At 70.9% G+C, this 230,686-nt stretch carries 191 protein-coding genes, 3 tRNA genes, 1 other RNA gene, 1 pseudogene and 1 riboswitch (1 of these 197 running past the window's edge); of the genes and pseudogenes, 84 read left to right on the top strand and 112 right to left on the bottom strand.

What is annotated here, in order from left to right:
* Positions 1–62: 62 nt before the first annotated feature.
* From SANBI_RS02975 to SANBI_RS02960, 4 genes are all read left to right on the top strand, one after another.
* Complete coding sequence (locus tag SANBI_RS02975) at positions 63–1,280, top strand: PLP-dependent cysteine synthase family protein (RefSeq protein WP_319158790.1); 1,218 nt, start codon at positions 63–65, stop codon at positions 1,278–1,280.
* The gene (locus SANBI_RS02970; RefSeq protein ID WP_319158788.1) at positions 1,277–2,095 is read left to right on the top strand and encodes an HAD hydrolase family protein; all 819 of its coding nucleotides are present in this window, start codon (positions 1,277–1,279) and stop codon (positions 2,093–2,095) included. The genes SANBI_RS02975 and SANBI_RS02970 overlap by 4 nt, the downstream gene beginning before the upstream one ends.
* 157 nt (positions 2,096–2,252) lie before the next feature.
* Positions 2,253–2,540: a helix-turn-helix domain-containing protein gene (locus tag SANBI_RS02965; protein ID WP_319158786.1), complete on the top strand. Its 288-nt coding sequence runs from the start codon at positions 2,253–2,255 to the stop codon at positions 2,538–2,540.
* The gene (locus SANBI_RS02960) at positions 2,537–3,796 is read left to right on the top strand and encodes a type II toxin-antitoxin system HipA family toxin (protein WP_319158784.1); all 1,260 of its coding nucleotides are present in this window, start codon (positions 2,537–2,539) and stop codon (positions 3,794–3,796) included. Before SANBI_RS02965 ends, SANBI_RS02960 begins: the two co-directional genes overlap by 4 nt.
* Before the next feature lie 28 nt (positions 3,797–3,824).
* Here SANBI_RS02960 and SANBI_RS02955 read toward each other — a convergent pair whose 3' ends face one another.
* The 7 genes from SANBI_RS02955 to SANBI_RS02925 form a co-directional block, all read right to left on the bottom strand.
* Positions 3,825–4,613: an ABC transporter ATP-binding protein gene (locus tag SANBI_RS02955; protein ID WP_319158782.1), complete on the bottom strand. Its 789-nt coding sequence runs from the start codon at positions 4,611–4,613 to the stop codon at positions 3,825–3,827.
* On the bottom strand, positions 4,610–5,407 hold the full coding sequence (locus SANBI_RS02950; protein WP_319158779.1) for an ABC transporter ATP-binding protein: 798 nt from the start codon (positions 5,405–5,407) through the stop codon (positions 4,610–4,612). The genes SANBI_RS02955 and SANBI_RS02950 overlap by 4 nt, the downstream gene beginning before the upstream one ends.
* On the bottom strand, positions 5,407–6,336 hold the full coding sequence (locus SANBI_RS02945; RefSeq protein ID WP_319158777.1) for an ABC transporter permease: 930 nt from the start codon (positions 6,334–6,336) through the stop codon (positions 5,407–5,409). Before SANBI_RS02945 ends, SANBI_RS02950 begins: the two co-directional genes overlap by 1 nt.
* Positions 6,333–7,298, bottom strand: a complete 966-nt coding sequence (locus SANBI_RS02940) for an ABC transporter permease (RefSeq protein WP_319158774.1) — start codon at positions 7,296–7,298, stop codon at positions 6,333–6,335. The genes SANBI_RS02945 and SANBI_RS02940 overlap by 4 nt, the downstream gene beginning before the upstream one ends.
* A 102-nt stretch (positions 7,299–7,400) precedes the next feature.
* Entirely contained in the window at positions 7,401–8,933 is a 1,533-nt protein-coding gene (locus tag SANBI_RS02935) for an ABC transporter substrate-binding protein (RefSeq protein WP_319158772.1), read from the bottom strand.
* A gap of 864 nt (positions 8,934–9,797) precedes the next feature.
* On the bottom strand, positions 9,798–10,133 hold the full coding sequence (locus SANBI_RS02930; RefSeq protein ID WP_319158770.1) for a hypothetical protein: 336 nt from the start codon (positions 10,131–10,133) through the stop codon (positions 9,798–9,800).
* Between the two features lie 160 nt (positions 10,134–10,293).
* Positions 10,294–10,593 carry a hypothetical protein gene (locus SANBI_RS02925; protein WP_319158768.1) on the bottom strand — a complete coding sequence of 100 codons (300 nt, stop codon included), beginning with the start codon at positions 10,591–10,593 and terminating at the stop codon, positions 10,294–10,296.
* Between the two features lie 564 nt (positions 10,594–11,157).
* On the opposite strand from SANBI_RS02925, the gene SANBI_RS02920 reads away from it, so the two are divergent.
* Positions 11,158–12,675 carry a GAF domain-containing protein gene (locus tag SANBI_RS02920; protein WP_319158766.1) on the top strand — a complete coding sequence of 506 codons (1,518 nt, stop codon included), beginning with the start codon at positions 11,158–11,160 and terminating at the stop codon, positions 12,673–12,675.
* 157 nt (positions 12,676–12,832) lie between these two features.
* Here SANBI_RS02920 and SANBI_RS02915 read toward each other — a convergent pair whose 3' ends face one another.
* Together SANBI_RS02915 and SANBI_RS02910 are read right to left on the bottom strand one after the other, a co-directional pair.
* Positions 12,833–14,449, bottom strand: a complete 1,617-nt coding sequence (locus SANBI_RS02915; protein ID WP_056136470.1) for a methyl-accepting chemotaxis protein — start codon at positions 14,447–14,449, stop codon at positions 12,833–12,835.
* A gap of 157 nt (positions 14,450–14,606) precedes the next feature.
* On the bottom strand, positions 14,607–16,160 hold the full coding sequence (locus SANBI_RS02910) for a GAF domain-containing protein (RefSeq protein ID WP_319158762.1): 1,554 nt from the start codon (positions 16,158–16,160) through the stop codon (positions 14,607–14,609).
* Between the two features lie 282 nt (positions 16,161–16,442).
* Here SANBI_RS02910 and SANBI_RS02905 point away from each other — a divergent pair, with 282 nt between their 5' ends.
* Positions 16,443–17,558 carry a GNAT family N-acetyltransferase gene (locus SANBI_RS02905; protein WP_319158760.1) on the top strand — a complete coding sequence of 372 codons (1,116 nt, stop codon included), beginning with the start codon at positions 16,443–16,445 and terminating at the stop codon, positions 17,556–17,558.
* An 82-nt stretch (positions 17,559–17,640) separates the two neighbouring features.
* On the opposite strand, the gene SANBI_RS02900 is transcribed toward SANBI_RS02905, so the two are convergent.
* The 3 genes from SANBI_RS02900 to rhaI form a co-directional block, all read right to left on the bottom strand.
* Positions 17,641–19,221, bottom strand: coding sequence for a rhamnulokinase (locus tag SANBI_RS02900; RefSeq protein WP_319158758.1), 1,581 nt, complete (start codon positions 19,219–19,221; stop codon positions 17,641–17,643).
* Between the two features lie 202 nt (positions 19,222–19,423).
* Complete coding sequence (locus SANBI_RS02895) at positions 19,424–21,493, bottom strand: bifunctional aldolase/short-chain dehydrogenase (protein WP_319158756.1); 2,070 nt, start codon at positions 21,491–21,493, stop codon at positions 19,424–19,426.
* 1 nt (position 21,494) lies between these two features.
* Positions 21,495–22,670, bottom strand: a complete 1,176-nt coding sequence (rhaI, locus tag SANBI_RS02890) for an L-rhamnose isomerase (protein ID WP_319158754.1) — start codon at positions 22,668–22,670, stop codon at positions 21,495–21,497.
* A 170-nt stretch (positions 22,671–22,840) separates the two neighbouring features.
* On the opposite strand from rhaI, the gene SANBI_RS02885 reads away from it, so the two are divergent.
* Both SANBI_RS02885 and SANBI_RS02880 read left to right on the top strand, forming a co-directional pair.
* Entirely contained in the window at positions 22,841–23,107 is a 267-nt protein-coding gene (locus SANBI_RS02885; RefSeq protein WP_319158752.1) for a hypothetical protein, read from the top strand.
* A complete protein-coding gene (locus SANBI_RS02880) occupies positions 23,104–23,454 on the top strand; it encodes a ribbon-helix-helix protein, CopG family (RefSeq protein WP_056136100.1) in 351 nt (116 codons plus the stop codon). Before SANBI_RS02885 ends, SANBI_RS02880 begins: the two co-directional genes overlap by 4 nt.
* Before the next feature lie 51 nt (positions 23,455–23,505).
* On the opposite strand, the gene SANBI_RS02875 is transcribed toward SANBI_RS02880, so the two are convergent.
* Both SANBI_RS02875 and SANBI_RS02870 read right to left on the bottom strand, forming a co-directional pair.
* On the bottom strand, positions 23,506–25,164 hold the full coding sequence (locus SANBI_RS02875) for a DNA-3-methyladenine glycosylase 2 family protein (protein ID WP_319161159.1): 1,659 nt from the start codon (positions 25,162–25,164) through the stop codon (positions 23,506–23,508).
* A gap of 56 nt (positions 25,165–25,220) precedes the next feature.
* Positions 25,221–26,072 carry an isocitrate lyase/PEP mutase family protein gene (locus tag SANBI_RS02870; RefSeq protein ID WP_319158747.1) on the bottom strand — a complete coding sequence of 284 codons (852 nt, stop codon included), beginning with the start codon at positions 26,070–26,072 and terminating at the stop codon, positions 25,221–25,223.
* 188 nt (positions 26,073–26,260) lie between these two features.
* Here SANBI_RS02870 and SANBI_RS02865 point away from each other — a divergent pair, with 188 nt between their 5' ends.
* Complete coding sequence (locus SANBI_RS02865; RefSeq protein WP_319158745.1) at positions 26,261–26,830, top strand: GNAT family N-acetyltransferase; 570 nt, start codon at positions 26,261–26,263, stop codon at positions 26,828–26,830.
* A 61-nt stretch (positions 26,831–26,891) separates the two neighbouring features.
* Here SANBI_RS02865 and SANBI_RS02860 read toward each other — a convergent pair whose 3' ends face one another.
* The 4 genes from SANBI_RS02860 to SANBI_RS02845 form a co-directional block, all read right to left on the bottom strand.
* Complete coding sequence (locus SANBI_RS02860; RefSeq protein ID WP_319158743.1) at positions 26,892–27,341, bottom strand: hypothetical protein; 450 nt, start codon at positions 27,339–27,341, stop codon at positions 26,892–26,894.
* Between the two features lie 246 nt (positions 27,342–27,587).
* The gene (locus SANBI_RS02855) at positions 27,588–28,403 is read right to left on the bottom strand and encodes a potassium channel family protein (RefSeq protein ID WP_319158741.1); all 816 of its coding nucleotides are present in this window, start codon (positions 28,401–28,403) and stop codon (positions 27,588–27,590) included.
* A 181-nt stretch (positions 28,404–28,584) separates the two neighbouring features.
* Entirely contained in the window at positions 28,585–29,082 is a 498-nt protein-coding gene (locus tag SANBI_RS02850) for an AAA family ATPase (RefSeq protein WP_319161157.1), read from the bottom strand.
* Positions 29,083–29,136: 54 nt separating this feature from the next.
* Positions 29,137–29,514, bottom strand: coding sequence for an L-rhamnose mutarotase (locus SANBI_RS02845; RefSeq protein ID WP_319158739.1), 378 nt, complete (start codon positions 29,512–29,514; stop codon positions 29,137–29,139).
* A gap of 143 nt (positions 29,515–29,657) precedes the next feature.
* Here SANBI_RS02845 and SANBI_RS02840 point away from each other — a divergent pair, with 143 nt between their 5' ends.
* From SANBI_RS02840 to SANBI_RS02830, 3 genes are all read left to right on the top strand, one after another.
* Positions 29,658–30,701: a LacI family DNA-binding transcriptional regulator gene (locus tag SANBI_RS02840; RefSeq protein ID WP_056136085.1), complete on the top strand. Its 1,044-nt coding sequence runs from the start codon at positions 29,658–29,660 to the stop codon at positions 30,699–30,701.
* Between the two features lie 64 nt (positions 30,702–30,765).
* Entirely contained in the window at positions 30,766–31,968 is a 1,203-nt protein-coding gene (locus SANBI_RS02835) for a Gfo/Idh/MocA family protein (RefSeq protein WP_319158735.1), read from the top strand.
* Complete coding sequence (locus SANBI_RS02830; RefSeq protein WP_319158733.1) at positions 31,965–32,528, top strand: GrpB family protein; 564 nt, start codon at positions 31,965–31,967, stop codon at positions 32,526–32,528. Before SANBI_RS02835 ends, SANBI_RS02830 begins: the two co-directional genes overlap by 4 nt.
* Before the next feature lie 290 nt (positions 32,529–32,818).
* Here the strand turns inward: SANBI_RS02830 and SANBI_RS02825 are convergent, their stop codons facing one another.
* Positions 32,819–33,178: a hypothetical protein gene (locus SANBI_RS02825; RefSeq protein ID WP_056136076.1), complete on the bottom strand. Its 360-nt coding sequence runs from the start codon at positions 33,176–33,178 to the stop codon at positions 32,819–32,821.
* Between the two features lie 215 nt (positions 33,179–33,393).
* Between SANBI_RS02825 and SANBI_RS02820 the strand changes: the two genes are divergently transcribed.
* A complete protein-coding gene (locus tag SANBI_RS02820) occupies positions 33,394–33,972 on the top strand; it encodes a recombinase family protein (RefSeq protein WP_056136072.1) in 579 nt (192 codons plus the stop codon).
* Here the strand turns inward: SANBI_RS02820 and SANBI_RS02815 are convergent.
* The gene (locus tag SANBI_RS02815; protein ID WP_319158729.1) at positions 33,969–35,588 is read right to left on the bottom strand and encodes an MDR family MFS transporter; all 1,620 of its coding nucleotides are present in this window, start codon (positions 35,586–35,588) and stop codon (positions 33,969–33,971) included. The genes SANBI_RS02820 and SANBI_RS02815 overlap by 4 nt on opposite strands.
* Positions 35,589–35,791: 203 nt before the next feature.
* Entirely contained in the window at positions 35,792–37,135 is a 1,344-nt protein-coding gene (locus SANBI_RS02810) for an MFS transporter (RefSeq protein WP_319158727.1), read from the bottom strand.
* 168 nt (positions 37,136–37,303) lie between these two features.
* Between SANBI_RS02810 and SANBI_RS02805 the strand changes: the two genes are divergently transcribed.
* Genes SANBI_RS02805 through SANBI_RS02795 form a run of 3 tightly spaced genes read left to right on the top strand, consistent with a single transcriptional unit; the run spans position 37,304 to position 41,007 of the window.
* Entirely contained in the window at positions 37,304–39,010 is a 1,707-nt protein-coding gene (locus SANBI_RS02805; protein WP_319158725.1) for an extracellular solute-binding protein, read from the top strand.
* Positions 39,011–39,016: 6 nt separating this feature from the next.
* Positions 39,017–40,066 carry an ABC transporter permease gene (locus SANBI_RS02800; protein WP_319158723.1) on the top strand — a complete coding sequence of 350 codons (1,050 nt, stop codon included), beginning with the start codon at positions 39,017–39,019 and terminating at the stop codon, positions 40,064–40,066.
* Entirely contained in the window at positions 40,066–41,007 is a 942-nt protein-coding gene (locus SANBI_RS02795) for a carbohydrate ABC transporter permease (RefSeq protein ID WP_319158721.1), read from the top strand. The genes SANBI_RS02800 and SANBI_RS02795 overlap by 1 nt, the downstream gene beginning before the upstream one ends.
* 7 nt (positions 41,008–41,014) lie before the next feature.
* Here SANBI_RS02795 and SANBI_RS02790 read toward each other — a convergent pair whose 3' ends face one another.
* The gene (locus SANBI_RS02790; RefSeq protein ID WP_319158719.1) at positions 41,015–41,698 is read right to left on the bottom strand and encodes a TetR/AcrR family transcriptional regulator; all 684 of its coding nucleotides are present in this window, start codon (positions 41,696–41,698) and stop codon (positions 41,015–41,017) included.
* A gap of 175 nt (positions 41,699–41,873) precedes the next feature.
* Between SANBI_RS02790 and SANBI_RS02785 the strand changes: the two genes are divergently transcribed.
* From SANBI_RS02785 to SANBI_RS02775, 3 genes are all read left to right on the top strand, one after another.
* Positions 41,874–42,218 carry a PadR family transcriptional regulator gene (locus tag SANBI_RS02785; protein ID WP_319158718.1) on the top strand — a complete coding sequence of 115 codons (345 nt, stop codon included), beginning with the start codon at positions 41,874–41,876 and terminating at the stop codon, positions 42,216–42,218.
* Complete coding sequence (locus SANBI_RS02780; protein ID WP_179912851.1) at positions 42,215–42,634, top strand: hypothetical protein; 420 nt, start codon at positions 42,215–42,217, stop codon at positions 42,632–42,634. Before SANBI_RS02785 ends, SANBI_RS02780 begins: the two co-directional genes overlap by 4 nt.
* A 187-nt stretch (positions 42,635–42,821) precedes the next feature.
* Positions 42,822–43,943, top strand: a complete 1,122-nt coding sequence (locus SANBI_RS02775; RefSeq protein WP_319158714.1) for an ice-binding family protein — start codon at positions 42,822–42,824, stop codon at positions 43,941–43,943.
* A 39-nt stretch (positions 43,944–43,982) separates the two neighbouring features.
* Here the strand turns inward: SANBI_RS02775 and SANBI_RS02770 are convergent, their stop codons facing one another.
* From SANBI_RS02770 to SANBI_RS02735, 8 genes are all read right to left on the bottom strand, one after another.
* Complete coding sequence (locus SANBI_RS02770; RefSeq protein WP_319158712.1) at positions 43,983–46,394, bottom strand: transglutaminase TgpA family protein; 2,412 nt, start codon at positions 46,392–46,394, stop codon at positions 43,983–43,985.
* Positions 46,391–47,623 carry a DUF58 domain-containing protein gene (locus SANBI_RS02765; protein ID WP_319158710.1) on the bottom strand — a complete coding sequence of 411 codons (1,233 nt, stop codon included), beginning with the start codon at positions 47,621–47,623 and terminating at the stop codon, positions 46,391–46,393. The genes SANBI_RS02770 and SANBI_RS02765 overlap by 4 nt, the downstream gene beginning before the upstream one ends.
* A gap of 1 nt (position 47,624) precedes the next feature.
* Entirely contained in the window at positions 47,625–48,614 is a 990-nt protein-coding gene (locus tag SANBI_RS02760) for an AAA family ATPase (RefSeq protein WP_228087168.1), read from the bottom strand.
* Positions 48,615–48,719: 105 nt separating this feature from the next.
* Positions 48,720–54,854: an Ig-like domain-containing protein gene (locus SANBI_RS02755; protein ID WP_319158707.1), complete on the bottom strand. Its 6,135-nt coding sequence runs from the start codon at positions 54,852–54,854 to the stop codon at positions 48,720–48,722.
* Positions 54,851–57,082 carry a serine/threonine-protein kinase gene (locus SANBI_RS02750; RefSeq protein WP_319158705.1) on the bottom strand — a complete coding sequence of 744 codons (2,232 nt, stop codon included), beginning with the start codon at positions 57,080–57,082 and terminating at the stop codon, positions 54,851–54,853. The genes SANBI_RS02755 and SANBI_RS02750 overlap by 4 nt, the downstream gene beginning before the upstream one ends.
* Positions 57,079–58,662 carry an FHA domain-containing protein gene (locus SANBI_RS02745; protein WP_319158703.1) on the bottom strand — a complete coding sequence of 528 codons (1,584 nt, stop codon included), beginning with the start codon at positions 58,660–58,662 and terminating at the stop codon, positions 57,079–57,081. Before SANBI_RS02745 ends, SANBI_RS02750 begins: the two co-directional genes overlap by 4 nt.
* Complete coding sequence (locus SANBI_RS02740; protein WP_056136041.1) at positions 58,659–59,528, bottom strand: PP2C family protein-serine/threonine phosphatase; 870 nt, start codon at positions 59,526–59,528, stop codon at positions 58,659–58,661. The genes SANBI_RS02745 and SANBI_RS02740 overlap by 4 nt, the downstream gene beginning before the upstream one ends.
* Position 59,529: 1 nt before the next feature.
* A complete protein-coding gene (locus SANBI_RS02735) occupies positions 59,530–59,952 on the bottom strand; it encodes an FHA domain-containing protein (RefSeq protein WP_319158700.1) in 423 nt (140 codons plus the stop codon).
* A gap of 268 nt (positions 59,953–60,220) precedes the next feature.
* Between SANBI_RS02735 and SANBI_RS02730 the strand changes: the two genes are divergently transcribed.
* Entirely contained in the window at positions 60,221–61,921 is a 1,701-nt protein-coding gene (locus tag SANBI_RS02730) for a SpoIIE family protein phosphatase (RefSeq protein ID WP_319158698.1), read from the top strand.
* A gap of 29 nt (positions 61,922–61,950) precedes the next feature.
* Here the strand turns inward: SANBI_RS02730 and SANBI_RS02725 are convergent, their stop codons facing one another.
* Genes SANBI_RS02725 through SANBI_RS02705 form a run of 5 tightly spaced genes read right to left on the bottom strand, consistent with a single transcriptional unit; the run spans position 61,951 to position 67,606 of the window.
* The gene (locus tag SANBI_RS02725; RefSeq protein ID WP_319158696.1) at positions 61,951–62,943 is read right to left on the bottom strand and encodes an acetylxylan esterase; all 993 of its coding nucleotides are present in this window, start codon (positions 62,941–62,943) and stop codon (positions 61,951–61,953) included.
* A gap of 49 nt (positions 62,944–62,992) precedes the next feature.
* Positions 62,993–63,790 carry a cupin domain-containing protein gene (locus SANBI_RS02720; protein ID WP_319158694.1) on the bottom strand — a complete coding sequence of 266 codons (798 nt, stop codon included), beginning with the start codon at positions 63,788–63,790 and terminating at the stop codon, positions 62,993–62,995.
* Positions 63,787–64,845: a DUF6807 domain-containing protein gene (locus SANBI_RS02715; RefSeq protein WP_319158692.1), complete on the bottom strand. Its 1,059-nt coding sequence runs from the start codon at positions 64,843–64,845 to the stop codon at positions 63,787–63,789. The genes SANBI_RS02720 and SANBI_RS02715 overlap by 4 nt, the downstream gene beginning before the upstream one ends.
* The gene (locus SANBI_RS02710) at positions 64,842–66,086 is read right to left on the bottom strand and encodes a Gfo/Idh/MocA family protein (RefSeq protein WP_319158690.1); all 1,245 of its coding nucleotides are present in this window, start codon (positions 66,084–66,086) and stop codon (positions 64,842–64,844) included. The genes SANBI_RS02715 and SANBI_RS02710 overlap by 4 nt, the downstream gene beginning before the upstream one ends.
* The gene (locus SANBI_RS02705; protein ID WP_319158688.1) at positions 66,083–67,606 is read right to left on the bottom strand and encodes a Gfo/Idh/MocA family protein; all 1,524 of its coding nucleotides are present in this window, start codon (positions 67,604–67,606) and stop codon (positions 66,083–66,085) included. The genes SANBI_RS02710 and SANBI_RS02705 overlap by 4 nt, the downstream gene beginning before the upstream one ends.
* A 399-nt stretch (positions 67,607–68,005) precedes the next feature.
* Between SANBI_RS02705 and arfA the strand changes: the two genes are divergently transcribed.
* The 8 genes from arfA to SANBI_RS02665 all read left to right on the top strand — a co-directional run bounded on the left by arfA (position 68,006) and on the right by SANBI_RS02665 (position 75,089).
* Positions 68,006–69,583 carry an arabinosylfuranosidase ArfA gene (gene arfA, locus SANBI_RS02700; RefSeq protein WP_319158686.1) on the top strand — a complete coding sequence of 526 codons (1,578 nt, stop codon included), beginning with the start codon at positions 68,006–68,008 and terminating at the stop codon, positions 69,581–69,583.
* Between the two features lie 188 nt (positions 69,584–69,771).
* Positions 69,772–70,314, top strand: a complete 543-nt coding sequence (locus SANBI_RS02695) for a PAS domain-containing protein (RefSeq protein WP_319158684.1) — start codon at positions 69,772–69,774, stop codon at positions 70,312–70,314.
* Positions 70,311–71,252 (top strand): methyl-accepting chemotaxis protein, encoded by a 942-nt coding sequence (locus tag SANBI_RS02690; protein ID WP_056135997.1) that lies wholly within the window; start codon positions 70,311–70,313, stop codon positions 71,250–71,252. The genes SANBI_RS02695 and SANBI_RS02690 overlap by 4 nt, the downstream gene beginning before the upstream one ends.
* A gap of 164 nt (positions 71,253–71,416) precedes the next feature.
* Positions 71,417–71,665, top strand: coding sequence for a type II toxin-antitoxin system Phd/YefM family antitoxin (locus SANBI_RS02685; protein WP_319158681.1), 249 nt, complete (start codon positions 71,417–71,419; stop codon positions 71,663–71,665).
* A gap of 11 nt (positions 71,666–71,676) precedes the next feature.
* Positions 71,677–71,931: a Txe/YoeB family addiction module toxin gene (locus SANBI_RS02680; RefSeq protein WP_319158679.1), complete on the top strand. Its 255-nt coding sequence runs from the start codon at positions 71,677–71,679 to the stop codon at positions 71,929–71,931.
* A 241-nt stretch (positions 71,932–72,172) separates the two neighbouring features.
* Positions 72,173–72,676 (top strand): transporter substrate-binding domain-containing protein, encoded by a 504-nt coding sequence (locus SANBI_RS02675; RefSeq protein ID WP_319158677.1) that lies wholly within the window; start codon positions 72,173–72,175, stop codon positions 72,674–72,676.
* A complete protein-coding gene (locus tag SANBI_RS02670; RefSeq protein ID WP_319158675.1) occupies positions 72,673–73,677 on the top strand; it encodes a cation diffusion facilitator family transporter in 1,005 nt (334 codons plus the stop codon). Before SANBI_RS02675 ends, SANBI_RS02670 begins: the two co-directional genes overlap by 4 nt.
* Positions 73,678–73,742: 65 nt before the next feature.
* Positions 73,743–75,089 carry an APC family permease gene (locus SANBI_RS02665; RefSeq protein ID WP_179914563.1) on the top strand — a complete coding sequence of 449 codons (1,347 nt, stop codon included), beginning with the start codon at positions 73,743–73,745 and terminating at the stop codon, positions 75,087–75,089.
* 6 nt (positions 75,090–75,095) lie between these two features.
* Here the strand turns inward: SANBI_RS02665 and SANBI_RS02660 are convergent, their stop codons facing one another.
* From SANBI_RS02660 to SANBI_RS02620, 9 genes are all read right to left on the bottom strand, one after another.
* Entirely contained in the window at positions 75,096–75,767 is a 672-nt protein-coding gene (locus SANBI_RS02660; protein WP_319158672.1) for a response regulator transcription factor, read from the bottom strand.
* Positions 75,764–77,158, bottom strand: coding sequence for a sensor histidine kinase (locus SANBI_RS02655; RefSeq protein ID WP_319158670.1), 1,395 nt, complete (start codon positions 77,156–77,158; stop codon positions 75,764–75,766). The genes SANBI_RS02660 and SANBI_RS02655 overlap by 4 nt, the downstream gene beginning before the upstream one ends.
* Before the next feature lie 134 nt (positions 77,159–77,292).
* Positions 77,293–78,099: a hypothetical protein gene (locus SANBI_RS02650; protein ID WP_319158668.1), complete on the bottom strand. Its 807-nt coding sequence runs from the start codon at positions 78,097–78,099 to the stop codon at positions 77,293–77,295.
* Complete coding sequence (locus SANBI_RS02645) at positions 78,096–78,992, bottom strand: ABC transporter permease subunit (RefSeq protein WP_319158666.1); 897 nt, start codon at positions 78,990–78,992, stop codon at positions 78,096–78,098. The genes SANBI_RS02650 and SANBI_RS02645 overlap by 4 nt, the downstream gene beginning before the upstream one ends.
* A complete protein-coding gene (locus SANBI_RS02640) occupies positions 78,989–79,747 on the bottom strand; it encodes an ABC transporter ATP-binding protein (RefSeq protein WP_319158664.1) in 759 nt (252 codons plus the stop codon). The genes SANBI_RS02645 and SANBI_RS02640 overlap by 4 nt, the downstream gene beginning before the upstream one ends.
* A gap of 191 nt (positions 79,748–79,938) precedes the next feature.
* Positions 79,939–80,655 carry a hypothetical protein gene (locus tag SANBI_RS02635; RefSeq protein WP_319158662.1) on the bottom strand — a complete coding sequence of 239 codons (717 nt, stop codon included), beginning with the start codon at positions 80,653–80,655 and terminating at the stop codon, positions 79,939–79,941.
* Between the two features lie 4 nt (positions 80,656–80,659).
* Positions 80,660–81,586: a carbohydrate ABC transporter permease gene (locus SANBI_RS02630; RefSeq protein WP_319158660.1), complete on the bottom strand. Its 927-nt coding sequence runs from the start codon at positions 81,584–81,586 to the stop codon at positions 80,660–80,662.
* Positions 81,583–82,539, bottom strand: coding sequence for a carbohydrate ABC transporter permease (locus SANBI_RS02625; protein ID WP_319158658.1), 957 nt, complete (start codon positions 82,537–82,539; stop codon positions 81,583–81,585). Before SANBI_RS02625 ends, SANBI_RS02630 begins: the two co-directional genes overlap by 4 nt.
* A gap of 97 nt (positions 82,540–82,636) precedes the next feature.
* Complete coding sequence (locus SANBI_RS02620) at positions 82,637–83,956, bottom strand: ABC transporter substrate-binding protein (protein ID WP_319158656.1); 1,320 nt, start codon at positions 83,954–83,956, stop codon at positions 82,637–82,639.
* A 250-nt stretch (positions 83,957–84,206) separates the two neighbouring features.
* Here SANBI_RS02620 and SANBI_RS02615 point away from each other — a divergent pair, with 250 nt between their 5' ends.
* Together SANBI_RS02615 and SANBI_RS02610 are read left to right on the top strand one after the other, a co-directional pair.
* A complete protein-coding gene (locus tag SANBI_RS02615; protein WP_319158653.1) occupies positions 84,207–85,523 on the top strand; it encodes an MFS transporter in 1,317 nt (438 codons plus the stop codon).
* Between the two features lie 139 nt (positions 85,524–85,662).
* Positions 85,663–86,811 (top strand): Fic family protein, encoded by a 1,149-nt coding sequence (locus tag SANBI_RS02610; RefSeq protein WP_319158651.1) that lies wholly within the window; start codon positions 85,663–85,665, stop codon positions 86,809–86,811.
* 101 nt (positions 86,812–86,912) lie between these two features.
* Here SANBI_RS02610 and SANBI_RS02605 read toward each other — a convergent pair whose 3' ends face one another.
* From SANBI_RS02605 to SANBI_RS02595, 3 genes are all read right to left on the bottom strand, one after another.
* Positions 86,913–89,558: a glycosyl hydrolase family 95 catalytic domain-containing protein gene (locus SANBI_RS02605; RefSeq protein WP_319158649.1), complete on the bottom strand. Its 2,646-nt coding sequence runs from the start codon at positions 89,556–89,558 to the stop codon at positions 86,913–86,915.
* A 70-nt stretch (positions 89,559–89,628) separates the two neighbouring features.
* The gene (locus tag SANBI_RS02600) at positions 89,629–90,615 is read right to left on the bottom strand and encodes an aldo/keto reductase (protein ID WP_319158647.1); all 987 of its coding nucleotides are present in this window, start codon (positions 90,613–90,615) and stop codon (positions 89,629–89,631) included.
* A gap of 100 nt (positions 90,616–90,715) precedes the next feature.
* Entirely contained in the window at positions 90,716–96,235 is a 5,520-nt protein-coding gene (locus tag SANBI_RS02595; RefSeq protein ID WP_319158646.1) for a rhamnogalacturonan lyase family protein, read from the bottom strand.
* A 335-nt stretch (positions 96,236–96,570) separates the two neighbouring features.
* Between SANBI_RS02595 and SANBI_RS02590 the strand changes: the two genes are divergently transcribed.
* Positions 96,571–96,900: a cupin domain-containing protein gene (locus SANBI_RS02590; protein WP_319158644.1), complete on the top strand. Its 330-nt coding sequence runs from the start codon at positions 96,571–96,573 to the stop codon at positions 96,898–96,900.
* 9 nt (positions 96,901–96,909) lie between these two features.
* Here the strand turns inward: SANBI_RS02590 and SANBI_RS02585 are convergent, their stop codons facing one another.
* Both SANBI_RS02585 and SANBI_RS02580 read right to left on the bottom strand, forming a co-directional pair.
* Positions 96,910–98,565, bottom strand: a complete 1,656-nt coding sequence (locus SANBI_RS02585) for a mannitol dehydrogenase family protein (protein WP_319158642.1) — start codon at positions 98,563–98,565, stop codon at positions 96,910–96,912.
* 95 nt (positions 98,566–98,660) lie between these two features.
* Positions 98,661–99,701 (bottom strand): LacI family DNA-binding transcriptional regulator, encoded by a 1,041-nt coding sequence (locus tag SANBI_RS02580; protein WP_319158640.1) that lies wholly within the window; start codon positions 99,699–99,701, stop codon positions 98,661–98,663.
* Positions 99,702–99,977: 276 nt separating this feature from the next.
* Between SANBI_RS02580 and uxaC the strand changes: the two genes are divergently transcribed.
* Complete coding sequence (gene uxaC / locus SANBI_RS02575) at positions 99,978–101,456, top strand: glucuronate isomerase (protein ID WP_319158638.1); 1,479 nt, start codon at positions 99,978–99,980, stop codon at positions 101,454–101,456.
* A gap of 56 nt (positions 101,457–101,512) precedes the next feature.
* On the opposite strand, the gene SANBI_RS02570 is transcribed toward uxaC, so the two are convergent.
* Positions 101,513–102,394 (bottom strand): P-loop NTPase family protein, encoded by an 882-nt coding sequence (locus SANBI_RS02570; protein ID WP_319158636.1) that lies wholly within the window; start codon positions 102,392–102,394, stop codon positions 101,513–101,515.
* A gap of 99 nt (positions 102,395–102,493) precedes the next feature.
* Between SANBI_RS02570 and SANBI_RS02565 the strand changes: the two genes are divergently transcribed.
* Positions 102,494–103,105 carry a flavodoxin family protein gene (locus SANBI_RS02565; protein WP_319158634.1) on the top strand — a complete coding sequence of 204 codons (612 nt, stop codon included), beginning with the start codon at positions 102,494–102,496 and terminating at the stop codon, positions 103,103–103,105.
* Between the two features lie 161 nt (positions 103,106–103,266).
* Here the strand turns inward: SANBI_RS02565 and SANBI_RS02560 are convergent.
* From SANBI_RS02560 to SANBI_RS02540, 5 genes and pseudogenes are all read right to left on the bottom strand, one after another.
* Positions 103,267–104,250 (bottom strand): annotated as a pseudogene (locus SANBI_RS02560) (RNA polymerase sigma factor); the annotation flags it as partial.
* Between the two features lie 315 nt (positions 104,251–104,565).
* Positions 104,566–104,823 carry a helix-turn-helix domain-containing protein gene (locus tag SANBI_RS02555; RefSeq protein ID WP_319158632.1) on the bottom strand — a complete coding sequence of 86 codons (258 nt, stop codon included), beginning with the start codon at positions 104,821–104,823 and terminating at the stop codon, positions 104,566–104,568.
* Positions 104,810–105,502, bottom strand: a complete 693-nt coding sequence (locus SANBI_RS02550; protein WP_319158630.1) for a hypothetical protein — start codon at positions 105,500–105,502, stop codon at positions 104,810–104,812. Before SANBI_RS02550 ends, SANBI_RS02555 begins: the two co-directional genes overlap by 14 nt.
* 77 nt (positions 105,503–105,579) lie before the next feature.
* Entirely contained in the window at positions 105,580–107,154 is a 1,575-nt protein-coding gene (locus SANBI_RS02545; RefSeq protein ID WP_319158628.1) for a UxaA family hydrolase, read from the bottom strand.
* Between the two features lie 2 nt (positions 107,155–107,156).
* Complete coding sequence (locus tag SANBI_RS02540) at positions 107,157–108,701, bottom strand: Gfo/Idh/MocA family oxidoreductase (protein WP_319158626.1); 1,545 nt, start codon at positions 108,699–108,701, stop codon at positions 107,157–107,159.
* 240 nt (positions 108,702–108,941) lie between these two features.
* Between SANBI_RS02540 and SANBI_RS02535 the strand changes: the two genes are divergently transcribed.
* The 4 genes from SANBI_RS02535 to SANBI_RS02520 all read left to right on the top strand — a co-directional run bounded on the left by SANBI_RS02535 (position 108,942) and on the right by SANBI_RS02520 (position 112,857).
* Complete coding sequence (locus SANBI_RS02535; protein ID WP_056135929.1) at positions 108,942–109,889, top strand: carbohydrate ABC transporter permease; 948 nt, start codon at positions 108,942–108,944, stop codon at positions 109,887–109,889.
* Entirely contained in the window at positions 109,886–110,797 is a 912-nt protein-coding gene (locus SANBI_RS02530) for a carbohydrate ABC transporter permease (RefSeq protein WP_319158624.1), read from the top strand. Before SANBI_RS02535 ends, SANBI_RS02530 begins: the two co-directional genes overlap by 4 nt.
* Positions 110,794–111,972, top strand: coding sequence for a dienelactone hydrolase family protein (locus SANBI_RS02525; RefSeq protein WP_319158622.1), 1,179 nt, complete (start codon positions 110,794–110,796; stop codon positions 111,970–111,972). Before SANBI_RS02530 ends, SANBI_RS02525 begins: the two co-directional genes overlap by 4 nt.
* 189 nt (positions 111,973–112,161) lie before the next feature.
* A complete protein-coding gene (locus SANBI_RS02520) occupies positions 112,162–112,857 on the top strand; it encodes a hypothetical protein (protein WP_319158620.1) in 696 nt (231 codons plus the stop codon).
* A 101-nt stretch (positions 112,858–112,958) separates the two neighbouring features.
* Here SANBI_RS02520 and SANBI_RS02515 read toward each other — a convergent pair whose 3' ends face one another.
* On the bottom strand, positions 112,959–114,308 hold the full coding sequence (locus SANBI_RS02515; protein ID WP_319158618.1) for an ABC transporter substrate-binding protein: 1,350 nt from the start codon (positions 114,306–114,308) through the stop codon (positions 112,959–112,961).
* A gap of 200 nt (positions 114,309–114,508) precedes the next feature.
* Between SANBI_RS02515 and SANBI_RS02510 the strand changes: the two genes are divergently transcribed.
* From SANBI_RS02510 to SANBI_RS02475, 8 genes are all read left to right on the top strand, one after another.
* Positions 114,509–116,203: a glycoside hydrolase family 43 protein gene (locus SANBI_RS02510; protein ID WP_319158616.1), complete on the top strand. Its 1,695-nt coding sequence runs from the start codon at positions 114,509–114,511 to the stop codon at positions 116,201–116,203.
* A gap of 219 nt (positions 116,204–116,422) precedes the next feature.
* The gene (locus SANBI_RS02505) at positions 116,423–116,800 is read left to right on the top strand and encodes a GNAT family N-acetyltransferase (protein WP_319158614.1); all 378 of its coding nucleotides are present in this window, start codon (positions 116,423–116,425) and stop codon (positions 116,798–116,800) included.
* Positions 116,801–117,095: 295 nt separating this feature from the next.
* Complete coding sequence (locus SANBI_RS02500; protein ID WP_408669731.1) at positions 117,096–117,815, top strand: GNAT family N-acetyltransferase; 720 nt, start codon at positions 117,096–117,098, stop codon at positions 117,813–117,815.
* Positions 117,816–117,953: 138 nt separating this feature from the next.
* Complete coding sequence (locus tag SANBI_RS02495; RefSeq protein WP_319158612.1) at positions 117,954–120,020, top strand: DUF6807 family protein; 2,067 nt, start codon at positions 117,954–117,956, stop codon at positions 120,018–120,020.
* 116 nt (positions 120,021–120,136) lie between these two features.
* Positions 120,137–121,126 (top strand): DUF6807 domain-containing protein, encoded by a 990-nt coding sequence (locus SANBI_RS02490; RefSeq protein ID WP_319158610.1) that lies wholly within the window; start codon positions 120,137–120,139, stop codon positions 121,124–121,126.
* A gap of 2 nt (positions 121,127–121,128) precedes the next feature.
* Entirely contained in the window at positions 121,129–122,382 is a 1,254-nt protein-coding gene (locus SANBI_RS02485) for a Gfo/Idh/MocA family protein (RefSeq protein WP_319158608.1), read from the top strand.
* A 32-nt stretch (positions 122,383–122,414) separates the two neighbouring features.
* Positions 122,415–122,915: a cupredoxin domain-containing protein gene (locus tag SANBI_RS02480; RefSeq protein WP_319158606.1), complete on the top strand. Its 501-nt coding sequence runs from the start codon at positions 122,415–122,417 to the stop codon at positions 122,913–122,915.
* Between the two features lie 156 nt (positions 122,916–123,071).
* A riboswitch (guanidine-III (ykkC-III) riboswitch) is annotated at positions 123,072–123,134 on the top strand.
* Between the two features lie 10 nt (positions 123,135–123,144).
* Positions 123,145–123,459, top strand: coding sequence for a DMT family transporter (locus SANBI_RS02475; protein ID WP_319158604.1), 315 nt, complete (start codon positions 123,145–123,147; stop codon positions 123,457–123,459).
* 31 nt (positions 123,460–123,490) lie between these two features.
* Here SANBI_RS02475 and SANBI_RS02470 read toward each other — a convergent pair whose 3' ends face one another.
* Positions 123,491–124,216, bottom strand: coding sequence for a FadR/GntR family transcriptional regulator (locus tag SANBI_RS02470; RefSeq protein WP_319158602.1), 726 nt, complete (start codon positions 124,214–124,216; stop codon positions 123,491–123,493).
* A gap of 154 nt (positions 124,217–124,370) precedes the next feature.
* On the opposite strand from SANBI_RS02470, the gene SANBI_RS02465 reads away from it, so the two are divergent.
* The gene (locus SANBI_RS02465; RefSeq protein ID WP_319158600.1) at positions 124,371–125,165 is read left to right on the top strand and encodes an ATP-binding cassette domain-containing protein; all 795 of its coding nucleotides are present in this window, start codon (positions 124,371–124,373) and stop codon (positions 125,163–125,165) included.
* A gap of 109 nt (positions 125,166–125,274) precedes the next feature.
* Here the strand turns inward: SANBI_RS02465 and SANBI_RS02460 are convergent, their stop codons facing one another.
* On the bottom strand, positions 125,275–126,018 hold the full coding sequence (locus tag SANBI_RS02460; RefSeq protein WP_319158598.1) for a hypothetical protein: 744 nt from the start codon (positions 126,016–126,018) through the stop codon (positions 125,275–125,277).
* A 251-nt stretch (positions 126,019–126,269) separates the two neighbouring features.
* Here SANBI_RS02460 and SANBI_RS02455 point away from each other — a divergent pair, with 251 nt between their 5' ends.
* From SANBI_RS02455 to SANBI_RS02445, 3 genes are read left to right on the top strand one after another with little or no spacing between them, the layout of a single operon-like run.
* Positions 126,270–127,073 (top strand): (Fe-S)-binding protein, encoded by an 804-nt coding sequence (locus SANBI_RS02455; protein ID WP_319158596.1) that lies wholly within the window; start codon positions 126,270–126,272, stop codon positions 127,071–127,073.
* A complete protein-coding gene (locus tag SANBI_RS02450; protein ID WP_319158594.1) occupies positions 127,070–128,701 on the top strand; it encodes a LutB/LldF family L-lactate oxidation iron-sulfur protein in 1,632 nt (543 codons plus the stop codon). Before SANBI_RS02455 ends, SANBI_RS02450 begins: the two co-directional genes overlap by 4 nt.
* On the top strand, positions 128,698–129,360 hold the full coding sequence (locus SANBI_RS02445) for a LutC/YkgG family protein (RefSeq protein WP_319158592.1): 663 nt from the start codon (positions 128,698–128,700) through the stop codon (positions 129,358–129,360). The genes SANBI_RS02450 and SANBI_RS02445 overlap by 4 nt, the downstream gene beginning before the upstream one ends.
* A 527-nt stretch (positions 129,361–129,887) precedes the next feature.
* Here SANBI_RS02445 and SANBI_RS02440 read toward each other — a convergent pair.
* The 5 genes from SANBI_RS02440 to SANBI_RS02420 all read right to left on the bottom strand — a co-directional run bounded on the left by SANBI_RS02440 (position 129,888) and on the right by SANBI_RS02420 (position 139,471).
* A complete protein-coding gene (locus SANBI_RS02440) occupies positions 129,888–130,397 on the bottom strand; it encodes a hypothetical protein (protein WP_319158590.1) in 510 nt (169 codons plus the stop codon).
* 159 nt (positions 130,398–130,556) lie between these two features.
* The gene (locus SANBI_RS02435; protein WP_319158588.1) at positions 130,557–131,132 is read right to left on the bottom strand and encodes a hypothetical protein; all 576 of its coding nucleotides are present in this window, start codon (positions 131,130–131,132) and stop codon (positions 130,557–130,559) included.
* Between the two features lie 194 nt (positions 131,133–131,326).
* The gene (locus SANBI_RS02430) at positions 131,327–131,770 is read right to left on the bottom strand and encodes a hypothetical protein (protein ID WP_319158586.1); all 444 of its coding nucleotides are present in this window, start codon (positions 131,768–131,770) and stop codon (positions 131,327–131,329) included.
* Between the two features lie 338 nt (positions 131,771–132,108).
* Positions 132,109–138,105, bottom strand: a complete 5,997-nt coding sequence (locus SANBI_RS02425) for an RHS repeat-associated core domain-containing protein (protein WP_319158584.1) — start codon at positions 138,103–138,105, stop codon at positions 132,109–132,111.
* Positions 138,106–138,832: 727 nt separating this feature from the next.
* Complete coding sequence (locus SANBI_RS02420; RefSeq protein ID WP_319158582.1) at positions 138,833–139,471, bottom strand: hypothetical protein; 639 nt, start codon at positions 139,469–139,471, stop codon at positions 138,833–138,835.
* Positions 139,472–139,879: 408 nt separating this feature from the next.
* Here SANBI_RS02420 and SANBI_RS02415 point away from each other — a divergent pair, with 408 nt between their 5' ends.
* Together SANBI_RS02415 and SANBI_RS02410 are read left to right on the top strand one after the other, a co-directional pair.
* On the top strand, positions 139,880–140,659 hold the full coding sequence (locus SANBI_RS02415) for a TspO/MBR family protein (RefSeq protein WP_319158580.1): 780 nt from the start codon (positions 139,880–139,882) through the stop codon (positions 140,657–140,659).
* Between the two features lie 84 nt (positions 140,660–140,743).
* Positions 140,744–141,382 (top strand): uridine kinase family protein, encoded by a 639-nt coding sequence (locus tag SANBI_RS02410; protein ID WP_056135865.1) that lies wholly within the window; start codon positions 140,744–140,746, stop codon positions 141,380–141,382.
* Positions 141,383–141,485: 103 nt separating this feature from the next.
* On the opposite strand, the gene SANBI_RS02405 is transcribed toward SANBI_RS02410, so the two are convergent.
* The gene (locus SANBI_RS02405) at positions 141,486–144,062 is read right to left on the bottom strand and encodes an ATP-dependent Clp protease ATP-binding subunit (RefSeq protein WP_319158577.1); all 2,577 of its coding nucleotides are present in this window, start codon (positions 144,060–144,062) and stop codon (positions 141,486–141,488) included.
* Between the two features lie 313 nt (positions 144,063–144,375).
* Between SANBI_RS02405 and SANBI_RS02400 the strand changes: the two genes are divergently transcribed.
* Positions 144,376–144,606, top strand: coding sequence for a LapA family protein (locus SANBI_RS02400; protein WP_319158575.1), 231 nt, complete (start codon positions 144,376–144,378; stop codon positions 144,604–144,606).
* A 172-nt stretch (positions 144,607–144,778) separates the two neighbouring features.
* On the opposite strand, the gene pgi is transcribed toward SANBI_RS02400, so the two are convergent.
* The gene (gene pgi, locus SANBI_RS02395; RefSeq protein WP_319158573.1) at positions 144,779–146,437 is read right to left on the bottom strand and encodes a glucose-6-phosphate isomerase; all 1,659 of its coding nucleotides are present in this window, start codon (positions 146,435–146,437) and stop codon (positions 144,779–144,781) included.
* A 205-nt stretch (positions 146,438–146,642) separates the two neighbouring features.
* Complete coding sequence (locus tag SANBI_RS02390; RefSeq protein WP_319158571.1) at positions 146,643–146,954, bottom strand: PspC domain-containing protein; 312 nt, start codon at positions 146,952–146,954, stop codon at positions 146,643–146,645.
* A 284-nt stretch (positions 146,955–147,238) separates the two neighbouring features.
* Here SANBI_RS02390 and SANBI_RS02385 point away from each other — a divergent pair, with 284 nt between their 5' ends.
* Positions 147,239–147,685: a hypothetical protein gene (locus SANBI_RS02385; protein WP_056135835.1), complete on the top strand. Its 447-nt coding sequence runs from the start codon at positions 147,239–147,241 to the stop codon at positions 147,683–147,685.
* Positions 147,686–147,865: 180 nt separating this feature from the next.
* Positions 147,866–148,696, top strand: a complete 831-nt coding sequence (locus SANBI_RS02380) for an aldo/keto reductase (RefSeq protein ID WP_319158568.1) — start codon at positions 147,866–147,868, stop codon at positions 148,694–148,696.
* 66 nt (positions 148,697–148,762) lie between these two features.
* Here SANBI_RS02380 and SANBI_RS02375 read toward each other — a convergent pair whose 3' ends face one another.
* The 6 genes from SANBI_RS02375 to SANBI_RS02350 all read right to left on the bottom strand — a co-directional run bounded on the left by SANBI_RS02375 (position 148,763) and on the right by SANBI_RS02350 (position 153,728).
* Positions 148,763–149,917: a glycosyltransferase family 4 protein gene (locus tag SANBI_RS02375; protein ID WP_319158566.1), complete on the bottom strand. Its 1,155-nt coding sequence runs from the start codon at positions 149,915–149,917 to the stop codon at positions 148,763–148,765.
* Positions 149,914–150,351 (bottom strand): D-aminoacyl-tRNA deacylase, encoded by a 438-nt coding sequence (dtd, locus tag SANBI_RS02370; RefSeq protein ID WP_319158564.1) that lies wholly within the window; start codon positions 150,349–150,351, stop codon positions 149,914–149,916. The genes SANBI_RS02375 and dtd overlap by 4 nt, the downstream gene beginning before the upstream one ends.
* Positions 150,352–150,354: 3 nt before the next feature.
* On the bottom strand, positions 150,355–150,693 hold the full coding sequence (locus SANBI_RS02365) for a DUF2516 family protein (protein ID WP_319158562.1): 339 nt from the start codon (positions 150,691–150,693) through the stop codon (positions 150,355–150,357).
* 45 nt (positions 150,694–150,738) lie between these two features.
* Positions 150,739–151,860 (bottom strand): FUSC family protein, encoded by a 1,122-nt coding sequence (locus tag SANBI_RS02360; protein WP_319158560.1) that lies wholly within the window; start codon positions 151,858–151,860, stop codon positions 150,739–150,741.
* A 91-nt stretch (positions 151,861–151,951) separates the two neighbouring features.
* Positions 151,952–153,061: a CAF17-like 4Fe-4S cluster assembly/insertion protein YgfZ gene (ygfZ, locus tag SANBI_RS02355; protein ID WP_319158558.1), complete on the bottom strand. Its 1,110-nt coding sequence runs from the start codon at positions 153,059–153,061 to the stop codon at positions 151,952–151,954.
* A gap of 1 nt (position 153,062) precedes the next feature.
* Positions 153,063–153,728, bottom strand: coding sequence for a heme-binding beta-barrel domain-containing protein (locus SANBI_RS02350; protein ID WP_319158556.1), 666 nt, complete (start codon positions 153,726–153,728; stop codon positions 153,063–153,065).
* Between the two features lie 149 nt (positions 153,729–153,877).
* Here SANBI_RS02350 and SANBI_RS02345 point away from each other — a divergent pair, with 149 nt between their 5' ends.
* Complete coding sequence (locus tag SANBI_RS02345; RefSeq protein ID WP_319158554.1) at positions 153,878–154,261, top strand: DsrE family protein; 384 nt, start codon at positions 153,878–153,880, stop codon at positions 154,259–154,261.
* Positions 154,262–154,279: 18 nt separating this feature from the next.
* Here SANBI_RS02345 and SANBI_RS02340 read toward each other — a convergent pair whose 3' ends face one another.
* Positions 154,280–155,014, bottom strand: coding sequence for a hypothetical protein (locus tag SANBI_RS02340; RefSeq protein WP_319158552.1), 735 nt, complete (start codon positions 155,012–155,014; stop codon positions 154,280–154,282).
* A gap of 154 nt (positions 155,015–155,168) precedes the next feature.
* Here SANBI_RS02340 and SANBI_RS02335 point away from each other — a divergent pair, with 154 nt between their 5' ends.
* Together SANBI_RS02335 and SANBI_RS02330 are read left to right on the top strand one after the other, a co-directional pair.
* Positions 155,169–155,918: a winged helix-turn-helix transcriptional regulator gene (locus SANBI_RS02335; RefSeq protein WP_319158550.1), complete on the top strand. Its 750-nt coding sequence runs from the start codon at positions 155,169–155,171 to the stop codon at positions 155,916–155,918.
* Complete coding sequence (locus SANBI_RS02330; RefSeq protein ID WP_319158548.1) at positions 155,915–156,841, top strand: alpha/beta fold hydrolase; 927 nt, start codon at positions 155,915–155,917, stop codon at positions 156,839–156,841. Before SANBI_RS02335 ends, SANBI_RS02330 begins: the two co-directional genes overlap by 4 nt.
* A 17-nt stretch (positions 156,842–156,858) precedes the next feature.
* Here SANBI_RS02330 and nth read toward each other — a convergent pair whose 3' ends face one another.
* Positions 156,859–157,548, bottom strand: a complete 690-nt coding sequence (gene nth, locus SANBI_RS02325; protein ID WP_319161153.1) for an endonuclease III — start codon at positions 157,546–157,548, stop codon at positions 156,859–156,861.
* A 176-nt stretch (positions 157,549–157,724) separates the two neighbouring features.
* Here nth and SANBI_RS02320 point away from each other — a divergent pair, with 176 nt between their 5' ends.
* Both SANBI_RS02320 and SANBI_RS02315 read left to right on the top strand, forming a co-directional pair.
* Entirely contained in the window at positions 157,725–158,123 is a 399-nt protein-coding gene (locus SANBI_RS02320; protein WP_179914494.1) for a hypothetical protein, read from the top strand.
* A gap of 112 nt (positions 158,124–158,235) precedes the next feature.
* Positions 158,236–158,871, top strand: coding sequence for a Crp/Fnr family transcriptional regulator (locus SANBI_RS02315; RefSeq protein WP_056136426.1), 636 nt, complete (start codon positions 158,236–158,238; stop codon positions 158,869–158,871).
* Positions 158,872–158,992: 121 nt separating this feature from the next.
* Here SANBI_RS02315 and SANBI_RS02310 read toward each other — a convergent pair whose 3' ends face one another.
* Together SANBI_RS02310 and SANBI_RS02305 are read right to left on the bottom strand one after the other, a co-directional pair.
* Complete coding sequence (locus SANBI_RS02310; protein WP_056135799.1) at positions 158,993–159,472, bottom strand: RidA family protein; 480 nt, start codon at positions 159,470–159,472, stop codon at positions 158,993–158,995.
* Entirely contained in the window at positions 159,469–159,627 is a 159-nt protein-coding gene (locus tag SANBI_RS02305) for a DUF4177 domain-containing protein (protein ID WP_012865517.1), read from the bottom strand. Before SANBI_RS02305 ends, SANBI_RS02310 begins: the two co-directional genes overlap by 4 nt.
* Positions 159,628–159,745: 118 nt before the next feature.
* Here SANBI_RS02305 and SANBI_RS02300 point away from each other — a divergent pair, with 118 nt between their 5' ends.
* From SANBI_RS02300 to SANBI_RS02290, 3 genes are all read left to right on the top strand, one after another.
* Positions 159,746–162,007, top strand: coding sequence for a transglycosylase domain-containing protein (locus SANBI_RS02300; protein ID WP_319158545.1), 2,262 nt, complete (start codon positions 159,746–159,748; stop codon positions 162,005–162,007).
* A gap of 4 nt (positions 162,008–162,011) precedes the next feature.
* Positions 162,012–162,944 carry a metallophosphoesterase gene (locus SANBI_RS02295; protein ID WP_319158543.1) on the top strand — a complete coding sequence of 311 codons (933 nt, stop codon included), beginning with the start codon at positions 162,012–162,014 and terminating at the stop codon, positions 162,942–162,944.
* A gap of 253 nt (positions 162,945–163,197) precedes the next feature.
* Positions 163,198–163,271 (top strand) — tRNA-Pro (locus SANBI_RS02290).
* An 89-nt stretch (positions 163,272–163,360) separates the two neighbouring features.
* Here the strand turns inward: SANBI_RS02290 and SANBI_RS02285 are convergent.
* The 18 genes from SANBI_RS02285 to ffs form a co-directional block, all read right to left on the bottom strand.
* Positions 163,361–163,873: a hypothetical protein gene (locus tag SANBI_RS02285; protein WP_319158541.1), complete on the bottom strand. Its 513-nt coding sequence runs from the start codon at positions 163,871–163,873 to the stop codon at positions 163,361–163,363.
* 40 nt (positions 163,874–163,913) lie between these two features.
* Positions 163,914–165,452 (bottom strand): leucyl aminopeptidase, encoded by a 1,539-nt coding sequence (locus SANBI_RS02280; RefSeq protein ID WP_319158539.1) that lies wholly within the window; start codon positions 165,450–165,452, stop codon positions 163,914–163,916.
* Between the two features lie 158 nt (positions 165,453–165,610).
* The gene (locus SANBI_RS02275; RefSeq protein WP_319161149.1) at positions 165,611–167,155 is read right to left on the bottom strand and encodes an SLC13 family permease; all 1,545 of its coding nucleotides are present in this window, start codon (positions 167,153–167,155) and stop codon (positions 165,611–165,613) included.
* A 119-nt stretch (positions 167,156–167,274) separates the two neighbouring features.
* Positions 167,275–168,360: a 3-deoxy-7-phosphoheptulonate synthase gene (locus SANBI_RS02270; protein ID WP_319158537.1), complete on the bottom strand. Its 1,086-nt coding sequence runs from the start codon at positions 168,358–168,360 to the stop codon at positions 167,275–167,277.
* A gap of 334 nt (positions 168,361–168,694) precedes the next feature.
* Entirely contained in the window at positions 168,695–169,093 is a 399-nt protein-coding gene (locus tag SANBI_RS02265) for a hypothetical protein (RefSeq protein ID WP_179913781.1), read from the bottom strand.
* Positions 169,090–169,737 (bottom strand): nucleotidyltransferase domain-containing protein, encoded by a 648-nt coding sequence (locus SANBI_RS02260; protein WP_179913782.1) that lies wholly within the window; start codon positions 169,735–169,737, stop codon positions 169,090–169,092. The genes SANBI_RS02265 and SANBI_RS02260 overlap by 4 nt, the downstream gene beginning before the upstream one ends.
* A gap of 68 nt (positions 169,738–169,805) precedes the next feature.
* Entirely contained in the window at positions 169,806–170,537 is a 732-nt protein-coding gene (locus tag SANBI_RS02255) for a hypothetical protein (RefSeq protein ID WP_319158534.1), read from the bottom strand.
* Positions 170,534–171,469, bottom strand: a complete 936-nt coding sequence (locus SANBI_RS02250; protein WP_319158532.1) for an ABC transporter ATP-binding protein — start codon at positions 171,467–171,469, stop codon at positions 170,534–170,536. Before SANBI_RS02250 ends, SANBI_RS02255 begins: the two co-directional genes overlap by 4 nt.
* Positions 171,466–171,867, bottom strand: coding sequence for a GntR family transcriptional regulator (locus SANBI_RS02245; protein WP_179913785.1), 402 nt, complete (start codon positions 171,865–171,867; stop codon positions 171,466–171,468). The genes SANBI_RS02250 and SANBI_RS02245 overlap by 4 nt, the downstream gene beginning before the upstream one ends.
* Before the next feature lie 297 nt (positions 171,868–172,164).
* The gene (locus SANBI_RS02240; RefSeq protein ID WP_319158529.1) at positions 172,165–173,220 is read right to left on the bottom strand and encodes an aspartate-semialdehyde dehydrogenase; all 1,056 of its coding nucleotides are present in this window, start codon (positions 173,218–173,220) and stop codon (positions 172,165–172,167) included.
* A gap of 166 nt (positions 173,221–173,386) precedes the next feature.
* The gene (locus SANBI_RS02235; protein ID WP_179913788.1) at positions 173,387–174,685 is read right to left on the bottom strand and encodes an aspartate kinase; all 1,299 of its coding nucleotides are present in this window, start codon (positions 174,683–174,685) and stop codon (positions 173,387–173,389) included.
* A 242-nt stretch (positions 174,686–174,927) separates the two neighbouring features.
* The gene (locus tag SANBI_RS02230; protein WP_319158526.1) at positions 174,928–175,530 is read right to left on the bottom strand and encodes a DUF5063 domain-containing protein; all 603 of its coding nucleotides are present in this window, start codon (positions 175,528–175,530) and stop codon (positions 174,928–174,930) included.
* Entirely contained in the window at positions 175,523–176,122 is a 600-nt protein-coding gene (gene recR, locus SANBI_RS02225) for a recombination mediator RecR (RefSeq protein WP_012865503.1), read from the bottom strand. Before recR ends, SANBI_RS02230 begins: the two co-directional genes overlap by 8 nt.
* Before the next feature lie 53 nt (positions 176,123–176,175).
* Positions 176,176–178,902: a DNA polymerase III subunit gamma and tau gene (locus SANBI_RS02220; protein ID WP_319158523.1), complete on the bottom strand. Its 2,727-nt coding sequence runs from the start codon at positions 178,900–178,902 to the stop codon at positions 176,176–176,178.
* 138 nt (positions 178,903–179,040) lie between these two features.
* Positions 179,041–179,700 (bottom strand): methionine ABC transporter permease, encoded by a 660-nt coding sequence (locus SANBI_RS02215; protein WP_056135758.1) that lies wholly within the window; start codon positions 179,698–179,700, stop codon positions 179,041–179,043.
* Entirely contained in the window at positions 179,697–180,974 is a 1,278-nt protein-coding gene (locus tag SANBI_RS02210) for a methionine ABC transporter ATP-binding protein (RefSeq protein WP_319158520.1), read from the bottom strand. The genes SANBI_RS02215 and SANBI_RS02210 overlap by 4 nt, the downstream gene beginning before the upstream one ends.
* Positions 180,975–181,123: 149 nt before the next feature.
* Entirely contained in the window at positions 181,124–182,029 is a 906-nt protein-coding gene (locus SANBI_RS02205; RefSeq protein WP_056135753.1) for a MetQ/NlpA family ABC transporter substrate-binding protein, read from the bottom strand.
* A 483-nt stretch (positions 182,030–182,512) separates the two neighbouring features.
* An RNA gene (gene ffs / locus SANBI_RS02200) (signal recognition particle sRNA small type) lies at positions 182,513–182,609 on the bottom strand.
* A gap of 193 nt (positions 182,610–182,802) precedes the next feature.
* On the opposite strand from ffs, the gene SANBI_RS02195 reads away from it, so the two are divergent.
* From SANBI_RS02195 to SANBI_RS02180, 4 genes are all read left to right on the top strand, one after another.
* Positions 182,803–182,887: transfer RNA gene (locus tag SANBI_RS02195), tRNA-Ser, on the top strand.
* Between the two features lie 138 nt (positions 182,888–183,025).
* The gene (locus SANBI_RS02190; protein ID WP_319158517.1) at positions 183,026–185,197 is read left to right on the top strand and encodes an alpha/beta-hydrolase family protein; all 2,172 of its coding nucleotides are present in this window, start codon (positions 183,026–183,028) and stop codon (positions 185,195–185,197) included.
* Complete coding sequence (locus SANBI_RS02185; protein ID WP_056135746.1) at positions 185,194–185,490, top strand: type II toxin-antitoxin system VapB family antitoxin; 297 nt, start codon at positions 185,194–185,196, stop codon at positions 185,488–185,490. The genes SANBI_RS02190 and SANBI_RS02185 overlap by 4 nt, the downstream gene beginning before the upstream one ends.
* A gap of 24 nt (positions 185,491–185,514) precedes the next feature.
* A complete protein-coding gene (locus SANBI_RS02180; RefSeq protein ID WP_056135743.1) occupies positions 185,515–186,195 on the top strand; it encodes a LytR C-terminal domain-containing protein in 681 nt (226 codons plus the stop codon).
* Between the two features lie 133 nt (positions 186,196–186,328).
* Here the strand turns inward: SANBI_RS02180 and SANBI_RS02175 are convergent, their stop codons facing one another.
* The 6 genes from SANBI_RS02175 to SANBI_RS02150 form a co-directional block, all read right to left on the bottom strand.
* Positions 186,329–187,639 (bottom strand): uracil-xanthine permease family protein, encoded by a 1,311-nt coding sequence (locus tag SANBI_RS02175; protein WP_056135740.1) that lies wholly within the window; start codon positions 187,637–187,639, stop codon positions 186,329–186,331.
* A gap of 176 nt (positions 187,640–187,815) precedes the next feature.
* Positions 187,816–188,736, bottom strand: coding sequence for an LLM class F420-dependent oxidoreductase (locus tag SANBI_RS02170; protein WP_056135735.1), 921 nt, complete (start codon positions 188,734–188,736; stop codon positions 187,816–187,818).
* A 106-nt stretch (positions 188,737–188,842) separates the two neighbouring features.
* A complete protein-coding gene (locus tag SANBI_RS02165; protein ID WP_319158513.1) occupies positions 188,843–190,096 on the bottom strand; it encodes an SH3 domain-containing protein in 1,254 nt (417 codons plus the stop codon).
* A gap of 339 nt (positions 190,097–190,435) precedes the next feature.
* Positions 190,436–191,296: an SCO4651 family lipoprotein gene (locus SANBI_RS02160; protein WP_319158511.1), complete on the bottom strand. Its 861-nt coding sequence runs from the start codon at positions 191,294–191,296 to the stop codon at positions 190,436–190,438.
* 409 nt (positions 191,297–191,705) lie between these two features.
* A tRNA-Ser gene (locus tag SANBI_RS02155) sits at positions 191,706–191,795 on the bottom strand.
* Between the two features lie 69 nt (positions 191,796–191,864).
* Positions 191,865–193,424 carry a peptide MFS transporter gene (locus SANBI_RS02150; RefSeq protein WP_319158509.1) on the bottom strand — a complete coding sequence of 520 codons (1,560 nt, stop codon included), beginning with the start codon at positions 193,422–193,424 and terminating at the stop codon, positions 191,865–191,867.
* A 212-nt stretch (positions 193,425–193,636) separates the two neighbouring features.
* On the opposite strand from SANBI_RS02150, the gene SANBI_RS02145 reads away from it, so the two are divergent.
* Both SANBI_RS02145 and SANBI_RS02140 read left to right on the top strand, forming a co-directional pair.
* Positions 193,637–195,430 (top strand): family 43 glycosylhydrolase, encoded by a 1,794-nt coding sequence (locus tag SANBI_RS02145; RefSeq protein ID WP_319158507.1) that lies wholly within the window; start codon positions 193,637–193,639, stop codon positions 195,428–195,430.
* Between the two features lie 272 nt (positions 195,431–195,702).
* Positions 195,703–196,635, top strand: coding sequence for an NAD-dependent protein deacetylase (locus SANBI_RS02140; protein WP_408669753.1), 933 nt, complete (start codon positions 195,703–195,705; stop codon positions 196,633–196,635).
* A 49-nt stretch (positions 196,636–196,684) separates the two neighbouring features.
* Here the strand turns inward: SANBI_RS02140 and SANBI_RS02135 are convergent, their stop codons facing one another.
* On the bottom strand, positions 196,685–197,200 hold the full coding sequence (locus SANBI_RS02135) for a nucleoside deaminase (protein ID WP_408669730.1): 516 nt from the start codon (positions 197,198–197,200) through the stop codon (positions 196,685–196,687).
* Positions 197,201–197,408: 208 nt separating this feature from the next.
* On the opposite strand from SANBI_RS02135, the gene upp reads away from it, so the two are divergent.
* Both upp and SANBI_RS02125 read left to right on the top strand, forming a co-directional pair.
* Positions 197,409–198,047 (top strand): uracil phosphoribosyltransferase, encoded by a 639-nt coding sequence (gene upp, locus SANBI_RS02130; protein WP_056135721.1) that lies wholly within the window; start codon positions 197,409–197,411, stop codon positions 198,045–198,047.
* A gap of 457 nt (positions 198,048–198,504) precedes the next feature.
* Positions 198,505–199,260, top strand: a complete 756-nt coding sequence (locus SANBI_RS02125) for a winged helix-turn-helix domain-containing protein (RefSeq protein WP_319158503.1) — start codon at positions 198,505–198,507, stop codon at positions 199,258–199,260.
* A 241-nt stretch (positions 199,261–199,501) separates the two neighbouring features.
* Here the strand turns inward: SANBI_RS02125 and SANBI_RS02120 are convergent, their stop codons facing one another.
* A complete protein-coding gene (locus SANBI_RS02120) occupies positions 199,502–199,807 on the bottom strand; it encodes a DUF1540 domain-containing protein (protein WP_319158501.1) in 306 nt (101 codons plus the stop codon).
* Positions 199,808–200,117: 310 nt separating this feature from the next.
* Between SANBI_RS02120 and SANBI_RS02115 the strand changes: the two genes are divergently transcribed.
* Positions 200,118–200,834 (top strand): SanA/YdcF family protein, encoded by a 717-nt coding sequence (locus SANBI_RS02115; RefSeq protein ID WP_319158499.1) that lies wholly within the window; start codon positions 200,118–200,120, stop codon positions 200,832–200,834.
* A 238-nt stretch (positions 200,835–201,072) separates the two neighbouring features.
* Here the strand turns inward: SANBI_RS02115 and SANBI_RS02110 are convergent, their stop codons facing one another.
* From SANBI_RS02110 to SANBI_RS02090, 5 genes are all read right to left on the bottom strand, one after another.
* Entirely contained in the window at positions 201,073–201,543 is a 471-nt protein-coding gene (locus SANBI_RS02110) for a heat shock protein transcriptional repressor HspR (protein WP_056135714.1), read from the bottom strand.
* A 3-nt stretch (positions 201,544–201,546) separates the two neighbouring features.
* The gene (locus SANBI_RS02105) at positions 201,547–202,539 is read right to left on the bottom strand and encodes a DnaJ C-terminal domain-containing protein (protein ID WP_319158497.1); all 993 of its coding nucleotides are present in this window, start codon (positions 202,537–202,539) and stop codon (positions 201,547–201,549) included.
* A gap of 167 nt (positions 202,540–202,706) precedes the next feature.
* On the bottom strand, positions 202,707–203,270 hold the full coding sequence (locus SANBI_RS02100; RefSeq protein ID WP_056135707.1) for a nucleotide exchange factor GrpE: 564 nt from the start codon (positions 203,268–203,270) through the stop codon (positions 202,707–202,709).
* Positions 203,267–205,126, bottom strand: coding sequence for a molecular chaperone DnaK (dnaK, locus tag SANBI_RS02095; RefSeq protein ID WP_319158494.1), 1,860 nt, complete (start codon positions 205,124–205,126; stop codon positions 203,267–203,269). The genes SANBI_RS02100 and dnaK overlap by 4 nt, the downstream gene beginning before the upstream one ends.
* A 314-nt stretch (positions 205,127–205,440) precedes the next feature.
* A complete protein-coding gene (locus tag SANBI_RS02090) occupies positions 205,441–206,391 on the bottom strand; it encodes a cold-shock protein (protein WP_319158492.1) in 951 nt (316 codons plus the stop codon).
* A 165-nt stretch (positions 206,392–206,556) separates the two neighbouring features.
* Here SANBI_RS02090 and SANBI_RS02085 point away from each other — a divergent pair, with 165 nt between their 5' ends.
* Both SANBI_RS02085 and SANBI_RS02080 read left to right on the top strand, forming a co-directional pair.
* Positions 206,557–208,413: a glycoside hydrolase family 3 protein gene (locus SANBI_RS02085; protein ID WP_319158490.1), complete on the top strand. Its 1,857-nt coding sequence runs from the start codon at positions 206,557–206,559 to the stop codon at positions 208,411–208,413.
* A 451-nt stretch (positions 208,414–208,864) separates the two neighbouring features.
* Entirely contained in the window at positions 208,865–209,314 is a 450-nt protein-coding gene (locus SANBI_RS02080) for a hypothetical protein (RefSeq protein WP_319158488.1), read from the top strand.
* Between the two features lie 126 nt (positions 209,315–209,440).
* On the opposite strand, the gene SANBI_RS02075 is transcribed toward SANBI_RS02080, so the two are convergent.
* From SANBI_RS02075 to SANBI_RS02065, 3 genes are all read right to left on the bottom strand, one after another.
* Complete coding sequence (locus SANBI_RS02075) at positions 209,441–210,259, bottom strand: cation transporter (protein WP_408669752.1); 819 nt, start codon at positions 210,257–210,259, stop codon at positions 209,441–209,443.
* 8 nt (positions 210,260–210,267) lie between these two features.
* Positions 210,268–210,600 (bottom strand): ArsR/SmtB family transcription factor, encoded by a 333-nt coding sequence (locus SANBI_RS02070; RefSeq protein WP_319158486.1) that lies wholly within the window; start codon positions 210,598–210,600, stop codon positions 210,268–210,270.
* A 182-nt stretch (positions 210,601–210,782) separates the two neighbouring features.
* The gene (locus SANBI_RS02065; RefSeq protein WP_319158484.1) at positions 210,783–212,660 is read right to left on the bottom strand and encodes a hypothetical protein; all 1,878 of its coding nucleotides are present in this window, start codon (positions 212,658–212,660) and stop codon (positions 210,783–210,785) included.
* 131 nt (positions 212,661–212,791) lie between these two features.
* Between SANBI_RS02065 and SANBI_RS02060 the strand changes: the two genes are divergently transcribed.
* Together SANBI_RS02060 and SANBI_RS02055 are read left to right on the top strand one after the other, a co-directional pair.
* Positions 212,792–216,346, top strand: a complete 3,555-nt coding sequence (locus SANBI_RS02060) for a chitobiase/beta-hexosaminidase C-terminal domain-containing protein (RefSeq protein ID WP_319158482.1) — start codon at positions 212,792–212,794, stop codon at positions 216,344–216,346.
* 74 nt (positions 216,347–216,420) lie between these two features.
* Positions 216,421–217,638, top strand: a complete 1,218-nt coding sequence (locus tag SANBI_RS02055; protein WP_319158480.1) for an amidohydrolase — start codon at positions 216,421–216,423, stop codon at positions 217,636–217,638.
* A 94-nt stretch (positions 217,639–217,732) separates the two neighbouring features.
* Here the strand turns inward: SANBI_RS02055 and SANBI_RS02050 are convergent, their stop codons facing one another.
* Entirely contained in the window at positions 217,733–218,380 is a 648-nt protein-coding gene (locus SANBI_RS02050) for a CatB-related O-acetyltransferase (protein WP_319158477.1), read from the bottom strand.
* 183 nt (positions 218,381–218,563) lie between these two features.
* Between SANBI_RS02050 and SANBI_RS02045 the strand changes: the two genes are divergently transcribed.
* Complete coding sequence (locus SANBI_RS02045; protein WP_319158475.1) at positions 218,564–219,622, top strand: LacI family DNA-binding transcriptional regulator; 1,059 nt, start codon at positions 218,564–218,566, stop codon at positions 219,620–219,622.
* A gap of 130 nt (positions 219,623–219,752) precedes the next feature.
* Positions 219,753–223,940 carry a glycoside hydrolase gene (locus SANBI_RS02040; protein ID WP_319158473.1) on the top strand — a complete coding sequence of 1,396 codons (4,188 nt, stop codon included), beginning with the start codon at positions 219,753–219,755 and terminating at the stop codon, positions 223,938–223,940.
* Positions 223,941–224,095: 155 nt separating this feature from the next.
* Here the strand turns inward: SANBI_RS02040 and SANBI_RS02035 are convergent, their stop codons facing one another.
* A complete protein-coding gene (locus SANBI_RS02035) occupies positions 224,096–224,341 on the bottom strand; it encodes a hypothetical protein (protein WP_056135667.1) in 246 nt (81 codons plus the stop codon).
* A 308-nt stretch (positions 224,342–224,649) separates the two neighbouring features.
* Here SANBI_RS02035 and SANBI_RS02030 point away from each other — a divergent pair, with 308 nt between their 5' ends.
* The 7 genes from SANBI_RS02030 to SANBI_RS02000 form a co-directional block, all read left to right on the top strand.
* Positions 224,650–225,801 carry an SLC13 family permease gene (locus SANBI_RS02030; RefSeq protein ID WP_319161144.1) on the top strand — a complete coding sequence of 384 codons (1,152 nt, stop codon included), beginning with the start codon at positions 224,650–224,652 and terminating at the stop codon, positions 225,799–225,801.
* A 413-nt stretch (positions 225,802–226,214) separates the two neighbouring features.
* On the top strand, positions 226,215–226,913 hold the full coding sequence (pnuC, locus tag SANBI_RS02025; protein ID WP_319158471.1) for a nicotinamide riboside transporter PnuC: 699 nt from the start codon (positions 226,215–226,217) through the stop codon (positions 226,911–226,913).
* 159 nt (positions 226,914–227,072) lie between these two features.
* Entirely contained in the window at positions 227,073–227,225 is a 153-nt protein-coding gene (locus SANBI_RS02020) for a hypothetical protein (RefSeq protein ID WP_179913996.1), read from the top strand.
* Positions 227,226–227,449: 224 nt separating this feature from the next.
* Positions 227,450–227,875, top strand: a complete 426-nt coding sequence (locus SANBI_RS02015; protein WP_319158468.1) for a peptidase inhibitor family I36 protein — start codon at positions 227,450–227,452, stop codon at positions 227,873–227,875.
* Between the two features lie 98 nt (positions 227,876–227,973).
* Complete coding sequence (locus SANBI_RS02010) at positions 227,974–229,167, top strand: CU044_5270 family protein (RefSeq protein ID WP_319158466.1); 1,194 nt, start codon at positions 227,974–227,976, stop codon at positions 229,165–229,167.
* Positions 229,164–230,021, top strand: a complete 858-nt coding sequence (locus SANBI_RS02005; RefSeq protein WP_319158464.1) for an RNA polymerase sigma factor — start codon at positions 229,164–229,166, stop codon at positions 230,019–230,021. The genes SANBI_RS02010 and SANBI_RS02005 overlap by 4 nt, the downstream gene beginning before the upstream one ends.
* Positions 230,018–230,686, top strand: partial view of a CU044_5270 family protein gene (locus SANBI_RS02000; RefSeq protein WP_319158462.1) — the 5' portion only. 540 nt of this gene lie beyond the right edge of the window; the window shows 669 of its 1,209 coding nt (coding positions 1–669); it begins with the start codon at positions 230,018–230,020; its stop codon lies beyond the right edge, outside the window. Before SANBI_RS02005 ends, SANBI_RS02000 begins: the two co-directional genes overlap by 4 nt.

Raw genomic sequence — 230,686 nt, 5'->3', positions numbered from 1 at the left:
GCGCGCAGGTGTGAGGATAGGTGCGGCACACCAGGCAGCACAGGCGGTAGGAGGCACAGACGGTGACAGGCGACGACAGCGCGCGCACGTGGACCAGCGAGGCGGTGCGGCTGCTCGAGGCCGACGCGACCCGGAGCGCCGACACCCACCTGCTCGTGTTCCCGCTGCCCGCCGAGTGGGGCATCGACCTGTACCTCAAGGACGAGTCGATGCACCCGACGGGGTCGCTCAAGCACCGTCTCGCGCGCTCGCTCATCCTCTACGGCCTGGTCAACGGTCGGATCCACGAGGGCACGACCCTCGTCGAGGCGTCGAGCGGCTCGACCGCGGTGTCCGAGGCGTACTTCGCGCGGATGCTGGGCCTCGACCTCGTCGCGGTGATCCCGCGCGGGACGAGCGCCGAGAAGATCGCCCGCATCGAGTTCTACGGCGGCCGCTGTCATCTCGTTGACGACCCGGCGTGCATGGACGACGAGGCGGCACGCCTGGCCCGGGAGTGCGGCGGGTACTACCTCGACCAGTTCACGCTCGCCGAGCGCGCGACGGACTGGCGCAGCAACAACAACATCGCCGAGAGCACGTTCCAGCAGCTCTCGGCCGAGCGCCACCCTGTGCCCGCCTGGGTGGTCGTCGGTGCCGGGACCGGCGGGACGAGCGCGACCTTCGGGCGCTACGTCCGGTACCAGCGGCACGCGACCCGCGTCGCCGTCGTCGACCCCGAGGGGTCGGCCTTCTACGGCGGGTGGAGCACCGGGCGCCCCGACCACACCACCACCGCCTCGAGCCGCATCGAGGGGATCGGCCGACCGCGGGTCGAGCCGTCCTTCGTCCCGGAGGTCGTCGACGAGATGATCCCCGTGCCCGACGCGGCGTCGCTCGCCGCCATCCGGCTGCTCCGCGAGCGCACCACGTACTGGGCCGGTGGCTCGACGGGGACCAACCTCGTCGGAGCGTTCCAGCTCGTCGCGCGGATGCTCGCGGCCGGCGAGACGGGCAGCGTCGTCACGCTGCTCTGCGACGGTGGGGCGCGCTACGCGGGCACCTACTACGACGACGCGTGGGTCGCGGCGCAGGGCTTCGACCTCGCCCCGCACCTGGAGCGGATGGACGCGTTCCTCGCGAGCGGGGTGTGGGACGAGGGTCTTCCGGCTGGGCCAGAGACGAGCACCCAAAGCTCGGGGCACGACGACCGCGCCGCCACGCCCAGCGGACCGAACGGCGCGGGTCCCGCAGGCAGTCCAGGAGCTGTCCCTGCGATCCGGAGCGGTGACGCGCGATGAGCACCTTCGATCGCAGGCTCGTCTTCGTCGACATCGACGGCACCTACGCCCACCACGGCGCGGTCCCGGCGGCTCACGAAGAGGCTGTCGTGGCGGCCCGGGCGGCCGGTCACAGGGTGCTGCTCTGCACGGGGCGGTCCGCCGGGATGCTCCCGCTCGGGATCCTCGACATCGGCTTCGACGGGATCGTCGCGTCGGCCGGGTGCTACGTCGAGGTCGGGGGAACCGTGCTGGTCGACCGCCGGATGCCCGACGACCTCGCCGCGCGGGTGCTGGCCGCCCTCGACGACAGCGGTGCGGCCTACGTGCTGGAGGCGCCCGACGGTGTGTACGCGCAGCCGGGTGTGCCCGACAGGCTCCAGGCGCTGCTCACAGCACCCGATGGTCCCGACGGGACCGTCGACTTCCTCGACATGGTCACGGTCCGCGACGACCTGTCGCAGACGTCCTTCGCCAAGGCGACCTATCTCGAGTCGGCCTGGACCGCGGCGGCCGTCCTCGACGCCGTCGGCCCCGGGCTGGGGCACGTGCCGACGTCGCTCGCGCACGCCGACGACCACAGCGGGGAGATCCACCTGCTCGACGTGCACAAGGCCGTCGGCATCCGCGCAGTCGTCGAGCATCTCGGGGCGCACGACGACACGATCGTCGCCTTCGGCGACGGCATCAACGATGTGGAGATGCTTCAGCTCGCCGACATCGCCGTCGCCATCGAGGGCTCGCACCAGCGGGTCCTCGACGCCGCAGACCTGGTGGCCGCGCCTCCCCTCGAGGCGGGCCTGGCCGTGGTCTTCGCCGAGCTCGGGCTGCGCTGAGCGGCGTCGGTCAGGAGCACCTCAGCTACGCTCCGTCGGCCACCCAGCCATGGGGCGGCACGGCACCGCATGGCCTACCGGACGCCTGTTATGACGAGTAAGATCGTCGTAACAGAGTGTAGTGACGACTCTGCTCGTCATAGTGAGGGCTGCGAGAGTGTCTGGATACCGCATCGATCGCCAGGCTCGCGCCTTCGGCGAGCACGTCCGAGGGTGGCGCATGGTCCTCGGCCTGACAGCGCAGCAGGTCGCCGAACGCGCTGACATCTCGCGCGACACGCTCCGCAAGATCGAGTCGGGGAGCCCGACCGTCAGCTTCGGGAACGTCGCCCAGGTCCTGCGTGCACTCGGCGTCCTGGACCAGGCCGTCGCCGCGATCGACCCGCTCGAGAGCGACATCGGCCGTCTGCGCGCCGAGAACCTCACCAAGAAGCGCGCACGATGACGACCCTCGAGGTCCTGACCGAGGACGCAGGGCACGCACGGCTGGTGGGCCGGGCGCACTTCACACAGGGTCGCGCGCAGCTGTCGACGACCTTCGTCTACGACCCGACCTACCTCGCCGAGGGCGGGACGACCATCGACCCGGGACTGCTTCTCGTCTCCGGGCAGCAGCACCAACCTGGTCTCCTGCGCGCCCTCGCCGACAGCGCCCCCGACCGTTGGGGCCGCAACCTGCTCGACAAGGCCGAGAGGACGCGCGCCCGGGAGGAGAAGCGGGCTCTCCGCAGCCTCGACGACCTCAGCTACCTGCTGGGGGTCAGCGACGACACCCGCCAGGGCGCACTCCGTCTCCGGCTCCCGGGCACAGACACGTACCTCGGCGCGCCCTCGACGGTCCCCCCGCTCGTCTCGCTGCCGCGACTGCTGCGAGCCAGCGACCACCTGGCGTCCGACGACGACCCTTCGGACGCCGTGAAGCAGCTCCTGGACACGGGCACGACCGGACTCGGAGGCGCCAGGCCGAAGGCTTCGGTCCGCCTGGAAGACGGCGGGCTCGCGATCGCGAAGTTCCCGCACTCCAGCGACCAGTGGGACGTCATGGCGTGGGAGGCCACGATGCTCGACCTCCTCGAGAGCGCCGGGATCCAGACACCACAACGACGGCTGGTCACAATCGGCGAGCGGAGCGTGCTCATCCTCCGCAGGTTCGACCGCACGTCGGCCGGCCACCGGCGCGGCTACATCAGCGCGATGACAGCGACGGGATCACAGGACGGTGAGCACCGGGACTATGCCGACATCGCGGAAGCCGTGCGGGACATCTCCCTCTCCCCGCGGCAGGACCACCGCGAGCTCTTCGACAGGGTCGTCGCGAGCGTGGCTCTCGGCAACACCGACGACCACCTGCGCAACCACGGGTTCCTCTTCGAACGCGGCTCGTGGGTGCTCAGCCCAGCGTTCGACGTCAACCCGACACCCGACGTGACGAAGAGCCGATCGACGTCGATCGCCGGTGCCGAGAGCCCACCCGACGAGGTCGACGGGCTCCTCGCTCTCGCTGACGACCTGTCCCTGACCGTCGCTGCGGCCCGAGACCGCATGGCTGACGTCGCTGCAGCGCTCGGCTCGTGGCGCGAGCAGGCCAGACGTCACGGGATCGCAGAACGTGAGATCACGATGATGGGGGAGTCGATCGCGCCGCGGCTCGAGGCTGTCACCGACGCTGGCCGCGCGAGCGCGTCCCACGGCGGTGCCTAGCCGAGCTCGACGGCACCGGTGCCGCAGCTCAGGCCAGCGTCGGGACCGCGTCGAGCAGCGCCCGCGTGTACGGCGACGTCGGTCGGGTGAGGACCTGGCGGGTCTCCCCAGCCTCTTCGACGCGTCCGCCGCGCAGGACGACGGTCTCCTCGCAGAGCTGCCCGACGATCGCCACGTCGTGGCTGACGAGGACGAGTGTGAGGCCGAGCTCGGTGCGCAGGCGGGCGAGCAGCTCCATGATCTGCTGCCGGACCGACACGTCGAGGGCGCTCACGGGCTCGTCTCCGACGAGCACCTTCGGCGACGGCGCCAGGGCCCGCGCGATCGCGATGCGCTGACGCTGCCCGCCGGAGAACTGCGCGGGGTACTTGCGTCGCGCGTCGGCGTCGAGGCCGACCCAGCCGAGCACCTCGTCGACGCGGGCGGAGCGCTCACGCTGGTCTGCGCCGATGCGCAGCGACTGGAGCGGCTCGGCGACGATCTGCGCGACGGTCATGCGCGGGTCGAGGGAGGAGCGGGGGTCCTGGAGCACGACCTGCACCTCGCGCCGGAAGCGCTTGAGGAGGGCCCTGTCACGACGGTCGAGCGTCTGCCCGCGGTAGCTGACCTGACCCGAGGTGGGCGTGTCGAGGCCGAGCAGGAGCCGCAGCAGCGTGGACTTGCCGGCGCCGGACTCCCCCACGATCCCGACGCTGCGCCCCTCGTGCACGGCGATGTCGACGCCGTCGAGGGCTGTCGTCGTGCGACCGCGTCCGCCGAACTCACGGCTCACGCCGTGCAGCGCGAGGAGCGGGACGCTCGTGGTCTCGTCGGTCATCGCGGGTCCTCCTGAGGGAGCCGGCTGACGGCGCGCGCGGCGGCGAGCAGCTGGCGGGTGTAGGGGTGGGCGGGGGCCTCGAGGGCCTGTGCGACCGTCGTCGCCTCGACCACCTGGCCCGAGCGCATGACCACGAGGTCGCGGGCGACCCGGGCGACGACGGGGAGGTCGTGGGAGACGAAGACCAGCGTGGTGCCGGTGCGCTCGATGAGCTCGTCGAGCAGGTCGAGGATCTCGGCCTGGACGGTGACGTCGAGGGCCGTTGTCGGCTCGTCGGCGAGCAGCACCCGCGGCTCGCAGGCCAGGGCCATCGCGATGCTGACACGCTGGCGCTGACCGCCTGAGAGCTGCCACGGGTAGGAGCCGAGGATGCGCTCGGTGTCGTCGAGCCGCACGAGCCTGCAGAGGTCTGCGGCGAGCTCGCGGGCCTTCGCCCGGGAGGCTCCGCGGTGCAGGCGCAGGGGTCCGGCGATCTGCCGACCGACGGTCATCAGCGGGTCGAGGGCCGTGAGCGGCTCCTGGAACACCATGGCGACCTGGGCGCCACGGACCGCGCGCAGGGCCCGCTCGCCGAGGGTCAGCAGGTCGCGCCCGTCGAGCAGCACCTGGCCTGTCGCGGTCATGCCCTCGGGCAGCAGCCCGAGGATCGCGGCTGCGGTGAGCGACTTGCCCGAGCCGGACTCGCCGATGATCCCGAGGCGTCCGCCGAAGGGCACCTCCCAGCTCACGGCGTCGAGCAGGGTGCGCCCACCGGACGTGCGGACTGTCAGGTCACGGACCTCGAGGGCGGTCATCAGTCTCCTCGCAGGCTCGGGTCGCTGCGCTCGCGGATGCCGTCGCCGAGCAGGTTGAGGCCCAGCACCGTCCAGGCGATGAGCAGGCCGGGCAGGATCGCGGCGAGGGGCGCCGCGGAGATGGTCGCCTGCGCCTCGTTGAGCATGCGGCCCCACGAGGCGTAGGGCGGGCGCGGCCCGAGGCCGAGGTAGGACAACGACGCCTCGGCGAGGATCGCGGCCCCGGCGAGCAGCATGAGCTGGACGAGCAGGGTCGGGGCGACGTTGGGCAGCACGTGCCGCCGGACCGTCCCCCACCAGCCCGTGCCCGAGGCGGCCGCCGCGACGACGTAGTCCTCGCGGAGCACCCGCGAGGCGTTGATGCGCGTGATCCGGGCGATCACCGCAGCACCTGAGATGCCGATCGCAGCGATCACCGAGCTGAGCGAGGCGCCGCGCACGGTGACGATGAGCATGGCGAGCAGCAGGGTCGGGAAGGCGATCATGAGGTCGACGACGTTGAGCACGGCCACGTCGACCCAGCGCGTGGTCGACGCCGCGAGGACACCGAGGGTGATGCCGAGGACAGCGGCGATCGCGACCGAGCACACCGCGACGACCACGGCGTTGGTCGCGCCGGCCATGAGCTGGCTCAGCACGTCCCGCCCGAGCTTGTCTGTCCCGAGCCAGAAGTCGGCGCTCGGACCACCGAGACGCTCGCCCGTGCCGCGGGTGCCGATCGTGTAGGGCGTCCAGAAGAAGGCGGCGAGGCCGACGAGCACGACGACCGCGACCATCGAGGCCCCGACGACGAAGGACGGGCTGCGCAGGCGACGGGCCGTCGCGCGGTGCGGTGCAGCGGCGGACGCGTCCGCCGCAGAGCCGGGCACGTCGGCAGGCGGCGTGCCGGCGGTGAGCGGGCCGCGGGGCGAGTCGAGCTGGTCGGTCATCGCGAGCCTCCAGCCGCGCCGAGGGTCGAGCCGAGCCTCAGCCGCGGGTCGATGGCCCGCTGCAGGAGGTCGACCCCGAAGTTGACGACGAGCACGACGGCCGTGATCGCCAGCACGAGCGCCTGGACGACGGGCAGGTCACGCCCGGTGACCGAGTCGAGCAGCAGCGTGCCCAGGCCGGGGAGAGCGAAGACGTTCTCGATGACCACGGCGCCGAGCAGCGAGGTCGCGAGCTCGATGCCGAGGATCGCCACGACGGGCACGGCGCCGTTGCGCAGACCGTGGCGCGCGAGCGCCTGCCAGCGTCCGTAGCCGAGCGATCGGGCCGTGCGGACGTAGTCCTGGTCGAGCACGTCGAGCGTCGCCGACCGCACGTAGCGCACCATGACCGACGACATCGCGATCGACACAGTCACGACGGGCAGGACGAGCGAGCGGACGGCGGCCGCCGGGTCGTCCCAGCCCTGCCGCGGGAAGCCACCGGGCGGCAGCACCCCGAGGCGCAGCGCGAAGATCCACACGAGCAGCACCCCGACCCAGAACACCGGGACGGCCACCCCGAGCTGGGAGACCGCGGAGACTGCCGCACCGACGACACCGCGGCGCTTCACGGCCGCGACGACGCCGAGCGGCACCGAGACGAGGACCGACAGCACGAAGGCTGCCAGGCTCAGCGGCACGGTGATCGGCAGCTTGCTCGTGATGAGCTCGCCGACAGGCAGCCTCGACACGAAGGACGTGCCGAGGTCGCCCGTCAGCAGAGCACCGGCCCAGTCACCGAGCTGGGCGAGCGACGACTGGTCGGTCCCGAGCTCGCTGCGCAGCTGGTCGAGCTGGTCTGTCGTCGTCCCCACACCCAGCGTCGTTCCCGCGCTGTCCCCCGGGAGCAGGCGCAGCACGACGAAGACGACGACGGCTGCGAGCACGAGCGACACGAGGAGCGTCACGAGGCGGACTGCCACGTAGCGGAGCATCGGGGCGCCCGCCCTCAGGGCGCGCCGGGGCGCGGGTGCTTCCAGCGTGGGCGTCTTCGAAGAGTGCAGGGACGACGTCATGACGGCGGGTCAGTCCGCTCGCACGATGTCGGCGACGTAGAAGCTCTCCGTCACCTGGTCGACCGGGAAGCCGCTGATCTCGGAGCGGGCGACCCGGATCTGCGGGTCGAGGTACAGCCACGCGGTCGCCGCCTCCTCGCCGATCGTCTGGTTGACCTGCGTGAGCAGCTCGACCTGCTCCTCCTCGGAGGTGGCGGCGTCGGCGTCGGCGACCCACTGCTGGACGTCGGCGTTGTCGTAGCCCCAGTAGAAGTCAGGGTTCGCGTACCAGACGACGTCGCGCGGGTTCACGTGGCCCATGATCGTCGTCTCGAAGTCGTGGTCCGTGTAGATCTTCTGGTACCAGGTGGCGTCGTCGATCGGGTTGAGCGTCAGCGTCACGCCGACGTCGGCGAGGTCGGTCTGGATGAGCTGGGCGATCGTGTCGGAGGGCTCCCCCGCGACGTAGTCGACGGTGATCTCGAGGTCGCTCACGCCTGCCTCGGCGAGCAGGGCCTTCGCGGCGTCGGGGTCGTAGGCGTGCGCGTCGGCGAGGTCGTCGATGTACCAGGGGTCGGTCGGCGGGACCATCGAGCCGATCACCTGGCCGTAGCCGTCCCAGACGGTGTCGAGGATGCGCTCGCGGTCGAGGGCCGTGTAGAGCGCCTGGCGGACGCGGACGTCGTCGAAGGGCGCCTCGCGGTCGTTGAAGGCCCACAGCTGCTTGGTGGTCGAGGTGCCCTCGGTGATGGTGAAGTCGTCGTTGCCCTCGAACTGGAGCAGCTGGTCCGGGGAGTCCTCGGCGATCACGAGGTCGAGGTCGCCGGTGAGCAGCGCGTTGTTGAGCGCTGTCGTGTCCTTGAAGAACCTGAAGGTCACACCCTCGTTCTTCGGCTGCTCGCCCCAGTAGTCAGGGTTGCGCGCGATGGTGAGGTGGTCGCCCTGCGTCCACTCGACGAGGCTGTACGGGCCCGTGCCGTTGTCGCTGGTGAGCTCCTTGTCGCCGTCCTTGACGACCGTCACCGAGGCGAGGTTGAACAGCAGCGACTGGCTGCGGCGCGACAGCGTGAGCTCGACGGTCTGCTCATCAGGCTGCGCGATGTCGGTGATGACGAGCAGGTCGTTCTTGCGGGCGCTCTTGGAGTCCGGGCCGATCGCCTCGGAGATGCTCCATGCGACGTCGGCCGCGGTGAACGGCGTCCCGTCGTGGAAGGTCACGCCCTGCTGCAGGTGGAAGGTGTAGGTGAGGCCGTCCTCGGACACGTCCCAGGACTCGGCGAGCGTCGGGACCACGGTGCCGTCGATGTCGACGGAGGTGAGGCCCTCGTAGACGTTGCGGGTCATGGTCTGCGAGATGCCCGAGCTGCCGCCGACGTTGCGGACGAGCCCTGTGGGCTCGTTGGTCGAGCCGATGACGATCTCGTCCGAGATGCCCGAGGCCGCGGCGCTGCTGGAGCCCGAGTCTGAGGCGTCGGCGGAGCACGCGGTGAGCAGGAGGGAGGCGGTGAGGAGGGCCGCTGCGGCCTTGGCCGCCGTGGGGATGCGGACGGTGGAGATTCGCACAGGTGGTCCGTTCTGCCAGGACGGTCGGTGGACCGGTCGAGCGGTGAGGGCGCCACCCCGTGGGGCGGGGTGGTGAGGAGAGGCGGCACGGAGGAGCGTCTGCCGGTGACGCAGGTGGCCGAGGTGCGCTCGACGACGTCCGAGGACGTGTCCTGGGGAGGCGCGAGCGGGGTGCGCACCCGGGTACGACGAGATGTCGGCCGGGGTGGGCGTGGCTCGAGGGGTCGAGCGGCCTGATCGCGGTCAGCGGACCTCGCGCCGTGCGCGGGTGATGACGGGGATCAGGGAGCGGTCGGGGACCGTCTCACGTCGCGGCCCCTGCCCTGGGCCAAGCTGCGAGTGGGTGGCGAACCGCTCAGCGGCTACAGCGACAACAGCAGCCGGCGCCGACGTGGCGGGGCTGTGCAAGGGGGCTGACGTGCGAGAGCACGGTCGTGTCGCGGCGCATGATGGGACGACTGTGACATCTCTGTGTCGGCATGTGAACACTTGTCTTGCGATGTGGACAGCTTCGTCTCATCGGATCACATGAGATCTCATGGCACGCTCAGAGCAACCACCTGATCTGGGTCGCGATCCACCGAAGGTAACGCTCATCTCCGGCCAGGCGAACCGAGCCACAGTGGAAGACAAGGCCCTACAACACCGCGCCCACCGAGCGCACCACCCACTTGTCGACAGGCGACGATGAACGTGCCGTGCAGCAACAGGCGTTCGCCGTTCACGGAGAAGAGCGGCTGCAGGGGTCCATGGTGGGAGAGCGCCGCCCGCTGGGCCGCCACCAGCACGACACACGGCACCGCGCGAAGATGGCCACGGGAAAAGCCTGTCCGACCTCAGGGATGCGGCGAACCACAAGGCGACCTATACATCCCGATCGAGCATTCGAATCAACTTCTGAAAAGAAGGCTCCCCTTCAGCCACTCCCGTCAACCACCTCTTGAACCTTCCACCACCATCTTTCGACCATGGCAGAAACTCGTAGAAGGCCTCCACCACGTGCAACGCCTCGTCGAGACTCTCCGCACCCTCGACGAGAGCGCGGAAAGCGGGGAACGAATCCTCGGAGAGCTCGTAGACCGTCTCCTCGATCCGCATCGCCGACTCCCTCCTGGGGGTCGGAATAGAAAGGTCCCAATTCCTTCGGATCCACCACCAGTTGAACGCGTCGTCGCCAAGGACTTTCATCGCATCGCCCATGGGTACCCACCGCCTTCGGCAGTCATTAGATGTGATCGCAGCACAGCATGTCGCCACAGCGGCTAGACCGGCACCGCGGGTAGAGCTAGAGATCGTCATCCAACAAGCAGATCATGCGGTACAGCTCCGGTTCGTCTCGCGCGAGGTTCGTCAACCACGCTCAAGTCTCCCCGCCGACGTCACGGTCCGAAGCGACATGCTCGAAGTACGTCTCGACGACGTCCATACGTTCGGCCGGAGTCTCAGCGGCGTCGACCAACTCCCGAAACGCAGCAAGAGAACAGTGCGAGGACGAGTAGAGGACACCCTCAAGGCGGTCAGCGGAAGCATGCCTCGGTGTCCGCTGCTCGATCTGCCAAACCCTCTTCACCCACCACCAGTTGTAGACGTCGCCCTTCAGCCTCTTCATCGCATCGCCCACCGGGACCTCACCTATGAACCACGGGTAGACCTCGACCACTTCTTCTGGTAACCGACGAGAGACAAGGTCGACGCCACTGTCCCCATCCCTGCAGCTGCCATCGGGAGATACCAGCCGATGACCATGAAGGTCGACGTCAACGACCCGGATATCACCATCCCCACGAAGCAGATCGTGGCGGCCCGCGAGCTCCAGAACTCGCCGTCCGTCGATGCTCCGCTCATCGCCCCACCTTGCTCCAGAACCCACCAGCAGCCCGACCCACCTCACCCTCTGCGGGCAGGCCCCAGGGCTGATTCAACAGATGCTCGGTCAGCAGAGGTGATCGAAGAATAGGACCTCTCCCTGAGGAGCTCGGCACCAGCCGTGGGTGAAGTTGCAGGTCAGCACCGAGTTCAGCGCTCTTCCCAGTCGAGGCTCTCGTGAGGCAAGAGCCGACCGCATGTCCGTCGCGGCCCTCACCGCATGACCACCCACCCCAGTCCCTCATGAACGCCCCGCGCCGCCCGATGAGACGCACACGCCAGCGTGGCGCAAGGGGGCGACCTGACTCGAGGAGTCGTCATGTGGGGATCGCGCAGATCAGCTCGAGAGCTGGATGCCGTGCGGGCTGAGCTCGTGCAGTCGCAGACCGACCTGAACGCCGTCGGGCTGGTGCAGGAGCGTCTCGCCACGACGCGGGACAGCTCGGCTGCGGCACTGGTCGCGCTCGAGGTCGTGCGCGAGGCCTTCGGCTGGACCTACGGCTCGTACTGGTCGGTGAGCGCCGAAGACTCGACGCTGCACTTCGTCGCCGAGTCCGGCGCGGCCTCTGACGACTTCCGGGCTGTCACGCGCAGCGCGACCTTCGCCCGGGGCGTCGGGCTGAGCGGACGGGCGTGGGCCGCCGACGAGATGATCGCCGTCCCAGACCTCGGCGACCTCACCGACTGCGTCCGCGCACCCGTCGCCCAGCGGGCAGGGATCCGCTCGGGCGTCTGCTTCCCGCTGCGCGTCGACGGGCGGACGGTCGGCACGATGGACTTCTTCACCGAAGAGGTCCTCGACCTCTCCCCCGCCCGGCACCGGGCGCTCACGGTCATCGGCACGCTCGTCTCCCGCACGCTCGAGCGCGTGGTGCAGGGCGAGCGCCAGGCGTCGGCGGCGCAGGACACCTCAGCCACCTCCGCAGTGCTGCGCGAGGTGACGACGGCCCCGAGCGCCGACGTCGCCCTGGCCCGGGCGCTGCGCACCATCCGGGAAGGCTTCGGCTGGGCCTACGGCTCGTACTGGGCCGTCGACGGGACCGACCAGAAGCTGCACTTCTCCCAGGAGTCCGGCACCGTCGGCTCCGCCTTCCGCGAGGTGACGCAGTCGGCGTCCTTCGCCGAGGGCGTCGGCCTCGCGGGGCGCACGTGGCGCCAGCGCGACCTGCTGTTCGTCGCGGACCTCGCCGAGGTCACCGACTGCGTGCGCGCCCCTGTCGCGCAGAAGGAGGGCGTGCAGTCAGGGGTCTGCCTGCCGGTGATCGTCGACGGGGTGGTCGTCGGCACGATGGACTTCTTCTCGACCTCCCGCCTCACCCTGTCCGAGGGGCGCGAGGCCGCCCTGCGCGACACGGTGTTCCTGCTCGGGCAGGCGCTCGAGCGCTTCGCCGACGCCGACAGGCTGGCGACCGCCGGGCAAGAGCTCGTCACGTCGATCGAAGAGGTCGAGCGCAACGTCCTCTCGGCGACGGGCGTCGCGACCGAGGGGCAGCGGCTCGCGCTCGAGGCCGACGAGGACATCGCACGGCTCAACAGGTCGAGCGAGGAGATCGGCGACGTCGTCAAGACGATCCAGACGATCGCCGCGCAGACCAACCTGCTCGCGCTCAACGCCACCATCGAGGCAGCCCGCGCCGGCGAGGCGGGCCGCGGGTTCGCGGTCGTCGCGAGCGAGGTCAAGGACCTCGCGAACGAGACGGCCCGCGCCACGACCCAGGTGCAGGGCCGGGTGGACGCGATCCAGAGCCAGGCCCAGTCGGCCGTCTCGTCCCTCGCGCAGATCCGCGACGCCGTCGAACGGATCAACGAGACGCAGCACGTCATCGGCTCGGTCCTCACCGAGCAGGCGTCGGTGACGCGCGCGATCCTGCGCTGACGCGCTGGTTGCCGCACCGAGCTGCGCCTCCGTCGAAGTCGCACCGTCCCGACCGAGGTCGCACAGACACGCCGGACCGCCGCTCTGAGGCGGTCTGTCTGGCGCGTCCGTGCGACCTCGCGGCCACGCGTGCGACCTCGCGACCCGGCCGTGCCGGTCAGTACGTGAAGGTCGAGACCGAGGCGCGCAGCTCGGTCGCCATCCGGGCGAGCTCGTTGACCGCGACGGTCGTCTGGGCGAGCGCCTGCGTGGTCGAGTCGGCGGCGTCCGAGACCCCGGTGATGTTGCCGGCGATCTCGCCCACCCCTGTCGAGGCGTCGGCCACGTTGCGGCTCATCTCCGTCGTCGTCGCGGTCTGCTCCTCGACCGCCGAGGCGATCGTCAGCTGGTAGTCGTTGATCGACGAGATCACGCCGGTGATGTGCTCGATCGCGGACACGGCACCCGCCGTGTCCGACTGGATGGTCTCGACGAGGCGTCCGATCGACTCGGTCGCGCGGGCCGTCTCCTGCGCCAGCTCCTTGACCTCCGAGGCAACCACCGCGAAGCCCTTGCCGGCCTCACCAGCACGCGCGGCCTCGATGGTCGCGTTGAGGGCCAGCAGGTTGGTCTGCTCGGCGATGGTCGTGATGACGCGCACGACGTCGCCGATCTCCTGGCTGGACGCCCCGAGCTGGGCCACCGAGCCCGTCGCGCTGGCTGCGGCAGTCACGGCCTCGCCAGCGACCCGGGCGGCGTCGTTGGCCGACTGGGAGATCTCCCGGATCGACGCACCCATCTCCTCAGCGCCGGCTGCGACGGTCTGCACGTTGCCCGAGACCTGGAGCGCCGCTGCCGACACGACCCCGGCCTGAGCGGAGGTCTCCTCGGCACCGGCCGAGATCTGCTGCGAGCTCGCCGAGAGCTCTTCCGACGCGGCGGCGACCGAGTCGGAGGACCGCACCACGGTGCTCATGACCTCGCCGAGCCTGCGGGTCGCGACGTCGAGCGCGGCGCCCATCCGGCCCATCTCGTCACGAGAGGTCAGACCGGAGGTCTGGGTGAGGTCACCCTCGGCCAGGTGCTCCGCGACCCGCTGCACGGCGACGGCGCTCCGCGTGATCCCACGGGCGACCAACCAGCCCAGGGTCAGCGCGAGCAGCGCACCGGCGATCAGGATGACCACCGAGACGGTCCGCTGCTGGACGTAGCTGTCGCGCGAGGCCTCGACGGCCTCGGAGGCGCGGGTCCGCTCGGTCTCGACGAGGCTCGAGATCTGCTCGTTCATGGCGGTGGTCAACGGGCGAGACTGCTCGTCGTTGGCCGCTGTCCAGCCCTCGATGTCGCCGGCGATCGCGAGGGGTCCCATGACGTCGCGCTGGACCGTCAGGTAGGCGTCGATCGTCGTGGTGAGCTCGGCGAGGGTCTTCTCGCGCGCGGCGTCGAGCGGGGTCGCTGCGTAGAGGCCCTCGGCCTCCTCGAAGGCCGCCTCGGCGTCGTCGAGCTCGGTCAGCTTCTCACGCGTCTTGTCGGGGTCGAGCGCGAGGATCGCGTCACGCGAGCGGAGCCGCATGTCGTTCATCGCGAGCTCCATCTCCGAGGCGTGGAGGACACCGAGCACGTTCTCCTCGTAGAGCTGCTCGGTCGTGTCGGCCGAGGCTGACAGGGCCTGCAGCCCGACCAGGCCGATGACGATGGCGACGACTGTCGCGATCGCGACCACGCCGAGGACCTTGACGCGGACGCTCAGGTCTTCGAGCCGGGCTGCTGCGCGCTTCTGCGGGGGGATGCTCATGGTGCTCTCCGTACATCTCAGGGGACCCTTCAGATCGACCCCGGTCTTCACTAATTGAGGTTTCAACTATGTGAGTCCCGTCCCACGGCCCCCTGCCACCCGGGACGGGTCTCCCTCCGGACGGCACGGGGCAGCTCGCCCCGCACCCCCGCGGCCCTCAGTCGAGGATCGCGCGCGTGACCGCAGCCTGCTCCGTGAGGACGCCGCCGATGGTCGCCTGGGTCTCGTTGATCTGACCGACGGCGTCGCTGATGCTCGTCAGCGACCCGACGACCTCGTCGACCAGCTCCTGGATCGCGGAGATCCGCTGCCCGACCTCGGTCGTGGCCCGTGCCGTCTCGTTGGCGAGGTCCTTGACCTCGTTGGCGACGACGGCGAACCCGCGGCCCGCCTCACCGGCCCGCGCGGCCTCGATCGCCGCGTTGAGGGCGAGCAGGTTCGTCTGCGCGGCGATCCGCCCGATGACGTTGACCACTGTGCCGATCTCCTGCGAGGACTCACCGAGCCGGGTGACCTCGTCGTTCGCGCGCTCCGCGAGGAGACGCCCGTCGGTCGCCACACGGGTGGCCGACAGGACGTTGCGCTCGACCTCGTCGATCGACGCGACGAGCTCGTTGCCCGCAGTCGTGAGGCGGTCCGCAGCCTCGATGCGCTCGAGGGCCTGCCCGAGGAGGAAGGCCGTGTTGCGCAGGGCCTCTTCACGGCCGGCAGAGATGGTGAGCGTCGAGGTGACGAAGAAGTCCATCGTCCCCACGACGGTCTCGCGGACGAGGATCGGCAGGCACACCCCGGACTTCACCCCGGCGCGCTGGGCGACGGGTGCGCGCACGCAGTCGGTCACCTGCGCGAGGTCGCGCACGTAGACGAGGTCTCGCGTCTTCCACGCCCGCCCCGCGACGCCGACACCCTGGGCGAAGGACGCCGCGCGCGTCACGGTGCGGAACTCTTCGCCGACCTGGCCCGACTCCTGGCCGAAGCGCAGCACCTGGTCGGCCTCGTCGATCTGCCAGAAGGACCCGTAGTCCCAGCCGAAGTCACGTCGGATGGTGTCGAGGGCGCGCGACAGCGCGGCGTCCCTGGAGGTCGCGACAGAGACCTCGCGCAGCACAGAGCTCACGGCGTCGACGTCCTGCTTGTCGAGGGCCTGCCGCTCGGCGACGACGACCCTCTCGAGGGCCTGCGACACCAGGACGCCGATGCTGCGCAGCGTCTCGACGCGCTGGGGCGAGAGCGCGAGGACCTCGGTCGCGAAGAAGTCCATCGTCCCGGCCACCTGACCGTCCTCGTAGAGGGGGAAGCAGATGCCGCTGCGGACGCCGACGCGCTGGGCGGCGGGCGCCCGCACGCAGTCGCGGAGGTCACCGAGGTCTTCGACGACCACGAGGTCGCGGGACTTCCACGCACGACCGGACAGACCCACGCCCTCACGGAACGAGGCCGTGGCCGTCACGGCACGGAACTCCTCGCCGACCGAGCCGGACTCCTGGGCGAACTCGAGCACGGGCTCGTCCTCGGCGATCCGCCAGTACGAGCCGTAGGCCCAGCCGAACTGCTCGCGCACGACGTCGAGGACGCGCTGCACGGCGTCGCCAGGCTCCCGGCTGCGCGCGAGCGCCTCGACGACCGCGGTGACCGCGTCGGTGTTCTGGCGCGCCTCGGCGAGCGCCAGGCTCGCGTCGGCTGCCGCGTGTGTCCTTCTCAGCGTGAACATGATGGTGCTCCTCTGGCGCCCTGCGGCGCAGCGTCGGTCGTTCTTCGGTTGAAGTGACCCCCTCCGACAAGTTCATCGGCTCGCCTGGCTAGTAGTTTAAGTTTTGAGCACTGTGAGGAAGGAGATGCTCCCCCGCCTTGCGAGCCGCCAGAACTCAGCGATGATGGGCACCGCGGTGGGGCCCGGCGCCGTCGTGTCACGTGACCAGAACGTGAAGATGAGCACACGCCGGGCAGGCCCTACGGCACCGACGACGGACCTCCCGCCGCGTACCGTGGACCTGTGACTGTCCAGCCCGAGACGACCGCGTCGTCGACCGCCCAGCCTGCCCCGGCGCAGGCTGGCCTCGGCACGCCCTCCGCCCCGACCGCAGCAGCCACCGACACGTCGTCGGCCTCGGCTGCGTCTGCGCCGTCCACCCCCACAGTGCCCGACTCCGGTCAGGCAGCCCCCGCCGCGCCTGCCGCACCCGCGGTCCCCGCCGCGCCGATCGCCTCGGCACGCGGCACGCTGCACCACGTCGAGATCTGGGTCCCCGACCTCGAGGAGGCCCGCGCCACCTGGGGCTGGCTGCTCACCGAGCTCGGCTACTCCCCCTTCCAGACGTGGGACACAGGGTTCAGCCTGAGGCTCGGCGGGACGTACCTGGTCTTCGAGCAGTCCGCCGCGCTGTCCTCCTCCGAGCACGACAGGCTCCGGCCCGGTCTCAACCACCTCGCCCTGCACTCGGGGTCGCAGGCTCGCGTCGACCGTCTGTACGCAGCTGCGCAGGAGAAGGGCTGGACACCGCTCTTCGCCGACAGGTACCCGTGGGCCGGCGGCAAGCCCTCCGACGGACGCCCCGGGCACTACGCAGCATTCCTGCAGAACTCCGCGGGCTTCGAGGTCGAGCTCGTCGCGGCCCCGGCAGACGTCGTGCTGCGCCCGATCATCTCGGCTGACATCGACGTGTTCTTCCGCATGGAGCAGGATCGCGAGGCCAACCGGATCGCGGCCTTCACCGTCAAGGACCCGACCGACCGCGGCCGCTTCGACGCCCGCTGGAAGATCCTGCGCGAGGACCCCCAGGTCACCGCCCGCACGATCCTGGTCGGCGGCCGTGTCGCCGGCAGCATCATGACCTACGTCGAGGACGACGAGCACGAGCTCACCTACTGGATCGGCCGCGAGTACTGGGGCCGGGGTGTGGCGACCAAGGCGCTGCGCGCGATCCTCACCGAGGTGACCGACCGACCGATGCACGCCCGCACCGCCAAGGACAACGTCGGGTCGCTGACGGTGCTCAAGCGCTGCGGCTTCGAGGTGATCGGTGAGGACTCAGGCTTCGCCAACGGCCGCGGCGAGATCGTCGAAGAGTTCATCCTCGCGCTGCGCGACCAGCCCGTCCAGCAGGGCTAGGCCGCCCCGCCGGGCTGGCGGCCCTCCGGACTGGCGAGCGCTTCTGGGCTCGCACCTGCCTCGAGGCCCCTCAGCCGAGTGGTCAGGCGTCGACGGCCCCGAGCACAGCCCCGACGAGCCTGGCCTCCGCGGCGGCCCAGTGCTCTGCGGCGAGACTTCCTGCCCCTCCGCCTCCCGGCACGTACCTGCGCAGCGGGACGCCGCGTGCTCCGACGGCGCGCAGCCCAGCGAGGTCCCCGCTGAGGACACCGGCCGCACGGGCCTGCACGAGGACGTTGCCCAGCGCCGCCCCCTCGACAGGTCCCGCCACCACAGGCAACCCTGTCGCGTCGGCGGTGAGCTGGCAGAGCAGCTCGTTGCGCACTCCCCCGCCGACCATGTGGACGACGTCGACGTCACGCCCTGACAGCTCGCCCGCCTGGCGGACGGCACGCCTGTAGGCGACGGCGAGCGAGTCGAGGATGCAGCGGACGGTCTCGGCCTGCGACTGCGGTGGGGTCTGGCCGGTCCGCTCGGCGGCGGCGGCGATCCTCGCGGGCATGTCACCGGGGGCCAAGAACTCCGGCGCGTCCACGTCGACGACCGTGGTGAGCGCCGGGACGAGCGCCGCGGCGGCGAGCAGGTCGGGCAGGTCTGCGGGCAGACCTGCCGCGTTCCACGTGCGGACGGATTCCTGGAGCAGCCAGAGACCCATGACGTTGCGCAGGTACCGCACGGTCCCGTCGACGCCGAGCTCGTTGGTGAAGTTGGCCTCGCGGCTGGCCTCGGAGAGGACCGGCGCGTCGAGCTCGAGCCCGACGAGGGACCATGTGCCGCACGAGACGTAGGCGAAGTGCTCGCTCGTCGCGGGGACGGCCACCACGGCCGAAGCCGTGTCGTGCGACCCGACGGCGATGACCGGGACCCCGGCAGGCGCACCGACGGCGCGGGCGACGTCATCGGCGAGAGGCGCGACGACGGTCCCGGGCTCGACGAGCGCCGGGAGCAGACCGTCCGCACCGAGGAGATCGGGCAGCGACGGGAAGGCGTGGCGCAACGCGCCGACGAGGGTCGTGGACCACTGCCGAGACCTCACGTCGAGCAGACCGGTGGTCGACGCGTTCGTCACCTCGGCGACCCGGCGACCGGTCAACCAGGCTGTCAGCAGGTCGGGGACGAGCAGCAGCGTGCGGGCCGCGTCGAGCTGCGCGGACCCGGCCGCGGCCACGAGCTGGAACTCGGTGTTGAAGGGCTGGGTCTGCAGACCGTTCACGGCGTAGTGCTCGCCCGAGCCGATCTCGTCGAAGACCCGCGCCGGGACACCGTCGGTCCGAGAGTCTCGGTAGTGCACGGGGTTGCCGAGCAGCGCGCCGTCGGCGTCGAGCAGGCCGTAGTCGACAGCCCACGAGTCGATGCCGACGCCGCCGAAGACGTCGCCGCGCGCCTGGGTCTCGCGGACCGCTGCGCGCAGCCCGTCGAGGATTCCCTGGTGCAGGCGCAAGATGTCCCAGTGCAGGGTGCCGTCGACCTCGACGGGCCCGTTGGGGAACCGCGTCACCTCGTGCAGCTCGACCCGGGTCTGGCTGCCGTCGAGGGCGTCTCCAGGGATCACCCGCCCGAGGATCACGCGACCGCTCGAGGCCCCGAGGTCCACGGCCGCGAAGGCCGTCGTCCGTCTCTCCACGTCACTGCACCTTCCACGATGCTGATGCCCGCCGGCGCGCCGTGCGCGGGCGGTGCGCACGGCCTCGGCCGTGCGGGGCGCGGACCCGGGCTCCGCTGCCCGGGTCCGCGCGGTGCTGTGCTGTCGTGCTGTCGTGCTGTCGTGCTGTCGTGCCGTCGTGCCGTCGTGCCGTCGTGCCGTCGTGCCGTCGTGCTGCTGATCGTCAGCGCAAGAACGCCGCCGCGACACCCGAGTCGACCGGCACGTGCAGACCTGTCGTCTGGCTGAGGTCCGGCCCGGTGAGGGCGTAGACCGCTGCTGCGACGTGCTCGGGGAGCACCTCGCGCTTGAGCAGCGTGCGCTGCGCGTAGTACGCGCCGAGGTCTTCCTCCGCGACGCCGTAGACCGCAGCCCGCTTGGCTCCCCACCCTCCGGCGAAGATGCCCGAGCCACGGACCACGCCGTCAGGGTTGACGCCGTTGACCCGGATGCCGTGCTCTCCGAGCTCGGCCGCGAGCAGCCTCACCTGATGGGCCTGGTCGGCCTTTGTCGCGGAGTACGCGATGTTGTTGGGCCCGGCGAAGAGCGAGTTCTTCGACGCGATGTAGACGATGTCGCCGCCCATCGCCTGGGCGATCATCGCGCGCGCCGCCTCACGGGCGACGAGGAAGGACCCCTTGGCCATGACGTCGTGCTGGAGGTCCCAGTCCTTCGCGGTGGTCTCGAGCAGCGGCTTGGAGATCGACAGCCCGGCGTTGTTGACCACGAGGTCGACCCCACCGAAGGCGAGCGCAGCCTCGTCGACGAGGGCGGCGACGTCGTCCTCGCTCGTCACGTCCGCGCGGACGGCGACAGCGACGTCGGGACCGCCGAGCTGGTCGGCCACCTCCTGCGCACCCTCGAGATTGAGGTCGGCGATGACGACGCAGGCCCCCTCGGCCGCGAGACGCTCGGCGATGGCCCGGCCGATGCCCGAACCGGCTCCGGTCACGAGCGCGACGCGCGTAGCGAGCGGCTTCGGCGCGGGCATGCGCTGGAGCTTCGCCTCTTCGAGGGCCCAGTACTCGATGCGGAACTTCTCGGCCTCGTCGATCGGAGCGTAGGTGCTGATCGCCTCGGCGCCACGCATGACGTTGATCGCGTTGACGTAGAACTCGCCCGCGACGCGCGCGGTCTGCTTGTCCTTGCCGAAGGAGAACATGCCGACGCCCGGCACGAGCACGATCGCGGGATCCGCCCCGCGGATCGCCGGAGACTCAGGCGTCGCGTTCCGGTCGTAGTAGCCCTGGTAGTCCTCGCGGTACGCCGCGTGCAGCTCGACGAGGCGCGCGGAGATCTCCTCGACGGTCGCCGAGGACGGCAGGTCGACGACAAGAGGCTTGACCTTGGTGCGGAGGAAGTGGTCGGGGCAGCTCGTGCCGAGCGCCGCGAGCTCGGCGAGACGCTCACGGGCGAGCAGGTCGAGGACCACGTCGGAGTCGGTGACGTGCCCGACCTGCGGGGCGTCGGTCGACGCGAGACCGCGGATCACCGGGGCCAGCCTCGCGGCCTTCGTCCGGCGCTCGGCCGGGTCGAGGGCCTCGTAGCCGGGGACGACAGCCCCGAAGGGGTGCTTGCCCTCGGTCGCGAGCCTCTCGGTGCGCTCGCTGATGAAGGCCTCGGCTGTCGCGACGATCTCGAGGCTGCGGGCCTCGGCCTCGTCGCTCGTCTCGCCCCACGCGGTGATGCCGTGCCCGCCGAGGATGCAGCCGATCGCCTGCGGGTTCGCGTCCTTGACCGCGGCGATGTCCAGGCCGAGCTGGAAGCCGGGGCGGCGCCACGGCACCCACACGACCTTGTCGCCGAAGCACTCAGCTGTGAGGGCCTCGCCGTCGGCGGCCGTCGCGAGGGCGATACCCGAGTCAGGGTGCAGGTGGTCGACGTGCGCGGCGTCGACGAGGCCGTGCATCGCGGTGTCGATCGACGGCGCGGCACCGCCCTTGCCGTGCAGGCAGTAGTCGAAGGCCGCGACCATCTCGTCTTCGCGGTCGACGCCCGGGTACACGCCGGTGAGGGCGCGGAGCCTGTCGAGACGCAGCACGGCGAGGTTCTTCTCCGTGAGGGTGCCGAGGTCTCCGCCCGAGCCCTTGACCCAGAGCAGCTCGACAGGCTCGCCGGTGACGGGGTCGGTCTCGGTGCCCTTGGCGGAGGTGTTGCCACCGGCGTAGTTGGTCGTGCGGGGGTCGGCGCCGAGGCGGTTGGACCGAGCGACGAGGTCGGCCGCCGGGGTCGTGGTGCTGGGGGTCGTGGTCATGTCAGGCTCCCCATCCGGCCTGCGCGCCACCGACGCGCTCGGCCACGATCTTCTCGGCGTAACCGGAGGCCGCATAGGCGGCGAGCGGGTCCGGGTGCAGGCCCTGCTCTTCGCGCAGACCGGCGAGCAGCGGTCGGACGTCGGTGTTGTAGGCGTCCATGAGGGCACCGTTCGCACCGAGCACGTCACCGGACTGCTGGGCTGCATCGAGCGCAGCGGTGTCGACGAGGAGCGCCTTGGCCGTGGCCTCCTGGACATTCATCACCGAGCGGATCTGAGCGGGGATCTTGGGCTCGATGTTGTGGCACTGGTCGAGCATGAAGCTCACGCCCGAGTCGGGGGCGAGCGCCCCGGCGGAGACGATCTCGTGCATGATCCTGAACAGCTGGAACGGGTCCGCGGCGCCGACCATGAGGTCGTCGTCGGCGTAGAAGCGCGAGTTGAAGTCGAAGGCGCCCAGGCGCCCCTGGCGGAGCAGCTGCGCGACGATGAACTCGATGTTGGTCCCCGGCGCGTGGTGCCCGGTGTCGAGGACGACCACGGCCTGCGGGCCGAGGGCGAGGCAGTGCAGCAGCGCCGTGCCCCAGTCCGGGATGTCCATGGAGTAGAAGGCCGGCTCGAAGAACTTGTACTCGATGACGAGGCGGTGCTCGGGGTCGAGGGCCGCGTAGATCTCGGCGAGCCCCTCGGCCAGGCGGTCCTGGCGGGCGCGCAGGTTGTCCTGGCCCGGGTAGTTGAGGCCGTCGGGCAGCCAGAGCTTGAGATCGGTCGAGCCCGTCGCGCGCATGACGTCGACGCACTGGAGGTGGTGGTCGACGGCCTTCTTGCGGACGATCGGGTCCGGGTGCGTGAGCGACCCGAGCATGTAGTCGTCGTCCTGGAAGAGGTTCGAGTTGATCGCGCCGATCTCGACGCCGAGGTCCTTCGCGTGCGCCGACAGCGCGGCGTAGTCGTCGGTGAGGTCCCACGGGATGTGCAGGGAGACACGCGGCGCCGTCGCCGTGTATCGATTCACCTGCGCAGCGTCCGCAATCTTCTCGAAGGGGTCGCGAGGGACACCCTCCTGCGCGAAGACCTTGAACCTGGTCCCGGAGTTGCCGAAGGCCCAGGACGGCAGCTCTATGGTCTGCGCGAGCAGCGCCTGGCGCGCGTCGGCGCTCAGTTCAGCGTGTGACATCTGGCTCTCCACCTCGTTGTGAATCGTTTCAAGAGAACTGTACGGAGCAGGTAGCGGGCACGTCAACCGCCCACATCGGGGCGACGGCTGCTCCCGATCCCGGGATCTCCGGGCCCGTCTAATTTTGGTGGACACAAATACGGTGTCATGGGACGATCGCTGCTACGGCGATGACGTGGGCAGACAGCGCTGGCGAGCACGACATCCCGCAGGACGAAGCGCTCTACGCCATGCTCTACGCCCACGCCTTGTACGACGACTTCGAGGACCCTCGCCCAGGGCACGACACGAGCCCGCGGCTCTACATCGGACCTAGCCGCTTCGGCACGTTGGAGGTCATGGTGAACATCACCCCGCCGGGTGATGTCCGTGTCTTCCACGTCATGAGGCTCCGCGAGACAACTCGCACCACCGTTGGATATGAGGAGGAGCTATGAGCGAAGAGACTGACCGGCAGCTGGCTCAGTGGGCTGAGTCCGGAGTCACCACCCCTCGACGTGCCGTCACCGGACCGCAGGCCAGCGCGGAGGCGCGCGCCATGCTCGAGGCAGCAGGACTTGACGTCGCGGCCGTCGAGCGCAGGGTCGGACGACCCCGCCTGGACGGCGAACCCCCCAGACCGCACGGCCAGCGTTCGCCCCGCATCAACGTGGCGGTCAGCGACCAGACCAACCAGGCGATCGAAGAGGTCCGGGCCAAGCTCGGTCTCAGCCGGAGCGACCTCGTCCGCAAGGCGCTCGACGCCTACCTGGCTGAGGCGTCGGATCTCGCTCACGCCTCCTAGAGCCTGCTGCGAGCTCCTGTCGGCTCGTCCACGACGGGCCCTTCGCCCCGCCTACCTCTCGCGCGCTGCCCCTGCGCTCGGCCCGGACGCCGCACCCACGGACCGGGCCTGCGAGGACGCGCGCCAGAGATACATGACCGCGTAGGACCGCCACGGCGCCCACCCCTGGGCCCGAGCCGCCAGGACCCGGTGCTCTGACCGACCAGCGCTCTGCGGGCCGAGCAGCCCGACGGTCCGCGCACCGGAGAGCAGGGCGACGTCACCGTCCAACCAGGTGTCGGGGTCGCCCAGGACGCGCATCGCGACGTAGGACGCTGTCCACGGGCCGACCCCGGGCAGGGCGAGCAGCGCCTTGCGCACCGTGGCGGCATCGACGCCGACGTGCAGCTCGAGGTCTCCGTCCACGAGCGCACGAGCAGCACCGACCACGGAGGCGATCGAGCGTGCGGGCAGCCTGAGCAGCCGCTGAGGGTCGAGCGGCTCCCCCGCGACAGGGAGAGGCACACCGTCGAGGATCTGCTCTGGCGTCGGGAACAGCCTGTCGAGCCCCGAGAAGGTCGAGGCGCAGGGCGAACCCAGGGCCGCGGCGAGCCTGCTGAGATGCGTCCGGGCCGCAGCGACCGAGATCTGCTGGCCGACGAGCGCCCGGACGAGGATCTCCTGAGGATCGACGGTCCCGGGCGCCCTGGTCCCTGGTCGCTCTGCGACGAGCGCGCTGAGCGCACCGTCGGCGGCGAGGGCTGCGTCGATCGCGGACGGGTCTGCGTCCAGGTCGAGCATCCGTCGCACCCGGGCGACCGCCGGGCCGACGTCGGACAGAGCGATGAGCTCGAGCCGCGCACGGACCCGCCACGTCGCGTCTGCGGTCTGCTCTGCCAGGACCTCCACAGCCCCGGGGCCGTGCGGCAGGTGGAGCGTCCGTGCGTACCTCAGGGTCCCGTCGGCCAGGACCCCTGCCGACTCGACCCCCTCGACAGCCCTGTCGGCCAGGAAGGACAGCACCCCTGGCGCGTCGAAGGGCTGCCGGACGGGGAGGTCGACGTCGAGCCGGATCGACTCCCGCCCAGTCACCTGCGACGAGCCGTTCGTGGTCTCCGAGGCCCGCGCGCGGGCGCGGGCGCGGAGGTCGCTGGGCCGTGCCGCGAAGACCAGCTGGACCGTCTCGTTGAACTGGCGCACCGAGCCGAACCCGGCCGCGAACGCCACCTGGGCGATCGCGAGGTCGGTCCCCACCAGCAACGAGCGTGCCGTCTGGGCGCGCTGCGCACGGGCGAGGGCCGCCGGGCCCGCCCCGAGCTCGGCCACGAGCAGCCTGTGGACGTGCCTCGGTGTGTACCCGAGCCTCGTGGCGAGCCCGTCGACACCCTCACGGTCCACGACCCCGTCGGCGATCAGCCGCATGGCACGGCCTGTGAGGTCACCGCGCAGGTCCCACTCGGGCGTGCCGGGCGTCGCCTCGGGCAGACAGCGCCGGCACGCCCGGAACCCAGCCTCGTGAGCTGCCGCCGACGACGTGTAGAACGTGACGTTCTCGGGCTTCGGGGTACGCGCAGGGCACGAGGGGCGGCAGTAGATGCCCGTCGAAGACACCGCGGTGACGAACTGCCCGTCGAACCTCACGTCCCGGGCGTCGATCGCGGTGTAGCGCTCGGCGAACTGCGGGTCCCCCAGCGAGCAGGCCGGCCCGTTCGCGCCCGGGGGTGCCGTCACGGTGCGACGGCCTCGAGAGGCCGGCGCGGCTCCGCGCTCGTGGTGGTGGTCGGTCCTCACGCATCTATCGTCGCCCCTCGGCGAGCCTGGCTCGACGCCCGCGTGAGCAGCCCGTCGACGTACCCGTAGTCGAGCGCCCCGGTGAGACCGTCGTAGGTCCCGGTGGCGAGCAGCTCGGCCGTCGCGTCCCGGACTGTCGTCATCGCGGCCTGCGCGACCGAGGATCCCAGGCTCGCGCGGGCCACGCCGAGCCGGCCGAGCCCTGCCACGTCGAGCGCGCCGGGTCCGACCATGACGTTGAACGGCACCTGGACCGCCCCGGCGAGAGCAGCGATGGTGTCGGCGTCCACCACACCGGGGACGAAGATCCCGTCGGCGCCGGCCTCGACGTACGCAGCCGCCCGGCGGACGGTCTCCTCGAGACGCTGTGCCGGTGCGACGGCACCGGTCAGGTAGACGTCGCACCGTGCGTTGACGAACAGGCCGACGCCCATCTGGTCCGCGGTCCGGCGCGCGACAGCGACCCGCCGGGAGAGCTCGTCAGGTGACCTCGACCCGTCTTCGATGTTGATGCCCACGGCTCCTGCCTCGATCACCGCGCGGACCGTCTCGGTGACGTCGCCCGTGCTGTCCGGGTACCCACCCTCGATGTCCGCCGAGACCGGCACGTCGACCGCCGAGGCGATCGCGGCGAGCACGGACACGGCCCGCGCTCGGTCCAGACGATCACCGTCGGGGACACCCTGAGACCAGGCGACACCGGCGCTGGTCGTCGCGATCGCCGGAGCGCCGGCGTCCTGGGCGGCCAGAGCACTCGCGACGTCCCAGACGGTGACGAGCGCGAGCGGGCGGGCAGGGGTGTGGAGGGAACGGAAGAGATCGGCACGGTGGCTCTGTGGGAGGTTCATGCGTGCAAGTACATCGGCCCTGGCCTTCGGTGTCTGGCGGTCATCGGACACCACCGTCGGCAGCACGGGACGCGATGTGCCAGCCCCGCCGGTCTTCCGCGGACGCTCCTCGCGGGACGTGCTGCCGACGACACCTCGGGGCACGAGACGCCTGCGGCCCCGTCGCACGCGGTGGTTAGGGTGACGGCATGGGACCCACCGATCTGGCCGTCGAGCAGGGCACGCCTGACGATGTCACCGAGGCCGTGGCTCTGCTCGACGGAGCGAGGCGCTGGCTGCACGACCGGTCGATCGACCAGTGGCGGCACGCCATCCCGGCTGAGGTCGTCCTGGGGGACGCCGAGCGCGGCGCGCTCTTCGTGGTCCGCGACCAGAGCGGGTTGCAGGCGATCATCACCGTCACCGACCACGACGCAGAGACCTGGGACACCGACACCGCCCCGGCCCTCTACGTCCATCGTCTGGCCGTGGCTCAGGCGAGCCGCGGTCGCGGCCTGGGGCACGAGCTCTTGAGCTGGGCGTCAGCCCGCGCTGCCGACCAGCGCAAGACCTTCGTGAGGCTCGACTGCGCCGACGACAACCACGGCCTGCGACGCTTCTACGAGTCCCAGGGCTTCCAGCACGTGAGAGACACGACCGTGACAGCCCCGGGCAGCACCAGAGTCCTAGGATCGAGCCTCTACCAACGGGCTGTGGCCTCGCCCGACCGCGGCCCGGGCCGTCACGGCGATGGGAGGTCGGACGCCCGAAGGGCCTGACGTCCTGGGACGAAGATCCCGTTCGCATCGGCCTCGGCCGGGACCGCGTCCGTCGAGAGACCTACAGCGAGGTCCAGAGATAGAGGCCGTCTCCGCGCCGGTGGGCCAGGACCGCAAGATCGATGACCCGACGGACGAGGTCTGACGCCTCGGGCTCGGCGAGGTCGATGTCCTCCAGTGCGCAGAACGACGCGATGACAGCGTCGATGCTCACGCTCACCGTGGGGTCGGCGTCGAGCGCGGGGAGCTCTGCGCAGGCCGCGACCACGGCATCGGGGACCTGCGACAGCTCGTCGAGCTCGAGGTGGACAGGGTGGAGCTCTGTGTCGATCCCACCCATGCCGACCGCCCTGGCGACGATCTCACCGAGGACCTCCAGCTCGAGGTCCGTGACACCCGTCGTCTCGAAGAGGTCACCGACCGGGGTCGGCGGGCGACCCTCGTCGTGCGCCCTGGCGCGAGACATGGCGTGCTCAGGTGATGCGGTGAAGATCTCAGTGAGGATGGACATGCCGACAGGCTACTGCTCAGACCGGAGCCCGTCCGGCGGTCCTGGCCGCGGCCATCGACCGCGGCCAGGCCGCAGGCTCGATCAGCCTCTCGACGAGACCGAGCGAGGGGCACGGGTTCGGAGGTCAGCCTGGTGCGCCGTCAGACCAACGTCTCGCAAGCGATGTCTTGCGAGACGTCTCGTCGGGCAGCTGATGCTGGCCCCCACCAGAAGACGTCTCATCAGGCCCGATGGCGGAAGTGACGGTTACGCAGGAGAGAGTGGGCCGAGCATGCCTGCCGAGTCAGCATCCTGCCCCGGGGCACCAAGGCGCCCGGGCGCCCGCGGCGGGGAGGGGTCGCTGGCAGCCCCAAGCGCATCGCGGAGCAAGGTCTCCAACGACGCGACCTGGGCTGAGAGGTCTGTGACCTGCGCCCTGGTGGCCGCCTGCTCGGCCTCGTTCGCCTCAGTCACCCGCTCGACCGACCACGAGGCGAGGGTCGCCGTTACGACACCCAGCAGGGCGATCCCTCCGACCATCAGGACTGTTGCCACCACCCGCCCGGTCGCAGTCGTCGGGTAGGTGTCGCCGTACCCGACCGTCGTCATGGTGGTCACCGCCCACCAGAGCCCGTCAACGAACCGGGTGATCGTCGCCCCCGGCTGGCCCCGCTCGGCATCGGTGATCGCCAGAGCCCCGCACAGGACCAGCAGGGCCGTGCCGCCAGCCGCGTAGGTCACCACCCGCCCGCGCAGTCCCTGCGCCCCCGTGCGGTTCAAGACTGACAGCAGCGTGACGAGTCGGAGCAACCGCAGCGGTCGCAGCAGCGGGAGCACCAGCACGAGAAGGTCGAAGAGATTGCCGAGGAAGAACCGTCGCCGGTCTTCAGAGACCATCAGGCGCACGGCGTAGTCCACACCGAACATCGCCCAGGTCAGCGCGACCGCACCCGACGCGAGAGCACGGACACCCTCGCTCACCGCGGGCCAGATGATCGGGATCGCATAGGCCACAAGGAACAGCAGCGCCCCGACCGTCAACGGTCCCTCGGACCAGCTCTCCCACCGCTCACGTCGCGACACTCGCACAGTCTGCCAGGTCGGTCGCCACCGACGTCGCCACCAAGACTCGGATCTCATGGGGATTCCGGCTGTCGTAGTTGTCAGTTGCGAGACACACGAGAACACCACGGACGACCGGAAGGCTCGACGAAGGCGGCGAGCAGACACCGGTCGCCAACCTGCTGGGGCTTCGAACGCTCCCCTACCGAGCAGCCCCTGCCCCGCTCAGCCTCAGGATGGTGTCGACGACCTCCGCCACCGGCAGGGTGGCGTCGACCGCGATTCCCGAGGTCGGCACGTCCTCCTGCGTCTGGTGCAGACGGAGGATCAGCTCTCGTTCCTCAGGTGCGTGACCCCACTCGTCGCGCGGGCGCCCGTCCAGCCGTCGGACCAAGGTCTCGGCGTCGACCGTCAGCACGAAGACCCCGTCGAGATCGTCGACGAACGCAGCATGGTTGCGCGATCCGCCGCAGAGGAACGTCACCGGAGCACTGTCGTCCGCGAGGAGGCGCCTCACCGCCGCCACGTCCCAGATGTGGTGCTCATGGTCGCTCGTGCTGGTGGGAGCCCCCGTGATCGGGTCTCCCTGGTACGCCAGCTCGCGGTCGCCGTGGATGGCGTGGTAGCCGCGTCGCTGCAGCTCCGTGCAGACCGCGGTCTTGCCAGTCCCGGAGACGCCCTCGACCAAGAAGTTCTTCATACCCACGTCGGCCAGGCTAGCCGGAGCACCCCCGAACGAGCGGGCTGCGGCTGCTCAGCCTGTCGGCAGCCCCGCCTCGGTCAGCTGAGTCTCCAGGTGGAACACCTGCTCCAGCCGCACCATCCCCTCGTCGGGCGCAGTGTCGTCGGCGACGAAGAACTCCCCCATCTCCGCCTGCCAGCGCGCGTTGACACCGGTCTGCGCCATCGCGGCCTGGGCCGCGTCGTAGTCGTCCACGTCGACGAAGCCCACGAGCAGGCCGTCGGGCGCCAAGAACAGGTGGTAGTCGCGCCACCCGCAGTCGCGCAGGGCCTCGAGCATCTCGGGCCACACCGCGGCGTGCCGCTCGCGGTACTCCTCGAGCCTGTCGGGCCGGACCTGGGAGACAAAGCACACGCGGGCCACGGTGGACCTCCTCGTCCTCGGTGTCATGCGCTACATTCTTGTGAATCGGTTCAGCGCGATGTCGAGGACCGTACGTCCCACGTCCTGAGCAGGTCAAGCGCCACTAGTATTCAAGGGCACCCGGGCTCGACGACGCTCCCGGCGCACCCCACGTCGAAAGGCCCACCACGGTGACCACGCCCACTGCGCGCAAGCGGAGCTCCATCAGCGACGTCGCGCGCACAGCCGGCGTCTCCGTCGGGACGGTCTCCAACGTCCTCAACCGACCAGACCGCGTCTCCCCCACCACCCGGGACAGGGTGCTCGACGCGATCGCCGAGCTCCAGTTCGTCCCGAACGGCTCGGCACGCCAGCTCCGCGCGGGCACGATCACGACAGTCGGCGCGATCGTCCTGGACATCGGCAACCCCTTCTTCACCGAGGTGGCCCGCGGCATCGAAGACCGCCTCGCCGAGGACGACTTCACCCTCATGCTCGCGAGCTCGGACGAAGACCCGGACCGCGAGGCCCGCTACCTGCGGCTCTTCGAGGAGCACGGGGTCCACGGGGTGCTCGTGGTGCCCTCGACCGACGACATCGAGCCGCTGCTCGAGCTCCGTGCCCGCGGCGTCAACGTGGTGCTGCTCGACGCGACCTCGCCCGTCCCGGACATCTCGTCGGCCGCGGTCAACGACGTGGTCGGCGGTCAGCTCGCCGGCAACCACCTCGTGGCCGAGGGCCACACGCACATCGCCTTCGTCAACGGCGCGCACAGCATCCGCCAGTGCGGCGACAGGCACGCCGGCATGCTCCGCGCCCTCGACGCGGCGGGGCTCGACCCGGCGACCCACCTCACCGAGATCACCGCCTCGTCCCTCAACGCCGACGGTGGCGAGGCCGCGATGCGCCACCTGCTCGCGACGACGACAGCCGGTGTCGACCGCCCGACGGCCGTGTTCTGCGTCAACGACCTCGTGGCCCTCGGGGTCCAGCGGACCCTGCGGGCCGAGGGCATCGCGATGCCCGGCGAGATGGCCGTGGTCGGCTACGACGACGTGAACTTCGCCGGGGAGCTCGCGATCCCGCTGACCTCCGTGCGCCAACCCACCCACCAGCTCGGCTACAGGGCCGCCGACCTGCTGCTGTCCCAGCACACGCAGGGCGACAGGTTCCGCCACGAGCAGGTGCAGTTCCAGCCCGAGCTCGTGGTCCGCGCCTCGAGCCACGCCGGGTGAGTACCTGACACCTGCGCGACCCGCACTACCTGGACCCCCGCACAACCTGACGGAGCGAACGACGATGTCTGACTCTGCACTCCCCGCCTCGACGACCGCTGCCACCGGCCACGCAGTCCCGCCGGTGCGGGCCCCCTGGGCGCCGATCGGCCCCGACAGGCCGGTCCGCGCGGCGATCGTCGGCACAGGGGCCGTCGCCCACCTGCACGCGCGGGCGATCGCCCTCGACCCGCTCGCCGAGCTCGTCGCCTGCTCCGACCCGGACACCGGCCGCCTCGACGACTTCGCCACCAGGTACGCGGTGCCCGGCCGGTACGCGACGCTCACCGAGCTGCTGGCCTCCGAGACCGTCGATGTGGTGCACCTGTGCACCCCTCCCGGTGTGCACCGCGAGCAGACCCTCGAGGCCGCCGCGGCAGGGGTGCACGTCGTCTGCGAGAAGCCCCCGGCGCTGTCCCTCGCCGAGCTCGACGACATGCAAGAGGCTTGCGACTCCGCAGGGGTCGCCCTCGCGACCGTCTTCCAGCAGCGCACAGGCTCCGGCGCCGCGCACGTCCGCGACCTCCTGCGCTCAGGTGCCCTCGGGCGACCGCTCGTCGCCCAGTGCGAGACCCTGTGGTTCCGCGGCGCCGACTACTACGCGGTCGACTGGCGCGGCCGCTGGGACAGCGAGGGTGGCGGCACGACGCTCGGTCACGGCATCCACCAGATGGACCTGCTCGCCCACCTGCTCGGCGACTGGCAGGAGATCAGCGCGCAGACCTGGCGCCTGGACCGCGACACCGAGATGGACGACCTGTCGACCGCGACCATCCTGTTCCGCAGCGGTGTGGTCGCCACGGCCGTGTCCTCGACCCTCAGCCCGCGCGAGACGAGCCACGTGCGTGTCGACTGCGAGCGCGCGACCGTCGAGGTCGAGCACCTGTACGGGCACTCCGGGCCGGACTGGCGGATCACCCCGGCACCGGGCGTCCCCGCCGAGGAGGCGGCCGGGTGGGCGCTCCCTGAGGAGGACGAGCCGAGCGGTCACGTCCCGCTGGTCCGTGCGACGTACCGCGCGCTGCGCGAGGGAACCGTCCTGCCCGACGTGGCGTCCTCGGCGCGACGCCCCCTCGAGATCGTCACTGCGATCTACGCCTCGGCTCACTCTGGCGGTCGCCGCGTCACCGCTGACGAGTTGCGCGAGACGGGCGTGCTGTCGACAGGGTTGGAGAGCTCGGTCCGCGACCCTCGCACCGAGCGGCGCGGTGCGACGATGGACTCGTGACCCCTAACCCCACACCGCGCCGTCCTGACGTGACCACGCTCGACCTCATCGGCGGTGTCGAGCCGCTCACCATCACGCTGCACGACTACGACGAGACCTGGCCCGTCCTCTACCGCGACCACGAGCAGCGGATCCGCGAGGCGCTCTCCGGTACCGACGTGCTCGTCGAGCACATCGGGTCGACCTCGGTGCCCGGGCTCGCCGCGAAGCCGATCATCGACGTCGTGGTCGGCGTCGACGACATCACCGCCGAAGAGGACTATCTCGACGGGCTGCTCGCGGCCGGGTACGTGCTGCGGGTCCGCGAGCCGCGGCACCGTCTGGTCCGCACCCCGGGGCGCGACGTCCACGTGCACGTCTACGAGAAGGACGACCCCTCGGTCCACGAGTACCTGCTGCTCCGCGACCACCTGCGCGCGGACGCCGCAGACCGCGAGCTCTACGAGAGCACCAAGCGGTCCCTGATGAGCACCCGGTGGGACGACATGAACTCCTACGCCGATGCCAAGACCGACGTCATCGTCGCGATCAAGGACCGGGCCCGCGCAGCGCGCGGATAGCGCAAACCCGGGCCAGCGCAGCATGCGGACAGCGCGCGCACTGCTGAGAGGTCCCATCACGCGGGCAGCGCCCGGCCTGCGGGCAGCGCCCGGCCTGCGGGCAGCGCCCGGCCTGCGGGCAGTCGCCGACGCCCAGACGAAGCGCGGCCCGAGGAGCTAGCGACCGTCAGCTCCGGTGTACACGACGAGACCGGCGGGAGACTGTCTCGTCTCCCGCCGGTCTCGTCGTGCAGTCTGAGATCGTCTGGGTCGGTGCGCGGCTGCGGTGCCGCGCGGGCTCTCGGGCTGGGTCAGCGGCAGTTGACCTTGGTGTACTGGTAGGTCGCCTTGTCGTACGACGCGCCCGAGCCTGTCGGGGTGACCTGCACGCGCAGCCCGCACCCGGCGACGTAGGCGTCCTGCAGCGCGTCGCGCATGCCGCCGTTGGCCTGGTTCTGCGAGCACGCCCAGCTGATCGGCCACGGCAGCGCACCGCAGATGAGGTCGGTCTGCGACTGTGCGTCCGCGGCCTGCTGGGCGACCTCCGCCCGGGTGAGCGTGTAGTCGATCGTGTCTGCGGCCTGCGCAGTGGCGGGGACCGCCAGGAGGAGTGCAGCCGTCGCGCCGGCTGCGCCGATGATTCGCTTCAGTGACGTCCTGTTCGTGTTCATGTCTCCACGCTCGCCCGGGCAGGCCAGACCGTCCAGACCGCACCGCACCCTCGACGGCTCGGGAACGCTGCGCTGGTGCGCCTGACGGGAGATCTCGACAGTTCGCACGGGGGACCCTCAGTGAGACACCACGGCCCCGGCTGCCGCCGCCCCAGGGGACCAGTCCCCATCAGCCCAGGACCCCGGACGCCGCACCCGCGGATAGCGTCGTCCACATGCTCATCGGCTACGCACGCGTCTCGGTCACCCCGCGCGACCGCACAGCCCAGGTGAGCGCGCTCCGGGCGCTGGGGGTCGTCCCCGCTGCCGTCTACGTCGACCGCGGGCTGACCGGCACGGACCGGGACCGGCCAGGTCTGGCCGACGCGCTCGCCCGCTGCGGACGTGGAGACACGCTGGTCGTGACAGCCCTGGCCAGGCTCGCGCGGTCTGTCCCGGACGCCCGCGACATCGTCGACCGGCTGGCAGCAGCCGGCGCGATGCTCCGCGTGGGCGCAGACCACTACTGCCTGGGTGGTCCCGACGCCCTCTCGTTGTGCGACTGCCTGGCCCTCGTCGCCGACCTCGAGGCGGACCTCGTCAGGCTGCGCACCCGCGAGGGGATGGCCGAGGCCAGCGCCAAGGGCCACCTGCGCGGCCGACGTCCGACGCTCACCCCTGCGCAGGAACGCCAGCTCGTCACCACCCTCCACGAGGGGTCACGCACCGCGAGCGAGGTCGCCGAGATCTTCGGGGTGTCCCGGGCGACCGTGTACAGGGCGGTCCGGCGGGTGCGGTTCCCCGGCGACGGCTAGCGCTGCGCGCCTGACGCCTCATCGGACGACCTGCCGACCGGCTCGTCGGCAGGCTCACCGAGGACCTCGTCGCCAGGCTGTCCCGCCGACTCGCCCTCGAGCGCTCCCGCCACGTCGCTCCGGCTCGCGAGCGGGATGTGCGGCAGGAACAGCGCGACGACGGTCCCGGCGAGGAACATCGGCACGAGGAAGGCGAAGAGCGGGATGAGCGCGTCGGTGTACGCGTCGACCACCCCGGACTGGACCGCGTCGGGCAAGGACCGGACGATCGCGGGCGTGAGGCTCGTGGCGCCGGGCAGGTCGACCCCCTCGGTGCCGCTGAGCACGTCGGCGAGGCCCGAGGTCAGCCGCGAGGCGAAGACCGTCCCGAGGATCGCGGTACCGAGAGTGACACCGATCTCGCGGAAGAAGTTGTTCGACGACGTCGCCGTGCCGATCTCGCGCGGCGGCACGGCGTTCTGCACGGTGAGCACGAGCAGCTGGAAGAACAGCCCGATCCCCAGACCCATGAGCGCGAGGATCGCGCAGACGGCCCAGAGGCGCGTCTCGTCGCTGACCCGCGAGAGCAGCAGCATCGCCAGGGCCGCGATCACGGTCCCGACGACGGGGTAGATCCTGTACCGGCCGGTCTTGCTGACCCTCGCCCCCGAGAACAACGACCCCGTGAGCATGCCGACGGTCATCGGGATGAGCAGCAGGCCCGACTCCGTCGCGTTGACCCCGTAGGCCATCTGCAAGAAGGTCGGCATGTAGGCGAGCGCACCGAACATGCCCGCCCCGACGAAGAGCCCGAGGGTCGTGGCGACCACGAAGGTCCGGTTGCGGAACAGACCGAGCGGGATGATCGGCTCGACGGCGCGGTGCTCGACCACCAGGAAGGCGGCCGTGGCGAGGACGCCGACGACGGCGAGCACGAGGATCGTCGGCGACGACCACGCGTACTCGGTCCCGCCCCAGGTGCAGACCAGCACGATGCCCGTCACGGCGACGGCCATCGTCGCGATGCCGAGGTAGTCGATCTTCGCGGTCGACGTGCGCTTGGGCAGGTGGATCATGGTCGCGGCGACGGCGAAGGCCGCGATGCCGAGCGGCACGTTGACCCAGAAGATCCAGCGCCAGTCGACCGAGTCGGTCAGCCAGCCACCGAGCAGCGGACCCGCGACCGATGCGACGCCGAAGACGGCACCCATGGGTGCCATGTACTTCGCACGCTCACGGGCGGGGACGAGGTCGGCGAGGATCGCCTGCGACGTGATCATCAGGCCAGCACCGCCGAGGCCCTGGAGCGCACGGAAGCCGATGAGCTGGATCATGTCCTGCGCGACGCCGCACAGGGCCGAGCCGAGCAGGAACAGGGCGATCGCGAAGAGGAAGAGCTTCTTGCGGCCGACGAGGTCGCCGACCTTGCCGTACACCGGCATGGCGATGGTCATGGCGAGCACGTAGGCGGTGACCACCCACGCCATGTGGTTGACGCCGTCGAGCTCTCCGACGACTGTCGGCAGAGCCGTGCCGACGATGGTCTGGTCGAGGGCGGCGAGGAACATGACGAGCAGCAGGCTCGCGTAGATCCAGCCGAAGCGGGGTGCGGCCTCGACGCGGGGCGTCTCGGTCACGGGAGTCTTCTCGGTGCTCACAGGGGTCTCTCTCGGGCCGGAGGGGATGGGGCCGTGACGCTTGCGCGACGACAGGCACACCAGTCACAGAGTAGGTCGGACCGCTGACGAGAGGGTCTCGAGCAGAGGATCGGCGACGCCCGACGCCCAGCTCTCGGCGCCCAGCACCCGGGACCCAGCGCGCAGAGCTCAGCGCGCAGCGCTCAGGACTGGCGGACGAACCCGTCGACCGGCGCCCTGCGCCCGACGAGCCGGTTGAGGCGCTCGGACATCAGCAGGCCCAGGACCGCCAGCACGGCGAGGAACAGCGGGAAGGTCCACATCCCCACCCAGGTCGAGACCACGCCGAACAGCGGCGGCGCCAGGGTCGAGCCCGTGTACGCCGCAGCCATCTGGATGCCGATGACGGCCTGCGACCTGTCCCGACCGAAGTTCACCGGGGTGGAGTGGATGATCGCCGGGTAGATCGGCGCGCACCCGAGCCCGACGACCACGAGGCCGACGAGAGCCGGCGCGTCTGCCCCCAGCGGGAGCGCGAGCATCGCGACACCCACGCCGATCGTCACGAAGCCGCCGCGGATCAGCTGCTTGTCACCGATGCGGTCGGCGAAGAAGCCTGCCAAGAACCGTCCACCGGTGATGCCGATGAGGAACAACGAGGCGAAGGCCGCCGCCGTCGCGGGGTTGACGCCCCGGTCGGTGACCAGGAAGGTCGACGCCCACAAGATCGCCGTGCTCTCGAGCGCGCAGTAGGCGAAGAAGGCGACGAGGATGAGTACGACCCCGGGGATGCGCAGCGCCTCCGCGAGCGGCACGTGGGCGCTGCGTCTGCCGGACGGCTCGGCTCCGCCCGCCTGCCCGTCGAGGGGCGCCGCTCCGTCCCCCGCCGCCTGTCCGGCACCGACAGCGCTGTCAGTGCCAGGGGCGACGTCGCCGTCGTCACGCCCCGCCAGTGCCTTCGGTGCAGTTGGTACTGCCGGTGCCATCAGTGCCGTCTTGGCGGCCCTCCCCCACACCGGCAGGGTCATGATCAGCACGAAGGTCAGCACGACCTGGGTGAGACCGACGATCCTGTAGGCGCTCGACCACCCCTGGCCGGACGTCAGGGCGTAGCTCATGATGAACGGGCTGATCGACGCGCCCAGGCCCCAGAAGCTGTGCAGCCAGTTCATGTGCCGGGCCGCGTAGTGCAGGGCGACGTAGTTGTTGAGCGCAGCGTCGACAGCGCCGGCCCCCAGCCCGTAGGGGACGGCCCACAGGCACAGCACCCAGAACGAGCCGGAGAGGGAGAAGCCGACGAGCGCGGCCGCGGTGAGGCCGACACTGGCAGCGGTGACGATGCCAGCACCGAAGCGGCGGGTGACCCGCTCCGAGGCCAGGCTCGAGAAGATCGTGCCCCCGGCGATGATCATGGTGATGATGCCGGCGTAGGCCAGCGGGACACCGAGGTCCTGGTGCATGACCGGCCACCCCGCCCCGACGAGGGAGTCCGGGAGCCCGAGGCTGATGAAGGCGACGTAGATGATCGCCAGGAGGAACGAGTACACGGCTGGGGGCTGCCTCTCGAGCAGGACTGGTGAGTGGTAGGCACGAAGTCTAGGTGGAGGGATGTCCTCGCAGGTCACGCCAACTTACTGAACGTTCGTTAGACATTCTACGGGGCTGGCGCTACCGTCGTGGCTGATTGAGCATCACCACCTTCAAAGGAGAAGCGGATGTCCTCGGCACCTCTCGGTCCCCGACTCGATGCACAGCTCAGCCGGCGCACCTTCCTCAGCCTCACCGGCATCGCGGCGCTGTCCGTGACGCTCGCCTCCTGCTCGGGCGGCGGGGGCGGGGGTGCCCGCCCGAACCCCCGCGAGGCCGTCGCCCTCGCACTGCCCACCTACGTCGCACCGCGGGAGGTCCCCGGCGGGATCGTCAGTGCTGTCGAGGGCATGCCGACCATCTACACCCAGCCGATCCAGGAGTACTACGACTCGGTGACCAAGGCCCCGCTGTCCGGCGGCAAGGTCACGACCTTCCAGGTGCTCTGGGGCGCTCCGCCCCAGAAGGCCCCGGCCAACGAGTACTGGGCTGGGCTGAACGAGCGGCTCGGCGGCACCTTCGAGCCGACCCTCGTCGCCTTCGACACCTACAACGAGAAGATGGCCACGACCATCGCCTCGGGCAACGTCCCGGACCTGCTGTTCGTCCAGGACACCAACGCCGTCGCCGCGAAGGCCATCAACGACGGGGTGTTCGCCGACCTCTCCGAGGTGCTCGCGGGCGACGAGATCCTGCGCTGGCCCAACCTCGCCAACGTGGGGTCGAACGCCTGGAAGGCCTCCGCCAAGAACGGGCACCTCTTCGGCATCCCGAACGAAGACCCGTACCTCACCAACTTCCCGGCCATCCGGTGGGACCTCATGCAGGCCGCCGGCTACGAGGAGATGCCCGCCGACGCCGCCGGCTTCCTCGAGATGATGACGGCTGTGGCCGCCCTCAAGTCGGTGAACGGCAAGCAGCACTGGGGCATCGGTGCCTTCGACGGCAAGCTGCAGGCCGTCGTGGAGTGGATGTTCCGGGCCGGCACCACGTGGCAGCTCGACGACTCCGGCAAGCTGGTCAACGTCATCGAGACCGACGCCTACGCCGACGTCCTGGAGTTCCACACCCAGCTCTGGAAGGCGGGCGTCTACCACCCCGACGCCCTCGCCCTCGGGACCCAGGGCAACAAGGCTGCCGAGATGTTCACCAACGGCCAGCTCGCGATCACCGTCGACTCCTTCAACGGCTACTTCGGCGCGAACATCCTGCGCGACACCGTGGACATCACCGAGGGCGCCGACCCGCGCATGTTCGTCCCGCCCGCGGTCGACGGCGGCGAGATCGCCGTCCAGCGCAACGACGGCTACTGGGGCATGGTCTCGATCTCGGCGAAGGCCGCCGAAGACCCCGAGCGCCTGGCCGAGCTCCTCGACGTCGTCAACTACTGGCGCGCACCCGACGGCAGCACCGAGGCGCTGTTCATCCACACGGGCGCCGAGGGCTACAACTACACGCTCGGCGAGGGCGGTGTGATCGAAGACCTGAACGACGAGACCGCGAACAACGACCGCGCCGCGCTCCAGTGGCTCGGCGCCTTCAAGTCACCGTCCTTCGTGGTGGCCCCGACCTCGGTCGAGTTCGTCGAGAACTTCCAGCAGACCCTCGAGCCGCTCATCGCGGCGACGGTCCCCAGCCCCGTCGTCGGGCTCTACAACGAGCCGAACGTCAGCGAGGGCTCGAAGCTCGCCGCTGTCGACACCGACTACCGCAACGGGATCGTGTCGGGCCGCATGTCGCTCGACCAGCTCGACGAGTACCGCGACGCCTGGCGCAAGGCCGGCGGCGACACGGTCCGCAAGGCTTACGAGACCGCTCTCGCCGAGCAGGTCTGACCGCCGATGTCCGTGACCAAGGACGGGGTGCCGGCACAGGCCGGCACCTCCCCGGCGGCGAGCGACGCACCGGCCGGGCGCGGCAGGGCCAGCAGGCCGGGACGCCGTCGCCGTCGGCGCGACGACCCTCGGCTCGAGCACGTCCTGCGCGAGCAGGCATCGGTGTGGACCCGCATGAAGCGGGAGCGCTGGACCTACGCCTTCATCGTCCCCGGGCTGCTCTTCTTCCTGCTCTTCGCCTACGTCCCGCTGCTCGGCAACGTCGTCGCCTTCCAGGACTACTCCCCCTACTGGGGCATCGGCGGTTCCGAGTGGGTGGGCTTCGACAACTTCACGGCGATGTTCTCCGACCCGCAGTTCCTCGGGGCGCTCAAGAACACCCTGCTCATCTCGTCCCTGCAGATCGCCTTCGCCTTCCCGGCGCCGATCCTGCTGGCCCTGCTGCTCAACTCGCTCATCTCCGAGCGCACCAAGCGCGTGGTCCAGTCGATCGTCTACCTGCCCCACTTCATCTCGTGGGTGATCGTCATCTCGATCTGGCAGCAGGTGTTCGGCGGTGCCGGACCAGCGGCCGAGCTCTTCTCTGCCATCGGGCTCGACAACGTCAACATCATGTCCGACCCGGACACCTTCAAGGCCCTCGTCGTCTCGCAGGTGATCTGGAAGGACATCGGCTGGGGCACGATCATCTTCTTCGCCGCGATCAGCGGCATCCCCAACGAGCTCTACGAGGCCGCGGCCGTGGACGGCGCCGGGGCTGCCCGCAGGACGTGGCACATCACGCTCCCCGGCCTGGTCCCCGTCATCACGCTGCTGCTCATCCTCACCATCGGCAACGTGCTGACCGTCGGCTTCGAACAGCTGCTGCTCCAGCAGCCCGCGGTCGGCGCAGACGCCGCCGAGGTGCTCGACACCTTCGTCTACTACCGCGGCATCGCAGGCGGCGACTGGGGGCTGTCGACGGCAGCCGGGCTGTTCAAGGGCGTCATCGGCACGGTCCTCGTGCTGGCCGCCAACAAGTTCGCCAAGAGGCTCGGGACCGGAGGGTTGTTCTGATGACAGCAGCACCGCAGGCGCCAGCGCCCCTGCTCGACCGCACGGTCCCGGTCTACAGGCCGTCCGGCAAGCGACCCGTGTGGATGGGGACGCCGTCCCCCGGGGTCCAGCTCCTCAAGGCGATCACCATCGCGCTCATCGTGCTCGTGATGCTCTACCCCTTCGTCTACGTCATCGCGATGAGCTTCGCCTCGCGCGAGGCCGCCGCGTCGGGCGGGTTCTTCCCGACCGCCTTCTCCCTCGACGCGTACAGGTCGATCCTCGGCGGAGACGTGGTCACCCGCGCGATGCTCGTGTCGATCGGCATCACGACCGTCGGCACCACCCTGTCGATGATCTTCACCACGACTCTGGCCTACGGGCTCATGCGGACCCGGGACGTGCCCGGGGCCAAGACGATCCTCGTCCTCGTGCTGTGCACGATGCTCTTCGGCGCGGGGATCATCCCCAACTACCTGCTCGTGAGGTCACTCGGGCTGCTCGACTCGTACTGGTCGCTCATCGTCCCCGGGCTCATCTCGGCCTTCAACATGGTCGTAGTGCGCAACTTCTTCATGGGGCTCCCGAGCGAGCTCTTCGAGTCCGCGCGTCTCGACGGGGCGAGCGACTGGCGCATCTTCACGCGGATCGTCATCCCGCTGTCGAAGGCCGTGCTCGCCGTCATCGCGCTGTTCTACGCGGTCGGGTACTGGAACTCGTTCTTCAACGCGATGATCTACCTCAACGACACGTCGAAGTGGCCCATCCAGGTGGTCCTCAACCAGTACGTGGTCCAGGGCTCAGCACTCACCTCGATCCAGGCGCCGGACCAGCCGCCACCGCCCGGGCAGACGCTCCAGATGGCCGTGATCGTCGTGGCGACCATCCCGATCCTCATGCTCTACCCCTTCGCGCAGCGCTACTTCACCAAGGGTGTGCTCACGGGGGCGATCAAGGGCTGACCAGCCCTCAGTCCTCCTCGGGGGCGAGCGAGGCGACGAGGGCGTCGATCGTGCGGTGCGTGACAGCGGCCATGTCGACGGTCTCCGGGTCCAGCAACCACTGGACCTGGAGACCGTCCATCACGGCGATGATCGCGATCGCCGTCTCGGCGACGTCGGCGTCGTCGCGCAGCTCGCCGATGTCCCGCGCCTGCGCGAGCGCCTTCTGGACCATCTCCCGCAGCCCCACGTACCTGCCGCGGAACCACTCCTGCGCGGGGTGGTCCGTGGTGACCGACTCGGCCGACATCACCGCGTAGAGCTGCGTGATGCCCGGCCGGGTGCTGTTGAGCGCCGCGGTGTCCACGAGGTGCCTCAGAAACTCCAGCCCGACGAGCTCGCGCCCGTGGGCGGCCTCTTCGATGTCGACCATGTCGCGGGTGCGCAGCACCTCGGTGAGGAGCTGGTCCTTCGTCTTGAAGTGGTGCAGGATCCCGGCGGCCGAGATCCCGACCTCGTCGGCGATCTCCGCCAGGGAGGAGTTGTAGAAGCCGCGGTTCGCGAAGGTCGTCATCGCCGCCTCGACGATCTCCTTGCGCCTGCGCAGGCTGCGTGCCTTCTGGACCCCGACGGGCTGCTCACCTGCGGCTACGTCCCCTGCGGCCTGGTCCTGCACGTCACGGGCCTCCGGCTGACTCTGCTCTGATGCCATACCAGCGAAGACTAGACGACCGCCGAGCCCCACGACGACACCCCTGCAGCCTCTCACCCCCCGACCACAGCCCAGCCTGGACCCACCGGCGGAGCGCCGCGCAGGTCACCTCGTCCGATGGGTCGCACGACCATCTAGGTTGCATCGCCATCTAGGTCGTGCCACGATCTACCTCATGGAGACACAGCGATGGCCTGCCGAGTGGCTGCGGAGCGCGCTCGTCGGCGCCGTCCTGTCGCTCGTGAGCGAGGGCGAGACCTACGGGTACCTCGTCGCCCAGCGCCTCGCGGACGGCGGGATGGGTGTCGTCAAGGGCGGCACCCTCTACCCGCTGCTCGCCCGGCTCGAGCAGGACGGCGACGTCGTCGCCACCTGGCGCGAGGGCGACAGCGGACCGGGGCGCAAGTACTACTCGATCACCCCGGCCGGCCGCGAGCGCCTCGAGGCGTACAGGGCCGACTGGGTCGCCTTCACGCAGGTCAGCACAGCGATCATCACCGGGACGAAGGGCACGTCATGAGCAAGAGCACGCACGAGCAGTACGCCTCCGACCTCGCCGAGGCCCTCGACGTCCGCGACGTGCCCGCCGAGGCCGCTCGGCAGATCGTCCGGGAGGTCCAGAGCCACCTCGCAGAGTCGGGCGAGGACCCTGTCGAGGCCTTCGGCCCGGTCTCCAGGTACGCCGACCAGTTCGCCCCGCGATCGCGGGAGCGAGAGGTCGTCTGGTTCGCGGTCGCCGCGGCAGCGCTCGGGTTCTGCGGGGCCTTCCTCATCATCAGCGGTGTCTTCGGTCTCCTCGACGAGACGGCCACCCTGTGGGGGCTGCCACCATGGGTGCGCCTGACCGCGGGGATCGCCCTCGTGCTGACCTTCGTCGGGCTGGTCATCGGCATCGCCGTCCGCTCGCGGCGTCGCGCGGCAGCGTGGCGGATCTGACAGGCACCGGGGCTACGAGCCGCCGTACCCGGCCGAGGCCGTGACCTGCGGCGTCGTCTGTGGCCGCGCGAGACACCTAGAAGGGTGCTCTACTCGAGGCAGGCAGCCGATGGGCTGCCGGTGCTCTCTCGAGCTGGCCGGCCACCGTGGCGTCTGCCTCCGGGGGTGCCCTACGAGAGGACACCCCATGACGACGGCAGCCCGTAGAGACCGCACGATCCGATCCCCGCACGCGCTCGGCACGGGGGCCCGGCCAGTACTCGCCGTCTCCGTCGTCGCTGTGCTGGCCCTCGGCTCGACGCTCGTCGTGCTCGACCAGCTGCCGGCCGAGGCCGCCGACCCGCCGGTCTCGCTCGGCACGACCGGGAGCTTCTCTGTGCTCGGCGCAGAGACCGTCACCAACACCGGTCCGTCGGTCCTGGGCCAGAGCCTGGGTGTCCACCCTGGGACGACTGCACCCGGCTTCCCGCCCGGGATCGTCGGCGGCGAGGTGCACCTCGGAGACGCTGTGGCTCTCCAGGCCAAGTCAGACCTGACCGCCGCCTACGGCGACGCCGCGGGCCGCACGCCCTTCATCAACCTCCCCGCCGAGCTCGGTGGTCAGACCCTCACCCCCGGCACCTACAGGCTCCCGGCCGCGCAGCTCACGGGGACGCTGACCCTCGACACCCTGGGTAACCCCGCAGCCGTGTTCATCTTCCAGCTGACCTCGGGCCTGACGACAGCGACGGACAGCGAGGTCGCCTTCCTCGGCGACGCCGCCTCGTGCAACGTGTACTGGCAGATCGCCGAGAGCGCCGTGATCGGCACGGGCACCGACTTCGTCGGGACCGTCATGGCGTCGACGTCGATCAGCATGGCCTCGGGGGCCACGCTCGAGGGTCGGGCGCTCGCGCAGACCGGCGAGGTCACGCTCATCAACAACACGATCACCGCGCCCGTGTGCGACGTCCCCACGCCGACCGACACCCCCACCGAGACCCCGTCTCCCACCGACACCCCGGCGCCGACCGACACACCGACCGTGACACCTGTCCCGACTGTCGCCCCCTCGGACACGCCCGCACCTGTGACCCCTGCGCCGCCGACGGGCCCGACCCCGGGTGCTGGCGTCCCCCCGGGCTCAGGCCAGGGTCCGAGCACCCCCGCCGGAGCCCGACGCACCTCACCCGCGGTCTCGGACCGCTACCGCGACGAAGACCTCTCCGCGACGGGTGCGGGCTCGACCCCGCTGCTGCTCGCGGCCGGGGTGCTGGTGGTCCTCGGCATCACCACGCTCGCCGTGCGACGCAGGAAGGGCCAGAGCTGACGCACCTGAGTGCCCCCTCCGGCGCCCTGGCCCGGCACCTCAGGACTGTCGCCCACCCCGCCGTGCAGGGCGCTGTGCTCGAGCACGTCGAGCGTCTCGGTCGGCTGGCGCCGGAGCCGCAGCCTCGGCCCGGGCCCGTCGGCGACGACGCAGCGACGTGAGCGCGAGCGTCCCGCGCAGCCGGCGCCAGGCCGACCCGTGGGTGCGGATCGTGTGCACGGTCTCGTCGACCGCCGCCCAGTAGCGCGACACCCCCCGGGAACCAGCACCGTCGGCTGAGAACACCGCGGCGTCGGCCTGGTCGGCGAGCAGCACCACGGGTGCCTTCGGGAAGGTCTCGAGCAGGGCCTTCGACGCCTCGCGCCGGGTGGCGTCGGAGGGCGGGGCAACCTTGAAGTCGTGCGCGGTGTCGAGCACCTCGTCCCACCCGCCGCTGATCTGCAGCTCTGCGGTCGCAGCCCGACGGCGACGACGCCGACGGCGCGCCTTGAGCGCGACGACCACGAGCAACGGCGTGAGCAGGAGCAGCAGCGGGACGGCGACGGCGGCGACCACGAGCAGGACGGTGCGCAGGTTCCCCTCGGCGGCGGTCTCCTCCTCGTTGGTCGTCACCGACGGGTCTTCGGCGTCCTCCGACGGCGGGGAGACAGGCTCGGCGGGCGGCGGCGGAGGCTGCACGACCTGCGGCTGCGGCTCGTTCTGCACCTCCTCGTCGGCCGTCTCGGGCGTCCGGTTGGTGTCGGGCGTCGGGAAGTACGGCACCCAGCCGACACCCTCGTAGGCGATCTCCGTCCACGCCTGGATCTCACCACCTGTGAAGGTGATCGAGTCGTCGCCGCGCTGCTCCTCGGACGGGACAAAACCGAGGACCACCCGGGCCGTCAGCCCGGACTGGCTCGCCATGAGAGCCATGAGCGAGGCGTACTGCTCGGCGTCGCCCACCATGAGGTCCTCACCCAGCAGCAGGTTCATGCGGTACGCCGAGTGCCCGGCGAGCGAGGGGTAGTCGTCGCCGTGGCTGAAGTAGCCGGTCTCGTGCAGGTACGTCTCGATCGCGCGGGCTGCGCCTGCGGGGGACGTCGCGCTCGCGGTCACCTGCTTGGCGCGCTCGACGACGATGTCGGGCACCTGCTGCGGTGCGGGGACGGCGAGGCTGCTCGCCTGCGCGTCGCCGATCTCCTGGTCCGTCACCGGGGCCGGGACCACGGCGTCCAGGGTGTAGGTCTGCCCGGGCACGAGCGAGGTGCTCAGCACACCGGTCCCCGTCGCGTCGTTGAAGCGGAAGGCCTCACGGGAACGGTCTGCGTCTGGGCCCGAGAAGGTCACGCGTCGGGTCTCGCCGACTGTCGGCAGCCACGGTCCGCGCAGCTCGCCGACCTCGACCTCGACCTGCGCCTCGGCCCCGGCGACTGTCACCGGGATGACGTCGCCGACCTTGCGGAAAGCGCCCGAGGCCTGCGGCTCGCCGTCGCCGACGACGTTCCAGACGACCCCGTCGAAGCTGTCCATCGTCGCGACCCTGACGAGCCCGTCCTCGGGGAGGCCGTCGACCGTCAGCAGGTCGGCCTCGCGCTGGTCCTTGATGAAGGCCCTGTAGGCCGACAGCGGGCTGGCGTAGTCGCGCGGGTCGAAGGGCGGGACGATCACGCTGCGCAGCACGAAACGCGGGGTGTCGCCCGCGACGACGGGAGCGAGGGCGACGCCTCCGCCGATCGAGAGGACCGCTAGCACGGCGAGCGACGGCACCCGCTGCGGGCGCCACGCACCCCGTCGCCACGCCACCCACACGACGAGCAGGACCGTCATGCTCGCACCGACCACCACGGCGAGGGTCCGCTCGACCGTGCCGAGCAAGATGGACAGCACGAGGACCGCGGGCGGCACGGCGACGGCGACGAGCAGCCGGGCTGTCGCGGCGCGGCCGGCGGACTGCCGGCTCGCAGCGAGCAGGCCGCCTCCGAGCACAGCGGCGAGCCCGAGCACGAAGGGAGCGACGAGCCCTGTGCCGCTCGAACCGAGCGGCGGCTCGAGGGTGAGCACCTGCTTCCACGAGGTCACGACACCCTGCCCGAGGGTCACGAGCGTGCTGCCCGTCGGGAGCACACCGGCTGTGGTCGTCCCGGGGGCAGCCAGCGGACCGCCCAGCAGGGCGTAGGCGAGCACGGCTGCGGCGAGGGTCACCACGACAGGCCAGCGACGCACGACCGCGGCGACGGCCAGGACCGCACCGACCACCACGCCGCCGACGATCGCCGGGGCCGCGGCACCGAGACCGAAGACGGGCACGAGCGGGACCAGGGCGAGCAGGACGGCGACGGCGACCACGAGGACGTCGACGAGCAGACCCGCGGCAGGACGCGAGCCGGCGGGCGCACCGACGATCCGGATGCTGCGCCCCTGGGTGTCTGTCGTCGTCTCGGGCGGGCGGGTCGCGCCCAGCAGGCCGGTCATCCTGTCACCAGCTGGCGCAAGAGCCGCGGGAGGTCCTCGACGGTCCCGAGGGTCGACACCGAGAGCGTGCCCTGCGTCCGCAGGCTCAGCTCGGCGCCGGGGTCGCACTGGACGAACACCGTCCGCAGGCCCGGAGGCAGATGGGACGAGCTGGTGCGCAGGTCGGCCCTCGTCGGCACGGTCCCCGTCATGACGACCGCCATCGAGGCCGACGGCGCGTTCCGCGCGACGACCCTGGAGAGGTCGTGGGCGTCGGCGGCCCGCGGTGCCGCGACGAGCGCGGAGCAGTCGTCGAGCAACCGGCGCGGTGTCTGGGTGCGCAGGCGCTGGTCCCCGGCGAGCGCCGTGATCTCCAGGCCCTCGCGGATCACGTGCGTGCCGAGCGACGCGAAGGTGCTCACGGCGAGCTCGAGCTCGTCCTCGTGGCGGTAGTCCTCGGCGTCTGTCGACACGGCGAGGGCTGTGTGGGTGCGGCGGGTGTCCTCGAACTGGCGGACCATGAGCGTGCCGGTGCGGGCGCTCGTGCGCCAGTGGATGCTGCGGCGGTCGTCCCCGGGGATGTACTCGCGCAGCGCGTGGAAGGACATGTCGTCGTCCGACAGGCTGCGGGTCGACTGCCCCTCGAGGTCGCGCAGCAGCCCGGCGCGGGTCCCGGTCAGCGACACGGTGACAGGGTGGACGTAGAGCTCGACGGGGTCGGTCCACAGCACCTCGCGGCGCGCGATGCCGAGCGGGTCGGCACGGACCGAGCGGACGGGGCCGACAACAACGACGGCACGTCGGGTGGTCGGGATCGCGTAGACCTCTTCGTGGACGGCGCCTGCGGCCATGCTGGGCAGCGCGAAGCTCGCCGAGCCGATGCCCACGGGCAGCTCGATGCGGGCCGGGAGCAGACGGCGACGCCCGACGTTGCGCACCTCGATCCGACCCATCGCGCGCTCGCCGACGGTGACGGCGTCGTCGGCGAGGTCGACGTCGACCGCGTAGTGCGAGCGCCCGACGGTCATCGCGGCCGAGACGAGGACGGCGACACCGAGCACGCAGGCGGCGACGACGAGCTCGGCCCACCCGTAGCGGCGGCCGACGACGAGCGTGACCGCCGCGGCCACGACCATGCCCCACCCGAGGCCTGTGAGGCCTCCGGTCCTGGCCCGCACCCCGCGCACGGCGGAGCGCGCGAGACGACCTGTCGAGCCCCTCCTGCCGCCGAGGGCTGCGGGTCCGCTCACGTCAGACGGCCCGCTCCGTCGGAGGGACGGTCTCGCCGAGGATCCTCTCGACGATCTCCTCGGGGGTCACACCCGCGAACTCGGCCTCGACGTCGAGCACCAGGCGGTGCGAGAGGACGGCGACAGCGAGCTCTTTGACGTCGTCCGGGATGACGTAGGCACGGCCCTGGGCGGCGGCCCACACCTTGGCGCAGCGCACGAGCGCGAGGCACCCGCGGACGCTCACCCCCAGGCGGGTCTCGGCGTCGGTGCGCGTGGCCTCGGCGAGGCGGGCGACGTAGTCGTTGATCGACGTGTCGACGTAGACGGTGGCCGCGAGGTCGGCCATGCTCGCGACAGCCGCCGAGGTGATGACCGACGTGATGGCCGACGTCCGGTCGCGGGCGGCCGACCCTGCGAGGATCTGGACCGTCGACGCGTGGTCGGGGTAGCCGAGCGAGGTCTTCATGAGGAACCTGTCGAGCTGCGCCTCGGGCAGGCGGTACGTGCCGGCCTGCTCGATGGGGTTCTGAGTCGCGATGACCATGAACGGACGACCGACCGGGTACGAGGTGCCGTCGACGGTGACCCGCGACTCTTCCATGACCTCGAGGAGCGCCGACTGCGTCTTCGGGGACGCCCGGTTGATCTCGTCAGCGAGGACCACCGAGGCGAAGATCGGGCCCTTGTGGAACTCGAAGACGCTCGTCTTCTGGTCGTAGATCGTCACACCCGTGACGTCCGAGGGCAGGAGGTCGGGCGTGAACTGGATGCGGTGGTGGGTGCCGTCGACGGTCGCGGCGAGCGCCCGGGCGAGCATCGTCTTGCCCGTGCCCGGGGCGTCCTCGAGCAGGATGTGACCCTCGGCGAGCATGGCCGTGAGGGTCAGGCGCACCACGTGCGTCTTGCCCAGGACAGCCACGCCGACGTTGTCGACGAGCGTGCTGAAGGTCTGGGCGAACCAGGCCGCCTGCTCGGCCGTCATGGGGCCCGGCGTCGCGTTCGAGGTCATCGGGAGGTGCCGCTTTCTGTCGGGGGCAGCGAGGCTGCTGGTCTGTCGGACGTCATCATGGCCGGTCGGCCGGGGCCGCTGCGGGACGCGCGGCGCGCGTCTGGTCTAGCCGCCAGGGTTGGTCGGGGTTGGTGTCGCTGCAGGGTCGACGTGGACAGAGGTCGACGCGACGTCACCGCGCCCGCGGTCGCTACGCGCCGAGACCTCGACCACCCAGTCCCCTTCAGAGATGCCTGAGGTGACCGTCACGGAACGTACGTCCGGAGCCGTGTCCTGCCACCCGGGTACCAGACCGTTAGAGCGGTAGACCCGGTAGCTGTATCCGATCACCGGAGAGCCGTTGATCGTCGGCTCCTGCCAGTTGATCTGGATCGACGGCGGGTCAGCGGTCGGGACGGCGTTCAGACCAGCAGGCGCTCCGGGCGGCCTGGGCACGGTCGGAACTCCGGTCCCGACGCCGACGGCGCTGTCACCCTGGCTGGTCACAGCGATCACCTCGACCCTGGCACCGGTGTCCGGGACGATGTCGCGGTACTCGACCGACCTCTGACCGGCGGGGAGCGAGGTCCAGTCCCCGCCGTTGTATCTCACCTTGTAGCCGGTGATCGCGGATCCGCCGTTGGCCGGCTCAGGCCACGACGCCGTCACGGTGGAGTACCAGCCTGCGGTTGCCGTCACGGAGACCGCAGGAGTCGCTGCGACGGTGAAGATGTCGATCGTGGCGAGATCAGTCCACGGTCCAGCAGCACCGCGGTTGTTCACAGCCCTGACCCTCAGACCAGGAGACTTCTCCCCGCCCGGCAGACCACCGATCGTGAGCGATGTCCCGCCGATCTGCTCCGGCCGACCTTCGAACTCGTAGTACGAGATCCCGACTCCGACACCTCCGGTCTCCGATGGCGGACTCCATGAGGCCGTCACCTGACCGTCACCGAACGGTCTACCCGATGCTGCGGTCGTCGAACCCCGCCCCGGCGCCCCAGGCGGGGCGAAGGTCGACGTCGGCGCGCTGACCCCGGCCGACCCTGCGCCCACGGTGTTCTTCGCGGTCACCGAGATCGTGTAGTCCGCGCCGTTGACGACCGAGGAGAAGACCGTCCCGGTCTCGCCGCCGCCAGCCTGGTACGTGAGCGTCGGGTGGCCCGAGCTCTGGGCGACGACCGTGTACCCGGTGATCGCCGAGCCGTTGGCGTCAGGGGTGGTCCAGGTGGCCCTGATCTGCCCGCCGAGCGGTGTGTCGACCCGCGACGCCCCGACCTCGGGCGTCCCCGGCAGCCCGGCCGGGATCGCCTGGCGGGACGCGCCGCTCCATGCGCCGCCCTCGGGCGGGGTCGCGGAGTTGTGGGCCCTGACGCGGACCGTGTAGCCCGCGCCGTTCTGCAGCCCGGAGAAGACGATGGTCGTGCCGGCGACCTCGCGGGAGACGATGCCCTGCGGCCCGGAGAGCTCGGCCGTGTACTTGGTCACGGGGGTGCCGTCGTTGGCCGGCGCGGCCCACGTCGCGGTCACCTGGCGGTCGCCGGGCTCGAGGTTCGGCGACCCGGGGACGCCGGGGACGGCGTCAGGGGTCGCGCGCCCGCTCGCGGGCGACTCGGCCGACCAGCCGAGGGCGTTCTGCGCGGCGACCGTGAAGGTGTACTCGGTGCCGTTGGTGAGACCGGTGATGGTGCAGGCTGTCGTCGCGCACTGGGTCGTCTGGCCCCCGGGTGAGCGGGTGACCCTGTACCCGGTGATCGGCGAGCCGTTCGTGGCCGGGGCGTCCCAGCTGAGCGGGACCGCGCGGCTCGACACCTCGCCGACCCGCGGCGCAGAGGGCGCCGCCGGGATGTCCCGGACCGCCACCCGGATGGTCCCGTCGACCTCGCGCAGCGGGTCGCCGGTGACGTCACGGACGCGGTAGCGGACCACCATGAGCCCTGTGAACCCCTCGGCGGGCCGGACGACGACGTTGCCGCCCGACACCCGGGCCGTCCCCTGCCCGGCGACCGCCGGGGAGGCGCTGAGCAGGGTGAGCGGCTCGCTGAAGGGGTTGCCCGCACCGGCGAGCGCGTTGACGGTCACGTCGCGGCCCGCAGCGCCGTCGGCCTCGTGGACCTGGAGCGTCGCGAGCTGGCGTGAGCTCGCCGCGACCTTGAAGGTCACCTGGACGTCCATGGTCCCGACGGTGCCGTAGCCCAGCCGCACGGTCGCCGTGCCGAGCGTCCCACGGGCGACGTCGGCGGGGACGCTCACGGCGAGGCGCGTGGTGCCCGGGGTGATCGACGCGAGGAACCCGTTGCCTGGAGCCTGGACCACCTCGTAGGTGTACTTCTGCTCGGCCGAGGCACCCTGAGGGCCGCGCGTGAAGCCGAGCAGGTCGACGCTCGTCGACTCTCCCTGCGGGACGAGCAGCTCGCTCGGCGTGAAGGTCGGCGGTCGCTCGTCCTCGGTGAAGACGGTGATCGGGAGGGTCAGCACAGAGCGTCGCGCGGCGGGGTCGTCGCGGGTCGCACCGTCGGTCACCTCGACGGTGATCGACGCGGGACCGGCATAGCCGGGAGCCGAGACGTAGCGCAGCGTGGTGTCGTCGACGACCAGCTCGCCCTCGTCGGAGTTGGTCGCGGAGACCCTCTCGGCGTCGCGGACGCGCGCGGTCTTGCCGGTGCCGACCTGGACGAACTCGGCGAGGGAGATGACCAGCTCTTCACCCGAGGCGACGCGCAGCTCGCGGGCCTTGGGCCGCAGGGTCGGCGGGAAGTCGCCGAGCGCGGGCACGACGATGAAGGCGTAGGCCCCCACGCCGTCGGCCTCGGGGCGGGTGTTCGTCAGCCTGTACGGGATGGTCTGCGTGCGGTCGGTGAGCGTGACGAGGACCTGCCCGTCGCCGATCACCTGCGCGACGCCCGAGTGCGACGAGGGGATCGACACCTCGAGGTCGCTCAGCGGCCCGGAGGGGTTCTCGGCGAGGGCGAGCACGTCGACCTCGACGCTCGTCTTGTCGACCACCTCGATGGGGGCGACGGTCACGTCGCGTGCGATCGGGGCAGCGATCGGGGCGTCGTCGACGACGTGCAGGGTCAGGGTCGCCCGGGCTGTCGAGCCGAGCGTGTTGGTGACCGTGTAGACGATCGTGAGCGCGTCGACAGGCTCGGCCGGCGCGGTGACGACCACACGCCGCTTGTCGACGTGCGCGTCGACACCCGGGGGGACCTCGAGCTCGGGGGCGAGCGAGAGCTCTCCGCCCGAGGGGTCCACGTCGTTGCGGAGCACCCGCACCTCGACGCGCTGCCCGGGCCTGACGGTGGCCTCGTCGTTGCGCGCCACGATCGGCTGCCCCTGCACGCTGCGCGGGGAGATCCCAACGCGGACGGTCGCCTGGGCTCGCTGCCCGGTCCAGTCCTCGACCGCGTACTGGAAGGTGTCGGTCCCGTAGGACCCCGGGTACGCCTCGTACTCGAGGTAGTCCGCACCCACGGCCACGACACGGCCGAGGCTCGGCACGGAGTCGCCCTGACCGAGCAGCGTGACGCCGTCGCCGTCGGGGTCGATGCCTGTCAGCGGCACAGGGATGCGCACGGTCTCGCCGTCGAAGGTGCGCGCCGTGAGCGCGCGCGGCCGCGGGGCGGCCTTCGTCTCAGGGTCGGAGGCGTGGACCGAGATCGACAGCCTCGCCGTGGTGACGTTGCCGCCGGCGTCCTGGACGCTGTACGTGGTCTCGACGGTCCCGGTCTCGCCCGAGGCCTGGAAGCGCAGCACGTCACCCGAGGCGAAGAGCAGGCCCTTCTCGGCCGGCAGGGTCTCGAGGAGGTCCGGGACGATGCTCATCTCGTCGCCGTCAGGGTCGACCGCGCTGTCGAGCACCGGCACCGTCACGACGCCCGTGGTGCGGACCGTCGCCTCGAGGTCTTGCAGCACGGGCGGGTGGTCGAGGCCGCTCGGCTGGACAGGCTGGACGAGGATCTCGCCGGCGACCTCTTCGAAGCCGTTCGACACCCTGTACTCGAGGGTCTCGGGCGCGTCGAGGTCACGCTGGGAGCTGATGCGCACGTACCTGTGGTCCACGACCACGGCCTGCAGGGCCGAGCCCTCTGCGGCGGACACCGCCGTCACGACGAGGACGCCGCCGGAGGGGTCGACGTCGTTGGCGAGGGGGTCGACGAGCACCTCGCCGCCCCGCGGCAGCGGTGCGAGGTCGCGCACGGCGACGGGCCGTTGGGGTGCGGTCGACGGCTCGACGACGTCCACCCGGACCAGGCCCTGGGCCTGCTGCGGCGAGGCGACGACTGTGAACGGCACGTAGTACGTGGCGGCGTTGGTCGCGGTGAAGGTGAAAGAGCCGTCGTCGAGGTTCGGCGAGACCGTCGTCCCGGCAGGCTCGTCGACGCTCGCGAGGCGGGCGGGCTCCCTGGAGAGGCTGTGGACAGACTCGAGGACGTCGACGTCGACGTCCTTGCCCGCCTCGGTCACCACGTGGATCGGGTCGATCTTCGGCGGGAGCGACCCCGTCGCGCGGACGTCGACGGCCACCTGGCCGGTCGTCTGCTCGATCCCGTCGCTCACCACGAGGGTGACGGTCTGGCGGCCGAGGGTCTCCCCCTCGGCCGTGACGGTGAGCATGCCGTTCTGGCGGGCGCGGACCGTCGCGGTCCCGTCGGTCACGGCGTCGAGCAGCACGAGCTCGTCGCCGTCCGGGTCGACGAAGTTCGCGAGGGCGTCGACGTCGACAGTCGCGCCCTGCTCGACCTCGACCGACCCTGTGCGCAGCTCGACCGGGGCCGAGTTGCTGTCGGGGTCGGAGGCACGCAGCGTGACCGTCGCGGTCGAGGGCGGGCTGTTCCCGCGCCCGTCCGAGATCGTGTAGGTGATGGTGGCGCTGCCCTGCGCCTGGGGTGACACCACGGCCTGCAGCGCACGCCCGCCGTAGATCGTCTCGACTGTCGCGAAGCCGGCGTCCAGGGTGGTCGTGTCGATCTCGTCGATCGCGATGATGCCGCAGTCGCCGGCCGTGTCGTTGTTGAGGACCTCGAGGATGGTCGAGCGCCCGGGGCGCACGGCGAGGTCGTCGTCGACAGCGCCCGGGGCCGCAGACTCCGGCGTGCACTCGGTGAGCTGCTGCTGGGTGGTCTCGACCTCGTCGGACTCGTCCTCGGTGTCCGTGGTGTCGTCGTCCTGCTCGATCTGGTCCCAGTTGGGCACCTGGACGCGCGGCATGTCGTCGGGCAGCCACAGGAGGCCCTGGAGCGTGTCGTTGAGGGCGACGACCGAGCGGTTCACCCGGAACACCGGGGTGCTCTGGGCTGTCATGCGCTCGAGGTCGATGAGGGTCGGCTCGTCGTCGCCGCACCTGACGAGATAGCTGCCCGTGGGGCTGGCCCACGCGCCGTAGAGGCAGTCGCCGAGCCGCACGGGGGCCGCAGGCGTGCCCTGCCCGGACGTCGGGGTCACCGCGACGTCGCCGGACCGGAGGTCCACCTCGAGCAGGTGTGTGGTCGTCCCGACGGCGACCGACGCGCCGGAGGTCGAGGGCTGCTGGAGGACGGGGGCGGCGCCGTCGACCAGGTCGGTCGTCCAGCCGTCCCCGTGGAGCGTGCCGTCGGCGAGCATGACGAGAGTCCCGTCGACCGCCGTGACGGCCTCAGGCTCGACACCGGCCGCGCCCTCGAGGGTGCCGGCGTCGGTCACGGCGAGCGTGCCGTCGACCATCTCGCCCCGGTGGACAGTGCCGTCGGTCGGGTCGAGGGCGAGGACGAGGCCGTCGGGGTCGACCACGGCCATGCCGCCGTCGCCCAGGTCGATGTCACCCGGGGTGTCGCTCGTGACCGAGGCGAGGGACGTCATGGTCCGCACCCACACCGAACCCTCGGGCGAGGTGATGGCCACGACACCCGCGCCCATCGCGACCTGCGAGCCTGCGGGGACCTCGGCCTGGGTGGTCAGGGCCATGGTCGCGGGGTCGACCGTCGAGACCCTGCCGGGCTCGACGAGCAGGACGTCCTGCCCGGACTGCAGCACGTCGAAGGACGGGTCTGTCGCGACGAGCCCGCCGTTGAGCTCGCGGACCGTCGCGTCGTAGCGGCCGAGCTTGAGCTCTGACCGGTTGGTCACCCACACGGCGCCGTCGTTGAGGTCGACCTCGGCGATCTTCACGCCGGGGTCGATCACGGCCATGATCGCGAGGACCGCCGGGACCGTGACCCCGGCGACGACGGCCGAGGTCGACCGGACCCGCTCGGCGCGCGTGGTGCCACGACCGAGCCTCATCGGGAGCACTCCTGCACGGGCATGGTCGAGGCGCGCCCGTCCTGGCGGACGATGGACACCTCGATGCAGACCACGCCCGTGGTCTCGTCGAGCGGGACCTCGACCTGGGTCACGGTGGTGCGGCGTGCGTCACCCTGACCGTCGACGGCGACCTCGCGCCACACGTAGGAGTCGCCGTCCTTCTCGTCGGGGTTCTCCCAGGTGAACAGCGCAGAACCGTCCCCCTGGTCGACGCCGGTCAGCTTGGCCGGACCGGGGACCGTGGCCTCCTCGACGGAGGTCGGGGTCGACGTGGGGTCGTCGCCGGCCTGGGGGTTCTCGTCGGCCCCGCGGCCGAGGGCGAGCACCCCGACGACCACGAGCGCGGCGACGACCAGGGCACCCGCACCGACGAGCCACCCGCGGTGCGGGCCGCGACGTCCGGGCTCTTCGTCGGAGGACGGCTTGCGGTAGTGCTGCGACCGGATCTCGGCCGGGGTCGGCGAGAAGGCCGTGGCCGCCGGCCTGAAGGGGGCCTGGGGCAGACCGAGGGGACCCTGCTGGCCGAGCGGGGCCTGCGGACCGCGCGGGAGCGGCAGGTGCTGCTGGCCTGGCGCCGGGTAGCCCGGTGCGGCGGTCGGCGCGCCAGGCTGGCCGCCATGGCCTGCCGGGGCGATGCCCTGGTACCACGGTGCCGCTGGCCCGCCCCCGGGCTGGCTGTCAGTGGGCGCGGCACCCTGAGGCGCGCCTGCGTAGCCGGAGGGAGCCTGCTGCGGGTAGGGCTGCTGAGGCTGCGACGGGCTCGACGGGTGGGAGGGGTACGACGGGGACGAGGGGTACGACGGGTACAGCGAGTCGTCGTGCTGCGGCCCGGTGTACTGCGGGTCCACGTACTGCGGGGCTGCGTGCGGCTGCTGCCCCGGCGAGCCTGCGGGGTGCTGCTGCGCGGCGTCCTGCGCAGGCCCGCGTGACGCGTCGCCGCGACGCGCAGCCGTGCCGCCCGTCGTCGTGCGCACACCGTCGGTCGAGCCCCAGGACCGCGCGTCGCGGCCCGGCTCGGGGACGGCAGTCTGCGCGGTGATCGTCGTGATGGGTCGCAGACGCGTGGCGTCTTCGTCGAAGGCGCGCGGGGCTTCGTCGGCCGGTGGCGGTGGTGGAGCCTGCGTGCGTCGTGCGGCACGGGCCTGCGCCCGGGTCGAGGGCGCAGGGGCGCCCTGCGACGCGAAGCTGCTGACACCGCCCGTGCCACCTGTGCCACCTGTGCCACCGTCGGGGTCGATGCTCACGACGGGGCGCAGACGGGTCACCTGGTCGTCGCGCGAGCCGTCGCCGGGCGGTCCGCCGAGGTCACCACGGCTCGCCGAGGAGTCCGGGAGGATGTCCTGCGACAGGTCGATGCTCGTCACGGGCAGGTGCATTGACCGCTCGACCTGCTGGAGCGCGTGCGCGAGCGCGAGGGCGCTGAGGAACCGGCGGTCCGGGTCTTTGGCCATCGCACGGGCGAGCACGGCCGAGAGGCCCGGCGGCACGTCTTCGCGGTCGATCGTGGGCAGCGGCGAGCGCTCGATCCGCGAGAGCAGGTCGGCCGGGCTGTTGCTGCGGCCGGGCACCTCGAAGGGCGAGCGTCCCACGAGCAGGGAGTAGATGGTCGCGCCGAGGGAGTACACGTCGCCGCGGGCGTCGCCCGTCGGACGCTCGGCGAGCAGCTCGGGCGCCGCCCACGGGATCGACATCCCCGTCGCAGCGGCCGAGGAGCCGAGGGTCGAGGCGATGCCGAAGTCCGTCAGCGCCGGCCAGCCGAAGTCTGTCGCGAGGATGTTCGCGGGCTTGATGTCGCGGTGCAGGATCCCGAGGTGGTGGGCAGCCTCGACGGCCGAGGCCACCCGGATCCCTGTGCGCAGCACCTCGGCGACGGTGAACCGCTCCATGCGGTAGCGCGTGCCGAGCCCGGGGCGGGAGCAGTACTCCATGACGAGGTACGGGCGACCGTCCGAGGCGATGTCCGCGTGGTACACGGTGACGATCGACGGGTGGTGGGACAGCTGGGCCATGACGTTGGCCTCGGCGAAGAAGGCCTCGCGGGCCTCCTGGTCGAGCGAGCCCGACAGCAGCACCTTGACGGCGACCGAACGGCGCGGGAGCTCCTGTCGGTACTCGAAGACGTCGGCAAAACCGCCCATGCCGAGCAGGCGGACGAACTCGTAGCCCGGGATCTTCGGGGGGACCGAGGGCTGGCGGCGGGCGCTCACCTGTCACGCTCCAGCGTGAAGGTCACGCCGTCGCCCAGGTCCACGAGGGCACCCGGGGCGATCGGGGTCGGCTCGCCGGACCGCAGCCTGCGCGGCGGGTGGCCGGCCTCGGTGAGCAGCATGCCGTTGGTCGAGTTGAGGTCTGTCACCAGGACGTCTTCGCCGTCGGTGTGCACCTGGGCGTGGGTCCTCGAGATGTCCTGGTTCGGGCTGACCACGGTGACGAGCCTGGGCAGGTCGCGCGCGGCGACGCGCGAGACCACGGGCGCACGCCCGATGAGCACCGCGCGGTCGAGCGGCACGAGCAGCCCTGAGGACATCCGGATCTTGTGGACCCTCGGGACCGCGGGCACGGGGAAGGGCCCGGGGAGGGCGTCCGGCTCGCGGTTGTTCATCTGCCGACGGATCTCGACGAGGCTCGTCGAGAGCACCGTGCTGCCGTACCTGTCGTCGTCGTCGACGAGCGCAGAGACGTCGGGCCCTGTGAGCTCGAGCGCGACGGGCTCGGGCTCGGCGGCCGGGACCACGGTCATCTCGGCGAAGGTGGGGTCGACGAACGCGTGGTCGAGGCCGCCCGGCGCAGGAGCTGCGGGCGCGGGTGCTGCTGGAGGCACCGGCTCGGGGGTGACCGTCGGCACGACCGGCACAGAGGTCGCGGGCGGGGGCGGCGGTGCCACCTCGTCCGCGCGCGCCACGAGGGGCGAGGCCGAGGTCGCCGACGTCGCGGGGACCACGACGGGTTCCGCGCGGCGCGCGGCGTCGTAGCCGCGGCGCGAGGTCGCCGGGGCTGCGTCGGGGACCGACGACCTGTCGCGGAGCGGTGCCTGGGCGGCTGTCGCGCGGGCCCGGCGGGCGACGTACTCGCGGGCACGCTCGGCGTCGCGGACCGGGTCAGGGCTCGGCTGTGGTGCCGCCGGGGCTGTCGCTGCGTGGCTGGTCCGGGCACCGGCGACCGGCTCGTCGGTGACCAGGGCACGCCGGGCGGCGCGGCCGGGGACCGGGATGCTCGGGTCGAGGGGCTGCTCCCCGTCGAGGGCGTCCGCGTCGAGCCCGTCCTTGGTGGTCGTCTCGGAGGCAGCCGGCGCCCCGGCCGCGGGCTCGCGGGCCGGCGGGACGGGTGAGGGTGCCTCGACGCCCGCACGCAGGCTGACCTCGACGCTCGAGGCCCGCACGACGGCCGCGAGCGCGGGCATCCGGGGTCCGCGACGCTCGGGGGCGACCTCGGCGGGGACGGCGACAGTCACGGCGCCGGCGTCGGCGACGTTGATCTCGGCCCAGGTGGCCACGTGCGCTGCGGAGTGCTCGTGGGTGCCGTCGGCGTCGGCCGTGAAGAGCCTGACGTCGCCGCGCAGGAACCCGCGCACGTGCCCGTCGACGACCGAGACGAGCGCGAAGGGCGGCAGCCCCACGAGGCCGCCGCGGGCGAGGACCGTGAGGCTGTGGGTGAGGTCGGAGCTCTCGCGCAGAGCGTCCCACACCTGGGTGAGGCGGTCTTCGTCGATGGTCGGCGGGAGCAGCGCGACGGCGCCGTCGGTGACCACGGCGACCCAGTCGCCCGGGGTGTAGACGGGGACGATCATCGCAGGCCTCCCGTGGCCGTGCGGGGTCCGCCGGTGCGGGGCAGGGTCGCGCCGTGCTTCTGCTCGTCCCAGACGACGGCCGCGTGCTCGTCGCGGCTGACCGTCGTCTCGTGGTCGTTGGTGAGGTCGGTCGAGCCGAGGTGGTTCCAGACCGTGGCGACGTCGACGACGACGACGCTCACGTTGTCGCGGCCACCGGCCGCGAGCGCAGCCTCGACGAGGGACTCGGCGGCGGCCTGGGGGTCGGCCTCGGTCGAGAGGATGCGGTGCAGGGCGGCGTCGTCGAGCTCGTCGGTCAGACCGTCGGAGCACACGAGGAGGCGGTCTTCGGGGGCGACGGGGATCAGCCAGTAGTCGGGCTCGAAGGAGGAGTCTGTCGCGAGGGCCCGGGTGACGACGTGGCGGTCGGCGTGGGTGACGGCCTCGTCCTCGGAGAGCCTGCCGGAGTCGAGGAGCTCCTGGACGACGGAGTGGTCGACGCTCACCTGCGCGAAGCCGTCGGTCGAGAGCCTGTAGACCCGGGAGTCGCCGATGTTGAAGACGAGCCAGTAGGGCGCGCCCTCGTGGGTGGCGACGGCGGCCCCGGCCACCGTCGCGCCGCCGCTGCGGTCGCCGAGGATGTCGTGCATGCGGGCGACGGCGCGCTCGAGGCAGTCCTGGACGTCCTCGATGGTCACGGAGGTGCGGCCCACGAGGACCGAGCACTCTTCGACGACCACTCGGCTGGCGACGTCACCGGCCTCGTGCCCGCCCATGCCGTCGGCGACGAGGAACACCGGGGGCAGGGCCAGGAGGGCGTCTTCGTTGAGGGTGCGCACGCGTCCGGTGTCGGTCGCGGTCCCCCAGGTGGTGTACACGGCAGCCATCTCAGTCCTGCTCGACAGCGTCGGCGACGAAGCCGAGGTCGCCGAAGGACACCGTGGCTCCCGCGGGGACGCGGACGGTCTGGGACTCGCCGCAGAGGATCTGCTGGGCGTCGGGGAGCGTGACGACGGTGCCGTTGGTCGAGCTGCGGTCCTGGACGAACAGGCCGCGGGCGTCCATGCCGACGAGCAGGTGGGTCTTGGAGACGGAGCGGCCCGGGTCGACGACGGAGACGAGGTCGGTGATGACCTCACCCGGCTCGGCCTGCGGGCTGCGGCCGACGAGGGTCATGCCGCGCAGCCTGTGCTCGGTGCCGTCGGAGAAGCGCAGCACGATGTGGCCGTGCCCGGGGTGCACAGGGTGCCCCGGCTGCAGGGCTGGTCCGGCCTGCGCTCCTGGCGCACGTCGACCTGTCGGCTCGCTCACGGTCCAGTCCCTCCCGATGGTGGTACCGCTCCACCGGCCCTCCCCCTCGTGAGCGAGGCGGATCGGGCACAGGGCAGTCGTGCGAACTTTACCGTGCTGCGCAAGAGGCGACCAGGACGAACTTCTCCTTGTGGACGACAGGTGTCGGCGAGCCGTCGGGCCACGCGGGCAGGGTGCCAGATCGGCCCTGGCACGGGGCACCGGAGCCGCCCCTGTCGTCGTCGGTTGCACGCGGATCTCGGGGCCTGAGGGCCACTAGGCTGGTCCGATGGATTCTGAGTGGTTCGCGCCGACGGCGCTGAGCAGCGACATGGGCGCCGCCACGCTCGCCTTCCCGTGGGAGCAGACACCGCTCGGTCCGATCTCGACCTGGGACGAGTCGCTGCGGCAGACCGCCAGGATGTGCTTCAGCACGCGCTTCCCCGTGATGTTCGTGTGGGGGCCCGAGCTGACGATGGTCTACAACGACGGGTACCGCGAGATGCTCGGCACGCAGAAGCGGCTGTGGGCCCTCGGGGCACCGGCCCGCGAGGTGTGGGCGGAGATCTGGGACGACGTCGGCCCGCTCTTCGACGAGGTCCTCACGACCCGCCGTCCGACGTGGAGCGTCGACACCCCGCTGCTGATGAACCGCTCAGGCTTCGACGAGGAGACCTATTTCACCTTCTCGTACTCCCCGCTCGTCGACGACGCCGGCGAGGTCGTCGGCGTCCTCGACATCGCGACGGAGACGACGAGCCAGGTGGTCGACCGTCGGCGCCTCAGCACGGTCGACGCGCTGCACGTCGCGCTCCAGGAGCACCGCGGCGGCACCGAAGACCTCGCCCGGACCGTCGTCGACCTGCTCGGCGGCACGGCCGACGTCGAGGCCTGCGCGGTCTACCTGCCGTCGACCTCAGGGATCCGGCTCGCCGCCACGAGCGACGACGCGCTGCTCGCCGAGCTCCCGGCCGGGTTGGTGGACAAGGTCCGCACGACGAGCCGCCCCGTCGTGCACGAGCGGACCTTCGTCGCACCGCTCGAGGTGGACGGAGACACGACCCCCGGTGGCGTCCTGGTGATGCGCGCCGGACCGCACCGGCCCTTCGACGCCTCGCAGCGGCAGTTCATGATGCTCACGACCTCCGCGGTCGCCTCGGCCGTGCGCGCCTCGGAGTGGCAGCGTGCGCAGATCGACTACCTGCGGGCCCACGCCGAGCTCAACGAGATCCGCGCCCGGCAGGCCCGCGAAGGGTCGATCGAGCTGCAGCACTCGCTGCTCACCCCGCCGCCCACGCCCCGCGACCTCGAGGTCGTGGTCCGCTACCAGCCGGCGGGCGACGACCTCGAGATCGGCGGCGACTGGTACGACGCCTTCGTCACCAAGGACGGCGCGACGACAGTCCTGGTCGGCGACGTCACGGGCCACGACCACAAGGCTGCCGCGACCATGGCCCAGCTGCGGGGCATCGTGCGGACCATCGCGTACGTCACGGGCGGCTGCCCCTCGGCCGTGCTCGAGGAGACCGACAAGGCTGTCCTGGGCCTCGCCCTCGGGAGCGGGGCGACGGCCACGGCCGTCGTCGCACGCATCGAGCAGAGCGAGGTCGACAGGGCGCGCGGTGTCCGGACCCTGCGATGGTCTAACGCCGGGCACCCCTACCCCGTCCTGCTGCGGGCCGACGGGACCGTCGAGCTCCTGCACCGCCCCAACGACGTGCTCGTCGGGCTGCTGCCCACGGTCGAGCGGCACGACCACGAGGTCGAGCTGCGCGACGGCGACACGCTGTTCCTCTACACCGACGGGCTCGTCGAGCGTCGTGGTGTCCTGCTCTCCGCGAGCATCGACCTGCTGACCCGCACCCTCGCGGGCCAGCAGGCCCTCTCGGTCGACGACCTGGCCGACCACGTCCTGGCGACGCTCGCCCCGGGAGCCGAGGCGGACGACGTGGCGCTCGTGCTGGTCCGGGCGATGCCGCAGGACGTCTAGTCCTCTGGGCCCCAGGTGGACCGAGCACCTCAGCCGAGGTGCTCCCGGGCGAAGCGCAGGTGCTCGACCTCCTGGAACGCTCCGCCGTTCTCGTGGCCGTTGTAGGGGTACACGACCATCTCCTTCGGTCCCGCGTAGTGGTTGTAGGCCGCGTAGACGGTCGACGGCGGGCAGATCTCGTCCATGAGACCGACCGAGAACATCGCCGGGACCGTGGTCCGGGCAGCAAGGTTCACGCCGTCGACATAGCTGAGGGTGCGGAAGGTCTGCTCGATGCTGTCGCGGTGGGTGTGCAGGTACTCGACGAGCTCGCCGTAGGGACGGGCGGAGGTGAGCACCGACGCCCGGCGGACGTGCGCGAGGAAGGGCACGTCGACGATCGCGCCACGCAGCGCAGGTTCGCCGAGACCGTCGCGCAGCTCGGTGAGCGCTGCTGCGGCGAGGGAGAGCGCACCTCCCTGCGAACCTCCCGAGACCAGGACCGCCGACGAGTCGACCGCCGTGTGCCGTCGGGCCGCCCGGACCGCCCGCTCGGCGTCGGTGAGCAGGCGGGTGTAGAAGTACGTCTCGGGGGACTCGATCCCGGCCGTGAGGAACCCGGCCGCGTGCGATCCTGTCGGTCCGGCGTCACCTGTTGCGCCGACGCGGTGGCCGCTGCCCTGCCCGCGGTTGTCCATGACGAGGGTCGCGTGACCGGCCGCAGCGTGCAGCACGGACTCGTGGCTCAGGCCGCGCCCGCCGCCGTAGCCGATGTAGGTGACGACAGTCGGCAGGGGGCCCTCGAGCCGGGCCGGCCTGTGGAACCAGCCCTTGACGGGCTGACCGCCGAAGCCCGTGAAGGTGACGTCCTCGGTGACGATCTCGGTCAGGCCGGTGTCGACCCTCTCGAAGGTCACGTCGAGGGGGTGCTCGGCGTCCTGCTCGGTCAGCGTCCGGTGCCAGAACTCGTCGAGGTCGGCGGGTTCCTCGCGGTCGGGCAGGTAGGTGACCAGCTGGTCGAGCGGGAGGTCGAAGTGCGGCATGACAGGTCCTCGGGGGGGTGTGGAGGGTGGGGGTCGAGAGGTGTGGGGGTCAGAGCGCCCAGGTGCGCAGGCGACCGCACATGCCGTAGCGCGGCGGGCCAGGGCGTGCCTGCGTCGAGGCGGTCGCGGCGTCGCGCAGGTGCGGCGCGGTGCCGACCGCGAGCGCGGCCAGCACGTCAGCGGTGCGGTCTGTCGAGGCCCGGACCGTCGAGTCCCACGTCAGCTGCCAACCGGGGACCTTGTCTCGGACGAGCCGGGCCGCAGCGTCGTAGAGCTCGCCCATCGGGATCCCGGGGCCCTCGGCGAGGACCCGCTCGCGCAGCACCGTGAACCCCTCGACGGCGAGGTCTCGGCGGGCACGCGCCGCGTCGGCGGTCACCGTGTCGGCGGTCACCGCGGTCGCGGTCGCGGAGCCAGTCGTCGCGGCGTCGCTCGACGGGACCGTGGCGATCGCGTCCGGCGGCAGCGCAGGCAGCCTCGCTGCGGCTGCGTAGCGTTCAGCGTCGGCGAGGACGTCGGCGGGGAAGGTCATGACGGCGTCCCCTGCCTCAGGCAGACCGGCGTTGGACATGACGACGAGGATCTCGAGGTCTCCGTCGTTGACGAGCCTGTGCACCACCCCCGGCTGGAACCAGAGCAGCGTCCCGGCGGTGAGCGGGTGCTCGGCGTACCCGTCCGGGCCGAGGGTCTGGACGGACCCTGCGCCCGAGAGGACCACGTAGCCCTCGTCGGAGGCCAGGTGCAGGTGCGGGGTGCCACCCCCGACGAGACCGGCACCGTCGGTCGTCGGCCAGTCGTAGACGCTCAGCCGAGAGACGCTCGTCCCGCCGGGGAAGGGGTGCGTCATCCGCGCCGTCCGGCGAGCGAGCCGCGGGTGGCCAGGGCAGCGCTGCCGATCTGGGCGAGGGCCGCGCCGCCCTCGGCGTCGGCCCCGCCGTCGGCGATGACGACCGCGTAGCGGAAGGTCAACGACTCCTCGGGGGCGAAGGGGATCTCTTCGCTGAAGGCCGGGGCTGCGCACACGCAGGCGAACCACTCGTTGCGCGCGAACCACTCGGGGTCCAGGCCCGGCGACGACGGACCCCGCGGGTTGTCGGAGGAGTCGACCATGACCAGCGTCGACCGCCGCGCCGTCTCGTCGTGCGTGCCCGTGAACCCGACCCACGGCGCGCGCTGCCCGCGGATCTCCTCGCCACCTGCGAAGCCCGGGGCGAGGATCGTGCCGCCGGTGAAGGAGCGTGGCCCGCGCCAGAACAGCCCGCCGTAGCCGGCGTTCTCCCGACCGTTGGTCGTCGGGCTGCCGATGGGCAGCGGGCCGCTCGAGATGTTGGTCATGGTCGTCTGGAAGGTGAGGACCCAGGCGGGGCCGGGTGCGGCCTCTGACGGGCCGGTGCCTGCCTCGGCAGGTGCGGACGTCGCGAGGTCGGGAGCCTCGGGGACGGAGGCTGCCGGGTCGACGAGCGAGACCGTGAAGCTCCGCACCTCTTTGACCACACGCTCCCCCGCCTGCGTCACCCAGACGAGCGACTCGGTCACGCTGACGCCGTCGTCGTCGGCGCGCTCGGCCGTGAAGCCCTCGTGGACCATCGACCCGTCGTTGTCGATCTGCACGTAGTCCTGGCCGCGGACGTAGGTCGGTCCGCCCCAGAAGTTGTGGGGGCCGACGTTGGGCAGCGACCACGCGATGCCCTTGTGCCACACGTGGTCGTGCGGGCGGAACAGGCTGACGAGGTCGCCTCCCACGGTGCGCAGCGGGTGGAAGTACGGCCGGGGCGACTCGAGCTGCACGTCGGTCGGCATGTACACGTAGCGGAGCAGGTCGACAGCCTCGCCTCCGCCCGGGCCGGCGGCGAGCCTGACGGTGAGCGCTGCACCGTCGTCGGACAGGGTGAGGCGGGTCATCGGTTCTCCTCGGACGGGGTCTGCGCTGTGCTCGGGGCGACCGGGGCGGGCGTCTCGGTCACGTCGGGTGTGCTGTCTCGGTCAGGGCTGGTGCGGGCACCGACGCCCGCAGTCTCTCGCGCCCACGGGGCACCCGTCCCCTCCATGCTCGTGGCGAAGGGGTGGTCGGCATCGATGTCACCGCGCCGGACCGGCTGCCCTGTGAAGGCCGAGGCGTACAGCGCGGCGACGAGCTCGACGGTGAGCCGCGCGTCGGTCGCGGTGACGGGCGGCGCCTGCCCGGCGTCGAGGGCGTCGACGATCGCCGCGAGCTGGGACGAGTGGCTCGACACCGCCGAGCCGGGGTCGCTCACCCAGAGCGCCGCGAGCTCTTCGTGGCCCGGCGCCGGGGTGAGGCTCCAGCTGTCGTCGGTGTAGCCGTAGAGGTGCTCGAGGTCGACCGTCGCGTGCTCGAGGTCGAAGCGCAGCTGCGAGGTCTGCCGGGGCGAGACCACCGAGCTGACGACGCTCGCGAGCGCACCGCTCTCGAAGCGCACGACGGCCATCGACACGTCTTCGGTGTCCGTCTCGCGGGCCTGGCGGCCGGCGAGGGCCGTGACCTCGGCCCACGGCCCGAGGACAGCGAGCAGCAGGTCGATCTGGTGGATGCCGTGGCCCATCGTCGGGCCACCGCCCTCGGTGTCCCAGCGGCCTCGCCACGGTGCGGCGAAGTACTCGGCGTCGCGGTACCAGAGCGTGTGGCAGACGGCCACGAGAGGCCGGCCGAGCGGCGCCGCCGGGTCGTCGAGGAGCGCCTCGAGCCGCAGAGCACCCGAGCCGAAGCGGTGCTGGAACACGACGCTCACGTGCGCGCCGGTCTGCCCCTCCAGGGCGATGAGCTCGTCGAGCTCGGCCAGGGACAGCGTCGGCGGCTTCTCGAGGAGGACGTCGACCCCTGCGCGCAGCACCTGGGCCGCGAGGGCGAAGTGCGACTGGGGCGGGGTGCACACGTGCACGAGGTCGAGCGGGGTGCCCGCGGCGGTGGTCTCGGCGAGGACCTGGGCGAGGTCGGTCGAGGCTGTCGGTCGGGTGCCCGCGCCGGCGGTCGGCCCCCAGGTCTGGGCGAAGTCTTCGGCGCGGCTCAGGTCGACGTCGACGGCGTGCGTGAGGACGAGGCGTCCGGCGGTGTCGGCGATGGCCTGGGCGTGGGCGTTCGCGATGCCGCCGGTCCCGACGATCGCGGCTGTGTAGGTGCGGGTCATGCGGTCGCTCCTGCGGGGTCGGAGGTCGGGGTGGGGTGCGCGTCGTGCGGCGCGACGACAGGCTCGGCCGAGCCTGCCCCCGCCGGTCGCTCCGGCGGCCACGGGACCGAGATGCTCACACCCAGCCCGAGGTCGGCGACGTCGACAGGCTGACCGCTGGCGAGCGAGGCGTTGCCGCTGATGCCGACCGCGACGGCGCGCACGCCGTCGAGGTACCCGGCAGCCCGGCCGAGCGGGTCGTGACGCGCCCCCTCGACAGGGGCGCGGAACACGTCCTGCAGCAAGATCGCGTCACCGCCGCCGTGCCCGCCGATCCCGGCGGGGATCGGTACCTCGCGGGCCCGTCCCCAGTGCTTCTGCACCACGAGCCTGTCGCCGAAGGGGCGCACGTCGTCCCCCTCCCACGCACCGGGGTTCGCGCTCGGGTCGAGGATGGACCTGCCACGCTCGTCGAGCTCGACCGAGCCGCGCTCGACCACCTCGAGCTCGGCGCGCCCCTTCGTGCCGTTGACGCTCACGCGATAGCCCTCCCACGGCCCGTGGGCGTTGAGGGAGTAGGTGAGGGTCGCGCCGCGCTCGTAGTCGACGAGCAGGGCGAGGTTGTCCTCGATGGTGATCCCGGCCGAGAACACGTCCTGGTCGCGGACGTAGCCGTCGTGGTGCTCGGCGTCGAGGTAGAGGGCCTTGAGGCGCTCGTCGGCGCGCAGGTCGAGGGCCCACCGGTCACCCGCGCGCCCTTCCCAGCCGCGGGTGCCGTCGGCGCTGCCGGTGCCGCGCGCCGGGCGGGGCGGCAGGCCTGCTGCCGCGTCGCGCTCGGCCATCTCCCGGGCGACGGGCGAGGTGTCGCCGTAGACCTTGAGGCCCCCGCGTGCGTACACGCGGGTCGGGGCGTCGGCGATCCACCAGCTGACGAGGTCGAAGTGGTGGCTGGACTTGTGGACCAGCAGCCCGCCCGAGACGTCCTTGAGGCGGTGCCAGCGGCGGAAGTAGTCGGCGCCGTGGACCGAGTCGAGCACCCACTCGAAGTGGACCGAGGTGACCTCGCCGATCTCCCCCGAGGCGATCACGCGGCGCAGCTCGCTGTTGCGCGGTGCGTAGCGGTAGTTGAAGGTCATGACGACCGAGCGGCTGGTCTCGGCGACGGCGTCGGTGATGGTGCGGCAGCCCTGGGCCGTGGTGGTCAGCGGCTTCTCGACGACGACGTCGGCCCCGGCCCGCAGCGCGCGGGCGACGAGGTCGGCGTGGGTCGCGTCGGGGGTCGTGACGATCAGGGTGTCGACGTGCTCGGCGGTGATCATCTGCTCGAGGTCGGCCGGGGCGTAGGTGGGGACGCCCGGGCGTCCGCGCTCGGCCGCGAGGTCGGTGTACACGGCGGCGCGTCCTCGGTTGGGCTCGCAGAAGGCCGCGAGCTCGGCGACGTCGGCGTGGTCCCCGAGGATCGCGTCGACGTACATGTGGCTGCGGTGCCCCAGCCCTGCGACGGCGTATCGGCGGCGGGTGGACGGGTTCTGGGAGGTCACGGACTCAGGCTCCAGGCGCATCTCGACGGTGAACTGCGGGGAGGTGTCGTCGTCGACACCGGTTGAATCGTTCCAAGCCTAGCCCGACGAGCGCGCTCCGGGAAGCGCTCTCCGCCTCGGCCGTCGACTGGCGCGATGGGACGCATCCAAGCCGCACCCCCGGTGCCCAAGTCGCACCCCAAGCAGCGAGGTCGTACTGACACGCCGGATTCCACCTCGCCCAGGCCAGAACCGGCGCGTCCGTGCGACCTCGAGGTCGCGAACACGACCTCGAGGGGAGAGAGACCGTCGTCAGGCGGGTGTCGTCCGATCGGAACGTTCCGATCTCGCGCCGGATCGGGTACGGTCGACCCACACCCCTCCCCCATCGGGGACATTGCCAACGGAGGTAGTACAACGATGGAAAACGACGCAGCGACCACAGCGTCCGGCGCCAGCGCCACCACCCAGCCCGTCGCCGCGACAGTGTCGCTGCACCCCGACTTCCTCGTCGGCGAGATCGACCGCCGCCTCTTCGGCTCCTTCGTCGAGCACCTCGGCCGCGCCGTGTACACGGGCATCTACGAGCCGACGCACGCGACCGCCGACGAGCACGGCTTCCGCCGCGACGTCGCGGACCTCACCAAGGAGCTCGGGGTCAGCATGGTCCGCTACCCCGGCGGCAACTTCGTGTCCAACTACGTGTGGGAAGACGCCGTCGGCCCGGTCGAGGAACGCAAGCCCTTCATCGACCTCGCGTGGCGCACCATCGAGCCCAACACCGTCGGCACCGACGAGTTCCTCCAGTGGGCCGAGCGCGAGGGCATCGAGCCGATGATGGCCGTCAACCTCGGTACCCGCGGCGTGGCCGAGGCCGCTGCCCTCGTCGAGTACTGCAACGGCGAGGCCGGCAGCCGCTGGGCCGACCTGCGCATCGCGAACGGCCGCGCGGAGCCGTACAACGTCAAGCTCTGGTGCCTCGGCAACGAGATGGACGGCCCGTGGCAGATCGGCCACAAGGACGCCCACGAGTACGGCAAGCTCGCCGCCGAGGCCGGCAAGGCCATGCAGCTCGTCGACACCAGCATCAAGCTCGTCGTCTGCGGGTCCTCGTCGATGGGCATGCCCACCTTCGGCGAGTGGGAGCGCACCGTGCTCTCGTACACCTACGACATCGTCGACCACATCTCGATGCACGCGTACTACGAAGAGCGGAACGGCGACCGCGCGAGCTTCCTCGGCTCCGCGACGGGCATGGACAGGTTCATCGACCGGGTCGTCGCCTCGGCCGACGCCGTAGGCGCCGAGCGCCGCTCGGACAAGAAGATCACCATCTCCTTCGACGAGTGGAACGTCTGGTACCTCGACACCCGCTTCCCGGGCGAGAAGAACCTGCCGATCCAGCGCGACGCCCCGCGCATCATCGAAGACGTCTACTCAGCCCTCGACGCCGTGGTCGTCGGCGACCTGCTCATCACGCTGCTCAACCACGCGGACCGCGTGCCGGTCGCAGCACTCGCGCAGCTCGTCAACGTCATCGCGCCGATCATGACCGAGCCCGGCGGCGACGCCTGGCGCCAGACGACCTTCCACCCCTTCGCGAACACCGCCCGTCTCGCCCAGGGGTCGGTCCTCGACCTGCGCGTCTCCTCCCCCACCACGACGACCAAGGAGCACGGCGAGGTCCCCCTCGTCACCGCCGCCGCCACGTGGGACGAGTCCGGCGAGCACGGCACCGCGGGCGCCCTGTCCTTCTTCCTCGTCAACCGCTCCGCGGAGCCGGCGACCGTCACCGTCCGCACAGCGGGCCTCGATGTCAGCGTCGACGGCGGCCTCGAGCTGCTCGCCGACCACGTCGGCATGCGCGAGGGTAAGGAAGAGGCCGAGAAGGTCGGCACGGTCGACCGCGAGGCCCCGGCCGTCGAGGGCGGGACCGTGACCTTCACGCTCGCCCCCGAGAGCTGGTCCGCCTGGCACGGGACCGCGAAGCGCGCCTGAGCCAGCTCGGACAGACAGGTAGCAGACGGCCCTCGGCCCCGGTGAGAACCGGCGGTCCGGGGGCCGTCTGACATGCGGGAAACCGCACACCCTCCACCAACCTGACCGTTCTGGTCATACTCCCCACCTCCCCGCCGATGGGGGGACAAGCCCGGCGCCGGGCCGCCAACGGAGTCCAGGGGGACCAGATGTCCAGCACCACCCTCGCCGTCCGCCCGACCGGGGTCGAGCGTGTCCTGGCCGACGACCAGCTGATCGTCAGCAAGACCGACCTCAAGGGCCGTCTCACCTACACCAACGACGTGTTCCTCACGATCTCCGCGATCGAGGAGCAGGACGCGATCGGTCGCCCGCACAACCTCATCCGGCACCCGAGCATGCCGCGCGGCATCTTCCGTCTCCTCTGGGACACCCTGCGCGCGGGTGACGAGCTCTTCGCCTACGTGCAGAACCTCGCGCTCGACGGCGCCCACTACTGGGTCTTCGCCCACGTCACCCCCTCCCGCGACGCCCAGGGCCGGGTCGTCGGCTACCACTCGACCCGCCGCGCCGTGAGCGCACGGGCCCGGGCCGAGGTCGAGCGCCTCTACGGGCAGATGCTCCAGGTCGAGGCCCAGCACCCGGGCCGCGGGGCCGACGAGGCGTCGCTCACCTGGTTGCAGGACCGGTTGACCGAGCAGGGTCAGACGTACAGCGAGTGGCTGTGGAGCGTCGCGGGCGGTGCCCGATGATCTGGGGTGGTGCGCGCCGCCGGGCGGCCGAGCTCGAGGCCGAGGTCGCCGCCTGCCGCGCAGCCCTCGACGCCATCTCCGAGGCGGCCCGCGCGGGTGCCCGGGGCGACATGGAGCGCCGGGTCGCCGCGGTCCCCGAGGCCGAGGCCTACGGCTTCGCGGAGGTCCGCGACGACGTCAACAGGTTCTTCGACGTCACCGACGCCTTCATCCGCGAGGCCGGGGCCGCGCTCGCCGCGGCCGGCACGGGCCGCTTCGAGCGTGAGCTCATGCTCGTCGGTCTCTCCGGTGCGTTCCGCTCGCAGGCCGTCACCATCAACGAGGCACGCCTGACGATGGCCGAGGACGCGGCTCGTCTGACCGCTGGCGACACCGCGCGCGGCGCCCTGGTCGAGGACTTCGAGCGGGACGTCCTGCACGTGTCCCAGGCCGTCGGCGAGTCGGCGCGCAGCATGGCCGGGACGGTCGACGCGCTCCAGGGCGTGACGGCGACGGTCGTGCAGCGAGCGGGCGAGGCGAGGGACGCCGTGGCGCGGCTCGGGGAGTCCTCCGAGACCATCCGTCAGGTCATCGGGCTCATCACCGACGTCGCGCGCCAGACCCGGCTGCTCGCGCTCAACGCCGCGATCGAGGCGGCCCGGGTCGGTGCGGCCGGCAAGGGCTTCGCCGTCGTCGCCGACGAGGTCGGTCGCCTCGCCGACGAGACCGCGAGCGCGAGCACCCGCGTCGAGGAGCAGCTCGGCGCCTCGCAGCAGGTCATCACCGAGGTGTCGGGAGCCCTGGGCAAGATCGACGAGAGCGTCGACGCCATGCGCGACGGCGTCACGCTGCTCACCGAGCGCATCTCGACGGGTTCCGACACCGACCAGGCCCTCACCGACGCCGCGGTCCACCTCGAGTCCTCGGTCGCCGAGTTCCTCACGGTGCTGCGCGGGTAGGCACCTGCCTGGGAACCTGTCCACAGGCCACACATGGGATCTGGACGTCCGCGAGGGCACCGTCCTAGCCTCAGCAGACGGCCGCTCTCCTGAACCTCGGAGCCCGCGCACCGAGAGGATCCCAGGTTGTACCATGAATGAGTACCACTAGAAGAGGTGAACCCATGTCGATCTCCGCGAGCGAGGCACGCAGGACGCTGTTCCCGCTCATCGAGCAGGTCAACGAAGACCAGGTCGCCGTGGAGATCGTCTCTCGCCACGGCAACGCCGTCCTCATGCCCGCAGACGAGTACGCCGCGTGGAAAGAGACCGCCTACCTGTTCCGGTCCCCGGCGAACGCTCGTCGTCTTCTCGACGCGCACGAGCGCGCGCTCGACGGTCGTGCTGCACCCCACGACCTCGACCGGGACTGAGGTCACGGTCGGTGCGGCTCGTCTGGGACGAGTCCGGCTGGGAAGACTACGTCCACTGGCAGACGGCTGACCGGAAGATCCTCAAGCGCATCAACGCGCTCGTCGATGCGTGCCTCCGCGACCCTCATCAAGGGATCGGCAAGCCTGAACAGCTCAGGTACGGCGCGAGCGGCAGCTGGTCGCGCCGCATCACCGACGAGCACCGTCTCGTCTACCTCGTGCTCGACGACGACCTCGTCATCCTCCAGGCGCGGTACCACTACTGACCCCGCGCCGGCCGAGCAGACATCACCTCGCGCTCCTCTGCGTGACGCTCACCACCGCGGAGGCGACGAGTCCTCTCGGGGAGCGCCCTCGTCCGGACCGACCTAGAGTGGTCGCGACCGATCGGGGTGACCCGCAGCGGTCGTGGACCACAGCCCGTCAAGACGTCGGCGAGCACGAGACGGGGCACCCCTGCCCCGACCGACGACAGCGGACCTGAGACGGCCCGCGCGAGGAGCGACGATGCCCGACACCGAGCGTCCCCGGCCCAGCCGGTTCCGCGCGGCTCCCGCGGCCTGCGCGATGGTCGCGGTCCTCACGGGGTGCAGCGGGGGCTTCCCCGCCGACCCCGACGGCACCCTCGAGACGGTGACCGGCGGCGTGCTGCGGGTCGGCGTCTCGTCGAACCCGCCCTGGACCGAGACGGGCGCGGGGGGACCGACAGGGCTCGAGCCCGAGCTCGTCGAGGGCTTCGCCGAGTCGGTCGACGCCGAGGTCGAGTGGACGGCGGGCGGTGAGGAGGACCTCGTCGGCAGGCTCGAGAGGTCGGAGCTCGACCTCGTCGTCGGCGGCTTCACCGAGGCCTCGCCATGGTCTGCCCAGGCGGCGCTCACCTACCCCTACACGACGGTCCCCGGGCCCGACGGCGCCCCCGAGGCTCACGTGATGGCCACCCCGATGGGCGAGAACGCCTTCCTCGTCGCGCTCGAGTCGTACCTCCTCGACCGTCAGGACGTGCAGCCGTGAGCGCCGCGTTCGGGCACACCGAGCTCCCTGAGGAGCAGGCCGAGGCGCTGCGGCGCGCGACCAGGCTCGCGTGGGGGACGATCGCCTTCCTCGTCGTGGGTGTCACCCTCGTGTACCTGGTGATGGGCAGCTCCCAGGCGATGAAGGCCGCGTGGGTCGAAGACCTGCTCTCCTTCATCCCGCCGATCTGCTTCCTCGTCGCCGTCCGCTACGCACGCCGCCGTCCGACACCAGAGCACCCATACGGGTTCCACAGGTCTGTCGGTGTCGGTCACCTGGTGGCGGGGACCTCGTTGTTCGCCATGGGCGCGTTCATGGTCTTCGACTCCGGCAGCGGGCTGCTCGCCGCCGAGCACCCGCCCGTGGGGCTCATGGAGATCGCCGGTCACCCGGTGTGGGCCGGTTGGCCGATGATCGCCGCGATGGTGCTCACGGGCATCCCGCCGGTCCTCCTCGGCCGCGCCAAGATGCCGCTCGCCCGCACCCTCCACGACCGCGTGCTCTACGCCGACGCGGACATGAACAAGGCCGACTGGATGACGGCGCTGGGCAGCATCGTCGGGATCCTCGGCATCGGTGCAGGCCTGTGGTGGGCCGACTCTGCGGCAGCCCTGTTCATCTCGGCGAGCATCCTGCGGGACGGCGTCACGAACCTGCGCGTGGCGACGTCGGCGCTCATGGACTCCCGCGCGTCGACGGTCGAGGGCGACGCACCGCACCCGCTCGTCGGTCAGGTCGAAGAGCACCTCGCGGCAGTGCCGTGGGTCGCCGAGGCTGGCGTCCGGGTCCGCGACCTGGGTCACGTCTTCCACGTCGAGGCCTTCGTCGTGCCGCGCGGCGACGTGCCCGGGCTCGGCGAGCTCCGCCGTGTCCGCGAGGACGTCGTCGCCCTCGACTGGAAGGTCCAAGACCTCGTGCTCGTCCCGGTCGAGCAGCTCCCGGCGGACATGCTCCCGGGTGTCGACACGGCCCACAGGCCGGCCGGGACCGAGCACGCATAACCCCGGTCCCCCACAAGCCCCCCTTCACCGTTCCCCCCGTCCCCTCCAGCAGAGAGCCGAGAACGATGACCGACCACGTCCAGGAGACGGACCAGAAGAACGAGCCGACAGCGCTCTCCCGCACCGTGAGCGGGAGGCTCCTCTACGTCTTCATCCTCGGAGACGTCCTCGGCGCCGGCGTCTACGCCCTCGTGGGGGTCATGGCCGGCGAGGTCGGCGGAGCCGTGTGGCTCCCGCTGCTCGTCGCCCTCGGCCTCGCGCTGCTCACCGCAGGGTCCTACGCGGAGCTCGTCACCAAGTACCCCCAGGCTGGTGGTGCAGCGGTCTTCGCCGAGCGCGCCTTCAAGACCCCGGCGATCTCCTTCCTCGTCGGCTACAGCATGCTCGCCGCCGGTGTGACGAGCGCAGCAGGTCTGGCGATCGCCTTCGCCGGTGACTACTTCACGACCTTCGTGTCGATGCCGACGAACGTCGCCGCGGTCGGGTTCTTGATCCTCGTCGCGCTGCTCAACATGCGCGGGATCAAGGAGTCGCTGCGCGCCAACGTCGCCATGACGGCCGTCGAGCTCTCCGGCCTCCTGCTCATCGTCGTGCTCGGTGCGATCGTGCTCGGCCGCGGCGACGGCGACCTCAGCCGCACCGTGCAGTTCACCGAGGGGACCACACCCGCCCTCGCCGTCCTCGGGGCGGCGCTGCTCGCCTTCTACTCCTTCGTCGGCTTCGAGACGTCGGCGAACCTCGCCGAAGAGGTCGTCGACGTCCGCCGCACCTACCCGCGGGCGCTCTTCGCCTCGCTCGTCACCGCGGGCGTGGTCTACGTCCTCGTGGGGGTCGCCGCCGTGGCCGTCGTCGACCCGGAGACCCTCGCCGGGTCGACAGGACCGCTCCTCGAGGTCGTGAACGCCGCCGACATCGTGCCGGAGCGGGTCTTCGCGGTGGTCGCACTCATCGCTGTCGCCAACGGTGCGCTGCTGACGATGATCATGGCCAGCCGCCTCACCTACGGCATGGCCTCGCAGGGTCTGCTCCCGCCGGTCCTCGCGAAGGTCCTGCCCGGCCGCAAGACCCCGTGGGTCGCGATCGTCGTCACGACTCTCGTCGCGATCGCGCTGGTCTTCACCGGAGAGCTCCAGGTGCTCGCCGAGACCGTCGTGCTGCTGCTGCTCATCGTGTTCATCAGCACCAACGTCGCCGTCCTCGTGCTGCGCAAGGACACCGTCGAGCAGGACCACTTCAGGGTCGCGACCGTCGTGCCGGTGCTCGGCGTCATCAGCTGCATCGTGCTGCTCACCCAGCAGACCGCGGGCACGTGGTTGCGTGCCGGCATCTTGCTCGCCGTAGGCGCTGTGCTCTTCCTGGTGACCCGCCGGGCCAGCCGTCGGCCGGCCGAGCAGCAGGTCGCCGGGGCCTGAGGTCGCTCAGCCCCGTCCGACCAGCCCGCACTCGTAGGCGACGATGACCGCCTGGACCCTGTCCCGCAGCCCGAGCTTGGCCAGCATGTTGCCCACGTGCGTCTTGACCGTCGTGGTGGACAGCACCAGCTGCTCGGCGATCTCCGCGTTCGACAGCCCCTCGGCGACGGCCCGCAGCACGTCGAGCTCGCGCGGCGTGAGGACGGCCAGCCGGGGGTCCACGTCGCTGGAACCCGCCGCGTCGGCGCCGCTCGGCAGGTGCGGGGCGAAGAGGTCGAGCATGCGTCGGACCACGCGCGGCGCGACGACGGACTCGCCCGAGGCGATGGTGCGGATCGCGTCGGCGAGCTCTTCGGGCCGGGCGCTCTTGAGCAGGAACCCGCTCGCACCCGCCCGCAGCGCCGCGAAGGCGTACTCGTCGACGTCGAAGGTCGTCAGGACGAGCACCCTCGTGCCGGGGTGCTCCGCGACGACGCGGCGGGTCGCGGCGATCCCGTCGACCCCGGGCATCCGGATGTCCATGAGCACGACGTCGGGGGCGAGCGCGGCGACCTGGTCGAGGGCGACAGCCCCGTCCGATGCCTCCCCGACGACCTCGAGGTCGGGCTCGGAGTCGATGACCAGCCGCAGCCCCATACGGATGAGCGACTGGTCGTCGACGAGCAGGACCGTGGTCATCGTGCCCGCTCCCCGGTCCACGGCAGGACGACGTGCACCCGCCAGCCGCCCTCGGGGCGTGGCCCGGTGTCGACGCGTCCGCCGAGGAGCGCGGCACGCTCGCGCATCCCTGGGACCCCGCGACCGGACCCTCCCCCGGCGCTCGGCCGGTCGCTGCCAGCGTCCAGGACCTCGACCTCGACGGCGTCGACCCCCCGGGTCACCACGAGCTCGACCGACGGGGTGCCTGGGGCGTGCCGCAGGACGTTGGTCAGCGCCTCGGAGACGATCCGGACGAGCGCGAGCCGCAGCGCGGTGTCGTCTGGGAGGGGCTCGTCGAGACCTCGGACGCTGAGCGGCAGACCCGCCGCCCGGTACCTGTCGACGATCGACCGGAGCTCGGTCTCGGTCGGCTCTGTCGGCTCGGGCTGAGCGTCCCCTCCGTCGACGGGGTCGAGCGCACCGAGCACCCGCTGCATGTCTGCCAGCGCAGTCCGGCCAGTCCGGGACAGCTCCTGGAGCGCCTCGCGGGACCTGTCCGGGGCGCGGTCGAGGGCCGCGCCCGCGCCGTCCGAGAGCGCGATCATCACCGAGACGCTGTGCGCGACGATGTCGTGCATCTCGCGGGCGATCCGGGCTCGCTCAGAGGCACGGCCCAGGGCTGCGCTCGCCTCGCTGTCGCGTGCCCTCGCCTCGAGGCCGTCGATCTCGGCCTGCGCCTTGAGCCGACGTGCGCGGGACGTGGCGCCAGCGGCGACCCCGAGGAGCAGGAGCACCACGAGGAGGGCGACGGTCGCGGCACGCCGCCCGGAGGAGAACTCCGGCTCGATCAGCTGGTGGAAGGGCTCGGTGCCTGCGGGGCGCTGATAGGTGCCCCAGACGAACATCTCCCCCACGCCGATGACCTGCCACCGCCAGATCGCGGCCGTGAGCACCACGACCGCTGCGAGGCATGCCGACCACGTGACGAGGGCAGGTCGGGTGCTCGCGACCGCGTACAGGGCCACCGCGACGCACAGCCCGAGGACGCCGAGGACCCCCTCGGTCGCAAGCGACACGAGGGAGAGCCCGACGAGGATCCCGACGGCCAGGAGCGGCCGGGTGCGCAGCGCGACGAGCACGAGCGCCCCGAGGACGGCGCCGCCGACCCAGGTCTGGGGGACGGTCTGCAGCCTGTCGGTGCCCTCGGGGAACATCCCGAGGGCGACGATGCCCTGGACCGTCGAGTGGGCGAGGGCGGAGGTGACCACCCCGAGGAGCACGACGAGGGCTCCGAGCACGGTCTGGACGAGCCACCGGTGGTGCCCGTCCCGGCGGCGCGGTGCCGGACCCGGGCGACGCCGGGGCGACGCGGCCGGGGGTGCCGCGTAGCCAGCACCGGGGAGCGGTGCTGCGGGGCTCGTGGCAGGCATGGCGTCTACTCTCTCACCACCCAGGTGGTCCCGGGGGCTCGGTGGTCGGGGCGGTACCGCGTGTGGTGGTGCGGGCTGGGCGGGACGGCCAGCAGGCGTCTCCGGGCCGGCGACGTCCTCGTGCACGCGGCCGGTCACGTGACGTCTCCGCGCCGGAGCCTGACCGCCGCGGTGACGAGCAGCCCGACCACCCAGGCGGCCAGCACCAGCCCCGCACCCCAGGTCCCGAGGTGCGGGCCGAGGCTCGCGGACTCGGTGAGCGCCAGCCGGGCGTCGGTCTCGACGAGGCGGGTCCCGACTCCCGGCAGCAGGACGCGCACGGTGTCGGTGACCCGTCCGGGGTTGGCCGCGAGCACCTGGTCGAGGACCACGAGCACAGCAACCCCCGTGACGAGGGCACCTGCCGGCCGGCGCAGGACCGCACCGAGCCCGAGGCCGAGCAGCGCGACAGCCGTGAGGTAGAGGACGTAGCCCACGAAGGCCCTGGCCGTGCCGTCGTGGGCGGCCAGGTCGAGGCCGAGCCCCGCCGCCTCCCGGCCCGGGCCGGTCACGAGGACGGCCGCGCCGAGCGCGACGACTGCCGTGACCAGCGCGAGAGCCGTGGTGAGGACCACCTGCGCGACGAGCACCGGCAGTCGCCGCGGGACCGCGGTGTAGGTGGTGGCGGCGGTCGAGGTGGCGTGGTCGGAGGTGCCGACGAGGACCCCGAGGACGAGGGTGCCGAGCTGGGCGAGGATCACCCCGGAGACCACCAGACCGGCGGCCGTGGTGCCGTCACCGGGCCGGACGAACATGGTCAGGCCGAGCGGGACAGCGACGGCGACGAGGACCGTCGTGATCGGCACCCACAGGGTCGAGGCGAGCCCGGCGGTCTTGGTCCACTCCGAGGCGAGCACCCGGGACAGGGTCGCGGCCCGGCGGTCGGCCGTCTGCGTCGTCACGTGACGTCCCGCGTGCGCAGGCGCAGGGTGGCTCCGGCGAGCGGCAGCACGATCCAGGCGGCGAAGACGAGGCCTCCACCCCAGGGTCCGAGGTCGGGTGCGCCGTCGACGCCGCCGTCGTCGGCCGTGGTGGTCATGCGGAAGGCGGCGTCACCGGGAAGGAAGGCCGTCACGGTGCTCACAGGGTCGAGGCTCGCGGGCCCGGCGGGGCTCTCCGCCATCATCTCGGTCGGGGACATGGCCATCTCGGCACCGAGGCTGATGCCGACGGGCAGGACGAACACGAGGGCGAGGGCGGCGACCATCGCGGGGACCGTCCGCCGCAGCAGGGACCCGATGCCGAGGCCGAGCAGCGCCATGCCGAGGAGCATCAGCCAGGAGCCGAGCAGCACCTGAGGGGCAGACCCGCCGGCGAGGTCGACGGACATGTCCCGGGAGCGGGCGGCGGGCACGACGCCGAGCACAGTCGCGGCGACGGCGAGCAGGGCGACCACAGCACCGACACCTGCCGTGGCGATGGTCCGCGCGGCGAGCACCCGGCCGCGGCGCGGGGCCGCTGTGAAGGTCGACCTGAAGGCACCGGTCCGGAAGTCTGCGGTCCCGGCGAGGACCCCGAGCACGAGCGTCCCGAGCTGGGACAGCGCGACACCGTCGGGCAGCGAGCGTGCGGGGTCGAAGCCGGGGTCGCCCGAGGAGGCGTTCGCGGACAGGTAGGTGACGGTGAAGGCGACAGCGACCGTCACGGCCGCGGTCCACAGGGTCGAGCGCAGGCTGACGAGCTTGGTCCACTCGGAGGCGACGAGCCGCGGGAGCGTCGGCCCACGACGGGTCGTCGCGGCGGGGTCACGGGTGGCGCTCTGGGCCGAGGCCGCTGAGGCCGGGGCGGCGCTCATCGTGAGCCTCCCGACGCGGAGGTACCGTCTGCGGCGCGCCCGCGGTACTCGACCGACCCGGCGGTGAGCTCGAGGTACGCCTCTTCGAGGGACCCTCCCGCCGACCTCTCGACGATCTCCTGGACCGGGGCGTCGGCCAGCAGGCGACCCTTGCCGATGATGACCACCCTGTCGGCGCAGAGCGCGAGCTCGTGCATGAGGTGGGACGAGAGCAGCACGGTCCGGCCCTCGGCCGCGAGGTCACGGACCAGGCGACGGACCCACAGCACGCCGTCGGGGTCAAGCCCGTTGACAGGCTCGTCGAGGATGAGGGTCTGCGGGTCGCCGAGCAGCGCGGTGGCGATCCCGAGGCGCTGCCCCATGCCGAGGGAGAAGGTCCCGGCACGCCGGCGGGCGACCGACTCGAGCCCGGTCATCTCGATGACCTCCCGGACCCGGGCGGTGCTGATGCCGTGGGTGCGGGCGTGGGCCAGCAGGTGGCGGTACGCGGTACGGCCGGGGTGCACCGAGCGGGCGTCGAGCATGACGCCGACCGAGTGCAGCGGTGCGGGGAGGTCGGCGTACCTGTGGCCGTCGACCGTCGCGGTCCCCGAGGTCGGGCGCTCGAGCCCGACGATCAGCCGCATGGTCGTGGACTTCCCGGCCCCGTTGGGCCCGAGGAACCCTGTCACGGTGCCGGGGAGGGCTGAGAAGCTCAGCCCGTCGACAGCTGTCGTCGTCCCGTAGCGCTTGGTCAGCGCCTCTACCTGGATCATGTCTCTCCCGTCGTCGTCGACCGGCTGCCCCTGGCGAGGTCCGGCCTGCCTGACGTCGACGCTACGGAGAGAGGGGTGGGGCCCGGCACCTGCCGGCGACGGAGATGCCGGAGGCCGCCTCCTCCTCCTCGAGGACGAGACGGCCTCCGTCCTGCGGCGTCACCGCAGGTCGGTCGAGACGCAGCTCGGCGCTACGGCTGCTGCCGCTCCGCGCGCTGCGCGACGCTCACGACGGCGAAGGCGACGAGCCCGCCGACCACGAGCCCGAGCGGCTTGAGCATCCAGACGAGCACCCCGGCCATGAGCACACCCGAGAGCAAGAAGGCAGACCCGGCCGCGTCGGCCGCGATGCCACGGACACCCGAGACGAGGAGCGTCGTCCACCGGGCCCCGGGCTGCCACTCGCCGGCGGCGCGCAGCAGGCCGACGACGAGCGCCACCCCGAAGGCCGCTGTCACCACGCCGACCACGGCCCCGCCCGGCAGGGCTCCTGTCGAGACGGCCCAGAGGTTGAGGACCACGAGGAACAGCGCGACGAGCGAAGCCGCCGCGACGAGCCACACCCCGGAGCACGCGGCGCGGACGTCGGCCCACACCGCCGAGACGGAGTCGCTCTCCCCCGCGAGGAAGCGTCGCAGGTGCCGCACCCCGGCGGTCAGCGCCGGCAGCGCCGTGACCACCGGGATGCTCAGGACAGCGACGTACACACCGGTGACCATGACCTCGGCGAAGAGCGCGAACTTCCCGAAGGACCCGGGGACAGCGCCCTTCTGCCCCCAGCCCCACCGACGGCGGCGGGCTGCGCTGCGCTCGGTGCGCGAGGGGCCGGAGGGACCTGCCGGCCCGCCCCGCCGACCGGCGGACCTGTCGGCGGGGCGGGTGGTGCCGCGGACTGCTGTGCTGGACATCGCCTCAGCCCTTCAGGCCCTGGGTCGAGACACCCTCGACGATGAACCTCTGGAAGATGATGAAGAACAGCAGCACCGGCACGAGCGCGAGGACGGCCATGGCCATCTGTGCGCCGTAGTCCGACGTGGTCGTCTGGTCGACGTAGATGCGCAGCGCGACAGGGAGCGAGAAGAGGTCGGGCTTCTTGAGGTAGAGCAGCGGCCCGAAGAAGTCGTTCCAGCTCCAGATGAAGGCGAAGATCGACGCCGTCATCACCGGGGGCTTCATGAGGGGCAGCATGATCGAGCGGAAGATCCGCACGTGACCGGCCCCGTCGATGCGTGCGGCCTCGTCGAGCTCGCGCGGCAGGTTGCGCATGAACTGGACCATGAGGAACACGAAGAACGCCTCGGCAGCGAGGAACTTGCCGATGAGCAGCGGGACGAAGGTGTTCACCAGGCCGAGCTCGTTGAACATGATGTACTGCGGGATGATCACCACGTGGAACGGCAGCAGGAGCGTCGCGATCATGAGCGAGAACCACACCTTGCGGCCCGGGAACTCGATCCGCGCGAAGGCGTAGGCAGTGATCGTCGCGGACAGGATCACGCCGATCACGGACATCACCGCGAGGAACAGCGAGTTGCCGAAGAAGGTCCAGAAGGACACCCCGCCGATCCCGCCGAGAGCCTTGGTGAAGTTCGCGAAGGACGCGTTCTCCGGGATGAGACTGATGTTGCCGACGATCTCGTTCGACGGCTTGAGCGAGGACATGAGCATCCACAGGGCCGGGTAGAGGATCACCGCGGCCACGGCGAGGACGAGCACGTGGAAGACCGCCGCCTTGACGAGCGACCTCTTGCGGGCCTCGCGGCGCAGCTCGGCGCTGCGGTCGAGGTCGTCGGGACGGTCGTCGGGCGTCGCGACGTGCTTCTGCAGGACGGAGGTCATTTTGTCTCCCCTGAGTAGTGGACCCACGACTTCGACGTCTTGAAGAAGATGAAGGTGATGATGCCGACGACCAGCACGAGGACCCAGGCCATCGCCGCTGCGTAGCCCATCTGGAAGTCGACGAAGCCGCGTCGGTAGAGGTACAGCGTGTAGAAGAGCGTCGAGCCGGCCGGACCACCGGTCCCGCCCGAGATGATGAAGGCGGAGCCGAAGATCTGGAACGAGTGGATCGTCTCGAGCAGCAGGTTGAAGAACAGCACGGGCGAGAGCATCGGCAGCGTGATGCGCATGAACTTGCGCACCGAGCCGGCGCCGTCCATCTCGGCTGCCTCGTAGAGCTCGTTGGGGACCTGCTTGAGGCCCGCGAGGAAGATCACCATCGGGGCGCCGAACTGCCAGACAGTCAGCAGGACCATCATCGGCATGGTCATGCTCGGGTTGCCGACCCAGCCGCCGGGCTCGCGCCCGAAGACCTGGCCGATCTGGTCGACGACGCCGTCGTCGATGAACATGGCCTTCCACACGATGGCGATCGACACGCTCGCACCGATGAGCGAGGGCGCGTAGAAGATCGACCTGTAGGCGCCCTGCCCGCGGCGCTTGGTGTTGAGGAGCATCGCGACGGCCAGGGCCGCGGCGAGCTTGATGGGTGTCCCGACGAGCACGTAGATGCTCGTCACCTTGACCGACTGGAGGTACTGGGGGTCGGAGAACATCCGCGTGAAGTTGTCGAACCCGATCCACTCAGGCGCGCTGAACAGGTTGTAGTTCGTGAAGGCCAGGTAGAGCGACGCGAGCATCGGACCTGCGGTCAGCAAGACGAAGCCCAGCAACCAGGGGGTGAGGAAGGCGTAACCGGCGCGGGTCTCGGCTGCTCTCCGAGAGCGTCGCGCCTGCGAGCCCTTGGTCGGTGGAGCAGTCCGGTTCCCGGTCGCCTCGGCAGTGAGGGACACGGTGGAATCCGTTCGGTGAGGGGGTGCTGTTCGTCAGGTGCGGGGGCCGGCCGGTCTCGGCGCGACCCCCGCGACTACACGAGGGGCTGTGCGTCGGTCATCCCTGACCGACGGACATCTCCGCCTCGCTGAACCACTGGTCGACGAACTGGTCGACCGTGATGTTGCGGTACGCGAACTCTTCGCCGAGACGCTTGAACTCGGCCTCGATGGTGCCGAAGCCCTGGACGGGGAGCGGTGCAGCCTCGGTCGCGAACTCCGCGACAGACTCTTCGTAGGCGACGACGCGAGCGTCGACCGAGCCCTCTTCGAGCACCATCGCGTCACGCTGGGCCTGGACGGCCGGGACACCCTTGGAGGTGCCGAAGATCCGGCCGACCTCGGGGTCGTTGATGAGGAAGTCGATCAGGGTCGCGGCTGCGGCCGGGTGCTCGGAGTTGGCCGATGCCGAGAGCAGCATGGACGGCTTGAGGAACATCTTCTTCTCACCGTCGGCGTTCGACGGGATCGGGAGCATCTGGAGGTTGTCGCTGCCGGAGTCTGCGGAGTAGCCGGCGAGGAAGTTGTCCCAGCTCATCTCGGAGGCCGTCTCGTTGACCGTGAAGCCACCGAGCGGGAGCAGCTGCGTGCCGCGCGCGATCGGGTACGTAGCGTCGACCGGGGTGCGGATCGGCTCGGCGGTGTTGAGCCACTCGGCCATGTCTTCACGCGTGAAGTTGAGCTGGCCGTCCTCGGTGAAGGGCTCGATGCCCTGCTGCACGAGCCACTGGAGGAAGAACCAGAAGGTCCCCGTGTAGTCGACCGAGCCGTAGATCACCGGGTCCATGCTGGCGCCGGCTGCGGAGACGTCGGTGATGAAGGTGTTGAGGTCGTCCCACGTGTAGTCCGGGTCGAGGGGCTCGACGCCGACCTGCTCGAGGAGGTCAGGGTTGTAGAACATGGCGAGGGTGTTGGAGGACGTCGCGATGCCGTACTGCGAGCCGTCGAGCTTGCCCGCGTCGAGGAGGCTGCTGTCGAGGCCGTCGACGTCGAGCGCCGTGCCGATCTGGCCGTCGAGGTTGAGCAGCTGGTTGGTCGACCCGTACTGGCGCAGGTAGGAGAGGTCCATCTGCATGACGTCGGGGAGCGAGGAGCCCGCGGCCTCGGTGTTGCGCGAGGACCAGTAGTCGTCCCAGGCCTGGAAGCCGGTCTGGACGGTGATGTTCGGGTACTCCTTCTCGAAGAGGTCGATCGCCTCTTCGTACTTGTCCGCGCGGTCGTCGTTGCCCCACCAGTTGAAGACGATCGTGACGTCTTCCTCGGTGTTGAGGGTCTCGCTCGGAGCGGCTTCGCTCCCTCCCCCACCGCACGCGGTGAGTGCGAACGACGCCACCGCGGCGACGGCGATGCCCTTGAGGGCTGATCGCTTGATCGACATCTGAGCCTCCTTGCTCATGGGGTTGAAGAGCGCCCTGTCATCGTTGCCCGGGCTGCCCACTGCGTCCAACCGTGAAGTGAATCGTTACAATACAGTGGCCCGGGTCACTCGGGCAAGCCCTTTCCGGCGCGGCGCCAGCGAAACCGGCCGATCCTCGCGATCCGGACTGCACGCTGGACGGCCGCCGGGCAGGACTTTTGAAGCCCGGTAGCCTTGATGGGGTTGAATCCATTCAGACAAAGGCGTCTCTGTGACAGATCCGCTCGACCCTCGACCGAGCACTCCCGAGAACCTCTCCGGACAAGCACCCGCGCCCGCACCACAACCGGCCCCGGCTCCGGCTCCGGCGACCAAGCCGGCGGCGAGCCTGCTGCGCAACCACAACTACAGGCTGTTCCTCGTCGCGCAGCTCAGCGGCGGGACCGGCGTGTGGATGCTGCGCCTCTCGCAGGACTGGCTCGTGCTCCAGCTGACCCAGAGCCCAGCCGCCGTCGGCATCGTGGTGGCGCTGCAGTTCCTGCCGCTGCTGGCCTTCGGCCCGATGGGCGGCGTCATCGCCGACAGGCACGACAAGCGACGCCTGGTGATGGGCGCCCAGGGGACCGCGGCCGTCCTGGCCGCCATCCTCGCGAGCCTCACCATCGCCGGGCTGGTCACCGTGCCGCTGCTCTACGGCTTCGCGTTCCTGCTCGGCTGCGTGGCCGTGATCGACCAGCCGGCCCGGCAGGTGCTCGTCAACGAGCTCGTCGGCGACAGCATGCTGCGCTCGGCGATCAGCACCAACAACGCCCTCAACCAGCTGAGCGGCATGGTCGGGCCGGCCGTGGCCGGTGTGCTCATCCACCAGGTGGGTCAGGGCTGGGCCTTCGCGGCGAACGCTGTGCTGTGCCTGGTGGTCGTCGCGCTCTTCGCGCTCATGCGGACGCGCGAGATGATGCGGGTGCCCGTCGTGGCGCGCGCCAAGGGGCAGCTCCGCGAAGGAGCCCGGTACATCCTCGACCGCCCGCGCCTGCTGTGGGTGGTGCTGCTCGCAGGCCTCATGGGCGCCTTCGGCATGAACGGCCCGGTGGTCCTCGCGGCCTTCGCAGACTTCGAGTGGCAGACGGGCTCGGGTGGCTTCGGCCTGTACAACTCGGTGAGCGCCGTCGGTGGGCTCGTCGGTGCCGTGGCGGCCGCGCGCCTGCGCGTGCTCCGGGTCCGCACCGTCGTGCTCGGGGCCGGGATCTTCGCGGTCGCCGAGGGCCTCGGCGCGCTGTCGCCGAACCACGCCGTGTTCCTCGTGATGCTCGCAGCGATCGGTGCCGCGACGATGTTCTTCCTCACGAGCGCCGCGACCTACGTCCAGCTGAGCGCCGCACCCAAGGTCCGGGGTCGTGTCATGGCCTTCTACATGCCGCTGCTGCTCGGCGGGCATGCTGCTGGTGGTCTGGTCCAGGGGGCCTTCACCGAGCACCTCGGGGTGCGGGGTGGGCTGGTGCTCACGGGGGTGTGCGCTCTGGTGGGGACGGGTGTCGTGGCGCTCGCGCTGCGGGGGCACCGGGGGCGCGACGCCGCCGAGCTCGACTAGCGAGGAGCAAGCTCTTGGAGGCTCGACAGACGCCGAGCCACCGCGACCACCAGGCCAGATCTGCGGTTGACTGGCCCGCACGACCTTCAAGGGCGATGGTATGATGCTAATTAATCGTCATGCGGAGGATCACGTGGACATGTACCGGGCCCCTGAGCTCACCGGCAGCGAGCTGGAGGTGCGCGAAGCGATCCAGGACCTGAGCGAGACCCTCAAGCACCAGGTAGGACAGACCCGACGGTGGACCGCCCCCCTTCGCCGGATGACGCTGGCGCGCAACGTGCAGGGGTCGAACAGCATCGAGGGGATCAACGCGAGCGTCGACGACGTGGCTGCGATCGCTCAGGGGGAGAAGCCCGCGGCCGTCGACGAGGAGACCGAGCGGGCACTCGCCGGGTACCAGCTGGCGATGACCTACGTCCTCGAGCTCGCTCAGGAACCTGTCGTCGTCGATCCGACTCTCATCCGTAGCCTGCACTACATGGTGACGTCCTACGACCTCACCAAGCGGCCCGGTCGCTACCGCAAGGGCCCGGTATTCGTCCAGCAAGAGTCCACCGGTGACATCGTCCATGAAGGCGCCGAGGCGGACGACGTTCCCGCACTGATGGATGAGCTGACCCGCACCATCGACAAGAGCGGCGACAGCATCATCGACGCCGCGATGGCGCACCTGAACTTCGTGCTCGTCCACCCGTTCAGGGACGGCAACGGACGCATGGCCCGTGTCCTGCAGTCGCTGGTCCTTGCCGCAGACGGTGCCATCTCCCCGGTGTTCCTCTCCATCGAGGAGTACCTCGGGCGCAACACACAGGCCTACTACGACGTGCTCGCCACCGTGGGACACGGCCGATGGGACCCGAGGTCAGCCACGCCCGAGCAGGTACGACCCTGGGTCCGCTTCATCCTCACGGCCCACTACAACCAGGCGAGAGAGCGCGCCGCACGGATCACTGCCGCGAGCGCAGCGTACGCAGCACTCGGTGAGCTCCTCGAAGGTGCCGGCGTCGACGATCGCGCGATGGAGCCTCTCTATGACGCTCTGTTCGGGGCGACCGTCACTCGTGGGCGCTACATCACCTCGCTCGCGGAGGTAGGCACCGAGATCAGCCTCCAGACAGCGACACGTGACCTCACGAGACTCTCTCAGGCTGGGCTGCTCGCCGCGACAGGGGAGAAGAGGGGTCGCGCCTACACCGCCGCAGACAGGCTGGTCGAGCTTCGGCGAGCGGTGGGACTCGGCCAGGCGTGGAGACGCGTGGATCCCTTCGCCGGCGGTCTGAGCTGAGCTGACGATGTCTCTGCGCTGTCGCGCGACCGCGCGAACAGCGAGAGCGGTCCTGCACAGACCGCAGCACCAGGGCCGCGACAGTGACGTCGTGATCGCGCTCAGGCGAGCTCGCCCGCCCCGTCCCATGGCCCGTCCCACGTGCCGTTGTCGAGGACGACAGTCGTGGTCCTCCGCACCCCACCCACAGGCAGGCTGACCTCGACCGACCGGCCCACCGGCCCCCGCAGCGCCAGCCCGGTCACCTCTCCGTCGCGCCACGTGACGTCGACGGTCACAGCCCCCCGCGCACCGAGCCCACGTGCCGAGCCGTCCTGCCACCCAGCCGGGAGCGTCGGGATCAGGTCGACGATGGTGACGTCCTGCGTCGTCCGGTGGGACTGCAGGATCATCTCGACGGCTCCCGCCGTGAACCCGAGGTTGCCGTCGACCTGGAACGGCGGGTGCGCGCAGAAGAGGTTCGGGTACACACCGGAGCCGGCACCCGGTCGGGTGTCGTCGAGCGGTGCGACGAGGTCGCCGGGCTGCGCGCCGTCAGCGGTCGGCCGCAAGAAGGCGTCGAGGGCAGCCCTCGCCCCGACGATGTCGCCGAGCCGCACCCGCAGGGCGAGGCGCCACGCGAGCGACCAGCCCGTCGAGTCCGGGCCGCGGGCGTCGAGGGTCGCCAGGGCTGCGGCGGCCAGCTCAGGCGCGGACCGCGGGTCGATCCGGCTGCCGGGGTACACGCCGACGAGGTGCGACTGGTGCCTGTGCTCGGGCTCGACGTCGACGAGGTCCGTGGACCACTCAGCCAGGCGCCCGTCAGGGAGCACGCGTTCACCAGGGAGACGGGCGAGGGCTGCGCGGGCCGCTGCCTGCCAGTCGGCGTCGTCAGGATCCGGCGAGCCCTCAGGGACCACGGCGCCCGCACCGACGAGCACCTCGGCCGCGTCGAGGCAGCGCCTCAGGAGCTCGCGGATCATCGCCAGGTCGGAGGTGGTCGAGACGCTCACAGCGGCGGGCTGCCCGTCGGGCGCCACGAAGCGGTTCTCCGGCGAGGTCGCCGGGGAGGTGCCGAGGGTCCCGTCGGGCTGCTCCACGAGCCACGCGAGGGCGAAGTCGGCAGCCCCGCGGAGCAGCGGCCAGGCGTCGGCCAAGAACCCGAGGTCGCGCGACCAGTCGTAGCGGTCCCACAGGTGCGTCGCGAGCCACACGCCGCCGAGCGGCCACGCCGTCCACGACGGGTCAGAGGCGCCGTCGCCCGCGGGGAGCGAGAATCCCCACACGTCCGAGTTGTGGTGCGCGGCCCACCCTGGGAGACCGTAGAGGTCGCGCGCCGTGGCGCGCCCGGCCCGCGCGAGGTCGCCCAGCCAGGTGGTGAGCGGTTCGTAGCACTCGTCGAGGGCGCCCGGGCCGACCGGCCAGTAGTTCATCTCGGTGTTGATGTTGGTCGTGTAATTGCTGCTCCACGGCGGGACCACGGACTCGTTCCAGATCCCCTGGAGGGTCAGCGGGCGCGAGCCTGGCCGCGAACCGGCGATCATCAGATAGCGGCCGTACTGCGCCTGGAGGGCCGCGAGCGCCGGGTCGGGAGCGCCACCAGCGTGCCGGGCGAGCCGCTCCGGGGTCGTCGCGGTGCCCTCGGGGTCAGGCCCGAGGTCGAGCTCTACCCGGCCGAGGAGGGCTGCGTGGTCGGCGACGTGGGCGGCGCGCAGCGCGGGGAGCCCGTCCGTGACGATCTGGTCGACGACCGCCGAGGTCCGTCGGGCGACAGCAGCCCGGAGCGCGTCGAGGCCGCCGTGCGGCGCGGTGGCCGCGTCGACGAAGTCTGTCTCGGTCCCGAGCACGAGGGTGAGATAGGTGGCACCGACCACCTCGACGGCGTCGGCCGTCGCCGTAGGTCCGCCGTCACCGACGATCCCGTCGGTGTGGACCGCGACGTGGACCGCTGCGGTCACCGCTGCGCCCGGGGTCGGGTCGTAGTGCACGTGCTCGTCGGCAGGCTCGTGGTCGGGGACGACGTCCGACGGCATGCGGACGGTGGCTGCGAGTCCGGTCGGCGTGCCCTGGACGTCGAGGGTCGGGTGCGGGGAGACGAGCGAGACACGCAGGGCCGGCAGCGAGCCGACGGTGGCCCGCCTGTCGACGACGAGCACCTGGTGCGGCGCGCTGGACCACGTCTCCTGGAGGAGCGTCGCACCTGCGCTCGACCAGGTGTGGCTGGCCACCGCAGCCCGCAGGTCGAGGGACCGCGCGTACCCCGGGGGCGTCGCGGCCTCGTCGGCTCGGTGCACCTCGTCGCCAGGGTGCACCGAGCCAGCGAGGTGTGCTTCGCCAGCAGGGTGCGAGTCCTCAGCAGCTCGCACCTCCTCCCCCGGCCCGACCTCCTGCACGATCAGGTCGACCAGAGGCTGGTACGCCTGCGAGTGCCCGTGCTGGAGCCTCTGGACGGCACGCTCCGCAGCCCGGACATCGTCCGCTGCCAGTGCGGCGCGCGCGTCGTCGAGGATCCGCGCTCCCTCCCCCGCCGCGATCAGGCTCCGCCCCGCGACGGTCGCAGGCGACCCCGACCAGCAGGTGTCGTCGTTGACCTGGACCCGGTCGCTGGTGGTCCCGCCGAAGCACATCGCCCCCAGCCGCCCGTTGCCGACGGGCAGCGCCTCGGTCCAGCGCGTCGCCGGCCGGTCGTAGACGAGCACGAGAGGACGGGCGGGCTCGCCGACGGGATCGGCAAGGCCGGACGAGGGGGCGGTGGGGTGCTCGGTCACTGCGGATCTCCTGTGATCGCGGGACTGGTCAGGGCCGCGACGGTGCGGCCCTGACCAGGGTAGCGACCTCTCAGATGCTGATGTCCGGCAGGCTCGCGTGCGGCACCGGGGCCATCGGGTCGAGCAACCACGCCTCGCGCAGCTCCGCCCACAGCTCGACAGGCACAGGGGTCCGGGCTGCCTCGAGGAAGGCCGAGACCTGGTCTGCGCCGCGCGCCCCGACCACCGTCGAGACGACAGCGGGGTGCGCCCGGACGAAGGCGAGGGCCGCGTCGGGCAGCGTCACGCCGTGGCGCTCGCAGGCGTCGGCGATCTTGCGGGCGCGCTCGAGCAGCGGCGCCGGGGCCTCGGAGTAGTTGTAGAGAGCACCCTCGGGCGGGCGTGGACGGGCGAGCAGCCCGGAGTTGAACACCCCACCGATCACGACACCCACGTCGTGGGCGAGCGCGGCCGGCAGCAGGTCCGCGAGCGCGCCCTGCTCGAGGAGCGTGTAGCGCCCCGCGCACAGCACGAGGTCGATGTCGGTCTCCTCGACGAAGCGGGTGAGCATCGCCGTCTGGTTCATCCCCGCCCCGACGGCGCGGACCAGACCCTCCTCGCGCAGCTCGATCATCGCGGGGATGGCGGTCGTCAGCGCCTGCTCTTCGTGGTCGTCCGGGTCGTGGAGGTAGAGCACGTCCACGCGGTCGAGCCCCAGGCGGTCGAGGCTCTCGTGCAGGGACCGGCGGATCCCGTCGCGGCTGAGGTCGTCCTCGAGCCTGAGGTCTGCGGGGACGTCGAACATGGGGTCGCGCTCGTCGGCGGTCTCGGGCGAGGGGACGAGCCGGCGACCCACCTTGGTCGAGAGCACGTACTCGTCCCGGGGCCGCTCGGCGAGGAGCTCGCCGAGGCGTCGTTCGGACAAGCCGCGACCGTAGGCGGGGGCGGTGTCGAAGTAGCGCACGCCGCCGTCCCACGCCGTGCCGACAGCGCCGGCCGCCTCGGCGTCCGTCGTCACCCTGTAGAGGTTCCCGAGCTGGGAGGTCCCGAGTCCCAGCGGGCTGAGGTTGACCGTCATCTGCTCACCTTGGCAGGTCGGGGGCCTGGGCGCACGCCCTCGCCGCCCGGGTGCGTGAGGCACCCGGGCGGCGAGGGACTGCGCAGCACCACGTCCGAGGTCAGACCAGACCTGTCGTGCCGGTCTGGCCACGCCGGCGGCGGACGACGAGCAGCACGGCGCCGGCGAGCAGCAGGAGCACTCCCGCACCGACGGCGACGCCGATCTCGGCGCCCGTCGCGCTGAGCGCACCGGGGCTCGTGCCCGAGCCGGTCCCGACCGTCGAGCCGGAGCCTGCGGCACCGCCCGTCCCCGACCCCCCACCGGGTCCGGTGCCCGGGGCGGCACCACCTGTCTCGGGTCCGGCTCCGGGGTCGGTCCCCGGGTCAGGAGCTGCCCCCGGGTCCGGGTCGGTCCCGGGACCGGTCCCCGGGTCGGTCTCGGCGGCGACGAGCAGGGAGGTCCAGCCGACCACCCCGTCGCTGCCGTCCTGGACCACGATCCTGTGCTCACCCGGCGCGGCGTCGAGCGGGATCACCGCGGTGAGCGTGGACGCGTCGGACACCTGCTGCCAGTCACCCAGCAGCACAGGGTCGGAGCGCAGCCACACCGACATCCACTCACCGGTCCGCGAGTCGTCCACGAGCGTCACCGGGACGGTGTCGCCCGGCGAGTGCTCTCCGCCCGGCACCGTGACGAGACCCTCGAGACCGGGCAGCAGCGCAGACTCGTCCGCCGGCACGGGCGGTCCTGCCGGCGAGGTGACGACGCCCGACCCGTCGTGCCCCGTGTAGACGATCGACGGTGCCGCAGGTGTCTCCATCCCCTCCCCGAGGAGATAGCTCGTGTGCGGGGGCTGGTTGTACGACACGTTCTGCCACGCGACCCCGAGCCTGTAGACGGGGTCGTGCATGAGGGTCGGCAGCCTGTGCTCGGTGACGTCGGTCGTCGTGAAGACGCGCAGCGCCGATGAGTCGTCCGTGCGGTACACGAGCTCTTCGCGCCAGTCGCCGAAGAGGTCCGCCTGGAGGGCGGGGTTGCCCTTGGTGTCGTTGTTCGTCCGGGTCCCCTCGAAGGTCTCGAGGCGCACGGTCTGCTGGTCCTCCCAGTCCCACTTGGACACCGAGGGCACGCCGACGCGGGTGTCCGTCGAGAAGTCGTGGTCGGTGATCTCCCGGAGGAGGTCGCCGTCCCACCAGGTGAGGAAGTTCGCCGCCGGGATGGTCTCGGAGATCAGCGTGCCGTCGGCGGCGCGCATCTGCCCGGCACGGCTGTCCCAGGCCCCGTCGGTGGTCACGGCCCAGGACTCAGCGCCGTCGTGCGTCGGGTCGATGTCCGCGGAGGCACCGCGCCCGACGTCCCGGGTGGCGGGCATCGACCAGAGGACCTCGCCCGTGGCGGCGTCGCGCATGGTCGCGCCGATGCCCTTCGAGCTCGGGGCCTCCTCGTGCACCGCGAACACCTCGAGACCGGGCCGTGACGGGATCAGGTCGGAGACGTGCATCGCGTCGCCGTGCCCGAGCCCGGTCGAGTAGAGCACCGTGCCGTCGTCGTCGAGGGTCATCGAGCCGAAGACGATCTCGTCCTTCTGGTCGCCGTCGACGTCGGCCACCGACAGGTTGTGGTTGCCCTGCCCGCGGTACTGGTCACCGGCGACGTCGGAGTCGAAGACCCAGCGCTGCGTGAGCGACGTGCCGTCGAAGTCGTACGTCGCGACGACCGTGCGCGTGTAGTAGCCGCGGCTGAAGATCGCGCTCGGGTGCTCGCCGTCGAGGTACGCGACCCCGGCGAGGAACCTGTCGACCCTGTTGCCGTAGGTGTCGCCCCACGCGCCGACATCGCCGCGCGGCGGGTCGTAGGCGACGGTGTCGACAGCGGCTCCGGTCTCACCGTCGAAGACCGTGAGGAACTCCGGTCCCGTGAGGACGTAGCCGCCGGAGTTGCGGTAGTCGGCGTCCGGATCGCCGATGACCGTGCCGGCACCGTCGACGGTGCCGTCGGCGGTCTTGAGCATGATCTCGGCCCGGCCGTCCGAGTCGAGGTCGAAGACCACCATCTGGGTGTAGTGCGCCCCGGCCCGGATGTTCGGGCCCATCGAGATGCGCCACAGACGCGTCCCGTCGAGCCTGTACGCGTCGACGTAGACGGTCCCGGTGTAGCCGGACTGCGAGTTGTCCTTGCCGTTGCTCGGCGACCACATGACGACGAGCTCGTACTCCCCGTCGCCGTCGAGGTCGCCGACCGTGGTGTCGCCCGCGTAGTAGGAGTAGGGCTGGCCGTCCTTGGTGTAGGCGTCGGCAGGCTTGTCGAGCGGGATGTCGTACGAGCCGTCGGCCCACACCCCGAACTCGGCTGTGGGCTCCGACCGCAGGCCCGCGTAGACCGGCGTCACCGTGTAGACGGAGTCTTCGGTGCCGTCAGGGTCGACGTAGTTGGTGCTCGTGGTGATCGGGCGCGGGGTGATCGTGGTCCCGTCACGCTGGACCGTGAAGCCGATCTCCGCGGGGTCGAGCCCGAGCATCCGCCAGCCGAGGTACACGCCCTCGTCGACCTTCACGGCGACGGGCGAGCGGTCGAGGTGCTCGGCCTGCCGGGTGAGGACGGTGCCGGCCGTCGAGGCGAGGCGCTCCGAACGGCCGGACTCGCCGCCCGCGTTCACGGCGGCGACCTCGTAGTAGTACGGCACCGTGGTGAGCACCGTGGTGTCGGTGAAGGTCGCGGTCGCCGAGCTGCCGACGAAGACTGCGTCGCCGTCGGCCGTGGACGCACGGTAGACCGAGTAGGCGATCGCGTCGTCCTTGGCGTCCCAGGTGAAGGTCACGTCGTTCTTGCCGACGGTGCCGAGGGTCAGGCCCGTCGGGGTGACCGGTGCGACGACACCCTCGTCGACCGTGACGACCTCGAGCGCGTTCGACGCGACAGACTCCATGCCTGCCGCGTCGACGGCCGTGACCGTGTACGTGTAGACCTGCCCGACAGCCGCGCCGGTGTCGACCAGCGTCGTCCCGGGCTGCTCGGCCACGCGCATCGGCGTCTGCTCGTTCGCACCCTGACGGTAGACGCGGTACGCGACCGCGACGTCGACGGGCTGCCAGGAGAGCGAGGTGGAGACCGCCGTGCCGTCGATCGACAGGTCGTCGAGGGTGAGAGTCTGCGGCGCGAGCAGCAACGGTGTCACCTCGATGCCGTTGAGCCGGGAGGAGGCCCCGGTGAGCTGGATGTTCAGCTGGCCGTCGGTGACGAGGACCGGCGAGCTGGTCTTCTGCGAGACCGACGCCGCCCCGGCGTTCGACGCCCCGAAGTCTTTGCCCTCGATGACGACGTTCGACCGGCTGCTGCCGATCCAGTCGCCGTTGTAGGTCTTGACGGCGTACGTGCCGTTCGGCACGTCGAGCGCGAACACGTGCTGCGGGCCGGGCAGCAGGAAGTCCCGCTGCAGGTCGTCCGGCGGCGGCGTGTAGCCGGTCCCGCGGTCCCGGCCCCCGAGGCCCGTCACGTCGAGGAACCCGACGCCCTTCTCAGGCGTGTAGAGGCTGTTCTGGTTCAGCTCGGTGTATCCCGGCATGAGCGGGTTCCCGGCGAGCTGCACGTCGAACTTGTAGCGCGCGAGGGAGGTGGTGACGCGCACCGGAGCCGACGGCTCGGAGTCACCCCGGCCGTTGACCGCGACCACGCGGAAGTCGTAGGACGCGCCCTCGGTGAGGCCCGAGACCGCCGACTGCGGGAGCGTCGACGAGCCGACGAGCGCGTAGGCCTCGTCGCCCGCGGCGGCGTCCTTGCGGAACACCGTGTAGATGTCGGCTCCGTCGACGGGCGTCCAGCGCAGCAGCGCGCCGGCGTTGGAGACGTCGCCCGCGACGAGCCCGACAGGCGCTGCGGGGACCGCGGCGGGTGGCTCGACCTCGAGGACCGACCCGGCGAGCGGGATGTCGAGCTCCGCGACGGCCCCGGCGACGAGCCGCGCCATCTGGATCGCGCCGTACTCCTGGAAGTGCGTGTCGTCGGTCGTCCCGGTCGGGCGGCCCGGGTAGACCCCGGCCGGCACGTGCAGGAAGACGGACTTCGCGGCCTCGGCCCCGATCGAGTCGAGGTACTCCCGGCTCAGCCTGGAGAGGTCGACGAGCGGCACACCCTCGGCCGCGGCCAGGTCTGTCGCGGCCTGCACGTACTCGGGGAAGGAGACCGTGAACGCGCCCTGCGCATCGACGGCGCGCCGCGAGACAGGCGTGACGACGACCGGTGTGGCACCGCGCTGGACAGCACCGTCGACGAAGGTCCGCAGGTAGTCCGCGTAGTCGGCCGGGGCTGCGTAGCGGTCGTCGACACCGTAGGAGTTGTCGTTGTGGCCGAACTGCACGAACAGGTAGTCACCCGGCTCGATCTGCCGCAGCACCTCGTCGAGGCGTCCCTGGCTGATGAAGTTCTTGGTGCTGCGTCCACCGATCGCGTGGTTCGCGACGGTCACGTCGTCAGCGAGGAACCGCGGGAGCATCTGCCCCCAGCCCGCCTGCGGGGCGTAGTCAGAGGTGTACGTCTGGACCGTCGAGTCGCCGGTGAGGAAGGCCGTCGGGGTCCCGGCAGCCACGCGGTCCGGGAGGCGGGTGATGGTCAGGGCCGCGAGGTTCGCCGCGGTCCCGCCGAGCTCGAGGTTGAGCTGGCCGTCGACGAGAGCGAGGTCGAAGGACATCTCGAGGGTCTCGCCGGCCGGGTTCGTGGTCGGCTGCACCTTGGCGATGGTCTCGGCCGTGATCGAGATGTCCGTCGGGCCGGTGGGGTCACCGGCCACGAGGGTCACTGTGTAGTCGCCCGCCGGGAGGTCGACGACGAGCTCGGTGTCGCCGACGGTGACGAAGTCGCCGCGGAGCGCGTCGTCGCCGCCCCTGTCGGTGCCCGTCACCTGGGCCGTGTCGACGAACCCGAGACGGGACTCTGCGGTGTAGGCGGTCGACGCGTCGATTCCGGTCCAGCCCTCCTCGACAGCGCCGGGTCCGAGGTCGACGCGCAGGACCCCACCCTCGGGGAGCGCGGCCGGGGTCGCCGCGGGGGTGGCGGTCGCCGCGGAGTACTCCGAACGACCCGCGGCTGTCGTCGCGGCGACGCGGTAGTACCCCACGGTCGCGGTGTCAGCGTCAGGGTCGACGAGGCTGAAGGTGCGCTCACCCGTGCGCCCGACCTCGGTGTACGTGCCGTCCACGGTTCCCGAGCGGGTCAGCACGTAGCCGGTCGCACCCGCGACCTGGTCCCAGCGCAGCGTCACGGCCGACCCGGTCACGTGCGCCGTGCGCACCCACGCGGGGGCTGCGAGACCGGGCACGACGGGGTCGGCCGGGTCGTCCGCGGCTGTGGCTGGGGTCTCCTCGGTTCCTGCTGGCACGGGGTCAGGGGCGACGTCCGCGCTCGAGGCAGGCGGGGCCGGCGTCGAGGTCACGTCGACGTCGAGGACCTGGGTGCTCGACGTGTCGGGGGCGCCGGGGATTGTGTCGTCCGCCGTGGCGGGGAGGGCGACGACGACCGCTGTCAGCGCTGTCGACGCGGCGGCCGCTCCGGCGACCACCGCTCTCAGGGCTCTGCTCCGGTGGCGACGGGGCGTCTGCGGCCCGCCGCTCCGCGGGGTCGGTGCCCCGGGGATGGTGCTGTGCATGGAGGTCTCCTGCTCGTGGGATCTCGGTCGGTGAGCTCCGGCGCCCGTGCGTCTGTGCGCGGGCGACAGGGACCGCGCCACCGTCTGCACCCGAGTGTCTTCGTCCCGGGCGTGCACGGCGCTGCTGCCGAGCAGGAGGTGGAGCGGGGTGTTCTCTGCAGCGCAGATTGAATCGATTCAAGACAGCGGGGGCGCTCGTCGATGAACACCCCGGAGTCAGACGTCGACCTGCGGGAAGCGCTTGCCGTCGTCGAGCACGACCTTCTCAGAGCGGGTGAAGGATGTCAACGGTCAGCCTCGTCGGCCGGGCCCCGGTGCACGCGCTAAGGTCTCGCATGGACATCACCACCCAGACCCCGACCTTCTTCGAGGACGCTCCCGGGATCGGCATGACCCAGCTGCAGGACGGCACGACCACCGGGCACACCCGCATCGACGTCGCGACCCTCGCCGCGGGAAGCACCCTCCCCCGGCACGCGGCCGGCACGGACCAGGTCTTCGCCGTGCTCGCCGGCAGAGGCCGGGTCGCCTCCGACGACGACGTCGAGCACCCCGTCGGCCCTGGCGCCACCGTCAGGTGGTCCAAGGGCGAGCAGCACACCTCGTGGGCCGACACCGAGATGACAGTCGTCATCGTGCAGACCCGCGAGACCGCGCAGGCCTGACCCGGGAGGTCAGTGCTGCGCGTACCCCGCGAGCAGCCGCTCCGCGTGCGCGACCACGGCACCCCGGAACCCCGCGTGGTCACGGATCTCGGCCGGGAACACCTGCTCGACCGCGAGCATCCGCCGCACGAGGGCCTCGGCGTGGGCCGGGGCGACCTCGTCAGGCGCGGCGACCTCGGCGGCTGCGGCGCGCAGCTCGTCGGCGATCGGGTCGTCGAGGCGCAGCGGCTCGCCCGTCACGGTGCGACCGGCCGCGACGAACACGACCCAGCCCGCGACCCCGTGCGCGACGGCGTCGGGCACGGCGCCTGCCGCGAGCCTGTCGGCAGCCGTCGCGAGGAAGCGGATGGGCAGCTTCTTCGAGCCGTCCATCGCCACCTGGGTCGTCGTGTGGCCGAGCGCGGGGTTGGCGAAGCGCTCGAGGAGCGACTCGGCGTAGGCGGCGAGGTCGAGCCCTTCCGGTGCGACGAGGGTCGGGATCACGTCGTCGAGCAGCAGCGACCGCGCGGCGGACAGCAGCGCCGGGTCCGCCACGGCGTCGGCGATCAACCTGTGCCCGGCGACCGACCCGAGGTAGGCGAGCAGCGAGTGCGTGCCGTTGAGCATCCGCAGCTTGGCGCGCTCGAAGGGGGCGACGTCGTCGGTGAGCGTGGCTCCGGCGAGCTCCCAGGCCGGCCTGGGGCCGGCGAACCTGTCTTCGATCACCCACTGCATGAAGGGCTCGGCGACGACCAGACCCTCGTCGCGCACCCCGGTCGCCGCCTCGGCCGCCGCACGGTCGTCCTCGGTCGTCGCCGGGACGATGCGGTCGACCATGGTGCACGGGAAGGTCACCGAGGCGTGCACCCACGCCCGCAGCCGCTCGACCTGCTCGGGGTCCGCGCCGGGCACCCCGGCGGCCGCGTCGAGGGCCTGGCCGACCAGGCCTTCGAGGACGTGCCCGTTGTCGAGCAGGTTGTCGCAGGTGAGGACAGTGAGCGGCTCGCCGCCGGCGCGGGCTCGGGCCGCGAGACCGCGGACCAGCAGCCCGATCGCGCTGCGCGCAGGCACGGCGTCCTCGACGACGACGTGGGTCGTCGCCGCGCCCTGCACCTCCGCGCCGGTCTGGCGGGCGAGGGCGGCAGCGCCGCGGATCTCCCCGACGAGCGCGTCGATGTCACCGCGGACGTCGGGGTCAGCGAGGTCGAGCCGGCCGTCCGGGCCCGCTGTGTAGCCCTTCTCGGTCACCGTGAGGGTCACGATGTGGGTGGTCGGCGCGGCGATCGCGTCGAGAACCCGCTGCGTCTCCTCGCGCGGGAAGGCGACCCCGCGGACCGAGCCGATCACGCGCAGCGAGGAGGAGTCCGTGCCGACGGTCCGCACCCCGTAGAGACCGTCCTGGGGCACGAGCTGCTCGACGACGGTGGCAGACCGCTGCGTCACGCCGAGGATCCCCCAGCCCGTCTCGCCCGTGGCTGCGGCGGCGTCTTCGGTGAAGACGGCCTGGTGCGCCCTGTGGAAGGCCCCGATGCCGAGGTGCACGATCCCCACGGTCACGGCCGTCGGGTCGACAGCCGGCCCGGTGACCCCCGGCCGCTGCGACACCTCGGGGCAGGTGGCGAGGCTGAGCCTGCGGGACGCGCGAGTCGTGGTGGGGGTGCGGTCGGTCGGGTCGGTGCTCGTCATCGAGAAGATCCTTCGGTCGGACGGTGCCTCGAGGGCCACGGTCGGGGGCTGAGGTGCTGCGGTGCGGCGGGCTGGCCCGTCAGGTGCGAGGTTCGTCAGGCACGCGGTCCGTCAGGACGAGGTTCGGCGGTCGTGCCCCGGACGACGAGCTCGACAGGCAGGCTCGGGCGGGCTGGCGGCTCGTCCTCGTCTGCCAGGCCCGCGAGGTCGTCCTCGCGACTCTCTCCCGTGTCGCGGTCGAGCTGCTCGACGAGGCGGTCGACCGCACCGCGGCCGAGCGCCGCGAGCGGGATGCTCACCGTGGTCAGGGCCGGGGAGACGAGGGTCGCGACCGAGACGTCGTCGAAGCCGACGACGGACAGGTCGCGCGGGACCTGGAGCCCGCGGTGACGCAGGCGGTCGACGAGACCGAGCGCCTGGAGGTCGTTGTAGGTCAGCACGGCGGTGGCCCCGCTCGCCACGACGAGGTCGGCGGCGGCGACACCGCCGGAGAAGGTCGGACGGAAGTGCCCGACATCCACCACCTCGACGCCGGTCTCACGGCCCGCGGCCTCGATCCCGCGTCGACGCTCGGCGCCTGACCACGAGCCGGCCGGGCCGCTCACGGCGGCGACACTGCGGTGCCCGAGGGCCTTGAGGTGGCTGAGCGACTGACGCACGCCACCCGCGTTGTCGATCACGAGCGAGGCGAGCCCCTCGACCTCGCGGTTGAGCAGCACGGCCGGGCGGCCGTCGACAGCGGTCAGCAACGAGAGGTCCGACGACCGCGGCGAGGCGAGGACGAGCCCGTCGACCTGCGCGGTGAGCATCGAGACCAGCTCGAGCTCTTGGCCGGCGTCTTCGTCGGAGTCCGCGACGAGCACGGCATAGCCGTGCGTGCGGGCGCGGCTCTGCACAGCCTTGGTGATCGAGGCGAAGAAGGGGTTCTCGAGGTCGGGGACGAGCAGCCCGAGGGTGGTGGTCCGGCCGACCCGGAGACCTCGTGCGGCCGGGTTGGGGCGGTAGTCGAGCTTCTTCGCGGCCTGCTCGACCCGCTCGCGCGTCGCGTCCGAGACCATGCCCGGCGCGGAGAGCGCCCGGGAGACCGTGGAGATCGAGACTCCTGCGAGGGCTGCCACGTCACGCACCGTCGCCATCGGCCGACCTCCTCGTCGCTCGTCATCACCTGGCATCGCCGGGTTGCTGCCTGGCACTGCCGGGTTCTCGTCAGGCCATCGCACAAGAGGGCCCCCGCTAGTCTGCAAACGTTTCCAGCCTTCTGTCAACCGGCATGGTCGCGGGAGGCGTCGCCGAGCCCCGGAGCCCTGAACCGCCCAGCACGAACAACAGCCTCCCGCGCCTTGCACCCTCGACCGACATCGAGGCACGATGGCCTGCAAACGATCACAGAGTGTTTCAACGAGGAGACGACCGTGAGCACCGCGACGCCCAGCACGACCACCTACGCCCTGCCCGACGGAGCCCGGCCGTGGCAGCTCCACGACGACCGCGCGCTCCCGGCGGACCCGTCGACCCGAGCCGCCGCCCGCGAGATCTACCAGCAGACACGGGCCCTGCCGATCGTGTCGATGCACGGCCACGTCGAGGCGCAGACGATCGACGAGAACCTGCCCTTCGGCAACCCTGCCGAGCTGCTGGTCGTCCCCGACCACTACCTCGTGCGGATGCTCGTGTCCCAGGGCGCGAGCGTCGACAGGCTCGGTATCGCCCCCGTCGACCCGGCGAGCACTGTGGTCCCGGAGCAGGACCCGCGTGCCGTGTGGCGTCGCTTCTGCGAGAGCTGGCACCTGTTCCGCGGCACCCCCACCCGGTACTGGATGGAGCACGAGCTCGTCGAGGTCTTCGGCGTCGCCGAGCGTCCGTCGGCGGAGTCCGCCGACAGGATCTACGACCACCTCGACGCCGCGCTGCGCAGCGACGCCTTCAGGCCGCGCGCGCTCTTCGACAGCTTCGACATCGAGATCCTCGCCTCGACCGACCCCGCATGGAGCCCGCTGACCCACCACGCGAACCTCGCCGCGGCCGGGTGGGGCGAGCGCGTGGTGCCGACCTTCCGCCCCGACCCGCTGCTGCACCTCGACCGCCCCGGGTGGCGCGGCGACGTCGATCTGCTCTCGGCGGCTGCGAGCCTCGACGTCACGTCGTACCCGACCTACCTCGAGGCGCTCCGCGAGCGCCGCGCCGCCTTCGTCGCGGCCGGGGCACGGGCGACCGACCACGGCCACCTGCTCGCCGACACCACACCGCTGCCCGATTCTGAGGCGCACAGGATCTTCGACCTGGCACTCAGCGGGGTCGCCCCGAGCCCCGCCGAGGCGCAGGCCTTCAGCGGTCACATGCTCTTCCAGATGGCGGCGATGTCCGCCGAGGACGGGCTGGTCATGCAGCTGCACCCCGGCGTGCTGCGCGACCACGACAGGTCTGTGCTGGCGACCTTCGGCGCCGACAAGGGCTACGACATCCCCGTGCAGGCGGAGTACACGCGGTCGCTGCGCCCCCTGCTCGAGGCCTTCGGGCACCACCCGGGCTTCCGCCTGGTGGTCTTCACCATCGACGAGACGGTCTACTCCCGCGAGCTCGCACCGCTCGCTGGCGTGTACCCGGCGATGCGCCTCGGGGCGCCGTGGTGGTTCCTCGACTCCCCCGACGGCATGCGCCGCTTCCGGGAGACCTCGACGGAGACCGCCGGCTTCTACAACACGACAGGATTTGTCGACGACACCCGGGCGTTCTGCTCGATCCCCGCCCGCCACGACCTGTCCCGCCGCATCGACGCCGGGTACCTCGCGCGACTGGTCGTGGAGCACAGGCTGGACCTCGACGAGGCGACGGAGACAGCCGTCGACCTCGCGTACACGCTCCCGAAGGCGGCGTACGCGCGACGCGGCTGAGCTGCGGCGGGTCGGACGATGCCCCTCAGGTCGTCGTCCGCCCCCTCCAGGACCTCTCAGCCTGCCGCGGGACGGACGCCGCCCTCACCCTCGGTCGGTACAGAGGTGTCACGGAGATGACGTCGGGCGAACTCCCGGATGCTCGCTGCGCTCTCCTCGCGGCTCGTGGTCGAGGTCTCCACGACGTGCACCGGGATGGGCAGATCAGCGATCAGCGTGAGCTCGAGCTCACGTCGGTGGCGCATGAACTCGACGTATCCGTCGAAGCCTCGGAGTCCGCGGGCGAGACCGTAGCCCTGCTCGGTGTGATAGGCCACCACGAAGTCCAGCCATGCGGCAGGGCGTTCCGCTGCCGCACGTCGCAAGGCCTCTTCAGGATCACCAGGATCGAGGTAGACGAGCGCCGGATCCTGATCGAGGACAGTCTCGGCGAGAGACCGCACGTGGTCCGCGAGCTCGTCGTACGGGCGGTCGAACCGTGCGACGAAGGCGCAGACGGGATTCTGGATGAAGACGCACTCCCACACCTGGGTCGCCGCCGGAGGCGCAGCCGCGCCGAACTGCCGCCAGCTCTCGCGCAGCACCCTCCCGTGCACCTCGGGGTCGATGTCGCCGTCGTAGACCTCGAGAGCCTGGAGAGCTGCCGCCAGAGCGCTCGGGAGACCACGGTCCTGGGGACTGCGGACGAGCCACGCGCCGTCGGACGGTTCGACGACCGCTGAGAGGATCCGGTCCCACCCCGGTCCGGCCGCCCCGAGGCGTTCGCGGTCACGGTCCGTCAGCACCGCCACCTGGTCGAGGTCCACCGGGTGGTCTGGCCTCGACTCCGGCCAGTGGTCGACCAGCGCGCCACCCTGCGCCATCCAGCCTGCGAGCTCGCTCGCACTGGTGCTCTTCCCGGACCCGGGAAGCCCTTCGAACAGCACGAGCCCTGGCACCAGCACCCCTTCGGTAGTCCTCGCAGAGCAGGGTATGCCACCGGCTCGTCCACAGGAGTACCGCGCGCACGTCCGCCCGGCCACGCGGAGCATGGAGACATGAGCACAGCACTGAGCGCAGTCGTCCTGGTCGGGTCCCTCAAGTCCTCGTCCGAGCCCTCGAGCAGCGAGGTCCTCGGGCGTCAGGTCCTCGACGCCCTCGCCGAGCACGGGGTGGTCGGGTCGGTCGTCCGGCTCGCCGACCACGACATCCGCCCGGGGGTCGAGGTCGACATGGGCGATGGTGACCAGTGGCCGCTCGTCCGCCAGCAGGTCCTCGCGGCCGACATCCTCGTGGTCGCCACTCCCATCTGGATGGGTCAGCCGTCGAGCGTCACCAAGCGCGCTCTCGAGCGGCTCGACGCCGAGCTGTCCGAGACCGACGAGGAAGGGCGGATGCTCACCTCCGGCAAGGTCGCGGCCGTGGCCGTGGTCGGCAACGAGGACGGTGCGCACCACGTGAGCGCCGAGCTCTACCAGGCCCTCGACGACGTCGGCTTCACCATCCCCGCGAACGCCGTCACCTACTGGGTGGGGCGGGCCATGGAGGGCGTCGACTACAAGGACCTCGACGAGGTCCCCGAGGCTGTCGCGAAGGCGACGGCGACGCTCGCCCTCAACACCGCGCACCTGGCGCGGCTGCTGCGCGAATCCCCCTACCCGGCTGGCTGACGCGACGCACAGACCGCGCTGGCCGTCTCCGCGCACCAGGCCCTCTCCAGAGACCGGACCAGCCGCAGAGACGCGAGAAGGGCCCCGCCTGTCCGACGGGGCCCTTCTCGTCCGTGCTCTGCTGGTCGCTCGTCGCGCGTGAGCCCCAGCAGCCGTGCTGGTCAGTCGAGGTAGTCGCGCAGCACCTGCGAGCGGCTGGGGTGACGCAGCTTCGACATCGTCTTGGACTCGATCTGGCGGATCCGCTCGCGGGTCACGCCGTAGACGTGGCCGATCTGGTCGAGGGTCTTCGGCAGGCCGTCCGTGAGGCCGTAGCGCATGGTGATGACGCCGGCCTCGCGCTCGGAGAGCGTGTCGAGGATCCCGTGGATCTGCTGCTGCAGGAAGCTGAAGTTCACGGCGTCCGCGGGGACCACGGCCTCGGTGTCCTCGATGAGGTCACCGAACTCGCTGCCGCCCTCTTCACCGAGCGGGGTGTGCAGCGAGATGGGCTCGCGGCCGTGCTTCTGCACCTCGAGGACCTTCTCGGGCGTCATGTCGAGCTCGAGGGCCAGCTCTTCCGGGGTGGGCTCGCGGCCGAGGTCCTGGAGCATCTGGCGCTGGGCGCGGGACACCTTGTTGATGACCTCGACCATGTGCACGGGGATGCGGATGGTGCGGGCCTGGTCGGCCATGCCGCGGGTGATCGCCTGACGGATCCACCAGGTGGCGTAGGTCGAGAACTTGAAGCCCTTGGCGTAGTCGAACTTCTCGACGGCGCGGATGAGGCCGGTGTTGCCCTCCTGGATGAGGTCGAGGAAGAGCAGACCGCGGCCTGTGTACTTCTTGGCGATCGACACCACGAGGCGCAGGTTGGCCTCGACGAGGTGGCTCTTGGCGCGGATGCCGTCGGCGGCGATGACCTCGAGCTCGCGCTTGGTGGCGCCCTTGGGGTACTCGCCGGACTCGAGGAGGTGCGTGGCGAGCATGCCCGCCTCGATGCGCATCGCGATCTCGATCTCCTGCTCGGCGTTGAGCAGCGGGACGCGTCCGATGATCTTCAGGTAGTCCTTGACGGGGTCAGCAGTGGCACCCGCCGCGAGGACTGTGGGTGCTGGTGCGTCTTCCTCGTCCGTCGACAGGACGAAGCCGTCGTCGGTCTGGGAGGTGATCGGGGTCCGTGCTGAGGTTGCCGCAGTCATCAGTGTTCTCCATCATCAAGCCGTGGGGCCGCAGCCCTCGGCCGTCGTACCGTGCCTTCCACACGCCGCCCGCGAGGAAGAGGTGCCACCCCGTAGTGCTGGTTCGACCAGCTGCCGTCGGGGTGCATGAGCTTCACACGAGACCATCGGTGAAGGAAGGGGCTACGACGGATCGTCCGGAGCCGTGTTCCTCCATTATAACCAGCAGGCCGCCACAGAATTCCCGGGAGCCCCTCGGAAGCCAGTCGTCGGGCCGCTGAGGGGACTGCTCGGCGCCGGTCAGGCTCCGTCGGCAGGCGTGACGGTGAACAGCTCCGCAGGCGTCGCCCCCAGGGCGTCGCAGACGAGCGTCAGCGTCGTGAACCGGATCGCCTTCGCGCGGTTGTTCTTGAGGATCGACAGGTTCGCCATGGTGATCCCGGTGCGCTCCGAGAGCTCGGTGAGCGTCATCTGCCGGCGGGCGAGAGCCTCGTCGAGATGGCACACGATCCTGTGCAGGACGAGAGGTTCGTCGTCCCCACGGTCAGACGACGCCATCCACGTCCCTCTCCAGGCGAGCGCCGGCGCGGAACGCCGTGGTCAGCGCGAGAGCGACGAGCCCGGCGACGAGGATCGGGACAGGCCAGTCTGGCGTGGCGATGTTGGTCATCATGTAGTCGCCTCCGAGGAATGCCTCACGCTGCTCGGTCGACACTCGACCCGACCCGAAGAGCAGCCCGATGCGCGAGCTGAGGTAGACGACAGCACCTGTGTCGAGGACAGCCTGGGTGACACCGCCGACGAGCAGGACCACGGTGAGCCTGCTCCACCACCTGAGGACGGCCGGGGTGAACGGAGCCCCAGCCGAGATGCCCTTGAGCACCCGCAGCAGCAACCATGCCGCGAGGCCCACCGTGGCTGCGTGCACGAGCGACGGTGTCGCACCGAGCAGCCGCATCCCGAGGTCGACGTCTTCGAGCGTGCCTGTCGTGCCCTCGCGGAGGGTCGCCGATCCCATCTGCGGCAGATCGCTCAGGGAGAGCCGAGGATCCGCCCCACCCAGGGTGTAGACATAACGCCCCGTGATCGTCATCCACGCCGTCGACAGCCGCCCCACGACCGTCAGTGTCGCGACGACGACGACGCTCGCCGTCACGAGCCGCCGCACCCGTTGTGCGCGCCGTCGCGGTCGAGCCTCGGCGTCTCGCCCGACCTCCGGTACCACTCCTGCACTCATGACGCCCCCTGCTGTTATCGACAATCGATGTTATCGACTATCAATATACACACCTCGTCCGGAGCGGCACGGAGGTGTCAGGTCACCGTCCCCAGCTGCCAGGGGATGAACTCGTCCTGGCCGAGGTCGAGGTCTTCCGAGACCGTCTCCTTGCCGGAGGCGACCGCCAGGATCTCGTCGAAGACCTCACGGCCGACCTCTTCGAGGGTCGCCGTGCCGTCGACGATGCGGCCGCAGTTGATGTCGATGTCCTCGGCCTGGCGGGCGTAGAGCTCGCTGTTCGTCGCGAGCTTGATCGACGGTGTCGGCTTGGCGCCGAGCACCGAGCCGCGCCCTGTCGTGAAGCAGACGACGGTCGACCCGCCCGCGATGAGCCCCGTGACCGACACCGGGTCGTAGCCGGGGGTGTCCATGAAGCAGAAGCCCGTCGCCGTGATGCGCTCCGCGTACTCGTAGACCTCGACGAGGTCAGCCTGACCGCCCTTGGCGACGGCCCCGAGGGACTTCTCGAGGATGGTCGTCAGCCCGCCCGCCTTGTTGCCGGGCGACGGGTTGTTGTCGAGGGAGCCGCCTCCGGCCGCCGCGTAGTCCTGCCACCAGTCGAGCCGACGCAGGAGCTTGCGCCCGACCTCTTCGGTCACGGCCCGCCGGGTCAGCAGGTGCTCTGCCCCGAAGACCTCGGGAGTCTCTGCCAGGACTGTCGTCGCACCGTAGGAGACGAGCAGGTCCGAGGCGACCCCGAGCGCCGGGTTGGCGGTGATGCCCGAGTACCCGTCGGAGCCTCCGCAGTTGAGGCCGACCACCAGCTCGGAGACGTCGCAGGTCTCGCGGCGACGGCTCTCGACATCCGGGAGCATCGCGCGCACAGCGGCGACGCCCTGACGGACCGTGGCCCGGACCCCGCCCGACTCCTGGATGGTCAGGTGCTCGACCACGGTGTCGGGCGAGAGGTCGAGACCGTCGAGCAGCGACCCGACGGCGATCATCTCGCAGCCGAGCCCGACCACGAGGATCCCCGCGAAGTTCGGGTGCTCCGCGTAGCCCTTGAGGGTGCGGACCAGCATCTTGGCCCCCTCGTTCTCGGGCACCAGTCCGCAGCCGGAGTCGTGCGTCAGCGCCATGACCCCGTCGACGTGCTCGTACTCGTCGAGGACGGGTCCGCGGAACTGGTCGGCGATCATCCGCGCGGTGCTCGCCGAGCAGTTCACCGACGTGAGGATGCCGATGTAGTTGCGCGTCCCGACCTTCCCGCCGGCCCGGCGGTACCCCTCGAAGGTCGGCCTGGGCCCAGCGGGCTCGGGCAGCTCGTGGTGCACCGTCGCGAGCTCGTGGACGCGCTCCGCGAGGTCCATGCCGAGGTTGTGGCTGTGCACGTGCTGGCCCGCGACGACAGGCCGGGTCGCGACGCCGATCGACTGGCCGTACTTGCGGACCTGCTGCCCGACGGCGACGTCCGCGAGCGCGATCTTGTGCCCGCGGGGGACGCTGTCGAGGACCTCGAGTTGTCGATCGCCGTCGACGAGCACCGTGCCGGGGCGCAGGTCTCGGGTGGTGACGGCGACGTCGTCACCGGCCCGGAGCAGGAGCAGGGCGTCGCCGAGGGCGAGTTGCTCGCCAAATCCGTCGGTGCGGGGCGTGAGGGTGCTGGTCATGGTCAGGCTCTCGTCGGTGCGGGCAGGTCTGCGGGGGCGTCGAGCTCGATGCCGAGCGTGCTGAGCCGCACGGTCTCGCCAGTGCGGATGGACTCGTTGGCCGCGATGCCGACGATCACGCTGCGGACCCCGTCGACGTAGTGCGCCTGCCTGCCCAACGGGTCGTCGCCGACGCCGAGGAACACGTCGTCGAGCAGCATCGCGTCGCCGCCGCCGTGCGCGCCCACCCCCTCGGGGATAGGGAGCTCGCGGGCCTCGTCCCAGTGCTGCTGCAGCACGAGCCGTGAGCCGAAGGCCCGGGCCCCGCCAGCGGCGTCGACGTGCGTGACGCTCGGGTCGACCACGGGCGCCTTCTTGCCGTCGGGGCCGAGCATCTTGCCGGCCGAGCCGGGGTGGACGTGGGTGCGCTCGACCACCTCGAGCTCGAGCCGGCCCCGGGTGCCGTTGATCCCCACCCTGTAGCCCTCCCACGGGCTGTGCGCGTTGAGGGAGTAGGTGAGCACGGGTCCCCCGCGGTAGCCGACGAGGACCGCGAGGTTGTCCTCGATCGTGATGCCGGGGCCGAAGACGTCGCGGTCGCGGACGTAGCCGTCCGCCTCCTCGGCCTCGAGGTACAGGCGGCGCAGGGTCTCGTCGGCGGCCATGTCGAGGGCGAAGGGGTCGTCGGCCGCCCCGTCGCGGCCGAGCGCCGGGCGCGGACCCAGGCCGCGCGCGGCGGCGCTGTCCTCGCCGTAGAAGGCGAGCCGGCCGAGCGCGCTGACCACCTCGGGGACGTCGTCGATCCACCAGTTGACGAGGTCGAGGTGGTGCGTCGACTTGTGCACGAGCAGCCCGCCCGAGCTCGCCTTCTCGCGGTGCCAGCGACGGAAGTAGTCGGCGCCGTGGACGGTGTCGAGCAGCCACTCGAAGGTCACCGAGGTGACGTCGCCGATCGCGCCCTCGGAGACGAGGCGGCGCACCTCGCTGTTGCGGGGCGAGTAGCGGTAGTTGAAGGTGACGACCAGCTCAGCCGTCGAGCGGCGGGCCGCCTCGGTGATGGCTCGCAGGCCGTCGACGTCGATGGTCATCGGCTTCTCGCAGACCACGTCGACACCGCGGTCGAGGGCCTCGACGACGTACCGCGCGTGCGTGCTGTCGGGGGAGGTCACGACCACGACGTCGGGGTCCTGCTCGTCGAGCATCCGCGAGAAGTCTTCGGGGGTGTAGCGCGGGAGCGGCGCGCGACCGTGCTCGGCGAGGAGCTCGTCGTAGAGGTCCATGCGGACGTCGTTGGTGTCGCACCACGCGACGGGCTCGGCGACCTCCGCGTGGGTGGTGAGCATCGACCTGACGAACATCCCCGCGCGGGATCCTGTCCCGACGACGGCGTGCCGGCGGCGGGGCGCAGCGGGCACGGGCGGTCCCGCGGGTCCGGCTGCCGCGGCGGCGTCGGAGCGCGCTGGCGCTCCAGCGGCGGCAGGTGCAGCTCCAGCAGCCACGGTGGTGGGAGCAGCTCCAGCAACGGCGGGTGCAGGCGCGGTCGTCGGGTCAGGTGTTCCGGAGGGCATCGTCGAACCTCTCGTCGATCGGCGCGACGACCTGCGGTGTCTCCCTGCACCGATGCAGGGCGGCATGAGGACCTCAGGTCGAGCAACCGGTTTCTCGGTTCATCCTAGGCGACGGTGAGCCAGATCACCACAGCCTGTTGACCTTCGGACGCTCATCGCGTTGAATGTGGGAAATCGGTTTCTGGGGCAGCGAGGCCCCACCGAACTGCGGCAGAGACGCCCCACACCGAGGAGAGCACCATGGCCGTGCTAGAACACCAGGCGCCCGAGAGCGCGGGCGACGTCGAAGGCCCTCCCCGGCTGCGGCGGAAGATCCGCGGACGCTGGACCCCGTACCTGCTGCTGGCCCCGACGCTGACGCTCATCGCGGTGTTCATCGCCTACCCCATCCTCACCGTCGTGCGGACGAGCCTGTACCAGTACAACCCCAACAAGCCGTGGATGGACGGCTGGGTGGGCCTGGGCAACTACGAGAAGATGCTCGGCGACCCGCTGTTCTGGGACTCGCTCCAGTTCACCGCCAAGTGGGTCGTCGTCGAGGTCGGCCTGCAGATGATCTTCGGCCTGGCCCTCGCCCTCGTCATCAACGAGACCTTCGTCGGGCGTGCCTTCGCCCGAGCCCTGGTGTTCTCCCCCTGGGCCGTCTCGGGTGTGCTCACCACGACCATCTGGCTGCTCATCTACAACCCGACCGTCGGCTTCCCGCACATCCTCGCCGAGCAGGGGCACGTCGCCTACGGCGTCAGCCCGCTCGCCGACGGCGACTCGGCCTTCTGGGCCGCCGTCCTGGCCGAGCTCTGGCGCGGCGTCCCCTTCTTCGCGATCCTCATCCTCGCCGACCTCCAGTCGATCTCCGGCGACCTCTACGAGGCCGCCGAGGTCGACGGCGCCGGGCGCGTCCGCAGGTTCACGGCGATCACCTTCCCGCACATCAAGGCAGCCCTCGTGCTCGCGACCCTGCTGCGCTCCGTGTGGGAGTTCAACAACGTCGACCTCCTCTACACGCTGACCGGAGGAGGCCCAGCCAGGGCCACGACGACCCTGCCGCTCTACGTCGCGCAGACCGCGACGGTCACCAAGGAGTTCGGCTACGGGTCGGCCCTGACCATGGCCGCCTTCGTCATCTTGTCCCTCTTCTCGATCACCTACCTGTGGCTCACCCGCATGGGCCAGAAGGGGAAGTCATGAGCACCGCGACCCTGGACGCGCCGAGCGCGACTCCCCCGAGCCCGCAGCGACGGGCCAAGAAGATCTCCGACGCGCAGCGCGGCCTCGAGAAGGCCCGCCGCACACCCCGCCTGGCGATCTACCTGCCGCTCGGGCTGTACCTGCTCTTCACGCTCGTCCCCTTCTACTGGATCGCGATGTTCGCCTTCCGCAAGGACGGCTCAGACACGCTCTTCCCGGTCGGCGACGACTTCACGCTCGAGCACTTCGACACCGTCTGGAACGGCTCGGGCTTCGCGGTGTTCTTCCGCAACTCGGTGATGATCGCGCTGATGGTGCTCATCTGCGTCACGTTCATCTCGCTGCTCGCCGGGTATGCGATGGCGCGCTACGACTTCCGCGCCAAGAACGTCATCCTCGTCGGGCTGCTCTGCACGCAGTTCGTCCCGGGCGCGATGCTCCTCATCCCGCTCTTCGAGGTGTTCAGGTCGGTCAACCTCACGAACACGCTGTGGAGCATCATCATCGCGGACACGGTGTTCCAGATGCCCCTGTCGATCATGCTCATGACGGGCTTCATCAGGAACGTGCCGATCGAGATCGAAGAGGCCTCGTGGATCGACGGGTGCAGCCGGCTCCAGGGCTTCCGAGCGAACGTGCTGCCGCTCCTGCTGCCCGGCATCGTCGCGATCAGCTCCTTCGCCTTCATCGGCGCCTGGAACAACTTCCTCTTCGCGCTGATGTTCCTCAACTCGCAGAGCAAGTTCACGATCCCGGTCGGGCTCAACTACATGATCGGTGAGAACGCCGTGAACTTCGGGGCGCTCGCCGCGGGCGGTGTGATCGCCGTCGTACCCGTCGTGCTGGTCTTCGCCTACGTGCAGAAGTTCCTCGTCAAGGGCATGTCGTCGGGCGCCGTGAAGGGATGAGCCGCCCGAGCGCGATCGGCGGGTACGAGGACTGGCCCGCGTACCTGCGGTCTGCTCCCCTGCTCGACGGGGACGCGCACACGGCGCGCCTCGCCCGGCTGCTCGGTGTCCCTGCGCCGCGCCCGCTCGTCGTGGGCGCGGCGCGGGTCGTCCGCACCTGGGAGGACGACGGGGTCGTGGGCACCGAGCTCGAGTGGCAGACGGGCTTCGGCCCACCGACGCGGGCCTGGCGGCTCGCCCCCGCCGATGCCTCACCTGACGCCCCGCTGCCGGGCGTCCTCGCGCTGCACTGCCACGCCGGGGTCAAGTGGGTCGGCGCCGACCGCCTCGTCCGGACCCCCTCGTCGACGCCCGAGGCAGAGCGGGTCCGCGCGTCGAGCTACGAGGGCCGGTCTGTCGCCTCCGACCTCGCGCGGCGCGGCTTCGTCGTGCTCGCGCACGACACCTTCGCCTGGGGCTCGCGCCGCGTCACGTTGGACCCGCCGCCGTGGCGGACCCGCGACACCCTCGACCTCCACGAGCAGGTCTGGGCCGCCGGCGGGCACACGCCGACAGCCGCCGAGCGCTACGACGCCGCCGCAGCCCACCACGAGTCGACCCTGGCCAAGGCGGCCGGGCTGCTCGGCACGTCTTTCGCGGGGACCGTCGCGCACGACGACCTCGCGGCCCTCGGCGTCCTCTCGTCCATGCCCGACGTCGACGCCGGCAGGCTCGGGGTCGTCGGGTTCTCGGGAGGTGGTGGCCGGGCCGCCGTCCTGGCCCACCTGGACCCCCAAGTCCGGGCCAGCGTCGTCGTCTGCATGATGACGACCTTCAACTCGTTGGTCCCCGCCTACCTCGACGCGCACTCGTGGCTGTTGCAGACCCCCGGCCTCGCCCGCGAGCTCGACTGGACCGACGTCGCCGCAGCCCGCACGGCGCACCACCAGCTGGTGATCTCCGCCGAGGACGACGCCCTGTTCCCCCGGGACGGCATGCACGACGCCGACGCCCGGCTCGCCGAGCTCTTCGCCGCGGGTCCCGGGTCCCACACGGGCGTCTTCGTCCCCGGCCCGCACAGGTTCGACGCCGCCATGCAGACGACCGCCGGAGAGTTCCTCACCGCGCACCTCGGCACGAACGCGGTTCTGTGGGTTGACGCCGGGACCACTCGTTCGCGCCGGCCAGAAAGCTAGCGTCGCGCCGACGGGCGGCCGCGAGCGTTGCCCCCTCTGGTATCCCGCCCACCCGGAGAATGCTTCAGGCCCAACGACGTAAGTCGATGGGCCTGAAGCACAACTGAACGAGCTTTACGGCCCGCCTTCGTTCGTTAGCCTACGCGTGTGCCCACAAGTCCTCAACCCTCCAGCCCTCCTGCTGCACCTGTGCCGGTCCTCAGCCGGGCGCAGATCCAAGTCGCGATCGCCGACGAACGCTTCGCCCCCTATCTCGCTGCATGCGGGAACGATGACGCGGCCGCTTTCACGCTCTACAGGTGGAACCTCCTCGTCGCGTCGACCATCCAGGAGGTCCTCGGGCTCTTCGAAGTCGCCTTGCGGAACGCGATCGACCCGCACGTCGGTGCGTGGCAGCTGACGGCTCCTCCGGCGGGCGGGAGGACCTACGGGCGGAACTGGCTCGCAGAGCCCCACCCTCTCCTCAGCAACAGTCAGGGAGCGCGGAGGTTTGCTGCGCTGAAGGACAACGTCGACAAAGCCATCAGAGGAAAGGGCCGCGCTCCGACACATGGAGATTTTGTCGCACAGACCACGCTCGGGACCTGGCGCTATCTTCTCCCTCCAGCGTCAGGCAACGTCTCGTTCACGCAGCGACTGTGGGACTCCAACGTCAAAGACGCTTTTCCTCATCTGAAGAGAAATCACGGTGCGCTCACCTTCGACGTCAACCGGATCCTCAGGCTGCGAAATCGCATCGCCCACTACGAGCCGGTCCTCGACACGACCAAGATCTTCGATGACACGCTGGCGATGAGGCGTGTGCTGAACGACATCGACCCCGATCTCAAACCATGGTTCGACCGCCAGTCTCGAGTCGCGTGGGCGATAGCGCAGCGTCCCTGAAGAGCAGCTCGTGACTCAGTCCTGGGCCAGACAGCGGGGCCGGTGCCCCCCGGCACCGGCCCCGCTGTCTGTGCCACGTCTCGTGGCGTCGTCGTGCAGCGTTACTTCTGCACGAACTCTTCGTAGTCGGCGAGCGATGCCTCGAAGCGGTCTGCGTACTTCGTCGCGAACTCCTGGGCCGTCATGGTCCCCTGCAGGATCCCCTGGAAGTCGGGCTCCATCTCCGTCTTGAGGATCGATCCGTACTCAGGCAGGTACGTCGGCAGGCGCAGGTACTGGGTGTCAGGGTTCTCGGTGAGGGCCACGACGGCCTCGAGGGGCTGCGACTCGGCGACCCACGGGGCCTTCTGCGCCTCGAGGTTGGCGGGCACCTGGCCGATGGCCTCGGACCAGTCCGAGTTGCCCTCGGTCGCCATGAACTCGACGAACTTCCAGCCGGCCGCCTTGTTGTCGGCGTCCTTGAGGATCGACAGACCGGAGATCCCCGGCGAGGTCACCGTCGAGACACCGTCGGCGTCCGGGAAGGACTGCACGCCCATGACGTTCTCGCCGCCGAGGTTGCGCAGGTGGTCCTGGTACGAGCCGAGGTTGTGGTGCATCGACCACGCGGACCCGCCGCCGAAGGCCGCCACGATCTTGGTGTAGTCGTTGGTGAGGTCCGCCGGCGCCGACACCGAGTCGAAGAGCGACACGTAGCGCTCGAGGCCCGCGACCACCGCGGGGTCGTCGAAGGTCGACTGGCCGTCCTCCGTGAAGAACTCTCCGATACCGGCCATGCCGTAGGCCATCGAGAACATGGGCGGCATGGAGCCGGGCCCGCCGCGGAAGGCGAAGCCGAAGCGTCCCTCGTCGGCGGCCGTCATCTTCTCGGTCAGCTCGTAGAACTCGTCGTAGGAGGTCGGCTGCTCGAGGCCCGCTGCCTCGACCCAGTCGGTGCGGTACCAGATGACGTCGGAGATCGCGCTCAGCGGGGCCTTGTACAGACCGCCGTCCGGGGCGTTCTCCCGCTCGGTCGCGACCTGCACGGGGTCGGTCGAGGCCTCGAGGGACTCGGAGAACGGCCCGTCGATCTTCTCGAAGGCGTCCCGGGCGATGAACCCGGCCACGTCGTTGCCGATGAGCAGGACGTCGGGGACCTCGCCCGAGGCCAGCGCGTTGTCGACCTTCTCGAGGTACGAGGAGTTCGGGATGCCCAGGTACTCGACGGTGATGTCCGGGTTGGCCTCTTCGAACCTGTCGATGAGCTCGGCCCACTTCGCCTTGAGCTCAGGCGTCGAGTTCGTGTCCCAGAACTGGACCGTGCCTGTCGCCTCGCCCCAGGCCGCGACGTCGTCGACCGCGGGACCGGCCTCGGCCTTGTCGCCGCCCCCTGGTGCCCCGCAGGCCGTCAGCGCAGCGAGGGCCGCCACGGCCCCGACCGCCACGAAACGCGTCCGTGATGTGAATCGCATCATCGCCTTCTTCCGTCGTTCTCTCGTCATTGAGGGATCTTGAGGGATCTCGACCGTCAGTGGTCGATGACACCGGTCCCCACGACCAGAAACCGGTTGCTGACATGGACGCTACCATGCTGGGAACCGGTTTCCCATAGTCGTGCCGACATCGTGACCAGAGCCGGTCCAGACAGCCCGCCCGCGCCGAGGAGCCCGAGATGACCACCTGCACGAACCCCGTGCTCGACGCCGACTGGCCCGACCCCGACGTGGTCCGGGTCGGGCACGACTACTACCTCGTCGCCTCGAGCTTCAACCGCGCACCCGGCCTCCCGGTCCTGCACTCCCGTGACCTCGTGACGTGGGAGCACGTGACCAACGCTCTGCCCGCGCTCCCGCCCCTCGACCACTTCAGCCTGCCTCGGCACGGCGGCGGCGTGTGGGCACCCAGCCTGCGCCACCACGACGGGACGTTCTACCTCACCTACCCAGACCCCGACCACGGCATCTACGTGCTCACGGCTACCGATGCACGAGGACCGTGGAGCGCCCCGCACCTGCTGCTCCCTGGCCGCGGGATCATCGACCCGTGCCCGCTCTGGGACGACGACGGACGCACCTACCTGGTGCACGGCTGGGCCAAGAGCCGCAGCGGCGTGAAGAACCGCCTGACCCTCGTCGAGGTCGACGCAGGTCTGCGCTCGGTGGTCGGTCCGTCGAGCACGATCGTCGACGGCGACGTGATCCCCGGCTGCAGCACGCTCGAAGGTCCGAAGATGCACCGCCGCGACGGCTGGTACTGGATCTTCGCGCCCGGCGGCGGCGTCGCGACGGGGTGGCAGTACGCCTTCAGGTCGCGTGACGTCTGCGGTCCCTACGAGCACAGGATCGTCCTCGAGCAGGGCCCGAGCGACGTCAACGGACCGCACCAGGGCGCCTGGGTCGAAGCCGCCGACGGGACCGACTGGTTCGTGCACTTCCAGGACCGCGGACCGTACGGACGGGTCGTGCACCTGCAGCCGATGGTGTGGCAGGCGGACGGGTGGCCGCGCATCGGCGCGACGACCGACGACGAGGCCCACGCAGGGAACCCGGTGCGGACTCACACAGTGCCGGGGGGCGCGGCTTCTGCCGGCGGTGCCGAGGTGGCCGACCGTCCCGACCAGGCGCCGCTCGCTCCCTCGGCCACGCCTGGAGGCACGGGCCCGGCGGTCGAGCGCGCGGCCTCCGAGCCGTCCCGCGACGACGACTTCCGCGCGACCACGCTGGCACCGCGGTGGCACTGGCAGGCGAACCCGGCCGAGCACTGGGCCCGTCTCGACGGAGACGGCGTCGTCCGGCTGAGCATCGAACCCGTCGACCGCGGCTCCCTGCGCGAGGTCCCCGCGGTGCTCGGCCAACAGCTCCCCGGCACCCCGCACACGGCGACGACGAGCCTGCTGCTCGCGGTCGGCCTCCCCGGTGGTCCCGGAGTCTCCAGCACGCCGGACCACCGAGCAGGGCTGGTCGTCCTCGGGACTGCCTACGCCTGGATCGGCATCGAGGTCTCCGACGGTGTCACGCACCTCGTGTGCCGCGAGAGCGTCGACCCTGACGAGGCGGGCGACGCCGGCCCCGCAGAACGCGATATCCACGCGCCGGTCCTGCTCGACCATCACCTGGAGACCGACGCGTCCGTCGCCCTCGGCCTGCGGTCGTCGACGGCCGCTGACGGCGAGGTCACCTTCTCGTGGAGGCTCGGACAGGGACCGTGGCAGGAGGCAGAGCAGACCTTCACAGCCAGGGAGGGCCGCTGGATCGGCGCAGAGCTCGGCCTGTTCGCCTGCGGGCCGGTGGGGCCGCCTGCCCTCGACGCGTCAGGGTCGAGCGCACGAGCCACCTTCGGACCGTTCACGGTCACGCTCGCGCTCTGAGACCTCGGGCTCCCTCTCCTGAGAGACGATCGTTCTCGGAGCGGACGAGCGGGGGATCGCCGGGAGCGGCGACAGAACTCCTCACACCCCGCCGCTTCCTCGCCGGTCCGCGGGTCTGGGATCATGGCGCGCATGCCATCCTCTGCACCTCGACCTCAGTTCCACCTCAGGCCCACCTGCGCAGCCGACGTCCCTCATCTGTTCGCTGTCAGGACGGCCGTGCGCGAGAACCACATGACAGTCGAAGAGCTCGCGGCGGACGGAATCACTGCCGAGTCTCTGCCGGGCATGCTGCGTGGGTCCGGGCGAGGCTGGGTCGCTGAGCTGGAGGGACAGGTCGCCGGCTTCGTGATGGTCGACGCCGAGGAGGCAACGGTCTTCGCGTTGTTCGTCCGACCGGACGTCGAGGGCCAGGGCCTGGGACGTGCGTTGCTCGAGACGGCGGAGCGCTGGCTTGCCGAGCAGGGGGTCTCTGAGACCTGGCTCGTCACGGACCGCGATCGAGACGTCCGGGCGAACGGCTTCTACCGCCATCTCGGATGGCAGGACGACGGCGTCCAGGAGGACGGTCAGGTGCGGTTCGTCAAGAAGCACTGAGCCGCTCGATCGCGAGGCGATCGCCTCGGTCCAGGTCGCCGTCGAACTCCAGGGCGTCATCGCGCTCTGACCGGCAGGCAGCCGCGCCCGGCCACCCCAGTCGGGGCCGGGCCGGCGATGCTCTGGGTGGCGAGGCAGAACCCTCGGGCCACTGCCTTCTACGCGCGCAACGGCTTCGCCCTCGACGGAGCCGAGCAGGTAGACCCCCACGCGCCGTCGATCACCGACGCGCGCATGGTCCGGTAGACAACGACCCCGCTGACCTCGACGGCCGCCACCCTCGTAGCCTTGATCCATGAGCGCGCAGAACACCGACCTGCCCAGGACGAACGAGCACGGCCAGCCCATCGGTCCCCCGATGCCCGACTGGACCGCTCGACCGCGACCGGCCGCCGACCAGCTGCGCGGCCGGTACTACACGCTCGAGCGCCTGGACGTCGAGCGTCATGCCGACGTCCTCTACGCCGCGTACTCCGCAGCCTCTGACGACAGCGACTGGACCTACCTCCCGGTCGGACCGTTCGACTCACGCGAGCAGTACCGCGACTGGGCACGCCGGCAGGCCCAGACCGACGACCCGTGGCACTACGCGGTCGTCGACGACTCGACCGGGCGGGCCGTCGGCACCCTCGCACTCATGAGGCAGGACCCGAGCAACGGTGCGGTCGAGGTGGGATGGGTGGTCTTCTCCCGCGCCATGCAGCGCACGCCGCTGTCGACCGAGGCGCACTTCCTGCTCATGCGCTACGTCTTCGACGAGCTCGGCTACCGCCGCTACGAGTGGAAGTGCGACAGCCTCAACGCCCCCTCGCGCCGGGCCGCCGAGCGCCTGGGCTTCACCTACGAGGGCACGTTCCGCCAGGCCGTGGTCTACAACGGGCGCAGCCGCGACACGACGTGGCTCTCGGTCCTCGACCGTGACTGGCCGCAGGCCAAGGAGGGCTTCGAGGCCTGGCTCGCGCCCGAGAACTTCGACGCGGACGGGAACCAGCGGTCCGCGCTGCGCACCCGGTAGACCCGAGGTCGGCGCGGCCGCGGGGACCTCGGCGACGAGACGCGCGGCGCTGGGCCGGAGGACCTGAGGAACCGATTTCCCGTGGTGTACCTTCAAGACCCAGCCGGGGCGCAGCACGACGACGCAGGAGAACGAGCGATGGCCACAGCAGACGCGGGACCACGACGACGCTCGGGCGCTGCCACGATCGGCGACGTCGCCGACGCCGCAGGGGTCTCGAGGGCCACGGTCTCACGCGTGATGAACGGCCGGGCGACCGTGGCCGCCGACATCGCGCAGCGCGTCGAGGCCGCCGCGACCCGCCTGCGCTACAGGCCCAGCAACGTCGCGCGCTCGCTGTCCCTGGGCCGGACCAACACGATCGCCCTGATGGTCCCCGACCTCGGCAACCCGATGTTCCAGCAGATCCTCCGCGGGGTCACGAGCGCCGCCGCCCCCGAGGGCTACAGGGTGCTGGTCGCCGACACCGGCGAGTCCCCCGACGACGAGGCCGAGATCGCCCTCGAGGCCCGTCAGCGCTGCGACGCCCTCGTGCTCGTGTCGCCGCGGATGCCCGACGACGTCCTCGCCGAGCTGCTCCCTCAGGTCGGCCCCGCAGTCCTCGTGAACCGGACGGCCCCGCAGGGGCAGGCGCCGAGCGTGTCCGTCGACTACGTCCGCGGCATGCGCGCCGTCGTCGACCACCTCGTGTCCCTCGGCCACACACGGCTCGTCTACCTCTCCGGGCCGGCACGCTCGGCCTCCAACTCCTGGCGGCTCGCAGGGCTCACCGAGGCGCGCCTCGTGCACCCGGAGATCGACCTCACGATCCTCGAGTGCGGACCGACCGTCGGGGACGGGTACGCCGTCGTCGAGGAGGTCCTCGCCACGCGCGCGACGGCCGTGGTCGCCTTCAACGACCTCGTCGCCTTCGGGCTGCTGTCCAGGCTCAACGAGACCGGCGTGGCCGTGCCCGACGACATCTCGATCGTCGGCTGCGACGACATCGAGCTCGCCCGGTACGCGACGCCGTCGCTCACCACGCTCGCGATCCCGCAGGCCGAGCTCGGGCGGCACGCGTGGCACCGGCTCCAGGACGTCATCACCGGCGCGGCGACAGCAGCCGAGATCACCCGCTTCGAGCCGCGCCTCGAGGTGCGCGCGAGCACCGGACCGGTGCCGGCCAGACTGCCCGCCAGCGAGGGCGCTCTCGTCGACAGCCCGCCGGCCGAGGCGGGACCCAGGGCGCCAACCAGCACGACCCGGTCGACCGAGGACACCACAGCAGACCCCGCCGCCCGTCCAGCGGCAGGCACTGCGGGCAGCACGACCGACCGCGCCCCCGGCGGCACCCTCACGTGGCGCCTCGACGGCCAGGCCGTCGTGCTCCACAGCGGCGACATCGGCGACGTCGCGCTGGCCCGCTACACGACAGGCCAGGGTGTCCCCGCCGTCCACGCACCACGACCGCACCTGCACCCCGTGCGCACGCTCGCCGGCGCGCTCATGACCGAGACCAGCCCGGTCGACCACCGCCACCACTACGGCTTCTCGGTCGCCATCCCCGACGTCAACGGCACGAGCTTCTGGGGAGGGCGGACCTTCGTCAGGGACGTCGGGCCGACACTCCTGGCCAACCACGGCCAGCAGGTGTCGACAGCGACGACGCTCGCCGAGACACCCGGACCCACTCTCGACGACACCGTCGCCTGGCTCGACCAGCACGGCGATCCCCTGCTGACCGAGCGACGGACCCTGCGCGGCTCGCTCCAGGCGGACCTCGAGGGCTGGGCGCTGCGCTGGACGAGCGACCTCGTCGCCGACCACGGCGACCTCACCATCACGAGCCCCGGGGCCGCCGGACGCCCGGGAGCCGGGTACGGCGGGCTCTTCTGGCGTCTCTCCACGGCCGACGAGACGCACGTGCTGAGCCACGACGGCGAGGGCGAGGGGGCGGCGCACGGGTCCAGGTCGCCGTGGCTCGCGCTCACGCAGCGGCGCGGCGAGCGCTGGACGACGCTCCTGCTCGCCCAGCCCGGCGACCCGTCGCCGTGGTTCGTGCGGGCAGCGACCTTCCCCGGGGCCGGTCCGGCCCTCGCATGGGACACGGCCCTCACGGTCGAGTCCGGCCAGTCGCTGCGCCTCGACCTCGTCGGGCTCATGCTCGACAGGCGCATCCGCCCCGACGAGGGCGACCAGCTCGCGGAGCGCGCGCTCTCCCTCTGACCGGGCCCGACAGCGCAGCACGGCCCTCGGGCCTGCCTTCCGTCACCCTTCTGAGAAACCGGTTTCTGGGATACGCTTGCCGCGTCGTCATCACCACGCAACGGAGCGAGGCACCCATGAGTCCCACGATCGAGCCCGGCGGTACCGTCGCCACAGCCAGCCCTGGCAGCACCAGCAGCACGGCCGCCACCGCGACCGCCGCCACCGCCGCGGGGACCTGGCGCCCGGCGGGCGGCGCGACCACCCTGACGCTCGACGGAGCAGAGCTCGCGCGCTACGACCACGGCTCGACAGTCGACAGGGTGCACTCCCCCCGCCCCTTCCTGCACCCGGTCCGGACCCTCGGCGGCACAGTGCTCACCGACCTCGCACCCGCAGACCACCTGCACCACCTCGGGCTCTCGGCAGCGCTGCCCGACGTCGACGGCACCTCGTTCTGGGGCGGTCGCACCTATGTGCGCGACCAGGGATCGACGCTCCTCGACAACCACGGACGCCAGCGCGTCACCGAGACCCGCATCCCCTCGACCGACGACGAGCGCGAGCGTGCCGGTGCCGACGTCGTCCAGCTGCTCACCTGGGACGACGAGGACGACGCACCCGTCCTGCACGAGGTCAGGACGCTCACGGCGCGCACCCTCGGCGACGCGTGGACGCTCCGCTGGACCAGCACGCTGCGCGCCGACGTCCGCGAACTGAGCCTCGGCAGCCCCGCGACCAACGGACGCCCCGGCGCTGGGTACGGCGGTCTGTTCTGGCGCCTGGGCGACGCAGACGTCACCGTCGTGCTCTCCGAGGACGGCACCGGCGAGGAGGTCGCCCACGGCTCGACGTCGCGCTGGGTGGCCTTCGTGCAGAGCACCGGGGCGGTCACCACGACCCTCGTGCTCGTCCAGCCGGACGCCCAGCGCCGACCGTGGTTCCTGCGCGCCTCCGAGTACGACGGAGCAGGCCCGGCCGCGGCCTGGTCGGAGCGCGTGAGCGTGCCACGCGGCCGTCAGCTGACGCTCGAGCTCGTCGCCGTCCTGGTCGACGGTCCCGTCGAGGCCCACGCCGTCGCCGAGCTCGTCGCCCGCGCAGACCAGGCCCTCGCGGGAGGATGCTGACCATGAGCACCGCGACCCCCCGGGCTGGCACGACCGGTACGACGGCCGACGCGGAGGTCACACATGCCCTGGCAGCGACCAGTGCCGCTGCCGTCGCCGCCGATACCGACACCCCCGTCGTCCACACCGTCACCCTCGTCGGCCCGCGGGGCTTCGGTGCCACGTACAGGGCGCGCATCGCAGCCCTCACAGCGCAGGGCCGTGTGCGGCTCGGCGCCGTGGTCTCCCCCGACGATCCCGCAGGCCTCGACGACCTCCCCGACGGCACACCCTGGTTCCGCACCCTCGAGGAGAACCTCGCGAGCGAGGACCCGGCCATCCGCCCCGACGTCGTGATCGTCTCCACCCCGATCCACACGCATCTGCCCATCACCGAGGTGGCGCTGCGGGCCGGCTGCGACGTCATGCTCGAGAAGCCCCCGGTCCCGTCGGCCGCCGACCAGGCCAGGCTCCTCAGGCTGGTCGAGGAGACCGGGCGGCTGTGCCAGGTCGGGTTCCAGACCTTCGGCTCGACAGCCGTCGCCGAGGTCGAGCGGGTCGTCACCTCGGGCGAGATCGGCGAGGTCGTCAGCGTCGGGACCGTCGGCACGTGGACCCGCCCCGCGAGCTACTGGGCACGCGCCCCGTGGGCCGGACGACGCGTCCTGGACGGCGTCGAGGTGGTCGACGGCGTCGTCACCAACCCGCTCGCGCACGCCGTCGCGACAGCACTACGGGTCGGCGGTGTCCGTCGCGCCGAGGACGTCGCGGAGGTCGAGGTCGACCTCTTCCATGCCAACCCGATCGAGGCCGACGACACCTCCTCGGTCCGCGTGCTCGCGACGAGCGGCGTGACCTTCGGCTTCGGGCTGAGCCTGTGCGCCCCCGTCCGCACGCCGTCGCGCATCACGGTCTACGGGACCCTCGGTCGGGTGGTGCTCTACTACGAGACCGACCGCGTCGAGGTGCAGCTGCCCGAGGGCGTGCGGTTCGTCCAGGGTGGCCGCATGCCGTTGCTCGACGACCTCCTGGACGTCCGCGAGCGCCGTGCCGAGCGCGAGCTGCTGTGCTCCCTCGACGCGACGGGCGCCTTCACGCAGGTCGTCGAGGCGGTCCGCTCGGCTCCCGCGCCGCGACGGGTCCCGGAGGACCTGGTCCGCTGGGTCGGCGAGGGCGGCGACAGACGCCCCGTCGTCAAGGAGGTCGAGGAGTGGTGCGAGCGGGTGGCAGCCCGGTCTCAGACCTTCGCGGCGGCCGGAGCCCCCTGGGCCGTCTGACAGCCCGTCGTGCACCGCCGTACAGTAGAGCCGTGTTCCACCGCGATATCCGCCACTCGACCCGTCTGAACCCTGCGAACCGCCTCTGCCGGCACACCCGGCCACGCCGCGTGACCGTGCCGCGCGCCTCGCACCCCCGCCACGTGACTGCCGTCGGCCGCGTCGCCGTCTGCGCGACGGTCTTCGCCGTCGCCGCCCTCGGAGGCTGCTCGACGGACCCCGAACCTGCTGGCGGCACGACAGTCGCCGCCGACGGGACCATGACGGTCTCGGTCGTCATGAAGGACATGCGCTTCGAGCCCTCGGTGATCGAGGTCGAGCCGGGCACGCACGTGATCCTCGAGACCACGAACGCCGACTCCATGCCGCACGACCTCGTCTTCGAGAACGACCTGTCGACCGAGCTGCTGGCGCGCGACTCGTCCGCGACCCTCGACCTCGGCGTCGTCGACGAAGACCTCGACGGCTGGTGCAGCGTGAGCGGCCACCGGGCGGCGGGGATGACCCTGACGATCGAGGTCACGGGCGCCTGAGGCCCCCGCGTCACTGCGCCTGAGGCCCGCGCAGCGCCGCGCCTGATACGCCGCAGCACCGCACCCCTTGCCGCCTGACCCCGAAGTGGTACGCTCGTACCAGATCAGACGCACCGAGGGCTGTTGCCGCGACACGCACGCCATGGTTTCCTGATCTCATCGCCACAAGGCACCCCGGACGAGGTGCGCCGTACCCGGTCAGCGACAAGACGGCGCGTGGAGGTCTCTCATGGCGTGGATCGTTCTTGTCGTCTCTGGTGTCTTCGAAGCCGTCTGGGCCACAGCCCTCGGCCGCAGCGACGGGCTCAGCAGACTTGCACCGACTGTCGTGTTCGGCGTCGGGCTCGTGATCAGCATGGCCGGGCTCGCGTACGCGATGCGCGAGCTCCCCACAGGCACCGCCTACGCGGTGTGGGTCGGGATCGGTGCCGTCGGCACCGTGACCTACGCGATGGTCACAGGCGCGGAGCCCGCATCCCTGGTCCGCATCCTGCTGCTGCTCGGCATCGTCGCGTGCGTGGTCGGGCTCAAGGTCGTGCACTGACGCCTGACCGGCGTCCAGGTCTGCCGCTCCCTCAGGCGCGCGGACCCTCCGCTCCCCCGGGCCCACGGCGCTCGAGGCCCGTGTCCCTGTAGAACCCGTCGATGTGCGCCGCGACGGCGCTGCCCGCCTCGCTCGCTGCGCCGTCACGGACCGCACGGAGCACCTCGCGGTGCTCTGCGCGCAGGCGCTCGGCTGTCGCCTGCCAGTCGTCGAGCCGTCGCGTCCCCTCCGTCACGTAGGCACCGATCGCCCCGCGGAGCCCGAGCATGACCGCCTCGACCAGCACGTTGCCCGAGGCGGCTGCGAGCGCGACGTGGAAGGCCGTGTCGAGCTCGAGGAACTCCTCGAGGCCGACCCCCGGTGCGTCCATCTGGTCGAGCAGCGCCTCGGCCTGGTCGAAGGACGGGGCCGGGGTGCGTCGCGCCGCGGCGCCGACGGCCCACGTCTCGAGCAGCACGCGGAGCTCGACGACGTCCTGGACGGGCAGCGCCCCCGAGGCGAGATGCAGGCGCACCGCAGACCCGAGGCCTGCGGCCGGGTGGTCGACGACTGTCGCCCCCGAGTCCGGCCCTGACCCGACGGCCGTCCGCACGATGCCCATCGCCTCGAGGACCCGCAGCGCCTCGCGCACCGACGGCCTGGACACCTCGAGCTCTTCGGCCAGCGCGCGCTCGCCCGGGAGCCGCTCGCCGACGGCCCACCGCCCGGCGGCGAGGTCGGCCTCGATGCGGGCCAGCACGCGCTCGTGTGTTCTCACCCGGTCAGCGTAGGGCGCATAAGGTGGGAACGTTGTGCGTGCCCCGTCCGTCGAACAGGTGGTGGGGGGGCGTGCGCAGCCGCCTGACGTCGACGTCGGCGGTCCCGCGCCCACGCACGAGGTCTTGACAGGGGTCCGCCCCGGACGGAGAACGATGAGCAACCAGAAGAGCGTCCTGACCGCGACGAACCTGTCGGCCGGCTACGGGGGGACGCCGGTGATCCGCGACGTCAGCCTCACGCTGACCGGCGGCGGTACCCCGATCGGGGTCATCGGGCAGTCCGGGGTCGGCAAGACGACACTCATCCACGCTCTGGTCGGCGTCCTCAAGCCCAGCGGCGGCCGCGTGACCTTCAACGACCGCACCGTGAGCAAGCTCGCCCTCGGTGCGAAGAAGAACTTCGGGGTGTCGGTCCGCCGCGTCCAGCAGAACGGTTTCACAGGGCTCGACTCGCGCCTGACCGTGCGCAAGGCGCTCGAGGCGGACCTCTCCAAGGCCCGCAAGGCGGGCCGCGACACCGGCGCCTCGGTCGAGGACGCACTGAGCACGGTCCTGCTCGAGAACCGCTACGAGTCCCGCACCATCGGGACACTGTCCGGCGGGGAGAAGCAGCGTCTCGCGCTCGCCTCGGCCCTCGCGACACGGCCCGACATCCTCATCCTCGACGAGCCGACGACGGCCCTCGACCACACCCTGCGCCTCGAGCTCGGCCGGCGCATCTCCGAGATCGTCGCCGAGCGCAAGATCGGTCTGCTGCTCGTCTCGCACGACCTCGAGATGATCGCCCGGATCTGCTCGACCGTGCACGTGCTCTCGGACGGGACCTTCGTCGAGTCGGGCACGCCCGAGCAGCTGTTCAACAACCCGCACCACCCGGTCACCCGGGAGATCGCCATCGCGATGCCCAAGGCCTCGGGGATGCCCGAAGAGCTCCGCCAGCCGCGCTGACACTCTCGGCCGCTGACGGTCTCGGGCGGCTGCCGGGCTCAGGCGGCTGACGGGCTCCGGCCGTGCGGGCGACGAGCGCTGCGAGGTGTGCGCCCGCACGGACCGTCGGTCAGCGGACCGCGGCCTCGCCCCTCCCGACGGCGTCAGCCACCCCGACGCTCTCGACAGACCCGGCGGGAGCGCCAGCCTCGGCGCACGACCCGTCCGAGACGGCTGCCGCCGAGCCCCCGGCAGCACCAGGCTCGTCGCCGCCCTCGGCGACCGCGACGGCAGGCTCCTGCTTGAAGATCAGCTTGAAGATCGGGAAGAACACCCAGAAGGACACGCAGGCGTTGATGAGCATGGTCGCGACGTCGGCGAGCGCCTCACCGCTCGCGCCGAGACCCCAGGTCTCCATGAAGAGCGTGTAGACGGGCTCCTTGTAGAACGCCTGGAGGACCGCCGCACCGAAGGAGATCACCACGTAGGCGACGGTGTACCAGAACGCCGCCCACCACACGTTCGAGGTCGACTTGAAGGTGATGCTGCGCTGCAGGAAGAAGTTGATCACCTGCGCGACGAGCAGCGTGATCTGCACGGCGAGGAAGTACGCGAGCCCTCCGCCGCCGAGCGGCAGGGCCCCTGCGGCGTAGTCGAAGACGTAGAAGGGCGTGCCGCCCGAGGCGTCACCGACCTGGAAGACCTGGAAGGCCGTGTCGACGAGCGAGGTCCTGCCGAAGGCCCACTTGATGGCGGGCATGAGGATCAGCTGCAGCACAGTCATCCCGGTGCTCAGCAACGAGAACATGACCAGCTGGGCAAGGCCAGGCCGTCTGTCGGCGAAGCGGTTCCACACTGCACGGATCGTCGTCATCTCAGCTCCTCTGCTGTGCCCGCCGCGGTGCCGTAGGTGCTCGCGGTGGCGCGCTCGTCGACGCCTGTCGTCGACCCGGGCCGGGCGCGCCTCGACGATCTGACATCGTCCGGGCTCCGCGGTGAGCCGCAGGTGCACAACCTGTCGCCCTGTCCGCACACTCTGTCGAGTGGAAAGCGTTTCCCTGTGGTCTGACCACATGCGTTATGGTGGACAGCAGTCAGATCCCGGCCCCCACCCCAAGGATCACCGTGCGCATCGCCCTCGCCGCCACCTGCATCGCCGACGCGATGTTCCCGCAGGCCCCTCAGGCCACAGTCACCCTCCTCGAGCGCCTCGGCCACGAGGTGGTGTTCCCGCCGACGCAGACCTGCTGCGGGCAGATGCACGTCAACACCGGCTACTACGCCGACGCGCTCCCGGTGATCAAGAACCACGTCGAGACCTTCGCCCCCGTCCTCGACGCCGAGTGGGACGCCGTCGTCGTCCCGTCGGGCTCGTGCACAGGGTCGATCCGGCACCAGCAGGCGATGGTCTGCCGCCGCGCCGGCCAGGACGCCCTCGCCGCCACGGCTGACGCCGTCGCCGCGAAGACCTACGAGCTCTCCGAGCTGCTCGTCGACGTCCTGGGCGTCACCGACGTCGGAGCGCACTTCCCGCACCGGGTCACCTACCACCCGACGTGCCACTCGCTGCGCATGCTGCACGTCGGCGACAAGCCGCTGCAGCTGCTGCGCGCCGTCGACGGCATCGACCTGGTCGAGCTGCCCGAGGCCGAGTCCTGCTGCGGCTTCGGCGGCACCTTCGCGATCAAGAACTCCGAGACGTCGACAGCCATGCTGAGCGACAAGATGACCCACGTGAAGTCGACAGGCGCCGAGGTGCTCACCGCGGGCGACTACTCCTGCCTCATGCACATCGGCGGTGGTCTCACCCGCACGCGGGCCGGCGTGCGGACCATGCACCTCGCCGAGATCCTCGCGAGCACGCAGGCCGAACCCACCCGACCACCCTCTGCAGCAGGTGCCGCACCCGTCGAGGTGAGCACCCGATGAGCACCTTCCTCGGCCTGCCGACGCTGCGCTCTCGACGCTCCCACGGGGTCGGTGGCGACACGGGCACGGGCGCCACCGAGCCCCTCGCCCCGGCGATCGCCGGAGACGAGGTCCCGCACCCCGACGAGCCGCTGCGCTGGGGCGACACCTTCCCCGAGGCCGCCCGCAAGGCCCTGGGCAACACCCAGCTGCGCCGCAACCTCGCGCACGCCACGTCGACCATCCGCGCCAAGCGCGCCGCCGTCGTCGGGGAGGTCCCGGACTGGGAGGCTCTGCGCACAGCCGGCTCCGACATCAAGGTCGACGTCATGGCCCGCCTGCCCGAGCTCCTCGAGGAGCTCGAGCGCAACATCACCGCGCGGGGCGGCACGGTCCACTGGGCCCGCGACGCCGCAGAGGCCAACCGGATCGTCGCCGACCTCGTCAAGGCCACGGGCGAGACCGAGGTGGTCAAGGTCAAGTCGATGGCCACCCAGGAGATCGGCCTCAACGAGGCCCTCGCCGAAGAGGGCATCGCGGCCTTCGAGACCGACCTCGCCGAGCTCATCGTCCAGCTCGCCGACGACATGCCCTCGCACATCCTCGTCCCCGCCATCCACCGCAACCGCTCCGAGATCCGCGAGATCTTCCTCAACCGCATGGAGTCGACGCCCGACGGCATGACCGACGCACCGCGCGAGCTCGCGATGGCCGCCCGCGCGCACCTGCGCCGCAAGTTCCTCTCCGCGAAGGTCGCGATCAGCGGCGCGAACTTCGCCGTCGCGGACACCGGGACCCTCGCCGTCGTCGAGTCCGAGGGCAACGGCCGCATGTGCCTCACGCTGCCCGAGACCCTCATCACGGTCATGGGGATCGAGAAGCTCGTGCCGACGTACACCGACCTCGAGGTGTTCATGCAGCTGCTCCCGAGGTCGTCGACCGGCGAGCGGATGAACCCCTACACGAGCCTGTGGACAGGCGTCACCCCGGGAGACGGGCCGCAGGACTTCCACCTCGTGCTGCTCGACAACGGGCGCACCAGGGCACTGTCCGACGACGTCGGCCGCGCGGCTCTTAAATGCATCCGCTGCTCGGCCTGCCTCAACGTCTGCCCCGTGTACGAGCGTGTGGGCGGGCACGCCTACGGCTCGGTGTACCCAGGGCCCATCGGCGCGATCCTCACCCCGCAGCTCACGGGGACCACAGGGCACTCCGACCCCAACAGCACGCTGCCCTTCGCCTCGACGCTCTGCGGCGCCTGCTACGAGGTGTGCCCTGTGAAGATCGACATCCCGTCGCTGCTGGTCCACCTGCGCGCACGCACCGTCGAGGAGGACAAGGCCCGGCACCGCCCGACGGCCTGGGGTGCGGCGATGAAGGCCGCGTCGTACGTCATGTCCGACGCGGACCGGTTCGCCAAGGCCGAGAAGGGCACCGCCGTGCTGCGGGTCATGGCGGGCAAGAAGGGACGCATCTCGACGTTGCCCTACCCGGGGTCGCTCTGGACCGGGGCACGAGACCTGCCCGCCCCGCCGAAGGAGACCTTCCGGCAGTGGTGGGCCCGGACGCACCCGGAGGACGAGAGCGAGCCAAGACCGGCCGGACCGGCGAGCGGGACGAGCAGCACGACGGGAGGCGACGTCGCATGAGCGCACGCGAGGAGATCATGGGGCGGGTGCGCAGCGCCCTCTCCGACGTCACCGCCTCAGGCGGCCCTGTGACCACCGTCGAGAGGGAGTACCGGACGAGCGGATCGCTGGCCGTCGGTTCTGACGAGGCTGTCGAGATGCTCGTCGACCGTCTGGTCGACTACAGGGCGACCGTGCACCACGCTGTCGACGACGCCGCGGTCGCGCGGGTGGTCGCCGAGATCGTCCACGGGCTGCCGAGCGCCAGCAGCATCGTCGTCCCCTCAGGTATCGACAGGTCGTGGCTCGCCGCCCTGCCGACGACAGTCTCCGTCCTCGACGACTCTCGCGAGCACCCGATGACCGCCCTCGAGCTCGACGAGGTCGACGCCGTCGTCACCGCCTCGAGAGTGTCGGTCGCCGACACCGGCACCATCGTCCTCGACGGCGAGCCCGACCAGGGCCGCCGAGCCGTCACCCTCGTCCCCGACGTCCACGTGTGCGTCGTGCGCCGCGACCAGGTCGTCGAGACTGTGCCTGAGGGTGTCGCGATCCTCGCCGAGCACCCCGACCGCCCGCAGACCTGGATCTCCGGCCCGAGCGCCACGAGCGACATCGAGCTCTCCCGCGTCGAGGGCGTCCACGGCCCCCGGACGCTGCACGTGGTCATCGCGGGCTGAGCAGCCGCACCCGGCGTGCCCGGGCTACAGCTCACTGCCGATGGTGTCGCCCGGGAGGCTGGCGAGGAACGGTCCCCACCGGCGGCGCGCACCCCGAAAAGAGCAGGGTTCACCATGATCCGGCTTCTCTGCCGGGTCACGAGCCTCAGGGGAAGAGTGCCATCAGACCACCCCCGATCCACAGGCACACTTTTCGCCCTGCCCAAATGAGAAGGTCTTCGATTTTCATCCTTCAGACGCCGGGCGCCACTCTACGTTCGACAACTTCCACCATGTCCCCGCCTCCTCGCCCAACGCTGGATCTGACTCCAAGGGGATACTGATCCTGGCTCACCGCCGCACCTCCGGGAATCGAATTCTTCAATCTCGGAGCGTCGCCTCTTGAAGACAGTGGAAGCTTCAGGTTCATCATCCACGAGCCTCTCGTGGAAGCAGTAGTCCGAGGCCCACTCGGGGAAACTCGACCATGAGGGTAGTGCACACTTGTCGCCGTGACACCGACGCCCCCAGTCCTCACATTGGAGGCTCTAGCCCCAAGGGCCAACAATAGATGTGGATATCGACTCGAACTCCGATGACCATTGCACCATGCCCTCACGCACCTCCTTGTCCGATGCGCTCGAGAAGTTCGGCGGAGCGTCGTCACCTCCTGGCACATCACCGACATAGAACTCCGCCTCCTTTCCACGCACCTGCAACAGTGGACCAAAGAGCATCTGGGCCCTGATGACGAACATTCCCTGCACCACCTCCGGCATCCAGGACATGACCGAACACCACGATCTGCCCCCCTTGGGATCGGATTCCCACTGCAGATCGGTGACTCCGTGGACTGCGACGACCGCCGTGTTTCCGATCTCAAGATTTATAGCCCCCTTGAGGTCGAACAAGAGCCAAGCCGTGGAGTTTATCGCGTCAATCCGGACATCGACCAAGGCGGCCTCGAGGAGTGCGTCCTCCTCGCGCAAGGCGTCGGACTCAGGTTGACCCCCGAGCGAATTTCGCCCTGGCCAGATAAGAAGATCCTCGATTCTCATCGTTTGAACACTCTGTGCCGCCAAAAGGAATTCATTGAGACGTCCCCACTCGGCTTTGGGTGCGTTCTATCCGTTGGCTCCATGACTCGAAAGCCTCTCTCCCTTTCGTCGAGCTCATGCCCTCCGCTTTCGTCGATAGACATGAATCCATTTCTGCTCTCAGTCAGGCACGAACCTCTCGGGCCCACGTTTGCAAGCACGCCTCTTCCAGTGCCACCAGTCGACAGGTCCGCGCGTAAATGCGTCAGCAACCTCGAAGCATGATCCCCAATCAGGTATCGCCCCGGTCAATTGGATCCGCTGCAGGCCTTCATAATCGAGACCGCCATCGAGATCAGCGGCATCACCGGAGTAGAATTCAGTACGCTCTGCCGCAAGATGTATCAAGCCTCCGGGTGCTGGCCACAGTGAAATTTCGATGTTGATCATGGCCTGACCAGAACTTAGGCTCCATGAGGCGACGCTCCACGCCGTGAGCGTGGTCGCGCCCGGGGGGCCGCTCCAAAAGAAGTTTCGTACGCCGCGTGCCACAATGACAGCAGTGTTCGATCTTGTAAACTCCAGAGCGGAGCGGAGGTCAAATATGAGTCCGCCCGTCTGAGTGATGGCGTCAGATCGCACATCGAGAAGTTGAGCCTCGTCAAGCAGCCCATCCTCGACAAGTGGGTTCGTCTCGGCCGGGCCGTCGCGGGGGATCGTGTGCGTCGGCGAAAGGAGAAGCTCCAGGAGCTTCATCGTGCGAACCTCCATCTTCAAAGCGGGATATGAGCAAGTGTTCAATTTGTTCTCCCACCCCTGAGAACCGCACTGGACGCGAATGCCGTCCAGATCTTCGGACACCCAGAGCACTCCGGCCGCTTCCCCATACACCCTGCCGAGGGCACCGCCGTTGGCGCACCCGTCCTCAACTCCACCTAGAATCATGGGCCCTATTTCAACGACTGCAGACCAGTGAAGAACAGATGTGCGTAATCAGTCGACCGTCTCGACCAAAGCGCATCCGCCTCTTGCTGCAGGAGTTCCACCTCGGCCTGCCCCAGATAGCGAGACATCACTTTAATCGGGTTCGCCGAAGTCTTCGATATCAGGACTGTCCCATCGCTCTCCGACACGCGAATAACGTACCGTCTTGGCCAGGTCGATCCAGATCGACGCATCGTGACCTCCAGTCCACCTGCGCCACCAGCAGCCGCGCATGCGCCCTCCGAACCGCGAGACATCGACCAGGCTCGAAGCACTTCGACCTCATTTCCCCAGTTGAGGCTCTCAGAACGAATCAAAGTGCCGGTCTCCATGGTGTAGTCGGGAGGTGCGTCGTCTCGAAAGCCATCAAGTTCTCCGATAACGAGCGTCGAGAAGTCTGCTGCGATCATGGACTCACCTCCGCTAGGGAACTCCATTCCGATCCCCGCGCTTCCCTCAGCACCCACGGAGAATCTGACTGGACCAACCTCTACTCTCGTGAATGATCCCGGGCCGCCCAGGAAATCGTCACGCCACTCGGCTCGCGTACATCCAAGCAGGCCGATGAGGTATCCGGAGCCCGGTCGGTCCTGAATGAGGATAAATGTGGCCGCCTCGCGCATGAAGATTCTCATGTCGATAAACTCACACTCGAACATTGCTTTGTCGAAGTCGAAGCGCTGCACATCTTGCCGAGGCAGAGGATTCGTTCGATCGCATATCTCCCATGCGATCTTTTCGACGCTTTTCACCAGATCCCCCATCGCCGGACCCCGTACTGGAGGTGACTCCAAGGGCTATCGTTGCCAATCGTCCTGCCCGTCAGTGGATGAACAGTTTGGAATTTTCTATTGTAGTAGACCGCATAAGGTCTCGGTATCGGGTGATATTGATTAGGCTTCGCTGGCATGAATCGAACTCCTGTCACGTTCGGATGAAGCCCAGATCTAACCGGCACCAGAACACCCCCACTCCCTTTGGAAGCAGTACCAGTAACGCCTCGCGTCGCGGCTGGCAATCGCACGGACTGTCCATCCACCTGTGTCCGAATATACTGTCTGGGCCGCGCCCCCAGAGATCCCCCTCGCGCCCAGTTTAAGGCAGCCTTCGGTGCCCGGATGGTGCTGCGGATGGCGATACTCGAGGCAGCACGAGGCATCGACGGGGCATGAGCTGCGGTGATCCGGTTGGCAAGGTTCGTAAGCCCTTGCGTCACGCCAGCCCCCGTACCCCCCAGCTTCCCGAAGATGCCTCCGGCAAGCGTGCCGATTCCCGTGCTGACTCCGAATCCCGCCCAGCTGAGGCTCCCGCGTCCGTCGTCGCCGATCACACCATAGGCTGCAGCCGCGCCCGCAGCTCCGGCAGCCATGCTGGTACCGAGCGTGGTGGCCGCGCCTGCCAGGACTCCCGCGCACACGCCCGCTGTGGCGGCGATGCACGCAGCGGCACCTGTGACGACGGCGGCTCCGACGACCACCGACACTCCCACCGACGCATACGTGCGCCAGTTGTCCTGGACGTGGTTCGTCACGTTCGAGGCGGTGTCCTTGACCCAGTTGCCTGCGCTCTCGGCCCAGCTGGGCCAGTAGCCGAGAACATCAGTGGTCGTGAGAGGGTCGCCGAGCACGTAGGCGTACCGGTTGAGCGTCTGAGGCTGGTGCAGCAGCCCGCCCCAGGCGTCGGGGGTCGTGAAGCTCGCTGAGGTGGGATCGTAGGTGCGGGCGTAGAAGCTCACGGTCCCGAGAGCAGCGTCTGTCTGCTCGCCGGTGTAGCCCACCCGAGTGCCCCAACCGGCCGTGTGGAACAACTGCCCACCCCACGCGTTCCAGCTGCTCGTCTGCGTGATCGCTCCGGCCGCTCCGACCTGCGCGATGCTGGAGTCCAGCGCGTCACCCAGGATCCAGGACCCCGTGCCCGTCGCAGTGCCTGACTGAGCGGTGAGGGTTCCCATCGGGTTGTAGGCGTAGCTGGTCACCCCGTGCTCGGCGTCACTGCGCCCGGAGACCGTCAGGTCGTCCCAGGTCTGGGTGGCCGTCCGGTCAGAGAGTGCTGTGACGAGGTGCTCGCTCACCCGGCGACCGAGGGCGTCGTAGGAATAGGTGAGATCGAGCTCCGGCGAGTCGACCGTGGACAACCGCCCGCTGCCGTCGTAGCCGGTCGTCGTCGTGGTCGGCGGACCCTCAGGTGCCGTGAGGTCGTGAGCGGTCTCGGAGGTCCGGTTACCGGCCTTGTCGTAGGAGTACTCCACGCTCGCGACGGGGGTTCCGCCGGAAGTAGTCGTCGCCCCGGTGATCTGGTTCGCGCTGTTGAAGGTCGCCGCTGTGGCGACGGACTGATCGCCCTCCACCCTCGTGGACTGGACCCGGTTCCCCGCCGCGTCCCAGGCGTACGTCTCCTCGGTCGTCGACGTCGTGACCTCCACGCCCGGGGTCGTGGACCCGCTGCCTGCGATCAATGCGCACCCCGGAGCACCGAGCAGAGCCGCAGCACTCAGGGGTCGCACGCCAGGCTGCGTGGGCGTCGACTGCTCGACGACCGTGGTCGTCCCGGTCAGGCGTCCCATCGGGTCGTAGGTCGCAGTCAGCGCCTCCGAGAAGATCGTGTCCGCGCCGGTCCGGCTGGCAGCCGTGTCGGTGCGGTCTGTCGTGGCCACCTGACCATCTGCCGTGTAGGTGTACGCCAGCGCGATGGTGTCGATGCCGGGGGTGGAGCCTGTCCCTGGCAGCGACCTCTCGTCGAGGTAGTCCGCGGCAGGCACGCAGCTGACCGGTCCCCCGGTAGTCGGGCTCGCACCCATCGTCACCGCAGCAGACGGGACCGCCGGGGCGGCTGCGTGGGTGATCGACGTGGGACGGCCGAGCGCGTCACGCTCGTAGGTGGTGACGACGTCGGCTGCTGCACCGAGGGACGTGCGCGTGATCGACTCCAGCTGGGCTGCGGGGTCCAGCACGTAGCTCTCGACACCCAGCGCGGTCGTGGTGGACGCCGGGTACCCGGCCTCGTCGTAGGTGTAGGTGACCTCGCTGGAGTCGGCGAGAGTCTTGGCCGCGACCCTCCCGGCAGCGGTGTAGCGCGTGCTGATGGTCCCAGCCACGGTCTGCTCGCCGGTGACCCGGCCGGCAGCGTCGTAGGTCCACCCGGTCTCGCCCGTCGGGTCTGTCGTCGAGACGAGGTTGCCCAGCGCGTCGTAGGTGAAGTCCTCGGTGCGGTCGGCGAGGCCCGGCGCTGTGACGGTCCGTCGGCTGACCTGTCCGCCCGCCGTGTACTCCACGGCTGTCGACCGTCCGTCGGGATCGAGGATCTCGGCGAGCCGACCCGCGTCGTCGTAGGTGTACGCCTCCACTGCCCCGAGAGAGTTGGTCGCTGATGCCAGGCGCCCGCCCGGGGTGAACTCGTCAGCGGTGACCTGCCCGAGCGGGTCGACGGTCTCGACGAGCTCTCCGGTCGGTGAGTACCGGTAGGTCGTGCGGGCGTCGGCGTCCACCGAGGACTCCAGGTCCGCGTCGGCACCGGCGACGACCTCGACAAGCTGGCCGGCCGGGTCATACCCATAGCTGGTCGCCGACCCTGACGGTGCCTGGGTCCCGGTCTGACGCCCTGCCCCGTCCCAGGTGTAGGTCGTGGTCTCGCCCAGCGCGTCGGTGACCGCCACAGGGTTCGAGACCGCGTCGTAGGCGATCGTCGTGACCTGCCCGAGAGGGTCGGTCTCTGAGACCGCCCGCCCCACGAGGTCGTAGCTGGTGGTCCAGGCGGCTCCGTGGGCGTCGGTCTCTCTTACCGTCCGCCCGGCCCAGTCCACCTCCAGGTCTGTGCGCACGGCGTCAGCGTCCGTGACGGCCACGACGTGGCCGTCGGGGTCGTGGGAGTAGGTCGTTGCCGCACCAGAGGCGTCGAGCGTCTCGAGCAGCTGACCCGCGGCGTCGTAGGCGTTCGTGGTCGTAGCACCCGCGGCATCGGTGGTGCCGACCAGCTGCCCGGCCTCGTCCCAGGTGAACAGTGTCGTGGCGCCATCAGGGTCCGTGGAGGAGACCAGCTGCGACAGCTCGTCGTAGACGAGCGTGGTCTCGCCGCCCTGCCCGTCCTGGACTGCGGTCAGGTTCCCCGCCGCGTCGTAGGTGTACTGCGTGACGACGCCGTCCTGGTCGCTGACAGCGGCCACCCGCCCGGCGTCGTCATAGGCGTAGGTGGCGACCCCTCCGGCGGGGCCGGTCTGTTCGAGCACCCGCCCCACCGGGTCGAGAGTGGTCGCCCACTCTCCCCCGAGCGGGTCGACGACGGCCACAGCACGGTGGGCTGCATCGAGTGTGTACGCCGTGACCGCGCCCATCGGGTCGGTCTGAGACGTCACCGCGTCCTCACGGTTGTACGTCAGACGCTCCGTCGCCCCTTCGGCGTCGGTGACGCCCACCAGGTGGGCAAGGCTGTCCCACTCGAGCGTCATGACTCCGCCCAGAGGGTCGGTGATGCTCGTCGTCAGGCCCACAGCGTTGTAGGCGTAGCGGGTCACACCGCCGTCGGGAGACGTCTCCGAGATCAGGCGACCTGCCGAGTCGTAGGCCCACGTCGTCGTCGCCCCTGCCTGCGTGGTCGTCGACGTCAGGCGGTTCCCTGCGTCATAGGTGTGCGTCGTGACCCGCCCCAGCGGGTCTGTCTCAGTGAGCAGGTTCCCTCGCTCGTCCCAGGTGAACGCTGTGACCGCCCCGAGCGGGTCGCTCGACGACAGGAGGTTCCCGCCCGCGTCGTAGGCGAAGGTCGACGCGGGTTGGTCTCCCACCTGGGTGGCGACGACCCGCCCGGCGCTGTCGCGCTCGACCACGGTGGAGACCGACCCTGTCGGCGCTGGTTCGCTGACCCGGACGAGCCGTCCCGCCGGGTCGTACGTCATCTCTGTCACAGCGCCGTCGGGGCCGGTGACCTTGAGCGGCCGGCCGGCTGCGTCCAGCGCGAGCGAGGTCGTCGACCCGTCCGGGTCGGTCACGGCTGTCACAGCGTCCAGGTCACCGAAGGTGAACGTCGTCGTCGCGCCGAGGGGGTCGGTCGAGCTGGTGACTCGTGACCGTCCGTCCACGCCGTAGGTCCACGCCGACCCTTCGGCGTCGGTGTAGACGGTCGACCCTGGGCTGTACGTGAACGTCCGGACGTTGCCCTGAGCGTCGCTCTGCGCACTCACCCGGCTCTGATCGTCGTAGGTGTTGGTCTGGTAGGTCACCCCGGACTCGTCGACCCCGGTCACGATCATTCCCGCCCCGTCGTACCCGAAGGACTGGGACCGCCCGTCCGGACCGGTGACGGTGGTCAGGTTCCATGCCCCGTCATAGGTGAGAGACCACGTCCGCCCGTCAGGCGCGCTCAGTCCCGTGACCAGACCCTCTCCGTTGCTCTGCACAGAGACGACCTGGTTGCCAGGCAGCGTCACCTGTGTCAAAGCCCTGAACAGCGGGTCTCCGGTCAGCGGCGCGTAGGCCAGGGTCGTCACTGCCCCGGAAGCCTCTCTGATCTCTACGAGGTCGCCCACCCCCTCCGGGTGAGAGGTGTCGAAGACCCACGTGTCACCGTCGTCGAGGACGAGGCTGAGACGCCCCCCGCCGTCCGCGTGGAGACGCGCACCGTGGTTGGCGTCGGCGGCGAAGCCCCCCACCCCGTCCGGGGTGAAGGTGTAGGACGCGCCGTCACCGCGCACGACCATGGCTGACCCGTCGGCGAAGCGCTGCGCCCGGGCCGACAGGGTGCTCGACCATCCGCGGCCGAACCGAGACACGCGATCATCGAGCCCGTTGTGCACCAATGCGGTCTGAGAGGACTGCCCAGCGGGCCCCGAGGTGGTGAACAGGTCGAGCAGCGTCACCAAGTTCCCGGTCGCGAGGTTGATCGGGTCCCCGCCATAGGCGGCATAGTTCTTGAACCCGAGCTGCATCCAGGCTGAGATCTGGTCCGAGGTCGGTGGCGCGGGCCAGCCGCCACCACGGTCTGGGTCCGTGCAGTTGAAGCCCTGAGACTCGAGGTACCGCCCCATCGAGACGAAGACACCGTCGACGATCGAGCTGAACCCGGCGTCGATCACCGGCCTGTCGAAGTTGTGGTCCAGGTACAACGTCTCGAGGTGCATGAGAGCACCGGGGACGCCCGCAAAGTCGTCGTAGGGGAGCATCGGACGCTCGGTCGGGGTCGCCGGCCGCCCCGTGTAAACCGGCAAGGTGTCCAAGGTGGAGCCGGCCAGCCCCACGTCCGCGGGACCTCCGCGGGAGTACACCTTCGAACCACCGTTCCCGATGGTTCCCCACGGGCTGCCGAGGGCAGCGTCGAAGGCCAGCGTCGTGGTCAGCACAGGGTCGTGAGCCGTCGCCATACCTGCACGGACGCTCTGGTCGAGCATCGGCACCGAGGTGTCGGTGCGCGTGACGACCACGTCGGCGAGGCACTGCTGCGTGAGCTTCGCCGCCACCTGGTTCGCGAGAGCGACGTTGTAGGCCAGCTCGGTGGCTGGGCCCCCCGGTCCGCTCGTGTGCGCGATGTCGTTGTCCGGGTCGAGCACGACCCGCGGACCGACCTCTGGGACGTCACGGTCTCCGATGACCACGAACTGCGACAGGTGGTCCACGTGCACCACCACCACGCCCCGAGCAGCGTCCAGGTAGGAGGGCAGCATCGTCCAGGGCTCGCTCGCGTCCTCGCGGGTGAGGACGCGGACAGATCCTGCGTCGAGCCCGGAGACCTCGGCCTCGGGCACGGGGATCTCGATCGACACCCCGGCACCACACCGTCCTCCACGAGCGGGGTCTCCTCTGTCGGGACGGTGTCCCAGCCAGACCCGTCTGCCGCCGGAGTCGTCCCTATCGGAGCGCCATCAGGTCCTTCGCCAGGCACTGGCCACCCGCCGCCGGCGGCCGCAGCACGTCTGCTGAGCGGAGCGGAGACCGCGCCAGGCGCGCCCAGCACCTGACCTCCGGTACCGCCGCCCGCCTGCGTGACGTTGTCCGCGCCTGCGGCAGCGAGACCCGAGACCGTACCGGGGAAGACCGTCACGTGGTCCCCGTCACCTGTCGTCGCGCTCACGTCGAAGACCGGACCGACAGCGACACCCCCGCTCGAGACAGCGGCCTCGTCAGCCACGTCTGCCGAGAGTCGGTCGACTCTCACGTCGAGGACCTCTTCGATCTGCGACCCCGAGAAGGTCACGGAGATCTCCGGCGAGACCAGCACGCTCTCCTCACCCGGGGAGATCGTCCCCGTCGAGAGCTCGACGGGTGCCTCGTCGGCCGGGTCGTCCGCGGCCGTCAGGGGCGTGACCGCCGGTACCGTCGCGGCGACCCGCGCTCTGGCGTGAGCCCACGCCGCAGGCGAGGCGACCGGCTCCGCAGCCTCTGCCACCAGAGGTGTGCTCAACCCCGTGCAGACCAGCGCACTGGCTAGCGCACCCACGAGTCCCTCCCTGAGGAGGTTCCCCCACGGGGTACCTCTCGTCGTCCAGCTGCTCACAGCTCTGCTCCCTCGTCACGTGACGTCGATCGGGTGCCACTCGCACCCTGTGCTGCAAGGCCCAGGCCGAGAAGACCCAGCGCGGCGGACAACCACAGGCCCACGGCTGCTCCTGTCGCAGCGAGCCCCGACCCTCCGGTCGGCTGCTTCTCCAGGCACCGCGCCAGCTCTGCGGCGTCGGAGACCCCGTTGGCGTTGAAGTCCTCGGTCCCCGTGGCGGTGACCGCGTCCCCGACGATCACGGCTTCGACCCAGCTCGCGATCCCGTCCCCGTCGACGTCCCCGTGCAGCGTCTCCGTCGAGCACCCCGTGTCGCCGCACAAGACCTGTCCGACGAAGTCCGGTATGCCGTCACCGTCGCTGTCCAGGGCGCTCACGGCGCAGGTGGGGCCGCCGCAGGCGAGCTGTTCCACCCAGTCGGCGATCCCGTCACCGTCGGCGTCGTCCCACGGCTGCGCGCACGTCGCACCACCGCAGATCGCGTCCTCGACGACGTCCGCGACGCCGTCGACGTCGACGTCCGCCCATCCCCGGCGATCGATCAGCCCTGTCCCGTCGAACCGGATGGCCCCGTCAGCGGGCCCTGCGGTGGGCACGCGCGCACCGACGTCCATCGAGGCCGTCAGGTTGGCCACCTCGTCCGCTGGTCCGGTCCGCCCGGTCGCCTGCGCCGGCCAGCACGCGACGACACCCACCACCCCGACGAGGAACAGGAGAAGACCAGCCCTCGTCCGCCGCCGGGCGCTGGTGAGGAGGCCTCTGCCCTGCCCCGGGGTGGATGTGCTGCGCTGAGACGGTGCTGAACTCGACACACTCGACAGATGACTCACACGGCTCCGAAATTCTCGTACAGGATCTATGCCCTAAAGCGACGTTCGGGAGCGTAACAGTAGTTTCTCCACCTGTCGTAGGACCAGAGGTCTGCACCGAGCCCGTGGTTACCGCCCTCGCCTCGGAGATGCTGTGCGGCAGGAGCGGGACGCCGGACAGCGCTCGAGGCGACCCCGGGTGCCGTCTCTCGCCAGTCGTGCAAAAGTCGTGCCATGACGACGAACCGCGACCTCACCCGGCAGATCTCCGTCCTCGTGCTCGCAGTGGTCGCGATCTTCGGGGCGGCCTGGGGTGCCGGAGCCTTCGGCGGCACCCCCACTTCTGAGGCCGCCGACGGCGCGCTGTCCGCCAGCGCCACCCCCGTCGCCCCCGGGACCACCGCCTTCTCGATCTGGTCGGTGATCTATCTCGGGCTCGTCGCCTATGCCGTGTGGCAGGCACTCCCCGCGCAGCGCGAGTCCGCCCGCCAGCGGTCGATGGGCTGGCTCGCTGCGCTCTCCATACTGCTCAACGCCGGGTGGCTGCTCGTGGTGCAGGCCGGGTCGGTGTGGGCGAGCGTCGTCGTCATGGCGGCGCTGCTCACCACGCTCGTCATGATCCTCGAGCGGATGCGGGCGACTACCTCGTCGTCGCTCGTCGAGACGGTTCTCGTCGACGGCACCTTCGGGCTCTACCTCGGCTGGGTGACCGTCGCCGCGATCGCGAACGTCACCGCCGCGCTCAAGACCGCCGAGCCGGGTGACCTCGGCCTCGGTGCGACAGGCTGGCCTGTGGTCCTCCTGGTCGTCGCGGCGCTCATCGCCGTCGGCTTCGCCGTGCACACCGGCGGGCGCCTCACCATCAACCTCGCGATGGCCTGGGGGCTCGCCTGGATCGCGGCGGCTCGCTGGGAGGGTCCGCTCGAGGACTCGACCGTCGCGCCGGTGGCTGCCGCTGCCGCCGCGGTCGCGCTGCTGTCCGCCGTCGTCGTCAGGCTGCGCCAGCGGGCCTGACGTGCCACACCCGGTGCCGCACACCACACCGCTCCGGGTCCCCTGTCCGCCGATCTTCGTCGCCCCGTCTGGAAAGATGGTCAGGTGACTGCACACGACGCCGACGGCCTCTTCGACCTCCCCCCGGGAACGCGTCGACCGACGGCCCGCGTGGTCCTCATGACCGGCGCGTCAGGGTCGGGGAAGTCCAGCCTGGTCCGCCGGCTCGGTCTGCCGTCGATCCAGCTCGACGACTTCTACCACGACCACGACCACCCGGACATGCCCAGGCGCTTCGGCATCGCCGACTGGGACTCCCCCGCGAGCTGGGACGCCGACGACGCCCTCCGCGCCCTGGTCGAGCTCTGCACGACAGGCCACGCCGACCTGCCGATCTACGACATCCCCACGTCGACCCGCACCGGCACCACGCACGCTGACGTCACCGGCGCACGGGTGATCGTGGCCGAGGGGATCTTCGCCTCGGAGCTCGTCGCCGCCTGCCGTGCCGAGGGCATCCTCGCCGACGCCGTCTGCATCACGCGACCCCGACTGGTGACCTTCTGGTTCCGCCTCCTGCGCGACCTGGGCGAGTCTCGCAAGCCTCCGCTCACCCTCGTGCGACGCGGCTGGGGGCTCATGCGTGACGAGCCCGGGTTCGTCCGCCGCTGGACCTCGCAGGGCTGCCGGGCCGTGCGCGTCGCCCAGGCCGAGAAGGAGATCCGCGCGCTCGCGGCAGCCTGACCTCAGACGCACGAAGGCCCCCGGACCTCACGGTCCGGGGGCCTTCGTGGCGCTGTGGGCGGGCGATCCGGCTCAGCCGGTCCCCCGCCTCAGCGGTCGACGATCAGGCAGGGTCGGCAGCGGCCGCGGTCCCACCTGTCGGCGGGAGGTCGTTCAGCCCGACGGGGGCGTCCGACCCGCCGGTCACCGCGGCGGCAGCCACGACGACGGCGTCACGCTTGTGCAGGTTCTTCGGGACCCCGCGGAACGTGAACTCGCCCAGCAGACCTTCGCCCTCGGCGTCGACGAGGATCATCTCGCCACCCTTGATGTCGCCGAAGAGGATCTTCTCGGAGAGGACGTCCTCGATCTCGCGCTGGATCGCGCGGCGCAGAGGCCGTGCACCCAGGACCGGGTCGTATCCCTTCTCGGAGAGGAGGATCTTCGCGGCGGGCGTGAGCTCGATGCCCATGTCCTTGTCGCGCAGACGTCCGTCGAGCTTCGCGATCATGAGGTCGACGATCTTGACGATCTCGTCCTGCGTGAGCTGCGGGAACACGATGGTGTCGTCCACACGGTTGAGGAACTCGGGGCGGAAGTGCTGCTTGAGCTCTTCGTTGACCTTGGCCTTCATGCGCTCGTAGCTCGTCACGGTGTCGCCGCCGGCGTTGAAGCCGGTCTGGACGCCCTTGGCGATGTCACGGGTACCGAGGTTCGTGGTCATGATGATCACGGTGTTCTTGAAGTCGACCATGCGGCCCTGCGAGTCGGTCAGTCGACCGTCCTCGAGGATCTGCAGGAGCGAGTTGAAGATGTCCGCGTGAGCCTTCTCGACCTCGTCGAAGAGGACCACGGAGAAGGGCTTGCGACGCACCTTCTCGGTCAGCTGACCACCTTCGTCGTAGCCGACGTAGCCGGGAGGCGAGCCGAAGAGGCGCGACACCGTGTGCTTCTCCGAGAACTCCGACATGTCGAGCTGGATGAGCGCGTCCTCGTCCCCGAAGAGGAACTCGGCGAGAGCCTTGGCGAGCTCGGTCTTACCGACACCTGTCGGACCGGCGAAGATGAACGAGCCACCGGGACGCTTCGGGTCCTTGAGACCGGCACGCGTGCGACGGATCGCCTGCGACAGGCCCTTGATGGCGATGTCCTGACCGACGACGCGCTTGTGCAGCTCGTCCTCCATCTTCAGCAGACGCGAGGACTCCTCCTCGGTGAGCTTGAAGACCGGGATACCGGTCGACATGGCCAGCACCTCGGCGATGAGCTCTTCGTCCACCTCTGCGACGGTGTCGAGGTCGCCCGACTTCCAGGCCTTCTCCTTGTCGGCGCGCTGCTGCGTGAGCTGCTTCTCGGTGTCACGCAGACCAGCGGCCTTCTCGAAGTCCTGCTCGTCGATGGCCGACTCCTTGTTGCGGCGGGCCTCGGCGATCTGCTCGTCGAGCTCGCGCAGCTCCGGCGGAGCAGTCATGCGGCGGATGCGCAGACGCGCGCCTGCCTCGTCGACGAGGTCGATGGCCTTGTCGGGGAGGAAGCGGTCGTTGACGTACCGGTCGGCGAGGGTCGCCGCCGCGACGAGCGCGGAGTCCGTGATCGAGACACGGTGGTGCGCCTCGTAGCGGTCGCGTAGACCCTTGAGGATCTCGATCGCGTGCGGGAGGGACGGCTCGGCCACCTGGACCGGCTGGAACCGGCGCTCGAGGGCTGCGTCCTTCTCGATGTGCTTGCGGTACTCGTCGAGGGTCGTGGCTCCGATGGTCTGGAGCTCCCCGCGGGCGAGCATCGGCTTGAGGATCGACGCGGCGTCGATCGCGCCCTCTGCGGCACCGGCCCCGACGAGTGTGTGGATCTCGTCGATGAACAGGATGATGTCGCCGCGGGTGCGGATCTCCTTGAGGACCTTCTTCAGGCGCTCCTCGAAGTCACCGCGGTAGCGCGACCCGGCGACGAGCGAGCCGAGGTCGAGCGTGTAGAGCTGCTTGTCCTTGAGCGTCTCGGGGACGTCGCCGGAGACGATGTCCTGCGCGAGGCCCTCGACGACGGCGGTCTTGCCGACGCCAGGCTCACCGATGAGCACCGGGTTGTTCTTGGTGCGTCGGCTGAGGACCTGCATGACGCGCTCGATCTCCTTGGCTCGACCGATGACCGGGTCGAGCTTGCCCTCGCGGGCAGCCTGGGTCAGGTTGCGGCCGAACTGGTCGAGCACGGCTGAGCCGGCCGGGGTGCCCTCGGCAGGGGCGCCCGAGGCGACGGGCTCCTTGCCCTGGTAGCCCGAGAGCAGCTGGATGACCTGCTGGCGCACGCGGTTGAGGTCGGCGCCCAGCTTCGTGAGGACCTGGGCTGCGACGCCCTCGCCCTCACGGATCAGGCCGAGCAGGATGTGCTCGGTGCCGATGTAGTTGTGGCCGAGCTGCAGCGCCTCGCGCAGGGACAGCTCGAGCACCTTCTTGGCGCGCGGCGTGAAGGGGATGTGACCCGACGGGGCCTGCTGGCCCTCGCCGATGATCTCGGTGACCTGTGACCGCACGGCGTCGAGGGAGATACCCAAGGACTCCAGGGCCTTCGCTGCGACACCCTCGCCCTCGTGGATGAGGCCGAGCAGGATGTGTTCGGTCCCGATGTAGTTGTGGTTGAGCATCCGTGCCTCTTCTTGGGCAAGGACGACCACCCGACGGGCTCGGTCGGTGAATCTCTCGAACATGTGCGCTCCTCACAGGTGCGGGCCGGAACTGGAGGGTTCCCAGACCTGACCGCACCGACTCTAGTAGGCAGGAACCGGTGAGTCTCGCTCGATATGCCGTTGTTCGCCGCAGGCGTGAAAACGCAGGGTGGTGCTCGGCGGGCTCCGTGACAGGCTCGGTGACCGGCGACGAGAGGTGGCACGGGGGCACGGCTTCGCGGGAGGATGCTGTCACCAGCACAGTCAGGCCCGAGGGCCGCCCCTGCTCCGCCCCGTGCGCAGCCCCGGCGTCTCGTCCAGAGAGCCTGACCCGCCCGCACCACCGAGGAGCCTCATGACCGAGCCAGCCCAGACCGAGAACGCGGTCGTCGCCTTCGTCAAGCAGCGGTGGCTCAGCATCCTGCTCGTGGTGCTGGCCGTCGTGTTCATCCTGCAGAACCGCGGCGAGACGACCATCCACGTGCTGTGGATGACTGTGAACTCTCCGCTGTGGCTCTTCCTCGCGTTGATGTTCCTCGCGGGGATCGTCGCCGGTGCGTTCTACAGGCGCCGCAAGAAGAGGTAGGTGCCCCGGGCGGCAGCCTGCAGACCCGGAGCCCGCACCCTCTCAGGACGCCCACGAACCACACCCCCGCACGCACCAGGCCACCACCCGACGTCGGGTGGTGGCCTGGTGCGTGAGGCGCCCGTCCGGTCACCGTCCCCGGATCGGGGGCGGCGGCCGACGCCGGTGGACGTCAGCGCCCGCGGAACGCCCGGTACCGCTCGATGAGCGCGTCGGTCGACGCGTCGGAGTCCTTGGCCGGCGCCTCGCTCGAGGTGAGCTTCGGGGCGAGCTGGTTGGCCATGACCTTGCCGAGCTCGACGCCCCACTGGTCGAAGGCGTTGATGCCCCACACCACAGACTGCGTGAACGTGATGTGCTCGTACAGGGCCACGAGCTGGCCGAGCACCGACGGCGTGAGCTTCTCGGCGAGGATCGTGCTCGTAGGGCGGTTGCCGGGCATCACCTTGTGGTGGACGATCTCGGCCGGCGTGCCGTCTGCTGCGACCTCCTCGGCCGTCTTGCCGAAGGCGAGCGCCGCCGTCTGGGCGAAGAAGTTCGACATGAAGAGGTCGTGCATCTCGCCGAGGTCGTGGTTGGGAAGCGCGAAGCCGATGAAGTCGGCCGGGGTCATCTTCGTGCCCTGGTGCAGCAGCTGGTAGAAGGCGTGCTGGCCGTTGGTGCCGGGCTCGCCCCAGAAGATCTCGCCGGTCTGGCCCGCGAAGCCGCCAGCCGTCGCGTCGGTGACCGGGGTGCCGTCCAGGCGCACGGACTTGCCGTTGGACTCCATGGTCAGCTGCTGGAGGTAGGCCGGGAAGCGGTTGAGGTACTGGCTGTAGGGCAGGACGGCGTGGCTGCCGGTGCCGAAGAAGTTATTGTACCAGACGTTGAGCAGCCCCATGAGGACGGGCACGTTCTGGGCGAAGGGCGTCGTGCGGAAGTGCTCGTCCATCTGGTGGAAGCCGTCGAGCATCTGGCGGAAGCCGTCGGCGCCGATCGAGAGCATGAGGGCCAGGCCCACGGCGGAGTCGAAGGAGTAGCGTCCGCCGACCCAGTCCCAGAACCCGAACATGTTCGCGGTGTCGATGCCGAAGTCGGCGACCTTCTCGGCGTTGGTCGAGACGGCCACGAAGTGCTTGGCGACAGCCGACTCGTCACCGGCGTAGGCCTCGACCAGCCACTGGCGGGCGGTGCGGGCGTTGGTCAGGGTCTCCTGCGTGCCGAAGGTCTTGGACGCGACGATGAACAGGGTGCTCTCGAAGTCGACGCCGTGGACCTTCTCGTACACGTCGGTCGGGTCGATGTTCGACACGAAGCGGCACTCGATGCCGCGGTCCGCGTAGTCGCGCAGCGCCTCGTAGGCCATGACAGGGCCGAGGTCCGAGCCACCGATGCCGATGTTGACGACCGTCGTGATCTTCTTGCCCGAGTGCCCGGTCCAGGCACCGGAGCGCACCTTCTCGGAGAACTCGGCCATGCGGTCGAGGACCTCGTGCACGTCGGCCACGACGTCCTGGCCGTCGACCACGAGCGACGCGTCGCGCGGCAGGCGCAGCGCCGTGTGCAGCACGGCACGGTCCTCGGTGAGGTTGATGTGCTCGCCCGCGAACATCGCGGCGATCTTCTCGGCCAGCCCGGCCTCCTCCGCGAGCGCGACGAGCGCCTCGACGGTCGAGTCGGTGACGAGGTGCTTGGAGTAGTCGAGGTGCAGCTCGACGGCGTCGGCGGTCAGGCGCGTGCCGCGCTCCGGGTCGGCGGCGAAGAGCTCACGGAGCGTCGTCGCGGCGAGGGTCTGGTGCTCGTCGCGCAGCGCGCTCCAGGCAGCCGTTCCGGAGAGGTCGTATGAAGCCACGGGGCAACACCCTTCAGGTCGAGTCGGTCGCGACGGTCGTCCGTCGGCAGGTCCACCTCCAGACACTAGTCGCTCGTCGACGGGCCCCGCAGGGCCGTGGGTCCTGCGTCGCTGTGGCCTCGAGCGCTCGGCCGTCGCTCCGCTCAGGCCCGTCTCCTGCTGGCGCTCAGCACTGCGCCCCCGGTCCGGTCCGGAGACCGTGGGGTCAGGAGATCCAGCGCTCGAGCGGGATCGTCCCGGTCCGTCCGTCGGGGAGGAGCGCCCAGGCGATGACGTAGACCCACAGGCTGAGACCTGCGAGCAGCACGAGGGCGACGAGGATCAGGCGCATGGCACCCGAGCTGATGCCGAGCTTCTCGGCGAAGGCTGCCGCGACGCCGCCGAGGACGCGGTCCTGGGCGGGGCGGACGATCCCGAGCCTGCGGGTCCAGGCGAAGAACCGCTGGGTGAGGGTCGGGGTGGGGACGCTGTCGGCGCCGGGCTTCTGGGTGGGTCCTGCGGACCAGTCTGTGCTCATGCCTGCAAGTCTTCCGCGGAGAGGGTGCCACGCCCATCCGGCATCCCCCTGGTCCGACCCGGATCCTCCGGGCGTGGTCCTCAGGGTGGGCGGGACGCGCCGACCGTCCGGCGCGTCCCACGTCGGACCTCCGCGGCGCGGACCTCCGGGAGCGATCACCTCTCGGACCCGGGGCTGCCCAGCGCCGGGCCGCGACACCGCGCAGATGGGATGATGGGAGTGCCCTCGACGCGGGCGCCCACCCGGGCCGCCTGCCCTCCCCGATCTCGGAGACCTGCCGCACCATGACCGTCTCGCACCAGCTCCACGTCGTGATCGACCGCATCACCGGGGACGTCGTCGTCCCCCTCGGGGTCTGGGAGGACCCCGAGGCCGCTGCCGAGGAGATCGCCGAGCACGACCCTGCCCAGCCCGGGCGCTACGAGGTGCGGATCGTGCTCGACGGCGAGGGCCTCACCGACGAGTCCTTCGCGACGGCCGAGCACGGGCCGTCGGTCATCCCGGTCTCGCCGATCGCGACCCTCGTCGACGGCACGCTGCTCACCGAAGAGTTCTTCCTCAAGGTGGCGGGTGCCCGGTGCACCTTCACGAGCGAGGACGGCACGGTCTGCGACGCGCCGATCCTCACGGACAAGACGACCTCGGTCACGCCCGTCGACGACGTGTTCGTCCCTGCCGACGTGTGGGCCGGCTGGAACGCGGACCGCTGCACGGAGCACCTGACGGCCTGAGGCAGGCGGACGGCCCACGGGTCCTGCTGGTCCCTCGCCCTCCCCTCACGACCGTCCCCCGGTTGCCCCACTGGCTGGCGCATGCAACTATCTACAGAGCGCGTGCAACTAACCGCGCCAGCAAGCGACCGTGTGTCGCAGCCTCCCGAGGCTGCCCCGCCGACCAGCGAAGGACACCCCATGACTCAGCAGATCCCCACAGTCACGCTCAACAACGGCATCGAGATGCCCCGCCTCGGCTTCGGCGTCTTCCAGGTGCCCGACGACGAGACCCGCGCCGCGGTCTCGACAGCCCTCGAGGCCGGGTACCGCAGCATCGACACAGCAGCCGTCTACGGCAACGAGCGCGGCACCGGCCAGGCTCTCGCCGACTCCGGCATCGCCCGCGACGAGCTCTTCGTCACCACCAAGCTGTGGAACTCCGAGCAGGGCTACGACTCGACCCTCGCCGCCTTCGACGCGAGCCTCGAGAAGCTCGGCCTCGACCACGTGGACCTCTACCTCATCCACTGGCCCACCCCCGCCAAGGACACCTACCTCGACACGTGGCGTGCCTTCGAGGAGATCTACGCCTCGGGCCGCGCCCGGGCGATCGGCGTCTCGAACTTCCTCCCCGAGCACCTCGAGCGGGTCGTCGCCGCAGGGGGCACGGTCCCGGCCGTCAACCAGGTCGAGCTGCACCCCGCGCTGCAGCAGCGCGACATCCAGGCCGCGAACGCCGCCCACGGTGTGGTCACCGAGGCCTGGAGCCCGCTCGCCCAGGGCGGCGCGCTGCTCTCCGAGGAGCCCATCACCGCGATCGCCGACCGTCTCGGGCGCTCCCCTGCGCAGGTCGTGCTCCGCTGGCACCTGCAGCAGGGCCGCGTCGTGATCCCCAAGTCGGTCACGCCCTCGCGCATCGCGGAGAACATCGCACTTTTCGACTTCGAGCTCACCGGCGACGACCTCGCCGCGATCGACGGTCTCGAGCGTGACGGCCGGGTCGGGCCGCACCCGACCGAGGTGAATTGACCTCGGTCCTGAGACGACCGCACGGCCCGTTCGGTGCCTCTCGCACCGTCCGGGCCGTCTCGCGTCCTAGGCCCTGTAGACCTCGACCACCTGCGCGCCGATGACGTCGACGTCGAAGCGCCCAGCGTGCTCGACCTGGCGTGCGCTCGCCGCGGCCCGGGCCGCGGCGTCGCCGACGTACCGCGCGAGCAGCGCGGCGAAGGCCTCGGTGTCGGTCGCGTCGACCAGCTGGTCCTCGAGACCCTCCATGACGGTCCGGTACCCCGGGTTGTCACCGGCCAGCACCACCCCACGGCTCGCGGCGAGCGCCTCGACGACGCTGATGCCGAAGCTCTCGCCGCCTGTCGAGGGCAGCGCGACGACGTCGGCCCCAGCCAGCAGGGCCGCCTTGTCGGCCTCGTCGACAAACCCGATGAACTCGACGCCGTCGAGACCAGCCGTGCGCACGAATGCCTCGAGCTCGTCACGCAGGGGACCGTTGCCGCCGATCACGACCTCGACGGGCACCTGGGTGAGCGACCGGGCCCGGGCGACGGCGCGCAACAGCTCACCGGCCCCCTTGCGCTCGACGAGACGACCGAGGAACACGATCCGGACCGGCGCGTCCTCGGCCGGCTGCCAGCCGTCGAGCTCGGCGTCGCGCGCCCGCGTGAACCGCGTGACGTCGACGGGGTTGCCGATGACCACGGGGTCGACCCCGAGCGCCTCGGCGGCGAAGGCCGCGGCCGGCGTCGACACGGCGATCACCCGGGAGAAGCGCCGCAGCTGGCGTCGTTGGACCAGCCCGAGGCCGCGCGCACCCCACCGGGTGAGCCAGGTCCACGGGAGGATGTGGAAGGTCCCGACGACAGCCGTCCCGGCACGAGCGCGCGAGACGACACGTCCGGCGAGCAGCGGGCTGTACGGCATGTTCACGTGCAGCACGTCGAAGTCGACCTCGTCGAGCAGCGCCTCCACCCCACGGGCCGGGGCGGGCAGCGGGATGCCGAGCCTGTTGCCGTTGAACCGCAGCCGCAGGTTCTTCGCGAGGGAGTGCATGCGCGGCCGGTCCGTGCGGACCGTGGTGCTCGTGAGGTAGTGGACCGTGTGCCCCTGGCCGCTCAACCACTCGCCGAGGGTGAGCACGTGCTGCTGCACACCGTCGGGGCGGTCGAGGGAGTCGTCGATGACGAGCCCCACGGTCAGCGGCATCGTTGCTGTGGCGCCCGCGTCCGCGCTCACGCGTCGACCACGATCGTCATGGGCCCGTCGTTGACGAGCTCGACCTGCATGTCCGCACCGAAGCGCCCCGTCCCGACCGTGAGCCCACGGCCGCGCAGCGCCTCGACCACGGCGTCGACCAGGGGCTCGGCGACAGGTCCGGGAGCGGCGGCGTTCCACGACGGCCGGCGCCCCTTGCGGGTGTCGGCGTAGAGCGTGAACTGGCTGACGACGATCACCGGCGCGTCGAGGTCGCTCACGCTGACCTCGCCACCATCGGCCCCGTCGAGGATCCGCAGCTCGGCGATCTTGCGGGAGACGAGCTCGACCTGCTCAGGTCCGTCGTCGTGGGTCGCACCGACGAGGACCACGAGCCCCTGCCTGTCGAAGGAGGACAGCACCTCGCCGTCGACGGTCACGCTGGCGCGGGAGGCCCGCTGGAGCACGGCGCGCACAGGTCACCAGCCTCCGCGGCTCGGACCCGAGCCAGGTCGTCCGCCACCACGGCGGTGGCTGCCGAGAGCGGGTCGCACGTCGGTGAGGTAGATCGCGGCGGGCACCACCATGAAGAGCGCGGCCATGCCGAGCATGCCGATGCCGAGCGGCGGGTACAGACCGACGAAGCCGAGCAGCGCACCGGCTGCGAGGATGCTGCCCCAGAACACCTTGGTGCGCTTCCCAGCGCTCGTGAAGACCCCAGCCGGTCGACGGAGGGCGTCGATCAGGGCGAAGACCTCGACGACGAACAGCGCGAGGGTGAGGAGGACCATGATGCTGATCTGCAGCGAGGCGAACATGCGCCAAGCCTAAGGGCTGGTCGCACCCTCAGCCCTGCCGTCGGACTACATCGGCGCGAGAGCCTCACGGGCCTCGCCGGGGGTCGCCCCGGCCGTCTCGCAGAGGTCGACGATCGCGGACCGCAGGATCAGCGTGAGCGACTGGACCTGCCAGTCCCCCGTGCCGAGCAGGCCCGGGTGCGCCTCGTGGGCGACCGAGAGCAGCATCTCGCGGGCGACCGCGGGGTCGGAGCCCGCGGCGACGTTCTCGGCGAGCAGGTGCGTGGCCTTGGCGAGGTCGTCGAGCAGCTGCGCGAGCCTGTCGACCTCGGGGCCTGTCGGCAGGCTGATCGCACGTCGGGCGATCACCCGGACCGTGCGCATCGTGCGGTCGCCGAGCATCGCCGTGCGACCCATCGTGGTGAGCTCGCTGCGGTACCGCCGCCCTGTGGCCGTGACACGCGCCGTGCCGATCGCGCTCTTCGTGACAGCCTGCCACTCGTCGAGCGCCGGCTCGGAGGCCCGTCCGCGCAGGAGCGCGGCCTCTCGGTCGGCCGGGTCCCCCGTGCGCATGCCGTGCGCGATCTCTTCGAGCGTCCGCGCGAGCTCGGCGAGCCCGTCGCCGCCCAGGCGTCGTGGGAGACGCCGCGGGTCGCCCGGGGTGAGCGCCGCGACGACGAAGGCGACCACGGCACCGACGAGCGCGTCAGTCCACCGCCCGAACCCGCCACCCGTCGACACGACGGGCAGACCGACGATGACGATCGACTGCACGCCTGCCTGGGTGGTCAGCAGCACCCCGCGGTCGAGGAACCGGGCGACGAGCGCCGAGACCACGAGCACGATGCCGATCTGCACGGCCCCGGCGCCGATGAGCTTCGCGATGGCCTCGCCGAGCCCGACCCCGATCGCGACTCCGATGCCGACCTCCGCGACGCGGCGCATGTTGCGGTCTGCCGTGAAACCGAGACAGATCCAGGCGCAGACCGGCGCGAAGAAGGGCGAGGGGTGACCGAGCAGCAGGTGGGCGATCCAGTAGGACAGGCTCACCGCGACGCCGGCGAGCAGGATCGGACCGAAGCCTGCTCGCACCCGGATGCGGCCCTGACGCACCCGGCTGCGGGCCACGAGCGACATCTGGCGGACCTTCGAGGTCACGAAGGAGTCCTCGCCGGGGGTGCGGCTCACCGCGCCGGCACCGCTGGGACGGCCCGGACCTCCGACGCCGCGAGCGTGCACGGCCTCCAGAGCACGGGCACGGCCGGGGTGTCGGACGCCGTCATCGAGGTGTCAGGCCTCGTGCCACCGGACCGCGGGCGGCCGGACGGTCGACCGAGACGCCCTCACCGGGCACGACGACCTCCTGGCCCGCGGCGACGTCGCCCCCCTCGCAGGAGACGAGGAGGTCGACGTCGGTCGGGGTGCTGCGCTTGACCACGGCGAGCGCGACCGGGCCGAGCTCGTGGTGGCGGGCCACCGAGGTGACGACCCCGACAGCCCGGTCCCCGGCCTCGACCGAGGCACCGATCTCGGGGAGCAGGTGCCCCGAGCCGTCGAGGTGCGCCATGACGAGGCGGCGCGGTGGCCGTCCCATGTTGTGCACTCGTGCGACGGTCTCCTGGCCGCGGTAGCAGCCCTTGTGCAGGTGCACGGCGGTCCGCAGCCAGTCGAGCTCGTGCGGGATGGTCTTGTGGTCCACCTCGGTCGCGAGGCGCGGACGCCAGGCCGCGATGCGCAGGGCCTCGCTGGCCCACGTCCCGGCCAGCCGCCAGCCAGCAGCCTCGCGGGCTGCGACAGCCTCGAGCAGCGACTCGCGCGGCACGAGCACGAGCCGCCAGGGCCGCTCGGCGCCAGGGTGCTCGGCGTCTGCCAGGCCGTATCGCGTGCCGCCCTCGCGGGTGCGGGGCCACGGGTCACGCCAGGTGACGGGTTCGCCGTCGGCTGCCTCGGCGTCGACAGGCTCGCCGATGACCGCCCACGCGTCGGTCGCGTCGGTGATCTCCACGCGCATCATGAACTTCATGCGCTCGAGCCAGGTGACCAGCTCGGCGGTCTTCGACCGCTCGGTGAGCAGCCAGGTCGTCTCGCCGTCGTCGACGACCGAGAGCGCGTGCTCGACGTGACCGTGCGGGGAGAGGACGAGGGTCTCGGTCGAGTCGCGGGGCCCGAGGTCGAGCAGCAGCTGGGAGGTGATCGAGTTGAGCCACCCGAGCCGGTCCGGCCCAGAGACCGTGACGACACCGTGGTGCGACAGGTCGACGAAGGCGCCGCCGCGCTCGAGGGCGCGCTGCTCGGCCGTCGGGTCGCCGTAGTGCCAGGCGACACCGGCGTCGACCCCGGCGCCCGCGACGGCGCCGTGCCTGGACAGGACCGGGCTCGAGTACGTCATCTCACTCCTCGACGCGGCTGAGGTTGGCCGACACGTAGGACTGCAGGGGGTGGCCGAAGGCCGCGATCTCCCAGACCCACATGAGGTGACCCTCGACGAGGCCGTAGAGACGGCTCGACGCGGACACCTCGGCTGCCGTGGGGGTGCGGGCGATGAGGTCGCTCGCGAGGTCGATGCGGCCGTTGCCGACAGCGCCGAGGTACATGGTCAGGCGCCCGGCAGGGTCGGTCATCATGACCTCGAGGGGCGTCTTGCCCTCGGGCAACCCCTCGGGGCGGTCCGGCGGGACGCGCCAGTAGCCGGTCTCGGTCGACCAGACCGTCGTCTCGCCGGTGCCGAGCGGCGGCACGACGGCGGGTGGCGCGTCCGCTGCTGCCGGCGCAGCGGGACTCCCGTCCGGGGCATCGCCCGACGTCGGCTCCTCGGGGTCCGCGCTGCTCTGCGCCCACTCCTCGGGGACCGTCGCGGGCACGACGGGCTCGATGACCCGGATCGTCGACTCGTACCGCAGGTACGGGCCGCCGTCATGGTCGAAGGTCACGTCCTGGAGGACGGCGACGGTGTCGATCCCCGGGTAGGAGATCACACCCTCACCACGCCAAGAACCCACCAACCACGCCAGCGGGTAGACCTCGGGCGCGAGCCCGTCGGGGATCGCGAACGACACGTCTAGCGCTGTCCCTTGTAGAGCCTGTAGACCACGAAGCCCGCGAACCACGTGATGGTCACCGTGGCCGCGACGAGCAGCCCGAGGAAGAACATCTCAAGTACATGAACACTCATGGCGACCATCCTACGCACCGATACCCTGACCGCATGAGCGAACCGACAGCCGCCCCGTCCCGACGTCTGGTCGTGAAGTCGACCGCCGGCGTCGCGGCCCCCGAGCTGACCAACCAGGCCTTCACGGTCGCGGCGACAGCCGTGGCAGCAGGGGTCGACGTGAGCCTGTGGCTCACGGGCGACTCGGCCTGGCTGGGTGTCCCCGGCCGCGCGTCCGAGCTCGAGCTCGAGCACGCGGCGGGCCTCGACGACCTGCTCGCCTCGGTCGTGGAGGCGGGGACCGTCACGGTGTGCACGCAGTGCGCAGCACGCCGCGGCATCACGCAGGAAGACCTGGTCCCCGGGGTCCGTATCGCTGGTTCTGCGGTGTTCGTCGAGGAGATCATGGCCCCGCAGACCCAGGCCCTCGTCTACTGAGCCCTGCTCCGGGCCGGCTCAGGCGACGAGCACGCGCCCGACGACGTAGGTGAGCACACCGCTCATCGCGACGGGCAGCACGATCACGGCGAGCGCCGCCTGGCGACGGCGCAAGGCCGGCAGCCTGTAGAAGAGCATGTGCAGCGACGACACGAGGATCCCGGCGACAGCCCCGGCCCACACCCCGTCGAGAGGCGCGAGCTCGGGCAGGACGTAGGCCACCACGACAGACGCGGCGACGGCACCCACGAGCGTCGCGACGCTGTTGAGGACACCGCGCAACGGGGTCGCCGAGACCGCTGACGCCGCCGCGAGCGCGACCGCGCAGACCAGCACGAGGGCCATGCCGTCGGGCACCTTGGACGCGGCGATCCAGCCGGCCGCGGACACCGCGACGACCACACCGCTGACCCCGCCGACGAGAGACTCGACGAGCCGGGTCCGCCCGTCGCCGCGCAGCAGCTCGTTGGTGAAGGAGAGCAGCAGGCCCATCGCGAGGACGAGCGGCAGGTAGCGCAGCCACGGCTCGGTGGTCGTGACGTGCACGGCCGCGAGCGCACCGAGCCCTGGGAGCAGCACCACGAAGAAGGTCCCGCCCGGCGCGGGCAGCCCGAGGAGGGGCGCCCAGCCCGCCGCGAAGGCCACGACGAGGGCGACGAGGACGGCGAGCAGACCCCACTCGCCGAGGAACACTCCCCCGGCGATGGCGGCGGCTGCGCAGGCGGTGGCCACGGCACGCGTCGAGAGATTCACCGGCCCAGTGTCCCAGACGAAGACCCTCCCGCCCGAACTCTGCGCCCCGACGTGGAAGAATCATCAGCACGAGCGCGACGACATCCGGTCCTGCTGCTCGTGGGACGACGGCCTCGCGGTACCGTGGGCGCCTGTCTGAGAGAAGGTGAGAACGGTGTCCGAGCTCCTGCTCCTCACCCCCACTGCGGGTGGTTCTGCCCAGGTGCTCCCTGCCCTCGGTCTCCTGACGCACCGGATCCGGGTGCTGCCGATGGAGCCCTCGGCGCTGGTCGACGCGCCCGACTCCGACGTCGTGCTGCTCGACGCACGCCGCGACCTGGTCGGCGCACGGACCACCTGCCGCCTGCTGCGCGCCACCGGTCTCACGGTCCCTCTCGTCCTCATCGTCACCGAGGGCGGCCTCATGGTCGTCACCGCCGAGTGGGGCGCGGACGACCTCCTCCTGGACACCGCGACCCCGGCCGAGGTCGATGCCCGACTGCGCCTGGCCCGTGAGCGCTCGGCCAGCCACGGGTCGGGCGACCAGCCGGAAGAGATCTCCTCGGGCGAGCTGATGATCGACGCGAGCGGCTACACCGCACGACTGCGCGGCACCCCCCTCGACCTCACGTACAAGGAGTTCGAGCTCCTCAAGTACCTCGTGCAGCACCCGGGCCGCGTGTTCACCCGCGCCCAGCTGCTCCAGGAGGTCTGGGGCTACGACTACTACGGGGGCACCCGGACCGTCGACGTCCACGTGCGCCGCCTGCGGGCCAAGCTCGGACCCGAGTACGAGCAGCTCATCGGGACGGTCCGCAACGTCGGCTACAGGTTCGACCCGCCGAAGGACCGCAGGGCCGCCCAGGCCGCAGACAACGCCGCCCACGAGGAGGCCGGCTCTGCTCCGGTAGGTTCGACCCTGTGACCACAGACTTCTCGGACATCTTGATCCCCGGCGACTGGCAGCACGAGTTCGTCGCCGCCAACGGTGCCAGGTTCCACGTGGCGCTCGCCGGGCCGTCGGACAGCTCGGCGCCGCTCGTCATGCTGCTGCACTCCTTCCCGCAGTTCTGGTGGGTGTGGCGCGACCAGATCTCCGCGCTCGCCGAGGCCGGCTACAGGGTCGCGGCGATGGACCTGCGCGGCACGGGGGCGTCGGACAAGCCACCGATCGGCTACGACCTGCACACCCGCACCCGTGACGTCGCGGGTGTCATCCGCTCGCTCGGGGCAGACCGTGCCATCGTCGTCGGGCACGGTCTCGGCGGGGTCGTCGCGTGGTCGATGCCCGCGCTCCAGCCCGTCGTCACCGCTGCCGTCGCAGCGCTCGCGGCGCCGCACCCCGCCCGGATGCACGTCTCGCTGCGCGCCTCGCTCAGCCGCCGCGCGCAGGGGCGCCTGGCCTATCTCCAGCTGCCCAACCGCCCCGAGCGCCGGATGACCCGCGGCGACCTCGTGGCCCAGGTGCTGCGCGCCCGCCCGGACTTCGTCTGGCCTGAGGGTGCGGTCGAGACGTACACCGAGGCAGCCCGGGTGCCCTTCGCGGCTCACAGCTCGCTCGAGGCCGTGCGCTGGTACGCGCGGCTCGTGCCGACGGGCAGCGGACGCCGCTACCTGTCGGCGGTCCGGGCACCGATCGCCGTGCCCGCACTGCAGGTCCAGGGTGGGCTCGACCCAGTCGTGAGGCCCGAGACGGCCGACGTCGACAGCTCCGCGCTGTGCCGCGAGCTGCGCTACGAGCTGCTGCCCGACGCCGGGCACTTCCTCCCGGAGGAGGCCTCAGAGCAGGTCAGCGCGATCTTGCTCGACTGGCTGAGCGGCCTGACAGGTCCGACGACCGACGGCTGACCGCGCGCTGGTCGCGCTCACGACGTCTTGACGAGCGCCGCAGCCGCGACGGGGTCCGACTCGCCGATACCGGCCGACGGGCACAGGTCCGTGATCGGGCACGCACCGCAGGCCGGGCGCCGCGCGAAGCAGACACGCCGCCCGTGGAAGATCACCCTGTGCGAGAGCAGCGTCCACTCGGGGCGCTCGACGAGGGCCGCGATCTCCCGCTCGACGACGACAGGGTCCTCGCTCGTCGTCCAGCCCCAGCGCCGCACCAGCCGGCCCACGTGGGTGTCGACAGTGATCCCCGGGATGCCGAAGGCGTCCCCGAGCACGACGTTGGCGGTCTTGCGCCCGACCCCCGGGAGCGCCACGAGCTCCTCGAGCGTGGACGGCACCTGACCGCCGTGCCGCTCGACGAGCGCGACGCCGATCCCGGAGAGCGACCGGGCCTTCGGCCTGAAGAACCCCGTCGGCCGGATCATCTCCTCGAGCTCGCTGGGGTCGGCCTGCGCGTAGGCCTGGGCGTCGGGGAAGCGCGCGAAGAGCGCCGGCGTCACCTGGTTCACCCGCTTGTCGGTGCACTGTGCGGAGAGGACCGTCGCCACCAGCAGCTCGAGGGGCGACCTGAAGTCGAGCTCGCACCGGGCGTCCGGGTAGACCTCCGCGAGACGCCTGTTGGTGCGGCGGGCCCTGCGGACGAGCGCGACAGGAGGACGCTCCAGCGGGGTCTTCGCTGCCGTGGCCGGTGTCCGGGTCGTCGGCCTTGAGCCCTGCGGCCTGGTCACAGCACGTCCTCCACCTCTCGGACGCACTGGTCCGCTCCGCTCAAGATCGATCGTCGACGTACCGACAGTAGGAGTGTTCGCATTGTCACCTGATCCTCCGTCGGGAGCACGTCGTGCCGGCTGCCTCACAGACCGCCCTCCAGCTGCTGGACCTCGCAGAGCTGAGGCGCACGCGTGCCCTGCTGCGGCACGAGGTCTCGCAGGCGACGCACTGGCGCCGGATCATCCAGGCGCGGCTCGACCTCACAGTAGCCCGGGCTGTGCTGCCGGCCAGGCTCGGGCTCGAGATCACCGACCAGGTGAGCCCCGAGGCGCTCTCCACGATCCCCGCCTTCGGCGACCTCCTCGGGATCGCCCGACGGCCCGGTGACAGCTTCCCCGTCGACGACCTGCTGCGGCTCCGGGCGGCCGAACGGTCGCTCGGAGAGTATGAGGCGCACGTGCGCCGAGCCCTCATGGCAGCGACCGACGCGCTCGTAGAGCGCCTGGAGGCCGTCCGCGCTGTACCGTGAGAGAGCGCACATGAGGCAGACTGTGGTGCGCACAAACACCCAGCTACTCCCGTGAAGGACGTTCCGCGTGGACAACGACGACGTAGTGCTCTCCGCTCCCCTCTTCGCCACGATGGAAGAGACCGAGACCCGGGGGCTCCTGGCCTCCATGTCGAAGGTCGAGCTCGCCCGCGGCGACGTGCTCTTCAGCGAGGGCCAGCCCGGTGACAGGCTCTACGTCATCAGCGAGGGCAAGATCAAGCTCGGCCGCAGCTCGAGCGACGGCCGGGAGAACCTCATCGCCGTCCTCGGACCCGGCGAGATGTTCGGTGAGCTCTCGCTCTTCGACCCGGGCCCCCGCTCCCTCGGCGCGAGCGCCGTCTCCGACTCGGTGGTCTACGAGCTCGGTCACGACGCGCTGCTGCGGACCCTCGAGGAGAACCCGGGCGTGGCCAAGCACCTGCTCACGGCCCTCGCCCGCCGCCTGCGCCGCACCAACGAGGCGCTCGCCGACCTCGTGTTCTCCGACGTCCCCGGTCGTGTCGCCAAGGCGCTCCTCGACCTCTCGACGCGCTTCGGCGAGCAGGTCGACGAGGGCATCCGCGTCGCCCACGACCTCACGCAGGAAGAGCTGGCCCAGCTGGTCGGAGCCTCCCGCGAGACCGTCAACAAGGCCCTCGCGGACTTCGCCGGCCGCGGCTGGGTCCGTCGTGAAGGACGCGCCGTCGTCCTCCTCGACCTCGACAGGCTCGAGCGCCGCGCGCGCTGAGCCGTCCCGGGCCTCGCCCGGACGTGCCTCTCGGGCACACCATCACGAACGAGAGAGCGGGCCCGCAGCATGTGCTGCGGGCCCGCTCTCTGCGTCTGCGGCAGGTGATGCGGCGAGCTGCTCAGCCCTCCGCGAGCTCGACGACCAGCTCGATCTCGACGGGCGAGTCGAGCGGCAGGACCGCGACACCCACGGCGCTACGGGCGTGCACGCCAGCCTCGCCGAAGATCTCGCCGAGCAGCAGGCTCGCCCCGTTGACGACGGCCGGCTGGCCTGTGAACGAGGGGTCAGAGGCCACGAAGCCCACGACCTTCACGATGCGTGAGACCTGGTCGAGCGACCCGATCTGCGAGGCGACGGCGGCGAGCGCGTTGAGCACTGCCGTCCGGGCGAGGGATGCGGCGACGAGCGGCCCCACGAGGCCCTCACCGTCACCGACCTTGCCCGTCGCGGCGAGCGCACCGTCGACGAAGGGCAGCTGGCCCGAGGTGTAGACGTAGCGGCCCGTGCGGACCGCCGGAACGTAGGACGCCACCGGCGCGGCGACCTCGGGGAGCTCGAGCCCGAGCTCGGCGAGGCGCCCCAGGACGGAGGACGTCACGAGGTCGGGCGCTTGAGGTAGGCCACGAGGCCGTTGCCGTCGGGGCCGGTGACGACGGTGACGAGCTCCCACCCGTCGGAGCCCCAGTTGTCGAGGATCTGCTTGGTCGCGTGGATCAGCAGAGGAACGGTCGCGTACTCCCAGGTCTGTGCCATGGGCCCGAGCCTAGTGCGTGCCAGCCCACCGGGGCACCCCGGAGATGCTCACAGAACCCCCACCGACTCAGCCGTCCGGCCATCGCCACGACGCAGGGCCTCCGCGTAGGCTAGGACCATGGCTAACTCTGCGTTCGGTGACGGTCCGGACACGCCCGAAGACTCCGGCACGCTCGACGCTGCGAAGCCCCGGCACACCGTGAACCCGTTCCAGGCGCTCGCGCTGCTCCTCACCTTCGTCCTGCTCGCAGGCGTCGGCGGTCTGCTCATGGCCGGGATGATCATCCCGGTCGCAGCCGCGACCAGCACAGTGACCAACAGCGGGGTCGAAGCCTTCAACGACCTCCCGACCGAGCTCGAGCCGCAGCCGCTCGCCCAGGTGTCGTACATCTACGCCGCGGACGGCACGACGCTGCTCGCCCGGTACTACAGTGACAACCGCGTGGTCGTCGGTCTCGACGAGATCTCCCCGAACCTGCAGCACGCAGCCATCGCGATCGAAGACCGTCGCTTCTACACGCACGGCGGCATCGACCCCAAGGGCATGGCGCGAGCTCTCGTGAGCAACCTGCGCAGCTCGGACACGCAGGGCGCCTCGACCCTGACGCAGCAGTACGTGAAGAACGTGCTCATCGACCAGGCCAAGCGTGCGGGTGATACGCAGGCCGTCAACGCCGCGTCCGAGGCCACAGCCGCACGCAAGCTCCGCGAGGCGAAGCTGGCGATCGCCCTCGAGAAGCGCATGACCAAGGACGAGATCCTCGAGGGATACCTCAACATCGCTCAGTTCGGTGCCTCCGTCTACGGGGTCGAGACCGCAGCGCAGCGCTACTTCGGCGTGAGCGCCAAGGACGTCTCGATCGTCCAGGCCGCGACCATCGCCGGTATCACCCAGAGCCCCAACGCGAACGACCCGCTCAAGTTCCCCGACGTGTCGGAACGACGGCGCAACCAGGTGCTCGGAGCGATGTACAGCGAGCAGTACATCACCAAGGAGGAGTACGAGGCGGCGCGCGCGACGCCTCTCGCGGACACCCTCAACCCGCAGCCGATCAACCAGGGGTGCGAGGGTGCAGGCGGCCCGATCAACGCCGGATACTTCTGCGACTACGTCACGAAGGTCCTCATCCAGGACACAGCCTTCGGCGACGACCTCCAAGGACGCATCGACCAGCTGTACGACGGCGGCCTGAAGATCGTCACGACTCTCAACCCCGGCATCCAGGACATCGTCAACCGGGAGCTCAACGCCAGCCTGCCGGTCGACAACGAGTACGGCTTCGCCATCGCCGGCGTGAGCGTGGACCCGACCAACGGGCACATCCTCGCGATGTCCCAGAACCGCACCTTCGGCAACGACGGCTCTGCGCCAGGCACGACCGAGGTCAACTTCAGCACAGATCGTGAGCACGGAGGATCGGGCGGATTCCAGCCCGGATCGACCTTCAAGGCCTTCGTCTTGGCTCAGTGGTTCGAGTCCGGCAGGACGTTGCGCGAGTCGGTGAGCGCAAACCACAAGGTCTGGAAGGCGTCCGACTTCGTAGCGACTCCGGGATCCTGTGAGGCAGGACTCAGGGGTACTACCTGGGAACCGAACAACTCCGACGGCCAGGGCAGCGGCAGCATGTCCGTCGAGCGAGCCACCCGGTTCTCGGTCAACACCGCCTTCGCGACGATGCAGAGCCAGCTCAACCTCTGCGACATCGCGGCCCTCGCCGATCGGGTCGGCTTTGTCCCCGCCAAGCCCGGCACGACGACAGTCCCCCGCATGTCGATGGTGCTCGGCACCCAGGAGACCTCTCCGCTGTCGATGGCGAGCGCGTACGGCACCTTCGCCAACGAGGGCACGCACTGCACCCCGATCGCGATCCTCAGCGTGACCAAGGCCGACGGGTCGACGATCACGCCTCCTGCGGCGAACTGCTCCCCGGAGCTCAGCACGGCGACCACCAACGCGGTCAACTACTCCCTGGAGCAGGTGCTCACAGACGGCGGTGCGAAGAAGTCGCGCCTCGCCAACCGCACGGCAGCGGGCAAGACCGGCACCACCAACGACAACAAGGACGCCTGGTTCGTCGGCTACACCCGCGAGGTGTCGACCGCCATCTGGATGGGTGACCCGCTCAAGGTCCGCTCGCTCGCAGGCTCGACGATCAACGGCACCTTCTACAGGAACGTGTACGGCTCGGACATCCCTGCACCGACCTGGAAGCGCATCATGGACCAGGTCGTCGGAGGAAACCCTGACGTCCCGCTGAGCGCCGCGATCGCCCCGGCACAGCTCGGGCAGGCCCCCGCCCCTGCCGCGCCGCGCGCGCCCGAGACTCCCGCCCCGCCTGCAGCAGAGCAGCCCGCTCCTCCGGCAGCCCCGGAAGGCTGACCGGGTGACGGCACTCACCAAGGCGGCGACGGGCCTCGCGGCCGTCGCCGCCGCAGGGCTCGGCGCTGTCGCCTGGGCTGCGGCCGAGACGCGGATGTTCACGCTCCGCGAGGTGACGGTGCCGGTCTTGCCCGTCGGGCAGCCGGACCTGCGGGTCCTGCACATCTCGGACCTGCACCTCACCCCGTCTCAGCACGACAAGATCGCCTGGGTCCGGTCGCTGGCGGACCTCGCCCCGGATCTCGTGGTCGACACCGGGGACAACATGGCGCACGTCGGTGCCCTGGCTCCCTTGCTGCACGCCCTCGAGCCGCTCATGCGGATACCTGGTGCTTTTGTCATGGGGTCGAACGACTACTTCGCCCCGTCCTTCAAGAATCCGGCGCGGTACCTGCGCGCCGACGCCCGGCTGTCCGGGGTCATCAAGGAGCCCGTGCGGTTGCCCGCCGCGGAGCTCGCCGCTGCGCTGAGCGTCGCAGGCTGGAAGGACCTCACCAACCGGCGCGACGTCGTCGTCGCCGACGGTCGGCGCATCGCTCTCGTAGGTGTGGACGACCCCCACCTGGACCGGGACGTGTTCCCGGCGTCGGAGGGCGGTGCTGGCGACGTCGACCTCCGCATGGGTGTCACGCACGCCCCGTACGTCCGCACCCTCGACCAGATGCACGCCGACGGCTCTGAGGTGGTGCTCGCCGGCCACACGCACGGCGGGCAGCTCTGCGTCCCGTTCTACGGCGCGCTCGTCACCAACTGCGACATCGACCGTGGGCGCGCCAAGGGCCTGCACGGGTGGCCCGGACCACGGCCCGACCAGCCCGATGGCCACGACTCGACCTGGCTGAACGTCTGCGCAGGCCTGGGCACGTCCCCGTACGCCCCGCTACGCTTTGCCTGCCGTCCTGAGGCCGTGCTCGTCACGCTCACCTCGAGCCGCTGACAGGCGACGTACCGACCGGCGGACATCGCCTGGCAGGCCGTCGACGCCACTCACCGCGACGAGCTCACCACTTGACCTGCGGTCACATGCCCCCCGTGCGCCCCGACTCGCATCCGACGCAGATCGCGGAGGCGACGAGTGCCACTCAGCAGCCGCAGGATCCTGCCGGTTTCGTGATGAGCCCACTTGTCGGCTATTCTGAGCAGGTTCCGATTCACACATCGTGCTGGTCACGACTGTGCCCGGAGCAGCTCGGGGTGTGGCGCAGCTTGGTAGCGCGCGTCGTTCGGGACGACGAGGTCGCAGGTTCAAATCCTGTCACCCCGACGAGCAGGATGTCTGACGGACATCGACAGAAGGGCCGGGTCTCTCAGAGACCCGGCCCTTCGTGCGTCACGGCTTGCGGGCCGCTGCGATCAGCTCACCAACCACCCAGGCGTCTCGACCCCGTCCACCTCGACGGATCCGAGCTCGCCGAGCACCACCTGGAACGGTGCCTCGGTGTCGAGCCCGTCGGGCAGCTCGAGGACGGTCGTCGTCGGGACGTAGTCCATCGTGGCGGGGGCGTCTGGGTCGACGGGTGCGAGCGACACCGTGACGGTGCCGCTCGCGGCGGACTCGACGGTCGCGACCGTCGGGTTGGTGCTGCTGCCGTAGGTGACGACCCACAGCGTCGTCCCGTCGGCCCCGAGCCCCGCCCCGGCGCTGGCCTCGGCGGGCGCCTCGACACCCTCGGGGAGGGACACGGTGACGCCGTCCGGCAGCGAGCCCGCCGACGAGTCGTCGGTCCCGGGCGTCTCGGCCGACGCGCTCGTGGTCGCCTCGCCCGAGGCGGCCGGCGTCGACGAGTCGTCCGACGAGCAGCCTGCGAGCAGCCCGGCGGCGAGCGTCGCCGTGAGCGCGAGGGTCGTGGTCGTGCTGTGCCTCATGATGGTCTCCGTCCGTCAGGTCTGCGGGATGGTGCGGTGCTCACTCGGCCGGTGCGGCGAACCCGAGCGCGAGGTCGATGAGCAGCCGGGTGCCGAAGCCCGTCGCGCCGCGCGGGCGCCAGGACTCGTCGGCCTCGGACTGCATGGTGCCCGCGATGTCGAGGTGCGCCCACGGGATCCCGTCGACGAACTCCGCGAGGAACAGCGCCGCGATGGTGGCCCCGGCGTACTTGCCGCCCATGTTCGAGATGTCCGCGACGTCGGAGTCCAGCTGCTTGCGGTAGCGCTGCTCGAGGGGCAGCTGCCACACCTGCTCGTCGGTCGCGCGGCCTGAGGCGAGCACGGCGTCGACGAGGGTCTGGTCGTTGCCGAGCACGGCCGCGGTCGACTGACCGAGGGCGACGAGCGCAGCGCCCGTGAGGGTCGCGATGTCGACGATCGCGTCAGGCTGCTCCTCTGCCGCGAGGGCGAGGGCGTCCGACATCACCAGGCGGCCCTCGGCGTCGGTGTTCTTGACCTCGACCGTCGTGCCGTTGCGGATGGTCAGGACGTCGCCGAGCTTGACCGCAGAGCCCGACGGCATGTTGTCGGTGCACATGAGGTACGCCGTGACGGCCGTGCGGCAGCCGAGCGCCTCGAGGGCCGTCAGCGCGGCCAGCGCGGCGGCAGCCCCGGACATGTCCATCTTCATGGCCAGGTGCATGGGGTCCGAGGGCTTGAGGCTGATGCCGCCCGAGTCGTACATGATCCCCTTGCCGACGAGGGCGAGCGTGCCCTGCGGCTCGACGGGTGCACCGTCGGCGTCGGTCGGAACGTAGCGCAGACGGATCATCCGCGGCTCTTCGGTGCTGCCTGCGTTGACGCCCAGCAGCCCGCCGCAGCCGAGCTCGATCAACCGGGCCTTGTCGTAGGTCTCGACCTCGAGACCGTGCTCTGGGCCGATGCGCTCGGCCAGGTCGGCCAGGTCGGTGGCTGTCAGGTGCCCGGGAGGTGAGTTCGCGAGGTCGCGTGCGAGCTCGGTCGCCGCAGCCACGACCATGCCGCGCTCGGCGCCTGCGGCCACGTCGGCCCTGTCGGGCTCGGGGGCCACGATCTCCAGGCTCGTCAGCGGGACGTCCTTCGGCGCGGACTTGAGGGCCGAGTAGCGGTAGCGCGCCAGCAGCGCACCCTCGACGACGGCCTGGCCTGCAGCCTCGGCGTCGACGTCGGTCTCGGCCGGCAGGTGCAGGGCGATCGACGCGTAGCGGCCCGCGGCCCGGGCGAAGGCCGCGGCAGCGTCGCGCAGCTCGGCGGCGCAGAGCTCGTCGGCGTGGCCGATGCCCACGGCCACGACGGTGACGCCGTCGCGGCGCGGCATGACGACGGTCTGGCCGACCCGTCCCTCGAAGTCCACGTGCGCGAGCGCGTCGCGTCCGACCCCGAGCTCGACCGGGACCTCTCCCTCGAGCCCGACGGGGTACCCGACGGCCTCGGCGTCGCCCAGGATGTCGAGGACGGAGACCGTCAACGACTCGAGGGCTCCCCTCGACGGCGTCGGGGTGAAGCTCTCGGGGATCAGTCTGTGCTCGGCGGTGCTCATCGGTGTCCGTCCTCGTCGTCGGTCTGGCGGGCAGCACTGGTCGGGTCGAGCCCGCACGACGGCACAGGCGGCTCCGCTCGGGCGGACGGTGTCCGCCCTCGACGAGCCGCAGAACCCCTGGTCATCGTGTCCTGGTGATGCCCTGGTTCCCTCGAAGCCTAGAACGGCCAGAAGACCGGCACAAGGAAGGTGGCCACCGAGACGAACAGGACGGTGAGCGGGAGCCCGAGCCGCCAGTAGTCCCCGAACCTGTACCCGCCCGGCCCGAAGACCATCGTGTTGGCGGGCGTCGCGACCGGCGTGAGGAACGACGCTGCCGCTGCGACGGTGACACCCATGAGCATCGGGAGCGGCGAGAGACCGGTGTCGAGGGCCACTGCCACCGCGATGGGCCCGATGACGAGGGCTGTCGCCATGTTGCTGATGAGCTGGCCCAGGATCACCGTGACGACCACGATCCCGAGCAGGAGCAGGTGCGGGTTGTCGGCCCCGACGGCCTCGACGAGGCCGCCGGCCATGCTGTCGGCCAGCCCGGTGCTCTGGATCGCGACCGAGAGCGGGATCATCCCGCCCACGAGGATCAGCGTGGTCCACGAGATCGAGCGGTGCGCCTCGGTGACTGTCATGACGCGCAGCAGGACCATCGCGCAGGCCGCGAGGAGCGCGGCCACAGACGCCGGGACCGCACCTGTCGCGAGCAGGAGGACCATGCCGAGCACGATGCCGATCGCGACCCTGGCACGAGCACCCATCGGCGCGGCCTGCCTGCGCAGCAGCTGGGGCGGGTCCACGACGATCACGTCGGGGTCGGAGGTCGTGAGGTCGAGGGCCTCCCAGGTCCCCTGGAGCAGGAGCGCGTCCCCGGCCACGAGCGTGGTCCGCCCGACGTCGTCACCGCCCCGCTGGATCGCGGCGATCACGAGGTCGCCCGAGTTGGTCACCATGCCCGGGAAGGCCTCGACGCCGATGAGCGACGAACGCGGGGAGACCACGACCTCGGTGACCCCCGTGTCGCTCGCGAGCAGCGCGTCGTCGGGCAGGTCGTACTGCTGCGCGAGCAGCCTGCCGTGACCGCTGAGGTCGCGTGGCAGGGCAGCGGGCGTCCGCACAGGCAAGAGCCGCGGTCCGAAGAGCACCACGACGAGGATGGTCCCCAGCACGAGCGGGAGCCCGACGAGCGTGAAGGAGAAGAACCCGAAGGGCCTCTCACCAGCACCGACCGCGAGCTCGGAGACGAGCACGTTGACGGGGGTCCCGGTGAGCACGAGCAGCGACCCGGCGTGCGCGCCGAAGGCGAGCGGGACGAGGAACTGCGACGGCGAGAGCCCCAGGCGCACGGCCGTGACGACGACCATCGGCAGCAGCGCCGCCACGGCCCCGTTGACGCTGATGAGCGCTGTCACGAGGGCGACGAGGGCCATGAGCAGCACGACGAGGCGACGCCGGCTGCCACGCGCCCTGTCGACGAGCTGCTGGCCGGCCCACGCCGTGACGCCTGAGGCCTCGAGCCCGTCGCTCACCACGAAGAGCGCCGCGATGAAGATGATGACAGGGTCGCCGAAGCCTCCGAAGGCCTGCTCGAGCGACACGACTCCGGTGGCCCAGAGCGAGAGCGCGACCCCGATCGCGACGAGACCGACAGGGACCCTGTTCCAGACGAAGACCAGCACTGCGACCACGAGGATCACGATCGTCACTGTCATGTCGCCCACACGCGTGACAGTACCGCCCGGGTGCCCCTGGCGGACCGGCCTCGGGGGACGAGATCAGGAGGGCCGGTCGCCCGGCCCTCCTGACCTCGTCATCCGGTGCAGCGCGGGTGTCAGCCCCGGCGGGCGCGAGAGGCTGCGGCGAGCTCCTGCAGCAGCTCCGCCGTGGTGTCCCAGTCGATGCACGCGTCGGTCACGGACTGCCCGTACACGAGGCCGCTCGGCGCAGGCTTCTGCGCACCGGCGACGAGGAAGCTCTCCATCATGATCCCGGAGATCCCGCGGTTGCCGGCGGCGACCGAGCCGGCGATCTCACGGACGACCTCGGCCTGACGGACGTGCGACTTGCCGGAGTTGCCGTGGCTCGCGTCGATGACCAGACGCCGGCCGAGCCCCGAGGCCCCGACGACGTCGAGCGCGTCGGCGACGGAGGCGTCGTCGAAGTTCGGGCCCGAACGTCCGCCGCGCAGGATCACGTGGCAGTCGGGGTTGCCCGTCGTCGCGACAGCGGCGGCACGGCCCTCAGAGTCGATGCCGAAGAACGTGTGCTCGGCGGCCGCGGTGACGCAGCCGTCGACAGCCGCCTGGACGTCACCGTCGGTGGCGTTCTTGAAGCCGATCGGCATCGAGAGGCCTGAGGCGAGCTGGCGGTGCACCTGGCTCTCCGGGTTGCGGGCGCCGATGGCACCCCACGAGACGGCGTCGGCGATGTACTGCGGGCTCGTCGGCTCGAGGAACTCGCAGGCCGCCGGGACACCCTCGTCGAGGACACCGAGCAGCACCTCGCGGGCGAGGCGGAGGCCACGGTTCACGTCGAAGGACTCGTCCATGCCGGGGTCGTTGATGAGGCCCTTCCACCCGACCGTGGTGCGCGGCTTCTCGAAGTACACCCGCATGACGACGACGAGGTCGTCGGAGAGCTCCTGCGCGAGGGGCGCGAGGCGGCGGGCGTAGTCGAGGGCGGCGGCGGGGTCGTGGACCGAGCAGGGGCCGACGACGACGAGCAGGCGCTCGTCCGTGCCGTGCACGACGTCGCGGACGTCGCCGCGGCTGCGCTCGACGAGCTCCGCGCTGCGCTCGGAGAGGGGCAGCTCGGCGAGCATCGTCGCCGGGGCGGGCAGCGGGTCGAGGGCGCGGATGCGCAGGTCGTTGGTGCTGTGAGCGTCGATGAGAGCGTCCAGTGACGAGTGGGCGGACATGGGGGCGGGTCTCCGTTCGGGGGTCTGACGAGGGCTGCGGCTGAGAGGGGGTGGTCTCAGACGGAGCCGTGCAGGCCACGAAGATCCGGGGTGCGGAGTCGGCCCGTCTGAAAAGACGAAGGACCCCGACGCGCGTCTGCGTCAAGGTCCTGTGCTGGCTCCGGTGGTCGGTTGGTCAGGCGTACGCCCGCTCGGCCCCACCAGGAGCCAGCGTAAAGCGCAGATACCAACGATTTCCGGTCACGAGGAGAGGCTAGCACGGGTGCATCGCGGACGAGACGAGGCGTCTCACGGCGCTTCGCCTCTCGAACGCTCTCGAGCCGCTCCCAGGGTTCTACCTCGTCCGCCGAGAAGCCGCCTCCACCAAGGCCTCAGCTGCTCGCAGCGCTGCACCACGGTCAACACTCCCGAGCAGACGCTCGCCGTAGTGACTGGCAGGTTTGAACGAGACGAGCTTCCTCAGGTGCTTGCCCAGATCGCTGTCGACCCTGCCTAGGAGATCCGCGGCGCTGCGGTGATCTGTGCCTGAGTACCTCTCGCCCAAGGCTGACAGGCAGATCGCGTCGCCGGCGGCGATGCCGGCGAGCACCGCGAGTCCGACACACACGTTGACCGTCGCGCCTTCCTCAGACTCGACGAGTCGAGCCACCTCTAGGTAGGTGCCAGCGATGCCTGCCCGCTTCTTGGCCTGTCCTCGATCACCAGGGCGCGTCGTCAGCTTCTTGGGAGTCATCGCTCGCCCTCGCCGAGTGCGAGGACAAGTTCGCGCGGTCGAGGGCCGACCACGGTGCGCGCGTCCGCTGCCCACGTCGCCACGAGCGGTTCACCGGCCCGGACCACGGCGCGAAACCGTGTCATCGAGAGGACGAGCGTCTCGAGACGGTTACCCGTCCACCTCAAGACCTGGTCTTCGAGATCCTCTACCTGATCACTCCACCGGGCATCATGGATGTCCACCTCGTCATCGACGATCACCATCAGGTCGATGTCGCTCGAGGCCGTCGCCTCGGCGCGAGCATGAGAGCCGAAGACTGAGACGTGGGCAGGAAGCGGGGCGAGACTCTCGCACCTCCGGGTCAACAACGAGAAGAACTCTTCGCCTGCGTTCATCGCCGCAAGGACCGCCGGCGCCAGGAGGTGCTCACGGTTGAGGCTGTACAGAGATCCTGTGTTGGACTGCTCCGCACGCACCAGACCATGCTCGACCAGGCGGTTGAGTACCGCATGCTGTCCTGCGCGGGTCCCACGGCTGGACAGGCGGGCGATCTGGGTCGCGCTGAGACCTGACGCAGTACCCGCCAAGACTTCGAGCACAGCAGAGTCGAGGCTCGGGATCAGCGATCGCAGCGGGGCGGCAAGGTCCATGCTCACGAGCATGCAAGTATCTCTACACAGTGTCAACTATTTCGACGATGTGTAGAAATAGTTTCGCGGTTGTCGACAAGTCAGATCGTCACCCGGCGCACCTGCGTGCGGTAGACGAGCACGTACCCCGCCGCGACCACCAACGCGAGGAGCATCCGCACAGGGTTCGGGTCGAGGGCGTCGGGAAGCCACCCGCCGCCGTCCTCGGAGAGGATGTCCACGGCGAGGAAGATCGGCGGGATGGCCGGCAGGAGCACGACGGTCCCCCATACCCCGCCGAGCCGCTGGTACGCCATGCCGACGACGAGCCCCGCGCAGGCCCCCACGAGGAAGACGAGCAGGTATACGACGAACAGGCCGGGGAGGTCGGCGACACTGTCGTACATCATCTGGCTGACACGGCGGACCTCCCACCCTGCTGCGCGGGCGACCAGCGACTCGACCCAGAGCAGCAGCACCATGACGAGGGCGTAGACGACGGCCATCAACGAGGAGACCGCGACGTTCGCCCTGAAGAAGGACCGCCGTGTCATGCCGGCGGCGACGTGCGCCTCGAGCTGTCGCAGGCTGAGGGCGATCGCCATCGCAAAGCTGAACCACATCCCGGCCTGCACGCCGAAGGCGATGGTGCTCGTGCCGGACTGGTCGAACCTGTCGTTGCTCAGCAGCGCCGAGGTGCCCACGGCGAGGACGAGCACGACGCCCCAGAACCACGCCGCCATGTACAGGTGGGACCACAGCAGCCACTCGCCGGCGCGGCGGGTCTGGCTCTTCCGCGCGGGTGTGCGGCGCGGTGCCTCGACTGTGCTCATCGGTCGACCTCCTCGGCGTGGTGGTGCTCGGGACTGCCTGCGGGGTCTGCGGGTGCCGCAGACCTGTCTGTCAGATGGACGAAGAGATCCTGGAGCGGCACCGGGCCGAGCTCGAGACCCGCACTCCGGACCCGGGCGTGCGCGTCCTGCCCGAGCATCCCGACGAAGGTCACCTGGGCGGTCCCGCCGAGCACGGTCCGGGCCAGCACGTCGATGCCGAGCTGGGCGACCACCTCGTCGACCGCAGCCGCAGCCCCTGTGAGGGTCGAGCCCCGCGCCTGGAGCGACTCGGCGCTGTCAGTCAGCAGCACGCCGCCCCTGTGCAGGATCGTCACGTGCTCGAGGACCCTGTCGAGCTCACCGATGAGGTGGCTGGACAGCACGATCGTGCGCGGGTGCTCGACGTAGTCGACGAGCAGCGACTGGTAGAACCTGTAGCGCGACGGCGCGTCCATGCCGAGGTACACCTCGTCGAGGATGGTCAGCGGCGCCCGCGCGGCGAGCCCCAGGCTCGCACCGACCGCGGAACGCTGGCCGCGCGAGAGGGACTCGACCTTGGTGCGCATCGGGACCTCGAGCTGGTCGAGCATCTCCTCGGCGTAGGCGCGGTCGAAGGCCGGGCGCATGCTCTCGACGAAGTCGAGGTTGATCTTCACATTCTCGTCGCCGAGCACGTCACCGCTCTCCCGGACGAAGCACGTGCCCTCGAGGACCCGCTCGTTCTCGAAGGGGTCTTCGCCGTCGACGAGCACCTTCCCGTGGGTCGGACGGCGGAAGGCCGCGAGGAGCGAGAGCAGGGTGGTCTTGCCGGAGCCGTTGCGGCCGAGCAGGCCGTGGACGACACCGGGTGCGAGCGTGAGGTCGACCCCGCTGAGGGCGGGGCGGTCGAAGTCGACCCCCACACCGCGCAGCTCGACGCTGAAACCTGTCATGACGGAGCCTCCTGGCTGAGGTTCTGGACGGTCTGGGGTGCCGTGGTGGCGGTGCCGGCGATGTAGCGCTGGATCTCGTCGGTGGTGATCCCGAGGAGCGCGGCCCGCTCGAGGACCGGGGCGAGCTCGTCGGCGAAGAAGTCTGCCCGGCTGGCGGCGCGGAGCCGCTCGGCAGCTCCGTCGGCGACGAACATGCCGACGCCGCGCTGCTTGTAGAGGACCCCGTCGTCGACGAGGAGGGCGAAGGCCTTCGCGGCCGTCGCCGGGTTGATCCGGAAGGTCGTCGCGTACTGGGTCGTCGACATGACCTGCGTCCCCTCCGGGAGGGAGCCGGCGAGGACGTCTCGCCGGATCTGGTCGGCGATCTGGAGATAGATCGGGTCTCGTCCGTCGAACACCCTGCACCTCCCTCGCTCTCGTACGGACACGGTCCGCCTCGCTGGTTCATTACTCCACTAATGAACCACAGGACCGGCACCGACGCAACCGTCTCGCCGAACAATGGGATGTGCCGCCCTGACGCGAGGGGCCCGTCGGCGCGGTGCGCACGGGGCGCGCAGAGCGCACGGCGCGGGAGGCGCGGCGCAGCACGCTCCCAGACGCACGACACCCCTGCAGCTGCCGAGGCAGGTGCAGGGGTGTCGTGACGAGCGTCCGCCCGTCACCACCTGGAGACGGCGTCGCGAGAGGCGTCGTCAGCGAGAGGCGAGACGCTCCGCGACGAGCTCTGCGACCTGGACAGCGTTGAGGGCCGCACCCTTGCGCAGGTTGTCGTTGCTGACGAAGAGGACCAGCCCACGCCCTCCAGGGACCGACTGGTCCTGGCGGATGCGGCCGACGAAGCTCGGGTCCGCACCGGCAGCAGCCAGCGGGTTGGGGACGTCGGCGAGCTCGACGCCCGGGGCGGCGGCGAGCAGCGTGCGCGCCTCCTCCGAGGTGATGGCCCGGCCGAACTCGGCGTTGATCGAGAGCGAGTGCCCTGTGAACACCGGCACGCGTACGCAGGTGCCCGCGACGGCGAGATCGGGCAGCCCGAGGATCTTGCGGGACTCGTTGCGGAGCTTCTGCTCTTCGTCGGTCTCCTCCGAGCCGTCGTCGACGAGCGACCCGGCGAGCGGGATGACGTTGAAGGCGATGTTCTTCACGTACTTCACGGGGTCCGGGAAGGTCACCGAGGAGCCGTCGCGCACGAGGCCGACGGTGTCCTGCTCGACGGCGGCCCGGACCTGCGAGTCGAGCTCGGTCGCCCCGGCGAGACCGGAGCCCGAGACCGCCTGGTAGGTCGAGACGATGAGGCGCTCGAGGCCCGCGGCGTCTGCGAGCGGCTTGAGCACGGGCATCGCGGCCATCGTGGTGCAGTTGGGGTTCGCGATGATCCCCTTGGGTGCGTCGGCGATCGCCTCGGGGTTCACCTCCGCGACGACGAGCGGGACCTCGGGGTCGAGGCGCCAGGCCGAGGAGTTGTCGATCACGACAGCACCGGCGGCAGCGAAGCGCGGCGCCTGGGCGGTCGACGTCGACCCGCCTGCCGAGAACAGGGCGATGTCGATCCCGCTGAGGTCGGCGGTCGCGGTGTCTTCGACGACGACGTCCTGGCCCTTCCACGGGAGGGTCGTGCCGGCGGACCGCGCCGACGCGAAGTAGCGGATGGAGGCGATCGGGAAGTCGCGCTCCTCGAGCAGCTGGCGCATCACGGCGCCCACCTGCCCGGTGGCTCCGACGACGGCGACGTGCAGACCGGGGTGGCTCATGGGTTCAGACCTCTCGTCTGTGCCGCGGGCTCTAGGCCCGGGCGGGTTCTACGAAGCGTATGGGTGTCAGGCGCATCCTCCGGCGAGGGCCGGTGCGGTCAGACAGGGCAGGCCCGACCGACCGGCGCTGCGCAGGTCGTCCAGGCCGGTGCGAGCGGCGCGCGGCTCAGCGGCCGGTGCCGCCGTAGACGACGGCCTCGGCCTCGGTGTCGAGCTCGAAGGCCGTGTGCACGGCGCGGACGGCCGCGTCGAGGTTGTCCTCGCGTGTGACGACCGAGATGCGGATCTCCGAGGTCGAGATCATCTCGATGTTGACGCCTGCGTCGCGCAGCGCACCGAAGAGCTTGGCCGAGACTCCGGGGTGGGACTTCATGCCCGCGCCGATGAGCGAGAGCTTGCCGATCTGGTCGTCGAGCTGGATCGACTCGAAGCCGATGGCCTCGCGGACGGCGTTGAGCGCCGTGGTCGCGATCGGGCCGTCCTCCTCAGGGAGGGTGAAGGAGATGTCCGTCCGCCCCGTCGAGGCGACCGAGATGTTCTGGACGATCATGTCGATGTTCGCGCCGGCTCCGGCGACGACCTCGAAGATGCGTGCCGCGGTGCCCGGGACGTCGGGCACGCCGACGACGGTGATCTTGGCCTCGCTGCGGTCGTGGGCGACCCCGGAGATGATCGGTGCTTCCATGACGACCTCTTCCTCGTTCGGTGCTGCGGCGTCGACGACGGCGACTGGAGTGTTGGTGACCAGGGTCCCGGGGGCCCCGGAGAAGGACGACCTGACGTGGACCGGGACGTCGTAGCGACGGGCGTACTCGACGCAGCGCAGGGCGAGGATCTTCGCGCCGCTGGCCGCCATCTCGAGCATCTCCTCGTAGGTGATGCGGTCGATCTTGCGGGCGCTCGGGACGATCCGCGGGTCGGCCGTGAAGACGCCGTCCACGTCGGTGTAGATCTCGCAGACGTCGGCGCCGAGGCCGGCGGCGAGGGCCACGGCCGTGGTGTCCGAGCCTCCGCGTCCGAGGGTGGTGACGTCGTTCGTGCTCTGCGTGACGCCCTGGAACCCGGCGACGATCGCGACAGAGCCCTTCTCGATCGTCTCGCGGATGCGCCCGGGGACGACGTCGACGATGCGCGCCTTGCCGTGCACGGCGTCGGTGATGACACCGGCCTGCTGCCCCGTGAAGGACTTGGCCTTGACGCCGAGGTTGTTGATCGCCATCGCGAGGAGCGACATCGAGATGCGCTCGCCCGCGGTGAGGAGGATGTCCATCTCGCGCGAGGGCGGGATCGGGGTGATCTGCCGGGCGAGGTCGATGAGCTCGTCGGTCGTGTCCCCCATGGCCGAGACCACGACGACGACGTCGTGCCCTGCCTTGCGGGCCTCGCTGATGCGCTTGGCCACGCGCTTGATGCTCTCTGCGTCGGCGACCGACGATCCGCCGTACTTCTGCACGATGAGTGCCACTGTGCTGCTCCGTTACGTAGCTGGTCCCGTCGATCTAAACGTCCACCAGGTGCTGTCCGAACGGTTCGAGTGTACGACGCGGGGCGACGGCGTCCAGCCGCGGTCCACGACAGCCGTCCGCACCCCGGACGACTGCGAGACGACCGGGCGCCGCGGGCCGCACCGCGCCACCCGAGAGGGGCGGTGCCGGCCGGAGACTGACCGGTCCGGGCTCCAGTCGCCAGCCCGACCCGGCGCCGGTGTCAGTCCTCGAGCGCCTCGAGCTCCGCCTGGACGACGGGGTCGTCGAGGACGTCGGTCCGCAGGTGCCCGAGGATGAGCGCGAGGACGCGGACCGCGCTCGCGCCGCGGTCTCCCCACGACGTGAGGTAGGAGAACTGCCACCACCAGAGCGCCTCGACCACGTGGCCGGCCTCGTAGTGCTGGAGCCCCTGGCCGAGGGCAGCGGCGACGGTCGCGAGGTCGGCCGAGAGCTCGGCGTCGCCCGTCGCGTCGCTCAGCACGGGGTCGACGACCTCGGTGTACCCGTCGATGCCCTCGAGCACGAGCGCAAGACCGATCCGGAGCGGGTCGACGTCGGTCTCCTCGCCGTCGTCGGGCTCGGACCGCGTCGGCGGCACGACGTCGACCATCGCACCGAGCCGCGCGCCGGCGCCGAGCACGTCGGAGGTCGCGAGCAGCAGGAGCGGGATGGCGGCTTCGGGCGCGACGCCTGTCGCGACGTCGACGCAGGTCTGCAGGAACCGCTCGGCCTGCGGCGCGAAAGCCGCGGCGACCTCGCGGACGTCCGTGCCGGGCGTCGAGCCGGCGAGGGGTGCTGCTGGGGGCTGGGTCTGGTCAGGCACCGACGACCCTCCGTCCTTCGAAGGCACGTCCGAGCGTCACCTCGTCGGCGTACTCGAGGTCACCTCCGACGGGCAGGCCCGAGGCCAGGCGCGTGACGCGCAGGCCCATCGGGCCGAGCATGCGGGCGAGGTAGGTGGCCGTGGCCTCGCCCTCGACGTTGGGGTCCATCGCGAGGATGACCTCTTGCACGGCGCCGTCGGCGAGCCGCGTGAGCAGCTCTTTGATGCGCAGGTCGTCGGGGCCGACGTTGTCGATGGGGTTGATCGCGCCGCCGAGCACGTGGTACTTGCCACGAAACTCGCGGGTCCGCTCGATGGCCACGACGTCCTTGGCCTCTTCGACGACGCAGATCACGGCGACAGACCGACGAGGGTCCTGGCAGATGCGGCACTGCTCGGACTCGGCCACGTTGCCGCAGATCTCGCAGAAGCGGACCTTGAGCTTGACCTCGGTCAGGGCCTCGGCGAGCCGGCGCGCGTCTTCGGCGTCGGCTGCGAGGAGGTGGAACGCGATCCGCTGCGCGCTCTTGGGCCCGATGCCGGGAAGCCGGCCGAGCTCGTCGATCAGGTCTTGGACTGCGCCTTCATACACACCCCTAGCCTACGTGCGCGCGAGCCCGGCGCGGACCTGCGTCGAGCGACGGCTCAGACCTGCCCGTCGACGATCTCGTCGACGATGGTCCCGCCGAGGATCTGCGTGACGAGCGGGACACCGACCAGCCCGGACGACACGAGGTCTTCGTCGTCGGGCTGCGGGTCGTCGACCACCTGCGCGCGGGCCTGCTCGGCGGCACGACTCTCGGCGACCCGACGCTCTGCGGCCTGTCGCGGGGTCTCGCCAAGGAGCGCGTCGCCGCCGGGCTGCGTCGTGGGCTGCGCAGACTGCTGGGCGCCGGCGGCGCTCGTCTGGCGGGCGTCGGACGCGGGTCGCGGACCACGGTCGGGCTGACGGTCGCGGACAGGCTCGGGTCCGTGGTCGTAGTCCTCCGGCGGCTCTTCGCCGTAGCCGGGCGGGGGCTCTTCGGCGGTCCCGCGCCGCTCGGCCGGGACGGCGCCGCGCCCCGGGCCGTCGTGCTGAGCCGACGGGCTCGACGGGCTGCTGGGGGCGGCCGGAGCCGTGGGGGCAGCCTGCTTGGCGCCCTGCGCTACGGTCCCTCCCGTCACCTGCTGCGCCGACGACGGAGCTGGGGCAGAGACCGTCGCGACGGGCACGTCCCACGAGGCCGCCGCTGCGGCCGGGTCGACGCCCGCCAGTCCGGCCGGTGCCTGTGCGGGAGCGGGAGCGGCCGAACCTGCGGCCGGTGCCGGTGCAGCACGGCCGGGCTCTTCGATCCCGCCCTCGACGCGGACGTCGAAGCCGAGGGTCTCGCGCACAGCGCGCTGGACGAGCTCGGCGCCGGGGCCGTTGCGGAAGGTGGTCGCGAGGCCTGTCGAGGCGAAGGTGAGCCTGAGCGTCGTGTCGGAGAGGTCTGCGACCTGCGCGTTCTGCGCGATGAGCGCCCACGTCGACTTCCGCATCCGGCTCAGGGTGTCGAGGACCTCGGGCCACCGGCGACGGAGCATCTCGGCCGACTGCGCGGACTGACCACCGGCTGCGGCGGCAGGCTGCTGCGCGTGCTGGACGGGCTGGTGGTGCGTGGGCTGCTGCGGCGCCGGCTGGTGCTGTACCTGGGCCGGCTGAGCAGCCTGCTGGCGGGGCTCGGCCGGCGCGGACTGCGTCGGAGCTGCGGCTGCTGCGAGGGCGGACTGTGATCGGGGCTCTGCCTGGGGGGCAGACTCAGCCGGGCCGGACTCGTCCGAGCCGTGCTCGGCTGTCGCCGACGCTGGCCCGGCGGTCGCAGCCGGCGCGGAGGGCTCGACCCGAGCCCCTGCCACCTGCTCCTGCGAGGTCGAGCCCGTCGGGAGGTCTTCCCACGGCGGGACGCTCACCGGGCGAGCGGCGGCAGAGTCGGCAGCCGCAGCCGCAGCCGAGGCCGGGGTCGTCTGCGAGGGACCGTGCTCCTGCGCGCCAGCAGCCGGTACGCCCGGCGCGCTGGTCACCGGTGCACCGACCTCTGGTGCGGCGCTGACCTGCGGTGCAGCCTGCGGTGCGACCGCTGCGGGAGGGGTGACCGCGACCGGCGGTGCAGCCACCTGCGGGGCCTGGACCGGCGCGGAGACACGCGCAGGAGCAGGGGTGCTCAGCCCGACGGGCGCTCCGGCAGCCGCGCCCCGCTCGAGGCGGTCGAGACGCGCCGCGATCCCTGTCGCGGTGTCGTCGACGGCCGGCAGCAGCAGACGCGCGCAGAGCAGCTCGAGGTGCAGACGCGGGGACGTGGCGCCGCTCATCTCGGTGAGCGCGGCGTTGACGACGTCGGCCGAGCGCGAGAGCTCGGCCGCTCCGAGGTTGGTGGCCTGGGCCTGCATGCGAGCCAGCTGGTCGGCCGGGACGCTGCGCAGCACCGCCTGGGCGGCCTCGCCCGAGACCGACAGCACGATGAGGTCGCGCAGGCGCTCGAGCAGGTCTTCGACGAAGCGGCGGGGCTCGTGCCCTGTCGCGACGACGTGGTCGACCACGCGGAACATGCTCGCGCCGTCGCGGGCGGCGAGCGCCTCGACGACGTCGTCGAGCAGGGTGACGTGCGTGAAGCCGAGCAGCGAGACCGCACGCTCGTAGTCGAGCACGCCGCCCTCGGCGCCGGCCATGAGCTGGTCGAGCACGGACAGCGAGTCACGGACCGAGCCGCCGCCGGCGCGCACGACGAGCGGCAGCACTCCCCCGCCGACGGCGATGTTCTCGCTCGTGCAGAGCTCGCCGAGGTACGTCTGGAGAGTCTCGGGCGCGACAAGCCTGAAGGGGTAGTGGTGGGTCCGCGAGCGGATGGTGCCGATCACCTTGTCGGGCTCGGTCGTGGCGAAGATGAACTTCAGGTACTCCGGCGGCTCTTCGACGATCTTCAGCAGGGCGTTGAAGCCCTGCGCGGTGACCATGTGGGCCTCGTCGAGGATGAAGATCTTGAAGCGGTCGCGGGACGGCGAGAAGGTCGCGCGCTCGCGCAGCTCACGGGCGTCGTCGACACCACCGTGGCTGGCCGCGTCGATCTCGACGACGTCGAGGCTCCCGGGGCCGCCGCGGGCGAGCTCGACGCAGGACTCGCACTCGCCGCACGGTGTGTCCGTCGGGGTCTCGGGGGTGTTCTTCGCGCAGTTGAGGATGCGGGCGAGGATGCGGGCGGAGGTCGTCTTGCCGCAGCCTCGTGGGCCTGAGAAGAGATAGGCGTGGTTCACGCGGTCGGAGCGCAGAGCCTGCCGGAGCGGGTCCGTCACGTGCTCCTGACCGATGACCTCGGCGAAGTTCTCGGGACGGTAGCGGCGGTACAGGGCTGTGCTCACCCCGCCACCTTAGACGGTGCACCTGACAGGTCCGAGCCGCGGTCCAGACGCCACCAGCAGCCTCCGGCACGAGGACGGCCGGCTGCCCCCCCGCACGAGGCGAGGGACGACCGGCCGTCGTCCTAGGTGCTGCCGGGCTCAGCGGTGCAGCGCCCTCTTGGCCAGCCAGTTGCCGAAGTACTGGGCGACCTGGACGATCGCCACGATGACGAGCACCGCAGCCCAGGTGACCTCGTCGTTGAACTTCTGGTACCCGAAGCGCAGCGCGAAGTCTCCGAGCCCACCACCACCGATCGCACCGGCCATCGCCGACATGTCGATGACCCCGACGAACAGGAAGGTGTAGCCGAGGATCAGCGGCGCGAGGGCCTCGGGGATGAGCACCGACCAGATGATGCGGAACCGTGAGGCGCCCATCGCGCGGGCCGCCTCGACGACGCCCGGGTCGAGGGCGACGAGGTTCTGCTCGACGATCCGCGCGAAGGCCACGGCCGCCATGAGGGTCATGGGCAAGATCACGGCCTGGACACCGATCGTCGCGCCGGTGACCTCGTAGGTGACCGGACGGATCGCCGTGACGAAGATGATGAACGGGATCGGCCGCACGAAGTTCACGATCACGTTGAGGACGTTGAAGACGACGGGGTTGGACAGCAGGTTGCCCTTGCGCGTCGTGTAAAGGCCGAGGCCGATGAGGAGCCCGACGAGCCCACCGAGGAGCATCGTCGCCGAGACCATCTGGAGGGTCTCGCCGAGGGCTGACCACAGACGTGGGCCGAGCACAGACCAGTCGGTCATCGCGGGTCTCCCTCGGTGGTCGGTCGCTGGGTGCGGGGCTTGTCGAACCTCGGGGCGCCAGGGCTCAGCGCCCCGGAGTCCGAGGCCCCTGCGAAGGTCGCGCCGGGCGCCGGGTAGGCGACGTCGAGCGCTGGGTCGTGCGGTGACGAGGCGTCGGCGCGGCCTGTCCCGCCGTCAGTCTCCGGGACCGGCGCGGCCGCGGCGTCAGCAGCCCGCGGGTCGACGAGCGGGTGGGCTGCCGTCCCGAGGTCGGTCACGTGCGTGTAGCCGCGCAGCGTGGCGACGCACTGCTCGATCGCTGCCTCGTCGCCGACGAGCTCCCAGGTGAGCGAGCCGAAGGGGCGCTCGCTGACCTCGGAGATCCCGCCGAAGACGACGGTCCCCTGCACGTCGTTGTCGCGCAGCACGTCGGTGATCCGACCGCCGGACGAGCCGTCCTCGTGGACGGCCACGGTGACCAGCCTGTGCGGGTGGCGGTGCCGCAGACGCTCGAGCACCTGCGTGCTCGGCCGGTCCTTGACCGTCGCCCCGACGAACCGGCGCGTGGCGCGGTGCTGGGGGTCGGCGAAGACCGGGTACACGTCGCCGGACTCGACGACCTTGCCCTGCTCCATGACCGCGACCCTGTCGCAGATCGACTTCACGACGTCCATCTCGTGGGTGATGACCACGACGGTGATCCCGAGCTCCCGGTTGACCTTCTTCAGGAGGGCGAGGACGTCCTGGGTGGTCTCGGGGTCGAGGGCGCTCGTCGCCTCGTCGGCCAGCAGGATGCTCGGGTTGGTCGCGAGGGCGCGGGCGATGCCCACGCGCTGCTTCTGCCCGCCGGACAGCTTGTTGGGGTACTGCTTGGCCTTGTCCGCGATACCGACGAACTCGAGGAGCTCGGCGACACGGGCCTTCCGTTTCGCGCGGTCCCAGCCCGCCACCTTGAGCGGGTAGGCGATGTTGCCCGCGACGGTCCGGGAGGACAGCAGGTTGAACTGCTGGAAGATCATCCCGATGCCCGCACGGACAGCGCGCAGCTGGCTCTCGGAGCGACCTGTCAGCACGGTGCCGTCGACCTCGACGGTCCCGCCGGACACTGTCTCGAGGGCGTTGATGAGGCGCACGAGGGTCGACTTGCCAGCACCGGAGTAGCCGATCACCCCGAAGATCTCGCCCTTGCGGATCTCGAGGGTCACGCCGTCGACGGCGTTGAAGGGGCCTGAGCTGCCCTTGAAGGTCTTGGTGACGTCGGTGAACCTCACCATGGCGGTGTGGCTAGCGCTCATGCGCTGCTCCGTTCGGCAGGGATGGGGACGGTCGATCGTGGCACGTGCACGCGTCTCGCGCTCGGTGCGCGGTGCGGACCTGTGGGCGAGCGTGGAACGCACCGAGGGTGGACCGGCGCTGGCCGGTCCACCCTCGGTGCTCTCAGGCGTCAGCCCTTGAGGTTCGACTCGATCTCGTCGAGGTAGCCCTGGAGCGTCGCGCCGTCCTGGTCGGCGATGACGGCGCTGCCGCCCGACGCCTCGAGGAGAGCGTCCTGGACCTCGGGCGAGTGCGAGATCTCGATGAGCTTGAGGAAGGTCTCGTCGTCCTTGTCAGCCGCGCGGGACACCCACACGTTGATGTACGGACGGGCACCCTCGGCCTCGGCCGAGTCCTGGTAGAGCGCGTCGTCCGCGGCGAGGCCGGCGTCCTTGATGAAGTCGTTGTTCACGACGGCACCGTCGATGCTGTCGAGGTTCACCGCGGTCTGCGTCGCGTCGACAGGGGTGACGGTCACGGTCGACTCGTCGGCGAGGACGTCGAGCTCGGTCGAGACGGACGAGCCGCCGTCCTTGAGCTTGAGCAGGCCGGCGTCCTGGAGGACGAGGAGCGCACGGGCCAGGTTGGTCGGGTCGTTCGGGATCGCGATCTCGGCGCCGGCCGGGATCTCCTCGACCGAGGAGTACTTGGAGGAGTAGAGGCTCAGCGGGTAGACGGCCGTCGCACCGATCGGCGTGAGGTCCTCACCGGTGTTGGTGTTGTACTCCGCGAGGTACTGCAGGTGCTGGAACTGGTTGAGGTCGATCTCCTCCGACGTCAGCGCGGCGTTGGGGAGGTCGTAGCTGCCCAGGTCCTTGATCTCGACGGAGATGCCCGCGGCCTCGGCCTGCTCCTCGAAGACCGACCACTGGTCGTCGGCCGCGGCGTTGACGACGCCGATGACCACAGGGTTGGACTCGTCGCCCTTCGCGGCGTCCGAGGACTCGTCCGAGCCGCAGGCGGCGAGGCCGAAGGTCAGTGCTGCGACGAGGCTGGCGGCGCCGAGGGTGCGGGCCGTACGGGTGGAGCGAGACATGGTGGTCCTTCCGGGTGGTGCGCAGGTCTGTGCGCATCGAGGAGCAGCCGACGGCTGCGAGCGTGTGCTGTGAGGTGTGGGGGCGCATCGTCACGGGCGCGGGGCCCGGGTCGTGCGTGGTCGCTGTCGTCGGGCACCGCGGGGCGGGCCGTCGTCACGCGGAGGGCGTGGACAGGGAGAGCGGGGCGTGCGTGTCGCACGGCTGGTCACCGGGGTCGTCCCCGGTCCGGGTGGGTCGCCAGGTCAGCGACAGCACCCGCTGGGCATCGACGACATCGAGGCGCCACGACAGCACATCATCGGGCGGCGCGGTGCGCAGGCCCGGGTGACGGTGGCGTAGGTCGACGTGAACATGCCTCCATGATGGGGCGGCAGATGCGGGCAGCACCAATCGCTGGACCATAAATCTCACGATGCGAACGCTGGAGCGGTCGCCTGCTGAGATGAACCCGGGCCAAGCTCGCAAAATACCCACCGGAGCATGCAAAAGACCCCCCGCACACCCATCAGAGCTCACCTGCCCTTGCTGCCTTCCGGCCCTGGGGGAGTTCAGTGAGATGACGCCGCACGAGGGGTCAGCCCCCAGGTTAACCCAGCCGCCCGCCGGGAGGTAAATCGGCCGCGCGCCAGACCGTCACGAGGCAGTGACGAGGCCGTGACAGACCTCGTCGGGAGTGACCCCCGCCACGTCCGACCCCGTCGGGGCCTCACGATTCGGCCCGACGGCAGATCGTCCGGTACTCTCGTGACGCTGGCCTCGGCCGGTGCGTGCTGGAGGATTCGCCTAGTGGCCTATGGCGCCGTCTTGGAAAGGCGGTTGGGTTAACGCCCTCGGGGGTTCGAATCCCCCATCCTCCGCAGCAGACGAAGCCCCCTCCCGGGATCCGAGAGGGGGCTTCGTCGTTCCCGGTCGTCTCCCCCACCGGTCGCCCCGACCCTCGAGCCCCCGTGGGCCCCACCTCTGCCCCTCACGAGCACCCGGTGGTTCAATGAGACGTGGCCGCACACGAGGCATCCCCTGACATCTGGGGCGGCTCGCGCCCCAGCTCGGCCCAGACCGGCCTGCTCATCGCGTCGGCGCTGACCTCCGAGACCTTCGCCCCCTCGCTCGCCCCGCGCAGCGCCGTCGACCAGGGACTCGTGACAGGCCTGTCGGTCGCCTCGCACTATCTCGTCGCGGTCGCCGCGCAGGACGCCCTCTCCGGCCTCGCCGAGCGCCTCGTCGGCTCGACCTTCCTCGTCGGAGCACCCTGGCTCCCCGAGCAGCACCGCACCCGGGTCCTCGAGATCTCCGTCGACCTGCTCGCCGTCCCCGTCGGGACCAGTCTCGCCCTGCTCGTCCCCGCGGCACCCCGAGAACGCACGGTCCGCGCACTGGCACGGTTCGCCGCGTGCCGGGTCGCGCTCTCCGGAGCGGCCGGAGCGTCGCTCGACCTCGGCCACGCCGGCGCAGTGCACCTCGACCGTGCCCTCGGGCTGACCGGCACCTTCGCGCGCGTCCCGCTCTCCGTCCCGCTGGGTGCAGGCGTGGCCTACGTCGTCGAGCGCAACAGGTCGCACCAGCAGCTGCCCACCCCGGACCTCGAGTCGGTCAGCTCGAACACCCGTCTCGTCTCTGTCCTCGTGGCGGGCGGGGTCGTCGTCGGCCTCAGCGGCTTCGCAGCCGCGGAGGGGCTGCTCACCCGCAGGCTCGGCGACGCCCTGCACCAGGTGCTGCCCGGCACCACCGGATTCTGGCGGGTGGTGGCGCGCGGTGCGAGCCTGGGCGCGGTCAGCACAGCGGGCGTCGCCGTGTGGGACCGCGCCATGCAGCGCATCGAGACCGCCACGCTCACCGACGAGGCCAGGACCGCCGGGCTCGACCCGACGGCGGTCACCACCTCGACCGTCAGCGGCTCCGGCCACAGCCTCGTCCCGTGGGACACGCTCGGACGAGAAGGACGCCGGCACGTGCTGTCCCGGGTCCCGACCCGGCCGTCCGCCGCGAGGCGCACGACCGCCGCGGGGAGCACGGTCGACGTGGGGAGCACGGTCGACGCGCCCGAGGCCGAGACCGTCGGCGCACCGCCGCGCCCCTTCGTCGACGCCCTCGTCGGACCGGCCACGGACTCGCCCGACTTCTCGATCGAGACCGTCATGGGCCGCCCCGCCGTCGCCGAGCCGGTCCAGGTCTACGTCGGGCTCGACAGCGCACCGACCCCGCGGGACAGGGTCGACCTCGCGCTCGCCGAGATGGAACGGCTCGGCGCCTTCGACCGCTCGCTCCTCGTGCTGGTGTCACCGACCGGGACCGGCTACGTCAACTACGTCGCGCTCGCAGCCGTGCAGTACCTCGCGCTCGGTGACGTCGCGACAGTCACCATGCAGTACTCGAAGCGTCCGTCTCCGCTCTCCCTCGGCAAGGTGTCCGTCGCCCGCGAGCAGAACCGGCGCCTGTGGATGCGCATCGTCGTGCGGCTGCGCGAGATGCCCGAGCACCGCAGGCCTCGGGTCGTCGTGTTCGGCGAGAGCCTCGGGGCGCTGACGAGCCAGGACGTCTTCGTCGACTGGGGCACGATCGGCCCGGCGGCCCTCGGGATCGAGCGGGCGCTCTGGGTCGGCACGCCTCGCACGAGCCGGTGGATGACCGAGGTCACGACGCCCGACAGGCTCGAGGTCGACCCCGACACCGTGGTCGTCGTCAACGACTACCCGCAGCTGGAGGAGCTCGGGCCGGAGCGGCGCGGCAGGCTGCGGTACGTGCTGGTCAGCCACGACAACGACGGCGTGACACGGCTGGCCCCCGACGTCGCCTTCTCCAGGCCCGACTGGCTGAGCCCCGAGGCGCGCACGCCCCGGCCGGCGCCTGTCTCGTCAGACGTCCCGGTCAGTCCGCGCGGGACTCCGCCGTGGGCTCGCTGGCGCCCCGTCACGACCTTCTTCCAGACGCTCGTCGACATGAAGAACGCCCAGGCGCCGGGCCCCTACCGCGCCTGGGCCCACGACTACAGGCCCGACCTCGTGCGGTTCGTCAGCGCCGTCTACGACCTCCCCGCCGACCCCGAGGTGCTGCGCAGGCTCGACCACGTCCTCGAGGCCCGCGAAGAGCTGCGCGAGACCCTGATCGCCCACGCCGAGGAACGGCGTCGCGCCGCTGAGGAGCGCTCGCCCACTACAGTGGCGCCATGATCTTCAAAGGCGTGGGCGACGGTCGCCCCTACCCCGACCACGGTCTGGTGAGCACCAAGGACTGGGCTGCGGTCCCTCCCCGGCAGGTCCGCCTCGAAGAGCTCGTCACCACCAAGCGCGAGCTAAATCTCGACAATCTCCTCGCAGAAGACTCCACGTTCTACGGCGATCTGTTCGCCCACGTCGTCCAGTACAAGGGCATCATGTACCTCGAGGACGGCCTGCACCGCGCGGTGCGAGCCGCCCTCCAGCAACGTGCGCTGCTGCACGCACGTGTCCTCGTCCTGGACTGACCCGCACTCAGAGAGGCTTGACAGATGACTACGCCGGATGACGTCCAGCGCGCCCGCACGCAGCGCCGACGGCGCAAGCACGAGCGACAGGCGCTCGTCTTCGGCCTGCTCATCGCCTTCTTGGCCGTGTCCGGGCTCGCCGCGGCCGCGGTCTACACGGGAGCCGTTGACGCGCCCTTCGACCGCGGCTTCAGCGAAGAAGAGGTCGTCCGGGACCAGGTGGCGGCCCAGCCCTGCCTGCCCGACGGGACGCTGCCCGTGCCGTACCAGCAGATCACCGTGAAGGTGCTCAACGCGACGAACCGCTCCGGCCTCGCCGGTCAGGTGTCCGACGCGCTCGCCAGCCGCAGCTTTGTCATCAGTGCGACCGAGACGCAAGAGGCGAAGCTCAACGACGTGCGCATCTCCTTCGGCACCCAGGGCCTGGCCTCCGCCTACACGCTCGCAGCGCAGTTCCCCACCGCCAACCTGTTCTACGACGCCCGTGAGGACGCGAGCGTCGACGTGGCGCTCGGAGAGTCGTTCACCGAGCTCGTCCCGGCCGAAGAGGTGGGCCTCGCGGCCGACTCCCCCATGGCGTCTGTCGACGGGTGCCGCTCCCTCGACAGCCTCACCCCTGAGCCTGTCGTCGTGCCCACCCCGCCGGCCGAGGAGGGCGCGCCCGCCGAGGACGCACCTGCCGAAGAGGCACCGGCTGCGGGCTGACGCCTGATGGCGTGACCGGCCGATCGACTGAGGGAAGAGCTCCGGGCTGGGCACGGGCGCAGTGCGCCTGTGCCCAGCCCGGAGCTGTCTCGGTCCGTCCCGAGCCCGTGCTCGGCTCCTCCTGAGCCCCGCCTCAGCTCTTCTCGAGCTCGACCCCTGCCGGGGCCGACGCCGGGGACGCAGCCTCCTGGCTGGTCCCCCGCCACCGGGCCAGCGCCCGCATGAGGTGGTAGACGACGAGCGTGACCGCGGTGCCGATCGCGATGCCCTCGAAGGCGAGGTCGCCAGGCGTCCAGCTGAAGTTCGCGATGCCGACCACGAGCGCGACAGCGGCGGTGGTGAGGTTCACGGGGTCGGAGAAGTTGACCTTGTTCTGCACCCAGATGCGGGCACCCAGCATGCCGATCATGCCGTAGAGCAGGGTCGAGGCACCGCCGAGGACCCCTGCGGGGACCGAGGCGATGGCCTCGCCGAACTTCGGCGAGAGGCTCAGCAGGAGCGCGCCCGCGGCGGCGACCCAGTACGCGGCGGTCGAGTAGACGCGGGTCGCGGCCATGACGCCGATGTTCTCCGCGTAGGTGGTCGTCCCCGAGCCGCCACCGACACCGGCGAGGCTGGTCGCGATGCCGTCGGCGAGCAGCGCACGCCCGGCGAGGTGGTCGAAGTCCTGCCCTGTCATGGCGGCGACTGACTTCACGTGGCCGATGTTCTCGGCGATCAGCACGAGGACCACCGGGACGAACAGACCGAGGACCGACACCTGGAAGGTCGGCGTGGTGAACTCGGGGAACCCGACCCATGAGGCCGTCTCGACCTTGCTGAAGTCGACCTCGCCGCGGACCACGGCTGTCACGTAGCCGACCGCGACACCGAGCAGGATCGCGAGCCGACCGAGGATCCCGCGGAACAGCACCGTGGCGAGGATGATCGCACCGAGGGTCACGAGGGCCGTGACGGGCGCCTGCTCGAAGTTCGCCTTGGCAGCCGGTGCCAGGTTGAATCCGATGAGCGCGACGATCGTGCCGTTGACGACAGGCGGCATGAGCGAGTTGATCCATCGCGCCCCGGCGAAGTGGACGATCACGCCGACGACGGTGAGCGTCAGCCCCGCGACGAGGATGCCGCCGACGGCGACAGACTGGCCGCCCGAGGCTGTCGCGGCACCGATGGGCGCAATGAAGGCGAAGCTCGACCCGAGATAGCTCGGCAGGCGGTTGCCGGTGATCAGCAGGAAGACGACGGTGCCGACAGCCGAGAAGAACAGCGTGGTCGCCGGGGAGAAGCCCGTGAGGATCGGGACCAGGAAGGTCGCGCCGAACATCGCGACGATGTGTTGCAGACCGATGCCGATCGTCAGCGGCCAGGCCAGCCGCTCGCCGGGGGCGACGACGTCCGTCGGGCCCATGTGCTTGCCGTCACCGTGGATCGTCCAACCAAAGCTCACCGTGTGTCTCCTGCGTCCGTGACTCGCCGGCTGGTGCCGGTCCACGGAGCAGACTACTGCGGGGGTCCTGGGACCCCCGCAGCCGTCTCGGTCCTCTCGCAGGTGTCAGCCGCCCTGCCGGTGCTGGCCCGTCTGCAGGCGCGAGCCGGTCTGGGGCGTCACCCGGTCTGGAGGCGTCAGCCGATCTGCGGCGCGACCTCGCGGGCGACGAGGTCGAGGTGCTCGAGGTCGGCCATGTCGAGGACCTGGAGGTAGACGCGTGAGGCTCCGTGCTCGGCGAGCGTCCCGAGGCGGTCGACGACCTCGCTCACCGTGCCCGCGACACCGTGCTCGCGGAGCTCGGCGGGCTCGCGGCCGATCGCGGCGGCCCGGCGGGAGAACTCGGCCTCGTCAGCGCCGACGCACATGACCAGGGCGGCGGAGTAGGTGAGGTCGTCGGCCGGGCGACCGGCCTCCTCGCAGGCCGCTCGCACGCGCGCGAACATCTGCGGGATGTCGTCGATCTCGGGGAAGGCCGCGTTGAACTCGGTGCCGAAGCGCGCGGCGAGGGCCGGCGTGCGCCTGGGACCGTTGCCACCGACGATCACCGGGACCGGGCTCTGCACGGGCTTGGGCAGCGCGGGCGAGTCGGTCAGCGTGTAGTGGGTGCCGTCGAAGGAGTACTTCTCGCCGACAGGTGTGGACCACAGGCCGGTGATGATCTCGAGCTGCTCTTCGAGCATGCCGAAGCGCTTGGCCGGGAACGGTACGCCGTAGGCGGCGTGCTCCTCCGCGAACCATCCGGTGCCGAGACCGAGCTCCACGCGCCCGCCGCTCATCTGGTCAACCTGGGCCACCTGGACGGCGAGGAGCCCGGGGTGCCGGAAGGTCGCGGAGGTGACGAGGGTGCCGAGCTTGATGCGGCTGGTCTCACGGGCCAGCGCCGCGAGCGTCAACCACGCGTCGGTCGGACCGGGGAGGCCGTCGCCGCCCATCGTGAGGAAGTGGTCGGAGCGGAAGAACGCGTCGAAGCCGAGGTCCTCGGTGGCCTTGGCCACCGCGAGGATGTCGTCGTAGGTCGCGCCCTGCTGCGGTTCGGTGAAGATGCGGAGGTCCATGCGACCAGCCTACGGCGGCTGACGAGGCCCGTCCTGGCCGTGCCAGACCCTGTCCGCGGCCGACCCCGAGGTCGCGCCCCCTGCGCCGCAGCCGCGCGAGGTCCGATCAGCGGCCGAGGCCGCGCAGGCGACGGGGGACGGCGAGGTCGGCCAGGTTGAGGACGGTCAGCGCGACCAGCGCGCGTCCGAGCACACGGCGCCCGCGCGGTCCCGGCGCCCCGGCGCCCCGCAGCGCGAGCGCGGCGCCCACAGCGCAGAGGACGGTCTCGGCTCCGGCGACGACCCAGTACGCGGTCGGCCGCTCGATCCACAACCGCTGGAGGTCGTTGAGACGCCCAGGTTCGGTAGGGACCGTCGTCACCGAAGACCACAGCGCACGGACGAGCGGCTGAGACTCGATCCGGCGGACGTCCGGCAGGTCGGCCGGCGGCAGCCATCCTTCGGCGACCTCGGCCGCCTCGACGGGCAGACCCAGGAGCCGCATGAGCGCCGTGAAGGGGTCGTCCGCGTCGGCGTCGTCGAGCAGGGTGGTGAGCCTGTCGGTCTGCGCAGGGCTCAGGTCGAACTGCTGCGCGATCTCGTCGGCGTCAGCCGTGGGAGCACTGAAGTAGTCGTCGACGAGGCTCAGCACGCCCGAGGCCGGGTCGGCGCCGCCCGAGGGGTCGACCCGGAACCAGCGTGGACCCCACTCGTGGGCGGTGACCATCTGCCCGCCACGGACCAGCCCCATGCGACGCCACGGACCGTTGCGCTCGAGCCCGATGGTCGGGGTGCTCGTGGGGCTCGTGACGACGGCCTCGAGGTCAGCTGCAGGCTCGACACCGGCGATCACGGAGATGCCGTCGACCTGCGCGAACCAGAGGTCGGCTCCCGTGAGGTAGGCGAGACGGGGCACGTCGGTCGAGCGGATGCGCCCGACGACAGCTCCGGCGCGCGCCTCGATCACCAGGCCGACGGCATCGTCCCCGGGGGTCTCACCCGGGATCTCGAGGTCGGTCGCGATGCGGCACGCGACGTCGAGCGCCCGCGCGAGGTAGGCGGCGACGTCGTCGCTCGACAACGTGGGGTACGGGCCGTCGACGGGGTTCTCGTCGGGGGCCCATCGGACGATGCGTCCGTCGCTCCACCCCACGGTGCGCGCGACGACCCACCCGGGTGCACCGAGCACAGCACCGTCCATGAGGTCGGCCGGGACACCGAGCTGACCGAGCACGTCGGCAACCTCGCCGACGGTCGCGGCGGGCACGTGCTCGATGGCCTCGAGCGGGAGGTCGGCCTCGCCGCGCGGGTCACGAGGTTCCACGGCGATGAAGAGCGGGACGAGGGCGAGCTGGTCTGTTCCGGACGTGACGTCGTGCATGCTCCGAGTCTCACACACGGTGCGCGGGTCGCACGACCGGTCGGTCGGGTCGCACGACCGGCCGAGCGGGACGCACGACCAGCCGAGCGGGACGCACGACCAGCCGAGCGGGCGGGCACGACCGGCAGGGCGGGCACACGGGTCTCGGACGCGAGGTCTGGCAGAGGCGACGGCCTCCCTGGGCTGGAGACGACAGAGCCCCCGCCACCGACCCGGGTGGGTCGGTGGCGGGGGCGGAGGTCGTGGTGCGTGCTCGCCCGGGGTGCTACCGACCAGGTCGGCGGCCCACGGAGCGGGTCAGCGTCGCTCGCGCACCAGGGCGCGCGTGCGGGGTGAGTCTCAGAACAGCGGCTCGGTCGAGATCTCGTCCTCGGCGGGGGCCGTGATGCCGAAGTCCTCGCCCCAGCCGGAGAAGGTCATGTCGACCGTGGCGCCGGCGATCTCGCTCGTCGTGCGGACCATGCGGTCCTGGTCGTCGATCCAGTACTCGTAGGTGAGCTCGGGCGGCAGGGTGCCGCCGGCAGCCTCAGCCTGCTCCTTGAGGTCACCGGTCACCTTGGTGGTGTCCACGACGACCGTGTACTGCTGCGCCTGGACACCGTCGACGTCGACGGGCTCGCCGACCTTCTCGACCTTGGTGAACGCACCTTCGAAGCCCTCGAGGCTCTTGGTCGGGTCGAGCTGGCTCTCGATGCCGTCGAACTGCCCGGCGAGCGGGTTGCTCTCGTCGGCCGGGTCGATCTTGACGAACTTGCCGCCGCTCATGTCACCGAGGTTCATGTAGAAGATCGCGTCGACGATGCGGATCTCCATGGCGACGCCCTGGGCGTCCATGGTCATCGACATGTTCGTGGTGCTGTCGACGAGCTCGACGTCGGCCGAGATGGTGCTCGAGGTGCCCGCAGCCTCCGTCGTCATGTCGAGGCTGTACGAGCCTGCCTCGATCGTGGCGGCCGTGAGGCGCTCTGCGAAGTCGTCCGTGGTGAGGTCGCCCGAGGCCGAGCCGGAGTCGTCAGCCTCGTCCGCACCGTCGGTCGCGGCGTCGTCGGTCGCAGCGTCGTCGGAGGAGGAGTCGGACGACCCGCCGCCGATGACGGACGAGGTGTCCTTGGTGTCGGTCGAGTCGTCTGAGCAGGCCGTGAGGCCGAAGACGCCGATCGAGGCGACTGACAGGACGGCGATTCCGCGTGCGATGCGCATGTTTCTCCTTCGTCGAAAAGCTGTGGTCCACCGGGGGCCGGCACTGCCATGAGCAGAGGACCGAGAGACGTGGCCGGCTGCGGTGCCCGGCTGCGGTCTGGCTCGCAGGGTGTGCACCCGGTCGTCTCCTGGGGGGTGTCTCCACAGTAGCCGGGGAGGCGCCGACGAGGGGCGGCTCGCGATGGGCAGAAGTGCCTGGGGAGAGGTCCCCGGCGGGCAGCGACGGGGCCGTCGGGACGCGTCAGACTGCCTCGGTCAACCCGGGGTCGTCCGGTCCGCGGGAGGCCGTGCGGCGAGGCGAGCGGAGGCGAGGGACTGAGCCGGGCCGGCCTCGCCTGGGCGATGGGTGGAGAGACAGCGAGAGCGGCTGCTCCTGTCGATCTCTCGACGGGTGCAGCCGCTCTCACGGTGGCGGTAGCGGTGAGATTCGAACTCACGGTGGACTTTCACCCACACACGCTTTCGAGGCGTGCTCCTTAGGCCGCTCGGACACGCTACCTCGCGCTGAACAGTACCTGCTCGAGCGCCGATCGGTAAAATCGCCTCTGTTCACAGGCCTGCGGAGCCCTCAGCGGGATACGACCGGCCCGCTGAGCCCCTTCTCCCCGGCGGCGATGTGCCGGGTGATCCACGGCGTGAAGAAGAAGAACACGACGGTCAGCCCGAGCGTGACACCGCCGATCATCCCGAAGTACGGCACGAAGTTCTCGGTGAGGTCCGAGGTCGCCGACACGATCTGCGCCGTGATGGCCTGACCAGCAGCAGGCGCGAGGAACCACAGAGCCATCGACTGCGACCTGAAGGCCACGGGGGCGAGCATCGTGGTCGCCGCGAGACCGACCGGCGAGAGGCACAGCTCGCCGAGGGTCTGGAGCGCATAGGTGCCGATGAGCACCCACGAGCTGACCAGGCCGTCGCCCGCGAGCGCGGTCATCCCCGCCAGGAAGAGGAAGGACAGCGACGCGAGGGCCAACCCGATGCCGAACTTCACGGCTGTGCTGGGCCCGCGGCGTCCCAGCCGCATCCACAGCAGCGCGAAGACGGGCGCGAGCAGGATGATGAGGGCGGGGTTGACCGACTGGAAGAACTCCGGCTGGATGGTCAGCCCGAGGACGTCGAGCCGTGTCCTGCTCTCGGCATAGGCGGACATCGACGAGGCAGCCTGCTCGAAGATCATCCAGAACAGCATCGCGGCGACGAACAGCGGGATGTAGGCGCGGACCCGCGAGCGCTCGGGTGCGGTGACCTTGGTCGAGCGCAGCATCACGACGAAGTAGATGATCGGCGCCGCGAAGGCGAGATAGCTGATCATGTTGACGATGCCGGAGGTGCCGAAGGACAGCTCCCCCGCTGACAGGCTCGTCGCCGCGAGGGCACCGAGGGCTGCGAGCGCGAGCAGGAGGACCAGGCCGAGGCTGCCACGCACGAGCATCGGGCGGTCGGCAGCCGTGAGCGGGTTGGCGACGTGGTCCCCGGCGCCCCGCAGCCGCGCACGACCGAGCACGAAGGCGACGAGCGCGAGGCCCATGCCGACCGCTGCGACGGCGAAACCGGCGTGGTACCCGCCGATGCTCCGCGCCAGGCCGACGAGGAACGGCGCCGTGAAGGAGCCGATGTTGATGCCCATGTAGAAGATCGAGAACCCGGAGTCGCGGCGTTCGTCGTCACGCCCGTAGAGCTCGCCGACCATGCTGGACACGTTGGGCTTGAGCAGCCCGGTCCCGATGGCGACACAGACGATCCCCGCGAAGGAGACACCCGCACCTCCGGGCACGGCGAGCAGCACGTGCCCTGCGGCGATGACCATGCCTCCGTAGAGCGTCGCCCGGCGTGAGCCGATGCCCCTGTCGGCGAGCCACCCGCCGACGACCGACAGGAGGTAGACGGACGCCCCGTAGATCGAGGTGACGGCGAGCCCTGTGTCGGAGTCGAGCCCGAGGCCGCCGTCCGCGACGGTGTCCGTCAGGTAGTACAGCAGGATGGCGCGCATGCCGTAGTAGCTGAAGCGCTCCCACAGCTCAGTGCCGAACAGGGTCATCAGACCGATGGGGTGGCCGAAGAACCTCCGGTCCTCGAGACCGGCGTCTGGGGTGTCTGCAGGCGCCCGGGCGCCCTCGCTCTGGGACATGGCTCTCAACCTACGCTTTTGGTGCAGGACCACCCGGTGACCATGGTCCTGCGGCCGGCCGCAGACCGTGCAGGTCGTCCCGGTGCGGCCCCTCTCGTCACTGTCCGCCCCCTTGACGGCCCGTGCCGCCGCAGATAGTTTCTACATCGTTGTACTACGACGATGTAGGCCACGGCGGTCGACGACGACCGCACGACAGATCGGATCTTCGCGTGCACCACAGACTCCGGCGGTCGACCGCCACCCTGATCACCGCAGCCGCCCTGGCCCTCGGGCCCGTCGCGCTCGCCGCGCCGGGCTGGGCTGCCGGACCTGCGGCCGCTCCCGCCGCCCAGCCCGTGGCCGCCCTCGCCACCGAGCCTGCGGACGACCCCGTGGGAGGCAAGACTCTCGTCGGCGAGACCGCGCCGATCCACGACCCGGCCCTGGTCGTCGACGACGACGGCACCTGGTACGCCTTCTCGACAGGACGTGTCGGCCGGGAGAACGGCGGGACCATCCAGATCGCCACCTCCCACGACGACGGCACCACCTGGGAGTACGCCGGGACGGTCTGGGACGAGATCCCTGCGTGGATCGACGAGCACTTCGCCGACGGGGCGCTGCCCGACAACCTCTGGGCTCCCGAGGTGTACGAGCACGACGGCACGTACTACCTCTACTACTCGGCGTCACGCTTCGGGACCGACGACTCGCTCACCGCGCTCGCGACCAACGTGACGCTCGACCCGACCGACCCCGGCTACGAGTGGGTCGACCAGGGTCTGGTGGTCGAGTCCCCGGTCTCCGGGCTCCCGGGAGACGTGAGGTTCAACGCGATCGACGCGGGGATCGTCGAGGACGAGGCAGGTAACCCCTTCATGGCGATCGGGTCGTTCTGGTACGGGATCTTCCTCGTGCCGCTCGAGTGGCCGAGCGGCAAGCCCGTCGACGGCTGGCAGGCGCAGACCGTCAACATCGCCGACAGGTTCATCCCGGGCAACCCGGTCGAGGCGCCGTACATCACGCACCGCGACGGCTACTACTACCTCTTCGTCTCCTTCGGCGCGTGCTGCCGGGGAGCCGACTCGACCTACCAGGTCGCCGTCGGGCGTTCCGAGTCCGTCACCGGGCCGTACCTGGACCGCGAGGGCAAGGACATGTACGGAGGAGGAGGCACCATCCTGCTCGAAGAGCACGGCGCAGTCGTCGGGCCCGGCGGACAGTCGGTCTTCGGCGACTACCTGGCCTTCCACTACTACGACGCCTCGAACGAGGAGATCCCGTACTTCCCCACGCTCGGCATCCAGCGGCTCGACTGGGTCGACGGCTGGCCCGTCGCCGACCAGCGGGTCGAGCTGCCGACTGTCGTGACCGGGCCCGACGACGTGACCGTCGCACCTGGCTCGACCGCGACCTTCACGACCACCGCGGCGGGGATCCCGTCCCCGGTCGCCGAGTGGGAGACGTCGACCGACGGAGGCGCCACGTGGACCGCGGTCGACGAGCAGCCGCGGACGGTCCCTGCGGGGGCAGCGCCTGTCGCTGCGGGAGGCGGCCCCGAGAACGGTGATCCGGCGCTCGTCGCGGCTGCCGACGGTGTCGCGACCTCGATCCTCGAGCTCTCCGTCGCCAGCGCCGAGCAGGACGGGACGCTCGTGCGGGCCCGGGTGACCAACGCGCACGGGACGTCGGTCACAGCGACGGCGACGCTCGTCGTCGCTGCACCACAGCCGCCTGTCGTGCCTGGCGAGCCGTCGCCTGAGGTGCCCGGGCCGCCGGACAGCCCGGTCCCTGGACCTGGCGACGGAGCAGCGGTCCCACCCGCACCGGCGACAGGTGAGGGCACGGCCACCGGGCCGGCAGGCACAGGCCAGGCGGGCGTGCGCCAGCAGGCCGGGTCGACGCGGACCGGTGCCCTCGCCGAGACGGGCACCTCGCTGTCGCAGGCCGTGGCAGGAGCCCTCGGCCTCGGGCTGCTGGGCGCTGCCGCCGTGGTCCTCGCGCGCCGACGGGACCGGGCCTGACCCCTCGGTGCCCGGGACGGCGACCGCACTGCGCCGACGTCCTCCGCGGAGCCGACGTCCTCCGCGGGGCTGACGTCCTCCGACGGCGTGGGTGCCCTCCGAGGGCGCAGGTGTTCTCGGAGGGCCAAAGGATCTCGGAGGCCGCACGGGCCGTGCGGTCGTAGCCTGGAGAGGTGGACCATGCACAGCCCGAGACACCCTCATCCCCCTCCCTCGCAGACCAGCCGCTCGCCTCGAGCGCCGTCGACGCCGCCGAGCTCCCGCAGGACGCCATGCCAGCCCCGGCCGGAGGTGGTCGTGGCCCGCGCTCGGCTCCGGGCGAGGTGCCCGAGCAGCGTCAGTCCCGACCGTCGCCGCGCCGTGACCACCCGGGCCCGTCGGAGCAGGACCTCGCCGCGCTCGTCGACCTGGTCCGCGGCCGACGGGTCGCCGTGCTGACAGGCGCCGGCGTCTCGACCGACTCCGGCATCCCCGACTACCGCGGCCCGGACTCGCCCCCGCGCAACCCGATGACGTACCAGCAGTTCATCGGCGACGAGGCGTTCCGGCGCCACTACTGGGCCCGCAACCACGTCGGGTGGCGGCACGTCGAGCGCACCAGCCCCAACGCCGGGCACCGGGCGCTCACCCGTCTCGAGCAGGCGGGCCTGCTCACCGGGATCATCACGCAGAACGTGGACACCCTGCACGTCGTCGCCGGCTCGACGACGGTCGTCGACCTGCACGGCAGCTTCGACAGGGTGGTCTGCCTCGACTGCGGGCACGTCGTGTCCCGCGAGTCTCTCGCGGAGCGCCTCGAGGCGGCGAACCCCGGCTTCGTCGAGTCGATCGGAGACGTCGCGGACATCGAGATCGCTCCCGACGCCGACGCCGTGATCGAGACCACGGCCCACTTCCGCCCCGTCGCCTGCGAGGTCTGCGGCGGCACCCTCAAGCCCGACATCGTGTACTTCGGCGAGATGGTGCCCAAGGCGCGGGTCGCACGAGCCTTCGAGATCGTCGACGAGGCCGACGTGCTGCTGGTCGCGGGCTCGTCCTTGACGGTCCACTCGGGCCTGAGGTTCGTCAAGCACGCGGCGAAGGCAGGCACGCCTGTGGTGATCGTCAACCGCGGCGAGACGCGAGGCGACCCGCTCGCGACGCTCACCATCGACGCGGGTGCGACCCAGACCCTCGAGGCGCTCGCCGAGGCGCTGCTCGACTAGGCCTCGTCTCTCGCTTCCCGAGCGGGACTGCTCGACCAGAGCTTCCCGGCTAGTCTCCGCCGACGCCCCAGGCGTCGTCACGCCGGTGCCCTGCGAAGAAGTCGAGCAGCAGCGCCGCGCACTCCCCCTCGCGGACACCGCCGAGCACCTCGACCCTGTGCGTGCTCCGACGGTCGCGGACCAGGTCCCACACCGAACCTGTGGCACCGGCCTTCTCGTCCCACGCCCCGAGCACGAGCCTGGGCACGCGGGCCAGCATGGTCGCCCCTGCGCACATCGCGCAGGGCTCGAGCGTCACGACGAGGGTGCAGCCGGCGAGCCGCCACTCGCCGAGGGTCTGCGCCGCGTCGCGCAGCGCGAGCACCTCGGCGTGAGCGGTCGGGTCACCTGTCGCCTCGCGGGTGTTGTGCCCGCGGCCCACGACCTGCCCGTCCGGCCCGACGACCACGGCACCGACGGGGACGTCCCCTGTGCGCAGGGCCAGGCGGGCCTCGACGATCGCCAGCCCCATCAGCCGGTCCAGCTCAGGGCGGGGCACCGAGCGAGACGGCGTGCGGGAGGTCATGGCGGCGAGCCTACCGGGGCTCGGCCTGGGCGCCACGAGCCCGACGGGCCGTCGCTGTCAGGGCGCTGCTGCCTCCCGACCACGGCACCTCCCGGGTGCTGCTGCCGCTCAGCTCAGGCGTGCCCGCCAGGCGTGCCCGACCGGTCGCCTAGCGGATCCGGGTCCGAGGTCGCACGCAGCCGGTCGAGCGACGCTGTAGGTTGTCACCATGCGCTTGCACGTCGCCGACCACCCTCTCGTGGCCCACAAACTCACCGTCCTCCGTAACAAGGAGACGGCGTCCCCGACGTTCCGCCTCCTCGTCGACGAGCTCGTCACCCTGCTGGCCTACGAGGCCACCCGCGAGGTCGCCACCGAGCCGCACACGATCAGCACCCCCGTCGCAGAGACCGTCGGCACGAGGATCGCGGACCCGCGTCCCCTCGTCGTCCCGATCCTGCGTGCCGGGCTGGGCATGCTCGACGGCATGACCCGCCTGCTGCCGACAGCCGAGGTCGGGTTCCTGGGGATGCAGCGCAACGAGGAGACCCTCGAGGCCGTCACCTACGCGAACCGCCTCCCGGACGACCTCACCGGTCGTCAGTGCTTCCTCCTCGACCCGATGCTCGCGACCGGCGGCACGCTCGTCGCGGCGATCGACTTCCTCTTCGACCGCGGGGCGCGCGACGTCACGGCCGTGTGCCTGCTGGCCGCACCCGAAGGCCTCGAGATCCTCGAGAAGGCCGTCGGAGACCGCGGAGACGTCAAGGTGGTCGTCGCTGCCGTCGACGAGCGTCTCGACGAGAACGCCTACATCATCCCGGGCCTCGGCGACGCGGGCGACCGCCTCTACGGCGTGGTCGACTGACCGTCCCGGTCCCAGCACACGACGACGGGCCGCACCCTCGCGGGGGGTGCGGCCCGTCGCTGTCTCTCCCCCGGCCTGGAGCAGCCTCCCTGACTCCCGCCGGTCGCCTCGCCGTGCCGTCCCACCGTTGTCTGGTGATCCGGTGGTCTGCTATTCACTGCGCTGTCGGGAGCCGGGAGCCGGGAGCCGGGAGCCGGGAGCCGGGAGCCGGGCGTCCCACCCTCCGGCTGCCGCTCGGTCCGACAGGTGAGACTTCCAGGGATGGGGCTGGTCGATCTCCGTGCGGTCTGAGAGTCTTCGCGGGTGACCAGCCCACGCCCGACCGTCGACCGCACCTCGCAGGTGCTGGTCGTCGTCCCCGCGTGCGGCCGTGCGTGCTGTCGGTCCTGACCTCTCCCCGAGCCCAGGACCGATCCTTCCTGCCACAGGTGCAGGACCCGCACACCCGGAGACAGCCATGACAGCGACCGCAGAGCTCGCAGCATCCTCAGTCACACGTACCCCGACATCGACGTCCACCGCGCAGGACACCACTCGAGGCGACGCCGGGGCGCCACGACCACAGCAGGGCTTCGTCCTGTGGGTCGGGGTCGACCCGGACGGACGCGACCAGCGCACGGCAGAGATCGTCGAGCTGGCCGAGGCTCTCGGCGAGCTCGCCCGCGAGCTGTTGCCCACGGCCGAGACCTTCACGGCACTCTCGCTCGGTGAGACGTCCGGAGGCAGGGGCGGCGGGCGGGCAGGAGAGCTCGGTGCGCTCCGCGACAGGCTCGCCCACCTCCAGCTCGTCGAGCGCACACCTGCGGTGCAGGACAGGGCACCGGCGTCCGGATCCGGGCACGACGCGGTCCGGCCTGCCGCAGCCGGGTCCGACGCGGTCCAGCCTGCCGACACCACGCCTCGGCTGTCGATCGACCTGCCCTCGCGTCGGGTCTCGGTGCACGGGGTCGAGCAGCGGCTGACCTACAAAGAGTTCGAGCTGCTCGCCTATCTCGTCACCTCCGCAGGACGCGTGGTGCCGCGCAGCGAGCTGTTCGCCTCGGTCTGGCAGTCCCGCGCGACCGAGCCGGGGTCTCGCACGATCGACGTCCACGTCCGACGGCTGCGCGACAAGCTCGGTCTGCAGCTCGAGATCCTCACTGTCCGCGGGGCGGGGTACAGGTTCGAGCCGTCCGCAGAGGTCTCGGTCGTCCAGGTCCGCCAGGCGGGGTGAGGCTGCCCCGAGGGGTGCAGCCGTGCTCAGGTCACCCCTAGGCCGTCCATCCCTCGCGACCGGCTCCCAGACGCAGACAGCCGGCCCACCAGAGGTGGACCGGCTGTCGGTGCTGTGTCGCTGCGCGCGGGTGGGGGCCGACGCGTCCGAGCCCGGCGAGAGGTTCAGGACGCTGGCGCGCTGCGGGTCCCAGCAGGTGCGCTCGTCGTGAGACTGCGCAGGTTCGAGGACCTCGGTGGGGTCAGCGTGCTGTGTAGGTGAGGCAGTCCGCGAGGTCGTCCGTCGAGGCGCCCGCACCGATGCGGATCGAGGAGGCCGAGCACTCGAGCGCGACGTTGTGCACGCACTCGGAGCGCTGGCAGGCACCGACCTGGCCGACGACCTTGTCGAGGCCGCCCTTGGCGCTCAGCGGGATGAAGGTGACGCACTCGGCGGCACCGGCGTGACCGGCGACGGTCACGGCACCGGCGTGGCAGCCGTCGTGGTTGTATCCGCACGACGCGACGGAACACTCGCTGACGTGGGGCAGATCGAGAAGTGCACTCATGATTCCTCCAGCTGTGATGACGATGCTCTCGGTGGCACGTGGGGGTTCTGACGTGCTTTCTCGACCACCGTAGACCGCTCGAGAAATGCTGTATAGCAAGCAAGGACTTACTTACCTGGTGCTATTTCTCCCGTGAATAGCGCACATTGTTGTTGCTTAAACGGCCTGACCTGGTGGTCCGCCGGGGCAGGCCCGGGCGGCGTCCGACCCACGTCCGCGCACGGGACCTGCGCACCTCCCCCGCACACCCCAGGCTCCCTCGCGACCTGGACGGCGACCTGCACCGCGACCTCGCACCTACGATGGAGGCATGGCATCTCCCCGACCTCCGCGCCCCTCGTCCGGCGGTGTCGTCGGGGTCCTCCGGAGCCGACGGGCACGAGTCTGCCTCGGCGTCGTCGCCGGTCTCGCAGTCCTCGCCGTGGCTGGCCCCGTGGTGTTCGTGCAGGCACGCGCCGCCGACCACATGTACACGGCCGACGACGTCCCCGCGACACCTGTGGCCCTCGTCTTCGGGGCCCGCGTGTACGAGGACGGCACCCCGTCGCAGTTCTTGCGAGCGCGTCTCGACCTCGCCGCGGAGCTCTACGCAGCAGGCTCGGTCGAGGTCCTCCTCGTCACCGGGGACGGACGCCCCGACCACCATGACGAACCTGCGGCGATGAGCAGGTATCTCGTCGAGCAGGGTGTCCCCGAGACGGCGATCGTCCAGGACCCCGCGGGATTCGACACCTACGACTCGTGCGTGCGCGCCGACGAGGTCTACGGGGTGCGTGAGCTCACCGTCGTCACGCAGAGCTTCCACCTCGCCCGCGCGGTGACGACCTGCCGCTCCGTGGGGATCGAGGCTGTCGGGGTCGGCGACACCACGGTCAAGTCCCGACGGACGACCTGGGCCAAGACCACCGTGCGCGACCAGCTCGCTGCCATGAAGACCGTCGTCGACCTGGTCACCGACCGTCAGCCGCTCCTCGGCCCACCCGACGACGCCGTCCAGAACGCACTGGCCGACAGCCCGACCCCCTGACCTCTGCCCTCTGCCCTCTGCCCTCTGCCCTCTGCCCTCTGCCCTCTGCCAGCCTGCGGTGGGCGACCGTCGAGATCGTGACTTCGGAGCGAGATCGGGCTGGAGAAGGATCGATCTCGCTCCAAACTCACGATCTCGCAGAGTTCGCCGCGCCTGCGCCGCCGCGGAGACGTGCGGGGGCGTGATCAGCGATCCGGGTCACCGCCACGCCCAGCGCTTCGGCGACGCCACCGCGGCGTCAGCGCTGGGGGCGCCAGAGGACGAGGGCGGCGCGGTCGTCGGCGTCGACGACGGTCTCGGTGCCGCGTCGCCAGCCGACCCTGCGCAACCGGCGTCCGCCGCGGACGGCGACGACGTCGCCCGAGGACGCAGCCGTGAAGATGCGCGACCCCGGGTCTGCGGCGGCCGCCAGCAGCTCGACGCGATGCTCGAGCTCGCGGACCTGCGTCTCGAGGTCGAGGATGCGCTTGATGCCGGCGAGGTTGATGCCCTCGTCCTGGCTGAGCCGCTGGACCTCGACCAGCTGGTGGATGTCGCGCCGGGAGTACCGACGACCGCGCCCGGGCGAGCGCCGGGGCGAGACGATGCCGAGCCTGTCGTACTGCCGCAAGGTCTGCGGGTGCATGCCGGCGAGCTCGGCAGCCCGCGAGATGACGAAGAGAGGCTCGTCGTCCCGGGGCGCCGGGTCGCTCGTCCCACGGTGCGCCATCGTCTACTCCTTCGCTCGAGCCAGGAGGTCTTCCCGGACGTTCTCACCGCCCGTGGCGGCGGCGAAGGCCTCGACCGCCTCGCGGGCTGCCTTGGAGAGCTTCTGCGGGACCGCGACCTGGACGGTGACCAGCAGGTCGCCCGTCTGCTTCGCGGTCTTGACGCCACGGCCCTTGACGCGCAGCACGCGCCCGGACGGGGTGCCCTCGGCCACCTTGACCTTGACGGTCGAGCCGTCGAGGGTCGGCACCTCGAGCTGGGTGCCGAGCGCGGCCTCGGGGAAGGTGATCGGCACGGTGATCCGCAGGTTGTGCCCGTCGATGCTGAACACCGGGTGCGGGGTCACCGTCACGGCGACCACGAGGTCGCCGGCGGGTCCTCCGCCGGTGCCCGGACGGCCCTTGCCGCGCAGGCGGATCTTCTGGCCGTCGCGCACCCCGGCCGGGATGCGCGCGGTCATCTGGCGCCCGTCGACCGAGAGCGTCACCGTGCAGCCCTCGACGGCCTCGCGGAAGGGCAAGGTCGCAGCCGTCGTGAGGTCCTGCCCGGCCTGGGCCCGCGCCTGAGGGCGGAACCCGCCCTGCGCGGCGCCGCCGCCGAACATCGAGCTGAGGATGTCGTCGAAGCCGTCGGGCATGCCGCCACCGCCGGTCGAGTACTGCTGGCGGCCGCCACCACCGCCGCCGAACATGCCGCCGAAGACGTCTTCGAAGCCTGCCGAGCCGCGACCACCCGAGCCTGCGGAGAACCTGGCTCCGCCGCCGGCCATGGCGCGCACGGCGTCGTACTGCTGACGCTGCTCGGGGTCGGAGAGCACGGAGTACGCCTCGCCGATCTCCTTGAACTTCGTCTCGGCCTTCGGGTCGCCGGCGTTCTGGTCCGGGTGGTGCTGGCGCGCCAGCTTGCGGTACGCCTTCTTGATGGACGCGTCGTCGGCGTCCTTCGAGACGCCGAGCGCGGCGTAGAAGTCTTTCTCGATCCAGTCCTGACCGGTCAAGGCGTCTCCTCTCCTCGTGACGTGAGCGACGCCTGTGTGCTCACTCGTGAATGCTGTCTGAAAGATGTGGGCCGGCGTGGGCCGGCGAGCCGTGCCCGCGGTCGGCGGGCCACGGCCGGATCCCGGGTCTGGTCGCGGTGGCGACCAGACCCGGGATCAGCGGTGCGTCAGGCCTCGGGGCCGACGACGGCCACGCGTGCGGCTCGCACGACGCGGTCGCCGATGCGGTACCCGACCTCGACGACGTGCTGGACCGTGGTGGTCTGCGCGTCGGGCGAGGTCTGGTGCATGAGCGCCTCGTGGACGGCGGGGTCGAACTCCTCCCCCACCTCCCCGTACTGCTCGACACCGAAGCGGGTGAGCGTCGCGACGAGCTTGTCCGCGATCGACTCGAAGGGACCTGTGAGGTCTCCCGCCTGGCGGGCCCGCGAGACGTCGTCGAGGACGGGGAGCAGCCCGACGAGCAGCTCCTCGATGCCCCGTGCACGTGCCGCCTCCTGCTCGCGCTTGGCGCGCTTGGAGAAGTTCACGTACTCCGCGTTGAGCCGCTGGAGGTCCGAGAGGCGGTCGGCCGACTCGGCCTGCGCCTTCTCGAGCTCCGTGAGCTCGGCCGCGGGTGCGGGTGCTGCGTCGACGTCGAAGGCCTCGGCGGAGGGCTCGAAGTCGAGACCTTCCAGGGGGTCGTTGCCTTCGGGCGTGTTCTCGGCGCCCGTGCCCTCGTGGCTGGTCACTTCTTGTCGTCCTCGTCGTCGACGATCTCGGCGTCCACGACGTCCTCGTCAGAGGAGGTCGACGACGCGTCGGCGTCGGCCGGTGCGCCCTCGCCGGCCTCGGCCTGCTGGGCGTAGAGCGCCTCGCCGATCTTCTGCGCCACGGTGTTGAGGTTCTCCTGCTTGGCCTTGATCTCAGCGATGTCGGTGCCCTCGAGCGCCGTCTTCACCTCGTCGACAGCAGTCTGGACCTCGGTGCGGACCTCTTCCGGGAGCTTGTCCTCGTTCTCCTTGAGGAGCTTCTCCGTCGAGTACGCGAAGGACTCGGCCTGGTTGCGGGTCTCGGCCTCCTCGCGGCGCGCCTTGTCCTCGGCTGCGTGCTCCTCGGCCTCGCGGACCATGCGGTCGATGTCTTCCTTCGGCAGCGCGGAGCCACCGGTGATCGTCATCGACTGCTCCTTGTTCGTGCCGCGGTCCTTGGCGGACACGTGGACGATGCCGTTGGCGTCGATGTCGAAGGCGACCTCGACCTGCGGCACGCCGCGCGGCGCGGGAGCGATGCCTGTGAGCTCGAAGGTGCCCAGCGGCTTGTTGTCGCGGGCGAACTCGCGCTCACCCTGGAACACCTGGATGAGGACGGAGGGCTGGTTGTCCTCGGCGGTCGAGAAGATCTCGGAGCGCTTGGTCGGGATGGCCGTGTTGCGCTCGATGAGCTTGGTCATCACGCCGCCCTTGGTCTCGATGCCGAGAGACAGCGGGGTGACGTCGATGAGCAGGATGTCCTTGCGCTCACCCTTGATGACTCCAGCCTGGAGGGCAGCACCGACGGCGACGACCTCGTCCGGGTTGACGCCCTTGTTGGGCTCCTTGCCACCGGTGAGCTCCTTGACGACGTCCGTCACCGCGGGCATGCGGGTCGAGCCACCGACGAGGACGATGTGGTCGATGTCGCTGATGGAGACGCCTGCGTCGCGGATGACGGCGTGGAACGGTGCCTTCGTCCGGTCGAGGAGGTCCTGGGTCATCTGCTGGAACTGCGCACGCGTGAGCTTGGAGTCCAGGTGGATGGGGCCGTTCTCGCTCATCGAGAGGTACTGCATCGAGATGTTGGTGCTGGTGGCCGAGGAGAGCTCCTTCTTGGCCTGCTCAGCAGCCTCGCGCAGACGCTGGAGGGCGATCTTGTCCTTGGACAGGTCGACACCCGAGGAGTTCTTGACCTCCTTGATGAGGTGCTCGACGATCCGGCTGTCCCAGTCGTCACCACCGAGGCGGTTGTCACCGGAGGTCGCGCGGACCTGGATGGTCGAGAACTCGTCCTCGTCCTTGCCCACCTCGAGGAGGGAGACGTCGAAGGTTCCACCACCGAGGTCGAAGACGAGGATGAGCTCGTCCTCCTTGCCCTTCTCGAGCCCGTAGGCGAGAGCAGCCGCGGTGGGCTCGTTGACGATGCGCAGGACGTTGAGGCCCGCGATCTGGCCGGCGTCCTTGGTGGCCTGGCGCTCGGCGTCGTTGAAGTACGCGGGGACGGTGATGACGGCGTCGGTCACCGGCTCGCCCAGGTACTCCTCGGCGTCACGCTTCAGCTTACCGAGGATGCGCGCGGAGAGCTCCTGCGCCGAGTACTTCTTGTCGTCGATCTCGACCGACCAGTCGGTGCCCATGTGGCGCTTGACCGACGCGATGGTGCGGTCGACGTTGGTGACGGCCTGACGCTTGGCGATCTCGCCGACGAGGACCTCGCCGGTCTTGGAGAACGCGACGACGGAGGGGGTGGTGCGAGCGCCCTCGGCGTTCGCGATGACTGTGGGCTCGCCACCTTCGAGGACTGAGACGACGGAGTTGGTGGTACCGAGGTCGATGCCGACTGCACGTGCCATGGGTGATGCCTTCCTTCCGAGCGGCGGCCGGGTCGCGGTGCTGGTGCACCTGCGTCGCCCGTCCGACGAGCTGATTGAGTCTGTTCCACTCAAGTCTGCACCCGGCTCGATCGGAGAGCAAGCCGTCGGGGTCAAACTTGAGTCTGCTTGGCTCAACCTTGGATCGCTCGATCGTATTCCCACCGCGCGCTGGCGCGGCTCCGACGCTGCGCGCGGAGTGGTCGCCCGACTGGGCGCGGCGGGATCACCGCCGCGCCCAGGCCGGCCCAGCCCGCTCGTCGCGGCCCGGGCACGGTCAGGACGTCGGGCCTCGCTCAGGCCAGGTCGACCCGGTCCGCCTGCGGCCCGCGGTCACTCTGCCGCACCTGGAAACGGACCCTGTCACCCTCGTACAGCTCCTGGCCGTCCCGCACGACCGAGACGTGCACGAAGAGGTCGGGGCCGCCGGAGTCTGGCGTGATGAAGCCGAACCCGCGGTCCGCGTCGTAGCGCGCCACGACCCCCTCGCCGCCGCGCGCCGGGGTGCGAGACGCCTCCGGACGCCGTGACGAGTCGCGGCCCGGGGCGCTGCGCGCACCTCGGCCGGTCCCGCCCACGACCCGGACGTCCTGGGCCTGCGGACCACGGTCGCCGGGGACGACGCTGAAGCTCACGCGCTCGCCCTCGACCAGCTCGGTGGCACCACCGGCGAGCGACCGGGCGTGGACGAAGGCGTCCGGCTCGCCGGAGTCGAGGGTGACGAAGCCGAAGCCCTTGCCCGCGTCGTACCAGCTCACGGTGCCGTCAGCGCCGTCAGCGCCGCTGGGGCCCGCAGCCTGCGCGCTGGCGGCCTGGGCGCCGAGCGGCAGGAGGTGGTCCGCCTGCGGCCCCTTCTCGCCCTCGACGACGAGGAACGCGACCCGCTGCCCCTCGGCGATCACACCCCCGCCGACGATCGCCGAGCTGTGCGCGAAGATCTCGGCACCTCCGCCGTCGGGCGTGACGAAGCCGTAGCCCTTGGCCGGCTCGTACCAGGTGACGGTGCCGAGCTGACCCAGGGCCGCGTCGACGGCGACGTCACCGGTGATCTTGACGCTACGGGCCTGCGGGCCACGGTCGCCTTCGCCGATCTCGAACTCGACGGACTGCCCCTCGCGGAGCGACTGCGTCCCGTCGTCGTTGCCGACGATCTCAGACGCGTGCACGAACAGGTCCTCGGCGTCGTCGAGGGCTAGGAAGCCGAACCCTCGCTCGGCGTCGAACCAGCGGACGGTTCCCTGGGGCATGACGGACTCCTCATGTTGACGATGGTTGCTGCTCCCAGTCTCCCTGATGGCGGTCCGGTCCCGGAGCACCACCGCAAGCCGGACATGTATACGCTTACATCAGACCTCCGCGCCGTCTCCGCTCCCACTGCGGCCCCGGCGACCCCTCGGACCGAAGGACCTGACGTGCCCACTCCCCTGACCACCCTGACCGCCCCCGACGGGACAGTCTTCCGCGACCTCGACAAGGACGGCGTCATGGCGCCCTTCGAGGACCCGCGCGAGCCCGTCGAGGCCCGGGTCGACGACCTCCTCGGCCGGATGACGCTCGAGGAGAAGGCCGGTCTGATGTTCCAGACCGTCATCGAGACGAGCCCGGACGGCTCCCTCGTCGAGCAGACCGGTGCGATCAGCAAGTCCCCGACGACGGTGGTCGTCCAGGAGAAGCTGCTCAACCACTTCAACGTGCACGTGCTGCCCGAGGGGCGCCTCGCGGCCCGCTGGCACAACAACCTGCAGGCCCTCGCCGAGCAGACACGCCTCGGCATCCCCGTGACGGTCTCGACCGACCCGCGGCACGCCTTCCACGAGAACACCGGGGCGTCCTTCGCAGCCGGGTTCTTCTCGCAGTGGCCCGACTCCCTCGGCCTCGCGGCGATCGGCGACGCCGAGCTCGTCCGCGAGTTCGCCGACGCCGCCCGCCAGGAGTACCTGTCCGTGGGTATCCGCGCTGCGCTGCACCCCTGCGTCGACCTCGCGACGGAGCCTCGCTGGGCCCGCCAGCTCAACACCTTCGGTGAGACGTCCCAGCTCGTCAGCGACTTCACGGCCGCGCATCTCGACGGGTTCCAGGGACCCGGCGGAGAGCTGACCGCCGAGTCGGTCGCCTGCACCACCAAGCACTTCCCGGGCGGCGGACCGCAGAAGGACGGCGAGGACGCGCACTTCCCCTACGGCCGCGAGCAGGTCTACACGGGCGGGACCTTCGAGGAGCACCTCGCCCCCTTCAAGGTCGCCCTCGAGCACAAGACCTCGGCGATGATGCCGTACTACGGCATGCCGGTCGACCTCGTCGTCGACGGCGAGCAGATCGAAGAGGTCGGCTTCGGCTACAACAAGCAGATCGTCACCGGCCTGCTCCGCGAGAAGATGGGCTTCGACGGGGTGGTCGTCACCGACTGGGAGCTCGTCAACGACAACAAGGTCGCAACGGGGCAGGTCCTCCCGGCCCGCGCGTGGGGTGTCGAGCACCTCGACGCACCGGGGCGCATGGAGAAGATCATCCACGCGGGCTGCGACCAGTTCGGCGGCGAAGAGTGCCCCGACCTGCTGGTCCAGCTGGTCCGCGAGGGACGTGTCACCGAAGACCGCATCGACGCCTCCGTGCGCCGCCTGCTCCGCGTGAAGTTCGAGCTCGGGCTCTTCGACGACCCCTACGTCGACGAAGACGCCGCTGAGGCGATCGTCGGCCGCGCCGACCTCGTCGCCGCCGGCCTGTCCGCACAGAGCCGCTCGGTCACCGTGCTCAAGAACGGTGACGTCGACGGCCGTCCGGTCCTGCCGCTCGGCGGTGACCGGCGCGTCTACGTCATGGGCATGTCCGCCGAGGAGGCCGCCCGTCTCGGGACAGTCGTGACCGACCCGGCCGAGGCCGACGTCGCCGTCGTGCGCGTCAACGCCCCGTGGGAGCACCGCGACTCGATGTTCCTCGAGGCGTACTTCCACCAGGGGTCGCTCGACTTCTCCGCCGAGACCGTCGCTGAGATCACGGCGCTCGCCGCACAGGTGCCCGTCGTTCTCGACGTCATGCTGGACCGGCCGGCGATCCTCACGCCGCTCGTGGACGTCGCGACGGCGATCGTCGGGACCTACGGCACGTCCGACCCTGCGCTCGTCGCAGCACTCACGGGCGAGGTCGCGCCCGAGGGACGCCTGCCGTTTCAGCTGCCCCGCTCGATGGAGGCCGTCGCGGCGTCGCGCCCGGATGTCGCGTCCGACACTGCGGATGCTGTGTTCGAGGCCGGGCACGGGCTGCGGATCTGATTCGAGATGGCTCGGGGCCGGTCGACTGTCGGCCGACCCCGAGCGGTGCGCGTCAACGGCCAGTCCTCTGACTGCAGCCCAAGATGTCGAGTGGTCGCTCGGAACGCAGCCCACACCCGCAACAAGGCGACCAGGCCGTCGTCGCGGATATTAGACGTATTGTCATTGGATGACCGATACGCAGGACTCGTTCGAAACCCTAGTTGCCGAGGGGCATGTCACTCCACCGACGATGCCCTCCATCCCTCCGGCGGCTCCCGGGAGCCGGCCGACACGCAACGTCCTGGAAAAGATCCGCGAGGACCGGGTGTGAGCGCGGCCCAGCAGATCGACATGCCTCTCGTCACACCGCCCAGCTGAGCCAACCTGCTCCGGCCGGCCCTACCGGGGCTCCACGGCACGGGTGGGCGGCCTCCACGTCCTCTCCGCACGCCGCTCGTATCATTCAGCCATGACCAGTCGTGACCTGCGCCGAGCCCTCTCCACAGCCATCGTCGCGGTCCCCGTCATGACCATCGTCGGGTGGATCTTGGGTCTGCCAGCATGGAGCCAGACCGACCCACCGCCGAACGCCCTCGTCGGGGCGGCGTGGGGCGCTGTGATCGGCGTCGTCCTCAGCCTCCTCTCGGCCTTCGTCGCGGGGGTCCGAGAGTCGCTCTGGGCCGCACCCCCTGCTGGCGAGGAGAGTGCGGTGTACCGGACGGAGCAGCGAGCGGTGCGCGACGCCGTGGTCCGGACCTTCCCGACCGCCCTCACAGTGCTCGCCGTCGCCGCGGGGATCAGCGCACTGTCCCCTGCGATCGTGGGTCGGCTTACGCCTGCCATCGGGGTCGTCGTGGTGATCGTGCTGTTCCGCGCGCGGGTGGCGAGCAACCGCAAGGACCTCTCGCTCGACGAGTGAGCTCGACGACGTCGAGAGCAAGAGGTCGCATGGCGAGCGACCGTACTGACGGGCGCGCGGGAGCGGTGACGGCCGGTCAGGGACGGCAGGCTGTGCGGCGATCGGGGCAGCCGCCCCGCACCCGGGCTACGCTCCGCCGCAGCAGGAGCACCCGTCGTCGGCATCGCGCGCTCTCGTCACGGAGCCGTCTCGGGTGACGTCGTCCACGAGCCCGACGGGGAGCACGCCGGCCTGGGCGGCGAGCAGGCTCTGCGGACGCGCGGTCGCCTCCGACCTGTCCTCACCCGGCGCTGCGGTCTCGCACCCGTGCAGCGCCGCTCCAGGCGCGCAGCACCCGTCGCCGCGCCATGCCTGGAGGCCCTCACGGACGGCGATGGCCGCGATGACCAGCGCCGCGACCGGGTCGGCCCAGGACCAGCCGAGCAGCGAGTTGAGCAGCAGCCCGACGAGCAGCACAGCCGAGAGATAGGTGCAGAGCAGGGTCTGCTGGGAGTCGGCGACGGCGGTGGCGGAGCCGAGCTCGCGACCTGTGCGGCGCTCGAACCACGAGAGGAAGGGCATGACCGCGAGGCTGACTGCCGCGAGGACGATGCCGGCGGTCGAGTGGTCGGGGTCGCTCCCGCCGAGCAGGCTGCGGACCGAGTCGACCGACACGAAGAGCGCGAGGCCGAAGAAGGACAGGGCCACCACCCGCAGCGCGACGCGCTCACGGGTCTCCGGGTCGGGGGCGCTGAACTGCCAGGCGACGGCAGCGGCGGAGAGCACCTCGACGATCGAGTCGAGCCCGAACCCGACCAGGGCCGCCGACCCCGCGACGGTGCCTGCCGAGATCGCGACGACAGCCTCGACGACGTTGTAGGTGATGGTGACAGCCACGACCCAGCGGACGCGGCGTTCGAGGACGCTGCGTCGGGCAGCCGTCAGCGGAGCAGGCGCCGTGCGCACGTCGGCGCTCACGAGCAGGTGCACCCCTCGTCGGAGCAGCACGCTGGGTCGACGCGCAGCACCAGCTCGAGGAGGTCGCCGAGCGCGGGGCCGAGGTGCGCGTCGGTCAGGGTGTAACGGGTCCGGCGACCGTCAGGCTCACCCTGGACGAGACCGCAGCCGCGCAAGCATGCGAGCTGGTTGGACATGACCTGCCGCGAGACGCCGAGGGCCTCGGCCATGTCCCCCGGGTACGCGGGGCCCTCACGCAGGACGAGCAGGATCCTGGCGCGCGTCTCGTCGGACAGCGCGTGCCCGAGACGCGCGAGCGCGGCAGTGTGGTTGAGGGTGACGGTCTCCATGCGACGACTGTACAGACAGTGATGTATTCACGGAACCCTGTACCGCCGGATGGGGCTACGAACGGACGATCCTCCGAGGCCGCACCCCGGACAGAAGCCGGCCGCCCCGACGCCAGGTCGCACCGCCTGCCCCAGGTCGCACCGTCCGCGCCCAGGTCGTACGACCTCGCGGACGACCGGGGTCAGGCTGGTTGGTCTGCCCGGCCCGCGCGCAGCGCGAGCCGGTCTGTAGCCACCAGACACAGGGCGCCGAGCACCACGCACGGCACCAGCACCCCGAGCGGCGCGACGAGCCCGAAGGGCACGGGGGCGAGCTCCTGCGCCGGGGTCGCGGCGGCACGGACGAGCATCGGGGCCGAGGTGTCGGAGCCGTAGGAGACGACGAGCGGCCAGAGGTACTGCTGACCGTGGACCCACGCCACGACGAGACCGCTGAGACCGACCAGACCGAGGACCGGCGCGACGGCAGAGCGGACAGCCCCTTCGACACCCGCGTCCCGGCTGCGCCGCAGGTCGGCGAAGACGAGCGTGAAGAGCACGAGGAGCGGGACGCTGACCCACAGCGGCGTCACGAGACCACGAAGGGTCCCGAGCGTGCCCTCGTCAGCACCAGCCTCGAACAGCGCGGGCAGCAACGACGTCGTGCCGACCAGCAGGAACGGCGAGAAGGCCAGCAGCAACCACTCGCTGCGGCGCCCGGCGGGCCGCAGGTATCCGATGCCGAAGCCGCCGACGACGGCGAGAACCACGACGATCAGACCGGTCAGCGCAGAGGACAACCACGTGGTGATCTGGAGCGTCGTCGAGTCGATCGACGGTGCGACCTCGGTCTCGAGGATCCCCTGCAGCCACGGCCACGACACGACGACCGAGGCGATGGCGAGTGCAGAGACGAGGACGACCGAGAGCACCGAGGCGACGGTCGTCCGCGACTCCGTACCGTCCCCGGCGCCAGACGCACGGCCGGCGCTCGCTGCCGGCTGCGCTCCGGCCCCGGTCGCAGCCGCAGCCGACCCCGCGCCGGCTCCTCTGCGACGCAGACGGCCGAGCAGCCTGACCCCTCCCGCACCCGCGTCCCGCGGCACGATCTCCACCCGGAGCCGCGTGGCGAGCACCAGAGCCACGAGCAGCACGCCGACGAGCACCGTCGGCACGAGCAGCAGCGCGAGGGCAGCGCTGCCCGTCGGCAGGTCGTAGCGCAAGAACACCCACTCGTAGACGAGCATGCCGGGTGTGGTGGTGCCACGGTCTGCGAGGTCCGCGGTGAGCAGCAGCGGGACCGTCGTGACCATGAGGCTCAGCGTCGTCACGGCGAGCACGACCACCGCGGTCACGACACCCGAGGCCGCCCAACCAGCACGCGAGACCGCAGACCGACGCATCGCGGCGAGGTACAGGGTTGCCGAGAGCGCCCCGACGAGCCCGACGACAGACAACCCGGCGATGACCACGAGCTCGGCCTGCGAGCCGCCGACCTCCTGCGCACGGCGGAGCGTCTCGGCCGAGCCGCCACCGCGCTGCGTCCCCCACTGCGCGACGTAGTAGGCCACCGGGCTGAAGCAGAAGAGCGGTACGGCAAGCAGCCCGCGGCTCACCAGGCGGGTGGCGCGCCCGGCCCGCGACGCCACCGACGCGACGAGCGGTCCGAGCACGAGGGCCGCGGCGAGCGGGACGATCGAGTAGCCGAGGGCGCGTCCGACCGACGCACGGAACTCGTCGTCGTCGAGGACTGCCGAGAAGTTGGCGCCACCGACAGAGCCGGCCACCTCGAAGAAGGCGACGGCGTCGCGGGTCGCGAGCTGCACGAGGCGCAGGGCGGGGAGCAGGTACTGGAGGACCGCGAGCGCGAAGAGCGCGACGACGACGAACCAGCCGGCGAGGCGGGCATTGCTCATCCGACGGGAGGCACGAGGGGCGTCGACAGCAGAGGGCTCGTCCGAGACCGTGCGTCCGGAGTCGACCTGGACCTTCTCTGACGCACGCGCTCCGGCTGACGGCGAGGCCGGCCCGACCTGCTCGTCCGTCGGCTCTGGGACTGGGGCGGGGGTCGTCTGGTCCATCGGGCGACCGTAGCAGCGATCGTTGACACCCTCGTCCAGCCGCGGATACCGTGCGGATGTTCACGTAAACATCTCCCCGGTGCGCACTGTCGCGCCCCGGCCGGTCGAACCCCCAGTCCAGGACGGACCCCATGACGACGACGTCACGCCGCACCCCCGCCCCGTTCCACCCACCCCACCTCCAGCACGACCAGCAGCACCGTCGCCTCCTCGGGCGCCCCCTCGTCGCTGCCGTCACGGCAGCTCTCGCCGCGACGGCCCTCGCCGCCGGCCTCGCAGTCCCCGCAGCGGCCGCTCCGTCGCGCCTCCCCGTCCCGGCGTCTGCGGTGTCCGAGGCCCTCGCCTCGCTGCGGGCTGGACCCGACGCTCTCGGGTCCCTGGCGCTGGCCGCCGTCGCAGCCGATGCCCCCACGGCGCTCGCCCGACCCGTCGTCCTCGCCACCTACACCGGCGAGACCCCCGCGCTCCCGGCGCAGGTCGAGGTCACCGCCCCGAGCGGCACCCGCCTGGCCGACGTCGTGTGGGACTCGGGCGAGTACGTCTTCGACCAGCACTACAGGTCGGTCATGGTCTCCGGGACCGTCGAGGGAAGCCTGGCCGTCGAGGCCCAGGTCGACGTGGTCCCGCGCGGTGTCGAGTACCTGGTCGACTCGGGCGGCGCCCAGTCCACACCGCCCTTCGACGCCGTCGCGGCGCTCGCCGGGCCCACGGGCGACGACACCCTGCGGCACACCGTCGCCGACCAGCAGGCGTCGACGGGCTGGGGCTACGTCAACGACGGCGACGCCTACCTCGGACTGCGAGCCTCGACCAACCCTCTCGACAAGGACGCGGGCGGCCTGTGGGCCCGCGGCAGCGGAGTCTCGTCTCGCCCGATCGTCTACAAGGTCCCCCTCGAGGCAGGCGAGCACACCGTCACCGCAGGCTTCCGCGAGTGGTGGAGCGGACCTCGGACCATGTCGGTCACGCTCGTCTCCCCCTCGGGCGCCCGTTCGGTCGTGACCCCCGAGGTGACCGTGAGCAACGCCTCCGGCCGGACGACCGCGATGGTCTCGGCGACGGTCACCGTCGACCAGACCGGCACCTCTGAGCTCCGCGTCGAGCGCGCCGCAGGCAGCGAGGCCCCGACCCTCGGGTGGTTCGCCGTCGCGGCCGGTCGCGTCGACGTCGACACCGCACCCGTCGTGGTCGCCGCACCGACCATCACCCCGGGTGACGGCGCCTACTCGACCGCGCAGACCGTCTCGGTCTCGACAGCCACCCCCGGCGCCTCCGTCTACGTGACGACAGACGGCTCCGAGCCGACCCGCACCCACGGCACGCTCTACACCGAGCCCTTCGTCCTCGACTCCACCACCACGGTCAAGGCCCGGGCGATCCGCAACGGGACCGCGAGCGCAGTCTCGACAGCACGCCTGAGCATCGAGCTCGTGCCCGAGGGCGGCTACGACGCCGTCCCCGTGGGCAAGACGTGGTTCGACACCGACGGGAACCCGGTCCAGGCGCACGGCGGCGGCTTCCTCGAGAAGGACGGCTGGTACTACTGGGTCGGCGAGAACAAGTCCCACGACGGCGCCGTGCTGCTCGGCGTGAGCCTGTACAAGTCTCAGGACCTCAAGAACTGGCAGTACGTCAAGGAGCTCGTGACCCAGGACACCGCACCTGAGCTCGTGGACTCCAAGTGGGAACGACCCAAGCTCGTCTACAACGAGAAGACCGACACCTTCGTCCTGTGGGGCCACTGGGAGCGAGCGGGCGACTACTCCGCCTCGCACCTCGTGGTGGCCACGAGCGCGACGGTCGACGGGGACTACACCTTCGTCAAGCACTTCCGTCCGGGCGTCGGCGAGGTCACGACCGAGCACGAAGACCCCACCTACACGGGCGGCGACGACCTCTGGGGCTACGGCTCACGCGACTTCACGGTGTTCAAGGACCCGGACAGCGACAAGGCGTACCTGCTGTCCTCAGAGGACCACACGAGCATGCGGCTGTACCCGTTGACCGACGACTACGCGGACGTCGACTGGGAGGCCTCGTTCCCGGTCTTCGAGGGGCAGGGCCGTGAAGCACCCGCCGTGGTGAAGATCGGGGAGTACTACCTGGCCTTCACCTCGGGGCAGTCCGGCTGGTACCCGAACCAGACGCGGGTCGCGTGGACCAAGGACATCGCCGACCCCGACGGGTGGTCCGACCCTGTGCTCGTCGGCAACAACACGTCGTTCTACAGCCAGCCGACCAACATCATGACGATCGACCGCCAGGACGGTGGGCGCGAGTACGTGTACATGGGCGACCGCTGGAACTCGAAGAAGCTCGGGGCCTCCACCTACGTGTGGCTGCCGCTGAGCATCGACCCTGCGGACCCGTCCACGGTGTCGCTCGACTACAGACCTGCGTGGAGCCTCGACTCGGCGACGGGGGCGATCGACTACCCGGAGGACCCGCTCGTCTCGCAGGGGAAGCCCGTGACCGCAGACGCCGTCGACGAGGCGCACGCCGCCTCGGTCGCCAACGACGGTGAGTACACGAACACCGCGACGTGGGGTGACAGCTCCGCGTACTTCCAGCCGACGGGTGTCCCCTTCAGCTGGACGGTCGACCTCGAAGAGGTCCAGGACCTCAGCCGGGTGGACCTGAGCTTCCGCAGCTACGACGGCTCGGAGTCCTACCACGGGTACACGGTCTCGGGCAGCGTCGACGGCACGACGTGGACGCAGCTCGTCGGGCAGCTCGGCAACACCACGGTCGGCTTCACGAGCGACCCGCTCGCCGGGCAGTACCGCTACGTGCGGCTCGACGTGGCGCAGGTGGTCAACTCGCACAACGGCAACGCCGCAGCGTGGGCGGCCGGTCTCGTCGAGGTGCAGGTCTACGCCCACGAGGAGGTCGTGGTGCCCGGCACGGTGACCATCGACCTGCCGCAGCCGGCCGGGACAGGGTGGTTCACGACCACCCCGTCCCTCGTCGTGACACGGGACGACGCCCAGCCGGTCGACGCCCAGCCTGTCGACCCACAGCTCGCGCAGGCCGAGGCCCCCGGAGCGATGGCCCTCGCCGCCGCGCCAGGCGCTGAGTACAGGCTCGACGACGGCGACTGGCTGCCGTACACGGGTCCCGTGCCTGTCGGTGACGGCAGGCACGTGGCACAGGCGCGGGCGACCGACGACGGTGTTCCCTCGACCGAGGTCACCGAGGCGACCCTCGACGTCGACACGACCGCACCGACCGCCGCGGCCTCCGTCGACGCCGCGCGCCTGCTCACGGTGACGGCTGCCGACGACACCTCGGGTGTCGCCCGGGTGGAGTACTCGCTCGACGGTGGTCCCTGGGCGACTGCCTCCGCCCCGGTCCAGCTCGGGGATGCCGCCGTGCAGGTCAGGGCACGGGCGGTCGACGTGGCCGGGCTCGTGAGCCTGGTCTCCGAGACGAGCGTGCCCGCGCTCGCGGTCGGCCCCGAGCCGACGGTCGACCCGACCGACGGCACGACCGCTCCTGCGGTGCCCGGGACCGGGCCAGGTGAGGGCGGTGGAGCCGTCGGCACCCCAGCAGGCAGCAGCACCGTCGGAGCGTCGGGCCTGGCAGCCACAGGCACGTCGGTCGCCGTCGTCGCCCTCGCCGCCCTGCTGCTCGCCGCGGGTGGTGCGCTCGTCGTGCGCAGGAACCGGAGGACGCACCAGCGATGACCTCGGGAGGTGACACCTGTCGGGCCAGGCTCGACCCCTGGTCTGGCCCGACAGGTGGCCCTAGGCTGCGGAGCATGGGCATCGACCTGGAGAGCGTCTACCGCGACCTGCACACCCACCCCGAGCTCGGTTTTGCCGAGACCCGGACGGCCCAGGTCGCCGCAGGCCACCTGAGAGACCTCGGCCTGACCGTCACGACGGGGATCGGTGGAACGGGCGTCGTCGGTGTCCTCGAGAACGGCGAGGGGCCCGTCGTCGCGCTGCGCGCCGACATGGACGGCCTGCCCGTCGAGGAGCGCACGGGTCTGGGCTACGCGAGCACGGTCCGGGCTGTCGGCCCCGACGGCACCGACGTCCCGGTCATGCACGCCTGCGGGCACGACGTGCACGTCACGTGCCTCCTGGGTGCTGTCGAAGACCTCGTCACCCGGCGCGGCACGTGGTCCGGGACGCTGGTCGCCGTGGTCCAGCCCGCCGAGGAGCTCGTCGCCGGCGCGCAGGCGATGGTCGACGACGGTCTCGTCGAGAGGTTCCCGAAGCCCGACGTGGTCCTCGGGCAGCACGTCGCCCCGCTCCCCGCGGGGATCGTCGGGCTGCGGCCGGGACCGACGATGGCCGGCTCGGACTCGGTCACCGTGACCTTCCACGGGCGCGGCGGGCACGGTTCTCGCCCGCAGACCACGGTCGACCCTCTGCTCACCGCGTGCCACGCCGTCGTCAGGCTGCAGAGCATCGTGTCCCGCGAGTCCGAGCCCGGCGAGATCGTCGTGGTCTCGGTCGGTGCGATCCACGCGGGCAGCGCCGACAACGTCGTGCCCGCCGAGGCGACCCTCAGCATCAACGTGCGGACCGTGAGCGACAAGAGCCGCACCCGGGTGCTCACCGCCGTGCGCCGCATCGTCGAGGCCGAGGCCGCCGCGGCCGGCATGACCACCCCGCCGACCGTCGTCGAGAGCAAGCACGCACCCGCGACGATCAACGACGAGGCGGCGACGGCCCGCGTCCGGGCGACCTTCGTCGAGACCTTCGGCGAGCAGGCCGTGATCGACCCGGGGACGGTCACCGGGAGCGAAGACGTCGGCGCGATCGCCACCGCAGCCGGCGCCCCGCTGGTCTTCTGGTTCTTCGGAGGGGCAGACCCCGCAGCCTTCGCCGCCGCCGCGGCAGCGGGGACCCTCGACAGCGACATCCCGAGCAACCACTCGCCCTTCTTCGCCCCCGTGGTCCAGCCGACCCTCGACGTCGGGGTCGCCGCGCTCAGCGCCGCGGCACGGGAGTGGTTCGGGCGGTAGCGGTTCGGGCGGAGCAGTTCGGGCGGTAGCGGGGCCCGGTCTCGCACGGCGTCCCCCAGGACCCGCCCCGCAGCAGTGCCCTGGGGCTGCTCCGTCAGGGCCCGCTCACGGCCTCGAGCTCCTCGACCGTCCCCGCCATGATGGTCCTCTGGTGCGCGGTCACCTGCTCCACGGGCCAGTCCCACCACGCGACGGCGAGCAGCCTGTCGACGGTCGCGTCGTCGAAGCGGCGTCTGATCAGCCGCGCCGGGTTCCCGCCGACCACCCCGTAGTCGGGCACGTCCTTGACGACCACCGACCCGGCCGCGACCACTGCGCCGTGACCGATCCGGACCCCGGGCATGACCGTGACACCGTTGCCGAGCCACACGTCGTTCCCCACGACGGTGTCGCCGCGGCTCGGCAGGTCGACGAGCAGGTCGACGTTCTGCGCCCACGACCCGCCCATGCTCGGGAAGGGGAAGGTCGAGGGACCGTCGAGCCGGTGGTTGGCGCCGTTCATGAGAAACCGGACCCCGGTCGCCAGGGCGCAGTACCGGCCGATCACGAGGCGCTCGGGGCCGTAGTGGTACAGCACGTTGCGGGTCTCGAAGGCTGTCGCGTCGTCGGGGTCGTCGTAGTAGGTGAAGTCACCGACCTCGACGAGGGGCGAGGTGACCAGAGGCTTGAGCAGCACGACACGCGGCTGGCCCGGCATCGGGTGCAGGGTCGACGGGTCGGGCGGGGGCTGGACTGACGTCATGGGGTGATGTCCTCCGGTGTCGGGGCATGTCTGGGCACGGCGGGCTGAGACGAGGCAGCATCCAGGATCGCAGCGATCCTGCGGGACCTCCCGTGATTTTCTGCCCCTCAGGTCCGGCCCGGCGCGCTCCGCCCGGGGCGTCGGTCCGGCAGCAGCCACGTCCGCCGGTCCTATCATCGGTCCATGACCTCCGGCGACAGCACTGCCGAGCCCACGGCCGGGCGGGCTCCGCGTCCCCGCTCGGGTCCGTCGATCGCCGACGTCGCCGCCCTCGCCGGGGTGTCGTCCCAGACCGTCTCACGGGTGTCGACGGGCGCCGAGAGAGTTCGTCCAGAGACCCGCGAGCGGGTGCTCGCCGCGATGGCCGAGCTCGGCTACTCCCCCAACCACGCCGCCCGGGCGCTGCGGTACGCGCACTTCGAGACCATCGGCGTGATCGCGCACAGGCTCGCGCGGACCGGTGAGGCCCGCACCTTCGAGGCCGTCGTCGAGGCCGCCCGCCTCGAGGGCTACACCGTCACCCTCGTCGACGTGCAGAGCCCGTCCTCGGACGACCTCACCGCCGCGGCCGCGCGGCTGACGCACCAGGCGATCGACGGGCTCGTGATCATCCGCGCCGAGGAGCAGAGCCCCGAGACCCTCGCGCTGCCCGCGCGGATGCCCGTGGTCGTCTCCGACTCACGCTTCGTCACGCACCACCCGGCCGTCGCGACGGACCAGGCCGCCGGGACGCGCGCCGCCGTCGAGCACCTGCTGAGCCTGGGCCACACGACGGTGCACCACCTGGCGGGCCCGGCCGACTCCTCGCCCGCCGGGCTGCGCGTCGACTCGTGGCGGGCGTGCCTCGTCGAGGCGGGGCGCCCGGTCCCCCAGATCGTCCGGGGCGACTGGTCGGCGACCTCGGGCTACGAGCAGGGGCTGAAGATCGCCCAGGACCCTGAGGTCACGGCGGTCTTCTGCGCCAACGACGAGATGGCTGCGGGCCTCTACAGGGCGCTGCACGAGAGCGGGCGGAGCATCCCCGAGGACGTGTCGGTCGTCGGTTTTGACGACATCCCGCTCGCCGAGCACCTCTGGCCCCCGCTGACGACGGTCGCCCAGGACTTCCACGCGATCGGGCAAGAGCTGGTCGACCTGCTGCTGCGCCAGATCCGCGACGGCGACAGCCTCACCGACGTGCGCTCGCTGCTGCCTGTCGAGCTCGTCGTCCGGGCGAGCACAGCACCGCCGGCCACACACTGAGCAGCTCCTCCAGCGGGTGAGACCCGCGCCTGTGCACCTTGACATGTTTACGTAAACATCGCAGGATCGTCGGCAGGTGCGCCAACGTCGGCGGACCCTCTTGTCCCATCCAACGGCGGAAGGTACACCGATGAACAGCACCCCCTCGCGGACGAGGAGGTCCACCGCGGTCGTCGCGGCCGCAGCACTCTGCGCGGCCGGTCTCGTCGCCACGGTCCCAGCAGCAGCACCAGCGCAGGCCGCGCCGACACCTGTGGTCATCACCCCGAACCCGGCCGTCCCCGGCCCGGAGTTCCAGGGCTGGGGCACGAGCCTCGTCTGGTTCGCGAACGCGACCGGCGACTACCCCGAGGAGATCCGCGAAGAGCTGTACCAGCTCCTCTTCGGCGAGGAGGGGCTCGACCTCAACGTCGCCCGCTACAACATCGGTGGTGGCAACGCCTCCGACGTCCCCGACTACCTCCGCCAGGGTGCAGCCGTCGAGGGCTGGTGGAAGGACGACATCGCGGGGTCCGAGGCCACCGGGGTGCCGACCACCTACGCAGAGCGTGACGCCTACCTCAAGGCCTGGGACGCCGACGACGACGCCTCCTACGACTGGGAGTCCGACGCGACGCAGCGCTGGTGGGTCGAGAAGCTCGCCGAGACGCGGGACGACATGGTCTGGGAGGCCTTCAGCAACTCCCCGCCGTACTTCATGACGAAGAGCGGGTACGTCACCGGGTCGATGAACAAGACCGACGAGCAGCTGCTCCCGACCGACGACGCCCCGCAGAAGTTCGTCACCTACCTCACCAAGGTCACCGAGCACCTCGAGGACACCTACGGCATCGAGTTCTCGACCGTCGACCCCTTCAACGAGCCGTGCAACGGCTACTGGGGCACACCGGCTCTCGGTCAGGACGGCTGGCCCAAGACCGGCGGGACCGTCCAGGAAGGCGCACAGATCTGCCCCGGCACCGGCGCGAACGACCAGCAGAACGTCATCGACCTGCTCTCCGCCACCCTCGCCGGGTCGAGCACAGACGCGATGATCTCGGCCAACGACGAGACCAACCCCGGCCAGTTCGTCAACGCCTGGAACCAGTACGACGCCCAGACCCGCGCCGCCGTCGGCCAGCTCAACGTGCACACCTACGGCACCGGCAGCCGCCTGCAGGCCCGCGACATCGCCAAGACCAACGACAAGCCGCTGTGGATGAGCGAGGTCGGCGGCGACTTCGTCGGGACCGGCTTCAACACCACGACCATCACCGGTGGTCTGGGCATGGCCCAGCGCATCACCGACGACCTCCGTGAGCTCGAGCCGAACGCCTGGGTGTTCTGGCAGGAGGTCGAGGACTACTACAACATGGAGAAGGTCGAGAACCTCAACTGGGGCTCGATCTTCATCGACTTCGACTGCAACGAGGCCGGCACCGTGGGGTACTCCGAGCGTCGGCTCGCGGACGCCGGGTGGACGAGCGGCGAGCCGCTGCCCGACTCCGCGAAGTGCAAGATCGTCACCAACTCCAAGTTCAACACCGCGCGCAACTACACCCAGCACATCCGTCCGGGCGACCACGTCGTCCCGACGAACAGCACCCAGTCGACGGCGGCCGTCACGGCCGACGGCACAGGCGCCAACATCGTGCACATCAACGACTCGACGGCCGCCCGCTCGGTGACCCTCGACCTGTCGAAGTTCGGCGAGATCGCCGCAGACGCGACGGTCACCCCCGTCGTGACGACCGAGGTCACCGACCCCGAGCACCCCGAGAAGAACGCGCTCGTCGAGGGCGCCCCCGTCGCGATCGCCCCCGGCGCCACGTCCGTGACCATCGAGATCCCGGCACGCTCCGTGACGACCTTCGTGGTGGACGGCGTCTCCGGCGTCGCCGAGGGCTCGCTCCCCGTCCAGGACGGCGAGACCTTCCAGCTCGTCGGTGCCGGCTCCGGCCGTGCGCTGACCGCCGGTGCGACAGGCGCGAGCATCACCGACCTCGCCACCACCACCTCGGCGGTCGGGTCGCAGCTGTGGACCACGCACGCGCTCCCGCAGGGCAGCGGCAGCCACGCGCTCCGCTACGTCCTCGAGGCGGCTGACGGCCGGGTCCTCGGTGCGACGTCCTCGGGTGTCGCGCTCAAGACCCAGAGCATCGCCGACGCCCTGACGGACCCGTCGTCGTGGTGGGCCCTCAGTACGACAGACGGCTCGACGTGGTCCTTCGCGAGCGGGTCTCGCTCGCTCGCCCTCGAGGTCGGGGGCCAGGCGACCGCGAACAACTCAGGGGTCAGCCTCTGGCAGTACGGCGGCGGAGCGCACCAGCGCTGGACCGTCCGCGACACCAGCATCGTCAGCGTGCCCGACGTCGCCGTGAGCACCGTCGCCGGTGTCGAGCCGACCCTGCCTGGCTCTGTCGTCCCCGTCTACTCCTACGGCAACGGCGTGGCCGCCCCGGTGACCTGGCAGCTGCCTGCAGCCAGCACCTGGGACACTCCCGGCAGCGTGACCGTCACGGGCACAGGCGCCGACGTCTTCGGGAGCACCTTCGAGGTCCGCGCGGTCGTGGACGTCGGCGGGTTCACCTCGACCGACCCCGTCTCCGTGACCACCTACGCCGGTGCGAGCCTGGCATCGGTCCAGGCCAGCGCGCCTGCCACGGTCCCCGCGCAGGTCGGGGCCTCCGCGCAGCGCTTCGACACCCCTGTCGTCTGGGACTGGGCAGGTCTCGACGACGCGTCCTTCGCCGCCGAGGGGGTCGTCACCGTGCCCGGCACGGCCGAGTCCAACGACCCGGCCGGTGACCCCGTGCCGGCCACGCTGTCGGTGATCCTCACCGCCCCGACGCTGACGAACGTCGCGCCGCAGGTGTCGAGCGCCGTCGCCTCGAGCTTCGAGAGCGGATACCCGATCGACCGCACCTACAACCTCGCCACGGGCGACAAGGGCTGGTCCAACTGGGTCGGCTCGAACAAGCCGACCACGAGCACACTGCAGTACAGCTTCGCGGCACCGCAGGACGTCGAGACCGTCTCGACGTACTTCTTCAAGGACGGCGGCTCGACCACCTGGGCCCAGACCATGACCGTCGACTACCTCAACACCGACGGCACGTGGTCCCGCGTCCCCGAGCCGGCCCTGACGGTCGAGGCACCCGCCGACGGCACAGCGCCGAAGGTCGACGTCGACCTCGGCGGCGTCCGGACCACGAGCGTCCGGCTCACGCTCAACGCCTTCGCGAACACCCACATGATCGTCTCCGAGGTCGAGATCTACGCGACCACGGCCTCGGTCTCCACGGTCGCCGACCTCGGCGCGCTGCGTGTCGACGGCTCGGCTGTCGACGGGTTCTCCCCCGACGTCGAGGCGTACACGGTCACGACCGCAGGCGCTCGCTACCCGCAGGTCTCTGCGGTGCCTGTGGACTCGTCCGCCACCGTCACGGTCGAGCAGCCGACCGAGGCGACCGACGGCCTGGCCACGGTCACCGTCACGGCTCCTGACGGCGCCACCACCCGCAGCTACACCGTGGACGTCGACCGCCAGGTCAGCGTCTCGGCTGTCGCCGTGGCCGGTGACCCGACCGTCGGGGCGACGGTGACCGCGACGAGCGTCACCGACCCCGCCGACGCGACGGTCTCCTACAGGTGGCTCGTCGACGGCACGGAGGTCACCCCGGGCACAGACGGGGCCACGCTCTCGCTGGCCGACGTGGCGGTCGGAGCCTCGGTGACCGTCGCCGCGACGGCAGAGCGTGACGGCTTCGCGGGCTCTGACGAGGTGCTCAGCGCGCCCGTCGTCGTCCGTGCCGTCGTCCCGGACCCCGAGCCGGAACCGACAGGACCGGAGCCCACCCCGGGACCGACCGACCCGGAGCCCAGCCCCACCGGCCCCGTGCCCACGGAGCCCGCTCCCACCAGCCCGACCCTCCCAGGTGCTGACGTGCCCTTCTCCGTGACGCTCTCCTCGGCGAGCGTCCGGGCTGGCGGCACCCTGACCGTCGACGTCGCAGGAGCCACCCGCGACGGCTCGGTCGAGGTCTGGCTGCACTCCACTCCCGTCAGGCTCGCGGTCGTCCAGGCCGACGCGTCGGGCGTGGCCAGCCGCACCGTCACCATCCCGGCGGCTACCGAGACCGGGACGCACCGTATCCAGGTGGTCGACACCACGACGGGCTTCTCAGTCTGGTCGGGCGAGCTCACCGTCACCCCGGCAGCAACCGGGCCCGGGCTCGCCTCGACGGGTGCCGAGGTGACGTCGCTCGCCGTCGTCGCGCTGCTGCTCCTCGGTGCGGGCACGCTCGCCGTGCGTCGCCGTCGTCTCGCGCTGGACTGACCGAGACCGTCGCGAAGGACGAGCCTCACCAGCACTACCAGCTCCACCAGCACGGCACAGGCCGGGCCCCCGCTCCTCGCGGGTGGCCCGGCCTGTGCCGTGCTGCCTCGGGTCACGCTGCAGGTCCGCCCGCTGGCGGGCGGCCTGCCGTGGCCTCAGTGCTTCGTGTGCTTCTTCGCTGCGTCGACGGCCTCGGCGACCTTGTCCTTGAGGACGGCGCTCTGGTCCTTCGCGACCTCGGCGGCCTTCTCCTGGACGCTCGAGACCGCTGACTGGACCGAGTCAGAGGCCCAGACGTCACGGGCGTGGGTCTTGATCGACTCGAAACGACGACGGCCGGCCCGGGCTCCCAGGACATACCCTGCGGCGAGCCCGACGACGAACACCAACTTGGACTTCATGAGCTTCTCCTTGCCCTGCTGCGATCTACGGTCGGGGGACCCCGGTCGCCTGGCACTGCTACGCCGCGACCTGGCGGGGACTCGAGCGTACGTCCGGGCCGTTGACCACGCAGGACGAAGCAGCAGCGTGGCACCGGGCCCGAGCACCAGCCGTCGACGTCGCGGCGGTCAGAGCACCGCCCGGGGTGTCACGACAGGACACCCGTGTCTCACCGGGCACCTCCGTGCGGCGACGGGCGGGCCTGCAGCGCATGATGGTCCCCGGCGCGCCGAGCACGGCCGCCGTGGAGCCGGACCCGGAGGTGCTCGTGCGCTCAGCGGCAGTCGGCGTCACCCTCCTCGGGGTCGGTGTCCTCGCGGTGCTGACAGGTGTGCTCTCCCTCGGCGAGGTCGGCGGGGTGGCCGACCGCGTGTGGCCCGTCCTGCTGTTCGTCGTGATGATCACGGTGGTCACCGAGCTCGCCTCCGAGGCCGGGCTGTTCACTGTCGTCGCCTCGCGCCTGACGCGGTGGGGTCTCGACAGGGCATGGGTGCTGTGGCTCCTGGTCGTCGCCCTCGCGACCACGAGCACGGTATTCCTCTCCCTCGACACGACAGCCGTGCTGCTCACACCAGTCGTCGTGCTTCTCTCCAGGCAGGTCGGTCTCCCGCCGCTGCCCTTCGCCCTCACCACGGTGTGGCTCGCGAACACCGGGTCGCTCCTGCTGCCCGTCTCGAACCTCACGAACCTGCTGGCCGAGGGCAGGCTGGACCTCGGCAGCCCTGTCGACTTCGCCAGACTGATGCTCGGGCCCGCCGTCGCGGCGGTCGTGGTCCCCAGCCTCGTGCTGTTCTTCGTGTTCCGCCGCGACCTGCTGCGCAGGTACCAGCCGCGCGAGGTCGCCCACCCCGACGACCCCGTGCTGCTCGCCGCGAGCGCGACGGTCGTCGTGCTCCTGCTGCCGGCCCTCGTCTCGGGCGTCGAGGTGTGGATCCCGGCGACGGTCGCCGCCGTCGTCCTCGCAGGACTCTTCGCCGTGCGACGTCGCTCGGTCCTGCGGTTCCGGCTCGTGCCGTGGGAGCTGGTGCTGCTGGCCTCCGGGCTGTTCCTGGTCATCGAGGCCGGGCACGCCCTCGGGCTGACCGGGCTGCTCGCCTCGGTCGCCGGCACGGGCGAGTCGACCGTGGCGCTGCTCCAGCTCTCCGGGGTCGGGACTCTCGGCGCGAACCTCGTCAACAACCTGCCGGCCTACCTCGCGCTCGAGCCTGTCGCGGAGAGCCCGCTCCGGCTCGCAGCCCTGCTGATCGGTGTGAACGCCGGAGCGCTGCTCACGCCCTGGGCGTCGCTCGCGACACTGCTGTGGCACGCGCGGCTCGAGGCGCTCGACGTGACGATCTCGTGGACCCGGTACGCGCTGCTCGGACTGCTCGTCGTCCCGCCGACAGTCGTGACGGCAGTCCTGCTCCTCTCCGCGAGCTGAACCCGAGGACTTCCCTGGGCGGGGGTCGTTCAGTGGCTCGAGGAGCCCGGAGGGGGTCGAGGTACCAGCGTCGCTGTCTCCTCGTCCCCCTGCCGGACCGGCCGGTCGCACCCCGCACCCCCCGGTGGCAGGGTGCACCGCGCCTCGGCGAGGCGCCTGACTGGCGGGACCCTCCAGCCCCGCCGGGCACCTCGCTTCGGCACACTTTATGCACGCCAAGGAGCGCAGAAAGGACACCTGCGTAGGCAAGACCCGAGATCGGGTGGCGTTAGCCGCCTGTTGCGGGGCCAAGGCACCGCCCCTGCGTGACCCTCGGCCAGAATCACGTAGGGCGTCGTGCAGAGCCACGCTGGGAATGAATGGTGACCGAGGAACGCTGACGCTCGTGGCTCGTCCATCGACAGGAGAATCTCGTGGGACTCATCAGCTGGCTCTTCGACGCCCAGCTCGTCATCGGCGACCAGACGGTCCTGTGGCGCGAGATCATCGGCAACCTCTTCGGGCTCGTCTGCGCGCTGGGCGGCATGCGACGCAAGGTGTGGGCCTGGCCTGTCGGCATCGTCGGGAACCTGCTGCTGCTCACGGTGTTCCTCGGGTCGGTCTTCAACACCCCGTCGGCCGTGACCCTCCTCGGGCAGGTCGGCCGGCAGGTGATGTTCATCGTGGTCTCGGTCTACGGCTGGGTGCGCTGGCGCCAGAGCCGCGAGTCGAACGGCGTCGGCGTTGTCCCCGAGTGGGCGAGCCCGCGACAGCGCGCGCTCCTCGTGGTCGCGCTGGTCGGCGGGACCCTGGTCCTCACTCCCGTGTTCCGGGCCCTCGGGTCCTACGAGCCCGTCTGGGCCGACGCCTGGATCTTCACGGGATCGCTGCTCGCCACCTACGGCATGGCACGTGGGTGGGTGGAGTTCTGGCTCGTCTGGGTGGCAGTCGACCTCGTGGGGGTCCCGTTGCTGGTGAGCGCAGGGTTCTACGCCTCCGCCTTCATGTACGTGTTCTACGGCGCGTTCACGCTGGCCGGTTTCTTCCTGTGGGCCCGCATGCGACGACGCGACGACGCCCAGACCCGGCTGCTGGAGCCCCCGGCCGTCGGCGTGGTGTCGGCGCCCCGCTGACCGGGCAGCCCCTCTGGCAGGGCGCCGGCGACCACCGGGCCGGCGCTCCCCCGGCACCGGTCCCGACCTCGTCTCGGAGCTCTCGAGATGCGGAGGTGACTCAGCACTGGCAGGCTCGGTGCCGCCCGAAGTTCGGGCCCAGCTTCTCTTGGAGGACTCATGCCTAGTTGGCTCATCATCCTGCTCGTCGGCGTCGTTCTTCTCGTCCTCGGTTTTGCCGGGGTCGCCAAGTTCCTCATCTACGTCGGCATCGCCGTGCTGCTCGTCAGCCTCATCCTCGGATTCCTCGGTGGACGGTCGTCGAAGAGATGACGTGAGTCCTGACGGCTCACTCCTGTCAGGACCCCCGCTGCACGGCTCGACCGCGCAGCACCCGAGAGGCCCCGCACCCCTGGTGCGGGGCCTCTCGGCGCGCCAGGGGGCATCGGGTGAATCAGAGGGTGATCTTTACGATCTTCCGCCCACAAGCGGACATCCCGCCCTAACCTGTGGTCATCGTCACGCTTCGAGACGTGACACAGGAAGGGGTTGGAGCGATGAACACAGTGAAGGCACACGTCGCCGCGCGGCACACGTCGTGGCGGCTTGTCGCCATGGTCGCGGTAGTCACTCTGCTGGGGTTCGCCCCGGTGACGGCGAGCGCATCAGACGAGGTCGGTGAGAGCGACGAGACGGAGACGGTCGTGCAGCTGTTCAGCGAGGCGCAGTGCACGAGCGGGGCCTTCTGCATCTGGAGCGAGGCCAGCTATGCAGGGATCTACCGCGGGGTGGCGTCGACCGCACCTGTGTCGACGGGCTTCGTGAACAGCAAGTCGCTGTGGAACCGGTCGAGCAGGGCGGCTCGGGTGTACTCGGGGACAGGAGGGACCGGGTCGTGGGTCTGCTACCTGCCCAGCACGAAGATCTCGAGCACCTCGGTCCCGGCCAGGTCGATCGCGCTGCTCAGCGGCAGCAGCTGCTGAGCACCAGCCGCGCCTGACGGCGGAGAGGTCGGGCACCGGAGGAGTCCTAGCAGGTCCAGCAACCAGAGGCACGACAGGCGAGCGAGGGGAGACACACGGTGATCCACACCGCAGAGGGAGCGGCCGAGGTCCGCGCGACGAGCGCGCTCCTCGCCGCCCACCTCATGGTGCCTCGCGTCCCTGCCTGCCTCCTCGTGCCGCCAGACCCTGAGCAGCTGTTGAGCAGGATCCTCGAGAGCAGACCGCAGCCCTCCCGCCGAGCGTCGCTGCCCGCGCCGCAGCTCCGTCGAGGAGCGCACGCGCCCCTCCGACCTGGAGCGCCCGACAAGACTGCCCTCCGGGCCACCGCCGAGCATGGCGGGCTGCCCGGTCGACGGCGGGGGACGATGATCGCCGCCGTCGCGGCTGCGGCTCTCGTCGTCGCCCTGGTCGCCGCCGAGGGCAGCCGGGCCCAGCCGGCGGCGGCCTCGACCGTCCCCTCGCTCTCCTACGGGCTCGGCGACCTCGCCGAGTCGAGCCCGGACGAGCTCCCCGACGCCAGCGCTACCCTGCGCGGGCTCGCGGACGCCGCTCGGGAGACTCCTGAACCTGTCCGGACCGGGACCGTCCAGCACGTCGTGGCGCAGGAGTGGCTCGGTGAGACCGGCCCTGCGCCGGACGGGTCCGGACAGGCCACGTCCGTCTACCCCACGGTCACCGAGCGCTGGCTCGCCGCCGACGGGTCGGGTCTCATCACCCAGCGTCGTGCTGCAGCCGTGACCTACGACGGTGCGATCGACACCGAGGCCGGGCCGTCGCTCGCAGGCGAGCTCTCGTCTGACGTCGTCCTCCCAGGGACCTTCGACGACGTCGCTCGGCTCCCCGAGGACCCCGCCGCGCTGGCCGCTGACATCCTCAGCCGCTCCTCGGCCGAGTGCAGCCTCGACGACTGGACGGGGTACTGCCTCACCGAGCAGGTTCAGGCATACTTCGGGTCGGGCGTCGTGCCGCAAGACCTCACGGGCGCCTTCTGGGACATGCTCGCCCAGCAGCCGACCGTCAGGCTCCTCGGCCCCACGACCGACCGCGCAGGCCGCGAGGGCACGGCTGTCGCGGTCGAGGCGCCGAAGATCCCGGAGGACCCGAGCGACGACGAGTCCGTGCTGGTCCTCATCGTGTCCGAGGAGACCGGCCAGCTGCTCTCGACCGAGACGCTGACCCTGCGCAGCGACCTGCTCGGCGTCACCTCACCGACAGTCACCGGGTTCTCTGCCATCACCCTGTCCGAGTACACGACGGAGGTCGGGCGATGACCCCGCTCACCACCATGCCGATACGGGTGAGCCTGCCCGAGGCCGCCAGATATGATCTCCTGGAACGTGCAGCGACCGGGGCGGCAACGTGCCCAGCCGGTGCACCGAGCGCAACGGACGAGGGGGCGTCACCGATCGCGAGCAGTCGTGGGCAGGATCGAGACCGGCCGGGCAGAGCCCTGACCGGTCTACGCCTCGTCGCCGACGACCCGGGCCCTGGGCCGCGCACCGCTGAGCTCGCGGGCACCGGCCCCTCGCCAGCACCCGAGACCCAGGCCGAGACGGACCCGCGCCGGTCGAGCGACGTCCCGGCCGCGAGCCTCAGGCCCGACGCGGACGCGGAGTCCCAGTTCAGCGAGCTGTTCCGCTCGATGCACACCGAGGTCCGCACCTTCGTCCTGCGCCGCGTCGACCTCGAGCTCGTCGACGACGTCGTGGGCGACACCTTCCTCGCCGTGTGGCACGGGTGGGAGAAGGTCCCGACCGACCCGTCAGGACGGCGAGCCTGGGTCTACGGGGTGCTCCGGAACAAGCTGCTGCAGGCCGCTCAGAACGCGGGCCGTCGGTCACGTCTGCGGGCGAAGGTCTCGAGCCTGCGCCCGACCGACCACGGTCCTGTCGGCGAGGCGATCGAGTCGCTGCGCGCAGCGCGCGACCTCCTCGACCTGCTGCCACCCGCCGAGCGTGACGCCGTGGCGTTCACAGTCCTCGCCGGGCTGTCTTGCGCCGAGACCGCCGAGGTGCTCGAGTGCTCGGTCAGCTCGGTGACCACCCGCGTGTCCAGGGCCCGGACCCGGTTGCGGACGATCCTGCTCGAACGCGAGACGACCGGCGACGGAGGTGAGAGACGATGACCGACGACCTCGGCGCGCACGACGTCGAAGAGCTCAGGGCTCTCATGCGCGAGCACCACCTGCTCCCGGAGGTCCCGGCCGCGCTCCTGGAACCCACGACCCGCGCCACGGCTGGCACCGCAGACCCCTCAGGCCACGACCTCCGCAGCCCCGACGCTGCGGAGTCCCTGCTGGCCAGCATCCTCGCGACCCCGCGCCCAGGCTCCACGGACGTGGGGCCGTCGGCCGACAGCCGGGTCCCGCCCGCCACCGACCGCTCCGGTGAGCCCGCCCGCCGACGGCGCCTGCAGCGTCGAGCGGCGGTGCTCGCGGTCGCCGCGGCGACCGTCGTCGTCGCCGTCGTCGGATCGCAGCTGAGCTCCAGCCCGACCGCCGTCGCCGGCGGGGCTCCTCCGCTGGTCTATGCAGAGGGGGCGCCGGAAGCAGCCTGGGACGGGTCGCTGCCCTCCGCCCACGACACCCTCGTCGAGCTGGCCTCGGTCGCCGACGACGCAGCAGACCTGCCCCGCACCGGCGACGTCCAGCACATCAGCCGCTACTCCTGGTTGAGCGAGACCATCGGCGACGCCGACGGGAACACGACGACGGCGGTCTACCCGACCTCCGACGAGTGGTGGGTGGCTCCGGACGGGTCTGCCCGGTCCGTCCAGCGCCGCGCCGAGGCC

It is taken from the genome of Sanguibacter biliveldensis (assembly GCF_033798665.1).
Taxonomy (GTDB): Bacteria; Actinomycetota; Actinomycetes; order Actinomycetales; family Cellulomonadaceae; genus Sanguibacter; species Sanguibacter inulinus.
This window is presented reverse-complemented; position numbering and strand designations above follow the sequence as displayed.

Excerpts from the sequence above, each read along its gene's own strand:
- SANBI_RS02970 (WP_319158788.1), top strand. The coding sequence starts at position 1,277 with ATGAGCACCTTCGATCGCAGGCTCGTCTTCGTCGACATCGACGGCACC.
- SANBI_RS02960 (WP_319158784.1), top strand. The coding sequence starts at position 2,537 with ATGACGACCCTCGAGGTCCTGACCGAGGACGCAGGGCACGCACGGCTG.
- SANBI_RS02955 (WP_319158782.1), bottom strand. The coding sequence starts at position 4,613 with ATGACCGACGAGACCACGAGCGTCCCGCTCCTCGCGCTGCACGGCGTG.
- SANBI_RS02950 (WP_319158779.1), bottom strand. The coding sequence starts at position 5,407 with ATGACCGCCCTCGAGGTCCGTGACCTGACAGTCCGCACGTCCGGTGGG.
- SANBI_RS02945 (WP_319158777.1), bottom strand. The coding sequence starts at position 6,336 with ATGACCGACCAGCTCGACTCGCCCCGCGGCCCGCTCACCGCCGGCACG.
- SANBI_RS02930 (WP_319158770.1), bottom strand. The coding sequence starts at position 10,133 with ATGGGCGATGCGATGAAAGTCCTTGGCGACGACGCGTTCAACTGGTGG.
- SANBI_RS02915 (WP_056136470.1), bottom strand. The coding sequence starts at position 14,449 with ATGAGCATCCCCCCGCAGAAGCGCGCAGCAGCCCGGCTCGAAGACCTG.
- SANBI_RS02910 (WP_319158762.1), bottom strand. The coding sequence starts at position 16,160 with ATGTTCACGCTGAGAAGGACACACGCGGCAGCCGACGCGAGCCTGGCG.
- SANBI_RS02895 (WP_319158756.1), bottom strand. The coding sequence starts at position 21,493 with ATGACCACGACCCCCAGCACCACGACCCCGGCGGCCGACCTCGTCGCT.
- rhaI (WP_319158754.1), bottom strand. The coding sequence starts at position 22,670 with ATGTCACACGCTGAACTGAGCGCCGACGCGCGCCAGGCGCTGCTCGCG.
- SANBI_RS02885 (WP_319158752.1), top strand. The coding sequence starts at position 22,841 with ATGACGTGGGCAGACAGCGCTGGCGAGCACGACATCCCGCAGGACGAA.
- SANBI_RS02880 (WP_056136100.1), top strand. The coding sequence starts at position 23,104 with ATGAGCGAAGAGACTGACCGGCAGCTGGCTCAGTGGGCTGAGTCCGGA.
- SANBI_RS02870 (WP_319158747.1), bottom strand. The coding sequence starts at position 26,072 with ATGAACCTCCCACAGAGCCACCGTGCCGATCTCTTCCGTTCCCTCCAC.
- SANBI_RS02865 (WP_319158745.1), top strand. The coding sequence starts at position 26,261 with ATGGGACCCACCGATCTGGCCGTCGAGCAGGGCACGCCTGACGATGTC.
- SANBI_RS02860 (WP_319158743.1), bottom strand. The coding sequence starts at position 27,341 with ATGTCCATCCTCACTGAGATCTTCACCGCATCACCTGAGCACGCCATG.
- SANBI_RS02850 (WP_319161157.1), bottom strand. The coding sequence starts at position 29,082 with ATGAAGAACTTCTTGGTCGAGGGCGTCTCCGGGACTGGCAAGACCGCG.
- SANBI_RS02845 (WP_319158739.1), bottom strand. The coding sequence starts at position 29,514 with ATGACACCGAGGACGAGGAGGTCCACCGTGGCCCGCGTGTGCTTTGTC.
- SANBI_RS02835 (WP_319158735.1), top strand. The coding sequence starts at position 30,766 with ATGTCTGACTCTGCACTCCCCGCCTCGACGACCGCTGCCACCGGCCAC.
- SANBI_RS02825 (WP_056136076.1), bottom strand. The coding sequence starts at position 33,178 with ATGAACACGAACAGGACGTCACTGAAGCGAATCATCGGCGCAGCCGGC.
- SANBI_RS02820 (WP_056136072.1), top strand. The coding sequence starts at position 33,394 with ATGCTCATCGGCTACGCACGCGTCTCGGTCACCCCGCGCGACCGCACA.
- SANBI_RS02805 (WP_319158725.1), top strand. The coding sequence starts at position 37,304 with ATGTCCTCGGCACCTCTCGGTCCCCGACTCGATGCACAGCTCAGCCGG.
- SANBI_RS02800 (WP_319158723.1), top strand. The coding sequence starts at position 39,017 with ATGTCCGTGACCAAGGACGGGGTGCCGGCACAGGCCGGCACCTCCCCG.
- SANBI_RS02795 (WP_319158721.1), top strand. The coding sequence starts at position 40,066 with ATGACAGCAGCACCGCAGGCGCCAGCGCCCCTGCTCGACCGCACGGTC.
- SANBI_RS02790 (WP_319158719.1), bottom strand. The coding sequence starts at position 41,698 with ATGGCATCAGAGCAGAGTCAGCCGGAGGCCCGTGACGTGCAGGACCAG.
- SANBI_RS02785 (WP_319158718.1), top strand. The coding sequence starts at position 41,874 with ATGGAGACACAGCGATGGCCTGCCGAGTGGCTGCGGAGCGCGCTCGTC.
- SANBI_RS02780 (WP_179912851.1), top strand. The coding sequence starts at position 42,215 with ATGAGCAAGAGCACGCACGAGCAGTACGCCTCCGACCTCGCCGAGGCC.
- SANBI_RS02775 (WP_319158714.1), top strand. The coding sequence starts at position 42,822 with ATGACGACGGCAGCCCGTAGAGACCGCACGATCCGATCCCCGCACGCG.
- SANBI_RS02770 (WP_319158712.1), bottom strand. The coding sequence starts at position 46,394 with ATGACCGGCCTGCTGGGCGCGACCCGCCCGCCCGAGACGACGACAGAC.
- SANBI_RS02760 (WP_228087168.1), bottom strand. The coding sequence starts at position 48,614 with ATGACCTCGAACGCGACGCCGGGCCCCATGACGGCCGAGCAGGCGGCC.
- SANBI_RS02755 (WP_319158707.1), bottom strand. The coding sequence starts at position 54,854 with ATGAGGCTCGGTCGTGGCACCACGCGCGCCGAGCGGGTCCGGTCGACC.
- SANBI_RS02745 (WP_319158703.1), bottom strand. The coding sequence starts at position 58,662 with ATGATCGTCCCCGTCTACACCCCGGGCGACTGGGTCGCCGTGGTCACC.
- SANBI_RS02740 (WP_056136041.1), bottom strand. The coding sequence starts at position 59,528 with ATGGCTGCCGTGTACACCACCTGGGGGACCGCGACCGACACCGGACGC.
- SANBI_RS02730 (WP_319158698.1), top strand. The coding sequence starts at position 60,221 with ATGGATTCTGAGTGGTTCGCGCCGACGGCGCTGAGCAGCGACATGGGC.
- SANBI_RS02725 (WP_319158696.1), bottom strand. The coding sequence starts at position 62,943 with ATGCCGCACTTCGACCTCCCGCTCGACCAGCTGGTCACCTACCTGCCC.
- SANBI_RS02720 (WP_319158694.1), bottom strand. The coding sequence starts at position 63,790 with ATGACGCACCCCTTCCCCGGCGGGACGAGCGTCTCTCGGCTGAGCGTC.
- SANBI_RS02715 (WP_319158692.1), bottom strand. The coding sequence starts at position 64,845 with ATGACCCGCCTCACCCTGTCCGACGACGGTGCAGCGCTCACCGTCAGG.
- SANBI_RS02710 (WP_319158690.1), bottom strand. The coding sequence starts at position 66,086 with ATGACCCGCACCTACACAGCCGCGATCGTCGGGACCGGCGGCATCGCG.
- arfA (WP_319158686.1), top strand. The coding sequence starts at position 68,006 with ATGGAAAACGACGCAGCGACCACAGCGTCCGGCGCCAGCGCCACCACC.
- SANBI_RS02695 (WP_319158684.1), top strand. The coding sequence starts at position 69,772 with ATGTCCAGCACCACCCTCGCCGTCCGCCCGACCGGGGTCGAGCGTGTC.
- SANBI_RS02690 (WP_056135997.1), top strand. The coding sequence starts at position 70,311 with ATGATCTGGGGTGGTGCGCGCCGCCGGGCGGCCGAGCTCGAGGCCGAG.
- SANBI_RS02685 (WP_319158681.1), top strand. The coding sequence starts at position 71,417 with ATGTCGATCTCCGCGAGCGAGGCACGCAGGACGCTGTTCCCGCTCATC.
- SANBI_RS02675 (WP_319158677.1), top strand. The coding sequence starts at position 72,173 with ATGCCCGACACCGAGCGTCCCCGGCCCAGCCGGTTCCGCGCGGCTCCC.
- SANBI_RS02665 (WP_179914563.1), top strand. The coding sequence starts at position 73,743 with ATGACCGACCACGTCCAGGAGACGGACCAGAAGAACGAGCCGACAGCG.
- SANBI_RS02660 (WP_319158672.1), bottom strand. The coding sequence starts at position 75,767 with ATGACCACGGTCCTGCTCGTCGACGACCAGTCGCTCATCCGTATGGGG.
- SANBI_RS02655 (WP_319158670.1), bottom strand. The coding sequence starts at position 77,158 with ATGCCTGCCACGAGCCCCGCAGCACCGCTCCCCGGTGCTGGCTACGCG.
- SANBI_RS02645 (WP_319158666.1), bottom strand. The coding sequence starts at position 78,992 with ATGAGCGCCGCCCCGGCCTCAGCGGCCTCGGCCCAGAGCGCCACCCGT.
- SANBI_RS02640 (WP_319158664.1), bottom strand. The coding sequence starts at position 79,747 with ATGATCCAGGTAGAGGCGCTGACCAAGCGCTACGGGACGACGACAGCT.
- SANBI_RS02635 (WP_319158662.1), bottom strand. The coding sequence starts at position 80,655 with ATGTCCAGCACAGCAGTCCGCGGCACCACCCGCCCCGCCGACAGGTCC.
- SANBI_RS02630 (WP_319158660.1), bottom strand. The coding sequence starts at position 81,586 with ATGACCTCCGTCCTGCAGAAGCACGTCGCGACGCCCGACGACCGTCCC.
- SANBI_RS02620 (WP_319158656.1), bottom strand. The coding sequence starts at position 83,956 with ATGTCGATCAAGCGATCAGCCCTCAAGGGCATCGCCGTCGCCGCGGTG.
- SANBI_RS02610 (WP_319158651.1), top strand. The coding sequence starts at position 85,663 with ATGTACCGGGCCCCTGAGCTCACCGGCAGCGAGCTGGAGGTGCGCGAA.
- SANBI_RS02600 (WP_319158647.1), bottom strand. The coding sequence starts at position 90,615 with ATGACGGTCAACCTCAGCCCGCTGGGACTCGGGACCTCCCAGCTCGGG.
- SANBI_RS02595 (WP_319158646.1), bottom strand. The coding sequence starts at position 96,235 with ATGCACAGCACCATCCCCGGGGCACCGACCCCGCGGAGCGGCGGGCCG.
- SANBI_RS02590 (WP_319158644.1), top strand. The coding sequence starts at position 96,571 with ATGGACATCACCACCCAGACCCCGACCTTCTTCGAGGACGCTCCCGGG.
- SANBI_RS02585 (WP_319158642.1), bottom strand. The coding sequence starts at position 98,565 with ATGACGAGCACCGACCCGACCGACCGCACCCCCACCACGACTCGCGCG.
- SANBI_RS02580 (WP_319158640.1), bottom strand. The coding sequence starts at position 99,701 with ATGGCGACGGTGCGTGACGTGGCAGCCCTCGCAGGAGTCTCGATCTCC.
- SANBI_RS02565 (WP_319158634.1), top strand. The coding sequence starts at position 102,494 with ATGAGCACAGCACTGAGCGCAGTCGTCCTGGTCGGGTCCCTCAAGTCC.
- SANBI_RS02555 (WP_319158632.1), bottom strand. The coding sequence starts at position 104,823 with ATGGCGTCGTCTGACCGTGGGGACGACGAACCTCTCGTCCTGCACAGG.
- SANBI_RS02550 (WP_319158630.1), bottom strand. The coding sequence starts at position 105,502 with ATGAGTGCAGGAGTGGTACCGGAGGTCGGGCGAGACGCCGAGGCTCGA.
- SANBI_RS02545 (WP_319158628.1), bottom strand. The coding sequence starts at position 107,154 with ATGACCAGCACCCTCACGCCCCGCACCGACGGATTTGGCGAGCAACTC.
- SANBI_RS02540 (WP_319158626.1), bottom strand. The coding sequence starts at position 108,701 with ATGCCCTCCGGAACACCTGACCCGACGACCGCGCCTGCACCCGCCGTT.
- SANBI_RS02535 (WP_056135929.1), top strand. The coding sequence starts at position 108,942 with ATGGCCGTGCTAGAACACCAGGCGCCCGAGAGCGCGGGCGACGTCGAA.
- SANBI_RS02530 (WP_319158624.1), top strand. The coding sequence starts at position 109,886 with ATGAGCACCGCGACCCTGGACGCGCCGAGCGCGACTCCCCCGAGCCCG.
- SANBI_RS02525 (WP_319158622.1), top strand. The coding sequence starts at position 110,794 with ATGAGCCGCCCGAGCGCGATCGGCGGGTACGAGGACTGGCCCGCGTAC.
- SANBI_RS02515 (WP_319158618.1), bottom strand. The coding sequence starts at position 114,308 with ATGCGATTCACATCACGGACGCGTTTCGTGGCGGTCGGGGCCGTGGCG.
- SANBI_RS02510 (WP_319158616.1), top strand. The coding sequence starts at position 114,509 with ATGACCACCTGCACGAACCCCGTGCTCGACGCCGACTGGCCCGACCCC.
- SANBI_RS02500 (WP_408669731.1), top strand. The coding sequence starts at position 117,096 with ATGAGCGCGCAGAACACCGACCTGCCCAGGACGAACGAGCACGGCCAG.
- SANBI_RS02495 (WP_319158612.1), top strand. The coding sequence starts at position 117,954 with ATGGCCACAGCAGACGCGGGACCACGACGACGCTCGGGCGCTGCCACG.
- SANBI_RS02490 (WP_319158610.1), top strand. The coding sequence starts at position 120,137 with ATGAGTCCCACGATCGAGCCCGGCGGTACCGTCGCCACAGCCAGCCCT.
- SANBI_RS02485 (WP_319158608.1), top strand. The coding sequence starts at position 121,129 with ATGAGCACCGCGACCCCCCGGGCTGGCACGACCGGTACGACGGCCGAC.
- SANBI_RS02475 (WP_319158604.1), top strand. The coding sequence starts at position 123,145 with ATGGCGTGGATCGTTCTTGTCGTCTCTGGTGTCTTCGAAGCCGTCTGG.
- SANBI_RS02465 (WP_319158600.1), top strand. The coding sequence starts at position 124,371 with ATGAGCAACCAGAAGAGCGTCCTGACCGCGACGAACCTGTCGGCCGGC.
- SANBI_RS02460 (WP_319158598.1), bottom strand. The coding sequence starts at position 126,018 with ATGACGACGATCCGTGCAGTGTGGAACCGCTTCGCCGACAGACGGCCT.
- SANBI_RS02450 (WP_319158594.1), top strand. The coding sequence starts at position 127,070 with ATGAGCACCTTCCTCGGCCTGCCGACGCTGCGCTCTCGACGCTCCCAC.
- SANBI_RS02445 (WP_319158592.1), top strand. The coding sequence starts at position 128,698 with ATGAGCGCACGCGAGGAGATCATGGGGCGGGTGCGCAGCGCCCTCTCC.
- SANBI_RS02440 (WP_319158590.1), bottom strand. The coding sequence starts at position 130,397 with ATGAGAATCGAGGATCTTCTTATCTGGCCAGGGCGAAATTCGCTCGGG.
- SANBI_RS02435 (WP_319158588.1), bottom strand. The coding sequence starts at position 131,132 with ATGAAGCTCCTGGAGCTTCTCCTTTCGCCGACGCACACGATCCCCCGC.
- SANBI_RS02430 (WP_319158586.1), bottom strand. The coding sequence starts at position 131,770 with ATGATCGCAGCAGACTTCTCGACGCTCGTTATCGGAGAACTTGATGGC.
- SANBI_RS02415 (WP_319158580.1), top strand. The coding sequence starts at position 139,880 with ATGACGACGAACCGCGACCTCACCCGGCAGATCTCCGTCCTCGTGCTC.
- SANBI_RS02405 (WP_319158577.1), bottom strand. The coding sequence starts at position 144,062 with ATGTTCGAGAGATTCACCGACCGAGCCCGTCGGGTGGTCGTCCTTGCC.
- SANBI_RS02400 (WP_319158575.1), top strand. The coding sequence starts at position 144,376 with ATGACCGAGCCAGCCCAGACCGAGAACGCGGTCGTCGCCTTCGTCAAG.
- SANBI_RS02390 (WP_319158571.1), bottom strand. The coding sequence starts at position 146,954 with ATGAGCACAGACTGGTCCGCAGGACCCACCCAGAAGCCCGGCGCCGAC.
- SANBI_RS02385 (WP_056135835.1), top strand. The coding sequence starts at position 147,239 with ATGACCGTCTCGCACCAGCTCCACGTCGTGATCGACCGCATCACCGGG.
- SANBI_RS02380 (WP_319158568.1), top strand. The coding sequence starts at position 147,866 with ATGACTCAGCAGATCCCCACAGTCACGCTCAACAACGGCATCGAGATG.
- SANBI_RS02365 (WP_319158562.1), bottom strand. The coding sequence starts at position 150,693 with ATGTTCGCCTCGCTGCAGATCAGCATCATGGTCCTCCTCACCCTCGCG.
- ygfZ (WP_319158558.1), bottom strand. The coding sequence starts at position 153,061 with ATGACGTACTCGAGCCCGGTCCTGTCCAGGCACGGCGCCGTCGCGGGC.
- SANBI_RS02345 (WP_319158554.1), top strand. The coding sequence starts at position 153,878 with ATGAGCGAACCGACAGCCGCCCCGTCCCGACGTCTGGTCGTGAAGTCG.
- SANBI_RS02315 (WP_056136426.1), top strand. The coding sequence starts at position 158,236 with ATGGAAGAGACCGAGACCCGGGGGCTCCTGGCCTCCATGTCGAAGGTC.
- SANBI_RS02305 (WP_012865517.1), bottom strand. The coding sequence starts at position 159,627 with ATGGCACAGACCTGGGAGTACGCGACCGTTCCTCTGCTGATCCACGCG.
- SANBI_RS02300 (WP_319158545.1), top strand. The coding sequence starts at position 159,746 with ATGGCTAACTCTGCGTTCGGTGACGGTCCGGACACGCCCGAAGACTCC.
- SANBI_RS02285 (WP_319158541.1), bottom strand. The coding sequence starts at position 163,873 with ATGAGGCACAGCACGACCACGACCCTCGCGCTCACGGCGACGCTCGCC.
- SANBI_RS02280 (WP_319158539.1), bottom strand. The coding sequence starts at position 165,452 with ATGAGCACCGCCGAGCACAGACTGATCCCCGAGAGCTTCACCCCGACG.
- SANBI_RS02275 (WP_319161149.1), bottom strand. The coding sequence starts at position 167,155 with ATGACAGTGACGATCGTGATCCTCGTGGTCGCAGTGCTGGTCTTCGTC.
- SANBI_RS02270 (WP_319158537.1), bottom strand. The coding sequence starts at position 168,360 with ATGTCCGCCCACTCGTCACTGGACGCTCTCATCGACGCTCACAGCACC.
- SANBI_RS02265 (WP_179913781.1), bottom strand. The coding sequence starts at position 169,093 with ATGACTCCCAAGAAGCTGACGACGCGCCCTGGTGATCGAGGACAGGCC.
- SANBI_RS02260 (WP_179913782.1), bottom strand. The coding sequence starts at position 169,737 with ATGCTCGTGAGCATGGACCTTGCCGCCCCGCTGCGATCGCTGATCCCG.
- SANBI_RS02255 (WP_319158534.1), bottom strand. The coding sequence starts at position 170,537 with ATGAGCACAGTCGAGGCACCGCGCCGCACACCCGCGCGGAAGAGCCAG.
- SANBI_RS02250 (WP_319158532.1), bottom strand. The coding sequence starts at position 171,469 with ATGACAGGTTTCAGCGTCGAGCTGCGCGGTGTGGGGGTCGACTTCGAC.
- SANBI_RS02240 (WP_319158529.1), bottom strand. The coding sequence starts at position 173,220 with ATGAGCCACCCCGGTCTGCACGTCGCCGTCGTCGGAGCCACCGGGCAG.
- SANBI_RS02215 (WP_056135758.1), bottom strand. The coding sequence starts at position 179,700 with ATGACCGACTGGTCTGTGCTCGGCCCACGTCTGTGGTCAGCCCTCGGC.
- SANBI_RS02210 (WP_319158520.1), bottom strand. The coding sequence starts at position 180,974 with ATGAGCGCTAGCCACACCGCCATGGTGAGGTTCACCGACGTCACCAAG.
- SANBI_RS02205 (WP_056135753.1), bottom strand. The coding sequence starts at position 182,029 with ATGTCTCGCTCCACCCGTACGGCCCGCACCCTCGGCGCCGCCAGCCTC.
- SANBI_RS02185 (WP_056135746.1), top strand. The coding sequence starts at position 185,194 with ATGATCTTCAAAGGCGTGGGCGACGGTCGCCCCTACCCCGACCACGGT.
- SANBI_RS02180 (WP_056135743.1), top strand. The coding sequence starts at position 185,515 with ATGACTACGCCGGATGACGTCCAGCGCGCCCGCACGCAGCGCCGACGG.
- SANBI_RS02170 (WP_056135735.1), bottom strand. The coding sequence starts at position 188,736 with ATGGACCTCCGCATCTTCACCGAACCGCAGCAGGGCGCGACCTACGAC.
- SANBI_RS02165 (WP_319158513.1), bottom strand. The coding sequence starts at position 190,096 with ATGCACGACGTCACGTCCGGAACAGACCAGCTCGCCCTCGTCCCGCTC.
- SANBI_RS02160 (WP_319158511.1), bottom strand. The coding sequence starts at position 191,296 with ATGCGCATCGCACGCGGAATCGCCGTCCTGTCAGTCGCCTCGATCGGC.
- SANBI_RS02150 (WP_319158509.1), bottom strand. The coding sequence starts at position 193,424 with ATGTCCCAGAGCGAGGGCGCCCGGGCGCCTGCAGACACCCCAGACGCC.
- SANBI_RS02140 (WP_408669753.1), top strand. The coding sequence starts at position 195,703 with ATGCCAGCCCCGGCCGGAGGTGGTCGTGGCCCGCGCTCGGCTCCGGGC.
- SANBI_RS02135 (WP_408669730.1), bottom strand. The coding sequence starts at position 197,200 with ATGACCTCCCGCACGCCGTCTCGCTCGGTGCCCCGCCCTGAGCTGGAC.
- upp (WP_056135721.1), top strand. The coding sequence starts at position 197,409 with ATGCGCTTGCACGTCGCCGACCACCCTCTCGTGGCCCACAAACTCACC.
- SANBI_RS02125 (WP_319158503.1), top strand. The coding sequence starts at position 198,505 with ATGACAGCGACCGCAGAGCTCGCAGCATCCTCAGTCACACGTACCCCG.
- SANBI_RS02120 (WP_319158501.1), bottom strand. The coding sequence starts at position 199,807 with ATGAGTGCACTTCTCGATCTGCCCCACGTCAGCGAGTGTTCCGTCGCG.
- SANBI_RS02115 (WP_319158499.1), top strand. The coding sequence starts at position 200,118 with ATGGCATCTCCCCGACCTCCGCGCCCCTCGTCCGGCGGTGTCGTCGGG.
- SANBI_RS02110 (WP_056135714.1), bottom strand. The coding sequence starts at position 201,543 with ATGGCGCACCGTGGGACGAGCGACCCGGCGCCCCGGGACGACGAGCCT.
- dnaK (WP_319158494.1), bottom strand. The coding sequence starts at position 205,126 with ATGGCACGTGCAGTCGGCATCGACCTCGGTACCACCAACTCCGTCGTC.
- SANBI_RS02090 (WP_319158492.1), bottom strand. The coding sequence starts at position 206,391 with ATGCCCCAGGGAACCGTCCGCTGGTTCGACGCCGAGCGAGGGTTCGGC.
- SANBI_RS02080 (WP_319158488.1), top strand. The coding sequence starts at position 208,865 with ATGACCAGTCGTGACCTGCGCCGAGCCCTCTCCACAGCCATCGTCGCG.
- SANBI_RS02070 (WP_319158486.1), bottom strand. The coding sequence starts at position 210,600 with ATGGAGACCGTCACCCTCAACCACACTGCCGCGCTCGCGCGTCTCGGG.
- SANBI_RS02065 (WP_319158484.1), bottom strand. The coding sequence starts at position 212,660 with ATGGACCAGACGACCCCCGCCCCAGTCCCAGAGCCGACGGACGAGCAG.
- SANBI_RS02060 (WP_319158482.1), top strand. The coding sequence starts at position 212,792 with ATGACGACGACGTCACGCCGCACCCCCGCCCCGTTCCACCCACCCCAC.
- SANBI_RS02055 (WP_319158480.1), top strand. The coding sequence starts at position 216,421 with ATGGGCATCGACCTGGAGAGCGTCTACCGCGACCTGCACACCCACCCC.
- SANBI_RS02050 (WP_319158477.1), bottom strand. The coding sequence starts at position 218,380 with ATGACGTCAGTCCAGCCCCCGCCCGACCCGTCGACCCTGCACCCGATG.
- SANBI_RS02045 (WP_319158475.1), top strand. The coding sequence starts at position 218,564 with ATGACCTCCGGCGACAGCACTGCCGAGCCCACGGCCGGGCGGGCTCCG.
- SANBI_RS02040 (WP_319158473.1), top strand. The coding sequence starts at position 219,753 with ATGAACAGCACCCCCTCGCGGACGAGGAGGTCCACCGCGGTCGTCGCG.
- SANBI_RS02035 (WP_056135667.1), bottom strand. The coding sequence starts at position 224,341 with ATGAAGTCCAAGTTGGTGTTCGTCGTCGGGCTCGCCGCAGGGTATGTC.
- SANBI_RS02020 (WP_179913996.1), top strand. The coding sequence starts at position 227,073 with ATGCCTAGTTGGCTCATCATCCTGCTCGTCGGCGTCGTTCTTCTCGTC.
- SANBI_RS02015 (WP_319158468.1), top strand. The coding sequence starts at position 227,450 with ATGAACACAGTGAAGGCACACGTCGCCGCGCGGCACACGTCGTGGCGG.
- SANBI_RS02005 (WP_319158464.1), top strand. The coding sequence starts at position 229,164 with ATGACCCCGCTCACCACCATGCCGATACGGGTGAGCCTGCCCGAGGCC.